The organism is Pseudodesulfovibrio profundus (assembly GCF_900217235.1).
Lineage (GTDB): Bacteria > Desulfobacterota > Desulfovibrionia > Desulfovibrionales > Desulfovibrionaceae > Pseudodesulfovibrio > Pseudodesulfovibrio profundus.
This window is the reverse complement of record NZ_LT907975.1, coordinates 3,940,493-4,168,905: the sequence shown is the minus strand read 5'-3', so window position 1 is coordinate 4,168,905 and position 228,413 is coordinate 3,940,493. Positions and strand designations below refer to the sequence as shown.

The 228,413-nt window shown below is 51.7% G+C and carries 221 protein-coding genes, 5 tRNA genes, 1 pseudogene and 1 riboswitch (1 of these 228 cut by a window edge); of the genes and pseudogenes, 86 read left to right on the top strand and 141 right to left on the bottom strand.

Annotated elements, in window-relative coordinates:
• Window positions 1-428: 428 nt before the first annotated feature.
• Window positions 429-1,166, bottom strand: coding sequence for an FAD-dependent thymidylate synthase (gene thyX, locus DPRO_RS19610; protein ID WP_097013606.1), 738 nt, complete (start codon window positions 1,164-1,166; stop codon window positions 429-431).
• A gap of 96 nt (window positions 1,167-1,262) precedes the next feature.
• Window positions 1,263-1,790, bottom strand: coding sequence for a nucleoside/nucleotide kinase family protein (locus DPRO_RS19605; RefSeq protein WP_097013605.1), 528 nt, complete (start codon window positions 1,788-1,790; stop codon window positions 1,263-1,265).
• A 79-nt stretch (window positions 1,791-1,869) separates the two neighbouring features.
• Here DPRO_RS19605 and DPRO_RS19600 point away from each other — a divergent pair, with 79 nt between their 5' ends.
• From DPRO_RS19600 to fliS, 5 genes are all read left to right on the top strand, one after another.
• Window positions 1,870-2,844, top strand: a complete 975-nt coding sequence (locus DPRO_RS19600) for a zinc dependent phospholipase C family protein (protein ID WP_097013604.1) — start codon at window positions 1,870-1,872, stop codon at window positions 2,842-2,844.
• Between the two features lie 69 nt (window positions 2,845-2,913).
• Window positions 2,914-4,593: a CgeB family protein gene (locus tag DPRO_RS19595; RefSeq protein ID WP_097013603.1), complete on the top strand. Its 1,680-nt coding sequence runs from the start codon at window positions 2,914-2,916 to the stop codon at window positions 4,591-4,593.
• 257 nt (window positions 4,594-4,850) lie between these two features.
• The gene (locus DPRO_RS19590; protein WP_097013602.1) at window positions 4,851-5,738 is read left to right on the top strand and encodes a flagellin N-terminal helical domain-containing protein; all 888 of its coding nucleotides are present in this window, start codon (window positions 4,851-4,853) and stop codon (window positions 5,736-5,738) included.
• Window positions 5,739-5,900: 162 nt separating this feature from the next.
• Window positions 5,901-7,595 (top strand): flagellar filament capping protein FliD, encoded by a 1,695-nt coding sequence (gene fliD, locus DPRO_RS19585; protein ID WP_097013601.1) that lies wholly within the window; start codon window positions 5,901-5,903, stop codon window positions 7,593-7,595.
• A gap of 21 nt (window positions 7,596-7,616) precedes the next feature.
• Window positions 7,617-8,249: a flagellar export chaperone FliS gene (fliS, locus tag DPRO_RS19580; protein ID WP_097013600.1), complete on the top strand. Its 633-nt coding sequence runs from the start codon at window positions 7,617-7,619 to the stop codon at window positions 8,247-8,249.
• Window positions 8,250-8,396: 147 nt separating this feature from the next.
• Here the strand turns inward: fliS and DPRO_RS20680 are convergent, their stop codons facing one another.
• Window positions 8,397-8,618, bottom strand: coding sequence for a hypothetical protein (locus DPRO_RS20680; RefSeq protein ID WP_322788580.1), 222 nt, complete (start codon window positions 8,616-8,618; stop codon window positions 8,397-8,399).
• 69 nt (window positions 8,619-8,687) lie between these two features.
• On the opposite strand from DPRO_RS20680, the gene DPRO_RS19575 reads away from it, so the two are divergent.
• The 10 genes from DPRO_RS19575 to DPRO_RS19530 all read left to right on the top strand — a co-directional run bounded on the left by DPRO_RS19575 (window position 8,688) and on the right by DPRO_RS19530 (window position 18,216).
• Entirely contained in the window at window positions 8,688-9,458 is a 771-nt protein-coding gene (locus DPRO_RS19575; protein WP_322788579.1) for a glycosyltransferase family 4 protein, read from the top strand.
• Complete coding sequence (locus tag DPRO_RS19570; protein WP_097013598.1) at window positions 9,455-10,666, top strand: glycosyltransferase family protein; 1,212 nt, start codon at window positions 9,455-9,457, stop codon at window positions 10,664-10,666. The genes DPRO_RS19575 and DPRO_RS19570 overlap by 4 nt, the downstream gene beginning before the upstream one ends.
• 92 nt (window positions 10,667-10,758) lie before the next feature.
• Window positions 10,759-11,958 carry a YIP1 family protein gene (locus DPRO_RS19565; protein ID WP_162291202.1) on the top strand — a complete coding sequence of 400 codons (1,200 nt, stop codon included), beginning with the start codon at window positions 10,759-10,761 and terminating at the stop codon, window positions 11,956-11,958.
• 12 nt (window positions 11,959-11,970) lie between these two features.
• Window positions 11,971-12,303 carry a hypothetical protein gene (locus DPRO_RS19560; RefSeq protein WP_097013596.1) on the top strand — a complete coding sequence of 111 codons (333 nt, stop codon included), beginning with the start codon at window positions 11,971-11,973 and terminating at the stop codon, window positions 12,301-12,303.
• A 101-nt stretch (window positions 12,304-12,404) separates the two neighbouring features.
• Window positions 12,405-13,544 carry an OmpA family protein gene (locus tag DPRO_RS19555; RefSeq protein WP_097013595.1) on the top strand — a complete coding sequence of 380 codons (1,140 nt, stop codon included), beginning with the start codon at window positions 12,405-12,407 and terminating at the stop codon, window positions 13,542-13,544.
• A 148-nt stretch (window positions 13,545-13,692) separates the two neighbouring features.
• On the top strand, window positions 13,693-14,886 hold the full coding sequence (gene ahbC, locus DPRO_RS19550; RefSeq protein ID WP_097013594.1) for a 12,18-didecarboxysiroheme deacetylase: 1,194 nt from the start codon (window positions 13,693-13,695) through the stop codon (window positions 14,884-14,886).
• Between the two features lie 214 nt (window positions 14,887-15,100).
• Window positions 15,101-16,084, top strand: coding sequence for a porphobilinogen synthase (gene hemB / locus DPRO_RS19545; RefSeq protein WP_097013593.1), 984 nt, complete (start codon window positions 15,101-15,103; stop codon window positions 16,082-16,084).
• A 9-nt stretch (window positions 16,085-16,093) separates the two neighbouring features.
• Window positions 16,094-17,314 carry a heme b synthase gene (gene ahbD, locus DPRO_RS19540; protein ID WP_097013592.1) on the top strand — a complete coding sequence of 407 codons (1,221 nt, stop codon included), beginning with the start codon at window positions 16,094-16,096 and terminating at the stop codon, window positions 17,312-17,314.
• A gap of 111 nt (window positions 17,315-17,425) precedes the next feature.
• On the top strand, window positions 17,426-17,875 hold the full coding sequence (gene ahbA, locus DPRO_RS19535; RefSeq protein WP_097013591.1) for a siroheme decarboxylase subunit alpha: 450 nt from the start codon (window positions 17,426-17,428) through the stop codon (window positions 17,873-17,875).
• Between the two features lie 17 nt (window positions 17,876-17,892).
• Window positions 17,893-18,216, top strand: coding sequence for a hypothetical protein (locus tag DPRO_RS19530; protein WP_097013590.1), 324 nt, complete (start codon window positions 17,893-17,895; stop codon window positions 18,214-18,216).
• Between the two features lie 36 nt (window positions 18,217-18,252).
• Here DPRO_RS19530 and DPRO_RS19525 read toward each other — a convergent pair whose 3' ends face one another.
• Window positions 18,253-19,032, bottom strand: a complete 780-nt coding sequence (locus DPRO_RS19525; RefSeq protein WP_157917566.1) for a substrate-binding periplasmic protein — start codon at window positions 19,030-19,032, stop codon at window positions 18,253-18,255.
• A 202-nt stretch (window positions 19,033-19,234) separates the two neighbouring features.
• Between DPRO_RS19525 and rpe the strand changes: the two genes are divergently transcribed.
• From rpe to DPRO_RS19510, 3 genes are read left to right on the top strand one after another with little or no spacing between them, the layout of a single operon-like run.
• Window positions 19,235-19,885: a ribulose-phosphate 3-epimerase gene (gene rpe, locus DPRO_RS19520; protein ID WP_097013588.1), complete on the top strand. Its 651-nt coding sequence runs from the start codon at window positions 19,235-19,237 to the stop codon at window positions 19,883-19,885.
• Window positions 19,886-19,937: 52 nt separating this feature from the next.
• Window positions 19,938-21,866: an ATP-binding cassette domain-containing protein gene (locus tag DPRO_RS19515; protein ID WP_097013587.1), complete on the top strand. Its 1,929-nt coding sequence runs from the start codon at window positions 19,938-19,940 to the stop codon at window positions 21,864-21,866.
• 4 nt (window positions 21,867-21,870) lie between these two features.
• A complete protein-coding gene (locus tag DPRO_RS19510) occupies window positions 21,871-22,371 on the top strand; it encodes a GNAT family N-acetyltransferase (protein WP_097013586.1) in 501 nt (166 codons plus the stop codon).
• A 64-nt stretch (window positions 22,372-22,435) separates the two neighbouring features.
• Here the strand turns inward: DPRO_RS19510 and DPRO_RS19505 are convergent, their stop codons facing one another.
• Together DPRO_RS19505 and DPRO_RS19500 are read right to left on the bottom strand one after the other, a co-directional pair.
• Entirely contained in the window at window positions 22,436-25,453 is a 3,018-nt protein-coding gene (locus DPRO_RS19505; protein WP_097013585.1) for a proline dehydrogenase family protein, read from the bottom strand.
• A 19-nt stretch (window positions 25,454-25,472) separates the two neighbouring features.
• Window positions 25,473-25,946, bottom strand: coding sequence for an Lrp/AsnC family transcriptional regulator (locus DPRO_RS19500; protein ID WP_097013584.1), 474 nt, complete (start codon window positions 25,944-25,946; stop codon window positions 25,473-25,475).
• A 153-nt stretch (window positions 25,947-26,099) separates the two neighbouring features.
• Between DPRO_RS19500 and DPRO_RS19495 the strand changes: the two genes are divergently transcribed.
• The 7 genes from DPRO_RS19495 (at window position 26,100) to DPRO_RS19465 (ending at window position 31,838) form a co-directional block, all read left to right on the top strand.
• Complete coding sequence (locus DPRO_RS19495) at window positions 26,100-27,248, top strand: ABC transporter permease (protein WP_097013583.1); 1,149 nt, start codon at window positions 26,100-26,102, stop codon at window positions 27,246-27,248.
• A 3-nt stretch (window positions 27,249-27,251) separates the two neighbouring features.
• Entirely contained in the window at window positions 27,252-28,052 is an 801-nt protein-coding gene (locus tag DPRO_RS19490; RefSeq protein WP_097013582.1) for an ABC transporter ATP-binding protein, read from the top strand.
• 9 nt (window positions 28,053-28,061) lie between these two features.
• Entirely contained in the window at window positions 28,062-29,210 is a 1,149-nt protein-coding gene (locus DPRO_RS19485) for an MlaD family protein (RefSeq protein ID WP_097013581.1), read from the top strand.
• A 14-nt stretch (window positions 29,211-29,224) separates the two neighbouring features.
• Window positions 29,225-29,839: an ABC-type transport auxiliary lipoprotein family protein gene (locus DPRO_RS19480; RefSeq protein WP_097013580.1), complete on the top strand. Its 615-nt coding sequence runs from the start codon at window positions 29,225-29,227 to the stop codon at window positions 29,837-29,839.
• A 3-nt stretch (window positions 29,840-29,842) separates the two neighbouring features.
• Complete coding sequence (yjgA, locus tag DPRO_RS19475; RefSeq protein ID WP_097013579.1) at window positions 29,843-30,397, top strand: ribosome biogenesis factor YjgA; 555 nt, start codon at window positions 29,843-29,845, stop codon at window positions 30,395-30,397.
• Between the two features lie 72 nt (window positions 30,398-30,469).
• Window positions 30,470-30,739 carry a hypothetical protein gene (locus DPRO_RS19470; protein ID WP_097013578.1) on the top strand — a complete coding sequence of 90 codons (270 nt, stop codon included), beginning with the start codon at window positions 30,470-30,472 and terminating at the stop codon, window positions 30,737-30,739.
• 175 nt (window positions 30,740-30,914) lie between these two features.
• The gene (locus DPRO_RS19465; protein ID WP_097013577.1) at window positions 30,915-31,838 is read left to right on the top strand and encodes a DMT family transporter; all 924 of its coding nucleotides are present in this window, start codon (window positions 30,915-30,917) and stop codon (window positions 31,836-31,838) included.
• A gap of 24 nt (window positions 31,839-31,862) precedes the next feature.
• Here DPRO_RS19465 and DPRO_RS19460 read toward each other — a convergent pair whose 3' ends face one another.
• Entirely contained in the window at window positions 31,863-32,681 is an 819-nt protein-coding gene (locus DPRO_RS19460; RefSeq protein ID WP_097013576.1) for a 1,4-dihydroxy-6-naphthoate synthase, read from the bottom strand.
• Window positions 32,682-32,723: 42 nt separating this feature from the next.
• Here DPRO_RS19460 and DPRO_RS19455 point away from each other — a divergent pair, with 42 nt between their 5' ends.
• Genes DPRO_RS19455 through DPRO_RS19440 form a run of 4 tightly spaced genes read left to right on the top strand, consistent with a single transcriptional unit; the run spans window position 32,724 to window position 36,450 of the window.
• Window positions 32,724-33,446 (top strand): TetR/AcrR family transcriptional regulator, encoded by a 723-nt coding sequence (locus DPRO_RS19455; protein WP_232005652.1) that lies wholly within the window; start codon window positions 32,724-32,726, stop codon window positions 33,444-33,446.
• An 11-nt stretch (window positions 33,447-33,457) separates the two neighbouring features.
• Window positions 33,458-34,552, top strand: a complete 1,095-nt coding sequence (mqnE, locus tag DPRO_RS19450; RefSeq protein WP_173806830.1) for an aminofutalosine synthase MqnE — start codon at window positions 33,458-33,460, stop codon at window positions 34,550-34,552.
• 2 nt (window positions 34,553-34,554) lie between these two features.
• Window positions 34,555-35,622 (top strand): cyclic dehypoxanthinyl futalosine synthase, encoded by a 1,068-nt coding sequence (gene mqnC, locus DPRO_RS19445; protein ID WP_097013574.1) that lies wholly within the window; start codon window positions 34,555-34,557, stop codon window positions 35,620-35,622.
• Window positions 35,623-36,450 carry a menaquinone biosynthetic enzyme MqnA/MqnD family protein gene (locus DPRO_RS19440; protein ID WP_097013573.1) on the top strand — a complete coding sequence of 276 codons (828 nt, stop codon included), beginning with the start codon at window positions 35,623-35,625 and terminating at the stop codon, window positions 36,448-36,450. It begins immediately after the preceding gene.
• A 32-nt stretch (window positions 36,451-36,482) separates the two neighbouring features.
• On the opposite strand, the gene DPRO_RS19435 is transcribed toward DPRO_RS19440, so the two are convergent.
• From DPRO_RS19435 to DPRO_RS19205, 47 genes are all read right to left on the bottom strand, one after another.
• The gene (locus DPRO_RS19435) at window positions 36,483-37,367 is read right to left on the bottom strand and encodes a selenium metabolism-associated LysR family transcriptional regulator (protein ID WP_097013572.1); all 885 of its coding nucleotides are present in this window, start codon (window positions 37,365-37,367) and stop codon (window positions 36,483-36,485) included.
• Between the two features lie 80 nt (window positions 37,368-37,447).
• Window positions 37,448-37,873, bottom strand: coding sequence for a 50S ribosomal protein L17 (gene rplQ / locus DPRO_RS19430; RefSeq protein ID WP_097013571.1), 426 nt, complete (start codon window positions 37,871-37,873; stop codon window positions 37,448-37,450).
• Window positions 37,863-38,903 (bottom strand): DNA-directed RNA polymerase subunit alpha, encoded by a 1,041-nt coding sequence (locus DPRO_RS19425; RefSeq protein ID WP_097013570.1) that lies wholly within the window; start codon window positions 38,901-38,903, stop codon window positions 37,863-37,865. The genes rplQ and DPRO_RS19425 overlap by 11 nt, the downstream gene beginning before the upstream one ends.
• A 12-nt stretch (window positions 38,904-38,915) precedes the next feature.
• A complete protein-coding gene (rpsD, locus tag DPRO_RS19420; RefSeq protein ID WP_097013569.1) occupies window positions 38,916-39,542 on the bottom strand; it encodes a 30S ribosomal protein S4 in 627 nt (208 codons plus the stop codon).
• Between the two features lie 15 nt (window positions 39,543-39,557).
• Window positions 39,558-39,944: a 30S ribosomal protein S11 gene (rpsK, locus tag DPRO_RS19415; protein WP_015416595.1), complete on the bottom strand. Its 387-nt coding sequence runs from the start codon at window positions 39,942-39,944 to the stop codon at window positions 39,558-39,560.
• Between the two features lie 82 nt (window positions 39,945-40,026).
• Entirely contained in the window at window positions 40,027-40,398 is a 372-nt protein-coding gene (gene rpsM / locus DPRO_RS19410; RefSeq protein WP_097013568.1) for a 30S ribosomal protein S13, read from the bottom strand.
• A 12-nt stretch (window positions 40,399-40,410) separates the two neighbouring features.
• Complete coding sequence (rpmJ, locus tag DPRO_RS19405; protein WP_097013567.1) at window positions 40,411-40,524, bottom strand: 50S ribosomal protein L36; 114 nt, start codon at window positions 40,522-40,524, stop codon at window positions 40,411-40,413.
• 127 nt (window positions 40,525-40,651) lie between these two features.
• Complete coding sequence (gene map, locus DPRO_RS19400) at window positions 40,652-41,422, bottom strand: type I methionyl aminopeptidase (protein ID WP_097013566.1); 771 nt, start codon at window positions 41,420-41,422, stop codon at window positions 40,652-40,654.
• 2 nt (window positions 41,423-41,424) lie between these two features.
• Window positions 41,425-42,732 carry a preprotein translocase subunit SecY gene (gene secY, locus DPRO_RS19395; RefSeq protein ID WP_173806828.1) on the bottom strand — a complete coding sequence of 436 codons (1,308 nt, stop codon included), beginning with the start codon at window positions 42,730-42,732 and terminating at the stop codon, window positions 41,425-41,427.
• 26 nt (window positions 42,733-42,758) lie between these two features.
• Window positions 42,759-43,205, bottom strand: a complete 447-nt coding sequence (gene rplO, locus DPRO_RS19390) for a 50S ribosomal protein L15 (RefSeq protein WP_097013564.1) — start codon at window positions 43,203-43,205, stop codon at window positions 42,759-42,761.
• Window positions 43,202-43,375: a 50S ribosomal protein L30 gene (gene rpmD, locus DPRO_RS19385; RefSeq protein ID WP_173806826.1), complete on the bottom strand. Its 174-nt coding sequence runs from the start codon at window positions 43,373-43,375 to the stop codon at window positions 43,202-43,204. The genes rplO and rpmD overlap by 4 nt, the downstream gene beginning before the upstream one ends.
• 11 nt (window positions 43,376-43,386) lie before the next feature.
• The gene (gene rpsE, locus DPRO_RS19380) at window positions 43,387-43,878 is read right to left on the bottom strand and encodes a 30S ribosomal protein S5 (RefSeq protein WP_097013562.1); all 492 of its coding nucleotides are present in this window, start codon (window positions 43,876-43,878) and stop codon (window positions 43,387-43,389) included.
• Window positions 43,879-43,895: 17 nt separating this feature from the next.
• A complete protein-coding gene (gene rplR / locus DPRO_RS19375) occupies window positions 43,896-44,255 on the bottom strand; it encodes a 50S ribosomal protein L18 (protein WP_097013561.1) in 360 nt (119 codons plus the stop codon).
• A gap of 11 nt (window positions 44,256-44,266) precedes the next feature.
• Window positions 44,267-44,803 (bottom strand): 50S ribosomal protein L6, encoded by a 537-nt coding sequence (gene rplF, locus DPRO_RS19370; protein ID WP_097013560.1) that lies wholly within the window; start codon window positions 44,801-44,803, stop codon window positions 44,267-44,269.
• A gap of 11 nt (window positions 44,804-44,814) precedes the next feature.
• Window positions 44,815-45,198: a 30S ribosomal protein S8 gene (gene rpsH, locus DPRO_RS19365; protein WP_097013559.1), complete on the bottom strand. Its 384-nt coding sequence runs from the start codon at window positions 45,196-45,198 to the stop codon at window positions 44,815-44,817.
• 15 nt (window positions 45,199-45,213) lie between these two features.
• Window positions 45,214-45,399 carry a type Z 30S ribosomal protein S14 gene (locus DPRO_RS19360; protein ID WP_097013558.1) on the bottom strand — a complete coding sequence of 62 codons (186 nt, stop codon included), beginning with the start codon at window positions 45,397-45,399 and terminating at the stop codon, window positions 45,214-45,216.
• A gap of 11 nt (window positions 45,400-45,410) precedes the next feature.
• Entirely contained in the window at window positions 45,411-45,950 is a 540-nt protein-coding gene (gene rplE, locus DPRO_RS19355) for a 50S ribosomal protein L5 (RefSeq protein WP_097013557.1), read from the bottom strand.
• An 8-nt stretch (window positions 45,951-45,958) separates the two neighbouring features.
• Window positions 45,959-46,282 carry a 50S ribosomal protein L24 gene (rplX, locus tag DPRO_RS19350; protein WP_097013556.1) on the bottom strand — a complete coding sequence of 108 codons (324 nt, stop codon included), beginning with the start codon at window positions 46,280-46,282 and terminating at the stop codon, window positions 45,959-45,961.
• A 9-nt stretch (window positions 46,283-46,291) separates the two neighbouring features.
• On the bottom strand, window positions 46,292-46,660 hold the full coding sequence (gene rplN, locus DPRO_RS19345; protein ID WP_097013555.1) for a 50S ribosomal protein L14: 369 nt from the start codon (window positions 46,658-46,660) through the stop codon (window positions 46,292-46,294).
• An 18-nt stretch (window positions 46,661-46,678) separates the two neighbouring features.
• Window positions 46,679-46,945, bottom strand: coding sequence for a 30S ribosomal protein S17 (gene rpsQ / locus DPRO_RS19340; RefSeq protein WP_097013554.1), 267 nt, complete (start codon window positions 46,943-46,945; stop codon window positions 46,679-46,681).
• A gap of 4 nt (window positions 46,946-46,949) precedes the next feature.
• The gene (gene rpmC, locus DPRO_RS19335) at window positions 46,950-47,141 is read right to left on the bottom strand and encodes a 50S ribosomal protein L29 (protein WP_097013816.1); all 192 of its coding nucleotides are present in this window, start codon (window positions 47,139-47,141) and stop codon (window positions 46,950-46,952) included.
• A gap of 3 nt (window positions 47,142-47,144) precedes the next feature.
• Complete coding sequence (gene rplP, locus DPRO_RS19330; RefSeq protein ID WP_097013553.1) at window positions 47,145-47,558, bottom strand: 50S ribosomal protein L16; 414 nt, start codon at window positions 47,556-47,558, stop codon at window positions 47,145-47,147.
• Window positions 47,558-48,199, bottom strand: coding sequence for a 30S ribosomal protein S3 (gene rpsC, locus DPRO_RS19325; protein ID WP_015416578.1), 642 nt, complete (start codon window positions 48,197-48,199; stop codon window positions 47,558-47,560). The genes rplP and rpsC overlap by 1 nt, the downstream gene beginning before the upstream one ends.
• Before the next feature lies 1 nt (window position 48,200).
• On the bottom strand, window positions 48,201-48,533 hold the full coding sequence (gene rplV / locus DPRO_RS19320) for a 50S ribosomal protein L22 (RefSeq protein ID WP_097013552.1): 333 nt from the start codon (window positions 48,531-48,533) through the stop codon (window positions 48,201-48,203).
• Between the two features lie 11 nt (window positions 48,534-48,544).
• A complete protein-coding gene (rpsS, locus tag DPRO_RS19315) occupies window positions 48,545-48,814 on the bottom strand; it encodes a 30S ribosomal protein S19 (RefSeq protein ID WP_015416576.1) in 270 nt (89 codons plus the stop codon).
• Between the two features lie 11 nt (window positions 48,815-48,825).
• Entirely contained in the window at window positions 48,826-49,656 is an 831-nt protein-coding gene (rplB, locus tag DPRO_RS19310) for a 50S ribosomal protein L2 (protein WP_097013551.1), read from the bottom strand.
• Between the two features lie 3 nt (window positions 49,657-49,659).
• A complete protein-coding gene (rplW, locus tag DPRO_RS19305; protein ID WP_097013550.1) occupies window positions 49,660-49,950 on the bottom strand; it encodes a 50S ribosomal protein L23 in 291 nt (96 codons plus the stop codon).
• On the bottom strand, window positions 49,950-50,570 hold the full coding sequence (rplD, locus tag DPRO_RS19300) for a 50S ribosomal protein L4 (protein WP_097013549.1): 621 nt from the start codon (window positions 50,568-50,570) through the stop codon (window positions 49,950-49,952). The genes rplW and rplD overlap by 1 nt, the downstream gene beginning before the upstream one ends.
• Window positions 50,571-50,581: 11 nt before the next feature.
• Window positions 50,582-51,214 carry a 50S ribosomal protein L3 gene (rplC, locus tag DPRO_RS19295; protein WP_097013548.1) on the bottom strand — a complete coding sequence of 211 codons (633 nt, stop codon included), beginning with the start codon at window positions 51,212-51,214 and terminating at the stop codon, window positions 50,582-50,584.
• Between the two features lie 11 nt (window positions 51,215-51,225).
• Window positions 51,226-51,546 (bottom strand): 30S ribosomal protein S10, encoded by a 321-nt coding sequence (rpsJ, locus tag DPRO_RS19290; RefSeq protein WP_097013547.1) that lies wholly within the window; start codon window positions 51,544-51,546, stop codon window positions 51,226-51,228.
• Between the two features lie 129 nt (window positions 51,547-51,675).
• Entirely contained in the window at window positions 51,676-53,748 is a 2,073-nt protein-coding gene (gene fusA / locus DPRO_RS19285) for an elongation factor G (protein ID WP_097013546.1), read from the bottom strand.
• Between the two features lie 15 nt (window positions 53,749-53,763).
• Window positions 53,764-54,234, bottom strand: coding sequence for a 30S ribosomal protein S7 (gene rpsG, locus DPRO_RS19280; protein ID WP_097013545.1), 471 nt, complete (start codon window positions 54,232-54,234; stop codon window positions 53,764-53,766).
• Window positions 54,235-54,330: 96 nt separating this feature from the next.
• The gene (gene rpsL, locus DPRO_RS19275; RefSeq protein ID WP_097013544.1) at window positions 54,331-54,702 is read right to left on the bottom strand and encodes a 30S ribosomal protein S12; all 372 of its coding nucleotides are present in this window, start codon (window positions 54,700-54,702) and stop codon (window positions 54,331-54,333) included.
• 205 nt (window positions 54,703-54,907) lie between these two features.
• Window positions 54,908-59,056, bottom strand: a complete 4,149-nt coding sequence (gene rpoC / locus DPRO_RS19270) for a DNA-directed RNA polymerase subunit beta' (RefSeq protein WP_097013543.1) — start codon at window positions 59,054-59,056, stop codon at window positions 54,908-54,910.
• A gap of 83 nt (window positions 59,057-59,139) precedes the next feature.
• Window positions 59,140-63,249, bottom strand: coding sequence for a DNA-directed RNA polymerase subunit beta (rpoB, locus tag DPRO_RS19265; RefSeq protein ID WP_097013542.1), 4,110 nt, complete (start codon window positions 63,247-63,249; stop codon window positions 59,140-59,142).
• A gap of 296 nt (window positions 63,250-63,545) precedes the next feature.
• Window positions 63,546-63,932 (bottom strand): 50S ribosomal protein L7/L12, encoded by a 387-nt coding sequence (gene rplL, locus DPRO_RS19260; RefSeq protein WP_097013541.1) that lies wholly within the window; start codon window positions 63,930-63,932, stop codon window positions 63,546-63,548.
• Window positions 63,933-63,973: 41 nt separating this feature from the next.
• The gene (rplJ, locus tag DPRO_RS19255; RefSeq protein WP_097013540.1) at window positions 63,974-64,495 is read right to left on the bottom strand and encodes a 50S ribosomal protein L10; all 522 of its coding nucleotides are present in this window, start codon (window positions 64,493-64,495) and stop codon (window positions 63,974-63,976) included.
• Window positions 64,496-64,642: 147 nt separating this feature from the next.
• On the bottom strand, window positions 64,643-65,350 hold the full coding sequence (gene rplA / locus DPRO_RS19250) for a 50S ribosomal protein L1 (protein ID WP_097013539.1): 708 nt from the start codon (window positions 65,348-65,350) through the stop codon (window positions 64,643-64,645).
• A 14-nt stretch (window positions 65,351-65,364) separates the two neighbouring features.
• Window positions 65,365-65,790 (bottom strand): 50S ribosomal protein L11, encoded by a 426-nt coding sequence (gene rplK, locus DPRO_RS19245; protein WP_097013538.1) that lies wholly within the window; start codon window positions 65,788-65,790, stop codon window positions 65,365-65,367.
• A 46-nt stretch (window positions 65,791-65,836) separates the two neighbouring features.
• Window positions 65,837-66,394: a transcription termination/antitermination protein NusG gene (gene nusG, locus DPRO_RS19240; RefSeq protein WP_097013537.1), complete on the bottom strand. Its 558-nt coding sequence runs from the start codon at window positions 66,392-66,394 to the stop codon at window positions 65,837-65,839.
• 32 nt (window positions 66,395-66,426) lie between these two features.
• Entirely contained in the window at window positions 66,427-66,684 is a 258-nt protein-coding gene (gene secE, locus DPRO_RS19235) for a preprotein translocase subunit SecE (RefSeq protein WP_097013536.1), read from the bottom strand.
• An 85-nt stretch (window positions 66,685-66,769) separates the two neighbouring features.
• Window positions 66,770-66,846 (bottom strand) — tRNA-Trp (locus DPRO_RS19230).
• A 12-nt stretch (window positions 66,847-66,858) separates the two neighbouring features.
• A complete protein-coding gene (gene rpmG, locus DPRO_RS19225; RefSeq protein ID WP_097013535.1) occupies window positions 66,859-67,008 on the bottom strand; it encodes a 50S ribosomal protein L33 in 150 nt (49 codons plus the stop codon).
• A 3-nt stretch (window positions 67,009-67,011) separates the two neighbouring features.
• Window positions 67,012-68,205: an elongation factor Tu gene (tuf, locus tag DPRO_RS19220; protein WP_097013534.1), complete on the bottom strand. Its 1,194-nt coding sequence runs from the start codon at window positions 68,203-68,205 to the stop codon at window positions 67,012-67,014.
• Window positions 68,206-68,376: 171 nt separating this feature from the next.
• A tRNA-Gly gene (locus tag DPRO_RS19215) sits at window positions 68,377-68,452 on the bottom strand.
• 65 nt (window positions 68,453-68,517) lie between these two features.
• A tRNA-Tyr gene (locus DPRO_RS19210) sits at window positions 68,518-68,603 on the bottom strand.
• A gap of 16 nt (window positions 68,604-68,619) precedes the next feature.
• Window positions 68,620-68,695: transfer RNA gene (locus tag DPRO_RS19205), tRNA-Thr, on the bottom strand.
• Window positions 68,696-69,030: 335 nt separating this feature from the next.
• On the opposite strand from DPRO_RS19205, the gene DPRO_RS19200 reads away from it, so the two are divergent.
• Both DPRO_RS19200 and DPRO_RS19195 read left to right on the top strand, forming a co-directional pair.
• Complete coding sequence (locus tag DPRO_RS19200) at window positions 69,031-70,050, top strand: tRNA dihydrouridine synthase (protein ID WP_097013533.1); 1,020 nt, start codon at window positions 69,031-69,033, stop codon at window positions 70,048-70,050.
• Window positions 70,051-70,110: 60 nt separating this feature from the next.
• On the top strand, window positions 70,111-71,133 hold the full coding sequence (locus tag DPRO_RS19195; RefSeq protein ID WP_097013532.1) for a chemotaxis protein: 1,023 nt from the start codon (window positions 70,111-70,113) through the stop codon (window positions 71,131-71,133).
• 72 nt (window positions 71,134-71,205) lie between these two features.
• On the opposite strand, the gene hypE is transcribed toward DPRO_RS19195, so the two are convergent.
• Both hypE and hypD read right to left on the bottom strand, forming a co-directional pair.
• Window positions 71,206-72,210, bottom strand: a complete 1,005-nt coding sequence (gene hypE / locus DPRO_RS19190; RefSeq protein ID WP_097013531.1) for a hydrogenase expression/formation protein HypE — start codon at window positions 72,208-72,210, stop codon at window positions 71,206-71,208.
• Between the two features lie 2 nt (window positions 72,211-72,212).
• Window positions 72,213-73,307: a hydrogenase formation protein HypD gene (hypD, locus tag DPRO_RS19185; RefSeq protein WP_097013530.1), complete on the bottom strand. Its 1,095-nt coding sequence runs from the start codon at window positions 73,305-73,307 to the stop codon at window positions 72,213-72,215.
• A gap of 253 nt (window positions 73,308-73,560) precedes the next feature.
• On the opposite strand from hypD, the gene DPRO_RS19180 reads away from it, so the two are divergent.
• From DPRO_RS19180 to DPRO_RS19155, 6 genes are read left to right on the top strand one after another with little or no spacing between them, the layout of a single operon-like run.
• The gene (locus DPRO_RS19180; protein WP_232005651.1) at window positions 73,561-74,202 is read left to right on the top strand and encodes an HD domain-containing protein; all 642 of its coding nucleotides are present in this window, start codon (window positions 73,561-73,563) and stop codon (window positions 74,200-74,202) included.
• Window positions 74,168-75,082, top strand: coding sequence for a D-alanine--D-alanine ligase family protein (locus tag DPRO_RS19175; protein WP_097013528.1), 915 nt, complete (start codon window positions 74,168-74,170; stop codon window positions 75,080-75,082). The genes DPRO_RS19180 and DPRO_RS19175 overlap by 35 nt, the downstream gene beginning before the upstream one ends.
• Window position 75,083: 1 nt before the next feature.
• The gene (locus DPRO_RS19170; RefSeq protein ID WP_097013527.1) at window positions 75,084-76,370 is read left to right on the top strand and encodes a 3-deoxy-D-manno-octulosonic acid transferase; all 1,287 of its coding nucleotides are present in this window, start codon (window positions 75,084-75,086) and stop codon (window positions 76,368-76,370) included.
• A 19-nt stretch (window positions 76,371-76,389) separates the two neighbouring features.
• Window positions 76,390-77,130 (top strand): 3-deoxy-manno-octulosonate cytidylyltransferase, encoded by a 741-nt coding sequence (gene kdsB / locus DPRO_RS19165; protein WP_097013526.1) that lies wholly within the window; start codon window positions 76,390-76,392, stop codon window positions 77,128-77,130.
• Entirely contained in the window at window positions 77,130-78,254 is a 1,125-nt protein-coding gene (gene carA, locus DPRO_RS19160) for a glutamine-hydrolyzing carbamoyl-phosphate synthase small subunit (protein ID WP_097013525.1), read from the top strand. Before kdsB ends, carA begins: the two co-directional genes overlap by 1 nt.
• Window positions 78,255-78,290: 36 nt before the next feature.
• Window positions 78,291-79,079: a tetratricopeptide repeat protein gene (locus DPRO_RS19155; protein ID WP_097013524.1), complete on the top strand. Its 789-nt coding sequence runs from the start codon at window positions 78,291-78,293 to the stop codon at window positions 79,077-79,079.
• Between the two features lie 268 nt (window positions 79,080-79,347).
• Here DPRO_RS19155 and DPRO_RS19150 read toward each other — a convergent pair whose 3' ends face one another.
• The 6 genes from DPRO_RS19150 to DPRO_RS19125 all read right to left on the bottom strand — a co-directional run bounded on the left by DPRO_RS19150 (window position 79,348) and on the right by DPRO_RS19125 (window position 84,387).
• Window positions 79,348-79,896 (bottom strand): D-glycero-alpha-D-manno-heptose-1,7-bisphosphate 7-phosphatase, encoded by a 549-nt coding sequence (locus DPRO_RS19150; RefSeq protein WP_097013523.1) that lies wholly within the window; start codon window positions 79,894-79,896, stop codon window positions 79,348-79,350.
• 2 nt (window positions 79,897-79,898) lie between these two features.
• Complete coding sequence (gene pdxA, locus DPRO_RS19145; protein ID WP_097013522.1) at window positions 79,899-80,918, bottom strand: 4-hydroxythreonine-4-phosphate dehydrogenase PdxA; 1,020 nt, start codon at window positions 80,916-80,918, stop codon at window positions 79,899-79,901.
• A 33-nt stretch (window positions 80,919-80,951) separates the two neighbouring features.
• Complete coding sequence (locus DPRO_RS19140; protein ID WP_097013521.1) at window positions 80,952-81,431, bottom strand: NUDIX domain-containing protein; 480 nt, start codon at window positions 81,429-81,431, stop codon at window positions 80,952-80,954.
• A 118-nt stretch (window positions 81,432-81,549) separates the two neighbouring features.
• Window positions 81,550-83,022, bottom strand: a complete 1,473-nt coding sequence (locus DPRO_RS19135; RefSeq protein ID WP_097013520.1) for a hybrid sensor histidine kinase/response regulator — start codon at window positions 83,020-83,022, stop codon at window positions 81,550-81,552.
• A 69-nt stretch (window positions 83,023-83,091) separates the two neighbouring features.
• On the bottom strand, window positions 83,092-83,694 hold the full coding sequence (locus DPRO_RS19130; protein WP_097013519.1) for an L-threonylcarbamoyladenylate synthase: 603 nt from the start codon (window positions 83,692-83,694) through the stop codon (window positions 83,092-83,094).
• 102 nt (window positions 83,695-83,796) lie between these two features.
• The gene (locus DPRO_RS19125) at window positions 83,797-84,387 is read right to left on the bottom strand and encodes a TrmH family RNA methyltransferase (RefSeq protein ID WP_097013815.1); all 591 of its coding nucleotides are present in this window, start codon (window positions 84,385-84,387) and stop codon (window positions 83,797-83,799) included.
• Window positions 84,388-84,672: 285 nt separating this feature from the next.
• Between DPRO_RS19125 and DPRO_RS19120 the strand changes: the two genes are divergently transcribed.
• The 13 genes from DPRO_RS19120 to lipA all read left to right on the top strand — a co-directional run bounded on the left by DPRO_RS19120 (window position 84,673) and on the right by lipA (window position 97,399).
• Window positions 84,673-85,068, top strand: coding sequence for a response regulator (locus DPRO_RS19120; RefSeq protein ID WP_097013518.1), 396 nt, complete (start codon window positions 84,673-84,675; stop codon window positions 85,066-85,068).
• Between the two features lie 15 nt (window positions 85,069-85,083).
• Entirely contained in the window at window positions 85,084-85,809 is a 726-nt protein-coding gene (locus DPRO_RS19115; protein ID WP_097013517.1) for an Hpt domain-containing protein, read from the top strand.
• A gap of 14 nt (window positions 85,810-85,823) precedes the next feature.
• Complete coding sequence (locus DPRO_RS19110; protein WP_097013516.1) at window positions 85,824-87,473, top strand: chemotaxis protein CheA; 1,650 nt, start codon at window positions 85,824-85,826, stop codon at window positions 87,471-87,473.
• 28 nt (window positions 87,474-87,501) lie between these two features.
• Window positions 87,502-87,679: riboswitch (cobalamin riboswitch) on the top strand.
• A 128-nt stretch (window positions 87,680-87,807) separates the two neighbouring features.
• On the top strand, window positions 87,808-88,797 hold the full coding sequence (locus tag DPRO_RS19105) for a sirohydrochlorin cobaltochelatase (protein ID WP_097013515.1): 990 nt from the start codon (window positions 87,808-87,810) through the stop codon (window positions 88,795-88,797).
• Between the two features lie 7 nt (window positions 88,798-88,804).
• A complete protein-coding gene (locus DPRO_RS19100) occupies window positions 88,805-89,842 on the top strand; it encodes a FecCD family ABC transporter permease (protein WP_097013514.1) in 1,038 nt (345 codons plus the stop codon).
• Window positions 89,835-90,623, top strand: coding sequence for an ABC transporter ATP-binding protein (locus tag DPRO_RS19095; RefSeq protein WP_097013513.1), 789 nt, complete (start codon window positions 89,835-89,837; stop codon window positions 90,621-90,623). Before DPRO_RS19100 ends, DPRO_RS19095 begins: the two co-directional genes overlap by 8 nt.
• Before the next feature lie 2 nt (window positions 90,624-90,625).
• Entirely contained in the window at window positions 90,626-91,531 is a 906-nt protein-coding gene (locus DPRO_RS19090) for an ABC transporter substrate-binding protein (protein ID WP_097013512.1), read from the top strand.
• A gap of 46 nt (window positions 91,532-91,577) precedes the next feature.
• A complete protein-coding gene (cobI, locus tag DPRO_RS19085) occupies window positions 91,578-92,294 on the top strand; it encodes a precorrin-2 C(20)-methyltransferase (protein ID WP_097013511.1) in 717 nt (238 codons plus the stop codon).
• Complete coding sequence (locus DPRO_RS19080; RefSeq protein WP_097013510.1) at window positions 92,291-93,091, top strand: sirohydrochlorin cobaltochelatase; 801 nt, start codon at window positions 92,291-92,293, stop codon at window positions 93,089-93,091. Before cobI ends, DPRO_RS19080 begins: the two co-directional genes overlap by 4 nt.
• 176 nt (window positions 93,092-93,267) lie before the next feature.
• Window positions 93,268-94,818: an ASKHA domain-containing protein gene (locus DPRO_RS19075; protein WP_097013509.1), complete on the top strand. Its 1,551-nt coding sequence runs from the start codon at window positions 93,268-93,270 to the stop codon at window positions 94,816-94,818.
• The gene (locus DPRO_RS19070; protein ID WP_097013508.1) at window positions 94,808-95,920 is read left to right on the top strand and encodes a small ribosomal subunit Rsm22 family protein; all 1,113 of its coding nucleotides are present in this window, start codon (window positions 94,808-94,810) and stop codon (window positions 95,918-95,920) included. Before DPRO_RS19075 ends, DPRO_RS19070 begins: the two co-directional genes overlap by 11 nt.
• 8 nt (window positions 95,921-95,928) lie before the next feature.
• Window positions 95,929-96,576, top strand: coding sequence for a lipoyl(octanoyl) transferase LipB (gene lipB / locus DPRO_RS19065; protein ID WP_097013507.1), 648 nt, complete (start codon window positions 95,929-95,931; stop codon window positions 96,574-96,576).
• Entirely contained in the window at window positions 96,518-97,399 is an 882-nt protein-coding gene (lipA, locus tag DPRO_RS19060; RefSeq protein ID WP_097013506.1) for a lipoyl synthase, read from the top strand. The genes lipB and lipA overlap by 59 nt, the downstream gene beginning before the upstream one ends.
• A gap of 45 nt (window positions 97,400-97,444) precedes the next feature.
• Here lipA and recJ read toward each other — a convergent pair whose 3' ends face one another.
• From recJ to mtaB, 9 genes are read right to left on the bottom strand one after another with little or no spacing between them, the layout of a single operon-like run.
• Window positions 97,445-99,157, bottom strand: a complete 1,713-nt coding sequence (recJ, locus tag DPRO_RS19055; RefSeq protein WP_097013505.1) for a single-stranded-DNA-specific exonuclease RecJ — start codon at window positions 99,155-99,157, stop codon at window positions 97,445-97,447.
• A 15-nt stretch (window positions 99,158-99,172) separates the two neighbouring features.
• Entirely contained in the window at window positions 99,173-100,033 is an 861-nt protein-coding gene (locus tag DPRO_RS19050) for an HDOD domain-containing protein (protein WP_097013504.1), read from the bottom strand.
• 53 nt (window positions 100,034-100,086) lie between these two features.
• The gene (locus DPRO_RS19045) at window positions 100,087-100,920 is read right to left on the bottom strand and encodes a tetratricopeptide repeat protein (protein WP_097013503.1); all 834 of its coding nucleotides are present in this window, start codon (window positions 100,918-100,920) and stop codon (window positions 100,087-100,089) included.
• Between the two features lie 11 nt (window positions 100,921-100,931).
• Window positions 100,932-101,633 carry an orotidine-5'-phosphate decarboxylase gene (gene pyrF, locus DPRO_RS19040; protein ID WP_097013502.1) on the bottom strand — a complete coding sequence of 234 codons (702 nt, stop codon included), beginning with the start codon at window positions 101,631-101,633 and terminating at the stop codon, window positions 100,932-100,934.
• Window positions 101,626-102,261 (bottom strand): guanylate kinase, encoded by a 636-nt coding sequence (gmk, locus tag DPRO_RS19035; RefSeq protein WP_097013501.1) that lies wholly within the window; start codon window positions 102,259-102,261, stop codon window positions 101,626-101,628. Before gmk ends, pyrF begins: the two co-directional genes overlap by 8 nt.
• Complete coding sequence (locus tag DPRO_RS19030) at window positions 102,262-102,516, bottom strand: DUF370 domain-containing protein (protein WP_097013500.1); 255 nt, start codon at window positions 102,514-102,516, stop codon at window positions 102,262-102,264. It abuts the gene before it with no gap.
• Window positions 102,517-102,540: 24 nt separating this feature from the next.
• Window positions 102,541-103,422: a YicC/YloC family endoribonuclease gene (locus DPRO_RS19025; RefSeq protein ID WP_097013499.1), complete on the bottom strand. Its 882-nt coding sequence runs from the start codon at window positions 103,420-103,422 to the stop codon at window positions 102,541-102,543.
• 41 nt (window positions 103,423-103,463) lie between these two features.
• Window positions 103,464-104,000, bottom strand: coding sequence for a DUF4416 family protein (locus tag DPRO_RS19020; RefSeq protein WP_097013498.1), 537 nt, complete (start codon window positions 103,998-104,000; stop codon window positions 103,464-103,466).
• Window positions 103,997-105,304 (bottom strand): tRNA (N(6)-L-threonylcarbamoyladenosine(37)-C(2))-methylthiotransferase MtaB, encoded by a 1,308-nt coding sequence (gene mtaB / locus DPRO_RS19015; RefSeq protein WP_097013497.1) that lies wholly within the window; start codon window positions 105,302-105,304, stop codon window positions 103,997-103,999. The genes DPRO_RS19020 and mtaB overlap by 4 nt, the downstream gene beginning before the upstream one ends.
• A gap of 57 nt (window positions 105,305-105,361) precedes the next feature.
• Here mtaB and DPRO_RS19010 point away from each other — a divergent pair, with 57 nt between their 5' ends.
• Together DPRO_RS19010 and DPRO_RS19005 are read left to right on the top strand one after the other, a co-directional pair.
• Window positions 105,362-105,868: a tetratricopeptide repeat protein gene (locus DPRO_RS19010; RefSeq protein WP_097013496.1), complete on the top strand. Its 507-nt coding sequence runs from the start codon at window positions 105,362-105,364 to the stop codon at window positions 105,866-105,868.
• 47 nt (window positions 105,869-105,915) lie between these two features.
• On the top strand, window positions 105,916-106,446 hold the full coding sequence (locus DPRO_RS19005; RefSeq protein ID WP_157917565.1) for a hypothetical protein: 531 nt from the start codon (window positions 105,916-105,918) through the stop codon (window positions 106,444-106,446).
• Here the strand turns inward: DPRO_RS19005 and mnmA are convergent, their stop codons facing one another.
• From mnmA to DPRO_RS18970, 7 genes are all read right to left on the bottom strand, one after another.
• Entirely contained in the window at window positions 106,447-107,490 is a 1,044-nt protein-coding gene (mnmA, locus tag DPRO_RS19000) for a tRNA 2-thiouridine(34) synthase MnmA (protein ID WP_097013494.1), read from the bottom strand.
• 117 nt (window positions 107,491-107,607) lie between these two features.
• On the bottom strand, window positions 107,608-109,065 hold the full coding sequence (gatA, locus tag DPRO_RS18995; RefSeq protein WP_097013493.1) for an Asp-tRNA(Asn)/Glu-tRNA(Gln) amidotransferase subunit GatA: 1,458 nt from the start codon (window positions 109,063-109,065) through the stop codon (window positions 107,608-107,610).
• 21 nt (window positions 109,066-109,086) lie between these two features.
• Entirely contained in the window at window positions 109,087-109,371 is a 285-nt protein-coding gene (gene gatC / locus DPRO_RS18990; RefSeq protein WP_097013492.1) for an Asp-tRNA(Asn)/Glu-tRNA(Gln) amidotransferase subunit GatC, read from the bottom strand.
• 59 nt (window positions 109,372-109,430) lie between these two features.
• Window positions 109,431-111,380, bottom strand: coding sequence for a type 1 periplasmic-binding domain-containing protein (locus tag DPRO_RS18985; RefSeq protein WP_232005650.1), 1,950 nt, complete (start codon window positions 111,378-111,380; stop codon window positions 109,431-109,433).
• A gap of 200 nt (window positions 111,381-111,580) precedes the next feature.
• The gene (gene dnaK, locus DPRO_RS18980) at window positions 111,581-113,503 is read right to left on the bottom strand and encodes a molecular chaperone DnaK (RefSeq protein WP_097013490.1); all 1,923 of its coding nucleotides are present in this window, start codon (window positions 113,501-113,503) and stop codon (window positions 111,581-111,583) included.
• Between the two features lie 113 nt (window positions 113,504-113,616).
• A complete protein-coding gene (locus tag DPRO_RS18975) occupies window positions 113,617-114,252 on the bottom strand; it encodes a nucleotide exchange factor GrpE (protein WP_097013489.1) in 636 nt (211 codons plus the stop codon).
• Between the two features lie 258 nt (window positions 114,253-114,510).
• A complete protein-coding gene (locus tag DPRO_RS18970; protein WP_097013488.1) occupies window positions 114,511-115,716 on the bottom strand; it encodes an aminopeptidase in 1,206 nt (401 codons plus the stop codon).
• Window positions 115,717-115,843: 127 nt separating this feature from the next.
• Between DPRO_RS18970 and DPRO_RS18965 the strand changes: the two genes are divergently transcribed.
• Window positions 115,844-116,812 (top strand): YheT family hydrolase, encoded by a 969-nt coding sequence (locus tag DPRO_RS18965; protein WP_097013814.1) that lies wholly within the window; start codon window positions 115,844-115,846, stop codon window positions 116,810-116,812.
• Between the two features lie 149 nt (window positions 116,813-116,961).
• Here DPRO_RS18965 and DPRO_RS18960 read toward each other — a convergent pair whose 3' ends face one another.
• The 5 genes from DPRO_RS18960 to DPRO_RS18940 all read right to left on the bottom strand — a co-directional run bounded on the left by DPRO_RS18960 (window position 116,962) and on the right by DPRO_RS18940 (window position 123,220).
• The gene (locus DPRO_RS18960) at window positions 116,962-118,155 is read right to left on the bottom strand and encodes a multidrug effflux MFS transporter (protein ID WP_322788577.1); all 1,194 of its coding nucleotides are present in this window, start codon (window positions 118,153-118,155) and stop codon (window positions 116,962-116,964) included.
• A 188-nt stretch (window positions 118,156-118,343) separates the two neighbouring features.
• Entirely contained in the window at window positions 118,344-120,941 is a 2,598-nt protein-coding gene (gene clpB, locus DPRO_RS18955; RefSeq protein ID WP_097013487.1) for an ATP-dependent chaperone ClpB, read from the bottom strand.
• Between the two features lie 33 nt (window positions 120,942-120,974).
• Window positions 120,975-121,310, bottom strand: a complete 336-nt coding sequence (locus DPRO_RS18950; protein WP_097013486.1) for a chaperone modulator CbpM — start codon at window positions 121,308-121,310, stop codon at window positions 120,975-120,977.
• A gap of 12 nt (window positions 121,311-121,322) precedes the next feature.
• The gene (locus DPRO_RS18945) at window positions 121,323-122,300 is read right to left on the bottom strand and encodes a DnaJ C-terminal domain-containing protein (protein WP_097013485.1); all 978 of its coding nucleotides are present in this window, start codon (window positions 122,298-122,300) and stop codon (window positions 121,323-121,325) included.
• A 308-nt stretch (window positions 122,301-122,608) separates the two neighbouring features.
• Window positions 122,609-123,220, bottom strand: a complete 612-nt coding sequence (locus DPRO_RS18940) for a PHP-associated domain-containing protein (RefSeq protein ID WP_097013484.1) — start codon at window positions 123,218-123,220, stop codon at window positions 122,609-122,611.
• 134 nt (window positions 123,221-123,354) lie between these two features.
• On the opposite strand from DPRO_RS18940, the gene DPRO_RS18935 reads away from it, so the two are divergent.
• Window positions 123,355-124,695, top strand: coding sequence for an alkaline phosphatase family protein (locus DPRO_RS18935; RefSeq protein WP_097013483.1), 1,341 nt, complete (start codon window positions 123,355-123,357; stop codon window positions 124,693-124,695).
• The gene (locus DPRO_RS18930; RefSeq protein ID WP_097013482.1) at window positions 124,696-125,262 is read left to right on the top strand and encodes an adenylyltransferase/cytidyltransferase family protein; all 567 of its coding nucleotides are present in this window, start codon (window positions 124,696-124,698) and stop codon (window positions 125,260-125,262) included.
• On the opposite strand, the gene DPRO_RS18925 is transcribed toward DPRO_RS18930, so the two are convergent.
• Window positions 125,223-125,969, bottom strand: coding sequence for a rhomboid family intramembrane serine protease (locus tag DPRO_RS18925; protein ID WP_097013481.1), 747 nt, complete (start codon window positions 125,967-125,969; stop codon window positions 125,223-125,225). The genes DPRO_RS18930 and DPRO_RS18925 overlap by 40 nt on opposite strands.
• Complete coding sequence (gene coaE, locus DPRO_RS18920) at window positions 125,966-127,636, bottom strand: dephospho-CoA kinase (protein WP_097013480.1); 1,671 nt, start codon at window positions 127,634-127,636, stop codon at window positions 125,966-125,968. The genes DPRO_RS18925 and coaE overlap by 4 nt, the downstream gene beginning before the upstream one ends.
• 178 nt (window positions 127,637-127,814) lie before the next feature.
• Between coaE and upp the strand changes: the two genes are divergently transcribed.
• From upp to DPRO_RS18900, 4 genes are all read left to right on the top strand, one after another.
• A complete protein-coding gene (gene upp, locus DPRO_RS18915; protein ID WP_097013479.1) occupies window positions 127,815-128,441 on the top strand; it encodes a uracil phosphoribosyltransferase in 627 nt (208 codons plus the stop codon).
• Between the two features lie 138 nt (window positions 128,442-128,579).
• On the top strand, window positions 128,580-129,932 hold the full coding sequence (locus DPRO_RS18910) for a uracil-xanthine permease family protein (protein WP_097013478.1): 1,353 nt from the start codon (window positions 128,580-128,582) through the stop codon (window positions 129,930-129,932).
• Window positions 129,933-130,087: 155 nt separating this feature from the next.
• On the top strand, window positions 130,088-130,843 hold the full coding sequence (locus tag DPRO_RS18905) for a glycosyltransferase family 2 protein (RefSeq protein ID WP_097013477.1): 756 nt from the start codon (window positions 130,088-130,090) through the stop codon (window positions 130,841-130,843).
• 80 nt (window positions 130,844-130,923) lie between these two features.
• Window positions 130,924-131,757, top strand: a complete 834-nt coding sequence (locus tag DPRO_RS18900; protein ID WP_097013476.1) for a mechanosensitive ion channel family protein — start codon at window positions 130,924-130,926, stop codon at window positions 131,755-131,757.
• A 452-nt stretch (window positions 131,758-132,209) separates the two neighbouring features.
• On the opposite strand, the gene hisA is transcribed toward DPRO_RS18900, so the two are convergent.
• The 20 genes from hisA to DPRO_RS18800 form a co-directional block, all read right to left on the bottom strand.
• On the bottom strand, window positions 132,210-132,938 hold the full coding sequence (gene hisA, locus DPRO_RS18895; RefSeq protein WP_097013475.1) for a 1-(5-phosphoribosyl)-5-[(5-phosphoribosylamino)methylideneamino]imidazole-4-carboxamide isomerase: 729 nt from the start codon (window positions 132,936-132,938) through the stop codon (window positions 132,210-132,212).
• Window positions 132,935-133,585, bottom strand: a complete 651-nt coding sequence (locus DPRO_RS18890) for a hypothetical protein (protein ID WP_097013474.1) — start codon at window positions 133,583-133,585, stop codon at window positions 132,935-132,937. The genes hisA and DPRO_RS18890 overlap by 4 nt, the downstream gene beginning before the upstream one ends.
• On the bottom strand, window positions 133,585-134,169 hold the full coding sequence (hisB, locus tag DPRO_RS18885; RefSeq protein ID WP_097013473.1) for an imidazoleglycerol-phosphate dehydratase HisB: 585 nt from the start codon (window positions 134,167-134,169) through the stop codon (window positions 133,585-133,587). Before hisB ends, DPRO_RS18890 begins: the two co-directional genes overlap by 1 nt.
• 114 nt (window positions 134,170-134,283) lie before the next feature.
• Window positions 134,284-135,510 carry a twin-arginine translocase subunit TatC gene (gene tatC, locus DPRO_RS18880; protein WP_097013472.1) on the bottom strand — a complete coding sequence of 409 codons (1,227 nt, stop codon included), beginning with the start codon at window positions 135,508-135,510 and terminating at the stop codon, window positions 134,284-134,286.
• Between the two features lie 6 nt (window positions 135,511-135,516).
• Window positions 135,517-135,858, bottom strand: a complete 342-nt coding sequence (gene tatB, locus DPRO_RS18875) for a Sec-independent protein translocase protein TatB (protein ID WP_097013471.1) — start codon at window positions 135,856-135,858, stop codon at window positions 135,517-135,519.
• Between the two features lie 30 nt (window positions 135,859-135,888).
• Window positions 135,889-137,433 (bottom strand): glutamine-hydrolyzing GMP synthase, encoded by a 1,545-nt coding sequence (gene guaA / locus DPRO_RS18870; protein WP_173806824.1) that lies wholly within the window; start codon window positions 137,431-137,433, stop codon window positions 135,889-135,891.
• A 201-nt stretch (window positions 137,434-137,634) separates the two neighbouring features.
• On the bottom strand, window positions 137,635-139,089 hold the full coding sequence (gene guaB / locus DPRO_RS18865) for an IMP dehydrogenase (protein WP_097013469.1): 1,455 nt from the start codon (window positions 139,087-139,089) through the stop codon (window positions 137,635-137,637).
• 185 nt (window positions 139,090-139,274) lie between these two features.
• Window positions 139,275-139,982, bottom strand: a complete 708-nt coding sequence (locus DPRO_RS18860; protein WP_162291211.1) for an ABC transporter ATP-binding protein — start codon at window positions 139,980-139,982, stop codon at window positions 139,275-139,277.
• A gap of 1 nt (window position 139,983) precedes the next feature.
• Window positions 139,984-140,778, bottom strand: coding sequence for an ABC transporter ATP-binding protein (locus tag DPRO_RS18855; RefSeq protein WP_097013468.1), 795 nt, complete (start codon window positions 140,776-140,778; stop codon window positions 139,984-139,986).
• Window positions 140,771-142,036, bottom strand: coding sequence for an ABC transporter permease subunit (locus DPRO_RS18850; RefSeq protein ID WP_097013467.1), 1,266 nt, complete (start codon window positions 142,034-142,036; stop codon window positions 140,771-140,773). Before DPRO_RS18850 ends, DPRO_RS18855 begins: the two co-directional genes overlap by 8 nt.
• A gap of 70 nt (window positions 142,037-142,106) precedes the next feature.
• Window positions 142,107-143,009 carry a branched-chain amino acid ABC transporter permease gene (locus DPRO_RS18845; RefSeq protein WP_097013466.1) on the bottom strand — a complete coding sequence of 301 codons (903 nt, stop codon included), beginning with the start codon at window positions 143,007-143,009 and terminating at the stop codon, window positions 142,107-142,109.
• Between the two features lie 87 nt (window positions 143,010-143,096).
• Window positions 143,097-144,224 (bottom strand): branched-chain amino acid ABC transporter substrate-binding protein, encoded by a 1,128-nt coding sequence (locus DPRO_RS18840; RefSeq protein WP_097013465.1) that lies wholly within the window; start codon window positions 144,222-144,224, stop codon window positions 143,097-143,099.
• A gap of 190 nt (window positions 144,225-144,414) precedes the next feature.
• Window positions 144,415-145,023: a tetratricopeptide repeat protein gene (locus DPRO_RS18835; RefSeq protein ID WP_097013464.1), complete on the bottom strand. Its 609-nt coding sequence runs from the start codon at window positions 145,021-145,023 to the stop codon at window positions 144,415-144,417.
• On the bottom strand, window positions 145,013-145,159 hold the full coding sequence (locus tag DPRO_RS18830) for a CcmD family protein (RefSeq protein WP_097013463.1): 147 nt from the start codon (window positions 145,157-145,159) through the stop codon (window positions 145,013-145,015). Before DPRO_RS18830 ends, DPRO_RS18835 begins: the two co-directional genes overlap by 11 nt.
• A 23-nt stretch (window positions 145,160-145,182) precedes the next feature.
• Entirely contained in the window at window positions 145,183-145,845 is a 663-nt protein-coding gene (locus DPRO_RS18825) for a cytochrome c biogenesis protein (protein ID WP_097013462.1), read from the bottom strand.
• Between the two features lie 2 nt (window positions 145,846-145,847).
• Window positions 145,848-146,525 (bottom strand): heme exporter protein CcmB, encoded by a 678-nt coding sequence (locus DPRO_RS18820; RefSeq protein ID WP_097013461.1) that lies wholly within the window; start codon window positions 146,523-146,525, stop codon window positions 145,848-145,850.
• Window positions 146,519-147,184, bottom strand: a complete 666-nt coding sequence (locus tag DPRO_RS18815) for an ABC transporter ATP-binding protein (RefSeq protein ID WP_097013460.1) — start codon at window positions 147,182-147,184, stop codon at window positions 146,519-146,521. The genes DPRO_RS18820 and DPRO_RS18815 overlap by 7 nt, the downstream gene beginning before the upstream one ends.
• Window positions 147,184-149,079 (bottom strand): heme lyase CcmF/NrfE family subunit, encoded by a 1,896-nt coding sequence (locus DPRO_RS18810; RefSeq protein WP_097013459.1) that lies wholly within the window; start codon window positions 149,077-149,079, stop codon window positions 147,184-147,186. Before DPRO_RS18810 ends, DPRO_RS18815 begins: the two co-directional genes overlap by 1 nt.
• Before the next feature lie 138 nt (window positions 149,080-149,217).
• A complete protein-coding gene (locus tag DPRO_RS18805) occupies window positions 149,218-149,649 on the bottom strand; it encodes a cytochrome c maturation protein CcmE (RefSeq protein ID WP_097013458.1) in 432 nt (143 codons plus the stop codon).
• A 30-nt stretch (window positions 149,650-149,679) separates the two neighbouring features.
• Window positions 149,680-150,738 carry a hemolysin family protein gene (locus DPRO_RS18800; RefSeq protein ID WP_097013457.1) on the bottom strand — a complete coding sequence of 353 codons (1,059 nt, stop codon included), beginning with the start codon at window positions 150,736-150,738 and terminating at the stop codon, window positions 149,680-149,682.
• A gap of 130 nt (window positions 150,739-150,868) precedes the next feature.
• Here DPRO_RS18800 and DPRO_RS18795 point away from each other — a divergent pair, with 130 nt between their 5' ends.
• On the top strand, window positions 150,869-151,876 hold the full coding sequence (locus tag DPRO_RS18795; RefSeq protein ID WP_097013456.1) for a glycosyltransferase family 9 protein: 1,008 nt from the start codon (window positions 150,869-150,871) through the stop codon (window positions 151,874-151,876).
• Window position 151,877: 1 nt separating this feature from the next.
• Here the strand turns inward: DPRO_RS18795 and nadD are convergent, their stop codons facing one another.
• Both nadD and DPRO_RS18785 read right to left on the bottom strand, forming a co-directional pair.
• Window positions 151,878-152,525 (bottom strand): nicotinate (nicotinamide) nucleotide adenylyltransferase, encoded by a 648-nt coding sequence (gene nadD / locus DPRO_RS18790; protein WP_097013455.1) that lies wholly within the window; start codon window positions 152,523-152,525, stop codon window positions 151,878-151,880.
• A gap of 11 nt (window positions 152,526-152,536) precedes the next feature.
• Window positions 152,537-153,442, bottom strand: a complete 906-nt coding sequence (locus DPRO_RS18785; protein WP_097013454.1) for an AEC family transporter — start codon at window positions 153,440-153,442, stop codon at window positions 152,537-152,539.
• 135 nt (window positions 153,443-153,577) lie between these two features.
• Here DPRO_RS18785 and DPRO_RS18780 point away from each other — a divergent pair.
• Window positions 153,578-153,664 (top strand) — tRNA-Leu (locus DPRO_RS18780).
• A gap of 407 nt (window positions 153,665-154,071) precedes the next feature.
• Here DPRO_RS18780 and DPRO_RS18775 read toward each other — a convergent pair.
• The 3 genes from DPRO_RS18775 to DPRO_RS18765 form a co-directional block, all read right to left on the bottom strand.
• On the bottom strand, window positions 154,072-154,350 hold the full coding sequence (locus DPRO_RS18775) for a hypothetical protein (protein ID WP_097013453.1): 279 nt from the start codon (window positions 154,348-154,350) through the stop codon (window positions 154,072-154,074).
• 23 nt (window positions 154,351-154,373) lie between these two features.
• Window positions 154,374-154,508, bottom strand: a complete 135-nt coding sequence (locus tag DPRO_RS20660; RefSeq protein WP_269459703.1) for a hypothetical protein — start codon at window positions 154,506-154,508, stop codon at window positions 154,374-154,376.
• Window positions 154,509-155,751: 1,243 nt separating this feature from the next.
• Entirely contained in the window at window positions 155,752-157,074 is a 1,323-nt protein-coding gene (locus tag DPRO_RS18765; protein WP_097011561.1) for an IS1380 family transposase, read from the bottom strand.
• 280 nt (window positions 157,075-157,354) lie between these two features.
• Here DPRO_RS18765 and DPRO_RS18760 point away from each other — a divergent pair, with 280 nt between their 5' ends.
• The 8 genes and pseudogenes from DPRO_RS18760 to DPRO_RS18730 all read left to right on the top strand — a co-directional run bounded on the left by DPRO_RS18760 (window position 157,355) and on the right by DPRO_RS18730 (window position 164,605).
• Window positions 157,355-158,383, top strand: a complete 1,029-nt coding sequence (locus DPRO_RS18760) for an SDR family NAD(P)-dependent oxidoreductase (protein ID WP_232005649.1) — start codon at window positions 157,355-157,357, stop codon at window positions 158,381-158,383.
• A 17-nt stretch (window positions 158,384-158,400) separates the two neighbouring features.
• Window positions 158,401-159,585 (top strand): NAD-dependent epimerase/dehydratase family protein, encoded by a 1,185-nt coding sequence (locus tag DPRO_RS18755; RefSeq protein ID WP_097013450.1) that lies wholly within the window; start codon window positions 158,401-158,403, stop codon window positions 159,583-159,585.
• A gap of 53 nt (window positions 159,586-159,638) precedes the next feature.
• Entirely contained in the window at window positions 159,639-161,081 is a 1,443-nt protein-coding gene (locus tag DPRO_RS18750) for a hypothetical protein (protein ID WP_162291201.1), read from the top strand.
• 6 nt (window positions 161,082-161,087) lie between these two features.
• The gene (locus tag DPRO_RS18745) at window positions 161,088-162,125 is read left to right on the top strand and encodes a glycosyltransferase family 2 protein (RefSeq protein WP_097013448.1); all 1,038 of its coding nucleotides are present in this window, start codon (window positions 161,088-161,090) and stop codon (window positions 162,123-162,125) included.
• Between the two features lie 3 nt (window positions 162,126-162,128).
• A complete protein-coding gene (locus DPRO_RS20790; protein WP_097013447.1) occupies window positions 162,129-162,530 on the top strand; it encodes a GtrA family protein in 402 nt (133 codons plus the stop codon).
• A gap of 95 nt (window positions 162,531-162,625) precedes the next feature.
• A pseudogene (locus DPRO_RS20785) lies at window positions 162,626-162,823 on the top strand (IS1595 family transposase); the annotation flags it as partial.
• 161 nt (window positions 162,824-162,984) lie between these two features.
• Entirely contained in the window at window positions 162,985-163,650 is a 666-nt protein-coding gene (locus DPRO_RS18735; RefSeq protein ID WP_157917564.1) for a class I SAM-dependent methyltransferase, read from the top strand.
• Window positions 163,651-163,852: 202 nt separating this feature from the next.
• Window positions 163,853-164,605, top strand: a complete 753-nt coding sequence (locus DPRO_RS18730) for a class I SAM-dependent methyltransferase (RefSeq protein ID WP_162291200.1) — start codon at window positions 163,853-163,855, stop codon at window positions 164,603-164,605.
• A 201-nt stretch (window positions 164,606-164,806) separates the two neighbouring features.
• Here DPRO_RS18730 and DPRO_RS20280 read toward each other — a convergent pair whose 3' ends face one another.
• Window positions 164,807-164,983 (bottom strand): hypothetical protein, encoded by a 177-nt coding sequence (locus DPRO_RS20280; protein ID WP_162291199.1) that lies wholly within the window; start codon window positions 164,981-164,983, stop codon window positions 164,807-164,809.
• 413 nt (window positions 164,984-165,396) lie between these two features.
• Window positions 165,397-166,517 (bottom strand): IS3 family transposase gene (locus DPRO_RS18720; RefSeq protein ID WP_456154009.1). Its coding sequence is split into 2 segments (ribosomal slippage): window positions 165,397-166,239 and window positions 166,242-166,517, totalling 1,119 coding nucleotides; the frame shifts between segments, so codons are not numbered across the junction.
• 429 nt (window positions 166,518-166,946) lie between these two features.
• On the opposite strand from DPRO_RS18720, the gene DPRO_RS18715 reads away from it, so the two are divergent.
• From DPRO_RS18715 to nhaB, 7 genes are all read left to right on the top strand, one after another.
• Window positions 166,947-168,749 carry an ABC transporter ATP-binding protein gene (locus tag DPRO_RS18715; protein ID WP_097013443.1) on the top strand — a complete coding sequence of 601 codons (1,803 nt, stop codon included), beginning with the start codon at window positions 166,947-166,949 and terminating at the stop codon, window positions 168,747-168,749.
• 107 nt (window positions 168,750-168,856) lie between these two features.
• The gene (locus DPRO_RS18710) at window positions 168,857-170,245 is read left to right on the top strand and encodes a sigma-54 interaction domain-containing protein (RefSeq protein ID WP_097013442.1); all 1,389 of its coding nucleotides are present in this window, start codon (window positions 168,857-168,859) and stop codon (window positions 170,243-170,245) included.
• 10 nt (window positions 170,246-170,255) lie between these two features.
• The gene (locus DPRO_RS18705) at window positions 170,256-170,594 is read left to right on the top strand and encodes a NifB/NifX family molybdenum-iron cluster-binding protein (protein WP_097013441.1); all 339 of its coding nucleotides are present in this window, start codon (window positions 170,256-170,258) and stop codon (window positions 170,592-170,594) included.
• Window positions 170,595-170,987: 393 nt separating this feature from the next.
• Window positions 170,988-171,509, top strand: a complete 522-nt coding sequence (locus DPRO_RS18700) for a CBS domain-containing protein (protein ID WP_097013440.1) — start codon at window positions 170,988-170,990, stop codon at window positions 171,507-171,509.
• 26 nt (window positions 171,510-171,535) lie between these two features.
• A complete protein-coding gene (locus DPRO_RS18695) occupies window positions 171,536-173,011 on the top strand; it encodes an SLC13 family permease (RefSeq protein ID WP_097013439.1) in 1,476 nt (491 codons plus the stop codon).
• Between the two features lie 96 nt (window positions 173,012-173,107).
• On the top strand, window positions 173,108-174,532 hold the full coding sequence (locus DPRO_RS18690; RefSeq protein WP_097013438.1) for a transferase: 1,425 nt from the start codon (window positions 173,108-173,110) through the stop codon (window positions 174,530-174,532).
• Window positions 174,533-174,586: 54 nt separating this feature from the next.
• Window positions 174,587-176,209, top strand: a complete 1,623-nt coding sequence (nhaB, locus tag DPRO_RS18685) for a sodium/proton antiporter NhaB (protein WP_097013437.1) — start codon at window positions 174,587-174,589, stop codon at window positions 176,207-176,209.
• A gap of 134 nt (window positions 176,210-176,343) precedes the next feature.
• Here the strand turns inward: nhaB and DPRO_RS18680 are convergent, their stop codons facing one another.
• The 13 genes from DPRO_RS18680 to nifJ form a co-directional block, all read right to left on the bottom strand.
• Entirely contained in the window at window positions 176,344-177,108 is a 765-nt protein-coding gene (locus tag DPRO_RS18680; protein ID WP_097013436.1) for a substrate-binding periplasmic protein, read from the bottom strand.
• 43 nt (window positions 177,109-177,151) lie between these two features.
• Window positions 177,152-178,306, bottom strand: coding sequence for a hybrid sensor histidine kinase/response regulator (locus tag DPRO_RS18675; protein ID WP_097013435.1), 1,155 nt, complete (start codon window positions 178,304-178,306; stop codon window positions 177,152-177,154).
• A gap of 145 nt (window positions 178,307-178,451) precedes the next feature.
• Window positions 178,452-178,820 (bottom strand): hypothetical protein, encoded by a 369-nt coding sequence (locus DPRO_RS18670; protein ID WP_097013434.1) that lies wholly within the window; start codon window positions 178,818-178,820, stop codon window positions 178,452-178,454.
• A gap of 101 nt (window positions 178,821-178,921) precedes the next feature.
• Complete coding sequence (locus DPRO_RS18665; RefSeq protein WP_097013433.1) at window positions 178,922-179,224, bottom strand: Dabb family protein; 303 nt, start codon at window positions 179,222-179,224, stop codon at window positions 178,922-178,924.
• Between the two features lie 135 nt (window positions 179,225-179,359).
• Window positions 179,360-180,940, bottom strand: coding sequence for a methyl-accepting chemotaxis protein (locus DPRO_RS18660; protein WP_097013432.1), 1,581 nt, complete (start codon window positions 180,938-180,940; stop codon window positions 179,360-179,362).
• Between the two features lie 208 nt (window positions 180,941-181,148).
• A complete protein-coding gene (gene ldhH, locus DPRO_RS18655; RefSeq protein WP_097013431.1) occupies window positions 181,149-183,299 on the bottom strand; it encodes an L-lactate dehydrogenase (quinone) large subunit LdhH in 2,151 nt (716 codons plus the stop codon).
• A gap of 2 nt (window positions 183,300-183,301) precedes the next feature.
• Entirely contained in the window at window positions 183,302-183,928 is a 627-nt protein-coding gene (locus DPRO_RS18650) for a LutC/YkgG family protein (protein WP_097013430.1), read from the bottom strand.
• A gap of 81 nt (window positions 183,929-184,009) precedes the next feature.
• On the bottom strand, window positions 184,010-185,218 hold the full coding sequence (locus DPRO_RS18645; protein WP_097013429.1) for an acetate kinase: 1,209 nt from the start codon (window positions 185,216-185,218) through the stop codon (window positions 184,010-184,012).
• 108 nt (window positions 185,219-185,326) lie between these two features.
• Window positions 185,327-187,438, bottom strand: coding sequence for a phosphate acetyltransferase (gene pta, locus DPRO_RS18640; protein WP_097013428.1), 2,112 nt, complete (start codon window positions 187,436-187,438; stop codon window positions 185,327-185,329).
• 25 nt (window positions 187,439-187,463) lie between these two features.
• A complete protein-coding gene (locus DPRO_RS18635; RefSeq protein WP_097013427.1) occupies window positions 187,464-188,744 on the bottom strand; it encodes a (Fe-S)-binding protein in 1,281 nt (426 codons plus the stop codon).
• 15 nt (window positions 188,745-188,759) lie between these two features.
• Window positions 188,760-190,148: an FAD-binding oxidoreductase gene (locus tag DPRO_RS18630; protein ID WP_097013426.1), complete on the bottom strand. Its 1,389-nt coding sequence runs from the start codon at window positions 190,146-190,148 to the stop codon at window positions 188,760-188,762.
• Window positions 190,149-190,249: 101 nt separating this feature from the next.
• Window positions 190,250-191,917 carry an L-lactate permease gene (locus DPRO_RS18625; RefSeq protein WP_097013425.1) on the bottom strand — a complete coding sequence of 556 codons (1,668 nt, stop codon included), beginning with the start codon at window positions 191,915-191,917 and terminating at the stop codon, window positions 190,250-190,252.
• Window positions 191,918-192,039: 122 nt separating this feature from the next.
• Window positions 192,040-195,630, bottom strand: coding sequence for a pyruvate:ferredoxin (flavodoxin) oxidoreductase (nifJ, locus tag DPRO_RS18620; protein ID WP_097013424.1), 3,591 nt, complete (start codon window positions 195,628-195,630; stop codon window positions 192,040-192,042).
• A 431-nt stretch (window positions 195,631-196,061) separates the two neighbouring features.
• Here nifJ and DPRO_RS18615 point away from each other — a divergent pair, with 431 nt between their 5' ends.
• The gene (locus DPRO_RS18615) at window positions 196,062-196,982 is read left to right on the top strand and encodes a DMT family transporter (protein WP_097013423.1); all 921 of its coding nucleotides are present in this window, start codon (window positions 196,062-196,064) and stop codon (window positions 196,980-196,982) included.
• 82 nt (window positions 196,983-197,064) lie between these two features.
• On the opposite strand, the gene DPRO_RS18610 is transcribed toward DPRO_RS18615, so the two are convergent.
• From DPRO_RS18610 to aspA, 5 genes are all read right to left on the bottom strand, one after another.
• Window positions 197,065-197,337: an HU family DNA-binding protein gene (locus tag DPRO_RS18610; protein ID WP_097013422.1), complete on the bottom strand. Its 273-nt coding sequence runs from the start codon at window positions 197,335-197,337 to the stop codon at window positions 197,065-197,067.
• A gap of 481 nt (window positions 197,338-197,818) precedes the next feature.
• Window positions 197,819-199,261, bottom strand: coding sequence for a sigma-54-dependent transcriptional regulator (locus DPRO_RS18605; protein WP_097013421.1), 1,443 nt, complete (start codon window positions 199,259-199,261; stop codon window positions 197,819-197,821).
• A gap of 23 nt (window positions 199,262-199,284) precedes the next feature.
• A complete protein-coding gene (locus DPRO_RS18600) occupies window positions 199,285-201,912 on the bottom strand; it encodes a hybrid sensor histidine kinase/response regulator (RefSeq protein ID WP_097013420.1) in 2,628 nt (875 codons plus the stop codon).
• A gap of 93 nt (window positions 201,913-202,005) precedes the next feature.
• A complete protein-coding gene (locus tag DPRO_RS18595) occupies window positions 202,006-202,770 on the bottom strand; it encodes a septal ring lytic transglycosylase RlpA family protein (RefSeq protein ID WP_097013419.1) in 765 nt (254 codons plus the stop codon).
• A gap of 292 nt (window positions 202,771-203,062) precedes the next feature.
• Window positions 203,063-204,472, bottom strand: a complete 1,410-nt coding sequence (aspA, locus tag DPRO_RS18590; protein ID WP_097013418.1) for an aspartate ammonia-lyase — start codon at window positions 204,470-204,472, stop codon at window positions 203,063-203,065.
• Between the two features lie 176 nt (window positions 204,473-204,648).
• On the opposite strand from aspA, the gene typA reads away from it, so the two are divergent.
• From typA to DPRO_RS18545, 9 genes are all read left to right on the top strand, one after another.
• Entirely contained in the window at window positions 204,649-206,493 is a 1,845-nt protein-coding gene (gene typA, locus DPRO_RS18585) for a translational GTPase TypA (RefSeq protein ID WP_097013417.1), read from the top strand.
• Between the two features lie 210 nt (window positions 206,494-206,703).
• The gene (locus tag DPRO_RS18580; protein ID WP_097013416.1) at window positions 206,704-207,471 is read left to right on the top strand and encodes a substrate-binding periplasmic protein; all 768 of its coding nucleotides are present in this window, start codon (window positions 206,704-206,706) and stop codon (window positions 207,469-207,471) included.
• Window positions 207,472-207,586: 115 nt separating this feature from the next.
• Window positions 207,587-208,513: a 4Fe-4S binding protein gene (locus tag DPRO_RS18575; RefSeq protein WP_097013415.1), complete on the top strand. Its 927-nt coding sequence runs from the start codon at window positions 207,587-207,589 to the stop codon at window positions 208,511-208,513.
• A 269-nt stretch (window positions 208,514-208,782) separates the two neighbouring features.
• A complete protein-coding gene (locus DPRO_RS18570) occupies window positions 208,783-209,181 on the top strand; it encodes a TadE/TadG family type IV pilus assembly protein (protein ID WP_097013414.1) in 399 nt (132 codons plus the stop codon).
• A gap of 4 nt (window positions 209,182-209,185) precedes the next feature.
• The gene (locus tag DPRO_RS18565) at window positions 209,186-209,575 is read left to right on the top strand and encodes a TadE/TadG family type IV pilus assembly protein (protein WP_157917563.1); all 390 of its coding nucleotides are present in this window, start codon (window positions 209,186-209,188) and stop codon (window positions 209,573-209,575) included.
• Window positions 209,576-209,578: 3 nt separating this feature from the next.
• Window positions 209,579-210,754 carry a pilus assembly protein TadG-related protein gene (locus DPRO_RS18560; protein ID WP_173806821.1) on the top strand — a complete coding sequence of 392 codons (1,176 nt, stop codon included), beginning with the start codon at window positions 209,579-209,581 and terminating at the stop codon, window positions 210,752-210,754.
• A 141-nt stretch (window positions 210,755-210,895) separates the two neighbouring features.
• Entirely contained in the window at window positions 210,896-211,246 is a 351-nt protein-coding gene (locus DPRO_RS18555; RefSeq protein ID WP_097013412.1) for a DsrE family protein, read from the top strand.
• 58 nt (window positions 211,247-211,304) lie between these two features.
• On the top strand, window positions 211,305-212,063 hold the full coding sequence (locus tag DPRO_RS18550; RefSeq protein WP_097013411.1) for a substrate-binding periplasmic protein: 759 nt from the start codon (window positions 211,305-211,307) through the stop codon (window positions 212,061-212,063).
• A 16-nt stretch (window positions 212,064-212,079) separates the two neighbouring features.
• A complete protein-coding gene (locus DPRO_RS18545) occupies window positions 212,080-214,362 on the top strand; it encodes an ATP-binding protein (protein ID WP_097013410.1) in 2,283 nt (760 codons plus the stop codon).
• Between the two features lie 63 nt (window positions 214,363-214,425).
• Here the strand turns inward: DPRO_RS18545 and DPRO_RS18540 are convergent.
• From DPRO_RS18540 to DPRO_RS18490, 11 genes are all read right to left on the bottom strand, one after another.
• A protein-coding gene (locus tag DPRO_RS18540) for an IS3 family transposase (RefSeq protein WP_097010824.1) occupies window positions 214,426-215,657 on the bottom strand; the annotation gives its coding sequence in 2 pieces (ribosomal slippage) (window positions 214,426-215,303 and window positions 215,303-215,657; 1,233 coding nt in all).
• Window positions 215,658-215,760: 103 nt separating this feature from the next.
• The gene (locus tag DPRO_RS18535; protein ID WP_097013409.1) at window positions 215,761-216,771 is read right to left on the bottom strand and encodes an electron transfer flavoprotein subunit alpha; all 1,011 of its coding nucleotides are present in this window, start codon (window positions 216,769-216,771) and stop codon (window positions 215,761-215,763) included.
• Window positions 216,772-216,781: 10 nt separating this feature from the next.
• Window positions 216,782-217,591, bottom strand: a complete 810-nt coding sequence (locus DPRO_RS18530) for an electron transfer flavoprotein subunit beta/FixA family protein (RefSeq protein ID WP_097013408.1) — start codon at window positions 217,589-217,591, stop codon at window positions 216,782-216,784.
• A gap of 94 nt (window positions 217,592-217,685) precedes the next feature.
• On the bottom strand, window positions 217,686-219,527 hold the full coding sequence (locus tag DPRO_RS18525) for a 4Fe-4S ferredoxin (protein WP_097013407.1): 1,842 nt from the start codon (window positions 219,525-219,527) through the stop codon (window positions 217,686-217,688).
• 81 nt (window positions 219,528-219,608) lie between these two features.
• Window positions 219,609-221,717, bottom strand: coding sequence for an acyl-CoA dehydrogenase family protein (locus DPRO_RS18520; RefSeq protein WP_097013406.1), 2,109 nt, complete (start codon window positions 221,715-221,717; stop codon window positions 219,609-219,611).
• A gap of 374 nt (window positions 221,718-222,091) precedes the next feature.
• Window positions 222,092-222,577, bottom strand: a complete 486-nt coding sequence (locus tag DPRO_RS18515; protein WP_097013405.1) for a GNAT family N-acetyltransferase — start codon at window positions 222,575-222,577, stop codon at window positions 222,092-222,094.
• Between the two features lie 2 nt (window positions 222,578-222,579).
• Window positions 222,580-223,419, bottom strand: coding sequence for a DNA polymerase III subunit delta' (locus DPRO_RS18510; RefSeq protein WP_097013404.1), 840 nt, complete (start codon window positions 223,417-223,419; stop codon window positions 222,580-222,582).
• Window positions 223,420-223,433: 14 nt separating this feature from the next.
• Window positions 223,434-224,699: an adenylosuccinate synthase gene (locus tag DPRO_RS18505; RefSeq protein WP_097013403.1), complete on the bottom strand. Its 1,266-nt coding sequence runs from the start codon at window positions 224,697-224,699 to the stop codon at window positions 223,434-223,436.
• 114 nt (window positions 224,700-224,813) lie between these two features.
• Window positions 224,814-225,212: a hypothetical protein gene (locus DPRO_RS18500; RefSeq protein ID WP_173806819.1), complete on the bottom strand. Its 399-nt coding sequence runs from the start codon at window positions 225,210-225,212 to the stop codon at window positions 224,814-224,816.
• Window positions 225,213-225,346: 134 nt separating this feature from the next.
• Window positions 225,347-227,569 (bottom strand): bacteriohemerythrin, encoded by a 2,223-nt coding sequence (locus DPRO_RS18495; RefSeq protein WP_097013402.1) that lies wholly within the window; start codon window positions 227,567-227,569, stop codon window positions 225,347-225,349.
• Between the two features lie 155 nt (window positions 227,570-227,724).
• Window positions 227,725-228,413: the 3' portion of a methyl-accepting chemotaxis protein gene (locus DPRO_RS18490; protein ID WP_097013401.1), read on the bottom strand. It continues 970 nt past the right edge of the window; only the last 689 of its 1,659 coding nucleotides appear in the window; its start codon lies off the right edge, out of view — the gene reads right to left on this strand; it ends in the stop codon at window positions 227,725-227,727.

Here is a 228,413-nt window from a genome sequence, read left to right as displayed (position 1 = left end):
TTACAAGGGTTAGCGCCTCATGAAGAAGTCTAGAATCACATGTTTTCAACATGGTGTTAGATACTTTTCCACATGCTATTATCCAGATTACTACTAAAAACGTAGTTTTTTGCGATCATGCTTCCATGTGTTCATTAATTTATTGTCAAGCAAACCTGACTCAAAAACTACGATTTATTCATATTTGATCTTAAAGTACCAATATAAAAGGATTTATCTTGTTAACAGTGATTATCACCTTTTTTCTTTGATTATCTTACTATCCAACAGATCGTCCGAAACCCTTATCCCCCAAAGGTTCCGGGCTTTCCTACTCATTTGAACAACGATAACCCACTGAATAGGTTACAAAAAAAACGCTTGACATAATTATGGCAAGCGTTTCAAGGCATCCTGAGGCAAGGAAAGACTCCCGACCTGTGAGAAAATTATGTGCAGATTTTTTCCTTGGTCGGATACTTGCCACATGCGAATTTCGGCGATTCCGGGCAATAACCGAGCTGTTCGCACCGGGCGCCTGCATTGGCGAAAATGGCTGGAAGCTTCTCTTTGCAGATTGAAAGCATCGAATCGGCCATTGCCCGAACCTCCCACTGTGCCCTGTTGCAGCAACGCAAATGGAAAAAGTGGTGGAGCGAACGACAATTCATGGTCATGACCAACTTGGTCTCTGCGGCTTGGGGCAACACGAAACGCGCATCCTCATTGGCTTTGGACTTTCGACCATGGGCCACAAGAATATCCTGCAAATCCCCGTAAGCAGACTGAACCTCTTCCATAAATCGCTCGAAGCGCTCACGCGCCTCCGGTATCTTCGCAATGGCAGGAGGCATGATATATTCCATATCCGTTTCTGCAACATAGCGCTGGCTCTGCTGGGAATACGAAGCAATCCGATGCCGAACTATCTGATGTGAGCAAGCCCGCGAGATCCCTTCTATGGCGAAAGTCAGCGAAACATGCTCGATCGGGCTATCGTGACCCGATTCCATTACCTTGCTGACAAAATCAGCCTGAACATCCCTGGATATCTCGCCTGACATCAATTTGGGCAGCATGTCGGCAACAAATCCGGCATGATAACATTGACGGAAAGCGGCATATATAAGGGAAAGAGCATCGGGGGTCATGGCCATGAACTCGACCCTGAGTTTCTTTTCCGGCATCAAACAAGCTCCATACGCTAAAGGTGATCAAGATGCGCTCTTCTAGCGCAATCGGCACGGGGTGTCACCAACTCCATGCCCCTTAACTAAATTCCACTAGAAAGCAATTTTTTCCAAGGCATCATCCAGCATGTCTTCCGGTTGACCAGAGGCCTGCAGTATAAAGTGCAAGGTGGAATAAAATACCGGCTCCATCAACGCCAGCCGAGCTGAGAGTTGGCGCCACAGTTCATCCTGATCTTCCACACCATCCCTGTCGGCCACTCGTTCAGCAAGCCTGTTGGAGTCAACCATCAAGTAAAAGACCTTGCCTGCACCATGCACAGTGGACCGAACTTCTTCCTGCTCCAGCACTTCATCGCGCAATACAATGATCTTCCCTTCAGCCCCCATTTCGGCGACAGCCTCTCGGGAATCTGACGGCACGACCACAGGCAATCCCGTGCGCTCGGCCAGGAGGTGAGCCAGTGCCAGCTTTCCGCTTCCGGTCAAGCCAACAAGAATCACATTACCTGTTTGCTGCCAGGCATCGGCAAAATCTTCGCGCCGATCACCTTTACCGAATTGCTTACTGACATTAGGATCATCAACATCATACTGTTCATTAATCAAATATTTCGTCATACTGAATTCCTTGTGGCAAGAGCTATTATGTATTGCAAACAACTCAAGTACGGCAACCAGCTTTAAAAAACAACATTCTATGCCAAAGGAATTGATCCATTTCACCATTGCGGAAAAAACCGCACAACGGCTCGAAGGCTCTCGATTCGCTCGACCTGTTTCCAATCAAAAAGAGGGACTGCTGCTTGGTTCCGTCTTCCACGATGCCCTCTTTTATGCCGTTCTTCCGGGATGTCGTCCTTTGGAGAGGCTTGCCCACAAACTGCATGGCGCACGGGGGCAGGACACGTTCAACCTTATTCGATTCCAGGCTGATCACATCCTATCCAGTGCCAACAAGGATCTCGCATGCGCCATCCTCGTTGGGCTGGTTTCGCATCTTTATGCCGATTCCGTCATGCACCCATTTGTCTGGCACTACACAGGCGATTACTACGCCGACAATGATAAAAGGAAGTCGCTGGCCAGGCAAAGGCACAGGGCACTTGAGTCGCTCATGGACATGGTTGCCTGCCCTGAAAAAGTTAGGAACAAAAAATATTACTTACGCACACTTATTCAACAGACGCCTGATATAATTACCAACGGTCTGCCGATCAAAAGACTTGCTCAGGAGACACATACGTCCCCTGAAGAGGTGACAAAAGGTCTCGAAAAGAGTTGGCAGCTTTACCAAACACTTCAACGACTGTTCCCCATCCCCTACCTTGCAAGGCTCTTGTTTTCATTGCGGAAAGTGACTCCTGACTTTTTCACAGAGTTGACCATGCTGTTCTACTGCCCCCAGCTACTCAAGCAGGGAGACAAGCTTCAGGAATCCATTACTTTTCGACACCCGGTCACGCGCAAAGAAAAGATGACAACCCTGTCGGGACTTATTGATCAGGCGGCAATAAGGGCGGCTGAACTCTGTTTAGAGATTGAAGATGATGTATTCTCTGGACGAGCTATCAACCTTTCCCAGACAGGCCCATCCATGGATTCCGGCCTGAAAAGAGTCTCAACGGCAGAAATGACCACGTTCTCTAAAACACCGTATCCTGACATCAGCTGATGAAACCGTTCATTACTATATACTATGTCGACTTGCTCTCAAGGGACAAAATACAGTAGTTCACACAACATGACGCGCGAAACCTATACAGCAGAATACCTTGAAGAGAGCTCCGCCCCCGATGTTCGCATACGTATCGACAGTAAAACGTGGCATATGTGGGGACGCAAAAGCCTTGAACGCGAAAGTTCTCTGGTGAAGAGTATTCATGGTGACAGCCTGCCCGTGCTTATCGGTTCTGGGATTGGTGAAGCCTTGTCGATACTGGTTGATCAAGGCAGACCAGTGGCTGTGGTTGACCAGGAAACAGCAATCCATACTGCAACTGGACTTCACAAGAAATACTCCGCCAACCCATATGTATTCTGGATCAAAGAGGAATCCGCTGAAAACGCCATGCACGCACTGAGGCAGTGGCAAAAAGATCACGGCTCAGCCCCACTTCAACCTATCGCCATTCCTCTATATCTTCGTTTAAACAGGGAGTATTATGGCGCCCTGGTCAACACCATTGAATCTTCTTCGACCAACAACTTCTGGGAGGCTGCTCGCTATCCCAAATTCCAAGAAGCCAAACCTCGGGTGCTCTTCATTGATTCCGACTACTTCCTTTGTGACGAGATCACTGCCGCTTTCAAAAGACTGGAGCTCCCCTTCCAGCTACTCACACTTGGGAACACCGATGTAGGAACACAATCTTTCATTGAGTCGCTTCTGCGCGCTGTCGTCGATTTCAAGCCTGACTATGTATTTACTGTGAATCATTTCGGATTGGACCGTGAAGGAAAACTTGCTGAGTTATTGCAGGAGCTACAACTTCCACTCGCTTCATGGTTCGTTGATAACCCCCACTTGATCCTGCATGAATACGCTCATCCAGCAACGCAAAATACGGTAATTTTTACGTATGACGCAGGTAACGAAGAAATGCTTCGGCGCAAGGGGTTTGACAATGTGCATTACATGCCCCTGGCAACAGACCCGCATCGTTTCGCTCCACAGCAATCCAAAACAGCACCTGCCGACTGGGTTTGTGACGTTTCGTTTGTCGGTAACTCCATGCTCTCTGCTGTCAGCAACTCGTTAAAGGACGCTGTGCTGCCTCCGCAACTTCAGATGCAATACGAGAAAGTGGCGGCGGATTTTGGCAAATCGGGCGAACTGAATGTGGCATCATTTCTGGCATCTGGTTACCCGGAATGGGATACGGCTTTCAAGGAGATGGAGACAACAGACAAACGACTGGCCCTGGAATCCCTTCTGACCTGGGAAGCCACCCGCCAATACAGGCTCAACTGCGTCAGCCAATTACTCGAATTCTGTCCACTGATTGTTGGTGACAACGGTTGGAAATCACAACTTCCTCAAACCCCGCGTTGGCGTCACCTCAGTGCAATCGACTACTACAAAGAACTCCCTGCTTTTTATCAGCAGTCTTCAATCAACTTCAATTGCACCAGCCAGCAAATGAAAGGCGCGGTCAATCAGCGAGTATTCGACGTACCCGCGACCGGCTCCTTTTTGATAACGGATCACCGTGAGCAAATAGAAAATTTATTTGATATCGGAACGGAAGTCGTGGTGTACCGAAATCCAGAAGAAATTCCAGGCCTCATAAAAAAATATCTGTCAAACCCCACCGCACGCGCCGTAATCACCAGTGCAGCCCGACGCAGAATACTTGCCGAACACACTTATGAAGTTCGGTTGTCATCGATAATTGATATTATGCGCAAAACTTTTGCCTAAACCAAAAGTTCCAGCACACACCCCATTTTTCATCGTTTCCAACTCAAAATGCGCATGGCATTTTTTGTTGCTCCGCCTTATTTAGCACCCAACATATCCTCCTAGATTTTCGTACAAAAAAAAACGTTCACTGAACCTAAAGTTTTTCGCCAACCCGACGATGAGTAAGGCACAAGTGAGAGATTTTTTCCGGTAAACCTACAATCGGAACATTCAATCTCAGGCATGGAAGCCGAAACAATTTCAAGGAGGAAATTATGGCTCTGGTTATTAACAACAACTTAATGGCAATGAATGCATCCCGTAACCTCGGTAGCGCATTCGGTGATCTGGAAACCTCGACCCGTCGTCTGTCTTCGGGGCTTCGCATCACCCAGTCTTCTGATGACGCAGCTGGTCTTGCAATTCGCGAGCTCATGCGTGCTGACATCAGCTCCCTGAACCAGGGTATTCGTAACGCTAACGATGCTATCTCCCTCATCCAGACGGCAGATGGCGCCCTCGGCATTATCGATGAAAAGCTGATTCGTATGAAGGAACTGGCAATGCAGGCATCCACGGGTACCTACAACTCTGACCAGCGTCTGATCATCGACTCCGAGTATCAGGCCATGGCTTCGGAAATTACCCGTATCGCCAACTCCACCGACTTCAACGGCATTTACCTGCTTAACGGTAACCTCTCCGCCTCCAGTCACAGCGGTGCAGGTCTCCAGTCCACTGGTAAGCTGAAGGTTCACTTTGGTGCAGGTAACGATTCTTCCGAGGATTACTACTACATCCAGATCAATGAATCCACTGCTTCCGCTCTGGGCGTCGGCCTCGCAAGCGGCTCCGGTGCAGGTGCATCCATTTCCACCCAGCAGTTGGCACAGCAGTCCCTGGATGCGCTCACTGATGCGATCGTTTCCAAGGATAAGATTCGTGCTAACCTTGGTGCATTGCAGAACAGACTCGAGAACACCGTAACTGTTCTGGAAATCCAGGCTGAAAACATTCAGGCTGCGGAATCCCGTATTTCTGATGTCGACGTCGCAACCGAGATGACCGAGTTCGTCCGAAACCAGATCAAGACCCAGGCTGCAGTTTCCATGCTGTCGCAGGCTAACTCCCTGCCTCGTATGGCTCTGTCCCTTATCGGTTAATCTTGATCACGTAGCATCTGCTGCACTCTTTTGGCCGAGCTCCATCCATGGAGCTCGGCCCTTTGATTTCAGAAGGATATGACACCAGCATCTGGCATTAGGTTTGCATAATTCTTGGCGACCCACTTTAAAGGGAAAAAACTTCCACGCAGGGATAAAGCCATGGCTGACGGAACATACACATCAGGAGCTATCAATTTTACCGGTTTAGGTAATGGCACAGACTTCAATCAGATTATCGATGGACTCGTCGATATTGAGATGAATCGTGTTCGCCGACTGGAGAATTGGCGAGCTTCATGGGAGCTGAAGAACGAACAGTTTCAAGCTCTCAATACCCAGATGCTTTCTCTCAAGACGACACTTGAGGGATTCAATACTGTCAGTGAATTTTTATCAAAGGCCGTTTCCACAACGGACTCATCCATTCTGACGGCCACAGCCGACAGCAGTGCGCAGGAGGCATCCCATACCATCGAAGTCGGGCAACTCGCGACGAATGATGTGCTCATCACGAGTACCGGAGCAAGTTCTCTCGATGCTGCTGTGTTCACAGCCAACTCTTCGTTTACCTTTTCCTATGGTGGCGAAAGCCATACCATAAGCAATATTTCTGCAGGCACCACGCTGCAAGGGTTCGTTAATATCATTAACAACCACGCTGACTCACGAACCCACATTCGGGCCTCGACCATCTATGATGGTTCTTCCTACCATCTTCAGTTGAATGGAATGGATTTAGGTGCAGACAATCAGCTCGTCATATCCAACACCGGCAGCCTTATTTTCAATGCCTCGGATTTCAACGAGACCCAAAACGCCGTCAATTCGCAAATACGCGTAAACGGATTCCCCTCGGCCGCCGGAGGTTGGATCGAACGATCGTCAAACAGCATCAACGATGTCGTTAACGGCATAACGCTCAATTTACAGAATGCGGCCCCGGGCTCAACCGTCAAGCTCAACATTGCGACAGAACCAGAGGGCGTTAAGGAAAACGTCATGACCTTCATTGAGCAGGTCAATGTAATCCGTGCCCAGATACAAGCGATAACTTCTGTAAACGAAGAAGGAGAGGGCTCCATCCTCACTGGTAACTACGGTGTGGACATGGTCTCCCAGAAGCTTAAGAACATTACCGCTGAAATGGGGCTGGGTTTTGTGAACTGGGACGCCGAAAACCTCACGGGCGACAAGTATACTGCCCTTTCGCAACTCGGAATCCTGACCGACGCGGAAGAAGGTTCGCCAACCTACGGCCTGCTGAAGATCGACCATGAAGTATTTGATAAGGTACTTGAAGAAGCCCCTGACGCTGTTGCAGAGCTTTTTTCCGCCGACAGCAAGGCAGAAAGCAACTCCCCGGACTTCACATTCAGCTCTCTCATCAAGGGAACCACGAAGCCGGGTGTGTATGACGTCGAAATAGTCAGCGATGGAACCAGCATCACCAGCGCAACAATCAATGGTGAACCGGCACTGATTTCGGGCTGGGAAATAACTGGCAAGTCAGGAACTTCGACTGGTATGTCAATACGCCTCGACAACACAAATGCCGGGACATATTCAGGCTCGGTTTCGGTCAAGCAAGGCAAGACCGGTCAGATGATCGACGAACTGTCGGAGCTGACCAAGCCATACAACAAGTACACATATGAAGGCGGTCCCTTGGCTGTCCTTCAGGATAATTACAACGATATTATGGACAGTATCGATCAAAAGATCGAATACGAAAATACTCGTATTGGAAAGATGGAACGCAACCTCAAGCTCAAGTTCGCTCGACTTGATGCGCTCCTCGGTCAATATGAGCTCAGACAGGGTCAGTTAGAAAACTCACTGAGCCAACTTGCGTAGTAACGACAGGAGGATGACTTAATGGCCAATCCCGCTAGGGCTTATCTCGCCACACAGGTCGAAACGACCACGCAAGGGGAACTCTTGATCATGCTTTACGAAGCCGCGATCAAGTTTCTCAAGCGTGCAAAGGTTGAAATCGACAATAAGGATTACGCCAAGAAGGGAGTGTACATCTCCAAGGCCATGGCGATTATTCATGAGCTTTCGGAGAGTTTGAACAAGGAGAAGGGAGGAGAGATCACCCCCAAGCTGGGTTCTCTTTATCAGTTCTGCACGTCCCATCTCATCAAGGCGAATATTCGGATGAACAAAAAGATGATTGATGACGTTATCAAGATTCTGGAAGGCATCTGTTCGGCCTATGCCGAGATTGTCCCGGTCATGGACGGCAAGGCCGCTCCGGGTGACTCACGCACCATCTCGACTCAATCAACTCCGCCAGCCCCGGTCATGCAGGCGACTCCACCGGCCAATTCACCGCAAGAACCAGCATCACCGAATCAAAACATGGCACCTGCAGCGGATCCGGCAACCAAGCAACAACCGGCTGCGCCGAAGCCTGTAACTCCGGCAGCCCCACCCAAGCTCAGAACGGCTGTCAATGCTGCCAAGTTCAGAGCAGCCAACGCCTACAGCAACAACAATGGCTAAAAAAAACCGGCCCGACTAGATCGGGTCGGTTTTTCTTCATCCAGCTATCCTCTGGGAAAGCGACACCACAATACACCGTAACGTTAAACAGTTGAGGTGTTTACAAGAGACACGCCTTGTGTCACCTTTCCTTTCATGTCCGAACCTTCATTTCGAGTTCTCCATGTCGTCAACAGCCTTGGCATTGGCGGCACTCAGAAAGTGATGCAACAATTCGTCACCAACCTGAATCAGGAACGGTTCAAACCGTTTGTTTTCAGCTTCAGGGATGGTGAACGAGGCAAACAACTTCGAGAACAGAACATTCTTACCTATATCGGAAGCGACCTGCTTTCCGTTCTGCTTAAACTTCAGCCACACATCGTTCATGTTCACCGAGCAGGATGGCCCGACCCCAACCTACTCAAGCCGATGAAGTTGGCGCAGACTCCAATAGTTGTGGAAACCAATGTCTTTGGCAGACATGACCCCAGCCCTTCAGCCAGCATCATTGACGCTACGCTGTTTGTTTCCCACTTCTGCCTCGATCGATACAGCCAGCTAGTCGGCTTCAAAGCCACTGCCCCCCGCTACCGAGCCTTATACAATCCCGTCGATGTTGACCGACTCATGGCGAACACCCCCGAAGAAAAGGATTATGCACGCCCCATCGTAGGCCGTATATCCAGGGTTGATCCAGGAAAATGGTCACGGCTCGGTCTTGAGTTTCTCCCTTTCATTGTCCGCGATTTCCCTGATTTCCGTTACCATGTCATCGGTGGAATCCCGGAAGCACATGCCTATGTCAAAGAACATAATTTGCAAGATAACGTCATTTTTCTCCCGCCCGTGTCACACGATGAGGAATTAGCGTCCTTTATGGGCGAACTGTCTCTCCTGGCCCACGCAAATGATACAGGGGAATCATTCGGCTTGGTCATTGCAGAGGCAATGGCTTGTGCCTTGCCGGTGATAACGCACCCGTGTGAAGGGCTTAAAGACAACGCGCAACTGGAACTTGTTGACCACGGAGAAACAGGCCTTATCGCAAAGACGGCTGAAGAGTATGCCAACGCAATCAAATACCTGCTTAACAATCCGGATGAAGCGCAGCGAATGGGATTGAACGGTCAACAAAAAGCCAGACGCCTTTATCGTACACAAAATATTGTCAGCGACCTCGAATCGATATACGACGAACTCCTGAAACAAAAAGGAATACGCACATGAATACAGCTTTGATATCACGATACACCGATGCGGTTCTCTCTTTCGAGTTCAAAAATCCGACTCCGCCCTACCATGTGGAGACACTCAACAATGATGATATCGAAACCTTCGTCAAGCGTACGCTGAAGTTTCTCACCAAAAGTGGAGCTGATAACCTGGTACTCTTTGGGCTGGGCAACGGCACGACTGCAGCAGCCCTTGCATCAGCCTTACCCACAGACAAAACACTCATTGTTTGTGAAACGAACACCACCAACATTCGTACTTTTCTGGAAAACAATTCCGATTGGACCAACGAATCCGGCAAAGCGATGGTGCTTGCCGACACGTCATCATGGGCACAGTTCTACTTATTGAACATGGCCGGTGCATCTTCGGAAAACACCCATACGGTTCTCAATCCCGAGTTGCCAGTCAGCGAGAAAGAACAACTCCGCTCACTCCAAAAGCTCTTTGTCAGCGCCCGCTCACATCAGGCCATAAACAGTGCGTACTTGAGCCACGTTGCAGTTCAGGCTCCAGATCTGAGTGTAGGGGTGATTCTCGACCCCTCTGAACCGGATCTCGATACTTTTTTTGCGCAGTTCCCCGATTGGATAAAAGAGGTCGTCGTTGTGTGGGACAGTGAAACAGTGCCCGAGGCAGACTACCACTGCGCGGCTCCCATCAAGAATATAGCCAGTCCACTGACTGATTTTTCTAGCCAGCGAAACAAGATGGTGAAAGAATGTTCCGGTGAATGGATTCTTTACCTGGATGGGGACGAGCTTTTCAGCGAAGACACATGGTCTCTCTTCACCGCGCTCCTTCTCATCAAACGACTAGAAGCATGCTATTTCCCCAGAATGACTTTTTACCCGGATGAGAACAACTGCAAGGTCGGATTCGGCTTATGGCCAGACCTCCAGTTGCGCCTTTTCCGCAACAGGGAGTCCGTCCGTTTCGAGAACCCCATCCATGAAAAACTCACTGGAGTGGAAGGCAGAGTTGCCTTGGCTCTCGATGCACCCATCCTGCACTACAGCAGGCTGCGCAAAACACCGGAAACCCTGACGGCAAAGCTCAAGCGCTTTGACACCGTCGGAAACAAACATGTTCAACACCTTCTCAATGAAGACTATCCAAACCTGAACCGCTCGGCATTTTCTGAAGCATCGTTTATTGCCGGAGCACTGCAAGTCATGCTTCTTGAAGAAAACCCGGCCTAGCGTCGTGCAACCATTTGCAGTCAGCTTGATTTGTCAGTACAAAAGAGATAGGACCGACCTTCATTGAATTAAACGTCTTTCGAGGAATGACGATGGAAATACTCTGCCCAGAATGCCAGTTCAGCCGCGAGGTTGACGAATCTAAAATACCCGCAAAATCTCAGGTAGCTACTTGTCCGAAGTGCAAAACGAAATTTCGTTTTCGCGAACTCCCTGAAGAAGAGAACTTCGAGATACACGAGGAAGAACAGGAAAAAGACATTCAACCGCCCAGCGTTGAAGAAGTCGTTCCAACCCAATCCGCGGTACCTGAACAGGAAGAAATTCAAGAGCAACCTGTAGAAGCATCACCTTCTGAGACTAATGAATCAGAAGAAGCAAAACAGGAAGAATCTGCTTTTCCCAATCTGCCCAGCGATTCTCCAAATCGCAATGAAGCACTGTGGGACAAGCTCGGCCGCATGACTCCCCCAGCAGGTGGTCAGAAAACGGTACGTGAAGAACGCGCAGAAGCTGAGACACAGCCATCCAACCAGGCAAGTGAAAGGGAAACACAGCCTCAACAAAATGAGCCTGATCCAATCCCTGGCTGGAACGGTGAGTTCAGCGAGGACTTCCCGGACCCGATGCACGATGATGCAGAGGACGAAAACCGCGGAAGCAGTCCATTGGTACCGCCTCCTTTCGAGCAACTCGACAGGTACGGATTCTTTCACGGGCTGTATATGACGGTTAAGCTGATCATCACATCCCCTCGCCTCTTTTTCTCGGTGATGCCAGTTGGCGGAGGCCTTTCTAAACCGCTGACTTTCACCATTCTCCTGACCATGATTCAGGGGTTTGTTCAGTATTTTTGGGGTTTGGTTGGACTGTCTGCTTCGGCTCAGCCCGGCAATGATCCTATTGGAGGAGTCTCCAGCGCTCTTGCGCCGATACTCATGCTCCTTTTCATGCCTGCACTGATAGCAGCAGGACAGTTCGTCATTACCGGGATTTACCATCTTCTGCTCATTTTGATGCGAGCAGACAACCAAGGTTTTGAAGGAACATTCCGTGCCCTTGCATATGCCAACGCGCCAATCATATTAGGCATTTTCCCTATGCCCATAGCGGAAATCGAAGTCGTATGGATGGCCGTTGCCGCAATCTGGGGCCTGTTCCTGACCATTACCGGCCTGAAGCATATTCATAAAACTTCATTTGCCAAGGTAATACCAGTCGCTCTCATTCCGCTCCTGCTTGGAATGATTGCAGCACTCGCCATCTTCCAGGGAGGAATGGCGACGGTTTAGCGAGGATGTATTATGGGATGGATAAAAGACAAGATCGAAGGATTCAAAGCACAGCGCAAACTGGCTAAACAGATCCAGCCGAAGAACTTCAAACGGCTGGCTCAAGAGATACGCGATCTTGCCGTCCTTGCATCCCACTTGAACCCGCAAGGGAAAGACATCAGAAAATTGATTCGCAATGTTATGACCGAAATGGACAGACTTTCGGAGTTGGCTGATCGGCCGGAATTCCGAAAGCTGTCCACCGGCAAAAAGATACTGCTGAGGCAGGGATTGCAGGAATCACGCGAACAGTTGTTGGACTCCATTGAGTCAGCCCCCAGCCCCACACAGACGATTCAATAATTCTCGGCACACATATTGCTCATTCAGTGGCACTGCTATCGTTTTCGTCAGCCTCTTGGCGTGTGTTAACGATCCGAAACAACTTTCAGCCGGTGAATGTCATGAAAAAAGCAATATTATTCATACTGTTATTATCCTTGGGCGCTTGTGGCTACATTGATCCATCTCTGACGGATCAGACAGTCGTATACACCGATGCCCCTGTCAGGAAATCGTCATTACAGGTTTCCGTTCATCCCAAGAATAAGCAGTACCGTCCACTGACGGCCTACTTCCAACCATTTCTCATACAGCAGGAAAACAGCGACCATCGCCACTTGGCCGACGCATTTGCACAAATCTTTCATAATGTCTGGACAGAGGAGCGCCTCTTTCCAGTGCAGGAATTCCAACCCGGCACCCCATACCGTGGTCTGCGCTCTGCCTTGGAGCATGCCCAACGTAGAGGAGCCGACCTGCTCATCTTTGGCATGGTTCCCTATTTTTATGCCGGACACACCCTGGATGACACGGCAATAACCATCCAGATGAATATTTATTCGGTTCAGGACGGCACCCTGCTTTGGACCATGATGCAGTCTGCCCGCATCGAAAGCCGTCTGCCGGACGACTACTTTTATGTCCGCCATGAATTCAGAATGAATGACTCACCCTTCAATTTAATCATTCGTGATATTGCCAAAGACATGAGTATCCCCCTGAAAAGCTGGCTCCCCTCCCCGGATACAACCTACCGCTTTGCCAACAGCACGGAAGAAGTAAAGGCCTCGTTGACTGCGGAGGTCCCCATCACTGCCACGGATTTGGCAACATCCCCCGACGCTGAATCTTCAATGAAAGAAATGGACCTCGGCAATGACAAGGAAGACCAAGAGAAAACCAATCGCCCCGAAATCAACGGTGTGAATCTCAACATTGAATTCGACTTCGATAAGGCTGTCATTAAAAAAGCATCCTATCCGACACTTGATGCGTTTGGTGAAGCCATGAATTCCCCAGAACTCAAGGGACGCCGGATAATTATTGCCGGCCACACCGATGCCAAAGGCTCAGCTGCGTACAATTTGGAGTTGTCGAAAAAACGGGCTGAATCTGTGAAGCAGTATCTGATCAAGAACTGGAATCTCGAATCAAGTCAGGTTGATGTTGTCGGTTATGGTCAAAGCCGACCTATCGCCATCGGAAGCGACAAGGACGCCATGCAAAAGAACCGACGGGTCGAAATACGGCTTGCTGAGTAAATAAGAACTTGACCCAATTGAGAACAGTTACTACACAGTTGAAACAAACTGAAAGGGAAGGGGCTTGTCTGCCCCTTTTTTCGTCTTTTACACTCACCCTTTTATGTGATACCTCAGACCTTCACTTTATAAGAGAGGTTAACACCCAATGATAGGTATTTCTAAACTCTACTGCGGCGCCGTCGAACCCTCGGATGCGCTGCGTTACAATCGCGAATCCGGCCAACTGCCTTCTCATCTCCTGCAGTTCGCCAAAGACAAAAAACCGGTCGTAGTCTGGAACATGACCCAGCGCTGCAACCTGAAATGTGTGCATTGCTATGCGCACGCTGTCGATCCAAGCGCCCATAAAGACCCCATTTCCCACGAAAAGGCTAAAGAGATCATCGATGACCTCGCGCAGTTCGGCGCACCGGTCATGCTCTTTTCCGGCGGCGAACCGCTGGTTCGTGAAGATCTGGTTGACCTGGCAAAGTACGCCACCTCCAAAGGTATGCGTGCCGTCATCTCCACCAACGGAACTCTGATCACCAAGTCCAAAGCCCGTGAGCTCAAGGAAGTCGGCCTTTCCTATGTCGGCATCTCCCTTGATGGTGCAGAAGAAGTCCACGACAAGTTCCGCGGAGTGAAAGGCTCCTACAAGCAGGCGCTCAAGGGCGTTGAGAACTGTATGGCCGAAGGCCTCAAAGTCGGTCTTCGCTTCACCATCAACAAGCGTAACGCTGTCGAGGTTCCCCACCTCTTCGATCTGATCGAAGACATGGATATTCCCCGCATCTGTTTCTACCATCTGGTATACTCCGGACGCGGCTCCGACCTCATGAAGGAAGATCTCAATCACCAGGAAACCCGCGAAGTGGTCGACCTGATCATGGATCGCACCAGAGCGTTGTTCGACAAGGGCCTTCCCAAGGAAGTCCTGACTGTCGACAACCACGCTGATGGTCCTCACGTCTACCACCGCCTGCTCAAGGAAGACCCTGAGCGCGCCAAGGAAGTGCTTGAACTCCTCAAGATGAACGAAGGCAACTCCTCCGGTCGTGGTATTGGCTGTATTTCCTGGGACGGTCAGGTTCATGCCGACCAGTTCATGCGCCACATCACCTTCGGTAACGTTCTGGAACGTCCGTTCTCCGAAATCTGGACTGACAAGGAAAACGAACTGCTCATGAAGCTCAAGGACAAGCGTCCCCATGTGAAAGGCCGTTGTGCCACATGTCGTTTCCTGAACGTCTGTGGTGGTAACTTCCGCGCCCGCGCCGAAGCCTACTACGACGACTTCTGGGCTCAGGACCCTGCCTGCTATCTCACAGACGAAGAGATCAGCGGCGAGCCTCTGTAAAGATTGAAACAGAAATACCGGGGGAACCTCATCTGAGGTTTCCCCGGATTTTCTGATCTGGCAAATAGCCTGTACGCCGCCTGCCGCGACGAGGAGACTCGGAGTCACAGGCGGTTTTGACGTTTGCACGCCTGAGATAAAAGCTGCACCTGCTTGGCGAGACCGATAAAAACAAGTAGAGAGTGGCTGAAATAACTCTGCACGGAGATACAAAATGATTCCCAACGATTTTTACCGAGGCCGCAGACTTCGTTCCAGTCTGACCATGCGGGAACTGGTTCGCGAGAATCAGGTCTCGGCAAGCGACCTGATTATGCCCTACTTCGTTGTTGAAACCGACGATGAAGACTTCAAGAAAGAGATCAGCTCCATGCCGGGGCAATATCAGCTCTCCCTCAAGCAGCTTGAAAAGCGTGTGGAAGAAGCTGTAAACAACGGGCTGAAGTCATGTATCCTGTTTGGCATTCCAGCCGAAAAGGACGATGTCGGCTCTCAGGCGTATGACGATTCCGGAATCGTGCAAAAAGCCATCCGCCTCTTGAAGGATCGCTGGCCGAACCTGATTGTTTGCGCTGATACCTGCCTTTGCGAATATACCTCCCATGGACATTGCGGCATTGTGAAGAACGAATATGTTCAGAACGACCCAACCCTCAATCTGCTTGCTCGGGCTGCCGTTGCCCAGGCTCGCGCCGGAGCTGACATTGTCGCCCCTTCCGACATGATGGACGGGCGCGTGGCCGCCATCCGCGATGCGCTTGATGAAGAAGGGTTCACCAACACGCCGATCATGTCCTATGCGGTAAAGTATGCTTCTGCTTTTTATGGCCCATTTCGCGAGGCTGCGGAGTCCACTCCCCAGTTCGGCGATCGCAAGACATACCAGATGGACCCGCCCAATTCCCGCGAAGCAATGCGCGAAGCAGTTGCTGACCTGGAAGAGGGAGCTGACATCCTCATGGTCAAGCCGGGCATGCCCTACCTCGACATTATCCGGCAGGTCCGCGACAATTTCGACACACCGGTCGCCGCCTATCAGGTCAGTGGCGAATATTCCATGATCAAGGCCGCGGCACTCAACGGCTGGGTTGATGAAGAAGCTGTGGTCATGGAATCGCTGATAGCCTTCAAACGGGCTGGAGCCGACCTCATTCTGACGTATTTCACTGAAGATGTTTTGAAAGTCCTCAACAAATAGAGATATATTATGAGCGAACACAACGGACACCCCGGTGGTATGGGTGGATGTCCTCCAGAAGGTCATCCCGGAGCCAACCCTGATCACTCCAAAGGCGGACACCCGGGCGGGCATCCGCACGGCAAATCCCACCCTGGAGCAGAACACGCACCCAAGCGCTTCCTTGACGATGGCGTCACCCCGATTTGTCGTCTTATTGCATGGGAAGTAACCCGCTCCTGCAACCTCGCCTGCAAGCACTGCCGGGCCGAGGCGCACCCGGAGCCTTACGAAGGAGAACTGTCGACCGATGAAGCCAAGGCGCTCATCGACACGTTCCCCGACGTAGGTTCCCCCATCATCATTTTCACTGGTGGCGAACCCATGATGCGCCCCGACGTGTATGAGCTTATTGCATACGCCAAAGCCAAAGGGCTGCGCTGTGTCATGGCTCCCAACGGCACGCTCATCACTCCTGAGACCGCCCAGAAGATGAAGGATGCAGGGATTGAACGCTGCTCCATCTCTATCGACGCTCCCGAAGCCAATCAGCACGACACGTTCCGTGGTGAGATCGGCGCGTTCGATGCTTCCATGCGTGGCATTCAACACCTCAAGGATGTCGGAATAGAATTCCAGATCAATACGACTGTCACCAAGAACAACCTCCACCTGTTCAAGGACATCTTCAACCTCTGTGAAGATATCGGTGCAGCCGCCTGGCACATATTCCTTCTGGTCCCAACCGGCCGAGCCGTCGAACTGGGAACTGAAGTCATCACCGCTGAAGAATACGAAGACGTACTCAACTGGTTTTATGACTTCCGAAAAACCACGGACATGCAGCTTAAAGCAACCTGCGCTCCGCACTATCACCGCATCCTCCGCCAGCGCGCCAAGGAAGAAGGCACGCCTGTCAACTTTGAGAACTTCGGCCTCGACGCTGTCAGCCGTGGTTGCCTTGGCGGTATCGGCTTCTGCTTCATCTCGCACCGTGGACAGGTGCAGCCTTGCGGCTACCTCGAACTGGATTGTGGCAATGTTCGTGAGATCCCCTTCCCGGATATCTGGAAGGAGTCACAGCAGTTTCTCAACCTGCGTAATCCCGACGTATATGACGGGAAATGCGGTCACTGCGAATATGAAAAGGTATGCGGCGGCTGTCGTGCAAGAGCGCAAACAATGAAGGGGCACTACCTCAAGGAAGAACCTCTTTGTTCGTACACGCCCAAGAAACAACCCAAAAAGTAAATAGCATTCGCCGCGGAGAAGAGGGGGTACACCTCCTCTTCTCCACGCTTAACAATACCGGGCAATCATTCCGCTTCAGGAAAGCCCCGCAAGCCGCTGGAGTCAGTTCCGATGGACAACTACGACAAGCAGATTCTCGATATAATCCAATCACACTTCCCTATTGCGTCGCGTCCTTATGAAGAAGTCGGTAAACAGGTCGGTTTATCCGAATCCGAAGTACTTGAACGTGTCCGCGATCTCAAGAAGTCCGGTGTCATCCGTCGCATGGGAGCGAACTTCACTTCCAAGACACTTGGCTGGCAGTCCACTCTGTGTGCGGCATCATGCCCCGAGGACAAGATGGAAGAGTTCGTTGCCGAGGTGAACAAACACGACGGCGTAACGCATAACTATCTGCGTGAAAACGAATTCAACATCTGGTTCGCACTCATCGCACCGGATATGGATGCCGTGGAATCGATCCTTGATTCCATCACCGCTAAAACAGGAATCAAGATTCTTAACCTTCCTGCAGAAAAATTGTTCAAGATCAAAGTCGATTTCAAGATGAACAAGTAAAAGATTGGGAGCAAGGTATGGAACGGTTCATAAAATCACTGATGCTGGGATCAGCCGCAGGAATCATCGGTGGTATCCCCATGGCCTTCCAGAATCTGAACTGGCAGACGCTCATCGCCGCCTTTCTTCATTGGCTGGTACTGGGCATACTGGTCACTCATACCAAACTGCCAACCTACAACTGGCTCTCCGGGGCCATCATCGGCGGGTTAACTTCACTCCCCCTGATGGTACTGGTTTCAGTGCAAGCTCCTTCAGCATGGGCATACATACTCGTCATATCAGTGGTACTCGGTTGTTTGATCGGCTTGATCCGCAACAAAATAGTTTTTGAGAAATAAAAAAACGCCCTCAGTAGAAATACTGAGGGCGTTTCACTATTTTGCCCGATATGGCAACGGCTCTTCTGGAGCATGTTTTCGTAACAAAAGATCATAACGACTCGGGGCACCATCTTCCGACGACCGCAATTCCCCTATGGCCTCCCGCACCTTTTCCAACAGTTCATCGTCCGTCTGTTTATTGAACGCAACGTAAAGATACAGGTGTTGCAGGACATGCACCATCTCATACGCACCAGAAGGCATGCCCATCTCGCGAATCAACACCGGGGCTGCAATATCAGCCTGAGTAATCAAATCGACTCGTCCAGCTTTAAGCATCCTGAACTGCAGTTCATCTGAAGCAACCTGCGTCAAGTTCTCCTTCAGCACACCGTACTCACTTTCGAGAATATCAACCGGCCCACTGCTCCGTATGACGCCAATACGATATTTGCGAACATCATCCTTGTCAGAAATGGAGACACTCGAGTGCTTCATGGCAACCAACCCGACATTCATTTCGGCAACAGGGCCAACCCATTTGAAGCGGTCTTCCCGTTGCTCTGTCCGCGCCATGCAGAAGATCATTGTGCGAGGTGTGTATTCTACATCCTCGATAGCCCGGGCCCAACTGATGGACGCAATATCGCTATCCTGATCAAGAGGGATACCAGCCATTTCCATGGCTTCAACAACAACATCGACGACGGCTCCACGAGCAAGTCCAGCATCATTGAGATAAATCAAAGGTGGAATTTCACCGACATATGCCTTGAACTCACCCGCTCGAGCGGTCCCATTCACAAGCGCACATTGGAAAAGAAAAAATACCATCAGGTATCTACAAATATGAGTAACCATCCCCACCACTCAATATTATAAACTGTATTGATCAAAAGTCGCTGAACCTTATTGATATGCAGATTTATTGCAAGCCCGTTATCTTGCGGCTGTAATGTACGTTTCCACCTTGCGTACCGCGACGGTCTCCGTTACACAAATCCAAGCAATCAAATCACAGCAGTGGAGCTCTATCATGATTCTTTCCCCCTCCATGCTTTCGTCCGATTTCGCCAATATGGAAAACGAACTGAAAGCACTAGAGAAAGCAGGCCTTGAATGGGTCCATCTTGACATTATGGATGGCGTTTTCGTACCGAACATCACCTTTGGTCCGCCAATCATCAAGGCGATGCGCCAAAAGTCGAACCTCTTTTTCGACTGTCACCTCATGATCAAGGATCCGGGACGATACATCACGGACTTCGCCAATGCCGGCGCCGACCTCATCTGCGTTCACGCCGAGGCGTGCGACCACCTGGAGCGTGTCTGCTCCCAGATCGCCGAAACAGGGAAAAAACCGGCTGTGGCTCTCAATCCGCACACGCCGCTTGAGACCATCAAGTACCTGCTCCCGCAACTTCACATGGTTCTGATCATGTCGGTCAACCCGGGCTTCGGGGGCCAGAAGTTCATTCCCTTCTGTCTCGACAAGGTCAAGGAACTCAAGAAAATGATTGTTGATGCCGGTGCTGACACACTCATCCAGATCGATGGCGGCGTGACTGCAGAAAACGCCGGGGAACTGACCGCTGCAGGCGTTGATGTTCTCGTTTCCGGCTCTGCCTTCTTCGGCTACCCGCCATACGCAGAGCGCCTCAAAACGTTTCAGGAAGCCTGCAAATAATTCATACAGCTCAAGTGTAAGGGGGATCACTCCCCCTTCTCCCAAGGGAACCATGGCCGTCATCAGCCTTCGCGACATATCCATCAACTTCACCGGCACCGTTCTGCTCAATGGGGTCTCCATGCAAATTGAGCCAGGCGAGCGCGTTTGCCTGCTCGGCAGAAACGGTGAGGGAAAATCGACACTGCTGTCCATCATCGATGGCTCCCTTGCGCCGGACACCGGCAGCGTCGATTATGCCAAGGGAGCAAAAATAGCCATGCTCCCCCAAGAGATTCCACAGGACCTGGAAGGGTCTGTGTATGACGTTGCCGCACAAGGGCTTGGAAAAGTCGGTGAACACCTCTCCGCATATCACGATGCTGTTCGTGCGCTCAGTACGGTCCAAGACAATCAGGCCGAATTGGTAGCGCGCATGGAGCGTTCGCAGCATGTGCTGGAGGAAGCCGGCGGATGGCCACATCATCAAACCATTGAGACCGTGCTGTCCCATCTGAAACTGGATGGCGACGAGGCATTCGGCTCTCTTTCCGGGGGAACCAAGCGTCGAGCATTGTTGGCGCGTGCCCTTGTAACGCACCCTGATCTACTCATTCTGGACGAACCCACCAACCATCTGGATGTCGAGTCCATTGAGTGGCTTGAAGACTTTTTGCTTCGCCAGAATACGGCCCTTCTTTTCGTGACTCACGATCGTGCCTTTTTACAGAAGATTGCCACGCGCATTGTGGAACTGGACCGCGGCCGTTTATTCAACTGGGAATGCAACTATACTACCTATCTTGAACGCAAAGAAGCCGACCTGGAAGCTGAAGCCAAACAGAACCACAATTTCGACAAAAAGCTGGCCGAAGAAGAGACATGGATTCGTCAGGGCATCAAAGCCCGCAGAACACGAAACATGGGGCGTGTTCGCGACTTGAGAAAAATGCGTGAAGAACGCAGGCAGCGCCGTGAGCGTACCGGTCAGGTCAAGATGGTGATCCAGGAAGCCGACCGGACAGGAAAAATGGTGGTTGAAGCCCAGAACATCTGTTTCGGATATTCGGACACGATGCTCATCAGCGACTTTTCGACCACAATCATGCGCGGGGATAAAATAGGGTTGATCGGTCCTAACGGGATCGGCAAAACCACCCTCCTGAATATCCTGCTGGGAGAAGCCGACCCCCAGTCCGGTACCATCAGGCATGGCGTCAATCTTCAGATCAACTATTTTGATCAATTACGCGAGCAGCTTGATGAGACCAAAAGCGCTCGTCACAATGTCGCGGACGGCAATGACTTTGTTGAAATAAATGGTCATCGACGCCATGTCATGAGCCATCTCAAAAATTTCCTCTTCACTCCAGACAGAGCCACTGTTCCCGTGTCGGTCCTTTCCGGTGGCGAGCGCAACAGACTGCTCCTTGCTCGTCTTTTCACCAGACCATCCAATGTGCTGGTGATGGATGAACCGACCAACGACCTTGATGCCGAAACACTGGACCTGTTGGAAGAATTGCTCATGGATTACCCCGGCACCCTGCTGCTGGTCAGCCATGACAGAGCCTTCCTCAACAACGTCGTCACATCCACGATCGCCTTTGAAGGGAATGGTCATGTGGCCGAGTATGTTGGCGGCTATGACGACTGGGTCAGACAACGCCCTGACACCACACCTGAGCCAGTAAAAGCGTGCAAGCCAAAGCCTGAGAAGAAACCGGCTAAGCCCGCATCAAAGAAACTGAGCTTCAAGGAAAAATATGAGCTCGAAAAAAAGCGCGAACAACTCAATACCCTCCCCAAGCTCATAGAAAGCCTGGAAGAAGAGTTGGAACAGTTGCAGACAAAAATGTCCGCGCCCGATTATTTCAAACACAGTGGCGATGAAATGGCCGCTGATCAGCGTCGTTTGGAAGAGGTAGAAACGGAGCTAGAAACAGCTTACGAAACCTGGGAAGAACTTGAAGCCGCCCTTGAAGGCGTAGATCTGGATTAATCACATGTCTGACATTACCATCCGCATGGTCGAGCCCGACGACCTTACTGCCTGCCACACTGTAGAATGTCTGTCTTTTCCGCCCTCTGAAGCGGCATGGACCTCCTCGCTGCGCAATCGCATCAACGACTACCCTGAAGGGTTTTTCGTAGCAGAGTGCGACGGTAAGATTGTCGCACAGGTGAACAGTGGTTCCACCAATAAAGACGACATCACGGACGAGGAATTCAAGCAACTCATCGGACACGATCCCGATGGGCACAACATTGTCATCTTTTCGCTGTCAGTGCATCCGGAGTACCGTAAGCGCGGTATTGCATACAAATTGATGGAACGTTTCATCGAACAATCCAGAGAGCTGGGCAAGTCTCAGATTTTACTGCTTTGCAAGAAAGAGCTTATCGACTTCTACGGCCGTCTGGGCTTCAAGGATTCCGGGGTCTCCGAGTCCAACCACGGTGGAGCCGAATGGCATGAAATGGCTCTCCCACTTCAAATTTCATAAGGTGTAGCGCACAAATAAGGCCCGCCAGAGATTCTCTCTGACGGGCCTTTTTTTATTGGTTAGCTTAGTTAAGCCAATCGTCGTCGTCTTCGATAGGTGCAAATCCACGACGCATGGTGTTTTCACAGACCAGTCGAGGATCAAGGAACTGCAAGAGGTAATCGGGGCCACCACTCTTGGAACCAACGCCTGACATTTTGAACCCACCGAAAGCGTGCCGCTCGACCAAGGCACCAACAGACGGTTTGTTGAGATACAGGTTGCCAACTCTGAACTCTTTGTAAGCACGTTCAAGATTGGCCGGACTGCGAGAATATATAGCTCCGGTCAAAGCGAAACGGGTGGAATTGGCAATGTCGAGAGCCTCATCCATATCCTTGGCACGCATGACTGAAAGGACTGGGCCAAAGACCTCTTCCTGAGCAATGCGGTGTTCTTTGGTAATCCCTTCAACAATGGTCATCGGGACATAACATCCGCCTGTAGCCTTCAAGTCGTCGGAGACCTCACGCTTGACCAGCACAGTTCCCTCTTCCTCGGCTATCTTGACGTAGCGCAACACGTTTTCCTGTGCAGCCCTGTCAGCCACCGGCCCCATGTAGTTTGCCGGATTCTCGGAAGGACCAAGCTTGACGGATTCGGCCGCTTCGGTCAGTCGCTTGATGAAACGATCGTAAATCGAATCAAGCACAATCACCCTTGAACAGGCGGAACACTTCTGCCCCTGGAATCCGAATGCGGAGTACAAAACACCGATGACAGCTTCGTCGAGATCGGCATCGTCATCAATGATGATGGCGTTTTTGCCGCCCATCTCTGCAATCACCTTTTTGCATTGCTGTTGCCCGGGCTGCACAACTGCTGCCCGCTCCTGAATACGCAATCCGACTTCCATGGAGCCGGTAAAGGCAATGATGGAAACATCCGGATGATCAACGAGGTGATCGCCCATCACAGAGCCACGTCCGGGGCAGTAGTTGAAAACGCCATCCGGCAGTCCGGCGGCCTTCCACATATCAACCAGGCCGTTACCGACAACAGAAGAGATTCCCGAAGGCTTATACACCACGGGACAACCGGCGACGATGGCGGCAGAAACCATTCCAACGGAAATCGCCAGCGGGAAATTCCACGGCGCTATAACTGCCGCCACACCTTTACCCTGATAGAAAAGATGACTCATTTCACCGGGGGCGTTGCCCATCCGACGCGGATCGCCAAGGCGGATCATCTCGCGTGCGTAGTATTCGAGAAAGTCAATGGCTTCGGCAACATCAGCCTGGGCTTGATCCCACTGTTTGCCGACTTCGAGAATCTGAACAGCGCACAGGTCATAGATGTTATCCTTGAGATACTGAGCCGCTTTGAGCAGGACCTCGGCTCGCTCCTTGGGCGGCACATCTCGCCAGGACAGATATGCTTCCGAAGCGACTTCAACAGCCTGATCGACTTCGGATATGCCAGCCTGACAGACCGAACCAATGACCTCATTGGGGTTCGCCGGGTTGTAGGAATCGAGTGTGTCAGAAGTTTCCACTTCTTTTCCGTTGATGAACAGAGGCACCTTGCGCCCGATATTGGATCGAAAACGTTCAATGGCGGCGGGGTATGCGTCGCGCTCTTCCGGTATGGTAAAATCAGCAAATGGATGGTTGGAGAACTTTCCGATCCCCTCAGCCTTCAACTTGGGAGCTGGCTTGTTTTCCAACTGACGGCGCAGCGTGTCTTCCGGATTTTCCAGCAAGCGATCCATATCCGCTTCATCTGCGAAGGTCTGCTTGAGGAACGACTCGTTGGCTGTATTCTCCAACAGGCGGCGGACAAGATATGCCATGCCGGGCAGCAGGTCGCCGTACGGGCAGTATAGGCGAACCCGCTTGGCCACATTCTTGAGACCTTTACGAACCGGTTCGGCCATGCCGTACAGAACCTGGAACTCATATCTATCTTCAGGCACGCCAAGCTCGGTAGCAATTTCCATTACCGAAGAGATTGAGCGAATATTGTGCGATGCGCAGGCATAGTGGCAAATATCACTGTTTTCCAAAATGGTTTTGGATGCCCGTTCAAATGCCATATCTGATTCGGGCTTATTGACCCAGACTGGTATCGGCCAGCCGTTCTGCTTGGCAATGACGGTCTCGAAATCCCAATACGCGCCTTTGACAAGTCGAATCGAGACCGGAAGTTCCTTCTCCCGTGCCCAGTCGATCAGATCACGGACATCCTCATCCACACTTCTCAAATATGCCTGATAAACTATACCAAGGTGTGGGTAGTCTGCATACTTGGTGCGCAGGCGCTTGTAGAGTTCGACAGTGGCTTCCTTGTACTTAAGAGACTCCATATCAATACACATGAAACCGCCCATCTCCATGACCTTGCGGTAGATAGGCTCGATCCGTTCCATCATACCCTGCGCCGTGCCATCAACATCAACGGGCTTGGACTGTGAGTAGAATGCGGAAGGTTTGACCGCGACATTAACCATGGGAGCATGCCCCCAGTCCATGTCGCCGGAAGAAGCGCCAACCGGCTTCCACTTGCCAACCTCCTTGTGGATGGCATCGAGGACCTCCAGATACCCATCGACATAAGCCTGGGACTCAACCTCAGAAACTGTGGCCTCTCCCAAGAGATCGAGTACGAAAGTAAAACCATCCTTACGGAGCTTCTTGATACCCTTGACCGCTTCCTTCGAGGTCTGGCCGATGATGAACTGTCGCGCCATTGTCTCTATATTGGAGCGAATGGTCTTGTTCAGGACTTTGGCAACAAGTCCGCCACCGATCTTCGTTTTTGTTGCGCCCCATTTGAGCACGTCAGGAATATTGGAATCGTCACCGGAAAAATATTCTTCGATATGCCGTGATAACGATTCAGAGGTATTCAGGTAAGGCAGCACGTCAACGAATCTGAACATCTGCACCTTGAAGTCTTCATTCTTCATGGCCCAGTCCATAACCTTCCCAGTCCACCATCCCTTGTTGAATACTGAAGGAGATTCACCGGAAATGGACGCAAAAAACTCCCTGCCCCGAGCAATAATCTTCGGGTCCAGGGAGTGTATTTCAGTAGACATTGACAGCTCCTTGATGTTTTTAGTCAGATGATGAAGGAAGCGGGATTATGCGAGACTCTTTCACCGTAGTAAGAACTATGGTCGAGTTGGTGTCGCGAACCGCAGCAATGGTCCCGAACTTGGCGAGCGTTGCCTGAAGTGATTCGGTATCCTCCACGCGCACTTTGACCAGATATGAATCCCGTCCGGCGGTGTAGTGAACTTCCAAGACTTCAGGTAGTTCGGCCAGCTTTTCGCCCACCTCGGTCGCACCAACCCCCTCTTCCACTCGAATGGAGGTGAAAGCCGTCAGACCACGCCCAAGCTTTTTGTGGTCGACAATACATTCATACCCCTTGATAATGCCGCTTCTGCGCAATTTGCGAACCCGCTCCAGCACCGCAGAAGGCGCTTTTCCTACCTTACGGGCTATTTCGGCATTAGAAACCTTGCCGTCCGCCTGAAGAATATTCAGTATCTCCAAGTCTAAATCGTCAATCTTTCTGTTATTCATAACAATAAGGAATAATGTTCTACAGATTTTTTGTCAACTGTTACGTATGCACCCCTTTTTACTTAAAAGCTTCCTCTTACCATTGCCACAGCCACCAGAAATCATTACTATTCCATATTGATCAAACCCAATGGCGCCAAGAGATCTTTCATAATGACAAAGAATAAATTTGACGACCACGGTCACCGAGCCACAGTACAGGCGCACCATACTTCCATGGAACTTCGATTGACATTCCATGGAAATTTTGACGCTGCCGGGACGGCTTCCGTGTGGGATTCTGCCATTGATCCTGTAAAGAACACACATACTACGGAAGTCATTGTTGACTGTTCAGACGTCAGAGCGATGGATGGATCAGGTATCGCCCTGCTTCTCAAAATAAGAGAAGAAACAGCCCGTGCTGGCGGCAAGATGCAGCTCGTCAACCTGGACGATCAATACAAACAACTCATAGATTTAACATGGGATTGCGACATCCCTGATTGGGCGCCAAAAGCAGATGAACGGCGGAGCTTCACAGAGTCCGTGGGCATGGCTACCAGCGGTGTCCTGATCAGAATGCGGGAAATGGTTTCCTTCATCGGTGAGTCTTTGACCATGATCGTTCATGCAGTGTTCCACCCTCGGCAGGTCCGCTGGAAAGATGTTCTCATGGCCTGTGTCAACGTCGGCGTCGATTCGATTTTCATCATTACGCTCATCGGCTTCCTGATGGGACTCATCATGTCATTCCAGTCAGCCGTTACACTGGAGCGATTCGGTGGCGAGATATTCATTCCCAACATGTTGGGGCTGGTCATGTTCAGGGAAATGGGCCCCCTTGTTACCGCCATCCTGCTTGCAGCTCGATCCGGTTCGGCTTTTGCCGCAGAAATCGGAACAATGAAGATCAACGAAGAACTGGACGCATTGTCGACCATGGGTCTTTCTCCCATGCGCTTCATGGTCCTTCCCAAATTGCTGGCATCCCTCGCCATGGTCCCCCTCATGACCATATTTTTCAATATGGCGAGCCTGATCGGTGGTGCTGTGGTCATGCTTTCCCTGGGATTCCCACTGGTCACCTACACTAGCCGAGTGTTCTCTTATCTGGACTACGTGGACTTCTGGGGCGGGATGCTCAAAGCTGTCATTTTCTCGATAATCGTTGCCGGAGTTGGCTGTTTACGTGGCCTGCAAACACAAAGTGGCGCCAGTGCTGTCGGCCTCTCCACCACGAGTGCCGTTGTAACAGGAATCATCTTCCTTGCCTTTGCAGACGGTATCTTCGCCATGGTCTTTTATGTGCTGGGATGGTAAAAAATGGATACCATGAGCGCCCCTATCATCTCCGTAAAGAACCTGACCTGCGGGTATGGTGATACTATTGTAATAGACGATGTATCATTTGATGTTGCACGTGGCGAAGTCTTCATTATTTTAGGCGGATCAGGTTGCGGGAAGTCGACCCTCCTCAAAAACATGATCGGCCTGCGAACTCCCATGCAAGGGAGCGTTGAATATGATGGGATGGATCTGTTTTCTGCCGATGAGGAAAGACGAGCGCAGATCATTCGCAAGTTTGGGGTGATGTATCAAATGGGTGCTCTGTTCGGCTCCATGTCACTGCTGCAAAACGTGATGCTGCCACTAGAAGAATTTACCGATCTCCCCCCCGAAGCCATTGCGATGACAGCCAAGTCAAAACTGGCAATGGTCAACTTGGAAAACGCTTTATACAAGATGCCTGCCGCCTTGTCGGGAGGGATGAAGAAACGAGCAGCCATAGCCCGAGCAATGGCTTTGGACCCTGAAATATTATTTCTGGACGAACCAGGAGCCGGCCTGGACCCGATCTCCTCCGCGGAACTGGATGAACTCATCCTCAAGCTTTCAAAATCCCTTGGAATAACGTTCGTTATAGTCACGCACGAGCTTGAATCCATTTATAAAACAGCCGACCGCGTGATTATGCTCGACAAGTCCGTAAAATCAATTGTTGCCGAAGGCGATCCCAAAGTTTTACGAGACACATCAGAGGATGTCCTCGTGAAGCGCTTCTTCCACCGCATGCCTTCACTTGGCAAATCGGACATCACAGACAAATGTCCAATGCCCGAATAGGATACCATAATGATTCGTAAACAAGACTATTTCAGGCTCGGAGCCTTCATCATCATCGGCACCTGCATGCTGATTGCCATCATTATCGTGCTGGGAGCCGGTAGATATTTCAGCAAGAGCTACACGGTGGAAAGCTATTTTAATGAGTCAGTCAACGGGCTGGAAATAGGCTCACCTGTCAAGTTGCGAGGCGTGAACGTCGGACGGGTTTCGGACATCAATTTCGTTGCCAACAAGTACGATGAAGCCCGATCCTCAGCCAGATACGTATTGGTAACCACAGAAATCAACCCGCAGCTGTTCAATGAAATGGACGATGACGAATTTTTGAAGTCCATAGATGAGGAAGTACAACGAGGTCTTCGAGTCCGACCGACTTCCCTGGGACTGACAGGTCAGCTGTTCCTGAATTTCGTGTATACCGATCCTACCCAGAATCGCCCGCTGCCCATTGGATGGGAACCGGACGTTGCCTATATTCCATCTGTGCCCAGCACATTGGGACGCGTGGAAAGTGCCGTGACAACCATTTCCAAAACACTCAGCGGCATACGACAGGAAGACATCACCTCAATCATCGAAGATGTTAAATCCATTGTTGATACCATTGATCACTTCATGCGTACCGAAGGTGGCCGAGAAGCCGGTAACCGTTTGCTCAGCATACTCGTTAGCACAGACAGACTGATCTCTCGCGTAAACACACTCATGGCATCACCGGAAACGGAACGGCTGATACCAGAAGTCGTTGGCGCCATTTCGGGCGTGAATCGTATCGTCAACGAATCTTCGGACGACCTTATTGCTGCGTCTAAAGAAGCGCGGCAGGCTATGGAAAACCTGAATAAGACATCGGCAATTATTAGCAAAGAGATCCAAAACGAGAAAACCCAGCAGGCGATCGCTCAAATTGGCCCTGCCCTGATCAACATATCAGAAGCATCGAATGACTTGGCCGCAGCTGTAGCCAAGGTCCATGCATTGGCTAATCGCTTGAATTCCATTGCAGCCAGTGAAGAAGGGACCATTCACAGCATTCTGGAAGATACACGAGAAATAATGCAAAATGTAAAAGAGTTGACCGGTGATGCCAAACGGTATCCTTCCGGTGTCTTCTTTGGAAAACCACCGAGTAAAGCAACCCCGGACACAGAATAACCCGGATTAGAGATATGATGAATAAAACCACCATCCCCTGTTTGCTCGTACTGCTCATGCTCAGCGCAGGTTGCGTAAAGCTGGGTAGCGAACCGTTAGACAAGCAATTTTATCGATTGATGCCCGAACGCAGTGCAGAAACGACGCATGTCAAAAGAGATTTGATTCTTAAAGTACGCCGATTGAGCATATCTGAAATCTACAATACCCGAGAACTCGTCTATCAGTTGGATAACGGACGAGTGGAATCGGATTTCTACAACATGTTCTTTGTCTCTCCGCGGTCCATGCTTACTACGGAATTGCGGTCCTGGCTGAAAGAGGCAGATATTTTCGCCAGCATAATCGAACCCGGCTCCATGATTATTCCCGGATTGACCCTCGAAGGTGTTGTCAATTCACTGTATGGCGACTATGCCACTAGTGAACCTGTGGCTGTTGTAGCCATGCAGTTTTTCCTTGTGGATGAAAACACGCCGGACAATACTATCGTTTTTTCCAAAGACTACACGCAACGCGTCCCTCTGACTGAGCCTACGCCCGAAAAGCTGGTTCAAGGAATGACGACCGGTGTTCAACTGATATTCGAAGAACTTGAAAAAGACCTGGCCCAAACGCCACTGCAATAAGACATGAGAAAAAAACAAAAAAGAGACCTTTACGCCCCTGAAGAGTTTGATGAAATTGAAGAAGGGCCAAGTCGCTCGCAACTCAAAAGGGAAATGCACGAACTGCAGAAACTCGGTGGCGATTTTGCCGCTCTAGGTGATAAAGTCATCAAGGAAACCGACCTCCCCCCGGAAGTTGAAGAAGCGCTCCTCCTCATTAAGAAGCTGACCAAACATGAAGCTCGGCGTCGACATATGCAATATGTGGGCAAGCTCATGCGCACTTTCGATACCACACGGGTTCGGGAAATTGTCGAAGCCGCCCAACAAGGACATGCGATCAAAACCGCTGAATTCCATCAAATGGAACAACTGCGGGATCGGCTGGTCGATGGCGACGACGATCTCCTCCAGTCGATGTTCACTGCGTACCCAGAAGATGGTCAACGCTTGCGCCAGTTGGTGTTGGGAGCCAGAAGGGAAAAGCTGAAAGGTCAGCCTCCCAAAAACAGCCGAGCCTTATTCAAAATGCTCAAGAAATTGCCACCTATGCCGGAAAAAGATTCTCCGGCCTCTTGACGCCCCTGAATATATACTTATTTCCCTATTAACGCATGAAACGGCTCCTAATCGGCCGTAAAAGGAGATAACATGGTAATTCACGAATATGCCGGGATCGTCACCGAGTTGGAAGATCACGATTGTCCGCATTGCGGAAAACCTATGGAACCGTGGCTTCCGCCGCCGGAAACCGGATGGGATGTCATTCTCATTTGCAACTCCAATAGCTGTCCTTTCTACCTTGGCAGCGAAGAAGAGATCGCGCATAAGCGTGAAGGTTCACACCTTGGATGCCGATATGCGCTCAATCCCCAAAATGGTTACAAGCCTGTAAACGTACTGGCCGTCTGCCCTCACTAAGCAACGCCAGTCCGGAGAACACCACGAAAAAGCCCCGTCATGCGGGGTTTTTTTGTGTCTACCTTCATCACCTTTTCCGAAGACCACCATGGAAATATTCGATTGGTTAGGATATTCCCTATTGATGAAAAGGGTGGTAAACCTCTTTCCTCACTGATTTATTAAGGAAGCTGCCATGACTGTCACGGAAGGAAAAGGTAAAGCGTTTTTCGCACTTTGCGCCGGAGTTTTTCTCTGGGCCAGTTCATTTGTTGCGCTGAAAATCGCTTTTCAGCACTTCGATCCGATGATTGTCATATTCGGGCGAATGCTTATCGCCTCCATCTGCTTTCTTTTCGTATTCAAGTCACTGAAGAACATTGATTACCGCGCAGGAGACTGGAAACTGCTGCTGTTCATGGGGGTCTGTGAGCCAGGGTTCTATTTCATTTTTGAAGCGCTCGCCCTGACATATACGGACGCCTCCCAAGCCGGTATGATCTGCGCCCTGCTCCCGCTGCTCATTGCCGTGGCAGCCCGCTTCACCTTGGGAGAAAAGGTATCCAGAAAAACACTCAGTGGCTTCTGTCTGGCTATTTCCGGTGCGATCATTCTTTCTGCAGCAGCGGAAAGTTCTTCAAATGCCCCCAACCCGATACTTGGGAACTTCCTCGAATTCATCGCCATGATCTGTGCGACAGGTTACATGATCACCCTGAAAGGGCTGACTCCCAGGTACAATCCATGGTTTTTAACGATGGTTCAGGCATTCATCGGGACCATGTTCTATTTCCCATTGCTGTTCCTGCCAACAACAACTATGCCCACCGAATTTTCATTCATTGGCATTTCTGCAATTGTTTATCTCGGAGTTTTCGTAACTCTGGCAGCCTATGGGTTGTATAATTATGGGATGTCCAAAATTCCGGCCAGTCAAGCTTCGGCCTTCGTCAATCTTATTCCGGTCATCACCCTCTTCCTCAGCTGGCTCATGCTGGGTGAACGCCTGAACATGATTCAGTATGCCGCTTCTTTCCTCGTGTTGGCAGGCGTATACATCAGCCAGGATAAAAAGAAGGAACCGGTTCCAGAGAAAAGCACCACGCCTGCTGCTCCGTAAGAACCGAGGAAAAACCTTTAATCTTTAAAGTGCGACGAAAGCCTCACCGTCACTAAAACCGGCTTCTGACAACAAGCGCTCAACAGCCTTCATACCACCCTCACCAACATCCAGACTGTAGTCAGTAACGAAGGTACGGATGTGCTCCTCAATGACCGCATCATCCATTTCCTGAGCATGCTCTTTAATATATGCTTTGCATCCTTCCGGATTCTTTCTAGCAGCGAGAAGGCTTTGACGGATAGCTTCATTCATCTGCGCAGCGACTTCAGGCCCCAGGGAACGGCGAACAGCAATTGCTCCAAGCGGAATAGGCAGTCCTGTGTGTTCTTCCCACCACTGACCTAAATCCATCATGCGATGTAATCCCATAGCCTCGAAAGTAAATCGCCCTTCGTGGATGACCACACCGGCGGCTACTTCACCGGACTTTACAGCCGGCATCACTTCATCAAAGACCATTTCCTTGAGAGTAACAGATATACCCTTCTCCTTGCAGCACAGCCCGAACAACAGGTTTGCAGTTGTGTTCCTGCCGGGGATAGCTACAGTTTTTCCATCCAGCGCGGTCATGTCTTGCTCCTGAATTCCCACCACGATGGGACCAACCCCGTACCCCATGGCCCCACCGGCCCGAAGCAGAACGTATTTATCCAGTATGGTGGCAGCAGCGGCAACAGATACCTTTACGACATCCAAAGCTTCTTCAGCAGCCATGGTGTTCAAAGCTTCAACATCAGCAAGCAATATATCCAACCCACCGGGCCAGTTGACATTTCCTGACGCCAAACCATGAAAAATAAACGTATCATTGGGACATGGAGAATAACCAAGCTTCAGCATCTACAACCTATCCATCTTATATAAATACACATTTAACTAACATTGACAGAGAAGCTCACTGCCTATACATCTAATGACCACCTGGTCACCATTACAATAAGGCATTTTAAAGAGCAAGAAAACATGTCCCGCGTACAACCCACTTTTGACAATCTTCCTGAAGAAAAACGCGACCGTGTTTTGCAGGAAGCAACACGAGAATTTGCTGACCACGGGTATGAACAGGCCAGCATCAATCGAATGGTCAAACGACTCGGTATTGCCAAGGGGTCATTGTTCAAATATTTCGGGAATAAGAAGGGATTATTTGAATACCTTTTCGGACAAGCTCTTGCCGAATTCAAGAGACCACTGAAAGCCATTCGTGACACGTCAGGTAAGGATTTTTTTCAACGCATCGAAAACAGCTTCCTTGCCAGTGCCGCATTCATCGATTCGCACCCGCACCTCTATAGTATCTACCTCAAGATGCTGTTTAACGAGCACTTTCCCATGCGCGATCATTTCCTTGGGGAGATCCGGGGTGCACATGCAAAGTATTTACGTCAACTGGTTCAAAACGGCATTGAAAGCGGGCAACTGCGGCCTGAGTTGGATGTTGATGAAACCGTTTTCATCCTTCACTCGGTCCTTGATCGTTTTCTACAAAACCATGCAGTCCCTTCGCTGGACAAAGGGATTGAACCAGAAAAACAACGCTTGAAAGACAAAGCCAGGGCCATGACGGATTTTCTACGCCATGGTTTAGGCAACACGTCATCTTAGGAGATATGTCAATGCAACTGCTGAGTAACGATTACTTCGCCAACATGGGTCTCAAAGAAATTCGTGGCAAAGTTGAAGCAGGTGAACGCCTGTCTTTTGAAGACGGCGTCACACTGTTTGAGTGTCCTGAGCCGCTGGCTGTTGGCGCCCTGGCACACAAAGTTCGGACCCGATTACACGACAACAAGGCTTACTATGTTGTGAATCAGCATGTGAACTATACCAATGTCTGCATCAACGGATGTGTTTTTTGTGCCTACCAGCGCGAAGAAGGACAGGATGGTACGTTCGTCCTTACCAAAGAAGATATCCTTGCCAAGATCGAAGGGGCAGCCTTAAGCCCTCGTGAAATCCATATCGTTGGCGGGTGTCACCCCAAGTTGCCTCTCTCCTATTTCGAAGATGTCATGTCTTCCGTGAAAGACCGATTCCCCGAAGTGGTTCTCAAGTGCTTTACTGCCGTTGAAATTGCTCATTTTGCTCGGCTTGAAAACACTACCACGCTTGATGTCCTCACCCGACTTCATGCTGCCGGTCTCGACATGCTGCCAGGTGGCGGAGCTGAGATATTTGCAGAATCCGTTCGAAGCCAGATTTGCCCACGTAAGTCTACTGCCGATGAATGGCTCGCTGTTCACGAGGAAGCTCATTCCATCGGAATGAAAACCAACTGCACGATGCTTTTCGGGCATATTGAATCGCAGGAAGACCGACTCGACCATCTCATTCGACTGAGGGAATCGCAGGACCGAGGCGGTGGCTACACCTGTTTTATTCCTCTGCCCTTTCTCACTGAAAACAGTCAACTGACCATCGAGAAGCCTTTAACCGGGCTGGAAGAGCTTCGCACCATCGCCATCAGCAGACTGATGCTCGACAATATTCCTCACATCAAAGCATATTGGGTCATGCTTGGAGTGAAACAAGCACAGGCCGCCCTCAAGTTCGGAGCGGATGATTTCGACGGAACGGTTGTCGAAGAGAAAATCGGCCATGAAGCCGGGGCGACCAGTGAGCAGGGGCTGAGCCACACAGAACTGCAAGACATGATCCGCGGGTGTGGCTGCACCCCTGTGGAACGAGATGGCTTCTTCAACGAGGTGTAATCATGAACCTTCAATCAGTTTACCAAAAGATTTTGAACGGCGAGCGCATTGGCTTTGATGAAGCTCGTACACTGTATAATGAGGCAGATTTTTACGATCTGGGCTATCTGGCACATCAGATTCGCCTTCGTAAACATCCTGAACCAACCGTCACGTATGTGATCGACAGAAACATCAACTACTCAAATATTTGCGTGTGTTGTTGCAAGTTCTGCGCTTTCTACAAGGAGCCGGATCAGGATGGCGGCTACGTGCTGAGCTATGAAGAAATTGGCCAGAAAATAGCCGAGACCATAGAACTGGGCGGCACGCAAATCCTCATGCAGGGTGGACACCACCCCGACCTGCCACTTTCCTGGTACGAAGATATGCTGCGTCATATCAAATCGAATTACAATATCCATATTCATGCTTTTTCTCCGCCCGAAGTCGTTTTTTGGAGCGAATTGGAACAGATTCCTGTCGCTGAGGTGATTTCGAGACTTCGCAACGCCGGACTGGATTCGATCCCTGGTGGCGGTGCTGAGATTCTGGTCGATGAAGTGCGTTCCGAAGTCGCCCCCAACAAGTGCCCAGCCGACCAGTGGCTTGGCGTCATGGAAGAGGCTCACAACCAGGGATTGCGCACAACTGCCACCATGATGTTTGGGCATAAGGAAACTCCCGAGCAACGTTTGGAGCACCTCTTTGCCGTTCGTGAGACCCAGGACCGTACAAGTGGGTTTACCGCATTCATTCCCTGGACATTTCAGCCTGATTATACTGAGCTTCCAGAGTGCAGAAAACTGACCAGCACCGAGTACCTCAGAACGCTGGCTGTTTCGCGAATCGTTTTGGATAACATCGACAACATTCAGGTGTCATGGGTAACAATGGGTCCGAAAATCGCGCAACTCGCCCTCTATTTCGGAGGAAACGACTTTGGGTCGACCATGATCGAAGAAAACGTCGTAAAAGCTGCAGGGGTGGCCTTCAGGCTATCAAAAGAGGAAATCCACAGACTGGTCATTGACGCAGGGTTCGCCCCGCAACAACGCACTATGGATTACACCCCCTTGGAGACGAAATAGATGTCTCTTAGGCTTGGCAAAATCAGCTACCTTAATGTGCTTCCAATATATCGCCCAATTGAAAACGGGTTGATTGATCATGACTTTGAAATAGTCAGTGGACCGCCTTCAGAGCTGAACAAGCTCATGGACGCAGGCGAACTCGATATATCAGCAGCATCCAGCATTGAATATGCACGCCATCCAGAAAAATACCTGCTGGTACCGAACATAGCGATCGGAAGCAGAGGGCCGGTTCAGTCCGTCCTGCTTTTGAGCAAATATCCTGTCGAAGAATTGGAGAATAAGACAATCCTTGTCAGCTCCCAAACCCACACTTCGGCGGCTCTCCTGAAGGTGTTGCTGGCTGAACTATGGAAAGTGTCTCCAGATTTTGTAACGGGCGATGCGACGAGCCAACTGGAATCAGGTAACGAGTTTGATGCAATATTGGCTATAGGTGACGAAGCGCTGAACCTTCGTTACCACCCTTCTTTCCCTCACAGAGTGGACTTGGGCGAGTCTTGGCGCGAATTGACGGGGCTGCCCTTCATTTTTGGTGTGTGGATCGCACAACGATCCAGCTTTGAAGAGAACCCATCGGCTACGGTTGAGGGATGTAAAAAGTTGGTCGAAGCTAGGTTGTGGGGTGAAGAAAATATTCGCGATATCTGTTTGCTAGCCTCCGAAAGCAGTTGCTTGAATCAAACAGAAATGTGTTCCTACTTCGACGGCCTTGTGTACGAGTTTGGAGAGCAGGAACTAAAAGGACTCACAGAATTCTGCCGCTATCTTAAAAGAAATGGATTATTGGAAAAGATTCCACCGATGGACTTCCTGTCCTTATAAGCAAAAAAAAAGCCCGGATTACCGGGCTTTTTTTAATTCTTGATGTACTCAATAAACGTTTTAAGAGCTGGGAACATGTGTCTACCATGGTGGTAGATTAAATAAAATTGTCGCTGACCTTCTAGTTCTGGCACTTGTAACCGTATCAATCTTCCAGAATCGATCAAGTGCTTTGAAGCTGCCAAGGAAGTTATGCTGACACCAACCCCATTAATAGTGTGTGCGATTGTTTCGCAGGTCCCATTTACCTGACAGCGTATGTTCAGATCCTTGAGGGTCATCCCCGCTTTAATCAAAGCATTCTCCAGGACATTACGTGTGCCAGATCCTTTTTCTCGCATCACCCAGGGCATTGCGGTAAGTGCATCAAGGGAGACTGTACCGGAATCGCTCCAAGGCGCGTTAGGAGAAGCTACGACCACGACTTCATCTTCTGACATCAAATAAGACTCAAGTTGGTCATCGTCAGGTTCTTGCCCAACTATGCCAACGGGAAACTCGCCATCAGAAACACGTTTCATGATTTCACTGGAATCCAACGTGTTGATGGAAAAAGATACATCAGGATACTTTGCAGAGAATCCTGAAAGCACATCAGGAACTATAGTCAACGACGGGATAGTGCTACAACCAATTATTAGTTCACCCACTACCTTATCTCGAAGCAACTCTATAGAAGCCTTTGCTTGATCTAGATTTTCAAAGATCGCAACTGCCCCACGATACAAGACATGGCCAGCCTGGGTTGGAATGACTTTTCTCCCTAAACGATCAAAAAGTCGTACACCAAGCTGCTCTTCAAGGTTTGCCACATGGGAACTGATAGTTGGCTGAGATAAAAACATGACTTCTCCGGCTTTGGAAAAGTTCTGCATCTCATACACTTTACAAAAAGCATCTAACTTTCGAATATCCATATACCACTCGATTTAACCTATTGAAAAGATCGATAGCTATAAGCAAAAAAAAGGCGGACGTTACCGTCCGCCTTAATGACTTATTCTTCGCCCTTCTCTTCAGTCTTAGGAGCTTCAGGAGCTTCTTCGACAGGAGCTTCGGCTTGAGCCTTTTTGGTCAGTTCGATAATGACCATCGGAGCGCAATCGCCTTTGCGGGGCTGAGCGAGCTTGATAATACGAGTATACCCACCGGTTCCGCCTTCAAAGCGAGGACCGATTTCGTCAAACAAACGCTGCACCATCTGATGGCTACCAAGGACTTTGTAAGCCTGGCGGCGGGTGTGCAGGTCATTGCGAAGAGCCAGCGTGATGAGCTTGTCAACAATACGACGCAGTTCTTTAGCTTTGGCTTCAGTGGTTCGGATCTGCTCGTAGGTCATGAGCGCGCGGGCCATGTTTTTGAACATGGCAGCGCGGTGAGTATTGGACCGATTCAGTTTACGACCGGACTTTCTATGCCTCATTTTTCTCTTTCCTCTTCAACCATTCCTGGTATTTCTTGTCAAAATCCTCAACGGTCATACCGAACTTAAGCTGCATTCCATCCAAGACTCGACGAATCTCATCAAGAGACTTACGACCGAAGTTCTTGGTCTTCAGCATGGCCTGTTCTGTACGCTGTACCAACTCTCCCACCAACTGAATGTTGGCAGCCTTCAAGCAATTGGTTGCTCGAACAGAGAGTTCGAGCTCATCAATGGACTTGAAGAGATTGGGGTTCAGATCGATGGAATCTTCTTCTTCCTCTTGGGCTTCGGAAGACAGCTCATCGAAGTTAATGAACACAGAGAGTTGATCTTTCAGGATCTTGGCACTGTATGCACAGGCATCCTCAGGAGTCACGGAACCGTCGGTCCAGACTTCAAGGATGAGTTTATCATAGTTCGTCATCTGACCGACACGAGCCTGCTCCACAGAGTAAGCTACCTTCTTTACAGGAGAGTAGCTCGCATCAAGGATCATGGAACCGATCTCATCGGTCAAACCTTCATGCATGTCAGCGGGGACGTAACCCTTGCCCATGCGCACTTCGATCTCCATTTTGAACGGACGATCTTCAGTGAGAGTGGCAATAAGCTGATCGGAGTTCAGAACCTTTGCATTCTGATTCTCCTGAATCATGCTCGCTTTGACCGGGCCTTTTTTGTTGGCTTCGAGAACCAACCGCTGAGGCTCATCAGTGGTCATAGCTATACGAACCTGCTTCAGGTTCAATACGACCTCAGTCATATCTTCGAGCACACCAGGAAGTGTGGTGAACTCATGCTGCACGCCCTCAATAGAGGCGGCAACAATGGCACACCCCTGCATAGAGGACAGAAGGACCCGGCGCATGGCATTACCAATGGTAGTAGCATAACCGCGCTCAAGGGGTTCACAGATGAACTTGCCGTAATTCTCACCGGACTTTGGGTCACGGGTGAGCTTTTCAGGTTTGACCAGTTCACTCCAGTTGCGGGTGTTGATTAATTTGTCGCCGTTCTCAATAAGCATGAAGTCCCCTATTTACTTGGAGTACAATTCGACGATGAGCTGCTCGTTGATCGGGAACTGAATGTCTTCCCGGCTAGGCATAGCCTTGACAGTACCCTTGAAGTTGGGACCATCGGATTCGAGCCATTCAGGGCAACCGCGACGAGCGATAACTTCCTGGGCCTCACCAATGACAGGGATCTTGCGAGCTTCTTCACGGACCTCGATAACGTCTTCGGGCTTAACCTGCATGGAAGGGACGTTTACGCGACGGCCGTTCAGCATGAAAATACCATGACGTACAAGCTGACGAGCCTGATCACGGGAATTAGCAAAACCAAGACGGAAAATCACGTTGTCCAGTCGGCGCTCAAGGAGCATCAACAGGTTATGACCGGTTACACCCTTCATGCCGTCGGCACGATGGTAGTAATCACGGAACTGTCCTTCGAGAACTCCATACATGCGACGCACTTTCTGCTTCTCACGAAGCTGGATTGCGTAGTCACTCATCTTGTGACGCATGCGACCGGAGTGTCCCGGAGGGTACGGACGCTTTTCATAAGCGCATTTATCAGTGTAGCAGCGGTCGCCCTTCAGGAAGAGTTTTTCTCCCTCGCGACGGCACAGCTTGCATTTAGCTTGAGTATATCTTGCCACGATACTTCTCCTTAATTAGACCCTGCGGCGTTTGGGCGGACGGCAACCATTATGCGGAATCGGTGTGATATCGCGAATAAAGGTCACCTTGAAGCCAGCGTTGTTAATGGCGCGCATTGCGGCTTCACGACCAGAGCCGGGGCCCTTGACGTAAATACCAACAGTACGCATTCCGGAATCCTGAGCACGCTTGGCAGCGGATTCGGCAGCCATCTGCGCTGCAAACGGGGTGGACTTGCGGGAACCCTTGAAATGAGCGCCTGCGGAAGCCCAGCTGACAACATTGCCCTTAACGTCAGTGAAGGTCACGATCGTATTATTGAACGTGGCTTTAACGTGAGCAATGCCTACGGGAATGTTCTTTTTCTCTTTTTTCTTCCCAGCTCGACGAGGTCTAGCCATGGCCTAAATCTCCGTTTAATAAAAGTCTTAACATACGTAACTCATTTCTAAAAGCTACGTGAATTGTCTGTAGGTACCGACGCTATTTCTTCTTGCGTCCCATGACGGAACGGCGAGGCCCCTTACGGGTACGAGCGTTGGTTTTGGATTTCTGACCGCGAACGGGCAGTCCACGACGATGACGCAGGCCGCGATAACAGCCGATGTCCATCAGTCGCTTGATGTTGCCGGTAATCTCACGACGGAGGTCACCTTCAACTTTGTAGTTGTTTTCAATCTCGTTACGAATCGCGTTGACTTCATCAGCAGTGAGGTTGTCACTGTTGGTCTGCCAATCGATTTTAGTATCATTGAGAATCTGCAGGGCCATGGTCCGGCCGATGCCGTAAATGTAGGTCAGCGCAACATCCATGCGCTTATTTCTCGGCAGATCAACACCAGCTATACGTGCCATAGTTATTACCCTTTATCCTTGACGCTGCTTGTGACGCGGGTTGTCACAGATAACCCGCAGCACACCGTTGCGCCTGATTACTTTGCACTTGGGACACATTTTCTTAACAGAAGGTCTGACTTTCATGACCGTCTCCAAACTGTCTAAATAACAATAATGCCAATACCCCAAATGGGGTGGCCTTTTAAACGAATCTGTATCTCATACAGCGATTTCCGATAAAGTGCAAGTCTGTTTTGCACCAGCCAAGTGGTTAATCAGACAAGCTCAATATCCTGGGGCCGTCACTTGTAACTGCTACAGAGTGCTCAAAATGAGCTGACAGTTTCCTGTCTTTAGTAACAGCAGTCCAATTATCATCAAGCACTTCAACTTCATAGCTCCCAACAGTGACCATCGGCTCTATGGCAAGCACCATTCCGGCCTTGAGAGGAACGCCGGACATGCCCTTGGGAATGAAGTTAGGGATTTCAGGCTTTTCATGTAAATGACTGCCAATCCCATGCCCGACAAAACGACGGACAATACCGAAACCGAAACCTTCAACATATGACTGGATTGCCGCGGAAATGTCATACAAGTTGTTACCAGGTACGGCTTGTTCGATACCCTTGTAAAGCGACTCACGGGTTACGTCCATGAGTTTTTTTGTTTCTGGAGAAACATTACCTACGGCAAAAGTTCTGGCAGAGTCTCCAAAAAATCCTTTGTACACAACTCCCATGTCAAAACTGACAATGTCACCCTCTTGAAGGATGCGTTCTTTGGAAGGGAAGCCATGAACAATTTCTTCATTAACAGAACAACACAGAGCAAAGGGAAAACCCTGATACCCCATGAAGGCAGGCCGTACATTTAATTCTTTGCAGCGAGCCTGGCAAATCTCCTCGAAGAGAATAGTGGGAACGCCAGGTTTGACGTTTTCACCGAGTTCATCGAGGATTCGGGAAACAATACGATTGGCCTCACGCATGAGGCCAATCTCTTTATCATTCTTTAGGAAGACACCCCTGAACTTCTTCAAGGCTACCTACCTTTTCCGGCTTTACCCATCAAGCCTTCGTACTGACGCGAAATCAGATAAGACTCGATCTGTCCCATGAAGTCCATAGCAACGCCGACGACAATCAACAATGAAGTTCCACCGAAGTAAAACGGAACACCGAAGTTTGAGATCAGGAACATAGGAACTACACAAACAAGAGACACATAGAATGCACCCCACAGAGTGATACGTGCCAGTACGCGATCAATGTACTCACGAGTTCTGGCGCCAGGACGAATGCCTGGGATAAAACCACCCTGCTTCTGAATATTTTCTGAGATTCCTTTGGGATCAAACATGATCGCAGTGTAGAAATAACAGAAGAATATGATGATTCCGATGAACAACAAGTTGTACACGATGGAATCAGGGCTCATGAAAGCCGAGATGTCCTGCAACCACTGCACGTTGGAAAACTGTGCGAGGGTAGCGGGGAACATAAGGATGGACGATGCAAAAATCGGGGGAATAACACCCGCGGTATTGATCTTCAGAGGCAGATGTGTGGTCTGGCCTCCAAACATGCGTCGTCCTTGCTGACGTTTAGCATAGTGAATGGGAATTCTGCGTTGTCCACGTTCCATGAATACGATGAATGCCAATGTGGCAATCATGAATAATACAATGAAAAGAAGGACAAACAGGGTGATTTCTCCCACGGTCATCAACTGCACAGTATTAACTACTGCCGAAGGAAGTCCGGCGATAATACCTGCGTAAATGATGAGAGAAATACCGTTCCCAATTCCCTTTTCTGTCAGCTGTTCACCCAGCCACATCAGAAACACGGTACCTGCAGTCAGGGTCAAGATGGTCATCAACTTGAAACCCCAACCAGGAATCAGGACCATGGGAGCCCCAGTGGGGCTCGCAGCCGACTCAAGACCGGATGCAATGGCAAAGCCTTGCACCACGGTAATGAGCACGGTTCCGTATCTGGTGTACTGAGTTATTTTCTTTCTACCGGCTTCGCCTTCTTCTTTCTGAAGACGCTTCAACTCGGGAGACACGACGGTCAGGAGCTGAAGGATAATTGAAGCCGAGATGTATGGCATAATACCCAGGGCGAAGATGGACATGTTGGACAGTCCACCGCCCGAGAACATATCGAATATCCCGAAGAGTGTGTTCTGCGCTTGGGCGAAAAACTCGGCAAGCGCTGCACTGTCGACCCCAGGAATGGGAATGTGAATGCCGATCCGGTAGACAGCAAGCAGTGCGAACGTCCAGAGCAGTTTTTTCTTCAGCTCTGGTAATCGGGCAAGATTCTCAACTCCTGACATCGCCACAATAACCCTTCCGATACCCTATAAGGTTAGCCTTCAATGGCCTTGGCGTTACCGCCGGCCTTGGCAATCTTCTCAGCTGCGGATGCACTGAAGCGATGTGCTTCAATGGTGACAGCTTTTTCCACTTCACCGGTTCCGAGAACCTTGACCGGAGCGCCTTCTTTGGCAACTCCACGATCATAGATGTCAGCAAGGGTGATTTCATCCTTGCCTTCAAACATGCTGATCAACTGGCCAACGTTAACAGCTTCGTATTCCACACGGAAGGGATTTTTGAAGCCACGCTTGGGAAGGCGACGCGCCAGAGGCATCTGTCCACCCTCAAACCCGGGGCGAACGCCGCCACCGGAGCGAGAATTCTGACCCTTGTGGCCCTTTGCGGAGGTCTTACCCCAGCCAGAACCAGAACCACGGCCTATACGACGACGATTCTTATACTCTTCCGGGAAAGCATAGAGTTCATGAAGTCTCATGATTCAACTACCTCCACCAAGTGTCTGACCTTATAGATCATGCCACGAATGACAGCGTTGTCGTCGTGTTCCTTGATCTGTCCGATCTTGCGCAAACCAAGCGCTGCCAGGGTTTTCACCTGGTCAGGCTTGCAGGCAATTTTGCTTTTAATCTGTTTTACTTTCAACACGGCGATCTCCTCTACTTTCTCGGCGTAGAAACCGGGACACCGCGAAGAGCGGAAACATCCTCGGCACTACGCAGGGATTCGAGACCGGCAATGGTAGCACGCAACACGTTATGCGGGTTGTTGGTACCAATTGCTTTGGTCAGGATGTCATGAACGCCTACGGCTTCCATGATCGCGCGCACAGGACCACCGGCGATGATACCGGTACCACGGGATGCAGGCTTGAGCATAACGCGGCCAGCACCGTAGCGACCCAGTACTTCATACGGCAAAGTGCCATCAAGAAGAGGAACCTGGATCATGTTCTTTTTAGCACGCTCGCTAGCCTTACGGATGGCTTCAGGCACTTCGTTGGCCTTACCCAGTCCGTAGCCTACCCCACCTTCACCGTCACCGACGACCACCAGGCAGCTGAAGCTGAAACGGCGGCCACCCTTAACAACTTTGGCGACGCGATTGAGGTAGACGATTTTTTCGATCAGTCCACTTTCATTTTGTTCCATTGTACTTTCCTAGCTGCCTAGAATTTCAGCCCGCCCTCGCGGGCACCGTCGGCAAGGGATTTAATCTTGCCGTGATAGATATAACCATTCCGGTCAAAGACGACGGTTTCGATCTTGTTCTCCAAAGCCTTCGCAGCAATGTCTTTACCGACTTTGGCTGCGGATTCTTTGTTGGCTTTCAGAGACTCGCCTTCCTTAGCCAACACCTGAGTGCTGGAAGAAGCGAGAGTCACACCGTTTACATCGTCAACCAACTGAGCATAAAGATGCTGGTTGGAGCGGAAGACAACCAAACGGGGTCGTGCTTCAGTACCGGAGACCTTTTTTCTGATGCGGGGCTTACGAGTAAGCCGCTTTGCATTCTTGCTTTTACTCATGGCTACTCCCCCTACTTGGAACCGGACTTACCGGCCTTGCGGCGAATGACTTCTTCAGCGTACTTAATGCCTTTACCCTTGTAAGGTTCGGGCGGACGTACGCGACGAATCTGAGCCGCGACTTCACCGACAAGCTGCTTATCAATGCCTTCGATGGTCAGCTTAATGCCTTCCGCCTTAGCATCGATACCGGCGGGCAGATCGAATTCAACGGGATGAGAATATCCAACGTTCAAAACGACTTTCTTGCCCTGAACGGACACCTTGTATCCAACACCAATGACTTCCAAACCCTTGGTATATCCTTTGGATACGCCTTCAACGCAGTTAGCGAGCAGGGTTCGACGCAGGCCGTGCTGACCACGAGCATTGCGGGAATCGTTAGTGCGAGTGATATAAACCTTGCCATCCTCGACCTTGTACTCAACGGTTTCATGAACCGGAGTAGTCAAAGAACCTTTCGGACCTTTGACCTGGATCTCGGAGGCTCCGACGGATACCTCGACACCCGCAGGGATGTCGATGGGATTTTTTCCTATACGAGACATTTGGAACCTCTCTACCAGATTTCGGCCAGAAGCTCGCCGCCAATTTTGGCCTCTTTGGCCTTGGCACCTTCGAGCAGCCCCTTTGAGGTGGACACGATACAAATACCGATACCGTTCTGGACTCGGGGGATATCAGCTGCACCAACATATACGCGACGACCCGGCTTGCTGATCTTTTTCAGACCAGTGATAAGCGGTTTGCCATTGGCGTATTTGAGGGTAATACTGATGTCCCTGTCCTCGACAGCGTAGTCGGTGATATAACCTTCTTCCTTCAGGATACCCGCAATAGAAGCTTTCATCTTGGAAGCGGGGACGGCAACATCGGTATGATATGCACCGTACGCATTCCGGATGCGGGTCAACATGTCGGCTACAGGATCAACAACAGCCATTTCATTTCTCCTTAATTACCAGCTCGCCTTGCGGACGCCAGGAAGTTCCCCGGCAAGAGCTTTGTTGCGGAAGCAAATACGGCAGATGCCGTAACGCCTCAGAAAAGCACGAGGACGGCCACAAATCGGGCAACGATTGTAGGCGCGAACCTTGAACTTGGGTTTGCGGCGAGCCTTAACGCGAATGCTTGTTTTGGCCACTTTCCGTCCTCCTATTTCTTAAAGGGCATGCCAAGGAGATCAAGAAGCATCTTGCCTTCCTTGTCAGTTTTTGCGGTCGTGACGATGGTCACGTTCATGCCCTTCACTAAATCAACCTTATCGATTTCGAGCTCAGGGAAAATGGTGTGTTCCTTGATGCCGAGAGTAAAGTTGCCGCGACCGTCGAAACCACGATCGGGAACGCCGCGGAAGTCACGGACTCTGGGCAGCGCGAAAGACACGAGCCTATCGTAAAAGTCCCACATGCGTTCGCCGCGAAGCGTTACACGCGTACCAATCGGCATACCTTCACGCAGCTTGAACTGAGCGATGGACTTCTTGGCCTTGGTGATAACAGCTTTCTGACCGGCGATTGCGGTCAGTTCCGCTACAGCGGGCTCGATGAGCTTGCTGTTCTGCGAAGCTTCACCGAGACCGATGTTCAGGGAGACCTTCACCAAACGTGGGATCTCCATTGCTGAACTGTAGCCGAACTCCTTCTGAAGCTCAGGGACTACTTTTTCTTTATATACACTTTCGAGACGTGTCATACTGATTCCTATTTGAAGATCTCGTTGCACTTCTTGCAGAAGCGAACTTTCTTCCCGTCTTCAGTCTTCTTGTACCCGATCCGCGTGGGCTTGGTGCATGCATCGCATACAACGGCCACATTGGATACATGAATCGGGGCTTCCTTCTCGATGATCCCGCCAGGCTGCTGGGCATAGGGATTGGCCTTGGTGTGACGCTGAACCATATTGACTTTCTCAACGAGGAGTTTGTCTTTTTTGGTCAGAATCTTGAGAACCTTGCCAACCTTTCCCTTGTCCTTACCGGCGATGACCATGACTTTGTCGTCTTTACGAATCTTCGTCTTCATCATCATATCCTCTTACAGGACCTCAGGAGCGAGGGAAACGATCTTCATGAAGCCGGCCGCACGCAACTCACGAGCAACAGGTCCGAAAATACGGGTACCTACAGGCTCCATGTTGTTGTTAAGCAGAACAGCCGAGTTGTTGTCGAACTTAATGTAGGAACCATCGGGACGACCGATTTCCTTTTTGGTGCGAACAACAACCGCCTTCATGACGGAGCCTTTCTTCACTTTGGAGTGAGGCATGGCTTCCTTGACGGATACTACTACGATGTCACCGACGCTGGCGTAACGGCGCTTGGATCCACCAAGCACCTTGATGCACTGGACCTTCTTGGCCCCGGAGTTGTCAGCCACGTCGAGTTTGGATTCAACCTGTATCATTTGATTTCCTCCTAACCCTTAGACGGCCTTTTCGAGGATCTGCACCAGGTGCCAGCGCTTACGCTTGGACATGGGCCTCGATTCGACAATCTGCACCTTATCGCCAACACCGCAGTCATTAGCCGGATCATGGGCCATGAACTTCTTGCGGCGACGAATATACTTCTTCAGCAGCGGGTGCTTGACCAGGGTCTCGACGCGGACGACAATTGTCTTGTCGGCTTTGTCGGAGACGACCAGGCCGGTGAGCACACGCCTGTTGCCTTTGTATTTGAACTCAGCCATTTCTCTACGCTCCCTGTCGTTCCTTCTGAATAGTCAGGATACGGGCGATAGTCTTTTTGGCGCCGCTGAGAGCCTTGGTATTTTCCAACTGAGCGGTAGCATGCTTGAAGCGCATGGAGAACAACTCCTTGCGGGTTTCAACAAGCTTCTCGCTGAGAGCGGCGTCATCCAGTTCACGAAGTTCTTTAGTAGTCAGCATTTACGCACCCTCCTTAACGACGATGGCCGTTTTGATGGGCAGCTTGTAGGAAGCACGCTTGAGAGCTTCCTTAGCAAGGTTAATGTCAACACCTTTGACTTCGTACATGATACGACCCGGTTTCACCGGTGCAACCCAACCTTCGGGAGCACCTTTACCTTTACCCATGCGGACTTCCGCGGGCTTGGATGTGACGGGGAAATCAGGGAAGATACGGATCCAGACCTTACCACCACGCTTGATGTGACGCATGATGGCGACACGAGCGGATTCGATTTGCTGGCTGGTGATCTTTCCATGCTCCAATGCCTTCAGGCCGATTTCGCCGAAGGACACGCTGTTACCCCGTTGGGCCTTGCCTCTGAGGCGGCCTTTTTGCCGCTTTCTGAATTTAACTCTTTTTGGAGCAAGCATTACTGTTCAACCTCTTTGTCAAGAATCTCACCCTTGAAGATCCAGACCTTGACACCGATTACGCCGTAGGTGGTAGCTGCTTCGGCAAAACCGTAGTCGATATCGGCACGAAGGGTGTGCAGGGGCACACGCCCATCACGATACCATTCGCCGCGTGCAATTTCAGCTCCGGCCAAACGACCGGCACATGCGACTTTGATACCCTCGGCGCCGAATTTCCTGGCAAGGCCCACCGTGCGCTTCATGGCACGGCGGAAGGCAATACGACGTTCGAGTTGTTGGGCAATGTTCTCAGCTACGAGCTGAGCTTCAACCTCCGGTCGACGGATCTCGTTGACCTCAATGGTGAATTCGGTTTGAAACTTGCTGCGGAGTTCTTCGCGCAGCTTTTCTATCTCAACACCCTTGCGTCCGATAACGATACCGGGACGTGCGGTGTGGATGATCAGTCGAATCTTACCGCCGGCACGTTCGATTTCGAGACGTGCAATACCGGCTTGGTAAAGTTTCTTCTTTACGAATTTGCGGATTTGATCGTCCTGGAGAACGAATGCCGGGTAATCCTTCTTGCTGTACCAGCGGGACACCCAGTTCTTGTTATAACCAAGACGAAAACCGTAAGGATGTACTTTCTGTCCCATACTATTGCTCCTTCACCACGATGGTGATGTGGCTGGTACGCTTGCGGATACGATAGGCGCGGCCCATGGCACGCGGCTGGATACGTTTCCAAGTCGGTCCTTCGTTGACTGTGACCGAATCAACGATCAGAGAGTCAACATCAACTCCGGGCATCTGTTCTGCATTGGAAATGGCAGAGTACAGCACCTTGCTGAGAATCTGGGCAGACTTTTTCGGGGTGAACCGAAGAATGTTGAGGGCATCCTCAACGCCTTTACCCTTGATGTTATCAGCGACAAGGCGGGTCTTGCGCGGAGATACACGAATGTATTTAGCTACTGCTTTAGCTTCCATAATGTCCTCCCCTACTTCTTCTTGTCGGCAGCGTGGCCGAAGTAGGTACGGGTGGGCGAAAACTCACCTAATTTGTGACCGACCATATTTTCGGTCACGAAAACCGGGATGAACTTGCGTCCATTGTGAACAGCGAAGGTCATACCGACCATCTCAGGGAAAATCGTGGAGCGGCGCGACCAAGTCTTGATGACACGGCGATCCTGATTTTCAGCAGCGGCTTCGACTTTCTTCATAAGGTGGCCGTCAATGAACGGGCCTTTCTTAAGAGATCTAGGCATTAGTTATACTCCTACTTCTGGCCGCGGCGTTTGACGATGAGCTTCGAAGAAGCTTTCTTCTTGTTGCGAGTCTTGTAACCCTTAGCAGGTACGCCCCACGGAGAAACCGGGTGACGACCACCAGAGCTACGACCCTCACCACCACCAAGCGGGTGATCGATCGGGTTCATTGCAACGCCTCGAACCTTCGGGCGACGGCCAAGCCAACGAGCACGTCCGGCTTTACCGATCTTAATACTTTCGTGATGAATGTTACCAACCTGGCCGATAGTTGCGCAGCAGGTGACGAGGACCTTGCGGACTTCGCCGGAAGGCATGCGCAGGAGAGCGTATTTGCCTTCTTTAGCTACCAACTGAGCGTAGGTGCCGGCTGCACGACAGAACTGACCACCCTTTCCAGGATGCAGCTCAATGTTGTGAACGACGGTACCAGTCGGAACCTGAGAGAGCTGCATTGCGTTGCCGGGCTTGATGTCAGCACCTTCACCAGCAAGAATGCGGTCTCCCTGATTGAGACCAACAGGAGCCAGAATGTAACGTTTTTCACCATCTGCATAATGCAGGAGTGCGATGCGAGCACTGCGGTTCGGATCGTATTCGATCTCAGCAACCTTGGCCGGAACGCCAATCTTGTTACGCTTGAAATCGATGATACGGTACAGAGTTTTGTGCCCACCACCACGACGGCGCATGGTTACGCGACCATTGTTATTGCGACCGGCCTTCTTGGTCAGGCCTTTGGTCAGTGACTTCTCGGGAGTGGTCCGGGTGATCTCGGCAAAATCCGAGATCGTCTGGAACCGGCGGCCCGGAGAAGTAGGCTTCAGCTTACGGGTTGCCATTTGTTACACTCCTTCGAAGATTTCGATCTTATCGCCTTTCACGAGCTTCACATAGGCCTTCTTGTAACCGGGGATACGACCGGTGACACGACCGAAGCGCTTGCGCGGCATGGCTTTTTTACGAATGATGTTAACGGACTCGACCTTAACGTCAAACGCTGCCTCAACTGCCTTCTTCACCTCGATTTTATTGGAATCAGGGTGGACGAAGAAGGTGACGTGATTGGACTGCTCCTTAGCGTCGTTGGCCTTTTCAGACACAACGGGCTTAAGCAAAACTTGGGAATAATCCATTACTTCAACCTCTCTTGAACGTCTTGGGCGGCAGCCTCGAGCATTACCAGCTCAGGGTACAGCAGCACGTCGTAAACATTCAGCTTAGCGGCTTCGATCACTTTGACGTGAGGCATGTTCCGTGCGGAAAGTACCAGCTTTTCGTCAGCGTCTTTTGCCACGATGAGGGTTTTACCGAGACCGAGCTTTTCAGCAACTGCTGCGAAAGCCTTGGTCTTGATTTCATCGAGTTCGATAGACTTAACCACTGTGAGTTTCTCTTCGGAAACACGAGAGGAAAGAGCCATCTGCAAAGCCAGCTTGCGGACCTTTTTATTCACTTTGAAAGAATAGTCACGGGGCTGGGGACCGAAGGTGGTCGCACCGCCACGCCACAGAGGCGAACGGGAAGAACCAGCACGAGCGCGTCCGGTGCCCTTCTGGCGCCAAGGCTTGCGTCCGCCGCCCGTGATAAGGGCGCGGTTCTTGGTTGCGTGCGTACCCTGACGCTTTGCAGCGCGCTGGGAGCGGACAACCAGGTTGAGAATTTCAGGCTGAACTTCAACCTCGAAAACCTCAGGGGCCAGTTCGATATCGCCCACTTTCGTATTATTCTGATCAACTACTTGCAATTTTGCCATGATATCTACCTCTAACCGTTCTTGCGGATCATCACGAGGCCATTGGTGGGTCCAGGAATCTGGCCCTTGACCACCAGGACGTTGTCCTCGGGCCTGACATCAATGATTTCCACGTTGCTGACGGTCACGCGGGCGTTACCCATTTGGCCGGGCATTTTCTTGCCCTTCCAGATACGGCCCGGGAAAGTTGCGTTACCAACGGAACCGGGTACACGATGAACCTTCTCCGCACCGTGAGATGCGCGGGAACCAGCAAAGTTGTGACGCTTCATGACACCCTGAAAACCTTTACCTTTGGAGGTACCGGTTACTTTGACCTTTTCTCCGGCGGAGAAAATGTCAACAGTGATGTCCTGGCCGAGTTCGTACTCATCCACTGCATCAAGAGGAAATTCCTTGAGGGTGCGGTACATTTCTTTGCCGGCCTTGGCCTGATGACCCTTCATGGGCTTGTTCACCTTGCGCTCGGCGATGACATCATAGCCGATCTGCAGGGCGTTGTAGCCTTCCTTGTCCGATGTCTTGATCTGCATAACCGGGCAAGGACCTGCCTCAATAACGGTCACAGGGCAGATGGTACCATCGTCTTTGAAAATACGGGTCATACCCAGCTTCTTACCGAGAATTCCAAGAGTTTTAGCCATAACTAGTACTCCTAGAGTTTGATCTCGACATCGACGCCAGCGGGCAAGGAAAGCTTGCCGAGAGCGTCAACTGTCTGCTGAGTGGGTTCAAGAATATCCAGAAGGCGCTTGTGAATGCGCATTTCGAACTGCTCACGGGACTTTTTGTCAACGTGAACAGACTTCTGAATGGTGGTACGATGTACGCGGGTGGGCAGCGGTACAGGACCAGCTATTGCCGCACCAGTATTCCGGGCAGTGTCAACGATCTCGGTGACAGCCTTGTCCAGAATACGGTAATCGTATGATCTCAGTTTAATTCTGATGCGATCGCTCGCCATCGAAGCAGCCATAGTGCTTTCTCCTCAAAGGATCTATCTTCACTGTCCGCAACAAAACGGACACACAATTATCGAAGCGGTCGGGAGATATACTCCCAACACGCTTCGAATGTCAAGCGAAGGTAAAATCCCGGCTCGTCGTTAATCTTTCTGTGTCATCAACTCTTCAGCCAAGCTGTTCGGCACTCTTTCGTAGTGATCGAACTGCATGGTGAAAGTTGCACGGCCCTGAGTCTTCGAACGAAGGTCAGTTGCATATCCGAACATTTCGGAAAGAGGCACAAACGAACGTACAACCTGTACACCTGGGCGTGCTTCCATTTCGCCGACACGACCGCGACGACCGTTAAGGTCACCCATGACGTCGCCCAGATAATCTTCCGGAGTAACGACTTCAACGGACATGATAGGCTCAAGAAGCACAGGCTTGGCTTGCCTGCAGGCTTCCTTGATAGCCATGGAACCGGCAATGTAGAAGGCTTGCTCACTGGAGTCTACCTCGTGGTAGGAACCGAAGACGAGCTTTACCTTGACATCGACAACCGGGAAACCGGCGACGATACCGTTCTTCATGGCATCAACAATACCCTTATCAACAGCGGGGATGTATTCTTTCGGAATTACGCCGCCCTTGATCTCGTCCTCAAACTCGTACCCTTTTTCGCTGTTGGGTTCGACTTCCAGGACAACGTGGCCATACTGACCACGACCACCGGACTGTTTGGCATGCTTAACATCAACCTTGGTCGCTTGGGAAATGGTTTCTCGATATGCAACACGGGGGGCACCCACGTTAGCGTTGACGTTGAATTCCCGAAGGAGGCGGTCAACGATGATTTCGAGATGCAACTCACCCATTCCGGCGATCAGGCACTGACCAGTCTCGTCATCAGTCTTAACACGGAAGGAGGGGTCCTCCTTAGCGAGTTTGACGAGGGCATTGGACAGGTTATCGCGGTCTGCCTTGGTCTTGGGTTCGATGGCAACTTCGATGACCGGGTCCGGAATATCCAGGGACTCGAGAACTACTGCGTGCTTCATGTCGCACAGAGTATCACCGGTTGCCAGGTTTTTGAGGCCGACAGCGGCGACGATGTCACCGGCGTATGCCTCTTTTATTTCCTCACGCTTGTTAGCGTGCATTTTCAAAAGACGACCAATGCGTTCTTTTTTGCCAGTGGCACCGTTCATGAAGGTGGCACCGGATTCGATCTTACCGGAGTAAAGACGCAGGAAGGTCAAGTGACCAACAAACGGATCGGTCATGAGCTTGAAGGACAATGCAGCCAGCGGCTTGTCATCGTCACAGGGGCACTCGATTTCTTCTCCAGAAGAAGGATCGACACCTTTCATGGCATCAATATCAAGCGGAGAAGGAAGGTAATCTACAATGGCGTCCAGCAGCGGCTGTACACCTTTGTTACGGAAAGCGGTACCACACAGAACCGGACAGATGGTCAGGCTGATGGTAGCCTTACGTACGCCTTCACGAAGCTCTTCAGCGGTCAATTCCTCATCAGCCATGTACTTTTCGAGAAGAGTTTCATCTTCCTCAGCAATGGCTTCGATCATTTCGCCGCGCATTTCTTCGTATTGATCCTGCAACTCAGCAGGAACATCGACGGTGGTGAAGCTGGTACCATGATCTTTGTGATCATAAATGTAAGCTTTACCTTCGATCAGGTCGACTACGCCTTCAAACTCATCTTCAGCACCGATGGGCAGCTGAAGAGGAACAGCCTTGGCTCCGAGGCGAGTCTTCATCATCTCAACGCTACGAGAGAAGTTGGCACCGATACGGTCCATCTTGTTCACGAAGGCCAAGCGGGGAACATTGTAACGGTCAGCCTGACGCCATACGGTTTCAGACTGAGGCTCAACGCCTGCAACGGAGTCGAAGACAGCTACGGCACCATCAAGTACACGCAGGGCACGTTCTACTTCCATAGTGAAGTCAACGTGACCCGGGGTATCAATGATGTTGACGCGATGATCACGCCAAAAACAGGTGGTTGCTGCGGAAGTAATGGTGATTCCGCGCTCCTGCTCCTGGACCATCCAGTCCATGGTAGCTTCACCATCGTGGGTTTCACCAATTTTGTGGGAAACACCGGTGTAAAACAGAATACGCTCTGTGGTCGTGGTCTTGCCCGCATCGATGTGGGCCATAATACCAATATTGCGTTGTTTCTCTCTGGGAACTTGTCTTGGCACTGTTCTTCTCCGTGACTACCAGCGGTAGTGAGCGAAAGCCTTGTTGGCTTCGGCCATCTTGTGGGTATCTTCGCGCTTTTTGACTGCGCCACCACGGTTGTTGAAAGCGTCAAGAAGCTCGCCGGAAAGACGGGCAACCATGCCCTTTTCGCCGCGACCACGTGCGTAGCCGATCAGCCAACGAATGGCCAAAGCGGTCTGACGGTCCGGGCGGACTTCCATGGGTACCTGGTAGGTCGCACCACCAACGCGGCGGGATTTGACTTCCAGGGCCGGACGAACGTTATCCAGGCATTTTTCAAATGCACGCAGAGCATCTTCGTTCGTCTTGTCTGCCAGGACTTCGATAGCCTGGTAAAAAATTCTTTCAGCGGTGTTCTTCTTACCGTCAAGCATGAGACGGTTGATGAACCGAGTAATAAGCTTGCTGCCGTAAACTGGATCCGGCAGTATCTGCCGCTTGGCGACAGGTCCTTTACGAGGCATTTTTTTCTCCTTCGAGTTTCACCGGGGGGACATTATTTCGGGCAGCCTCCGCCCTACTTTGTCATCCCAACCCGGGCATTACGAAAAAACTACAACCTATTTCGGGCGCTTGGTGCCGTACTTGGAACGACCACGACGACGATCATCAACACCAGAGGTGTCGAGGGAGCCGCGAACGATGTGGTAACGGACACCGGGCAAGTCTTTTACACGACCGCCGCGGATAAGAACCACGGAGTGTTCCTGCAGGTTGTGGCCTTCACCACCGATGTAGGCGGTGACTTCGATGCCGTTGGTCAGGCGGACACGAGCAACTTTACGAAGAGCGGAGTTCGGCTTCTTCGGAGTCGTGGTGTAAACCCTTGTGCAAACACCGCGACGCTGAGGGCATTCCAACAGTGCCGGGGTCTTCTTCCGTTTGAGTTGCGCTTTGCGCCCCTTACGGATGAGCTGGTTAATGGTAGGCATTCATCCTCCAATCAATAGTTAATACAATACCACGCGCACTAATGCGCAAAGAGGACCGCAAGTAATCCAAAAGTTCACGGGTTGTCAAGTGATTTACCCTTCCCTTTCGAAAAACATGGCCTCTCTTGGAACATAAAAATATGGGAGAGGCGAGGCCTCTCCCATATTTACAGGCAATTAGACACTATCTGCGATGGTGTTATTATTATTCCGATTCAACCAAAAGCGGACTTTCCTCTAATTCTTCGAGGAACTTGTCAGGACGCTCAGTCTGGTCTGGTACGATAATACCGGAATCGGTGTATTTACGGAATCCTGTTCCAGCCGGAACAAGACGACCGACAATTACGTTTTCCTTGAGTCCACGGAGGTTATCAGACTTACCCTTCAGAGAAGCTTCAGTCAGAACCTTGGTGGTTTCCTGGAAGGAAGCAGCCGAGATGAAGGAGTCAGTAGACAGTGAAGCCTGAGTGATACCGAGAACAAGTGTCTCGGCAACAGCGGGCTTACCACCTTCAGCCAGAACCTTGTTATTCTCTTCCATGAACCTCAGCTTGTCGACCTGCTCGCCAATAAGGAAAGAGGTGGAACCAGGTTCAAGGATGGAAACCTTCTTCAGCATCTGGCGGACGATAATCTCGATGTGCTTATCGTTGATGTTAACACCCTGGAAGCGGTAAACATCCTGGATTTCTTCAACGAGGTAACGAGCAAGGTGTTTTTCACCCTTGATACGCAGGATATCGTGCAGCTCAGGGGAGCCTTCGGTCAGCAGATCGCCGGCTTCAACGAAGTCGGACTCCTGTACAGTGATGTGTTTACCTTTCGGAATCAGGAATTCCTTGGCGTCACCAATCTCAGGAGTAACTACGACCTTACGCTTACCCTTCGTTTCAGGGCCGAATGTGACAATACCATCGATGGAGGAAACAACACCCATATCCTTGGGCTTGCGAACCTCGAAGAGCTCTGCAACGCGCGGCAAACCACCAACGATATCCTTGGTCTTGGAAGACTCACGCGGCTTACGTGCGATAACGTCACCGGCCTTAACCGTGTCGCCATCCTTGATCATCAGAATAGCGCCGACAGGCATAGCGAAGTTCGCCGCAATGTCAGTACCAGGACGACAAACTGCATTATCCTCTTCGTCGAAGATACCGACAGAAGGACGATAGTTCGTGGTCCGGTATTCCATGATGGTGTAGGAAGCCTTTGATGTACGGTCTTCCTGCACAGTCTTGCCTTCGATGATGTCCTTGAACTTAATCGTACCGGAAACATCAACGATGAAGGGCTCCATATACGGATCCCAATCGGCAAGCGGTGTACCCTTCTTGATATCCTGTCCGTCTTCGACCAGCAATCTGGCACCGGAAGGCAGGACGTATTTTTCCCTTTCACGTCCCTGGTCATCCACGATACCGACCTGACAACTCTTACCAAGGACCATCTTGTGCCCTTCGGAGTTGACAACAGTCCGCATACGAGAGGTGACAACGCGACCGTTGTGCTGGGATTCAATGGCAGACGATTCAATTTCCTTGGATGCGGTACCACCGATGTGGAAGGTACGCATGGTAAGCTGGGTTCCAGGCTCACCAATGGACTGAGCAGCGATAATACCGACAGTCTCACCAACGTTGACCAGATGACCGCGAGCGAGGTCACGTCCGTAACACATGGCACAAATGCCCTGCTTGGACTTACAGGTCAAACCGGAGCGAATCGTGATGGAGTTCACGCCGGACTGGTCAAGTTTCTTCGCATATTCGGAATCGATCACAGTGTTGCTGGGGATAATCAGCTCACCATTATCTTCATTATATATATCAAACATCGTCACACGACCGTGGACACGTTCTGCCAGACGCTGCTTGATCTCACCACCCTTGATAAGGTGGGTAAGCTCAAGGCCATCGACAGTGCCGCAATCGAGTTCAGATACGGTTACATCCTGAACAACGTCGACAAGACGTCGAGTCAGGTAACCGGAGTTTGCAGTTTTCAGTGCGGTATCAGCCAGACCCTTACGAGCACCGTGAGTGGAGATAAAGTACTGCAGAACCGACAGACCTTCACGGAAGGAAGCGGTAATGGGAGTCTCAATAATCTCACCCGACGGCTTGGCCATCAGACCACGCATACCAGCAAGCTGGCGCATCTGATCCTGGTTACCACGAGCGCCGGAAGTGGCCATCATGTAGATCGGGTTAAAGCTGGAGTTGACTTCCGTCTTACCGGTTTTGGGATCGGTAAGGATGTCGGTAGACACTTCCTGCATCATCTCATTGGAGATCTCATTGGTGACCTTGGTCCAGACGTCAACAACCTTGTTGTATTTCTCAGTACGGGTAATGATACCGTCCTGGAACTGGTTTTCGATTTCGTCCACTTCAGCGTGAGCAGTATCAAGCATGCCAGCCTTGGCATCAGGGATTCTCAAATCCTTCACACCAATGGTAACACCGGCGCGAGTAGCGAATTCATATCCCAGATCTTTGATGCGGTCACAAAGGATAACAGTGGCCTTTGTTCCAGCCTGACGATATGCACCGGTTACCAGTGCAGCGATGTTCTTCTTATTCAGAACGCAGTTGACCATATCGAACGGCACTTCGCTCGGAATAAGCTCGCTGACGATAACGCGACCGGTGGTGGTCTCCTCGATCTTGCCGTTGATACGGACTTTGATTCGAGCATGCAGACCAACAGCGCCATGATCGTAAGCTGCAATAACTTCAGCAGGATCAGAAAAGACCATACCCTCACCCTTGTCGAAGGATCGCGGCGTGGTCAGGTAGTACAGACCAAGAACGATATCCTGCGAAGGATTGATGATGGGAGATCCGTTTGAAGGGCTCAAGATGTTGTTTGTAGACATCATGAGTACACGGCACTCGATCTGCGCCTCAACAGACAACGGAACGTGAACAGCCATCTGGTCACCATCGAAGTCAGCGTTGTAAGCGGAACAGACGAGCGGGTGCAGCTGGATAGCTTTACCTTCTACGAGAAGCGGTTCAAATGCCTGGATACCGAGGCGGTGCAGAGTCGGTGCACGGTTGAGCATGATCGGGTATTCGCGAACTACATCTTCAAGGATGTCCCACACGACCAGATCTTCGCGTTCTACCATCTTCTTTGCAGATTTGATGGTCGTGGCGATGTCACGCTTTTCCAACTCGGCGTAGATGAATGGCTTGAAAAGCTCCAGAGCCATCTTCTTGGGAAGACCGCACTGGTGCAGTTTCAGCTTCGGACCGACAACAATAACGGAACGACCGGAATAGTCGACACGTTTACCGAGAAGGTTCTGACGGAAACGCCCCTGCTTACCCTTGATCATGTCGGACAAGGATTTCAGCGGACGACCATTGGTGCCGGTAATGGCACGACCACGGCGACCGTTGTCAAACAAGGCGTCAACAGCTTCCTGCAGCATACGCTTTTCGTTGCGGATGATGATCTCGGGGGCACCGAGCTCGAGCAGACGCTTCAGACGGTTGTTACGGTTGATAACACGTCGGTACAGGTCGTTGAGGTCGGATGTGGCGAAACGGCCACCGTCCAGAGGGACGAGAGGACGCAGCTCGGGCGGAATGATGGGAATAACTTCCATGATCATCCACTCGGGCCTGTTGCCAGACTCCAAAAACGCTTCAACGATCTTAAGGCGTTTGGTGATTTTCTTCTTTTTGGTCTGAGAGCGAGTGGTTGCTGCCTCTTCACGCAATTCAGTGCGAAGAGTCGGCAGATCCAATGCTTCCAGCATGGTACGAACGGTTTCAGCGCCCATACCGACTTCGAGAGCGTCCTCACCAAAGTGATCGATGACCTGGAAATACTGGTCCTCGGAAACGACCTGGTGCGTCTTGAGCGGGGTTTCGCCCGGATCAAGAACGATGAAGGAATCGAAGTACAAAACCTTCTCGAGATCGGCCATGGTAATATCCAGGAGTGTACCGATCTTCGAAGGCAGGGTTTTCAGAAACCAAATGTGCGCAACAGGAGCAGCAAGCTCGATGTGGCCCATGCGTTCACGACGTACTTTGGAGGCAATGACCTCGACGCCGCATTTTTCACACACGATACCACGGTGCTTCATGCGTTTGTACTTACCGCAGTTGCACTCGTAATCCTTCACCGGGCCGAAAATCTTGGCACAAAAGAGGCCATCACGTTCCGGTTTGAAGGTACGGTAGTTGATGGTTTCGGGTTTCTTCACCTCACCGAAAGACCATTCGCGAATGGTTTCAGGTGCGGCAATGGATATCTGGATAGCCTTTAAGTTACGGCCTTGGGCCGCCTGATTCGGCGCTCCACGCAAGGTGAACAGATCGTCCAACGTCATGGATATCCCCTATCGTAAAATGTTATCTGATGCCTGGCCGATCCATGATCGGCCAGGCTATAAACCTTTAAACAGTCCCGGCCTTACGGATTAAGCGGCCTTGGGCCACCGTAAGAGGGGCCGGATGGACGTTTGCGGTCCTCGTAGTGAAGGGTCACATCAAGACCCAACGACATGAGTTCCTTAACCAGGACGTTGAAGGATTCCGGCAAGCCGGCTTCCAGGAAGTTGTCACCCTTGACGATCTTCTCATACATCTTGACACGGCCCTGAACGTCATCGGATTTGACGGTCAGGAATTCCTGCAGGAGGTATGCGGCGCCGTAGGCTTCAAGAGCCCAGACTTCCATCTCACCGAGTCGCTGACCACCAAACTGGGCCTTACCACCCAAGGGCTGCTGGGTTACCAGCGAGTAAGGACCTGTGGAACGGGCGTGAATCTTCTCATCGACCAAGTGGTGCAGTTTGAGAATATACATGATGCCCACAGTAACGCGGTTGTGGAACGGCTCACCTGTACGACCATCGTACAGAATGAACTTGCCGTCATCGTCACAGCCAGCCTTGGTCAGCCAGCTCCAGATTTCTTCTTCCTCGGCACCATCAAACACTGGGGTTTTGGCAACGATTCCGTTCTGGGTCTTCTTGATGCAGTTGATGAGTTCCTCATCGGACATGGAATCAATGAAGTCATCCATTTCCTTGGAGTCGAAGATGTGCTTTGCCTGATCGCGCAGGTCAGAAACACCCTCTTCCATCTTTGCATGCAGTTGCTGTCCAAGTTTGCGGCCGGCCATACCCAAGTGGGTTTCCATGATCTGCCCGATGTTCATACGGGAGGGAACGCCCAGCGGGTTGAGGACAATGTCCATGGGGGTACCGTCATCGAAGAAAGGCATATCCTCTTCCGGCAAGATGCAGGAGACAACACCCTTGTTACCATGACGACCAGCCATCTTATCACCAACGCTCAGTTTACGCTTAACGGCGACATAGACTTTTACCATTTTAATAACACCCGGAGGAAGATCATCACCTTCAGTGACTTTTTCCCTCTTGATGTCATACATATTTTTGATGAAGGCGATCTGCGCTTCGTAATCAGCAATGATCAGTTTGAGCTGGTCATTGATCTCACGGTCGAACACACCAATCAATTTCTTGACCGGTACGCCATCAATCGCTTCACGCTCAACAACTTCACCGGACTTTCCAAGAACGATTTTCTTGGAGCCGACAATGTCTTTTTTCAGCTTGGAACCGGCAGCAGCTTCCCAGATTCTCTCACGGGTAGCATCGGTCAAAGCAGCAATGTGCTTCGTTTCCTTGGCATCAAATGCTGCAAGCTCTGCATCTTCGATAGCCTTGGTACGATCATCCTTATCGGATGAGCGACGGTTGAAGACCTTGACGTCAACAATAGTACCGGAGATTCCTGGCGGAACCTTGAGGGAAGTATTCTTAACATCGCGGGCTTTATCACCAAAGATCGCACGAAGCAGTTTTTCTTCAGGAGTAAGCTGCGTTTCACCCTTGGGCGTAATCTTACCGACCATGATATCGTCGGGTTTGATACGTGCACCGATGCGGATAATACCGCATTCATCAAGGTTACGCAGCATTTCTTCAGAAACGTTGGATATATCTCTGGTAACTTCTTCGGGTCCGAGCTTGGTGTCACGAGCAACGAGTTCGAATTCCTCAATGTGAATCGAGGTGAACACGTCTTCCTTGACCATGCGCTCGGAAATGAGGATGGAGTCCTCAAAGTTGAAGCCACACCAGGGCATAAAGGCAACAAGCAGGTTTTTACCAAGAGCCAGTTCGCCGTCATCAATACCAGGACCATCCGCGAGGATATCCCCTTTCTTGACTACCTGGCCAACCTGAACCTTCGGACGCTGTCCAAAGCAGGAGTTCTGGTTCGACTTGTGCCATTTCTGGAATTCATAGTGTTTTGCGCCACCCGAATCACCATAAACGCCACCTTCGTAGTTAACGATGATGCGTTCGGAGTCGACATAGTGAATGACACCGTCTTGTTCGGCGATAACGCATGCTCCGGAATCTCGGGCAACCGGGCCTTCCATTCCAGTACCAACCAACGGCTGCTCTGCCTGAAGAAGCGGAACGGCCTGACGCATCATGTTCGATCCCATAAGTGCGCGGTTAGCATCATCGTGCTCAAGGAACGGAATCAAGGCTGCCGAGATAGATACGGTCTGGCTCGGACTGATGTCCATGCAGGTGACTTCTTCCGCTGCGGTCAACTGGACATCACCAGCAAGGCGAGCATTGACACGCGGGTTGGAGAAGACGCCATTTTCATCCAAGGGAGCATTGGCCTGTGCCACAACTTCCTTGGCTTCCTTGGAAGCATCCATGTAGTAGACTTCGTCAGTCACCTTCTTGTCGTTGACCATACGATACGGGGTTTCAATGAAACCGAAGTCATTGACTTTCGCATAGGTGGTCAAAGAGACAATCAGACCAATGTTCGGTCCTTCAGGAGTCTCAATGGGACAAATACGGCCATAGTGAGAGGTGTGAACGTCACGAACCTCAAAGCCTGCACGTTCTCGAGTCAGACCACCGGGGCCAAGAGCCGAAAGACGACGCTTGTGAGTGACTTCGGAGAGCGGGTTGGTCTGATCCATGAACTGGCTGAGCTGCGAGGTTCCGAAGAATTCCTTCAGTACTGCAGCAACCGGTTTCGGGTTGATCAGATCATGCGGCATCAAAGTAGCGACTTCCTGCAAGGACATGCGCTCTTTGATAGCTCGTTCCATACGAACAAGCCCAATACGGTATTGGTTTTCCACCAATTCACCAACTGGACGAACACGACGGTTACCGAGGTGATCGATATCATCGGCCGGGCCGTGAGTATCTTTAAGATGCATCAGCTCCTTGACCGCAAGGAGGATATCCTCGTTGGTCAGGGTCCGTGTATTGAGATCTACATCCTGGTTCAAACGAGAATTGAGCTTGTAACGACCAACGTTAGACAAGTCATAGTAGTCGGAAGATCTGAAAAGATTCTCGAAGAAGTTTGAAGCAATTTCAGGAGTAGGCGGAGAGCTCGGGCGCAAACGACGATAAATCTCAATCTGCGCAGTCTCCATATCAGTGGTCTTGTCAAGTAACAAGGTGTTACGGAGTGCATCAGATACATCCATACCTCGGGTATGAAGGACATTGAGTTCCTTGATACCGAATTCACGCATTCTTTCGATGAGCTCTGCAGTTACCTCTTCAGCTGCTTCTGCCAATACTTCACCAGTATTGTCGACCAAATCAGCGGAAAGATACAAGCCAATAAGTGAAATGGGGTCAACCTCAATGGTTTTGACCTCATTTCGTACAAGCTTCTTCCATGCACCCTTGGTGATGGGAGCACCTTTCTTGACCAGAACCTTGTCGCCGACTTTAATATCTGCGAAAGCAATCTCTTTCCGGAATTGATCTTCTACAACATGACGCTGAACCTTGGTCTTCAACAGATTGTAGGTTTCAGTATCGTAGAAGTATTCCAGGATATCAGAACGGGAAAGACCCATAGCCTTCAACAAGATGGTTGCAGGCATCTTACGACGACGGTCAATGCGGACATACAAAATGTCTTTATGATCGAAGTCGAAATCGAGCCAGGAGCCGCGCATGGGAATGACACGACAGGAGTAAAGCACCTTGCGGCTTGAGTGGGATTTACCGGAATCATGCTCAAAGATGATGCCGGGAGAACGTTGGAGCTGGTTGACAATTACACGCTCGGTGCCGTTGATGACATACGTTCCCTTCTCAGTCATCAGCGGAATGGTACCGAAGTAAATGTCTTGCTCTTTGATGTCACGAATCGTGCGATTGTCTGTCTCTTCATCCACGTCGAAAACTACGAGACGGACGGTAATACGAATGGGTGCTTCATAGGTGAGTCCCTTAGAAATGCACTCATCGACGTCGTATTTTGGTTCACCGATTTCGTAACTGACAAAATCAAGGCTAGCGGTCTTGTTGAAATCTTCAATGGGAAACACTGACCGAAACACGCCTTCCAAACCAAAGTCGCCGCGCGACGCCGGTGGCGTTCCTTCTTGCAGGAAACGCTTGTAGGAGTCGACCTGCAATTCAAGCAGGTGCGGGATGGAGAGCGTGTTGACGATGCTACCGAATTGTTTTCTGAAATGACCCATTGTACCCTCATGTATGAGTGGTTGGTGGTTGGGACGTTAGAGTCACGTGGAGACTCTTGCCCTCTGTCGGTGCAGCAATCTTCGAAACGATCACTGCGGAAATTGGGTGCTAAGCCATGGTCGGACATGCAATTCCGAACACATGTTGAACGAGGAGCAGACGTTTACATACGTCTACGTATGCTTAAACCCAGAAAATAAAGAATTACCCAGTATATACATAGACAGAGCAAAGAGCGCAACACCCTTATTAAAGGGTGAGCGCTCTTTGCTATGAATAGCTTAAAAGGCTGAAGTTACTTAACTTCAACTTCGGCGCCGGCTTCCTCGAGCTGCTTAGCAGCTTCGTCAGCTTCTTCCTTGGAAACGCCTTCCTTGAGAGCCTTAGGAGCTTCGTCAACGATTGCTTTAGCTTCCTTGAGGCCGAGACCGGTGATGGCGCGAACAGCCTTGATGACTGCAATCTTGTTGCCGCCTGCACCAGCGAGAATTACGTCGAATTCGGTCTGCTCTTCAGCACCACCGGCGTCGCCGCCAGCAGCAGGAGCTGCAACAACAGCAGCAGCAGGAGCAGCAGCTTCTACGCCGAAGACGTCTTCGAGCTCTTTGATGAATTCGGAAAGTTCCAGGACGGTCATGTTGCCGATGAATTCAACAACTTGTTCTTTGGTGATATCTGCCATGATAAATTCTCCTTAAGAAATTGATTCGCTTTGAACCTTGTTTACGCAGACTCTTTCTGATCCTTGATCGCAGTCAAGGCATACAGGAATTTGCGTTCGATGTTTGCGAACAAGCAAACGAAATTGCGCGGTACGGCTTGCATGGTGCCGAGTACAGAACTCAAAAGCTCAGGCTTGCTGGGCATTTTAGCGAGTTCTTTCACGCCGTCGTTATCAAGAAACTTCCCTTCAAGAGAACCGAAACGAATGGTAAACTTTTTGTTTTCCTTATCGAAATCGGCCAGCACCTTGGCAAGGGCGACAGGATCGTCGTACCCGAGCGCTACGGCGCAGTTCTCTTTGAAATGTTCGCTCAATTCACCGTGATCGGTGTCCTTGAGAGCCAACCGGGCCAGGGTGTTCTTGACGACTTGGTAGTCAACACCGGCTTCGAAGCACTTAGCGCGGAGCACAGTCAGCTCCTCAACGGTCAGTCCCTTGAAGTCGGTGACGACGGCAATGTTCGCCCGCGCAGCTTTTTCGTTCAGCTGCTCGATGATCTGGGCTTTTTCTTGCCTGTTCATCTACCACTCCTCGTCTTAGGCCCGGAAAGCAGGTCAAAGCGTTGTCTAAGCAGGGATTATGGGACACAGTCCCACCTGCCGTCTCTGACTCAACTCTCCGTGCATTATTCACAGGGTGTCCCGAAAGACACCCGGCATACCAGTAGGTTACGCGTCCAGGAAACGACGGACGGTAAGGGGATCGATCTTAACGCCGGGGCCCATGGTAGTGGAAACACCAACAGCTTTAAGATACGTACCTTTTGCGGACGAAGGCTTCAGCGCCATCACGGTGGAAAGCAGAGTGCGAAGGTTTTCACACAGCTTTTCAGCACCGAAAGATACTTTTCCGATGGGAGCATGCAGGATACCTGCCTTGTCCACCTTGAACTCGACCTTACCGGCCTTGAGTTCGGAAACAGCTTTAGCAACGTCCATGGTGACAGTGCCGGTTTTGGCGTTAGGCATCAATCCGCGAGGACCGAGTACACGACCAATTTTACCGACTACAGCCATCATGTCAGGGGTAGCGACGGCTTTATCGAAATCAAGCCATCCGCCCTGAATTTTTTCGACCAGTTCATCAGAGCCAGCGAAATCTGCACCGGCTTCCTTGGCTTCAGCTTCCTTCTCAGGCTTACAAAAAACGGCCACACGGACGTCTTTTCCAAGGCCATTAGGGAGGGAAACAGCTCCACGGATCATCTGATCGGAATATTTAGGGTCAACACCGAGGTTGATGGCGACATCCACGGTCTCGTCGAATTTGGCATAAGCGCTGTCAACAGCAGTCTTAACACCCTCTTCAACGGAAACGCGGACAACAGTGTCGCGATCGCCGACGGCATTGCGGTATTTTTTTCCATGCTTAGGCATTGCTTATATCCTCACTAGCCTTTGACTTCAATGCCCATGCTGCGGGCGGTGCCCTCAATCTGCAGCATAGCATTCTCAATGTCATTGGCGTTCAAATCAACCATCTTCAATTCGGCGATTTCCTGCACCTGAGCGCGGGTAACTGTACCGACCTTTTCCTTGTTCGGTTCACCGGAGCCCTTCTCGACTTTTGCGGCTTTCTTCAGAAGAACTGCTGCGGGGGGGGTTTTGGTGATGAAATCAAAAGAGCGGTCTTGGTAAACCGTGATGATGACAGGGATGATGAGTCCCTTTTGGTCCTGCGTCTGGGCGTTGAACGCCTTACAGAATTCCATAATATTGACGCCATGCTGACCCAGTGCCGGACCAACCGGCGGAGAGGGATTGGCGCCACCTGCAGGTATCTGCAGTTTGATCTTTCCTAATTCTTTCTTGGCCATTGTATTCCTCGATGAGAAATTTCGCAGTTAGCGAGTATATTCCTGGCTACCCTTTATCCACCTGGACAAAATCCAGTTCGACGGGAGTTTGTCGTCCGAAGATAGAGACGGAAACCTTCAATTTGCCTTTGTCGTAATTGACTTCTTCCACAACACCGTTGAAACCGCTGAACGGACCATCAATGACCCGTACTTCGTCACCACGTTGAAAATTGAACTTGGGACGAGGTTTTTCCTGGCGGCTCTCCATCATGGTGAGGATGTTTTCCGCCTCGCTGTCACGCATGGGTGTCGGACGATTTTTTCCGCCAACGAATCCGGTAACTCGCGGAATTGACTGGATAAGGTGCCAAGTGTCGTCGGTCAGGATCATCTTGATCATGATATAGCCAGGATAAAACTTCCTGGTGGACGTCTTGCGTTCACCCTTGACCATCTCGACGATCTTCTCGGTCGGCATGACAACCTCTTCAATGAGGCCTTTGTCCTGACCGGTACGTATCATCTCCCTGACGGTCTGCTCGACTCGTTGTTCAAACCCGGAATAGGTGTGAACAATGTACCAGCGGGCTTTTGGGGAAGCTTGTTCCATATTGGCATCCATAATGTGATCCAGCCTTTGCTCGTAAAAGGGACTTAGGACAGTATGGCCTCGACGACCTTTGAGAGTGCGAGGTCAACGACTCCCAGATACAGAGCGATGACAACGCTGACGACCAACACGGCCACACATGTGGAGATAGTCTCCTTGCGGGTCGGCCAGACAACTTTTTTGATCTCAACTTTGGACTCTTCAAAAAACTGAATAAGTTCTTTGACTTTTCCAACGGGACCGGTTGCAGTTGCCTGCGCGGCCTGCTTCTCAGCAGCCTTCTTGCTTTTTTTCTTGGCCATAACTTCTTTTCCCGAATTATTGAGCGGGTTGCGGGGCTTTGGCCGCCTAGGCCAAAACCCCGCTACGCGCTTTCAAAGACTTAATTGGCAGGGGTAGAGGGATTCGAACCCCCAACATCCGGTTTTGGAGACCGGCGTTCTAGCCGTTGGAACTATACCCCTGCTCTATCGAAACTACTTGGTCTCTTTGTGGGTCGTGTGTTTCTTGTCCCAGGGACAATACTTTTTCACTTCCAGGCGACCGGTAGTATTCTTCTTGTTCTTCTGCGTAGCGTAGTTTTTACGCTTGCACTCTGTGCATTGCAGCTGAATGTTGATGCGCATGTGTTACTCCACGATCTCGGTGACAACACCGGCGCCGACAGTACGGCCACCTTCGCGGATAGCGAAGCGGAGACCAACTTCCATGGCGATCGGTGCGATCATCTCGACGTTGAAAGTGGCGTTATCGCCGGGCATGACCATTTCGACACCATCGTCGAGGGTAACAACACCGGTTACGTCAGTTGTACGGAAGTAGAACTGAGGACGGTAGCCGGAGAAGAACGGAGTGTGACGTCCGCCCTCGTCCTTGGAGAGGACGTAGACCTCTGCCTTGAACTTGGTGTGCGGGGTGATGGAGCCGGGCTTAGCAGCAACCTGACCACGCTCAACTTCGTCACGCTTGATACCGCGGATCAGCAGACCGACGTTATCACCAGCCTGACCCTGGTCAAGCAGCTTGCGGAACATTTCAACACCAGTACAGGTGGTCTTCATGGTGTCCTTGATACCAATGATATCGATCTCGTCGCCGACGGTGATGATACCGCGCTCGACACGACCGGTGATAACGGTACCACGACCGGAAATGGAGAAGACATCTTCAACGGGCATGAGGAACGGCATGTCGATGTCGCGCTCAGGCTCGGGGATGTAGGTGTCACAGGCTTCGAGCAGCTCGTAGATGGGCTTTGCAGCTTCATCATCAGCGGACTCGGCTTCGAGAGCCTTCAGAGCAGAACCCTGGATGACCGGAATGTCGTCACCCGGGAACTCGTACTTGTCGAGGAGTTCACGAACTTCCATTTCGACCAGCTCGAGCAGCTCTTCGTCATCAACCAGGTCGCACTTGTTAAGGAAGACGACCATTGCAGGTACGCCAACCTGACGTGCGAGCAGGATGTGCTCACGAGTCTGAGGCATGGGACCGTCGGTAGCGGCACAAACGAGGATAGCACCATCCATCTGTGCAGCACCGGTGATCATGTTTTTGATGTAGTCGGCGTGACCGGGGCAGTCCACGTGTGCATAGTGACGGGATGCGGTCTCGTACTCGACGTGAGAAGTAGCAATGGTGATACCACGTTCTTTCTCTTCAGGAGCCTTATCGATTTCGTCGAAAGCGACGAACTCACCGTGGCCAGCCATAGCGGCGAGCTTGGTGATGGCGGCGGTCAGAGTGGTCTTACCGTGGTCAATGTGACCGATGGTACCGACGTTAACGTGAGGCTTGCTACGTTCGAATTTAGCTTTACCCATTGTGATCCCCCTAACGTAAAAGTTGTGTAGGTTTTATTACTATCAAAATTAACAAAGCCATGAACGATCTTCGTCCATGACCGGGCTTGTACCGGTATCGGCGTCCTAAATCAAGGACACAGTGCCGACTGTATATACTAAGGAGGATGTAACGTTAAGAGGAGCAGAAGCTGGAGCGGGAAACGGGACTCGAACCCGCAACCCTCAGCTTGGAAGGCTGATGCTCTACCAATTGAGCTATTCCCGCTCACTCCCGTAGTCACCAACACCCCTCAAGGGGGCATCTCCTACAGCGCGGCTTAAGAAAATATGTGGTGGTGGGGGGAGGATTTGAACCTCCGAAGGCGTATGCCGACAGATTTACAGTCTGTTCCCTTTGGCCACTCGGGAACCCCACCATTATTCTTTTGTCTATGGAGCTGGCGATGGGACTTGAACCCGCAACCGGCTGATTACAAATCAGCTGCTCTACCAATTGAGCTACGCCAGCTCGCGAGTCAGATGTCTTATCCACCAATATTTCAAAAAGCAAGAGTTTTTTAAACTTTTTTTCAACTCTTCCACCCGGAGGTGGTTTTGCTTTCAAGCTTTCGCTCGAAGACGGGCGTGTTTAAGTTGGAAACCGATGTTTTGTCAACCCTTATTCATCATTTTAATTAAAATAATCACAGCCAACCCATTACTAATATAATAAATAGCGCCCCTCCTTCAAGACAAACCATACCATCCCCATACTCCTTTGACCCTATTGTTGTTCTACTAATTTTACTTCGATCCGCCTTTTTCTTTGACGCATCCACCATCTGCAATTATGTGCATCTCACAATGAATCAATTAAACATCACCCCAGATTCCCCTTGGCTGGCTCCTTTGGCCGGATATTCCGACCTGCCCTTCAGACTCCTTTCCAAACAATATGGATGTGGTGTCTGCTGTTCGGAAATGGTCAGTGTCAAAGGCCTTGCTTTCAAAAATGCAGGAACCAAACGCCTGATAGCCACTTGTTCGGAAGATGATCCTATGGTGCTCCAACTCTTTGGTGCCGAAGCATCCTATTACGAACCGGTCATGGAAAAGCTTGTAGGCCTTGGCTACCGCAATTTCGATCTCAATTCCGGCTGCCCTGTCCGCAAGGTTCTCAAGTCAGGCAGTGGCGCGGCTTTGATGATGGATTTGGACAAGCTGGTGAACCTGGCTCGAATCATGGTAAAAAAGGCCGCTGAACATCCGGATGGCGGCAGGGTCGGCATCAAGTTCCGGTTGGGCTACAACAATGGCGAGGATGTATACATTGACCTTGGTAAACGCCTTGAGGACGTTGGCGTAGACTGGATCACGATGCACCCCCGATACGGTCGGCAGATGTTTTCTGGTTCAGCAGACTGGTCCAAACTCAAATTATTGAAAGAAGCCGTTTCAATACCCGTTGTCGGCTCCGGTGATCTGTTTACTGCGGAAGACGGTGTCCGTTGCATACAGGAAACTGGCATAGATGCAGTGATGTTTGCTCGCGGTGCCTTGTATGATCCTTCAATCTTTGCTCGTTTTGTGGCCCTGCGAAAGGGAGAGCAACTCCCCGCTCGAACCGGCGAGCATCTCTCACAGATTGTAAGTGAACATATCCGTCTTACGAGAAAGTACGAGGGTGACGGTCGCTCTTTCCGTAAAATTCGTTCTATTATCCCACGATATGCCAAAGGGTTGAAAGGCATTCGTACGCTCCGGGCTTCATTGCTGGAATGTGAAAACTGGGAAGAACTTGAAAAAGCTGCAGCGGTCATCGCTGACCTTGAGCAGGCAGATGGCCTGCCGAATGAAACTCTCATTGACGACATTCAGCAGTAACAGGTACAAGCCTAATAAAATCATGATTTAATCACGCCTCAACAAGGAAGAAATACTCTCATGGCCCAGTCGTCCACTGAAATACTACTTGAAGCTGGTACAAACGAGCTTGAAATCGTCGAGTTCTACCTTGAAGAAGAACCCAAGGCGGATGAAGATGGTGAGTTGAACGAGGAAGTAACAGATCCCTCTTCATCAAAAGATGGACAGAGAAAGCCCAGCCGTAAAAGCTATTACGGCATCAATGTCGCCAAGGTACTGGAAATTATCAGAATGCCTGAGGTAACTGAGATGCCCGAGGTATCTCACCAATCAGTACTTGGCGCCTTCAATCTCCGTTCGCGCATTATTCCCTTGCTCGATCTTTCCATCTGGCTGAAGAAGAAGCGAGTTCAGAACGAACCGCCCAAGGTCATTGTAACGGAGTTCAACCAGGTCACTTCCGCCTTCATGGTTTCTGGCGTCACACGTATTCACCGCATCAGTTGGGAAGACGTCGAAGCCCCGAACAAATATGTTTCAGCCCTCTCCAGTGATTCCATCACCGGCGTGGTGAAACTGGATGACCGGATCGTTTTCATACTCGACCTCGAGCGCATTGTTTCTGAGTTGAACCCGCAAATGCGCCTCAAACTGGATGACGACTTCCAACTGGAAGGTGCCAGTGGCTACAAGGCGCTCATTGCTGACGACTCCCCGCTCATTCGAGAAATGATACATGACATGCTGGGCCAGGCCGGATTCCGGGTCGAGAAGACCAACAATGGCCGAGAGTGCTGGGATCGACTTCAGGAGCTGAAGGAAAACGCTGCTCAGGATGGAAGACCAATTACCGACTATGTCCAGGTAATCGTTTCAGATATTGAAATGCCCATGATGGATGGTCATCATCTTTGTAAACGCATCAAAGAGGACCCGGTTCTCAGGAATCTGCCGGTCATTCTGTTCTCCTCTCTGATTACGGAAAAGCTACGGCACCGAGGCGAAACCGTCGGCGCAGACGATCAGATTTCCAAGCCGGAGATCACCCAGCTCGCCCAGCGCTCTGCAAGCCTCATTGAGCAACGTAAAAAGACTTCCTAGATACTTTGTACTAAAAACAAAAAACCCTTCCGGCGTATGTCGGAAGGGTTTTTTGTTTGGAATCTTTTCAATCTAGCAAATACGAGGCAGTTGTTCGCCTTCAAGCATGTTCAGCAGTCGCTTGCCGCCAAGCGGTGTTTCCAGAACAACCTTGCCCGGATTGGCATCCGTCATTCTCCCAATTTGACACGCATTCTTGCCGAGCGGATCGGACTGCATGATTTCAAGAGCCTGTTCTACGTACTCTTCTGGCAGAATACAGAGGAACTTGCCTTCATTGGCAAGATACAATGGATCCAGCCCCAGAATGGAGCATCCACCCTTCACTTCCGGGCGAATGGGCAGCGAGTTCTCCACCAGTTCACAACACACATTGGAGCTGACGGTTATCTCGTTCAAGGTGGTGGCAAGCCCACCACGTGTTGGATCACGAAGAACATGTACTTCCGGCAACTCCTGCACCAGTCTGACCAGCAGATGATTCAGGGCTGCAGAATCGGACTCGACCTTGGCTTCAAAGTCCAATCCTTCGCGGGTGCCGAGGATGGTCAGGCCGTGGTCACCAATGGTGCCGGAGATCAGTACGGCATCCCCCGGACGAGCAGCGTCACCACTGGGCGCCGGATCTGCGATGATATCGCCCACACCAGTCGTGTTGATGAATATTTTATCCACCGCTCCTTTGGGGACGACTTTGGTGTCACCGGAAACAATGGTCACACCGGCATTTTCCGCGGCCTGCCCCATGGCTTTGACGATCTTCTCCAGATCATCCATGGGTAACCCTTCTTCAAGAATGTACGCGCAGGTAATATGACGCGGAATGGCGCCCATCATGGCAACATCATTCACTGTTCCATGAACGGCCAATGAGCCGATATTTCCGCCGGGGAAAAAGATGGGGTCCACGACAAATGAGTCAGTGGACATGGCAACACGCCCTGACATGGTCAACTCCGCTGCATCGTTCAGCCGATTCAGCTCATCATTGCCCAGATAGTTGAGAAAGAGGTCCGAAATAAGCCGCTGTGAAGCTCGACCGCCACTGCCGTAATCCAATAAGACTTTATCGCTCATGCCTAATCCAATTTGTATTTGTAGTAAGCGGCACAGCTTCCTTCGGTGGAAACCATGCACGGACCGACCGGATTGGCCGGAGTGCACGCCTTTTTAAACAGCGGACATTCATCAGGCTGCTTGATTCCCTTGAGGATATCGCCACACTTGCAACCGGGTAAGGCCGGGCTGTCTTCAATGGTGATGCCAAACTCTTTTTTCGCGTCAAAGAGTTCCCACTCCTCACGGATTTCCAAACCAGAGCCAGGAATCAAGCCAATTCCGCGCCAAAGGGCATCCACAGGTTCAAAGACCTCGTACATGATCTCACGGGCCTTGGCGTTACCGTCATCTGAAACGATACGCGTGTAGTTGTTGACCACATGCGCTTCGCCTTTGTTTTGCCAGCCAATCATCTGATCGAGCGACTGGAGGATGTCCAACGGCTCGAAACCGGCTACAACAGCAGATTTCCCGTATTTCTCGGCAATGAATTTATATGGCTCAAGTCCGATAATAGCGGACACATGACCAGGAAGAATAAACCCGTCGATGTTGCTCATGGCATCTGTCAGTAAGGCTTCCAGCGCCGTCGGAACGGTTTTATGAAAACAGAGGACTCGCAGGTTGGTGATACCCTGCTCCCGGGCCATTTTCATGGTTCCCGCTATGGTAGGAGCCGTGGTCTCAAATCCCACGCCAATAAAGACAACAGTGTCATTGGGATTTTCTTTTGCGAGCTTGAGGGTGTCGAACGGCGAGTACACGACTTTGATACGCGCACCATCAGCAGCAGCTTTTTTCAGGTTGCGACCATTGTGCCCGGGCACCCGCATCAAATCGCCAAAGGTAGCCATGATGACATTGTCCTTGCCCGCAAGATCGATGAAAGCATTCACTTCCGATTCATGGGTAACGCAGACAGGACAGCCGGGGCCACTCAAGTGAACGATCTCTTCAGGCAGGAGGGAACGCAGACCTGATTGAAAAATGGCGACCGTGTGTGTTCCACATACTTCCATAAATCGCAGACCGCCGGTCAATTCGCTCTGCATCTTGTCCAGAATTTTTCGACTCAGTGCCGGGTCACGAAATTTTTCCAATAATTCGAAGCTCAAATCAGCATCCTCGCTATGATTGTCACAACCTTTTTACATGATCAGAACTTTCCATATACTTCTTTAATAAACTCTTCAAACAAAAACCCAAGTTGATTGAACAAACAACTTCGATTCTTCGCTTTTCCTCTTATTGTTCAGCCAGAAGGACACATACGACAAACAGCATCCACAGCTTTATTTTTGTACGGTCTACTGGTATGCTCCCGAATGGTGTCGCAGTGAAGCGGCACGCCCAACCCACAAGATGTCCATGAGCACCAACGAGACACCCGAAATCGCCGAGGAACAGCCTCTGTCCCCTCTTCCGCCACCTCCCCCGGTGCGCCATGATGATTCTCTCCATGTCCCGAACGACCGTCAGTGCGCAGAGCACTGGGCTCACTTCTCCATGCTCGACAATATTGCCGAGCACAGCATGAAGGTGGCCCAAGTGGCGACATTTGTCGCAAAGCGCGGACGCGAGCTGGGCTTTGACATCGATGTACCGACGATTCGCGCATCAGCCCTGATGCACGATATTGCCAAGACCTACTCCATCCTGCATGGTGGCAACCACAGCCAGTTGGGCGGAGCATGGACGACAGAGATTACCGGTAACCCGACCATTGCCACCGGGGTTACGCACCATGTTTTCTGGCCGTTCGAGGTTGATATCAACAAGTACTTCACGCCACTCGCGGTCATTTATGCGGACAAACGCGTCCGCCACAACACCATCGTGACCATCGAATCACGATTCAGGGACCTGACCAAGCGATATGGCGCCACAGATTATATTCGGCAGCGAATTGAAGTCACCCGCTCGCAGGCGGTGGCACTGGAAACGCTGCTTAGCGACTCTCTTGAGGTAGATCTCAATGCATGTGATTTTGATAGCGGGCGGATGGTCTGACGAACGGGAAGTCTCGTTGTCAGGAGCAAAAAAGATTCATGAAGCTCTTGAAGAACTGGGCCATACCGTTACGTTTTTCGATCCGGCTGAAGATTTCAAAAATCTGCTGACCATTGCCCGAACCGCTGAGTTTGCTTTTATCAACCTTCATGGGACCCCCGGTGAAGACGGTCTGATTCAAGCGATTCTCGACAAAGCTGGTTGCCCGTATCAGGGAGCAGGAGCAGCAGCATCCTATCTGGCGCTGAACAAAGCCGCTTCCAAGGAAATCTTCGAAGACAGGAATCTCAATACTCCTAACTGGCAGCTCGTTACCCCGACCCAGGGGAGACAGGCACAGCTCAAGCTTGATCTACCAGTTTTCGTCAAGCCGAACAAAGGCGGCTCCAGCCTCGGCATGTCGCTGGTAAAAGAGGCCAAAGACTTTCCCGCTGCCCTGGATAAGGTGTTTGCCATGTGCCAGTCAGCTCTTGTTGAGGAGTTCATTCCCGGTGTGGAGTTGACCTGTGGGATACTCGGCGAAGAGCCGCTCCCGCTCGTGATGATCACTCCGCGCGATGATTCGGAATTCTTTGATTATGAGAACAAGTATGCTGCCGATGGAGCCGAAGAGATTTGTCCGGCACCGGTTGATGATTCCGTCACCAAATCAATTCAGGCTCAAATGCGCACAGCACATGAAGCGCTTGGGCTGACCGGCTATAGCCGTGGTGATTTCATCATGACTCCGGACGGTGAATTCTACCTGCTGGAGGTCAATACACTGCCGGGCATGACGCCGACCAGCCTCCTCCCGCGGGCAGCTGCCGCAATCGGCCTCTCTTTCACCGACCTAATTGCTCGCCTCATGGAACTGGGCATGGCCGGGAAGGACCAATAGCATGGGGAAAGGACTCATCAAGACAGCTCTGTCCGCTTACAATTTAGGCTGGAAAGCAGCCACTCCTTTTCTCAAGCTCAATCATCGGTTGAAGGATGGTTGGGAGCAACGCACCCTTTCCGGCGGCTACCCCGCCCATGCACACCTGTGGATTCAGGCAGCCAGTGGCGGGGAGGCGTACCTTACATGGGAAGTACTCAAACACCTTGAGAACAAGAAGAACTCCACATTACGGGTTTTGGTTACGGCTAATACTCTGCAGGGGTTTGAGACACTGCAACGCGCCGCCGATGAGATCAATGCCGACCGAAAAGGCATCGCTGTTCAGCCATGGTATTTCCCTTTTGATGCACCGGATATCATGCGCCAGATGATGCGCCATGTTCGTCCGGAAGTTGCACTGATCATGGAGACCGAAATCTGGCCCGGCTTCCTCAATGCCTGCAAGGAATTTGGCGTCAAGACTCTGCTTGCCAACGGGCGGATGTCTACCAAATCCCTTGGCGGCTACCTGTCATGGCCGTCACTGTTTCGCGAGCTCGGTCCCAACAGGATTATGGCCATATCCGAAACCGATGGAAGACGCTTCGGCACCTTGTTCGGTCGTGATCGCGTATGGGTCATGCCCAATATCAAATTTGACCGCATGGCCGGAGCCGGTCCCATGCAGCGGAAAGACAACCCGCTTGCCAGCTTCATTCCTGAAGATATGAATTTTATCGTCCTTGGCTCTGTTCGCAAGGAAGAGATGACGCCGGTCAAGAAAATCGCAGCCGCCCTCGTCCGCCATCGCACCAAAACCGTTGTCGGACTTTTTCCCCGGCATATGCATCACGTACCGCTCTGGTCAAAAGCACTGGATTCAGTTGGTCTCACATGGTCGCTTCGTTCAACAATGACCGAGCCTCCACGTCCGGGAACAGCCATTCTCTGGGACACGTTTGGAGAGTTGGTCCCGGCCTATGGACTGGCGGATGCAGCGTTTGTCGGAGGTTCTCTTGCCCCCCTTGGCGGCCAGAACTTTCTTGAGCCACTGACCTGCGGCGTGACCCCGGTTATTGGACCACACTGGTCAAACTTTACCTGGATTGGTCAGGATATTTTTGATTTAGGCTTGGCACGCATGGGAGAAGACGCCGAACATGTCCTCAACCTGCTGATTGAAATCCTTGACGAGGACGTTCCACGCAAGGAAATCTATGCCAAGGCAAACGCGTACATCAAGGACCGAACGGGCGGCGCGAAAGCTGTCTCCAAACAGGTTGCCGAATTCCTCAATAATGTTTAATTAACCACGACGCAGAACAATGAGCAATTTCCCCACGTGTCACGGCATCATCCCAGCGAGATATGAATCCTCTCGCTTTCCAGGCAAACCCCTTGCTATTATCGGGGGCAAACCTATGTTCTGGCATGTTCAACAACGTGCAGCACAGTGTCCTCTGCTCAGCAGTGTGACGCTGGCAACCGACGATTCACGCATTTTCGAGGCTGCCCAGCAGTTGGATATTCCTGTCGTGATGACAGGGTCGCATCATCAAAGCGGTACAGACCGGGTTCTGGAAGCCGCCATGAAGCTTGATTTGGACGACGACGCAGTCGTTGTGAACATCCAGGGTGACGAGCCTTGTCTCGCCCCTGAAATGCTTTCGGATTTACTCAAGCCCTTCTCCTCTAGTGAAGTGAAGGCTGCAACACTTGCCACTCCCATCGGGAGAGAGGAGGCATCGTCCCCGGATCGCGTCAAGGTGGTTCGGGCACACAACGGTCGAGCACTCTACTTCTCGCGCTCCCTTGTCCCATTCGACCGAGATGAAAAAGTACATTCATTTTTGTTACATATAGGCTTGTATGCATTTCGAATGGACGTACTCAAACGCTTTGGACAATTGCCGCCAAGCCCGTTGGAGTTGCGTGAAAAACTGGAACAGCTCCGTCTGCTCGAAGACGGTATCGATATTTACGTGACGGAAACCGATCACACCTGCCATGGGGTGGATCGGCCTGAAGATCTCGCTTATGCGAAGGAAATTTTGGAGAACATTTGATGAAAGCAATACTGGCGCTGGAAGATGGAACCATTTTCAAGGGGAGAAGCTTCACCGGACAGGGCGAAGCCAGCGGTGAAGTTATCTTCAACACCGGCATGACCGGTTATCAGGAAATCCTGACCGACCCCTCGTACACAGGTCAAATGGTGACGATGACCTACCCGCTCATCGGCAACTACGGCGTAAATCCCGAAGATATCGAATCGCATCAGGTTCAGGTCGGAGGATTCATCGTCAAGGAATGTTGCAAGAAGCCAAGCAACTGGCGCTCAACCATGTCGCTGCCAGAGTACCTGGAAAAGATCGGCGTCATGGGAATCGAGGGGATTGACACTCGCGCACTGACACGCCATTTACGCCTTCATGGAGCCCAGAGAGGCTTTATGGCAACTGGCGACGTCGACCCTGCAGAGCTGGTTAAAAAGGCCCGTGGAGTCGAAAATATGGAAGGGTTGAACCTCGCGGATCGTGTGTCCTGCGAAAAACCCTATACATGGGATGGCAAAAAGTGCGTCTTCATCGACAACCTCAAAGACTTTCAGTGGAAAGGCACCGGCCCCAAGCTTGCTGTCTATGACTTTGGAATCAAGTGGAATATCCTGCGCCTTCTCGAAGCCGAAGGGTTCGACATGATCGTCCTGCCGTCCAGCTTTACTGCAGCCCAGATCAGGGAACTCAACCCTGATTCCATTTTCCTTTCAAACGGCCCCGGTGATCCGGCTGCCGTTGAAACCGCTGTAGAAGCAACCAAAGACCTGTATAAGGACTACCCCATCGCCGGTATCTGCCTTGGTCACCAGATCCTTGGTCTGGCCATGGGCGGAAAAACATACAAACTCAAGTTCGGACATCATGGATGTAACCATCCGGTTATCGATCTTGAAACAGAAAAAATCGAAATCTCCTCGCAGAACCACGGGTTCTGTGTTGACATTGAAGGGTTGGACTTCCTTGAGAAAACCCATATGAACCTCAATGACAACACGCTGGAAGGCTTCAAGCACAAGGATTACCCCATGCTTGCCATACAGCACCACCCTGAAGCTGGCCCTGGACCACACGACAGCCGCTATTTCTTTAAGCGTTTTCGTGATATGGTGAAGGAAACCACGGGGAAATAACCCACTGAGGATCACTCGAAAAAGAGAGCAACTGTCATGTCCAATGATCTGATTACTTCAAGGAAGAAGCTCAATTCCGTATCGACCATGCTCAAGAAGGGCAAGTATATGGCCGCTGTTCAGGCGATCCATGACGGTCTGATCCTTTTCCTGAAGAATCCTGTCATGAAGAATGAGCGGGAAGAGTTTCAGGACATCCTTGAACGGGTGACACAACAACTGAACAGTGACCCGAAGATTCGGGAAGTATATCCCCTTGTCATCAAATACAATCCTGGCGATGAGCGAGCACTTCTCGAAGCCATGCATGAATTATTGCAGGAACTTCAACAGTCTCTCAATGACTCGATGCAAGCGATCCTTGCCCAGAAGAAAGCGGCTGTAGAGAAGGGGCAACAGCACCTGGACAGCCAGGAATGGGATAACGCCAAATCGGTATTTGACCAGTTGATCATTGACTATGGCGCTGACGCCGACCTTAAAGCGGATATTGCCGATCGATATCTTAACGCCGGTCGGTACAAAGAAGCGTTCCACATGTTGGACGATGCGCTGAAGGACGACCCCAACGCCATCCATCTGTACAATAGAATCGGTATGGTCCTTCGCAAGATGGAAGACTATGAAACCGCAGAAAAGTACTACCTCAAGGCGTTGACCCTGAGTTCAGACGACGAGTACCTTCACTACAATGTAGGCCGATTGTACTACGACTGGAAAAAGTGGAGCAAGATGGCACGCTCGGCGCAAAATGCCATCAGTATTAATCCGGACTTTGCAGAAGCAGCAAAGATGCTGAAGTTCGCGAAGAAAAAATTAGGATAAACCATCTGCCTTTATGAGAATCCCCAGCTGAACAGGTCGGGGATTCTTTTTATCGCCCACCCTCTATCAAACTATCTTTACAAAAGTGATACTAGTTGCTAATAGCTCCGAACTTTGTGAATAAAAAGGAGTTATTAATGAACTACTGGACAGAATTTGGCTGGGTGCTCATTCCAAAGACCCTGGTTGAAATCGGCTTCACGCTTTTGATGTGTTATGGCTCTTACTGGTTGGATAAGCGCAAGAAGTAGCCAGACCATTGGGCTTACTATTTGGAGCCTTCGTTCAGACGAATGAACTCTGCAGCGTCCAACAAATCATCAGCACAATAGTCTGCCTGTTCACCACAATCGGCTTCAGCTTTCCGACCATAGCCGGTACGTACAAGCACGGACACAGCACCTGTAGCCTGTCCAACCCCTATATCCGCCTTCTTATCCCCAATCATATATGATTCATTGGGATCGAATCCCAACACCTCCGCTGCCTGACGCATCAAACCCGGAGCCGGTTTACGGCAGTCGCAAGTTTCATCCGGGGCATGAGGGCAAAAGAAAAACCCACTGATCACAATCCCGTGAGGCTCAAGCAACTTCTGCAATTGGGCATTACACGCGCGCACTTCATCCTCGCTGAAATAACCACGTCCCACGCCACTTTGGTTGGTCAGGACAGCCAGCCCGAATCCCATGTCCTGCATGCGCTTGAGGCCCTCGGCGGCATTGGGCAGCAGCTCGACTTCATTTGGATCATGCAGATAGTGCTTATCGACAATTATCGTCCCATCCCGGTCCAACAACACAAATCGTTTAGGCATAGTTACTTCCCTTTGGATTCAACCAGACGGCGAACCATGTCGTAAGCAGCCTGAAAGCTCTTGATTGAAGCACGCCCGGTACCGACAAGGTCGTACCCGGTTCCATGATCTGGTGATGTCCGAGGACAAGGCAGTCCCAGTGTCACGTTCACTGCCTCACTGAAATGGAGCAGCTTCAACGGCCCCAACCCCTGATCATGATACATGGCAAGAACAGCGGCATATTCACCTTTGGCAGCGAAATGAAACACCGTATCCGCTGGCAACGGCCCACTGATGTTCATCCCCTCGCTCCGTGCAGCTTCAATGGCAGGAGTAATGACAGTCTCTTCCTCAAGACCAATCCGGCCCCCCTCCCCTGCATGGGGATTCAAGCCGCAAACAGCAATGCGATTGCCAAAACCCATTGCCTGCACGAAGTCATTGGTCAAACGCAAGCAATGGAGAATTCTTTCCCCGGTAACGAGCTTAGGGACTTCACAGATGGGGGGATGCGTAGTCACGAGACTGACTCGGAGCTTTGGTTTGTCGTCTTCCTTGGGAGCATGCCCGCACAAATGCATGCACACGTTCTCCTTACCGACTCCCAACTTTTCAGCCAGAAACTCGGTGTGTCCGGGAAAATCAAAGCCAGCCTTGTGCAACATGGCCTTATTCAACGGGCAGGTCAGCAACCCGTCAGCCTTTCCATCGGCCAAAAGCGATACAGCCACATCCAGGCTAACACCGGCTGCAAGCCCTCCTTCGCGGGTGGCTTCACCTGCCACAAATCCTAGACGGGAAAGCTGCGGAGGTTCATAGAGAAAGACGTCTGCGTCCTGATTCTCAATATCCTCCGGCTTGTCGAGTCGCACATAAAAGGGATGAACTCCGTGTCGATCCATTTCTCTGACAAGAGCTGACTCTGGTCCAATGATCAGCACCTTCTCATCGCGACGAGCTGATTCCCTGGCAAAATGCCGAACGACCAACTCAGGCCCAAGACCGCAAGGGTCCCCCAAAGTAATACAAACAGTACGCATAGATTTATCCGAAAAGAGTTCTATTGGTAGTCATTATGCAGAGATGCCATTCATGGCATCGTGACGTCTTTTAAAATCACAAAGAATCTGTTCATGGTCAAAAACCAGCTTTGGCCACTTGCCAATCGGCACAACTATCACCTTCTTGGCGTCATCTCCAGCCGACAATGTGGATATGTTCTTTGCCACGCCGGTATAAACGACACTCATCGTATGCTGACGGGGGTCCCGTCGCGGATCGGAATACACTCCTAACAGGCCGGTGAGCACAACATCAAGCCCGGTTTCCTCGCGCATTTCTCGAATGGCGGCGGCTTCGCAAGTCTCCCCTTCATCAACGAACCCACCGGGCAACGCCCATCCATGCGGAGGATTTAGCCGTTCAACCAGCACAATACCGTCCTCACCTTCTGCCCCGTCGGGGACAAGGATGACGACATCAACTGTTGGAGTGGGGTTGCTATATGTGGGAATTCCTTCACCACAGTGGGGACATGGTTTCAAGGTTTGCACGATGTTTCCTTATCTTGGCTTGCGCGGATGCAATGAGTGGTATCCGCCATTATCAGATGACGAGAGTCTACCCGAAGTGCGCCCAAAGGCCAATAATCAGAAAAACATAGGCGAACTTCTACCTGGCAGGCAGGGAGAAGCAGAAAGTGGCGCCATGAGGATAATCGCTCACCACCCAGACTTTGCCCCCATGGGCTTCCACAATCTTTTTGACGATTGGCAACCCGAGGCCGGTCCCGGATTCACCGCCTGTCGGCTCAATGCTTGTTTTGGAGAACGACTGGAAAAGGAGCATCTCTTCCCCTGGCGGTACGCCCTCCCCTTTATCCTGAATACATATTTTCACACTGTCTTCCTGAGACGAAACCAATACCTTGACGATGCCATTACTGGGAGAAAATTTGATTGCATTGGTCAGCAGATTGTCGAGCACCTGACCAATTCGATTCTCATCAAATGGGAAGGGTGCGACATCTTCAAAATACGGAATTAACTGAACCCCTTTGTTTTTTGCCATGTGTCCATGAATCCGCAAACGGTGTTCAACCAGGATTTCGATGTTGGACTCCCTTTTTTCCAAAACCAGTTTACCCGATTCAATGACGGAAATATCCAGCAGGTCATGCACCAGCAGCCCCATGTTCTTATTTGCATCATGGACAAATTGGATGATCTCTTTTTGCTCCTCACTGAGAGGCCCATACGTGCCATCCAGAAGCATGGTCGTAAAACCGTTAATTCCATTGATGGGGCTACGCAAATCATGCACAGCCATCCCCATAAACAGGTTTTTCAGTTGATCAGATTTCCGAAGTGCCCGAATCGTATCCAACATTTCGACATGGTGGTTGACGCGACAGAACAGCTCCTCGACCTGTACCGGTTTGGCCAGGAAGTCATTGGCACCGCTTTTGATAAACCGTGCAGTCAACATGGGATCAGAAACAGAAGACAATCCAAGCACGATTATTTCCTGCTTGGAATATTTGTTGCGGATGGCTTGTGTCAGCTCAATTCCATCCATGCCGGGCAAAGCATAGTCAGCGACAACAAGATCGATTTTGTCATGTGAGAGAATATACTTCCACGCTTCTTCGCCATCTCTCGCCTCAATGACATTGAACTGCTGCTTCTCCAGCATATGCCGCATCCAAAGACGAAACGACCCCGAATCCTCCACCAGGAGAGCGTGGATGCGGGTGTTGCGATATAAATTTGCAAGATATTCTATGAGATTATCGACAGTCTTTGAATTCTTGACCAGATAGTCAATGATGTTCTTCGACTGCATGCGCTTGCGGGTTTCCTCGGTGAAATCCGAGGTGTAGACGATGCTGGGAATTTTCCTTTCACAAAACATGTCCACAATCTGTCCATCCCGGGACCCCGGCATGTGCAGATCAAGAATTGCGACAAATATAGGCTGTTCATTGGAATCAAGAAACGATTGAGCCTCATCAAACGACTTCAGAACAACGACTTCAAATTTCAGATGCTCTTCGATTGTGGACTTAAGGGCAGTATAGACAACCTTACTGTCCTCTGCCACGAGAATAAGATGCGTATCAGGACTGATCTCGGTTTGCGTCATGATGGTTCTCCCAGTATCTGAGAAAACCTACCATGAGTATTCATTCTGCGAAAGTCAGTTATTTTCTATCTAAAGAGTAACTGAAAAACCTTTGTCGCAGAGCATTTTCACCGATACGGCACCCTCACGCAACACCTCAAGCCTGTTGAAGCTGAGTATGCGTATAACAGTGGATGGTTTTCCACCTTTGGGCCACGGAGGATCAAAATAAGCCGCCCCGGCCAAATCAAGGAGTCGGCTGTCCAAATCTTCCGGATGTGCAACAGGAGGTTTTCCGCTAAGGTTTGCACTGGTGGAGACAATAGGCTTTCGCAGACGCCGTGATAGCTCAGCAGCAAAAGGATGACCGCTCCAGCGCACGGATGTGAACCCATCATCATCCGAGAGACTGGCAGGCAATTCGGGCAATGCCTTGACGAGGATGGAAAGAGGGCCGGGCCAAAAGGAACTGGCAAGTTCCTGAAGAACCTGGGGTCTGTCGTCAGTGACGAGCCCCAGCATGTCCACACCACCAATGATCAGCGGCAGCGGCTTGGCTTTCGGCCTGTTCTTTATCTCTATGACCTTGTTGCACGCAGCTTCTTTGGTTGCATCGCATCCAAGAGCATAGAGAGTCTCGGTAGGATAGACGATTGTATCGCCTTCGGTCAGCGCTTTTATGAGATTCTGCAAAGTTGCCTCCAAGCAATTCCTTTCATTCCAAAAGAGGAAAGGAAAGTTCTTTGGTCGATTATGTATCCCCGAAGCCTACCACTTTCAACAGAAAAATACATTCTATCGTTCATACCATTCAGATTGCATCTGCGCCAATTCCTCTTCAGAAAAGGAAGGAGCGTCATACAGCCCGGCTTCCTGCCGCTGCTTGGATGCTTCGTATAGTATAATGGCTGCTGCCACGGAGACATTGAAGCTCTGCACCATGCCGAACATCGGAATGTATATTTCGTCCGGAACCACCTCAGCGATTTCCGGTGCTGTCCCATTGTGCTCATTGCTGAGAATGATTGCTGTCGGCTTGGTGAAATCAAAATCCATGACTGGCCGTGCGTCCGCGGAAAAACCGGTTCTCAACACCTGGCAACCATCACTGCGGAGCTGGCTAACCATGGCCTCTGCATCAATGTGGCGCGTTCTTCTCACCCACTTTTTTGCAGATGCCGAGCTTTTCTTGCCAAGGTCAGGCCATTTGGATGTTGTGTAGTAGAGATGGACGTCGGAAACCCCGAAAGCATCACAACTGCGTAAGACAGCGGAAACATTGTGCGGGTCCCAGATATTATCCATAACCATGGTCAATGATTTCTGGCGTTTGGCTAAAACCGCATCGATTCGCCGTTTACGCCTTTCGGTGATTGGTCTCGACATGAACGACTTGGTACTCTTTCCGAAAGTTTTGATCAAGTGGCATCGTGTATGTCTGAGCGGGGTCCTAAGACAACCGTCAAGAGAGATTCATATCAATAGTTGCAGAATTTTAGCTTATTATCATTGAATAAGAAATGAACTAGATGTAACAATTTGATTGATTTTAATGTATAGAAACAGAGACAGAAAAACGGAAAGCTATATTTTAGATCAGCATATTGACAAAATTTTCAATTACATAGGAAAAGATCACGTGAACATCACTGCATGGACATGGAGTTATAAATGAGAGCACTCATTGTCGAAGACGAATTCCTGAGTCGAAAAGTGCTGAAATCGTTCCTCATGGCACTATTTGACGTGGACATTGTTGTTAATGGACGTGAAGCGGTGGAGGCATTCAAGCTGGCCCACACCGAAAACAAACCATACTCACTTATTCTCATGGACATCATGATGCCAGAAGTGGATGGCATTGAAGCGCTCAACCGGATACGAACCATGGAAGAGCAGGAAAGCCTCAGCCCCAAGGCCAAAGTGATCATGACAACAGCGCTGGATGATCCGCAGACCGTGCTAAAATCATTCTATGACGGGGAAGCATCCGCTTACATCGTCAAGCCTGTGGCCAAAGATAAATTGTATATGGAATTGAAAAAGCTCGGTTTGCTCAACAATTAGGACAGGATTGGGAATATGACCGACGATCCCATGATCGAAGAATTCTTTTCCGAGGTCAATGACAAGTACTACCCTCAAGTGATGGAAGGGTTGGAGATGCTCGAATCCGCAGACGTTGGCGAAGGCATTGAGATTCTCTCACGCCCTTTGCACACGATCAAAGGGGTTACCGGGTTCATGGCCGGATTTGAACCTGCATCTCACTTCACCCATCAGATCGAGGATTTTCTCAAAAAGGTCCAATCGGGGGATGTGGACCCAACCAGCGAAAATCTGACGCTGCTCTCTCGTGGCGTCAACATGATCTTCCAGGTTCTGGAACAGTTGCGTGATGACGAAGTGGATGAAGAGGAACAGCAGGAAGTCCTGGCATTGATAGCCGAAGCTTCGGCCTCGGGTCAGGAAGATGGGTTTGTGGCAGGGGCCGGAGTGGCAGTGGAGACCCGGGATGAGGTCACTATTCTCAGGGTGAAAGATCCTCGTGTTCATATTGATGCTCATTACAAGCCCATCATGGGCGCAATCATGGGAGTGGAACCCGGAGACAAAATACTCCTTGATCTCTCGGAGGTACTGACCTTCGGATCAACTGCGTGGGGCGCAATTGCCAGCATGGGAACGACATTTCAAATCGCGGCATGCGGCTTGTCACCTGACGCAAAATCCACTCTCTATACTTGGAAATTTGATTCGACAATCGCCATCTATCCTGATGAAGAAACTTATTTTACGACGCAATAATTCGGGGAACATACATGCAGGACAGCATCATCCAATGCATCGAAGAGATTGAGAAACAAATTCTCGAAGTATCAGCAACCGGCCAGAATGCCGGTGACGCTGTGGATGCGCTCGGACTGTCCAACATGAAACTGTCAAGCGCCAGTGTCATTGCCATATTGGACATGCTGACCGACGGCATCACGCCGGTCAACGACGATATCATCACAGCCATGCTCGGCGTCTGCGAAGCCCAGAAGCGATTTTTATTCGCTCTTGGCGGCAACATGGAAGCCGGTGCCACCTCAATGGGCATCGTCGATTCCAAGCCCGTAGCAGATGAATCCTTCCTTGAAGAAAATGAAGAGGAAGCAGCCAAGGCATTCGAGGAAAAACCGGAAGAAGTATCACCTGCCGAAGCGGATGCAGCACCGGAAGCCGAACCACAGGAAGCAAAAACAAAAGCCAAAGCGGAAAAGCCCTCGAGCCAGCAGGCCATTTCATCGATACGTGTTCCGACCGACAGCCTCGATCGCGTCATCGAACTGGTAGGAAAGCTCATGGTCACCTACGCTGTCATTGCACAGGGTGGCACGACCAACCTCAATCAGGTGGCATCTTCGCTGCGTGAACTCGACAATGTCATCAGCCAGCTTCAGAAGGAAGTTGATGCCATCCGGCTTGTTCCGCTCAAGCAGATTTTCATGCCCATGCATCGCCTGGTCAAATCCCTTAGCCAGAAGATCGGCAAGAAGCTTGACTTCACGGTCAAGGGAGATGAACTCCCCCTCGACAAGACCATTGTCGAAAGCCTCAACGAACCACTGGTTCACCTGCTGCGCAATGCAGTCGACCACGGTTTGGAGACACCGGAAGAGCGTAAGGAAACCAGCAAGCCCGAAGTCGGCAATGTCACTCTCGCCGCATGGCGCAAGGGCGACAACGCATACATTCAGGTCAAGGATGACGGTCGCGGGCTTGATCCCGACCGCATTCTGAACAAGGCGATTGAGAAGGGGCTGGCCGATCCATCGGAAGAGTACGAAAAGAACGAAATTCTTCAATTCGTCCTCCAGTCAGGCTTTTCAACGGCAGAAAAAATTACCGACGTTTCCGGTCGCGGTGTCGGCATGGATGCGGTCGTCAACGCCATTCGTGTCACTCTTGATGGTGATGTGACCATCGAAAGCGACCTGGGCCACGGCGCATCGTTCACCATATCCATCCCCCTCGACCGCTCGGCCAACGAAGGCATTGTCGACGCCCTGGTCTGCAAGGTCGGCGGAGAGGTCTACATCGTTCCCAGTCGTGACGTCATGGAAATCTACATGCCTCGCCACAACGAGGTCGTCGAACTGCCGGATGGTCGCGAAACTGTTGACGTTCGAGGCGAAGTCCACTCCCTGCTCAGACTTGGCGATCTTCTCGGCATAACACCCGAAGTGGACGACATTGAAATGGCGCAGGCCATCGTCGTTCGAGTGGGAGAATACAAGGCTGCCATTCTGGTTGATGAAGTGCTTCGCCAGCAGCAGGTCGTTATCACCGGCTTCACCGTTCCGGTAGAAGAGATTTTCCATGTCCCCATTCTGGGCTACGGAATGATGGGTGAATCCGATGCACTGGTCATCGACACTGAAGAGATGCTCCAGAATTTTCAGGATCGCATCAACACCTCCAGTTAGACGACCTTGACAGAGACTGGACGACCAGCCTATTAGCTCAGCTTCAGGTGTCCTGACGGACTTGATAGGGAATCCCGTGTAAATCGGGAGCGGACCCGCCGCCGTGACGCTCTGCCGAACTGTTTTCATTATGCCACTGACCACCGGTCGGGAAGGCGAAAACAGGAGGAGCCAGCCGGAAGACCTGCCTGAAAACGATATTGGTTTGCCTCGGTGGTACGTGGGCTTGCCGCCACAGGTATACGAAGGGAAAAAACGGTTCCCCTTCCTCAGAATATGGTGAGGGAGGGGAATATTTTTTTGCCCTGTAAACAGCCCTCCTTTTGGAGGAACCATGACCCTATTGACCCGCCGTACACTTGTACCGGCGCTCCTTATCTTTTTCTGCCTTGTGACCACCTTGCCAGCAAAGGCCGGGCATCACGTAAGCGAACCCGCCAAAAAAGCGATTGTTTTGGCGGCCTTTGGCACATCGTATCCAAAGACGCTTGAATCCATCCTCAACATTCGGAACAAAGTTGCTGCGGAGTTTCCCGACATTCACATCCGCCTCGCTTTTACGTCCGATATCATCCGTGGCATCTGGCAAAAGCGCCAGTCCAATGAGCAGTGGCTCAAAGAGAATCCTTCCATTCCTGAAGATATCCTTTACGTCAAAAGCCCCTTGGCCACTCTGGGGCTCCTGCAGGATGCAGGGTACAAGGATATCGCAGTTCAACCACTGCATATCTTCGCCGGTGAAGAATTTGCCGATCTCAAGGCTGTCATGGTGGGGCTTCGTTCCATCAAGACGGTAAAAGCCAAATGGCAGCCCTTCACCTCCCTGCGTCTTGGACGCCCTGCCCTCGGTATGCCGGGAGACAAATATCCGTATATGGATGACATACGGACCGCGGTTGATGCCCTGGCCCACGATGTCGAGGATGCCAAAGCAAACAATGCGGCGCTCGTTTACATGGGGCATGGCAACGACTTTTACTCAACAGGCATTTATGCAGAATTCCAGCGTGAGATGCAGGCAGTCCATGGGTATCCAGTATTTGTCGGATGCGTGGAAGGATTTCCAAACTTCAACGACCTGCTGGCCGCGCTGAAAGCCTCGGGCAAGAAGAATGTTCTCATGAAACCTTTCATGGTTGTAGCCGGTGATCACGCCTCCAACGACATGGCTGGTGATGAGGATGATTCCTGGAAGGTCATGCTGACCAAAGCCGGATTCAACGTGAAGACCGAACTTCGTGGGCTTGGCTCTGTGGATGCATTCGCACAAATGTATGTGGATCATCTCAAGGACGCTCTCTCGCAAACGCACATGCTGCCGTAATACCAACATGCCTGCCGTCCTTCACAGCTCATCCCGCGCCACTCTGGTCATCACCTCGCTTGCAGCAGCACTTTTGCTTACTGCAATCGTGGCAACTGGTATGGGATTCATCGCCATCAGCGCAACGGATGTTGTCGCTTCCATCTGGCATGGCCTGCTGGGGACGGCAGGCTCGGTTGACCCCTTGCATCAAAGCATCGTCATCGACGTAAGGCTGCCGCGCATACTCACATCCATTTTCGTGGGCTTCGGTCTTGCCATGGCTGGCACTGTCTTTCAGGGACTGCTGCTCAATCCTCTGGCTGACCCATTTACCCTCGGTGTTTCATCAGGAGCGGCCTTCGGAGCGGCCCTGTCGTTGCTGCTGGGCTTATCGTTTCTGGGACCGACCACCCTGTGCGTCATGGCTTTTATCGGTGCAACAGCCACACTGTTCGCGGTCATTGCCATGTCAGGCCGTGACAGTGAGTTGGCTCCTGCCAACCTCATCCTTTCCGGCGTCATCGTTTCCGCGATCCTTTCGGCTGCCATAAGCTTCATCAAATACCTGGCCGATGAACGGGTGGCCGCCATTGTGTTCTGGCTCATGGGCAGTTTCAGTTCCCGAACATGGTTCGACGCCAGCCTAACCGGCATCGCCGCCCTCTGTGCTTTTCTCATCTGTCTGTATTATGCGCGTGATCTCAACCTCATGAGCCTTGGCAGTCGGACAGCGGCAAGCCTTGGGGTCGAGACTCCCCGCATTCGGTTAACCCTGCTGCTCACCGCCTCACTGGTCAGCGCCATCTGTGTTGCCATATCCGGTGTTATCGGCTTTGTCGGACTCATCATCCCCCACCTCATGCGATTCATCATCGGCCCGGACAACCGCTTCCTCCTGCCCGCATCAGGCTTGGGTGGAGCATTACTCCTGATCAGTGCAGACACCTTGACCCGAGCCATTCTGCCCCATGAAGTCCCCATCGGTGTCCTGACCGCCCTGATCGGCGGCCCGGTCTTCTGCTGGCTCTTCACCAAAACACGTCGTGCAGGCAACCATGCGTAGTGTCGAAGTAGGCATCGAATCCGTAGCATTCGGATACAGGAACCAGCAGGTTCTGCATGGGCTGGACATCACGTTTGATGCAGGTCAACTTCACGCTGTCATAGGACCGAACGGATGCGGTAAGACAACGCTGCTCAATACGATTTCCGGCAACTTGCAGCCATCCGGCGGCAACATTTCCATTGGAGGCAAAGACCTTCACTCACTCCCCATTCCAGAGCGAGCCAAACAGATTTCCGTCGTTCCACAGGAATCTTCCTTCACCTTTCCATTCACGGTTTTTGATGCCGTGCTCATGGGGCGTCATCCGTATATCCCACGATTCAACAATCCCACCGAAGAGGATTTGAGCGCTGTTCATGCCGCCCTGGATTGTATGGACCTCAGTCACCTGACACACCGCACACTTGATCAGCTCTCCGGCGGGGAACGGCAACGAACCGTTTTTGCGCGGGCACTGGCACAGGACACCCCTGTACTGTTGCTAGATGAGCCCACATCAAGTATGGACATCCGGCACGCCTTGAAAGCCATGCGTGTGCTCAAAAGACTGGCACGCGATAAAGGACGCACGGTCATCACCGTGTTGCACGATCTCAGCATGGCCGCACGATACTGCGACCGCATAGCCGTCATGGCAAACGGGCTTCTGCACAGCCAGGGGACACCGCGCCAGACATTGACTCCGGCTACCATTCAGGAAGTCTTCGGAGTCAAAGCGCATATTGCCGAGCACGGTCCTTCCGACAGCCTTACCGTCACATATGAATCAGGGGAATAATCTTGAAACGCTTTTTACTCGTATACTTTCTGCTATTTCTATTCTGTAATCCGGCCCATGCGGAAAAGATCACTGACGATGCCGGTCAGTCATTCTTTTTCAAGGCCCCCTACACACGAATCATTTCCTTATATGCCGCCCACACGGAAAACCTGTACACCCTCGGACTTGATGATGAAATCATCGGTGTCGGCAATAACGACAACTATCCACCTCAAGTGGGGGAAAAGGAACGCTTTAACACCCGCGACGGCGTGGAGCGTTTTGTTGCAGCCGATCCCGATGTGATCCTTATTCGTCCCATGCAGTACCGCGCCTACCCGGCGCTGTGGAATGCCCTTTCACGCCGCGGCATACAGGTCGTCGCACTGCAACCCAACACAGTCGACGAAATGTACGACTACTGGCGTACGCTTGGTCGATTGACCGGCAAGGAACTGCAAGCCGAACGCATGATCGGGGATTTCAAGGAAGGTCTTGAAGTCGCCCTGATCAAGCTGGAACAGATTCCCGGCACCGTCAGGCCAAAAGTCTTTTTTGAATCAATTCATAGGAAATATGCCACATTCAGCCCCGGTTCCATGCCAATTTTCGTCGTGGAAATGGCAGGTGGCGTGAATATAGCCAGCGATGCCAAGCCTCGGCACGGAACCAACATTGCAAACTATGGATTAGAGCGGATGCTTCACAAATCCGCAAAGATAGACATCTATCTGGCCCAGTACGGAACCATGAACCGGGTTGAGGTAAAGGACATAACCAACGGCCCGGCAGCCTCTCGAATCAAGGCGGTTCGCGATCGCAATGTCTTTCTCGTGGACGAGCACCTCGTGTCTCGCCCGACCATGCGACTGCTCACGGGAATTGAAACCGTGCACAGGTTACTTCACCCGGTGAACAACCATTAATACGTAATAAGTCAAAACAGTTAATCAGTCACTTCAAGGAATTATCATGACACGCCAAGGAACATTATACGGCATCGGGGTCGGCCCGGGCGACCCGGAACTTCTCACCCTCAAAGCAGTCCGTGCATTGGGCGAAGTTGATGTCATATTCGCTGCATCGTCGACTAAAAACGATTATTCCACGGCGTATGGTATTGCCAAGCCCCACCTGAAGCCCGGAGTGGAAGTCATCAACCTTGGCTTCCCAATGACAAAAGACCAGGACGAACTGGAAGCTGCATGGGATAAAAATGCACAGATCGTTTCGGAGGTTCTGAAACGCGGCGATAACGCGGCCTTCATCACCTTGGGCGATCCGCTGACTTACTCCACCTACGGCTATCTCCAGAGAACCATGCTGAAAATGGACCCGTCCATTAAGCTGGAAGCGATTCCCGGGATCACCTCGTTCCATGCCGCTGCAGCCAAAATAGGGCTGGTCCTTGCCGAGTCCAAGGAATCCCTGCTGATTACATCAGGGGTGACAGACGACGAATCTTTGGAAAGACAGCTTGACGTGGCCGATAATGCCGTTATCCTGAAGGCCTACAAAAATTTTGAAGCAATACGCGGAACGCTGGAGAAAATGCGCCTCAACGACAAGACCGTACTCGTATCACGGTTGGGGATGGATGGAGAATCCATTCTCATGGACATAAAGGATGCCCCGAAGACACCGCATTATTTCTCTCTCGCGCTCGTGAAAAAGAATAATACCATATGAAGACAGCCATACTCCTCGCCGCATTCGGTTCTCGCCACGAGCGAGCCAAAGCTTCTCTGAATCACATCACGGAAGAAGTACGCCAAAAGTATCCGGATACGCCGGTGCGCGTCGCATACACATCGAGTATCATACGCGGCCACATGAAAAAGGCGGGCGAAGAGGTGGACTCTGTTCCCATAGCTCTCGACAAGCTTCTTGCCGAGGGCTTCACTCATGTGGTCATCCAGTCTCTGCACCTCGTCCCCGGCATGGAGTTCCACGACCTGCTTGGCATAGCCAACGATTACATGCTGGAAGATAACGGATTCAACCGAGTGGAAATCGGCTTCCCCCTGGTGGCTGGAGAAACAGGCCTTGAACATGTGGCCGAGACCATCCTCTCCATTGCCAAAGAAGGCAAAGGCGACAATGACGCGGTCCTGTTCATGGGGCATGGCACACGCCATGACGGCGCTGTCTACTATGCGGAACTTCACCGAGCATTTCAGGAACGCGACAAGACCGTCCATATGGGCGTGATGGAGCACATTGAAGAAGCCGGTATCGATGTCATTCTCGCCCGCTTCAAAGAAGATGGCGTCAAGAAAGCCTACCTGCTCCCCTTCCTGTTCGGAGCCGGATGGCATGTGGCCCGCGACATGGTCGGCGACAGAGAAAGCAGTTGGAAATCCCGACTGGAACAAGAGGGCATCGAATGCGAGGCCGTGCTCAAAGGCGCAGGAGAGTATCAGCGCCTCGTCAACATATGGCTCAAACATCTTGATGATGCCATGCGACGCCTGACTCGCTGCTAATCGTTAGCATGATCAAAGATTGATTACCGCAACAGGTGCGGGGTCAAGCCCGCGACAGCAGTTCACACCCTGCGCCGTATTTGTTCGACGGTCCAGCTAATCATTGGCGGGCCGGGAAAAGCCCGTTTACAGGTCTCTGACCATGGGCTACTCTTCGCGCAACCATGGAGCGAATCGTGAGCATACGTATCAAAACACATGACGGGACACTGCTGGCCCTGGAACCTCGCGAAGGGGACACCCTGGCCAAAACCATCGTTATGAGCAGGTTATGGCATGGCGTGGCTCTTTGCTCCGGCCTTGGGAAATGCGGATTGTGCAAGGTCCGCTTCACTGAAAACCCGCCTGAGCCGGTTCTGGAAGAAAAAAAGAAGCTCGGCGAAGAAGCTCTGGTTCAGGGATGGCGACTCTCCTGCCTTCACCCCTCCGAGTCGTGCGACATCGAACTTCCCGCTCCAACACGCAGTCAACGAGCCATTCGAGCCACCTCCACGACTACCGGAGACTTTTCCCTTGCCATTGATCTTGGCACGACATCCATACACTGGTCCGTTCTGATAGGAAATGAGTCAGTCGCCACCGGCCACGAACTCAACCCGCAAATGGGACTTGGCAGCGAAATAATGTCCCGACTGGCTGTTGCTGCAAACGCTGAAGGCCGATTCATCCTTCGAGCGCTCATTCTTGATCGTCTGACAGAGCTGGTCCGGCTTGCCAGTCACAACATGCAGGGCAAGTGCGTGTCCATGGCCGTGTCCGGCAACTCCGCCATGACATACGTTCTGCTGGGCAAAAAACCGGACGACCTTGCCAGCGCCCCCTACACGCTTTCCTATTTCGGCGGTGAAGAAAAAAAGCTCGGGGCTGATCTTCCCCCAGCTTACATAGCGCCACTGTTGGCACCATTCATTGGTGCTGATCTCAGCGCCGGGCTGACTGCCATCGAGTATGACGCCGATGTTGAGTACCCGTTCCTCCTTGCCGATCTGGGTACCAATGGCGAATTCATTCTCGCACTCGGCCCGGACAAACGGCTCTGTGCATCGGTTCCCATGGGGCCTGCATTGGAAGGAGTCGGGCTGACCCATGGCAGAACAGCCGGCCCCGGAGCAGTAACCGGCTTTCGTTTGACGCCCAAGGAATTACAGAAGGTCTTGTTTGACGAGTCGCACACGCCCCCTACCGGCATGACTGGGACGGGATATATTTCATTAACTGCCACCCTGATCCGCCACGGTATCCTTGACGATTCCGGCCAGTTCGGGCAAGGAACCACACCACTGGCTGCAAAACTCGCCAAGGATCTGATAACAACAGAAATTGGAGAGCCAGCCTTTGCACTGGATCACGGACTCATGCTTCCGGCGTCAGACATTGAAGAAATTCTCAAGGTTAAAGCAGCATTCAACCTCGCCATGTCTGCCCTGTTACATGAGGCCCAACTCAAACCATCTGCTTTAAAAACAATTTACATAGCCGGTGCATTGGGCGAGCACGTCAGCTTGAACGATCTCGAAACAATCGGTTTCCTGCCTCCCAACTGTAAAAACAGAACCGTCAAGGCGGGCAATACCGCGCTCAAGGGATCAGAAATCCTCGTTACAGACCCTGATGCGCGCCGATTTGCCGAGACTCTCCCCACAACCATAACCGCCCTGGATCTCGCCTCAGATGCAAGCTTTGGCGATCAATTCATGAAAAGGATGCGTTTTACATATGTCGACTGAACAACTTTTCCCACTTCTGACTGAAGAAAACGAAGCCGAACTGGAGCGTTTCATTCGCGTTCTCAAAAAAGTCTGGCCCATGAAAGCCAGACACAGAGAGCACCTGAAATACGACATACGCGACATGTCCCGCGGACTGACCAGCGAGCGCTCCGAACGCAAAACGGATTACATGAGTGAGGCGAAATTCCAGTCGCCTTACCTCCACTATTTTCTGCCCTGGAACCTTTTCCGCATGTCACGGCTCTTTTCCGGCCTGGAGCTGGATATTCCTGATGGTGGCGATGTGGTTGATCTCGGCAGTGGTCCACTGACCGCAGTGCTCGCTTTGTGGATGTCACGCCCTCACCTGCGCGAACGCAAGCTGAATTTCACCTGTATGGATCGCGCTCCCAAGGCGATGCAGACCGGCCTCAAAATCTTCCAGCAGATTGCCGGAAAGGATTCCCCATGGAGAATCAAGACCGTCAAAGCCGCATTCACCGACCGTATCAACCGCAAAGCGGATTTGATCATCGTTGCCAATGCCTTGAACGAACTTGACTGGTCCGGTCGCGTAGCCAGACCGCAGGCAGAAAAGCTGACCAAGCATCTTATCAATTCTGCCAAAGACACCGGGCGCGTCCTGCTGATCGAGACCGGCGTGCGTCTGACGGGTCGCGTCATTGCCGAAATGCGCAGCCAGATGATGGACAACGGGTTCAAGCCCATTGCTCCATGCCCTCACGTTGAAGAGTGCCCAATGCCTGCACTCTCTCAATCCAGCCCGTGGTGCCACTTCAACTTCTCCGTCAAAGGTGCACCGCAGTGGTTGCATGACCTCTCCGCTGAGTCGAAGCTGGACAAGGACAATGTCTCCATGAACTTCCTCTACCTTTCAGGAAAAGGAAGCAAAGCATGGGGTGGCGTTCGTGTTATCTCCCAGCCCTTCAGACTACATGGCGGCATGGGACAGTATGCATGCTCGCACAAGGGGCTTACCCTTATCGATTACGGGAACAAGCGCCCTCTTGAGCCAGGCCAGCTTTTTGCTCCTGAATGGCCCGCCAAACCGAAGATCGATCTCAAGTCAAAGGCAATCATACTGCCCTACAAAGGATAGCAAGTCGGATGCGCATTCTGGACCTCGGGCTCATCCCTTATAATGAAGGCGTTGAGCTACAGCTTGAAACTCTCAACAACGTATTGGATGGCAAAGAGGAGAATACCCTTTTTGTTCTGGAACACCCGAAAGTCATTACGTATGGCCGTCAAGGCGGAGCCGAAAACCTGCACGTGGATGAGGGCTTCCTCAAATCACAAGGGATAGAGCTGGCCCAAACCACGCGGGGCGGGAACATCACCTGTCATTTCCCCGGTCAACTGGTTGCCTACCCCATTTGGCGGGTGGAGAAACGGCCGGGCGGCATGCGCCGATTCTTCCATGACATGGAGGAAGCGGTCATCAATACCTGCGCTCATTTTGGCGTATCAACGAAGCGGCGCAAAGGGCACCCGGGGGTCTGGGTGGACGAGTCGCGCAAAATATGCTCAATGGGCATCGGTGTCAAACGCTGGGTCACATACCACGGCCTGGCACTCAACGTCGGCCCGGACATCAGTCTGTTTGAAATGATCACGCTGTGCGGCATTCAGGGAGCGACGCCAACGTCCATTTCCCGTGAATCCGCTAACGATATAGACATGAAGGAAGCCAAGGATGTCTTCATCCAAGAATTCAGAAAAGCCTTTGCGGATTCCGCCGTGGCTCCGCGTTAAGCTACCAAAAGACGAAAACTTTTCCTGTACTTCAGGATTGATCAAGGACCTGAAACTCAACACGGTCTGTCAGTCGGCGAAATGCCCCAACAAGTGGGAATGTTTCTCCAAGAATGTAGCGACATTCCTCATCATGGGCCGCATATGCAGCCGCAACTGCGCTTTCTGCAACATCACTCCCGGCGACATACTGCCGCTTGATTCGGATGAACCGCAGCGCGTGGCAGAGGCCGCACACCGGCTGGAACTCAAGCATGTCGTTATCACATCCGTTACTCGCGACGACCTGCCTGACGGCGGTTCAGCGCATTTTGCAGCCACCATTCGTGCTGTCCATGAACGCATGCCCGAGTGCACCATTGAAGTACTCATCCCGGATTTTCAGGGCGATGAAGACGCGCTGAAAACGGTCCTCGATGCCGGGCCGGATGTGCTCAACCACAATCTGGAGATAGTGCCCGATCTCTATGACGAGATCAGACCGCAGGCAAATTACCGCCAGAGTCTGGAGCTTTTGGAGCGCGCCAAACGCATCGCACCGACCATCCCGACGAAGTCCGGTATCATGGTTGGACTGGGCGAAACAGACGAGCAGATCATGCCTGTTCTCGATGACCTAGCTGCCATCAACTGCGACATCGTCACCATTGGTCAATACATGCAGCCAACGCGGCATCATCCCATGGTCAAACGATACGTTGAACCTGAGCAATTCGATAAATATGCTGAAGAAGGCACCAAGCGCGGCCTGAAGCATATGTTCAGCGCTCCGCTGGTTCGCTCCAGCTACAACGCCGAACAATTTGTCGGCTCCAAGTCCTAATAAGTGAAAAGGCTCAGTTAATTACACTGAGCCTTTTTTACTTCGTTAAAAGATACCGTCCCAATCACGTATTCTGAGATCAATACGCGGCACCCCCTGAAAGCGATCTATCTTGGGAGTGAACGCGAATCGCATCACCCTCCCCTGCACATCACGCTTGAGCTTGTCTGCCATGCGCCAAGCCTTACCCGGCAGTCTGGCGCCGGTCACATCGTCGGCCAGTACCAATTTGACATGCTCTCGCTCTCTGCCGAACGTTCTGTGCTCAGCCACTGTTACCGGGGCCGAGGCAAAAACCGGCTCCGGGTTACCCATGCCGTAGGGCTGGAGCATTTCCAGTTCGGAAAGCAACGTGTGGGTGATTTCACCAAAGGGCAGCTCCCGATCCAGCTTCAAGGTCGGCGTCAGCGGTTTAGGCCCCAGTTTCTCGACAACATGGTCATTGAACTGCTCGCGAAGAGCGTCCAGTTGATCCGGCTGAATGGACAACCCAGCAGCCAGTTTATGCCCGCCGAATCCATTCAGAATCGGACTGATAGCTTTAAGACTCTCATGCAAATCAAATTCGGAAATACTTCTTCCTGACCCCTTGTAGAGGGTGCCATCTTCCGTAGCGCACAGGATCAATGTGGGCCTGTAGTATTTTTCTACAACGCGTGAAGCAACAATACCGATGATACCCGGGTGCCAATGTTCCGCAAACAGAACCAACCCGGCCTTGTCGCGCATGGACTCTGCCTGCGCAAAGGCTTCCTCGGTTATTTCCTGCTCCTGACGACGACGCTCCATGTTGATGGCGTTCAACTCCTCAGCAAACGGCATGGCTTCGTCAAAGGACTTGGCAAGCAGGAGACTCAACCCCTTTCCGGGGTCACCCATTCTGCCTGCAGCGTTGATTCTTGGTGCGAGATTGAAGCCAATCTGACCGGCACCGAGGTCGGCATCGCGTTCATACTCGCTGACCACCTTGAGCGCAGCGATTCCGGGACGCTTGGCTTCCTTGATCACCAGCAGTCCGTTTTTAACCAAAATTCGATTCATGCCCTTGAGGCTGACCACATCAGCGACTGTTCCCAGCGCCACGAGATCAAGCAACTCGCGAATTTCTGCAGGTGTACCTGGCAGCAGTTTGTTCAGCGCGGCCATGAGCATGAATGCCACGCCAACACCTGCCAGATCGTCATACGGTCCACCCTCGCTCAATCGCGGGTTACAGATCGCATGGGCATCCGGCAAAGTGTCGCCCGGAAGGTGATGGTCGGAGACAACGACGGTCATCCCCAGCTCACGAGCACGGGCCACGGCTTCATGATCGGATATGCCGCAATCGACTGTCAGCAACACACCGACACCATCTTGCGCCAGACGCTCTACCCCTTGAACATTAACACCGTACCCTTCTTCCATGCGATTGGGCAGATACTGAAGAATATCGATGGAGCGAGCAGAAAAGAAATCCGATACCAGCGCTGTAGAGGTGATTCCGTCAACATCATAGTCACCCCAGACCGCCAATTTGCGCCCTTCGCCCAGCGCCTGAGTCAACATCTCAGCAGCCTCTTTCAACCCCGGGACTTCATTGGGGTCAGCCAAATGCCGCAGGCCCGGACTTAGAAATTGATCCATTTCCTGCAAAGAGCTCAAGCCCCTGTTCATGAGGATATCAACAATAAGCGGAGAAACGGACAGTTCCTCCGCCATGCGCACGGCTTCATCGGGCGAGGGCTTCTCCCCTCGCGCTTTCCATATACAAGGCAATATTTTTTCCTATGGCTAATTGAGCAATTGAACGAACTCTTCGACCTCGTCGGACTCGGCCAGCTCATCCGTGATTTCCATCACTTCATCAAGGTCCAGCTCCATATCAATACAGAGCTGCTCCACTCGACCGGCGTAGGGTCCCTCGGGGTCGGCAACGGCATGGGCCGCATAGTCGGCAAGGCAAATGATGGTAGCTTCGTTACTGTACCCTGGCGCCAATTCCGGCGAATGATGCCAGTTTACCGGTTCCACCAACATATCTGGAAGATCCCAGGATTTTAAAACAAGCGCGCCAATGACAGCGTGATCCACGCCCCAGTAGCGATCTTCGGCTTCAGAATCCACTATTTCTTCATCCTCTGCCAGCTCGACCATGGCCTGCCAGTCATCTGGCCTGAACATAGCAGTAATGAGTTTGCCGATGTCATGCAGCAGCCCGGCTGTAAAGAGATTCTGCGGGTTGCCAACACCGACCAACCGGGAAAGTTCTTTGGCAACCGTCCCCACCAGAAAGTGATGCTCCCAGTATTCTGCCAGCACGAAATCGTCAGGAAGCGGATACTTGGCAGCAAGACGCTGCACCCCGAGCATCAAAACGATATTACGAATCTCATTCAGCCCAATAACGGCAGCAGCCCGCTCCACAGAGCCGACTTCCGCCTGAAGCCCGTAGTATGATGAGTTGGCCAGGCTGAGAATACGTGCCGTCACACCCTGATCCTTACTCAGGGTTTCACCGATCTGCTGCATCGTGGCGTTTGAATTTTCTCCGGTCTGACTGTGCAATTGCTGCAGCAGAGCGGGAGAGAAAGGAAGATCTTCTCGAGTATTCGACAGCTCCCGGAGGAAGTCCTTAATCTTCTCCTGGTACATGAAAACTCCTTGTCGGCGCAGGCTTGAAATTCAAATAAGTGTCGTTTCTACAATCACTCCGAGTCAGCTTCAGAAGTCTCTGCAACATCCTGGATATCCTCGTTATCCCGAACAAAGCCTTTGCTCTTGAGGAACGCCCAGAACATCTTGCTTTCCTTGAGATTCGGATTGATCTCCAGACTCTTTCTCAAATACTTCTTGCACTCTTCTACATCCCCTTTCTCGTAGTAGCAACGGGCAATGTTGTGGAACAGGTGCTCATCATCACGCACCAACTCCTGCGCTCTGAGATAGTATTTCAACGCCTGATCAAACATACGATTTTTCCGCATGTTGATACCAAAGTCATTGAAGAGATGTTTGTGTTCCGAGTGAAACGCTCCGTCCAGTCCGACAATACGTTCAAAGATATCGTTGGCTCTGACCTGATCCCCTCGATCAAGATACGTCAGACCCAAACCGAAGTTGGCTCGGACATTCTCTTCATCGACGGCTGTGACCTGCTTGAACTCGAATTCGGCGCTGTAGGCAGCCCCACGCTCCCGATGTTTTTCACCACGCACAATGGAGTCGTCCACCTTCTTGATCGCCGGGTAGACGGTGGTCATGTAGAATTCTGGTTCTGGACTGTATTTGGCTAGAAAATCGTCGCGATCAATGGTCCGCTTCGGACCGGAAGGGATGTAGTTGCGGTTGAGGGGTTGGATTTCAATACGTCCGTCTGCCAGTTCTTCACCACTCCAGTAGGTCTTCTGAATGGTTCGACGCTGCGTTGTGCCTGTACCCACTTTGGAAACAGACTGTGTGGAGAAGACCCCTTTGATCTTCTCCGCACCATCACGGACGATATCCTTTTCCTGCGGCTTCTTGCCGCTCTGATTCGTCATTGTAACCCCTGTTATACGCGCTGCATCTCCTCCATGATGGCCAAGGCCACCTCTTTGGGCGATGCTGCACCGGTGATGGGTCGTCCCACCACCAAATAATCCGACCCGTTTATTACAGCCTGAGCGGGCGTCACAATTCTCCTCTGATCATCCTTGGCACTGTCCGCAAGACGAATGCCAGGAGTCAGACAGATGAATGCATCACCGCAAGCCTGCTTTATCCGTTCCGCTTCCAAAGCGGAACAGACAACCCCATTTAAGCCATATTGCTTGGCTTTTACAGCAAGGTCAAGGGCCATCTCCGACGGCGGCGGCGCATTATCCACCGGCAAATCCCCTTCTGCCATGGACGTCAGCATGGTGACAGCCAGAACAATGGGTGGCGTTCCGCCATCAGGAGTGCCTTCGAGAGCCCCCTGCATGGCTGCTGCCCCCATACGCTCTCCGCCCAAGGCATGGATGTTAACCATGTCCACCCCCAGTCGGGCAGCCGAGCGGATCGCACCCTGCACAGTGTTGGGAATATCAAAGAATTTCAAGTCCAAAAAGACGTTAAAGCCCTTTTTTTTCAACTCGGAAACAACCAGCGGTCCCTCTGCCGTGAACAACTCAAGACCAACCTTCATCCAGGGGACAACACCAGTTACAGTATCCGCCATTGCCAGTGCTGATCGGGCATCCTTGTAGTCAAGGGCAAGAACAAGCTCAGCCATCGATCCCCCAGTCCTTCTTAATGATCTGTTCCACATCTGTCCGCAGTTCCGGTTTGCATGCACCAGCTACGAAAACGGCACGCAGTTCTTCGTACGCCTTATCCAGATCATCATTGATGATCCAGTAGTCAAAGAAACCGGCTTCAGCGATTTCCCCTTCGGCATTGGCCAGACGCTTGCTGATGGATTCTTCCGAGTCAGTTCCCCGGCTGGTAAGACGTCGAATCAACTCTTCCTTGGATGGAGGCAGAAGGAAAATGAACGTTCCCTTGTAGAACGTCTTTTTCAACTGTTTGGCTCCCTGCACATCGATATCAAAGAGGACATCCTTACCCTGATCAAGCATGTTGACCACCGGCTGCGTCGCCGTGCCATAGAGATTGCCGTGGACTTCAGCCCACTCGCAGAACTCACCCTGACTGCGCATGGCGACAAACGTGTCACGTGAGACAAAATGATATTCACGACCGTTCTGTTCATCCCCTCTGGGCTTGCGGGTCGTATAGGAAACGGAGAAGCCGAAATTCGGAAACTCTTCTCGCAGTTTGCTGATTAATGTTGATTTACCGGTGCCGCTCGGCGCACAGACCACAATGATCTGGCCCAGGCGGGAAACATTTTCAGACATTTATTCTCCCTCTTCTGCGCTGAAACGCTGTGCAATTGTTTCAGCCTGGATGGCGGACAAGATAACGTGGTTGGAATCGGTGACGATGATTGCTCGTGTCTTGCGTCCGAGGGTGGCATCAATGAGCCGTCCTTCCGCTCTGGCGTCTTCACGAAGACGACGCATGGGAGCACTGGAAGGCAGCGCAATGGAAACCACCCTGTTCAGCACCACGAAGTTACCGAAGCCGATGTTGAGTAACCCCTGTTTTGCCATGATATCCCCTTAGCTCACTGGCGGTTATTCGATGTTCTGAACCTGTTCGCGGCACCGTTCCAATTCAGCCTTGAAATCAACGACCAGACGGCTGACCGTGGTGTCCTGCGCCTTGTTGCCGCAGGTGTTAATCTCGCGGAAGGTCTCCTGCAGAAGGAAATCAAGCTTCTTACCGGCATCACCGGGGGTGCTGAGGACTTCACGAAGACGATCGAGGTGAGCATCAAGGCGGGTCAACTCTTCCGACACGTCAAGCTTGTCGGTGAGGTGAGCCACTTCCTGCAGCATTCTGTCTTCGGAGAATTCAGCTCCGGCGCTCTCCAGCATTTCCTGAATGCGCTGCCTGAGGCTGCTCTTCTTCTCTTCCAGAATCTCCGGCACGCGCTCGCCGATCTTGTCGGCCAGATCCTTGAGCACATCAAGGCGAGCCAGCAGATCCTTGACCATGGCATCGCCTTCCAAAGAACGGGCGCTCACCCAATCCTTGAGGGCGGCTTCGAGCCCTGCAGTCAGGGATTCGGTCAGGCCGGGGTCCGGCTCACTGCCGTTGTCGCGCCACAGGGAAGACATGGACAGAACCTTGTTGTAATCGGGCTTGAACAAATCACCGCGGGCCGATGCCAACTGCTCCATCTGCTCAAACATGGCTTTGGCCATGGTCTCGTTGAACGTAACGCCCAGGATGGCGGAGTCCAGTACTTCAAGATTAAGGGAGATATCCACCCGCCCGCGAGAGGCATGGGTCCGAACGATCTTTTCCCAGCCATTCTCCAGGCTGCGCAGGTAACCGGGCATACGCCACTTCACATCAAGAAAGCGGCCATTGACACTTTTGATTTCCCATACGTGGGTCCAAGCATCATCATTTGTCTCATTACGACCGAAACCGGTCATGCTAACTGGCATATATATTCCTTTTTGGTCTATCCGCGTATTGTATGACGATTCTACGTTTGCGGATTGTTCAGCATGTTTTTATACGACTGACGCATTTTTGTCAGCCGCGATTTCATATCGTCTCCTGCATAGTCAGGAAACGTCCATGGAAATTCGACCCACTGTTTCTTTTGCCACATGAGCGTCAGGTCGGCCCATATGCCATCTTTCAAGTAAATTCGATGCGAATAGTTTTTGCCGGTGGCAAGGACAAGGCGCTGGACGGTGATGAACCCCGGATCGAGGTTGAACATCCGCTGGCCTTCATTGGCCTGGGATTGCTCAAGTTCATTGGTGAACAGCTTAATATCCGCCAGTTCATCCAGTGGGCGGAGTGTCGCAAAGGAGACCAGTCGTCTGGTGATGGGCGTCCCCAGTTCCTGATCATAATAATCCGTCTGGTCAAAGGCGAACACCTCGGACACATGGTCCGCCTTGCCAAAACGCTCTTCCAACGTATCAAGCAACCCCGGCCAGCATTCATCCCATCTCGAACTCAGGATGGAGATGATCAGCAGCCCTGGATCGGGAATGATCGGCGTACTCATTTGATCACCTCAAACGGTTCCGCAAGAATGACATTTTTACGAAGCTCAACAGGTCGTGCGCGCACAAGTGAACGAGGGGCCGCGCCATCCAGTGTTTTTGTAAAGCGGCACGCAGCATAGTATTCACTGACGCCGCGACCGGAGTCGTCCTGCTGAAGGACATTGAGGCTCTCTACAGTGAGCAGCTTGTCCAGAAATGCGGTTTTCTTCCCGTTGATCAACGAGCGCAGACGGGCAGCCCGTTCTTTACGAACCGGCACATCAACGCTGTCCGCCAACTCCAGCGCCTTGGTTCCGGGGCGTTCTGAATATGGGAAGACATGACCATAGGTCAGCGGCAGTTCCCGGCACAGCTCCAATGTCTCTTCAAAGTGAGCCTCGGTCTCACCGGGGAATCCGGCGATCAAATCCGCGCCCAGACCTGCGACAGGCCACTCGGCCTTCATGCGCTGCATGAACTCCACGGCCAGTTCCGGAGAATAGTGACCGCGTCCCATGTTTTTGAGCACTTCAGCCGATCCGCTCTGTAAGGAAAGATGTAGCTGCGGACAAACCATGGTGGATGCAGCAAGTGTGTCGAACGCCTTGTCCGTCAACTGGCCCGGTTCCACCGAAGAGATTCTGAATCGCGCACGCCCGCCCCAGTCGAGCCCGAACTCCTGCTCAAGGTGAGATACAAGATCCCAAAAATCGACCTTATCAGCCAAGCCACGACCGTAATGGCGCAGATTGATACCGCTGAGGATAAACTCACGGAATCCCGCTACTAACAGCCGGGAGATTTCATCGACAACTTCGTCCATGGGGCGGCTGACGGATTTACCACGAGTCAGCGGGACAATGCAGTAAGTACACCTGTGGGAACACCCATCCTGCACTTTGACGACGGCTCTGGAACGGCCGTAACCGGAGATGGAAAAAGGAGCGAAGTGCGGCTTATCAGCCTTTGACTGCTGCTTAGCTTCCGGCCCTTCAAGGAGCACGGATTTGTCTTCCTGCTTGATCACACGAACAACACCCGGCAACTCGGCGAGCTCTTCGGGCATGACCTGGGCAGCACAGCCGGTAATGATGATTTCCGCAGTCGGGTTGTCCCTATGAAAACGGCGCACGGTCTGCCGCAGGTCAGCTACGGCATTGGCGGTCACAGCGCAGGAGTTGACCAGTATGAGTTCGGCGTCTGTTGCCGAATCCACTTCACGAGCCTGCATGCCGGACGTATCGCGCACCCATGCCTCCGCAATGGAACGGGTCTCGTACTGGTTAATCTTGCAACCCAGGGTGGCGGTGAAGAAAGTAATCATGCTATATTCAATTTGGTAATGCGTTACGACATCAACCCATAAGGTAAATGCAATCTCATGACAAAAAAAGTTTATTTGACAACGATCTCACTCTCGCTGCTCGTCATCCTCATCGGTTGCCCACCGCCCCACCAAACATCCGGAAACATTTCCATGGCCCTGAAGGATTATGAGCAGGCCGTAGTTCAGTATCAAAAAGGACTTGAAAGCGACCCGGATTCAGTGACACTGCTGACAGGCCTGGGACGCGCCCACTACAATCTGGGCGAATACGACGAAGCCATTGAAGCGTTTCAACACTCGCTCGACATAGAAGAGTATCCACTGGCATCATTCTATCTCGGACTGACCTATATCGCCAAGGATGAACGCGAAAAAGGATTTCGCATCCTTCACGCTTTCCGGTATACAGGCAAGCGTTATTTAACCAAGTCCGTACGCGACATGGCATACTACCTGGAGCCTCAGACCACAGCTACCTCCGAGGAGATTACTACCAAGATGTTCCGCGCCTGGAACGACGGTCTGGCCATGGAAGAGGACGCCGCACGTCCCGGTAATTAATGTGCGCTGACAAGCGGCCTAATGGAAAAGCGCAAAAGGGTCAAATCATGAAATATACCATTGCATCCATACTTCTCACGCTCCCCCTTCTTTTCTCCTGCGCTGGCGGGCAGGTCACCGTTGGGACCGGCAGCGGCATGGCTGGTGTTTCCGCCCGTGCCGGTGTCACCATTCAGTTCGGCCTCCATGGCGACTATCTCTATAACACGAACAGCAAAGCCTACAGCAACAACAAACGGGGTTTGAGCGCCTTTCGTGATGCCGACTATCTTGCGGCAAAACAGATTTTCCAGTCGACACTCGACACGTACCCCAACAATTCCGATGCGACCTTCTATCTCGGCCTGACGATGATCTACCTTGATGAACGCGAGCAGGGATTCGATTTGCTGGCTTCCTATGAAGACTCCTACAGCAATCGCATCAAACAGGAAGTGCTCTGGTGGGCAGATTATTGTCGAAAGAAACCGGAAATGACCGCCGAAAAGATTCATCACACAATGACCCGCAACCGCGCCCAAGCCTATCGTGAGACCGAGCGCTTCTACTATGAACGACGCCGCGATTTCTGGCGCTGATCAAAGAATCGGAGACTCGATGACCCCACCGCCGAGGACGACACCGTCTTCGGTGTACACGGCTGCGATCTGACCGGGAGTCGGGCGGGAGTGTGATTCCAGAAAGTTGATGACAAGCTTATCGTCTTTAAGTGTGACCGTTCCCGGCTTTGCCTTTTGTCGATAACGGGTCTGGATCATGACGGTTTCCGGCCAATCTGCCGGATCAGCCATGCAATTCACCTGAGCAGCGATGCACCCTTTTGAGGCGAGTTCATCCTTGGTGCCGACAATAAGCGTGTTGCGCGAAACATCCTTGTCCAGCACATACAGCGCTTCTTTCCACGCAATCCCCAAGCCGCGCCGTTGGCCCTGGGTGTGACGCCAAAGCCCGTTATGCGTGCCGACTTTGGTTCCATCCGACAAAACAGCCGGTCCCTTGCCGCCCATTTTTCCACGGCTCAACAGAAACGCCTGATAGTCATCGTCAGGCACAAAGCATATTTCCTGACTTTCACGAGGGATCGGCGGTTCAAGTCCGTACTTGTCGAGCAGACCCATTACGTCTTTCTTGAAAATCTCTGCCAAGGGGAAGTGCGCACGTCGCAACGTATCGGAGGGCACCAGTGAAAGGAAGTAACTCTGATCTTTGGAACTGTCAGCGCCGCGAACAAGCATCCTGCCCAATTCGCCCCGCTCTTCCATGCGCACATAATGGCCGGTGGCGATTTCATCGGCTCCGAGTGAGCGCACGGCATCGAAAAGGATTCCGAATTTCATCCGGGGATTGCACATGGCGCACGGATTCGGTGTCAATCCTGCCTTGTATGCCGTCACGAACGGAGCAATGACCTCACGGTCAAAGACTTCATGGAGATCAAGAGCGTGAAATGGCACATCGAGTTTTTCGCAGACCGCCGTCAACCCACTGGTCACTTCGCCCCAGGCCGGACTTGGGGGTAGGAAATGGCCGTGAACAGCCATAACATCAAATCCCTGCTCCTTCATGAGGACCAGTGAGAGCAGGCTATCCATACCTCCACTGACAGCAACCGCGACCTTCATTTACTGAACTCCAAGCTCTGTTATCGTGGCCTTAATCAATGCCACATAGTTTCCTGATATCATAAAAAAGCCGACTGCACACAGTACGGTGCAGTCGGCAAAATGGACATTGCTAATCTAGAGTTTCGGCATGGGCATGGGGTCGATGTTGCGCTCAAGGCACTCGGCCACGGAGAGCATGACATCTTCACTAAAGGCCGGCCCCATGAATTGAAGGCCAACAGGCATCTCGGAATCCTTGCCCAATCCAACCGGCAGACTCATGCCCGGCAGGCCAGCAAGGTTGCAGGAGATGGTGAAAATATCCATCAGGTACATCTGGAGCGGATCAGCCTTTTCACCGGCCTTGAAAGCCGTGGTGGGGCAAACAGGACCCGCAATGATATCGCACTGCTCAAACGCCTTTTCAAAGTCTTCGCGCAGAAGACGCCGCACCTTGGCTGCCTTGTTGTAGTAGGCATCGTAGTAACCGGAAGAAAGAACATATGTGCCGATGATGATCCGTCGCTGCACCTCATCGCCGAACCCTTCAGTACGGCTGGAGGTATACATGTCGATCAACTCCTCGGCTTCCATGTTGCGGTGTCCGAAACGAACGCCATCGAAACGGGACAGGTTGGAGGAAGCTTCGGCCATGGCAATGATGTAGTAGGTGGCGATGGCGTAATCGGTCAAAGCGAGCTTGACCGGCACGGTCTTGGCTCCCAGTTCCTCCATCTTCTTGACGGCATCCCTGCAAGCCTGCTCAACTTCTTCATCCAATCCTTCACCCCAGTACTCTTCGGGCAGACCAATGGTCACGCCCTCAAGGGATTCCCTGCCCAGTGCAGCCAGATAGTCCGGCACAGGCACATCAACGGAAGTGGAATCCTTGGGATCGTGTCCGGCCATGACCTGCAAAAGACGAGCGGAATCCTCGACGTTGCGCGTCATGGGACCGATCTGATCCAGTGAGGAACCGTAGGCAATCAGGCCGAAACGGGAAATACGCCCATAGGTCGGCTTCAGGCCAACGATACCGCAGAAAGAAGCAGGCAAACGAATGGAGCCGCCAGTATCCGTGCCAAGGGCTGCATAGCACTGCCCTGCTGCGACGGTTGCGCCGGAACCACCGGAAGAACCACCAGGAACCCGATCCAGATCCCACGGATTCAACGTCTTCATATAAGCCGAGTTCTCAGTGGATGATCCCATGGCGAACTCATCCATGTTGGCTTTACCAATGATAATGGCGCCAGCTTCGCGGAGCTTGGTTACTGCCGTGGCATCATAAAACGGGACAAAATTTTCAAGAATCTTGGAAGCGCAGGTGGTCTTGGTGCCTTTAGCGGCGAGCAAGTCCTTAAGGACAATAGGCACACCCCACAACGCCTTCTCGGCATCAGGCCCTTCGGCATCCATGGCTTCGGCCTGTTGCAGGGCTTCATCCTTCATCACCGTAAGCAGCGCCTGAACACGGGGTTCGGTGGCCTCGATACGCTCAATGCAGCTGGTGACGGCATCAACGGCTTTCACTTCGCCGGACTGAAGAAGTCCGGCGATCTCGCCTAAACTTTTTTCAAACAATTCTGACATGATATATCCTGAAAAAGCGAGTTATACGATACGGGGAACGATAAAGAACTGACCATCCTGCTTGGGGGCATTGGAAAGCACTTCATCACGCTTGTAGTCTTTACGAGCTTCATCCTTGCGGAGCACGGTGGTGTGCTCGACAGGGCTATACATCGGTTCGACTGCATCGGTATCCAACTCACCGAGCTTATCCATATATTCGAGGATGTCGCCAAGCTGACCGGCAAACATCTCAAGCTTTTCCTGCGGCAAATCGAGTCGCGACAAGTTCGCAATCTTCGCCACATCTTCAGGGCTGATTTTCATTGCTCTCTCCTTATATTCACTATGCCTTTCGGCTTGCCGGACAGTATACTGCCCGGATATTACATTCCTTGTTGAGCGGATTTGGCCTTCTCGATCTGCTGTTTGGCTTCTTCTTCCATCCGCTGCTCATATGCTTCGATACGCTTGTCACGACGAGCCTTGGCCCGTTCGATGCGTATCTTCATCTTGTCGGCATCCACCAACTGTTTTCCGTTACGAACCGGGCTGAACAGGTACAAGTCCTGGTGGGCTACGCCGTCGGAATTCCATGAAATCGGTGCCATGCTAAACGGAATTTTCTCCGCTTGAGCAATACGTTTATTGATGTCATCCGCATCCCAGGAGGGGGAAACCGCACCGAGCTTTCCTGCAAAGCGAAGAAAGTCGTATCCAAGAGCCACCCAGAAATCAGCCTGTCCCAATCCTTCTTCATTCAACGCATTCTGAAGGTTGCGTCCGCCGTCAGTATCTTCCAACCATGCTCCGGGGCACACCGCCAAACGGTAGTAGTGCTCATCGATGTCCTTGGCATTATCCAGGGCACGACTCCAGAGCCCGGGGCCAAGGAAGACCAGTTGATCTCCCTCATAAAAGAAGAAGTTCGGCAACAGGGTCTGTGCCTGTCCCCAACCATCTGGGATGAACACAGCACCGAAATCGGGCTGTTCAAGTGGCGCATCCTTGTTATCCCTGAAGTCGTCAGGAACATTCAAAAGCTTGCCAATACGCGCACCCCACTGCTTGAGCTGGCGCGGCGGGTAAGACTGCATTCCCTTGATGCGTCCACCCAGTGGATAGGATTCACTATAGAATGTTTCGGCCATGGCACGGCCAAACTTTTCTTCGGGATAGAAAATTGCCAAATCCTTGATACCCAGTTCTTCGACCGTCATCCGAACAAGACTGCGGACCTCATCATTGTGACTGGTAAAGAACCGCCATGCGTCCTGCCCTTCCTTCAGATCGCCAAGACTGGACATGAAGGTGAAAAAGGCACGATCTGCAAGAATGCTATTGCCCGCAGTGGTAGCAGTCAATTCCTTGAAAGCGCTCACTCGCAGCGGTCCGCCGACGACAGTATAGTGGGATGGGAGCGCTGCAAGCCGTTCGTTCCAATCAGAAGACTCGGTATTGATGACCCGCATATCGATGTCAACGCCCTGCTGGGCCAGTCGCCATTGTGCGAGGCCAACGCCACGCAATATCTTCACGCCGACCTTGCCATAGGGACCGGTGAGCGGCAGTGCCAAAGCAATACCGATGCGGGGTACACCGTACTGGGATTCCAATTCCGAAAGTTTGGCTTCCAGCGGAGCGGTATCGACCAGCTCGGCATTTTTCACCAGACTACGCATGTTGCGCCAGACAGTGGACCATGCCTCTTCATCGGATGCCTTACGTGCATCAAACTCGAAGCCCACAAGTGCGTACGGGAACCGCCAGAGATTTTCCGTCGTGATGGCACCGCTCAAGTCATCCAACTGACGGTCCGTCATTTCCTGCAAACGCTGCAGGTAGGCATTTTCAAACCCAGCCTTAGTGACTGTGTCCGGTGCTTCGGAGTAAAATTTGTCGAGGACATCCAGCCCCTCTTCAACGTAGCCTCGAGTCTGATAATACTGGCCGTACCACAAGGCGACTTCTTCCCTCGTCAACCAGGGAAGACGATCGTTGCGGAGCACCCAGGCCAGATGATTGCGCAGTCGCTCGGTTTTACCCAGCTGGGCCATTGTATCAAGATAGAGGCGCTCCCAGATCGGCTCACCAAGGGCGTCAGTCTGGACGTTTGCCCAATCCTCCAACGCGATACGAGCCTGATGGTAGTGACCGTTGCGATAGGCAGCATCAGCCAGCTTGGGATATACCTCAAGCTTGTCGTCGAGGAGAAAATCCTGACGCTCAAGCAGCTTGGCATAATACAACTCAGCCACTTCAAACCGTTTTGCTTCCCAGGCAGCATTGGCCTCAAGCAGCAGATTGGGAGTGGCAAGCATGTCGACATTGGTCATCGGAGCCTGCTTGGGAGCACAACCCCAGGCAAAAAGAACCAACGAGACTATAAGCAGAGATATTCGTACAATATGGGATAAGTATGTTCGGCGCATCAGGAAATCCATGTCAGCGTTTTGGGGCAGGTCAATAAAAAACCCGGCCCGTTTTCACGGGCCGGGTAATCTATACTTCTCTTGGGCTGCTAAAGCAAGGAGCTTTACTTGACCTCGGTGTAATCGGCATCGACTACATCGTCATCGTCCTTGGCTCCGGTAGCGTCTGCACCGGCAGCGCCAGCAGCTCCGGCAGCACCCATATTCGGGTCAGCGCCATCAGCAGACTGCTGAGCGTAGAGCTGCTCAGCGAGCTTGTGGGAAGACTGGGAGAGCTCTTCGGTCTTGGCCTTGATCTCATCAAGGTCATCGGTCTCCATAGCCTTCTTCAAAGCTTCGATTTTGGTCTCAATGTCGGCCTTCAGCTCTGCATCAACCTTGTCTCCGAGGTCACGCATGGACTTTTCGGAGGTGTAGATCAAGGTATCAGCCTGGTTCCGGGTCTCAATGAGCTCCTGCTTCTTCTTATCGTCATCGGCATGCGCTTCGGCATCCTTGACCATCTGCTCGATCTCGTCATCAGAGAGACCGGAGGAAGCGGTAATCTGGATGGACTGCTCACGTCCGGTGCCCATATCCTTGGCGTTGACATGCACGATACCGTTGGCATCGATGTCGAAGGACACTTCAATCTGCGGTACGCCACGAGGTGCCGGCGGCAGGCCGGTCAGCTCGAAGTTACCGAGCAGCTTGTTGTCCGCGGACATGGGACGCTCACCTTGGAAGACCCGGATGGAAACCGACGGCTGATTATCAGCAGCCGTGGTGAACACCTGAGACTTCTTGGTCGGAATGGTTGTGTTCCGATCAATCAGTCGGGTCATGACGCCACCCATGGTTTCAATACCAAGGGAAAGCGGGGTTACGTCGAGGAGCAGTACATCCTTAACATCACCGGCCAGGATACCACCCTGAATGGCAGCGCCCATGGCGACAACTTCGTCCGGGTTCACGGAACGGTTGGGTTCCTTGCCGAAGAAGCTCTTTACCTTCTCCTGTACCAGCGGCATACGGGTCATACCACCGACGAGGATAACCTCATCAATGTCGGAGGCGGACAGGCCAGCATCCTTGAGCGCCTTTTTGCAGGGCTCAACGGTGCGGTCTACCAGGTCCTCGACAAGGCGTTCCAGCTTGCCGCGGCTAATCTTGACCATCAGGTGCTTGGGACCGTTCTGGTCAGCAGTGATGAACGGCAGGTTGACTTCGGACTCCATGGAAGAGGAAAGCTCGTGCTTTGCCTTCTCTGCTGCTTCCTTCAGGCGCTGCAGAGCCATGCGATCCTTGGACAGGTCGATGCCGTTTTCCTTCTTGAACTCATCAACAAGGTACTCGATGATACGATGGTCGAAATCTTCACCGCCGAGGAAGGTGTCACCATTGGTGGCGCGAACTTCTACGACGTTGTCACCGACTTCGAGAATCGAGATATCGAAAGTACCACCGCCGAGGTCGAAGACAGCGATCTTCTCGTTGGCCTTCTTGTCGAAACCGTACGCCAGCGAAGCCGCAGTAGGCTCGTTGATGATACGCTTGACTTCAAGACCGGCGATCTTGCCAGCATCCTTTGTAGCCTGACGCTGGGAATCGTTGAAATATGCAGGGACGGTGATGACAGCCTCGGTCACCTCTTCACCCAGGTAGGACTCGGCGTCCTTCTTGAGCTTCTGAAGGATCATGGCGGAAACTTCCGGCGGGCTGTACTTCTTGCCGTCGATGTTTACCCACGCGTCATTACCGTTACCGGCAACGATTTCGTAAGGGCAGTGTGTTTTCCACTTATTGACTTCAGGCGCTTCCACGTTGCGACCCATAAGGCGCTTGATGGCAAAAACGGTTTTCTCGGGGTTGGTTACGGACTGGCGCTTGGCAATATCACCAACCAGACGTTCCTTGTCAGTGAAGGCGACAACAGACGGCGTCGTACGTCCCCCTTCGGGGTTGCTGACGCATTTCGGGTCTTTACCTTCCATGACGTAAACACAGGAGTTGGTGGTTCCAAGGTCGATCCCTATGATCTTGCCCATGTGTGTGTCCTCCTAATTCGCTATTGAAAAATTCGCTTGTAGCGTTTCTAGTTTTCGTTCTTTGTTCAATAATCACGCAAGACGGGTTGTAAAGGCCCGCATTGCAAAAAGTCTTAGGCTTTGTTGACCATAACCTTGGCCGGTCGCAGAAGGCGTCCTTTCAGGAAATACCCGCCCTGAACGACCTGGGCTATCTGGTTATTCTGCAACTCGCCATCTTCAACAGTACCGACGGCTTCGTGCATTTCCGGATTGAAATCCACTCCACGCTTGGCATCGACCTGTTCAAGGCCATGATTCTTGACCGCATCAAGGAACAGCTTGCGCGTCATATCCACACCAATGACAAAATTCTTACACGCCGCATCCAGGCCATCAGTGTGAGCCAGTGCGAGATCGAGGTTATCGAGAATGGGGAGCATGTCGGCAAGAATGGACTCGCCTGCATACTTCTTCATCTCTTCGGTCTCGCGCAACAAGCGCTTTTTGAGGTTCTCCGCATCAGCAAGGGAACGCAACTTGATGGCTTCGGCTTCCTTGTGAACATCGCACTCGGGACAGACGGATTCGCGGCACAGCGCTTCCAGTTCGTCCTGACTCAACGAGAAGGCTTCTTCACCTTCAACCTCTTCGGCGCCTTCCGCGACATCGCCTTCAGGAATGTCCTGTTCGACAGAGGCGTCTTTCATCTTGCCCTCCTCGTCGTACAACCCATTGATGGGAACTTCCGTATCTTTATGCTTGGCCATTAACTATTTCCTTACAGAACTGTTTTTATCGTGAAAAAGCCCCGCGATGAGCGAGACTTGTTTGTCAAATAAGCATGGCCGAAAGGTTGTCAATGGATGAGATGGAAAGAAATCAAGGAAAAAATGGTACGGGCTTCTCTTGAATCCAAAAGAAGCCCGCGGACAATAACATGGCTCAATTCAATGCAAAATGCGATTCTTCAACACAGCAGTGACCTAAAACGACTGGACACACGGATGAAGAACGTACTTGTCAGGCTAGAGCGTGAACTCTCCATTCTCATAAATGAGCACGGGTTGCCCTGTTTTCAACCAGGCCGTAACACGTTTGGGCTGAGTGTTAACCAGATCCCAATGCATGTCAGAGGAGTTGAACCCCAGTTCATATTCCAATTCAGGCATCAGCATTTCCACGGGCCCGGTGAAGCTCTCAAGAACCGACCCGCCAAGCGCGATATGGCAGTTGCCATTCTCACCGCCATGATTTTCATCAAGAAGCGTATGCGCCATGAACTGATCCACTCGCGAAAACCGCTTGTCGGTTAATGAGAACTCTCCCACCCTTCGAGCACCCGAATCTGAATACATTTGATTTTGTAAAAACACCTGCCCTCGCCCTGCTTCAACCCGCGCTGCAATCCCTTCGGAAAAATCGATGGAAACTCCCATGACGAGATGCCCGTATCGAAGCGTTGGCTGGTCGGCATAATAGGTGCCGCTGATACCACGGGCGTCCGGCGCAAAATAGATTTCATAGCCGGGGATATTGGCTCCGCCCACTCCGACAAAGCGCCTGTTGTCACCGACCGGCACTTTAAGATTGATATCTTCCGACTCCACCTTGAGCGATTTGATATCCATTGAATCGAGCCAGTCGCAGACTTCCTGCACTTCCCGCTGAAGGCGACGCCATTCCTTGACAGGAGTCGGCATATTCAGCCAGCAGGCCCGCTTGAGAGCATAAGCGTACTCTTCCAGGGTCATTCCCGACGCATCGGCCAGCGCCTGTGTCGGATAGACGCAAGTGGTGACACCAAGCTCCCGTGAATTCTTGCGGCGCTCCAGTATGCTTCTGTTTTGCGCACCGGCCTTGCGGGCCTCGGCTATGATCCGCGGATCGATGGTTTGCAAATGAGTCAGATCCTCCGGAGCAAGGATATTGATGATCCCGGCAGCCTTTCCATACATCTCTGCCACACCTGGCGGCTGAAAGAGCAACTGGCCGTAGCTGGAGTTGAGATACCGCTCCACCTCCATGTACGGTGTCGGTTGCGCCACCGGGACAGGCATCAGGTGCGCATCCATCAAACAGGAATAGACGGCTTCGGCAAGGGCCAGGCCCGGGATATCGTACCGGATGAGGACCACATCCCGGTTTTTCAAAGGACGTGTCCGAGTCTGATTCAAGGCCCACAGCAGGACCTCGGCATAATTCTCCATATCCACTTGATCGTACAACGACACACCGACTCCTAGGTAAATTGATATCCATTTGTATTCTTGCAAGATATACCCGATGCACCTATGGGGCAACGACTTTTCCGCCTCTGCGCACTTTGACATCTTCGCAGACTGTCCGTACATCAACTGCATGCCTGTACTACCAATTCCCGAATATCGTCCCCCGTTCCCGTTCCGTTCCGGTAATGCTGCGACTCTGTATCCGCCGTTGTTTCGCCCTACGCCGAATCTCCTCCCCGGACGTGAACGCATTGAAACTCCCGACAAGGATTTTCTGGATATCGACCGCCATAAATGCGGAACGACAACGAGCCGAAAACTGGTTGTCGTCAGCCACGGTCTGGAAGGCAACTCAAGGAAAAAATATGTCCTTGGCATGGCCCGGATGGCCCTTGATTTCGGGTACGATGCAGTGTGCTGGAACCAGCGTGGCTGCGGCACTTCGACCAATCGTCTGCTGCGCTCCTACCACTCTGGCGAAACAGAGGACCTGCACACAGTCATCACCCATTGTCTAAAAAGTGGTTACGAAGAAGTTGCGCTGATCGGCTTTTCCATGGGCGGCAATCAGATTCTCAAGTATCTGGGTGAAAATCCGGACCGCGTCCCGGCTCAGGTAAAAAAAGCCATCACCTTTTCCGTTCCCTGCGACCTGTCGGAATCGGAAATACTTATTTCCAAGCCATCCCGTCGTGTCTATTTCGAATACTTCATGCGAGGTCTGCGCAAGAAGGTCCGCACCAAGGAGGCCATGTTCCCCAACAAGGTGGATTCTTTCCATCTCGAAGGCATCACTTCCCTGCGGCAATTCGATGATATCTACACGGCACCACACAACGGATTTGCCAATGCCGAAGAGTATTATGCGAAGTCGAGTTGCAAACAGTTCCTGCCGAACATTACCGTTCCCACACTCCTTGTGCAGGCATTGAACGACCCCTTCCTCGCTCCGGCCTGTTTCCCTGTCACGGAAGCGGACAACAATGCCAATCTGATGCTTGAGATTCCGCAGTACGGCGGCCACGTTGGTTTCGTTCAAGCCGGACCGGAGAACATTTACTGGTCGGAAGCACGAGCCAAGGCATTCCTGGCTGAGTAGGCAACAAAGCAAATACTATCAGCGCGGTGCCGATCCATCCGGCACCACGCTTTTATCATCCAAAAGAAAAGCCCAGCCTGTCTGATCGACTTCAGACAGGCTGGGCTTCATATTTTTCATCGTGAAAGGTTTCTTTCCTCGGATGCATCCTATGCTTTCTTACGAACTCCAAGCAACGACACAAGTGGGATGAGTGCGCCTATAAACGCCAGAACGCCAAGGACGTAAATCTTTTTCCCCAGATCCAGAGCGATTATTTCCATGGAAAAAGCACCCACCATGAAAATCAAAAACGTCATGAGAGCCGAGGCGGCACCGATATCAGTCTCCACCTGATCCAGAATCAGGTTGTTACTGATGGGCCGGGACACACCAACGGCGTATGTTATGAAGAACATGGGGATCATGACACTCAGCGGCGTTTCTCCGCCCAGATACATAAGAACGCTTCCAGCCAGCAGCATTGTTATCAAGGCACCAATGAGCATATGGACGGGCTTATACACCCCGGACAACCGCGTACACGTCAGTGAACCAAGCATAAATCCGAGAGCATTCAGTCCGAAATAAATACCATATGTCTGCTCAGACAATCCGAGACCGGTAATATAGATGGCCGGAGAGCCGCCGATAAAGGCGAAGTGCGGCAGAACGACAACAGCGAACGCCATGGCGTAAATGATGTAATTGCGGTTTTTCAAAACGGTCAAATACCGCCCGGCCACAGACAGCAATCCACCGGAGGTAAACTCCTCCAACGGTTCCTTGAGCCGAATGGTTCCGTAAAGTGCCGCCAGTGCGAGTACACCCTGCAAGACGAAAATCATCCTCCAGGAGCCGACCTTGAGCAACAATCCACCAAGCGTCGGTGCCAGCATGGGACAAAAGGCCATGATGACGCCAATATAACCGAGCATCTTCTGTCTTTGGACGCCATCATAGAGATCTTTGGTCAGTGCCAGGGCAAGGGCGGAAGCACCCGCAGCGCCAGCAGCCTGGACCACACGAGCCAGAATCAGAATGGTAATAGAATCTGCCATCGCACAAAGTCCGCTACCAACTATGAAGGTGATGATTCCGGCCATCAGAACAGGACGGCGTCCAAACCGATCGGATAATGGACCGTGAATGAGCAGACAGACGCTAAAAGCAACAAAGAAAATGACAAGCGACAGATTGGCCTGGGCCAGCGAAATCCCCCACGTCATTTGCAAAGTAGGAATTGCAGGGAGATACATGTCAGTCGACAACGGCGGAAACGCCGCCAATAATGAAAGTAGAATCAGATTGGGCACGAAAAATCCTTGAATGGTATGAGTGAAGCATTCAAGGTCTGCCTGCATAGGAACAAAGTCAAGCGTTCTTTTTTTCCCAAGTCACGCCCTTTTGCTGAATCAAAAACAACTTTTGGAATCCTTAACTATTTCCTTTAAAAATTAATTTTCAATCCACGGGAAAAGCTCTCCCATAGAACAAAAAAAGAGGTGCCCGGTAATTACCGGACACCTCTTTGCATTTACACATAGTAGCATTACTCGAAAACGAGTTCGCCACCTTTCTCATCCACAGTCACGGTGTCGCCGTCCATTAGCTCTCCACCGATCAGCTTCCTGGCCAACGGCGTCTCAAGGTGAGACTGGAGATAGCGATGCAACGGTCGAGCACCAAAGTTCGGATCATACGCACCATCGGCGATGAAACGCTTAGCACCGTCTGTCAAAATCAACTCTATCTTCCGATCCGCCAGCCTTGAACTGAGTCCGGCCAAAAGCAGATCGATAATCTGGATCAGCTGATCCTTCAGAAGCGGTCGGAACAGCACGGTGGCATCCACGCGGTTAAGGAACTCGGGGCGGAAGTGTCTGCGCAGGACATCCCGCACTTTATCCTCCACACCTTCCATGAACTCGCCTGAGTTATCGATGCCATCCAGCATGTATTCCGCACCCAGGTTGGATGTCATGATGACGATAGTGTTCTTGAAGTCAACGGTACGCCCGTGGGAATCCGTCAGACGCCCGTCGTCAAGAATCTGCAACAGGACGTTGAACACGTCATGGTGCGCCTTCTCTATCTCATCAAACAACACCACCGAGTACGGCTTGCGGCGAACCGCTTCCGTCAACTGACCGCCCTCATCATAGCCGACATAGCCGGGAGGCGCACCGATGAGCCGGGCCACCGTATGCTTCTCCATGTACTCCGACATGTCGAGGCGGATCATGTTATCCTTCGAATCAAAGAGCGCTGAAGCAAGTGTCTTGCACAGCTCCGTCTTACCCACGCCCGTAGGCCCGAGGAAAATGAACGAGCCAATGGGACGCGAGGGGTCTTTCAGACCGGCACGGGCGCGCAGCACTGCATCGGCTACAGCCTGAACCGCTGCATCCTGCCCGATAACCCGCTCATGGAGCACATCGGCCAGACGTAGGAGCTTTTCCCTTTCGCCTTCCAGCAGTCTGGAGACGGGAATGCCGGTCCAGCGGGCAATAACCTGCGCCACATCATCGGGACCAACCTCTTCCTTGACCATGCGAGGCGTATCGCCGGACTCAAAGGCCGCGTTTCGTTCATTCAGATCTTTTTCCAGTGTCGCAAGCGTACCGTATTCCAACTCGGCCGCACGGTTGTAATCATGCACCCGCTTGGCTTCCTCTATCTCACGACGGGTGGATTCGATTTCCTCCTTGAGCGAACGCAAGCGTTCGATACCGGATTTCTCGTTTTCCCACTGGGCAAGCAATGCAGCCTGCTTCTCCTTGAAGTCTCCCAGGTCGACTTCCAGCTTATGGAGTCGCTCCTTGGAGGCATCATCCGTCTCACGCTTGAGTGCTTCGCGCTCAATTTCAAGCTGCATGATCTGGCGGTTGACCTTATCCAGTTCATACGGCTGCGAGTCGATCTCCGTCCGAATCAGGGCCGCGGCCTCATCAATGAGGTCGATGGCCTTGTCCGGCAGTTGACGATCCGTGATGTATCGGTTCGACAGGACGGCGGCTTCCACAACGGCACCATCGGAAATCCGCACACCGTGGTGCACCTCGAATCGTTCACGCAAACCGCGAAGGATCGATATGGTATCTTCCACAGTGGGTTCATCCACTGAGACCGTCTGGAAACGCCGTTCCAGTGCCGGGTCCTTTTCAATATATTTACGATACTCATCCGTGGTTGTCGCACCAATGCAGTGCAGTTCTCCACGGGCCAGCATGGGCTTAAGGATGTTACCCGCATCCATTGCGCCGTCGGTCTTGCCTGCACCAACAATGGTGTGCAGCTCATCAATGAACATGATGATCTGTCCGGCAGACTCCTGCACCTCCTTGAGTACCGCCTTGAGGCGTTCCTCAAACTCACCGCGATACTTGGCACCCGCAATGAGTGCGCTCATATCGAGGCTGAATACGGTCTTTTCCTTCAAACCTTCGGGCACGTCCTCGGCAACAATGCGCTGGGCCAGTCCTTCGGCAATGGCAGTCTTACCAACACCGGCCTCACCGATGAGCACCGGGTTGTTCTTTGTGCGCCTCGACAGGATGCGAATGACACGACGTATCTCCGAATCCCGGCCGATGACCGGATCGAGCTTGCCCGACCTCGCCTCCTCCACCAGATCACGCCCGTATTTCTTGAGCGAATCATAGGTGGCTTCCGGGTTGTCAGATGTCACACGCTGCTTGCCGCGCACCTCGTTCAACACAGCCAGGACCTTGTCCTTGTCGATGTTGAACTGCTTGTTGACCCGCCCTACGCCTGTGGAAGACGGCTCGTCCATGAGCGCCAGGAAAACGTGCTCAACAGAGACAAACTCATCCTTCATGCGCTTGGATTGATCACCGGCAGCCACAAGCACCTTTTGCAGACGCTGGGTTACCAGAATCTGATCAGGACGTGCGCCCGGCCCGGAGACTTTGGGAATCTTGGTGATTTCCGCGTCCACGGCACCAAGGTATGCGTCGGCGGCAACACCCAGCTTGCGCAGGATTTGCGGGACAAGTCCCTGCTCCTGCGTCACAAGGGCGTGCAGCAGATGTTCACAGTCTATTTGCTGATGCCCATTCCGAATAGCCATGCTCTGGGCTTCGGAAACGGCATCCTGCGTTTTTTTGGTGAAAGTATTGGGATCCATTAATGAACCTCCTTAAGCGATTATTATAAAAAATTAAACCAAGCGCTTAAGCTCTTCCACTTCCTGTTCGAGCTCTTCGACCCTGTCCAGCAGATCAACAACAATGGAGCCGCTGTTGAACGACATGTCGAGATCGTTGACGAGCCGCATGAGTTTGTGGATTCGGTACACATCGCGCAAACGAAACAGGTATTCATCGGCGCTGGTCTTTTTCGGACTGATCCAGCCCAGCTCGATCAGCTCTGCTACTTCTCCCGGTTGTATGGATGTCAATTCCACCAATTGCGCCCAAGCAACATAGTCGGAAGGCTCCGGCAAGTTGAGACCGGGCAGTTGCATCATCATTTCCCTGAGTCGTCTGGTCGTCATGCTACCCTCTTTTTAAAACTCTCTCGGCTTGAAGGTTGATACTTCCTGCAACTTTTCCCACAATTCACGCTCTTCATTCGATAAAATATCCGGTGCCTGGATCATGATCCGAACATATTGGTCGCCTTTTTTGGCTCCACTACCAAGCCCTTTACCCTTGATGCGAAGTCGCTTGCCGGAACCGATTCCAGGGGGAATCTTCATCTCAACGGCACCGTCCAGCGTCGGGATTCTGGCCGTTGTTCCAAGGGTCGCCTCCCAAGGGGCAAGAGGCAGATCAAGCACCACATCCGTGTCTTTCACTTTAAACATGGGGTGCGGCATCAGCTTGATCTTCAGGTACAAATCACCTTTGGAGCCGCCGGCCATACCGGGATTACCCTGACCGGACAACCTGATTTTCTGTCCGTCCTTGATCCCCGCAGGCACGTTGACCTCAAGGGTCTTGGTGGTCATGCGAGGGATGCCTTCCGGTCCGCTCACCTGCTCCTGCAGGGTGATGGACTTAGTCCCGCCACGGTATGCTTCCTCCAAAGACAGCTCATACGAAGCCTCGGAATCGGCTCCCCGTCTGGGGCGTTGTTGGTAGCCACCGCCACCGAATCCGCCCTGCTGGTATCCACCCTGCGAAAAACCACTTCTGAATCCGGCTCCACCTGCACCACCAAAGATCGTCTCGAAAAAGTCCGAGAAGCCACCCTGGGAGAAACCGCCTCCTCCAAAATTGACGTTGTCGTATCCGGGCGGCGGCTGGAAGTTCTGTCCATGCTCCCAGTTGGAACCGAACTGATCATACATTTTGCGTTTCTTCTCGTCCTTCAGGACCTCGTACGCTTCATTAATTTCCTTGAACTTGGTCTCGGCCACACTGTCGTTGGGATTGAGATCAGGGTGATACTTGCGCGCGAGCTTCTTGAACGCCTTGGCGATCTCATCCTTTGATGCAGACCGAGAAACACCGAGCAGCTTGTAATAATCTTTGTATTCCATTGAGTGTACGTTCCTTTATCAACGACGAAATTTTATTGAATCCGAGTGTAATGGTAAGAAGCCTGATCAAACTGTCAAGATGTCAAAAACAATTTAGCGCAACTTTTTCCACAGACTTTTCCACAGGCCCAAAACGTGCAGCTTTCAGGCATTCACTACCAGACTTTGTCTTTATATACGCTTTTGTCGGCTGTGTCTTCTCTCCTCGAATTCGAGGCTGAAACGCATACTATCATTGTAGAACCCAAAAACAAAAGCACCTCCGAAAAGGTGCTTCATCATATGGTATCGAAAAAGGATAATACGCGTCAGGAAACAGACTCAAAGGCCAGACGACCGACTCCCGGGGCGCAATGTCCACTGCGTAGTGCCTCCACAAGGTCGTTGCGACAGGAGATGGAGCGAGTAAACCGGATCGGGAAACGGCCAAGTTCATCAAGTGAATGAGCATCAGAGCCGGACACCCGGACGAATCCATGCTTGGCTGCCAGGGCTTCGGCCAGAGTGTCTTCCGCCTCGGTATTGCGGCCATTCACCACTTCGACCGCTGTAGGAGGATGCGTAATAATGGTGGAAGGATCAGAGGGACGCCATCCTCTATAAGGATGCGCGGCCACGATGGCTCCACCCATGCTATTAACATGATCAATGAGTGCACCAGCCGCCATGCCGGGGTGCAGTGACTCAACATCGCCATACACCAGAAAATCACCCTGGGGCGTGGTATACTCCATCCCAACCAGGACGAGCAATCCATCGGACTGGAAACCTTCGTCGATTTGTGCCAGAACATCGGTGGAATCGTGGTCCGTAATGCAGACACCATCCAGACCCAACGCACGGGCATTGGCAAGGATCTGAGTTACGGGCATACTACTGCAATCCGAGACATCGGAATGAACATGGGTATCGATAAGCATGGTGACGGGCTTTCCTCCTGATTGTGACAGCCGTTAACAGTATATGTAAACACTATGCATTCGATTGACAACCTCAATACTAGATCGTTTAAAAAAACAGCGCGACATTCGTTGCGCCGAGCTGGGAGACTGACGTGCCTAAGACTTGTGTCCTTATACTACTTGATGGCCTGGGAGACCGGGCGCACGCACTTCTCAACAATCAGACACCACTCCAGGCTGCTGAAACACCATGCCTCGACCGCCTGGCAGCAATGGGATCCACCGGTTTGTACCATGCAGGCAAACTCGGCCAACCCCTACCCAGTGAAAACGCACATTTTGCCATGTTCGGCAGCCCGAAAAGTGAATTTCCCGGCCGCGGCGTGCTCGAAGCCATCGGCGCTGACGTGGAGTTGGAAGATGGCGATATCGCCATGCTGGCCCACTTCACCAGCGTACTGACCACTCTGGAGAACTATCTTGTTCTCAAATACGACCGCATTTGTGGCACTCCCGACGAGATCGATGCCCTGTATGCCGCTGCCGATCATTATGAAAAGGATGGTATAACCATTCGCCTGCATAAAACCGGCGGCATGTTCAGTGTGCTGACCATGCACGGTGACGTATCACCCTACATCACCGACTCCAACCCGATGGTCGATGGCCGCTTCGTTTCCGCGGTCAGACCGCTTGCAACACACCGTGACGACCCGGATGCCATCAGAACAGCCAGAGTGCTGACGGACTACATCTCCTGGGCCTACCACCGCCTGAGCGCCGTGGAACAGAACAAGTTGCGCGTTCGCCAAACACTTCCGCCGATCAACGGCATCGTGACCCAGCGTGCTGGCCGCATGTGCCCTCGCGTATCCATGGGGAACAGGTACGGCATGCGGGCGTTGTCCATAGCCAGCGGCCACATGTATGGCGGTATGGCGAAATTCCTCGGCATGGATTTCCACAAGGTGCGCGACACCCGCGATCCGGGCAAGGATATTGCCAAGCGCCTCGAATATGCCGCCACCAGACTGGAGGACTACGAGTTCATCCATGTTCACACCAAGGCCCCGGATCAGGCAGCGCACACCAAAAGCCCCAAAGGCAAAGTGCGTGCGATCGAATCGTTGGACAAAGGATTGAGCCAGGCCATTGAGCCACTTCTGTACGACGATGATGTCCTTCTGGTAGTCACTGCTGACCACTCCACACCCAGCAGCGGCAAGCTGATTCACTCCGGTGAACCGGTGCCGGTCATGTTTGTGGGTGAAGGCGTGCGTCGCGACACCATCGACAAATTCGACGAGGTGAGCACGAGTGCTGGCGCGTTGAGCTGCCTGAGACAGGACGAGATCATGCACATGATACTCAACTATCTCGACCGGGCCCGTTTGGCTGGCATCCACGACTCGCCCCTGGCACAGGAATTCTGGCCTGGAGATTACGATCCGTTCATCATTCAGCCACGGGAAGAAGAAAAAGAAGACGAATAAATGCAACACCCCATCGGCTTCATACACGGAAGATTTCAGGTACTGCACAATGACCATCTAAAGTACCTGATGGCCGGAAAACGGTTATGCGACCACCTGATTGTCGGCATCACCAATCCGACGCCGGACACCATCGACGAAGAGGCATCCAACCCGGAACGCTCTGAACCGATGAACAATCCGCTGACCTTTGAAGAACGAAAGGCGATGATCGTTGCAGCTTTCAATGAAGTCGGTTTGCGGGATCACGAGTACTCCGTGGTCCCGTTTCCCATATGCAAGCCGGACCTGCTCCGGGAGACTGCGCCAGCCGATGCTATATACTACCTGACTATATATGATGACTGGGGACGAGAAAAAGAGCAGCGGCTCCGTGACCTCGGTTTGAAAACGCACGTCATGTGGGAACGGTCCCCATCCGAAAAAGGCATTTCAGGGACCGACGTTCGCCAGGCCATACGAGATGACCGCGACTGGCAATCCATGGTCCCTCCGGCGGTAGCAGAACTCGTGGAAGCGTGGAATCTTCAGAAACGATTGTCTTCTTCCAACTCTTCCGGCTCGTAGTCCGCTGTTGTCGGATTGAAACAGTACCGGCAATGACCAGGACGTCGAAACAGATGGATGAGAATCATCCCTGCCAGAAAACCACCAACATGCGCCCACCAGGCAACGCCGCTTGCCGCCTGCATTTTTGACGACATCAACCCCGACACCACCTGTGACAAAAACCATATTCCAAGAAAGAGGTAGGACGGCACCCTGAGTATCAGCGGTATGATGATGATCGGAACCAGGGTCAGCACACGCCCATGCGGATACAGCATGACATAGGCACCCATCACACCGCCAACTGCGCCGGATGCCCCGATGATCGGCAGGGAGGATGCCTGCTCGAATACCATGTGCAGGGCCACGGCAGCCAATCCGCACGTCAGATAAAAAACCACAAACTGCCAATGGCCGGTGACATCCTCGATGTTGTCACCAAACAACCACAACATCCACATGTTCAGGATGATGTGCATCCATCCACTGTGCAAAAACATGTACGTGACAAAAGGCCAGCCGATGGTCTGCGGATATCCGGCCCAGAGAGCCCACTCGGGCTCAAAGAATCGAGCGGGGACGACCCCAAAAAGATGATACAGGTAGACCATCTCCCGAAAATCGAGTGATTTGCTGTACATGAATGCAAGGACATTGATCGCGATGATCGCCATGACTGCAACAGGCATGGTCACACGCGGCACATTGTCCCGAAGTGGAATCATGCCTTGTCTCCCTCCCCTGCAAATTCCTGGGCCAACCGAGGCCACAGTTCATCGAGCCACTTGGCAAATTCGGCATTGCGCTCGGTAAAGCGTGCTGTCGCCCACTCGTGCAAACGGCGCGTTTCCTGTTCAAGGTCTTCCAGTGAGCCGCTATTTTCCACGACCATATCACATGCCGCGAGCTTATCCTGCTCGGGCCACTGCCATGAATCGAATACGGCCAGCATTTCACGCGACAGACCTCGTTGACGCCGCAGGTCGCCTGTACGCATTTCCTCTGGGCAACGAACACCTGCAACCACATCGACCTGGCCGGTCTTGTGCCACCCCCCTTCCAGTAGCAAAGGCACTTCGGCATACGCTACCGAAGTGTCACGGTGCGCCCGGAAGAACAGTTCGCACTCATGTCGAACCATGGGATGGACCATGTCCATGACTTCCCGACGCAGATTCTCAGAATCACACATGGCCGAAAAGAGCTTTGCCTTGTCAACGCTGCCGTCTTCGTGGCTGAACTGGTTGCCAAAGCGCTGGGCAATCATGTCAGCCCCATCGCCTCCGGCTTCGTAGAGTTTCGCCACGGATTCATCGGCGCTGAATGTCGGATGCGCTTGTTTCCGCAGAGAATTGACCACCGTCGACTTTCCTGAACCCGGCATCCCGACAATCCCCACACGGAGGCATTCACGATACAGCCCCTGGAGGAGCGACAGAATATCTTCAGGCGGTGTTTGCCAGAAGGTCAGCCGTTCTTTCGTCTGTGGATGGGTGAAAGAAATATGAAATGCATGGAGCATTTGTCGTGGCCCGAGTTGAGCCAGTTTGTCGTCGCGTCGCTTCCAGACCGCATCTTCCTGTGAACCATAGGTGGCATCTCCCACCAGAGGGTGTCCGATATGAGCCATATGCACACGAATCTGATGAGTTCTGCCCGTATGAATTCGGACTGCGACCAGACTTGCCAGCCCTCGCGGTCCGGTCCAGAGGACGCGATAATCGCTACGCGCCTCTCGGCCCCCTTTTTCGACCACGGCCATACGGGTCTTGCGAGTGGGGTGCCGCCCGATGGGAGCATCAATACCCCCTTCGGCTTTCTTGGGACGGCCATGAACCACGGCCAAGTAGACCTTGTCCACACTCCGCTCTGCAAAATCTGCAGACAGTCGAAGGCGGCCAGCTTCGTTTCGCGCCACGACAATGAGACCCGATGTATCCTTGTCCAGTCGATGCACTATTCCCGGGCGCTGACCATCCATGCCGGATTCTGCCGACGCCATATCCGGGTAACTGTGAAGCAGATAATTGACCAGTGTTGCATCCGGTTCACCCGGTGCGGGATGCGTGGTGACACCGGCGGCTTTATCCACAACCACTATATTGTCATCTTCATATACTATCTTCAGATCACCGGGGATGGCTTCTGCAGTATCTTCTCCTGAAGACTGCAGCTCACCGATCTCAAGCGTGTCGAACCCGGCCAGTTTATATTTGCCCTTGTCAACGACTTCACCATTGACCGTGGCCAGCCCTGATTCAATCCAGCTTTTGACTTTGCCTCTGGAAACGCCTGTCTCCGCCAGTTCACGTGCCCAAAACTTGTCGAGCCGCGTACCAATATCCTGTGCGGAAACGGTTCGTTCCCATCTGCCTGTGTTTTTATTATCCATCCGCGGAGGATATACCGGGAATCATTGGAAAGTAAATTTCAAATTGGGCGCGAATGGCTGATTGTGAAAATTCATCCTTGACCGGAACCGGTCATAAGAATAGAAAAGGGAAGTTTACGCAATTGAAACATACTTCATTAATACACGCTTCAACAATTTTCCCAGGAGGGATAGACCTGTGGCATTACACGTGGTTGACCACCCGCTTATCCGCCATAAAATCGGCATCTTACGTAAAAGCGACATTTCCACCAGCCGTTTCAGACAGTTGGCAAACGAGATCACTCGACTGCTGACCTACGAAGCAACCAAAGACTTTGAAACGGAAAAAACAACCGTTCAGGGCTGGGCCGGAGATGTGGAAGTCGATTCCATCAAAGGAAAAAAAGTAACTGTCGTTCCCATCCTTCGTGCCGGTCTCGGCATGATGGACGGCGTATTCGACATGATCCCCGGCGCCAAGGCTTCCGTTGTCGGCTTTTACCGCGACGAAGAGACTCTGCAGCCGGTTCAGTACTATGTAAAGCTCGCCAGCCAGATGGAAGAGCGAACTGCACTTATCCTCGATCCCATGCTCGCTACCGGCGGCACGCTGGAAGCAACCATCGAACTCCTTAAGGAGTCCGGTTGCAAATCCATCAAGGGACTGTTCCTCTGTGCTGCTCCAGAGGGCGTTGAAAGGATATTGAGCAAACACCCGGATATTGAAATCTACGTTGCCGCTATCGATGAGAGACTCAACGACATCGGCTACATCATCCCCGGTCTCGGAGACGCGGGGGATAAGATATTCGGAACCAAGTAGGTTGCAAGGCACGCTTCACAGCGTGCCTTTTTTTGGGGGCATTTACGCAGGCCACGTGGCCGACTACGAAACATCCTCCTCCCGCGAAACCTGGTGCGGTTGGGGGATGTCGTCAAAACAGAAGAGGAGTTGGTTAGCATGAGTGAGATTCATTCCACTGAGTATAACTTTAAACTGAAAGACGCCCTGCTTGGGGCGCAAATGCTGTTCGTAGCATTTGGCGCATTGGTTTTGGTCCCGCTGCTGACGGGACTGGATCCCAATGTGGCCCTGTTCACCGCCGGCGCCGGTACTTTGGCGTTTCAGGTGATCACACGAGGCAAAGTACCCGTATTTCTGGCATCCAGCTTTGCCTTCATCGCACCCATCATTTACGGGGTGCAGACATGGGGCATTCCTTCCACCATGTGTGGTCTGGTCGGTGCTGGCGTGCTGTACATTATTTTGAGTTTTCTCATTCGCATCTACGGCTCCGGCATGCTTCGTCGTGTGCTACCCCCCGTGGTAACGGGTCCGGTCATCATGGTCATCGGCCTTATCCTGGCTCCGGCTGCGGTTCACATGGCCATGGGTCGAACCGGTGATGGTTCTGCCTGGCTAGTGCCCAATGACACCGCCATGATCATCGCTGGTATTTCTCTGGTAACCACAGTCATGACCTCCCTGCTTGGCAAGGGATGGTTCAAACTGGTTCCCATTCTTCTCGGTATCACCGCCGGTTACGTTTCTTCCATCGTCCTTGACGCTACGGGCATCACTGCTTCCATGCAGGCCTCTTTTGATCCGGGCCAGTTGCAGAACTGGACCGCCCCGGCTCTGATCAGTTTTGGAGCTATAGCTGAAGCACCCATTCTCGCCATCCCGAACTTCACCTTCCCGACCTGGAATCTTGAAGCAATTCTGTTCATTGTGCCCATTGCTCTTGCACCGGCCATTGAACACTTCGGCGACGTGCTTGCCATCAGCAGCATCTCCAAAAAGGATTACGTAAAGGATCCGGGCATCCAGAACACCATGCTCGGTGATGGCATCGCCACATCGCTGGCTGCCATGTTAGGTGGCCCTCCGAACACCACGTATTCGGAAGTTTCCGGTGCAGTGGCACTGACCCGCTCCTTCAACCCCGCCATCATGACATGGGCAGCCATCACTGCCATCGGACTTGCCTTCTTCGGCAAAGTCGGCGCATTCCTGAGCACCATCCCGGTTCCGGTCATGGGCGGCATCATGATCCTCCTCTTCGGTGCCATCACGGTTATCGGCATCAATACGCTGGTCCGCGCAGGCAATGACCTCATGCTGCCCCGCAACCTGGCCATCGTCGCTATCATCCTTGTCTTCGGTATTGGCGGCATGAACTTCGATCTGGTTATTGTCAAGCTGGGCGGTATCGGCCTGGCCGGTATCGTGGGTGTGGTGCTGAACCTCATCCTCCCTTGCAAAGACTGCAACGACCCGCTCCCTGAAGAAGTGGAAGCCGGAATCGAATAAACAGCTCTGTCTCACTACCAACAATCAGGCCTCCCGTTTACGGGAGGCCTTTTTTTATCTCTGCTTCTCCTGCTCAGAGCTCATGTTAGCCAATCTTTCAATAGACCGAACGTCATGAACTGGTTACCATACTTCCCGATCAAGGAGATGTAATTATGCGAGAAACAGCGACCGGCTTGGTCCTGACATATAATGGTGAAAGGATACTGGATAAATGTCTTCAGTCGTTGGACTTTTGCGATGAGATCATCGTTGTGGATTCCGGATCGACTGACAGCACGGTTGAGATAGCGGAAAAACACGGCGCACGGGTTTTGGTCAACCCCTGGCCCGGTCCTGTAAAACAATATGCCTTTGTCCTGCCCCAAATCAAAAACGACTGGCTGGTATGCATTGATCAGGACGAGTACCTTTCTGACGAACTGCGCGACAATATCATCAAAAAGCTTTCAGCCAATGAGCCTGTTTCCGGTTACTACGTACCGCGCAGTTCCTTCTACTTCGACAGATTCATGAAGCATTCCGGCTGGTACCCCGACTATCTCTACCGGGTATTCAGGAATGGCCAAGTAAAGATAACCGCTTCAGGGCCGCATCAACATTTCGCCCCCACGGGGAAAAGCGAAAAGCTCACGGGTGACATCATGCATTACACCTATGAATCATTCATGGAGCACATCACAAAGATCAATTATTATGCAGAAGTGGGTGCTGAAGACCTTCGAGCCAAGGGGCGTAAAGGCGGATTAACACGTGCGTTGCTGCATGGGTGGATGAAATTCATAAAAATCTACTTCCTGAAGGCTGGGCTTCTTGATGGCAAGGCCGGGTTCTATAATGCAGTGGCAGGATTTTTCTACACGTTTCAAAAATACATTCGCGTGGAAGAGACAAAAAAATGGGGGGAGTAAGCTCCGCATAATCGCTCTTCCCTCAACCTTTGAGACCGTGCTATGAACTACCGTATTGATAAACCACCCAGGGAGGCACTATGAACCTTGATCCGGATACCATCCAACAGTTGATAGAAAAAGGCATCACGCTCGCATCGGTACACGGCCTGAATATCCTTTTGGCCCTTCTCATATTCGTCGTTGGTCGCATGATCGCCAAAAGCATCACCGGCGTACTTCAGCGCGTACTGATCAAGGGCAATGTTGAACAAACGCTGCTCACATTTCTCAAAAACATCGCCTACTATGTCATGCTGGCGGCCGTTGTCATTGCCGCTCTCGGACAGGCTGGGCTCAACGTCACCTCGTTCCTCGCTGTACTTGGTGCCGCAGGCCTCGCAGTCGGTCTTGCCCTGAAAGACTCCCTGTCGAATTTCGCAGCCGGTGTCATGCTCATCCTCCTGAAGTTTTTCAAGAAGGGAGATTATGTAACTGTTGCCGGCGAATCCGGCACTGTCACTGCCGTCAATATCTTCAACACCATATTGACCACGCCTGATAACCGCATTGTCGTCGTTCCCAACTCGTCGGTCCTCTCCAACACCATTGTCAACGTGACGGCAAATGATACTCGCCGTGTCGACCTGGTGATGGGAATCGGTTATGACGATGACCTGCTCAAGGCCAAAGAACTGCTTGTAAAGATTTGCTCTGAAGAACCACGAATACTCAATGAACCGGCACCCGTAGTTGAAGTTCTCGAACTGGGAGACTCCTCCGTCAACTTCGCTGTTCGTCCGTGGGTCAAAACAAGCGACTACTGGGGCGTGTATTTTGCCATTACCGAACGGGTCAAGCTCCTGTTTGATCAGGAAGGTATCAGCATCCCGTATCCACAACGCGATGTGCACATCTACCAGACCGAAAAATAGTCCAAAAGGGGAGTTGCCCAGCAGCTCCCCTTTTTCATTTCTCCCCCTCGCATTGAGTTATGCTGCGTCGATAAATTCATAGCTCCAACTTCTTTGTTTCCCAATCTCGACTCTCCCGACACTTATTAGTGACTCATGCATGTCATAAGACGCACATGAATACTCGCTACCAACCACAGAGAAGAACGCACTCCAACACCAGTTGCGCTCTCTGTAGTGCTGGCAGAGATCAATCTAGTGAGATTAAAGCGAGTAAATGTTGGCTCTGCAGGGTTCGATTCCGGTGTGAGCAAGGGAGTAATATGCTCATTCAAATCCACCTTGCTTCAATACGCAAACCCACGAACAACAAAATTTCTACATAGTACCTCACCTCTCCCTGGTTCCCCATAAAAGAAAGCCCCGCCATCAAACTGATGGCGGGACTTTCGGGTAATCTATGATTGTGATGGCTACTGAGCGTCAATCCAGTCGTTGGCTTCCTTGACATCAAGGGTGCCTACATAAATTGCACGCCCGGAGATCGCACCCTCCAACCCTTTTTTGGACAGGGGGTAGAGATTCTTGATGTCGTCCATGGTGTGGACACCACCGGCCGCGATGACCGGAATAGAGGTTTTGGCGCACAGAGCTTCCAGACCAAGAACATTCACGCCCGTCTGCATGCCGTCACGGGAAATATCCGTGTAAACGATAAACCGGATGCCATCTTTCTCAAGGCGAGGCAGGACGTCTTCGATCATCAATCCGGCGTCTTCAACCCACCCTTTTGTCTTCAATTTCCCGTCCACTGCATCCAGCGAAACACCAATTCGACCAGGAAGAGCCTTGCACAGCTCGGAAAAAAGATCAGGATCTTCAAGGGCCATGGTTCCGATGATCAACCGATGCACACCCGCTTCAATATATTTTTCAGCGGTCGCGATATCACGAATTCCGCCGCCCAACTGGACAGGAATATCGATTTCAGTACAGATCGTCTTGATGAGATCGAAATTGCGCGGCACACCGGAAAAAGCACCATCCAGATCAACTACATGGAGATAGCGGGCACCAAGATTGGCCCAATGTCTGGCCTGAGCAACGGGATCAGAACCAAATACCGTGACCTGATCCTCCTTGCCCTGTGCAAGCCGGACGCATTCACCATTTTTAATATCTACTGCAGGGAAAAGAATCATAATCCAAGTTCCATTAATTTTTCTTCGATGCCTTCGGAGGCCAAACGGCTAGCGGTCACCCACTTCCCGTCACGGTCAGCAAATTTGCGGGCCGTAAAGAGATTTTCGAGCAGGGAGACCTGTTCTTCTTCATAACGAGCCCGCTTAATGGCCTCGTTCTTCACATCAATCAAATAAAAATCCAAACCGATAGCGGCCGGAGTCTGAACCCCGCCCTCGCCACCGACACGTTCACGCCAATAGGTAATCTGGGGTACCAGCAAAAAGTCAACCTGCGCGCATTTCCCGACTTCAAGCCAATACTTGATCGCAGAAACCTTGGGCATCCCATCTTCTTCAAAAACGACAACTTTCTCACACTGCTCGACGGCGAGCGGAGTTACAAAATCAAACACCTGATGCTTATGCAACGTGTTCAACAGCAGTTGATCAAGGGTTTCCACAGTCCCATCGGGCGCAGGGTTGCCCTCTTCCTGAAGATAACCAGCAAGAATTTGCCAATTGTAGATGGGGTTGGTGAAACCAGCCACCCCAAGCGTACCTTCAGGACGCGGAACGGCTGCAGTTCGAGATTTCCCGCAACCGCCCATGATGAGCAGGGACAGACAAAAAGCTGCTATAAGTGCATAAGAGATAATACGGCGCATCAATCAAGACTCCCTTTGGTGCTGGACACCCCTTTACGACCTACCTGAACAGCCTGGGCAAGCGCTATTCCAAGCGCCTTGAATGCTGCCTCAAGCAAATGGTGGCCGTTCAGTCCATATGCATAGTTCACATGCAGATTCATCCCCGCCTTGAAAGCAAACGACTTGAGGAACTCACGCCAGATGTCTTTCTCGTCACCGGCTATGATATCCGGCAATAGTGAGTCTTCATACACGATGTAAGGGCGTCCGGAAATATCAACAATGACTTCGGCCATGGCTTCGTCCATGGGGACTTTTGCCGAGGCCACACGAACAATGCCCTTCTTGTCGCCCAAGGCTTCACCAAGCGCCTGTCCAAGACATAAGCCAACATCTTCCAACGTATGATGACTATCAATATGCAGGTCGCCCTTGCATGAAAGATCAAGATCAAAGCCAGCCCAGAAAGCACACAGGGTCAGCATGTGATCAGCAAACCCAACACCGGTATCAACGTTGACGTTGCCTTCGCCTTCCAGTGTCAGAGTAAGTTTTATGTCCGTTTCATTCGTGGTCCGTTCCACCGTAGCTTGGCGCACCATGGCCCGACTCCTTTCAATAATCGATTATTCTTTGATGGCGACTGTATAGCAAATCTCTAGAAAAGAAAACCGGGCAGAAACAGCCTTTCAGCTTTCCTGCCCGGATAATTGACATTATGCCTTTTTGGCTTCCGGCTCGGATTCCTCTTCACCTTCTTCGGCTGCGGCATCCATCTCAGCCTGTCTGGCCGCCTCTTCTTCAGCCTGGCGTTGAAGGTGTCTTTCTTCCTTCTTGCCAAAGAAATAAGCCACCCAAATGCCGACCTCATACAAGATGATCAGCGGCCCGGCCATAAGGCACTGGGTAAACGGATCCGGCGGTGTGAGTATTGCCGCCATGACAAATCCGATCAGGATAGCATACTTGCGCTTTTTGCGCAGGCCAGAGGAAGAAACCATCCCCATTCTTGCCAGGAAGAATATAAACAGGGGCAGTTCAAAAACAAACCCGAAAGCGAATAGTAGCTTCAAACAGAAACTCAGATACTCATTAAGCTTCGGAGTGAACTGAATACCGTCCGTCGAGAAGCTGGCAAAGAACTCGAAACCATATGGGAAGACGATGAAATAACCGAACATGGCACCGGCAGTAAAAAACAACGCCGAAATGATGGCCATGGGTATCATCCACTTGCGCTCATGTGCGTAGAGCCCTGGCGCAATGAATCCCCAAATCTGAGCAAAAACATACGGACTGACTAAAAACAGTCCGGCCACGATGGCAATCTTGATATGCGAGAAAAAGGCTTCTGCCGGATACGTGTACTGAAAGTGCCCTTCCTGGGCCACTTGCATCAGCGACTGTTGGAGCGCATTGACAAAAAGGTCGACCTGCTCGCTATGCTGGAATCCTTTTTCAGCGAGAACCTGCCCCAAAGCCTGGCGCAAGTCATCAAAGAATCCAACAGGCAACATGGGCTTGTCCGCCATCCGATCCTGAAACACCTTGATCATCGGTTCCATGAGGATGTTGAACATTTTGTCGGCAAAGCCGTAACAGGCAACCATACCGACAGCCACAGCAATAAAGCTGCGCGTCAACCGAATACGGAGTTCGGCAAGATGGTCGAGGAGCGACATATTGCCTTCCTCTTCCACCTCTTCTTCATCACCTTCATCGTCGGTGTCGGGATACCCGTCAGCATCCCCGGAATTGGCCGGAGGCTCTGCCCCGTCACCGCCACCTGACTCACTGAGTGCGGTCTCGGCTTCTGCCAACTCGGATTCTGTCGCTACTGCCTGATCGTCCTCTTCAAGTGAAGGGTCATCACTTGAGGAATTCTCTACCACGTCGACCGGCTCTTCACCGTCGACCTTCTTCACATCGTCTTTTGCACTCATGCGAATCTAGGCCTTGTCGTTAGCGGTCTCAGTAGATTCCTTGGGCGCTTGGGCCTTGGTTTCATCCACGTCATTTCCGGCTGGCTCATCTTCAGGAGTTGAGGCTGCGGCAGCCTCTTTCTCAGCCTTCCGCTTTGCCATTTCCTGATCGACTTCACGTTTACGCGCTTCAGCTTCGGCCTTGCTGACCTCGTCATCCAATGTGGATTTGACGTCGTTGCCTACTCGCTTAAACTCAGCCACGCCTTTGCCCAAGGACCTGAGCATCTCCGGCAGCTTCTGAGGTCCGATAACAATCAGCGCAACCACGCAGATGATCAACAGTTCCGGTCCGCCTATTCCAAACATATCACTTATCCTTTCAGAAGGAGTTCAAGCTTATTCCCACTCAATGGTGCTCGGCGGCTTGGACGAAATATCCAAAACCACGCGGTTAACACCTTTCACCTCGTTGATGATCCGGTTGGACATACGAGCGAGCAGTTCACTCGGCAGTCTGGACCAGTCAGCGGTCATGGCATCCAGGGAGTCCACAACACGAAGGGCAATAACGTTCTCGTAAGTACGATCGTCGCCCATGACTCCAACAGTTTTGAGGGGCAACAACACGGCAAAGCCCTGCCATACCTTACGGTACCAGTCAGAGGCAACCATTTCATTTTGAACGATCTTGTCTGCAAGTCGCAGAATTTCCAGACGCTCTTCGGTTACTTCGCCGATAATGCGGATGGAAAGCCCCGGGCCGGGGAAAGGCTGACGCCAGATGATATGCTCGGGCAAACCAAGCTCATAGGCTGCTCTGCGAACCTCGTCCTTGAACAGTTCGCGCAGGGGTTCCACCAGCTTGAGATTCATCTTTTCCGGCAGGCCACCTACGTTGTGGTGGGACTTGATTACTGCGGAGGGGCCTTTGAATGATTCGGACTCGATCACGTCAGGATACAAGGTACCCTGTCCGAGGAACTTCACGCCATCAATGGCCTTGGCTTCCCGGTCAAAGACTTCGATGAATTTGTAGCCGATAAGTTTGCGCTTCCTCTCAGGATCTTCGACGCCCTTGAGGTCATCGAGAAACTCCTGGGCAGCACCCACGAACTTGACGTTCAGATCGAAGTGTTCAGCAAGGAATCCGATAACTTCTTCTTTTTCGCCCATGCGGAGCAAGCCGTTATCAACAAAAATACAATGCAGATTCTTACCGATGGCCTTGTGCAGCAGTACCGCAGCCACGGTTGAGTCGATTCCGCCGGAAAGGCCAAGCACGACCTTGTCATCGCCGACCTGCTTCTTCAGGTCTTCAATGCAGGAATCAACAAAGGATGCCATGGACCAGGAAGGCTCCAGGCCGGCAACCTTGAAAAGAAAGTTCTGAATAATGGTATCGCCGCTGACGGTGTGAGCAACTTCCGGATGAAACTGCAACGCGTACATTTTCTTTTCCGGGTTACCCATGGCGCCGAACTCGATGGAGTCGGTTTTACCCATGGGGACGAACCCTTCAGGCAAGCCCTCCACGCGGTCACCATGAGACATCCAGACCGTGAGGTCCTCTTTGTTCTCAATGCCGTCAAACAACACGCAGTCGTTTTGCGCAGAGAACTGCGCACGTCCGTATTCCCGATCAGTGGATGCTACCACTTTGCCTCCGAGCTTGTGTGCCAGGAGCTGCATTCCGTAGCAGATGCCGAGAACCGGAACACCCATCTCAAGATAGTCCATGTTGAGGTCAGGACAGCCGCCTTCCAGAACACTGGACGGGCCGCCGGACAAGATCAACGCGGACGGTTTGAACGCCTTGACCCGTTCGGGGTCGACATTACAGGGGTGAATTTCGGAATACACGCCTGCTTCACGCACGCGACGTGCGATGAGCTGGGTGAACTGACTGCCAAAATCTAAAATGAGTACTCTATTGTCATGCATGATATTGTCTCTAATTCACAAAGTCCAAAATGAAAAGAACAAATAGGGCCATAAAGACGAATAGGCCACGTCCGATTACATACCAGACAAGTAGCCCGAAAGGAAATACTCTACCTTTATGTTCGTTCCGACACCAGTGAACTTTCCACTGGCTGGAATGAACGAGGAGGACCGCCAAGCGGTCCCCCTCGCAATAACAACTTACGCGTCTCCCCGGTAGTTGGGAGATTCTTTGGTGATGGTGACATCGTGGACATGAGACTCACGAAGGCCAGCCGGAGAAATCTGCACAAGCTGACTTTTTTCGTAAAGCTCATCAATAGAGGAAGAACCGGTGTACCCCATTCCAGAGCGCAGACCGCCCATGAACTGGTAAATGGATTCTCCCACTTTACCACGGTAAGGAACACGCCCGACAATACCTTCGGGAACGAGCTTCTTGGATTTTTCCTGGAAGTAACGGTCAGAGCTGCCCTTCTTCATGGCGTCGATGGAGCCCATGCCGCGGTATTGCTTGTAGGTTCTGCCTTGGTACAAGATAGTTTCACCCGGAGATTCCTCGGTTCCGGCCAAAACAGATCCCATCATGCAGGAATTTGCCCCTACACTGAGAGCCTTAACCACATCACCGGAGTATTTAATACCACCATCGGCGATGATGCATTTGTCTGCTTCGCGAGCGGCGCGGTTGGCTTCCATTACAGCGGTGATCTGCGGGACGCCGACACCAGCCACAATACGGGTGGTGCAGATGGAACCAGGTCCGATACCGACCTTGACGGTATCAACTCCGGCTTCGATGAGAGCCTTGGCACCTTCATAGGTAGCGATGTTGCCACCGATCAACTGCACCTGCGGGAAGGCAGCGCGCAGATCACGAGCGGATTTGAGAATATTCTCGGAATGCCCATGGGCGGAATCCAGAACCAGGAAGTCAACCCCGGCATGCAGAAGTGCTTCAGCTCTGCTCAGGCAGTCGTTACCAACGCCGATGGCAGCTCCGCACAAAAGGCGACCCAGGGAGTCTTTGACTGCATCAGGATATTTCTTGTGTTTGTTGATATCCTTGATGGTAATCAACCCTTTCAGTCGATTGTCTTCATCAACGACGAGCAGTTTTTCGATCCGGTGCTGATGCAGCTTGCGCTTGGCCTCACCGGTGTCGATTCCCTCAGGAACGCTCACCAGATCACGGCTTGTCATCAACTCAGAAACAAGAGAATTGTCATCCTGCACAAAGCGGATGTCCCTGTTGGTGATGATGCCGACAAGGTGATCGCCCTTAACAACAGGCAGACCGGAAATACGGTACTCGGCCATGATGGATTTCACCTTGGCCAGATCGTCATCAGGGTGGACCGTAATCGGATCGGAAATCATGCCGGACTCAGACTTTTTAACGCGATCAATTTCGCGGGCCTGTTCACGTACGGACATGTTTTTGTGAATAACACCAGCTCCGCCATATCGTGCCATGGAAATTGCCATGCGCGATTCGGTAACCGTATCCATGGCTGCGGATATGAGCGGTATATTCAGCTTGATCTGTGGCGTCAGATAAGTGGAAACATCCACCGAATCGGGCAATACATTGGAGTATCCCGGCAACAACAGAACGTCGTCGAACGTCAGTGCCTTATCAAGAATTTTGCTCATATCTTTCCTCCGGAGCGTTTAGGTTCGTACATCTATATAGGATCACTCAGCGCGATTCGATTATATATCACGCTGTCCTTTAGCATCTGGGTGGTGCCTTGTAAGCGACTATTCGCCAATCGTCTACCCCTAAACAACACCCCTAAGAAGAAGGCCGGACGTTTCCGTCCGGCCTTGTGCTTTCATTAGAGGCCCAAGTAGGCCTTTTTAACCTGCTCATCTGCCAAGAGCTTGTCGCAGGTGTCAGTGAGCACTATTCGCCCGTTTTCCATGACATATCCTCGATGCCCAATTTTCAGAGCGAGGTTGGCGTTCTGCTCCACGAGGAATATCGTGGTGCCGGCCTCCCTGTTGACTTTCTGAATGATATCGAAGATCTGCCGAACAACCAAAGGAGCCAGCCCCATGGACGGTTCGTCCAGAAGCAGCAACTTCGGCCTTGCCATAAGCGCCCGGGCAATGGCCAACATCTGCTGTTCACCACCTGACAAGTTACCGCCAGGCTGCCTGCGCCGCTCGGCCAGGATGGGGAAGAGATCATAACTATATTCGAGGTCGCGAGCGATACCACTTTTATCATTACGCATGAATGCGCCCATATCGAGATTTTCCTGAACCGTCAGTTCAGGAAAGATCAACCGACCTTCGGGAACCTGACAGATTCCCTGGCCAACAATCTTGTTGGGCGATTCCTTGGTGATATCCAATCCCTGGTATTCGACACTTCCGCTACGAGCCTGAACCACACCACACACGGTCATGAGGGTTGTAGACTTTCCCGCGCCATTAGCGCCGATCAGGGTAATGATTTCGCCAGTATCAATATGCAGATCAACATCGTACAACGCCTGAATGTTGCCGTAGAAACTATTGACCTTCGTGAGTTCCAGGATTCTACTCATCATCACCCTCCCCAAGGTAGGCCTTGATGACATCCGGGTTTTCCGCAATTTCCTGCGGTGTTCCCTCGGCAATCATTCGACCATAATCCAATACATAAATGCGATCAGACATGGACATGACCATTTTCATATCATGCTCAATCAGCATAATGGAGATATTGAATTGCTCGCGGATATCAACAATGAGTTTCTCAAGATCCAAGGTCTCCTGCGGATTCATACCTGCAGCAGGCTCATCCAGCAGCAGCAAAAATGGATCAGTGGCGAGAGCTCGTGCGATTTCAAGACGACGCTGTTTACCGTAAGCTATATTGGAAGCGAGTTCATTGACGTACTTGCCAAGACCGACCAACTCCAGCAGTTCATAGCTTCGCTGGATTACAGCCTGCTCTTCGTTTCTCGTTCTCTTGTTGCGCGATATGGCTCCCCATACAGAAGATTTGGTTCTGCAGTGAGTACCGATCATCACGTTTTCCAAAGCCGTCATGGACGGGAACAGTCGGATATTCTGGAATGTCCGCGCCATGCCCAGTTCGGTAACGATATTCGGTTTCTTGCCATTGATCCGATTAGTATTCCCATTAGCCTCTGGGTCAATGAGAACATCACCGGATGTCGGCGTATATATACCTGTAATGCAGTTGAAGAACGTGGTCTTCCCTGCACCGTTCGGCCCGATAAGGGCCACGATTTCTTTATCATTAACCACGAGATCGACTTCATCCAGGGCACGAATACCCCCGAAGTCCTTGCTCACGGCGTTGACATTTAAGACTGGATTACTCATTTGCCGCACTCGCAGTATTAGCTTTGTACTCGTAGATCTTGCGCTTGGCGCTGATCAGGCCCTGTGGTCGGAACACCATGACCAGAACCATGATCGCACCGAACAGCAGCATTCTGAACTCTGCAAAATCACGAAGGAATTCCGGAACAAGAATCAGAATGATTGCGCCGGCGATAACCCCGCGAATGGAGCCCATACCACCGATAACGACGATGGACAGAATGATGGCAGATTCCCAGAAGGTGAATGATGCCGGGTTGATGAAGGTGGTCTTGGCCGCAAAAACGACACCAGCCATACCTGCCCATGTTGCTCCAAGAGCAAATGCCATGAGCTTGGTCTTCATCTTGTCGATTCCCATCGCCTGGCAGGCTATTTCATCTTCCCTGAGAGCGAGCCACGCTCGCCCGATACGAGAATGTTGCAACCTGTTGACGCAGAAGATGGTCAAAACAAGCAGCCCGATCATGATGTAATACATGTAGGTCGTTGATCCGATCACGCCAAGGTCCATTCCGAAGAATTCAGGACGATCAATACCGGAAATACCGGAAGGCCCCATGGTCACTTCGCCCCAGTTTTCAAGGACCAATCGAATGATCTCTCCAAAACCGAGAGTGACGATGGCAAGGTAGTCACCGCGCAGTCGAAGTACGGGAAAACCAAGAATGATGCCCAGGATGGCTCCAAGCACGGCCCCGATGGGCAACATGTACCAGAAACCGATATCCCAGTGCATGTTGCACAGTGCGTACGCGTACGCACCGACGGCATAAAAAGCCACATAGCCCAAGTCGAGCAAGCCAGCCAAACCGACAACGATATTCAGCCCCAGTCCGAGAACGACATACACCAGACAAGAGATCATGATGTTTGTCTGATACAGATTACCGACTTGCGGAAAGCCTATGGCTATGAGTGCAATTGCACCCAGAGCAACAAACTTCAGCACGGTATTGGACTGGACCTTAGTCAGCAGTGCTTCTACTTTTGATTCTTTTTTCGTTGCATCCTTCATCAGTTCCTTACGCGCCAGAAGCCAGCGCCACAAAAAGGAACCGAAGAAGACGCTTACGGCAATGTAAGCGACGTTTTCCCACCGCCACACCACCGTCTGCTCTATGGTATTCACCTTGATCACCATAATCGGGAAGGTGAGGAAAACGAACCATGCGGCAACCAGCAGAGATTTTCCGACCGCATGGGCGAAACTATCGCACCCGGCGGTCAGGAAGAACTGCAGGAACCCCTGATTCATTGTTTTGCTATCAGTACTCACGATATATTCCTTGCAGGAAGAACGGCGTAAAGCCGCTTTTCTATCAATGTTAAACCTTCTGTATCTTTTCCTTACCCATGATGCCGGACGGCCTGAAAATCAGGATGAGCACCAGCAGGCAGAATGCGAAAACGTCTTCATAGTCGGAAGAGACATATCCGGTGGCAAAGGCTTCGGTAAGACCGAGCACCAACGCACCGAGCATCGCACCAGGGATGGAGCCGATTCCACCGAGAACTGCAGCAGTAAATGCCTTGATGCCTGCGATGAATCCGATGAAGTAGTTGATTTGCCCGATATGGGACGCGATCAACACACCACCGACAGCGGCAAGACTGGAACCGATGACAAAAGTGGCAGAAATGACCATATCGACATTAATGCCGACCAGCATGGCCATCTTGCGATTCTGGGCCGTGGCCCGCATGGCTTTGCCGAGCTTGGTGAACTTGATGAACAAGGTAAGCCCGACACAGACAGCTATGGTGGCACCGACGATGACCAGTTCAGAAGAACTGAGCATGGACCCCATTGACTTCATGAACTCGAACTCAGGAACGAGTTCAGGGAACGGAAGGAAGTCGGAGGTCTGAGCCAGCATGACGTAGTTCTGCAGGAAAATGGACATGCCGATAGCTGAAATGAGTGGAGAAAGACGTTGCGCACCACGCAGAGGCTTGTAGGCAACCTTTTCGATTGTGAATCCATAGGCAGCAGCCCATATGACTGCACAAACAATTGCGATGGCCAAAATAGAATAACCGGGAAAGCCGAGCATGGTCAGCAGTCCGGCCACTATCAGCCCGGTAAACGCGCCAATCATGTAGATTTCGCCGTGAGCGAAGTTGATAAGCTCAATAATGCCGTAGACCATGGTGTAGCCCAGAGCAATGAGCGCGTATATGCTACCCCGGGTCAATCCCCCGAAGAACAATTCCAGAAAATATTCCATAGGATGTTATTCCCATACCTTAAATAGCACCAGGGGACAGGTTCGCCCTGTCCCCTGGTGGATTATGTCATTCTACAATCAAGCGATTTACTTGACTTCCACGTACTGACCATTCTGGACCTGGTAGACGGCAAATCCAACGCCTTCGGCGTCGCCCTTGGCGTCAAACTTGATCTTACCGACGGCAGTATCAACGTATTGGGTACGGAGAGCTTCGGTAACCTTGGCGTAGTCGGTGCTGCCGGCATTCTTGACTGCATTCAGCAGAGCCAGAGCTGCAGAGTAGGCTTCAGGGAAGAAGGGACCGGGATCAGCGCCGAACTCAGCCTTGTGAGCAGCGACGGCTTCCTGGTAGATGGCGTTGCCGGAGAAGTCCTTGGGACCGGTGGCGTAGACGCCTTCAGCGTACTTTCCAGCAACCTTGATGAAGGTCTCATCCTTTACACCGTCATCGGACAGGAACGGCAATTCCATGCCTTTCTTGCGCATACCGGTAACGATCTTGGATGCTTCAGGGTGGTAACCACCGAAGATGACGCCTTCAGCGCCGGAAGATTTGATTTTCTGAACAACGGCAGAATAGTCAACTGCGCCGGGGGTCACACCCTCGAACAGAACGACTTCGATACCGTCTTGCTCATCGATGAACTGCTTGCAGAAGGAAGCAAAACCTTTACCGTAATCACCCTTGTCGTGGATAACGGCGATTTTCTTGAGGCCAAGGCCTTTGGCGAAGGAGACCTCAAGGGCGGCCTGCGCATCGTCAGGAGCGATGGTGCGGAAGAAATTCGGGTATTCGCCGGACTGGGTCAGCGGCGGGTTGGTGGCGGAGGGCGACATCAGAACGATCTCGGACTCCAGGTAAATGGGCAGTGCAGCTTTGGTTGCACCGGAACAAATGTGACCGAGGACGATTTTCACGTCATCAGAAACCATTTTGGTAGCGGCGTTGGTAGCCAGTTCGGGCTTGCACTGGTCATCCTGAGCAACAACTTCAACCATGGCGCCGTTGATTCCGCCCTCGGCATTAACCTTGGCAGCGGCGAGCTTGGCAGCGTTAACAGTCGGAAGACCGTAGGAAGCAAGGTCTCCGGAGTGAGCACCAGCAACACCAAGTACCAATTTTGAAGCCGTTTGTTTCTCACTCTCTCCGCCGCAGGCAACCAACATGGCGACCATGGCGACGCACAGAGCGATCAGACGCACTTTTCTCATACTTTCCTCTCCTAAATGTATAAGGTTCCAACAGAAAATACTGTTCATTAACAAACAGTAGACACTAGTCTGTGGTTCCGTCTCCCCACGGAACCACAGACCGAATGTAGCATTGTATTTAATTTGTTCACTTTGTCAATAAGATGGGGCTCGTAGCCTTACTGCACAACCACTCGTTATTACATGTTTTTTAATGATCGAGTTCCTGCTTGGCCATCTTTATGATTTCTTCATCATCCTTTTCTATGACCAGAACCTTTTCGAAATACGTTCTGGCGGTATCCATATCCTCGAAATAATATTTGTTTATGACTCCGAGATTGAACAATGCCAGCGTATCGTTCGGGTCGATAGCCAGAATCTGCTTGTATGCTTCGGCCGCCTTGTCAAAATTTTCCTTATTGAAATAGGCGATACCGATGGCCTTCAGGAGACCGATGTTACCAGGCTCAAGCGAGTTGGCCTTTTCAAGCGGTTCCAAAGCCCTGTCCCAGGCACGCATCATGAGGAACGAGTTACCAAGATTGATCAACGCCTTTACATCGTTGGGATTCTCTTTGACCTGAGCCATGAACTCCTTGACCTTGGCCATGGCCCCCTCACTCATTCCAGCAGGAGCGCCAGTTCCATCCGTGCTGTGATCATGCCCGTCATCAGGGCTGTGTTGCTGCTCAACCTGCACAAAGAGGTTGGGATGATTCATACGATATACGAAGCTGGTGATAAACATTGCCGCTGCACACAGTAGAACTGCTGCAATAATGGTTTTACGGCTGAAATTGACTGCGTTAGTTGCCATTGGAATCCCCCAGAAGTTCAATTTGCCGCTGCCGCTTGTTTAAACCGTCAGCCTTGACGTACAAAAAGCCCATGTACCCGGCTATTCCGAGCCACACAGCTGCATTGGCTATGATGAGATATGTAGTTGCAGACATACTGTTTCCTTGGTTGATAAATATTATTCGTCATCCCAGACCAGCTGGGCTTCCAGATCGGCCTGTTTGCCAAGCTGACGGATTCGGGCAAGGAGCATACCTCCCCACACAAAACCAAAGGCAATCAATCCGGCAAATATGGTGTGCCACATGCGGATTTCCATACCCGATCCCTTTCGGGCCAGGCCATCCGGATGTGCGCTACCCCAGAGCTTGGCAGCAAAGAATACGAGCGGCACATCAAGAAACGCGACAATACCCAGCACAGCGCAAACAAGCGCTTTCCGATCACGCCCCATAGGAGTTGACCGCAACACGAGATACCCCGCGTAGACGTACCACATGATAAGTGCTGTCGTGAGCTTGGGATCCCAAAGCCACCAGTGTCCCCACTCCGCTCTGGCCCAAACCGAACCGGTAATCAGCGCAAGCGTTGCGAAGAGCACACCGATCTCGGCCGCTGCTCCAGCGATACGATCAAAGACATCGTTTCGCTTGAACAGGTAGAGAATCGAGGCAACGAAAACCACGAAAAAACTCATGAGCGCCCACCAAGAACAAGGCAGATGCATGTAGAATATTTTCTGCACCGGCCCGGACTGGGCAATCGGCGCATAGAACCAGATCATGTATTGATGCACCAGCAGGGCCGCAACAGCCAATCCTGCGAGAAGCTTCACTTTCATTTCTATTCTTCTCCACTGTAAACGAACGGGAACAAGAAGAGACCTGCCCCGGAGAACAAACAATCAAAAGCAAAAATCAATCCGAGCCACTTATCCAGCCCCTCAACTTCGTCCGGTGAAAAACAAAAGCCGAAGAGCGTGATTCCGGCGAGCAACACCGGCAGCAATAGCGGGAAAACAATGACGGAAAGCAATGATTCGCGAGCAGCCTGTCCCTGGCTCAAAGCCCCAAGAAGCGCTCCGATCACGACCAGCCCGATATCTGCGGCGATCAGCGTCACCAGCAGCAACCACCATGGTCCGTAGACCGTCTGACCAAGGAAGGCCACGGTTGCTGGCAGGAAGACGAGTTGGGAGATGAGAAGCAGGCTCAGCCCGGCAACCCCTTTACCAACCCATACGGAATGCACGGGAGCCGGAGAGGACAGGATGCCTATACGCGCTCCATTGGCCTCTTCTATTGCAAACAAATCATTGAAGACCAGCACCAAACCAAACGCGGAGGCAAGCCAGAAGATGGCACCTGCGGCCTGGGGCGAGATAGCCCCGCCCAGGGGTTTGGATAAGGAAAACATGAAAATGAGCAACAGTCCGAGCAAAACAGCCTGAACCAATCCCTGCCCACCGGAAACGGCCAGGGTGAGGTCTTTGGATGCAACAGCTATGGTTCGCTTTAACATACATCCACCTCTGGAACGAATGCATCGGCAGGCCCGAAGTATTCAACCTTCTTGCCACCAATAGCGAGCACGAGATCCGCCAGGGCGGTATCCTCACTCACATGATGACTGATCCAGACGACACTGGTTCCATTGTCCCGAAATGCCACGATTTCCCTTCGCAGTGTTGCAAGGGATTTTGGGTCGAGTCCTGTCCCGGGCTCATCCAGAAAGATGAGTTTAGGTTGGACAAGATACACTCGGGCCAGATTGAGCCGCTGGGCCATGCCGCGAGAAAAAGCACCGGCCTTTTCTTCGGCTGCCCGCTCCAATCCGACCCGCTTCAAAAGCCCCATAAGCTCATCCCGATTCGGGGAAAGACCATACATGGTCCCCCAGAACTTGAGATTCGCCAGTGCCGACAGGCCAGGATAGATGAACGTGGAGTGTCCGAGGTAGACAATGTCTTCCGCTTCGACTCCAAGTGACACATCTCCGGCAGACGGCTTGGACAGTCCGGCCATGATACGCATCAAGGTCGATTTTCCTGCGCCGTTCGGACCGGCGACAAGCATTATCTGTCCCGGTTCCAAACGACAGGATATGTCCTTGAAAACGAGCTTCTGACCATAGAATTTGGCCGCCCGTTTTACGGTAAGGACCGCTTCGACCTCGGGCATCACTTGGTCTCCTCAAGTCGGCGAATACGGGTCAGTACCAGGAGCGGCAAGACGCACATGATGGTACCGCCAATCCAGACCCAGTTGACAAGAGGGTTGATGCTGATCATGAAGCTTGCCTTACCTTCTTCGGTAAAGCCAAGCAGTGTTGAATATAGTTCGTCACCAAGGCTGAAAATGGTCCCTACTTCAGCAAACTGCTGCTGCTCGTAGTTAACGTAGATACGTTTGTCCGGACGCATTTCCCCGATGACCTTACCATCCTTGGAAACCTCAAGGGTCGCAGTAGCACGCGCCCTCAGCTCCTTGGTGCGGTCTTCGGTAACGGTGACATATTTGATCTCGTACTCTTCCAACTGAACGACTTCACCTTCAGTCATGATGAACTCGCGCTCAACCTTGTATGGTCCGGAGAATGCGATTCCGAGAGCCATGAGCACCATACCGAAGTGGATGCCGTACGCTCCCCATGCCCGACGGGATTTCCGCATGGCCGGGTTCATGATGAAGAGAACTACAATTGAGACAATGGCAGCCACGGAAGCGGCAGCAGTCAGCGTAGCCAGCGGCTTGGTGATACCCATGGCGTAGAAGCCGATGAGACCGGCCACAAGTGCACCGGTGACGATGATCATGCCGGTTCGATCGCGAAGGCCTCCCTTCCATCCCATCCAAGGACAGTAGCAGAAGAGAAGAACGAGGATCGACAGGAACGGCAGGCAGACACGGTTATAGAAGTTCGCATCCAGGCCCATGGACTGGTGTGTCCAGATCTGGCTGATAACAGGCCACATGGTGCCCATGGTAACCACGATACCCAGTGCCAGCAGGAACCAGGCGGTAATGACCAGCATGCCCTGTCGGCTCAGGAAATCGGAAAGAGTACGATGGGTCAGTCGTTCGCTCATGAGGGTGACCATGATGGTGATGACGAGGATCGCCATCTGGCCCCAGAACAGAGGCACTGCAACAGGGGATTCACCGAAAGTATGCAGCGAATCAATGACACCGGAACGAGTGAGGTATGTAGAGAAAATACACAGCAGGAACGTCAGAGACATCAGGAAGACGTTGGTACGCTGCAAGGCATTGCGTCGAGCTTCAATGATGGAGGTGTGCAGAACGGCAGTTCCGGCAAACCAGGGAATCAGGGAAGCGTTTTCGACCGGATCCCATGCCCAGTAACCACCCCAGCCAAGCTCCATGTAAGACCACCAGCCGCCAAGAACGATTCCAGCGGTAAGAAACAGCCAGGAAAGGATGTTCCAGTTACGGGTGACCTTGATCCAGGATTTGGTTTCACTGGCGATGGATGCTGCCAGAGCACAAGCTGCGGGAATCGCATACATTGCGAAGCCGAAGAACAGAAGCGGCGGATGGAAAATCATTCCAGGGTTGCGGAGCAATGGATTCAGACCGCGTCCATCCATCGGAGCTGGAACCATTTCAATGAACGGGTTGGACCAGCAGGTCAGCAGAAGCAGGAAGAACCCCTGAATCATCAGGAAAAACATCCAGAAGTAAAGCCTGGTCCGCGGAGCCAGAACTTTATAGCCGGGAGTAAAGAGGAAAATGGCCCCGGAAATCGCGATGATCAACTCCCAGAATAACAGTGAACCTTCGCGTCCGCCCCAGAATGCCGTGAGTGTGTAGACAAACCCCAAGGCATTGTCGACGGTTTCATAGACGTATTGGAGGGAATAATCTCGTGTTGCCAGTGAGATCAGCAGCAGGATGGAAGAAAGCACGATACCGAAAACACCAAGGAGGTGCGCCCGTTCGATCAAGACAAGCGATTCGTCTTTTTTGGTCCAGGCCGCGATACCGGCCCACACAGCGAGAAAGAGGAAGGCGAGCAATGCGAACAGCAGGCTCACATATCCGGTCAAATGCATACTAGCTCCTTAAAGAAAACGTCGTACTGACATGCTGGATGATCACACATCAAGCGGGGAATCCACATCAAATTCGGATGTCGATAGAATGCCGGCTGCGGATAGGCAACCATGTGAACAAATTTTCACTTATGAAAATCAGCTCTTCATTTTTTCCATATCCTGGCTCTGCTCTTCGTACTTGGAAGGACACTTGGTAACGAGGGTTCTGGCCTTGAAAAGGTTGCCGTCCGGGGTAAATGTGCCTTCAACGATGACTTCCACATCGTCCTTGAAGGTATCGGGCAATGCCCCCTTGAATTCTACGCGAAGGGATTTACCGGTCTCCATTTTGTCAATCAGATCGAATGAAGCACCAAGCTTGCCATCGACAATAACAAGATTCTCAGGTGAGACCTTGCCGAAAAGGCGAGCATTTTTAATCTGGGTGCGATCTTCTGCCAGCGCTTCGGAGACATTCAGGAAATACACACTGTCTTCAGTCAGCCCCGAAAAGATGAGGTAACCAAGACCACTCAGGAAAAGTACGAGAGCAACGGCGTAAACCGCCGCATTGTTCTTTTTCGCCATTATGTACCCTTACTATAATCTGTTATTTGTTTAACTGCTTTGATCTTCGCCATTAGCGGCTTTGTATCCAATCAGTTCATCTCGCTGCTGACGGGCCAGTTCCCGCATATCAACCACTTGGTCGGTCTCGTCAACAATTTCACTGCCCAGAATCTCTTCGAGGACATCTTCAAGAGTCACGACACCCGCCAATCCCCCATATTCATCCAGCACAACGCACAGATGCAGGCGGCTACCGAGAAACTTCACCAGAAGCTTGTCCAGCGTGATCGTCTTGAGCACAAAACGAACAGGACGCATGATGTCACCAAGCTTCAATTCATCAAGATCATCTGCCAGTGCTTCAAGCACCTGTCGCCTGAAAACAACACCGACAATATCCTCCGGGTCTTCGTCGTAAACAGGTATCCGGCTATGCGGCCAGTTACGTTGCTGCTCACGCGCTTCAGCAACCGTCAAGTCCGTGGGCAACGAATAAACCACGGTCCTCGGCGTCATGATCTCTTCCACCGTCTTGGTGTCCAACATCAAAATATTGCGGATCGACTGCTCTTCATAAGGCTTGATCGATCCCGATCGATGCGTAAGCGAGACTATGGCTCGGATATCGTCTTCCGTGTGATCCGGCCCGTCGGTTTTTTTGCTGACGGCTCGAGAAAGCACTCCCATCATGGCAATAACCGGACGGAAAATCCAAACGAGCCCCTGAAGCGGTCGTGCCAACGGCGGTGCGATCTTGTCGCTGTACACCACGCCTACCGTTTTCGGCAGGATTTCGGTGAAGATGAGAATAATTACTGTGAAGCCTGCTGTAAAGGCCCAAAGGGTTTCTTTGCCATAAAGATTGGCCCACGCCCAACCGGCCACGGCTGCACCGGCAGTATGGGCGCACGTGTTCAGTGTGAGAATGGCGGTGATGGGTTCATCGACGCTTGATCGAAGCTTGTGTAGTATTTTTGATGATTTACTACCGGATGTCGTGAGCTTTTCAATGTCTGCCCAACTCATTGAGTACAACGCGGCCTCAGCCACGGAGCAAAACATCGAGACAAAAACGGCCACGCCAACCGCGAGAATAAGTTCAAACATATGGTCTGTTCACTTCCTGAACCAGTCCGGATCAAGCCGGAGTCTGGATTTCAAAATATAACAGAGTCAAACCAATGTCGCAACACACATCCCCCTTGACTTCCGGAATGATTGAGGCAAAATCTTCGCCATGCAATCCAATGGAATAAAGAAGCCGACAGTCGTCATCCGCCTGAGCCATATGGGGGATGTAGCACTGACAACAGGGGTTTTGGCACACCGGCATGACACCCACTGCGAAACCTTTGTTTTCATAACGCGAGCCGCCAATGCTCCGCTGCTGAAAAACCACCCTGCCATTACCGAAACCATCACATTATCGGACGCCGATCTAACAACAGCCAAATGGATCCAGCGAGCCAGAGAATTGGCAAACAGGTTTCGTGATCACACTTTGCTTGATCTCCATGGAACGCTTCGTTCGCGCATATTATCTATAGTATGGAATGGCCCGGTCAAACGATACCCGAAGTATGGGCTCTACCGTCGCCTGTTCGACCGAACACACATGGATATTTTCAAAGACAAGTTGGAGTCAACGAGCGTTCCACAACGGTATGCCATGGCCCTGGAGCATACGCCTCCGCCAGCCCAGGACATCACTCCACGCATCTACCTCACGCAAGAGGAAAAGGAAGCGGCAATCAACACACTTCCACGGTCAGATCGCCCACTGATAGCTCTGCACCCCTACGCGACACATACAGCGAAACAATGGCCTGTCTCCCATTGGAATGATTTGACAGCACTGCTGGATGCAGCAGGCATGGATTGGTTTGTGGTCGGTAGAAACGACATCCCGCTCTTCCCAGGCGACCCTCGTGACTTCACCAATGCGACCGACCTGCGCGCAACGTGTGGTTTGCTCCGACAGGCTGACATGCTGGTAACGGGAGACTCCGGGCCCATGCATCTGGCGAGCGGCGTAGATACTCCGGTCACTGCCATCTTCGGCCCCACTGTCAAAGCCTGGGGCTTCTTCCCAGCCAGCGTTGATGATCAAGTGCTGGAACGCGACATGGACTGTCGCCCCTGCTCTCTCCATGGAGGCAAATCGTGCGAGAAAGGTCATGAATGCATGGCTGCCATTTCTCCCACAGATGTCATGGAGTCATTGAACCAGCGAATAAAAAGGTAGGCTACTTCCAGTAGCTTTCGACCACCTCGCGTTCGCTGTCCAACACATCCTCAACCCCCTGCGGGACCAGAAAGCGCAGACTTCTGCCATCGAGCCAGCGACGACGTATATGTCCACCCTTCACATCCAGCCGGGGAATATCCAGCAGATGGATGTCATACCCGTCAGGGAAGTGCCATTGATCGTCCCCTACCCGTTTGGCATCCACCCAATGTTGATCAATGAATTTCGGGACCTCGTCGTGAGCCTCCCACCTGTTGACCACTACTAACGACGCGAGTTTCGGTAAATCAAGGCCGCGTCGCCACCGGGTCAACTCCAGAAATGTAGACGCTCCCATGATGAATGACAGAGCCGTTTGCGGTTCAAGGGTCCGGTAGCATTCCAATGTATCGCACGTATACGAAGGGCCGGGCCTATCACCCTCCAAGGTATTCACGACCACGCCATCGACGTCCTCTACGGCGCGGCGAACCATATCGACTCGCAAATCAAATGGAAGAATGCCCGATCCATCCTTATGCGGCGGCTCCATGGCAGGAACCATCTCCACCCGATCCAACCCGAGTTGCTCCCGCACCTCTATGGCCATACGCACATGACCAATATGAACGGGATTGAAACTGCCACCAAGAATACCGATACGCATACAAAGTCACCTTACAAGGCTGTAATTACAAAATACCATACAGGAAGAGTCACAAAGGAAAGCGCGATTCCCACTCCCACAACGGATGTCGCCAGCCGGGGCCGCAGATCATAGGATACCGCGACTGTCCCGCCGGTTATCATCGGCCCCATGGCCGCCTCAAAAACTGTAACCCGGGACACCATGTCCATTTGTCCGAGCACACCGAAATACAACAGCGCCATCAACACGGGTGCTATGAACATTTTATATCCGAGTCCCAACATGATGTCTCGCCCATTTCCTTTCAAATCGCGAAACTTGAGGCTCATCCCGACAGAGAGCAACGCCAGGGGAGCCAGCGTGCTGCCCATTCGCTCCAAAACCAACTCAAACCACTCTGGATAAGGAACCGGTTGCATCAAAAAACCAAGAACAATGGCAATCAACGGAGGAAATGTAAGGACCTTTTTTACGAGGTTTGCCCCGCTCACCGCCTGACCGGATGCTTTGGCGGCAATAACAATCCCCGGAATTGCCAAAACCATGAACGTACCAGCCGTGTCGCAAAGCATACCGATGCCCATGAACTCCGGGCCAAACAATGCTTCGATCATGGGAAGACCGATGAACGACGTGTTTCCCAATCCACAACAGATGGACAGGCAGGCAATTGTCTTTTCAGAATACCCCAAGAAACGCCCTGCACACCTGAAGAACAGGTATCCGATGGCAAAAACGATCCAGGCCATTGATGCCGGTATCAGCAAGGCCATGTTTACGGGAATGGAATGGGCATACAAAATTGCCAACGCAGGCAGCGAAAAATAGATAATGATGGCATTCAAAGCGACCGGGCCGCTCTCATCCACCACTTTTCCCATTCGCAAAGCTGAGCCGAGAAGGAAACATATGATAAGTAAAATGAAATTATCCATACCCTGCTCCGGTTTACACCGGAAGGTAGAGTTTTTTCATAGCAACAGCAAGGTAAGACGAAATATGAAAAAAAATCCAAAAAAGACTTGCCTTCCATGTGTCACCCACATATAATCCTTTTCGCCCTGAAACGTGCCGAAGTGGTGGAATTGGTAGACACGCTAGGTTCAGGGTCTAGTGGGAGCAATCCCGTGGAAGTTCGAGTCTTCTCTTCGGCACCATGAGAGTAAAGGCGTCACATCCAACTGGTTGTGACGCCTCTTTTTTTTGTGTCCAGAAGTTCAGCCAGTAGCCCCTTAAAAATGCACTCCTCCACTCTTTTGACAAAGTGGAGGGTCAAAACTTGACTAAAAGAGAAGGAAGGCTGACCTTGGTGAATGTAATCTGAGCACGAAAAATCCTTCGGCACTTTTCCCCATAAAATTCAAACTTTTTCTCATAGCAGCGACTCCCGCTCCCATTCTGCTAAAAAAATACGCCCCCCCCTCGAGCACACACCTTGATGACAAAGGTATACTTATTTCACAGCTTTCAATGACAAAGCTTTCGGATAAGGCAATATCTGAAAGCTCAGCGATTGATTACCATAGCAGATTAGAAAATTTTGATTGAAATTGCCGGTGATATGTCACTTAACCGAGAGATTCATGAAATAGCTCTTCATTATCCCTCCTGACAACTCGACCAACAGGCAGATTGGTATCAACCCCGATGGCAATACTTCGCGGATGTAGTCATCAACCACGTTGAACGTCCTGAAAGCTCGACCGATGTAAAGCGTGTCGTGCATAAAGTCGATCGACCAAAAAAATGCGTTCAAAGGCTGTGCTACAGCTTTTGAGTCCTTAGGGGACAGCGCTTTTTCACCTTTCGCCTGATGTTCAACTTCAAAGGAAAATACACCCATCACACCCGCTTATGACTCCAGGCCTACTCAGCCTTGCGAAGTAGTGTGAAAAGCTGGCTGAAGCCCCATTTTGGCATCTTCTCGGTCAGTTCTATCAAAGCAGCTAACACTTCGCTTTCATCGCGAGGGTGCGACTTGTAGGCGTAACTTCGATTCACCTTCATAGCAACGCACGCCTTGCGAATGTACATCTTAAGTACGTTGACCTAGTGCGAAAAAAACTATTTGAGTTCAACAGCCCTCAGAGGTATTTTAGATGATATCCTTGAGAGCGGTGTTTTCCAGGCTGAGGTCGGCGAACATCTTTTTGAGCTAGCGGTTCTCTACTTCTAGATCCTTTATCCGCGAATGACTGCTACCTCCATGCCACCACATTTAGATTTACACATGTAGCAGGTGGCGTTGGTAATGCCGTGTTCACGGTATACGTCCTAGATGGTCCAGCCGCTTTCCACGGATTTAAGAATGCTGAAACCTGGTCTGGAATGAAAATGTTGGAACGAGTTTCATCGTTGACCAGCATTACGGACTTTAGGCTAAGTAGACGAACGATATTACCAAGCCAGCCGAAGAAACCCCTTATGTATGGATTCACACCCAACGGCTCGGTGGTCATCCCATTGGCAAGCTTTGGGTACAGCTGATTCGCATCTGCTTGGCATCAAAGATCCCTCGAAGCCCAATCAAGTCTGGAGTGCAGTCTTGGCGTTTACTGAATGCGATGGAAAACGACTTGTGCATTTCTGCTTTGGAGAACGCAATCTACCTTAATGGCGTCCCCAGAATCTTCAACACGGTTCAAGGCAGTCTGTTTAGCTGTTACGATTTTACAAGGTCGCTTAAGGAAGCGAGCATACATATTCCCATGAATGGCAAGGGGTTTTGGTTGGATTACGATATGATCGAGGGGCTATAGCGTGGCATGAAATTCTAATGAGTTTATTTGCAAGAACTATATACAAGAAATGAGGCCCTAGTTGAATTGTCAAGAGGGTTAAGGTTCTATACTTAGCAACGTCCGCATTCGGTCCTTGACGGGATGCAACCAATGGAGATATCGATATCCCGATCCTTGGAGGAGGCATGTTGGGCGTTGTAGTTATTACCATACTCCATTACCTTAATTCTGCCGCTGAATTGTCCGAACAACCGAGCGCACCTTTCTTACAGGATTTTCCCGTGTTCATTTAACCTGAATCCGTGAAGATGGACAAGAACAGTGCTCCGACCTCATCCTGAGAGACAGTTTTGAGACCCGTAATGCCGAAAGTAGGACTTAGATCATCCCACCCCTCGTGCTCTCTTCTCTCAGGAGAAGTTTTCGAGCCCATGGACCCGGATTTTGAGCGTTATTGGGCGCACTTCTCCTGTCCTTATCTGGTTGTCTCGAATCCTTTCGTCTCAAACCGAGCAGAGGCGCGCGTGCATGGCCATCAGCGCTTCGCCCCAGCCTCTGCCGCCAACGACGTTCAGCCATTGTCGCCGTGCGTGCTTCACCATTCGCCCGCACATGTGCATGACTCCGCGCATTACCGTGCGAAGCCGTCTGCGGTTCGCCTTTTTCAGTCCCAGACCATCGGCGCGGAGAAGCCAATCTCCCATCATTCGCAGCATGTTATAGGCCAACATGCCGACCTGATAGAACAATTCGTTCGCAGTGAACTTGCCGGACGGCGGGCGCTCCAGATCAAGCTCGCTCTTGAGTTCAGCAAAATACTGCTCGCAGGTCCCACGGTCGCGGTAGAGTCTCAAGACGTCTTTTTCCGGGAGGTCGAGGTTTGTCCATACGGAAAAGACTGTGATTTCAGGCGACAACAAAAGCTGCCCATGCTTTTCGGTTCGCTCGGTCACTTCGAAGACCAATCGCACCGGCCCCACATCTTTGACCTCGCGCGTGATGCTGCCGCGCCAGACGGTCTTGCCTGGGCGCGGAGAATGGACGACGCCATGGGCCTTGGCCGTCTCAAGCCAGCCGGTGACGCTTTCCCTGCGCAGGTTGTGCTTGATGATGAAGTCGGCTTCCGGGTCGCGCCGGTACAGACCGATGGCCTCGGCGCTATCAAAGGCGCAGTCGAGGACGTTGAGGAGTCTGGTTTCGGTGAGCTTTTTCGCCCGCTTCTGGACTTCCTTGAGAAAGTCGACGCCGCCTTCGCAAAGGGCGTGTGCGCTTCCGGTGCGCAGCTGCGAGGCGAGCATGAAGCCGCCCTCGAGGAATCCGCACACAAGCTGATACCCCAGGACGTTGTTGTGCGCGAAAGCGACGCCTTCGCGCTTGGGGGCGTCCGAGCAGTCCAGGATGGTGGGGTCCACGTCGACCCGAACCCATTTGCGATTGTCGCGTTCGATGATGCGGGGTTTGAAGTCGAGTTTCTTCCACAGCCGCAGGGAGCAGCCCGGCAGGGCGTCGAGCAAACGCCGGTCCTCGCTCATTTGCTGAAAACGCTGCCTGAGCGAGGCCTCGGAGGGGACTTGCCGCAACCCCAGGGACCGGGCGAAAAACTCATCTTTGCGAAAGGGCCGGATATGGTCGAAGTCGGTCCTGCCGAGCGTGAGCAGCCCGCACATGGTGCGCAAGATGTCGCGTTCCTTGATGGGCTTGGCCATGGATTCTCTGTGCAGGCATGTTTCATCGATCGCCGCGATCCTGAGCATCTCGCCGATGGAAATAAGGCCGGCGTGCCCCACCAACGGTTCATCGGTAAGTTTCAAGGACATTTTGGCCATGCTGCGCACCTCTCGGGTGAAATATTCTCAGCCGATGTTGTCTTTCGCAACATACCAGAAATCCAGGGGAAAGAAAAGTTGTCAATGCTATGCTAATGTTGTAAACATTGATGCTGTTCACGGATTAAGGATTTAATAAATACTTCAAGGAAAGTAAGTTTAGGCACCTATATATCGTCAACTCACCAATTATTCTAAATATGACAACATCAAAAAGCTACACAAGATGTAATTCGTTGCGCTATCAGCTTGGTGTTGTATGCTTAATTTCGGAGAAAGAATGTTCAAAAATACGAAAATCTTGTTGACTGGGGGATGTGGAACTGTCGGCAGGGAACTTATAAGACAATTCTCAACTGAACACTCTATAGACCAACTTGTTGTATTAGATAATAATGAAAGTGCACTCTTTTCGCTCAAAGAGAAGTACCGCGACCGAAATGATATTTCATTCTTTTTGTGCGACATGCGCGATGCAGACACATTACAAAGTCGCTTCAAAGGAATTGACCTAGTAATTCATACAGCTGCTTACAAACATGTAATCCTGTGTGAGCAGTCTCCTAATGATGCTATCCAAACAAACATTATAGGTGTAAATAACGTAATTAAAGCTGCTATCTACAACAACGTTAAAAAGGTTGTATTCACCAGTTCAGACAAAGCAGTTAACCCGACCAGCGTTATGGGTGCTTCTAAACTCATGGGTGAACGACTCATTTCAGCTGCAAATATTGATTCGAGTCAAACAGTGTTTGCCTCCACCCGGTTTGGAAATGTTCTAGGGTCACATGGCTCAGTTATACCTCTTTTTCACCAGCAAATTAAGCAAGGTGGTCCAGTCACGCTGACCGATGAGCGGATGACAAGGTTTATAATGTCAATCCGACAAAGCGTAAATCTCGTTATCAACTCAATAGGGCTAGCTCGGGGGGGAGAGGTTTTTGTAACCAAGATGCCTACGATCAGTGTCGCGCTACTAGCAAGAGTAATGATTGAGGCTTTGGCTCCACGTTATGGCTATCACCCCAATGATATAAAAATTGTCAATATTGGATCAAAACCTGGAGAAAAACTCTACGAAGAGTTGATGACCAGTGAAGAAACGCGCAGGACCATTGAGTTGGAAGATTACTTTGTTGTAAAACCTGCAATTCTCAGCAACTTTAAAAAGATTGATTACACCTATAGTAGCATGATCGCAGAATCTGTGTCTAATGCCTATAATTCAGAATACGAAAAACAGCTTACTTATGACGAGTTGCTCCACTTTTTGGAAGAAAATGGTCTGCTAGATCAAATCGATTAGTTAGTACCGGAGAAAAAATGCGAGTTTTAATCCTTGGGGCAGATGGCTATCTAGGATGGCCGACAGCGCTCCTTTTTTCATCACTTGGCCATGAAGTCACAGCTGTAGACAACTATTTTCGTAGGCACACCTGTGACAGGTTGGATGTGGGCATGCTTTATCCTGTCCCTACGTTTAATCAGCGGGCTCAAATCTGGCATGAACTATCTGGATATGAAATAAAAACAGTCATATGTGATTTGGCTGAGCCTAAATGTATGCGTTCTCTTTTCAATGGAAGAGTAAAATATCAATGGGCTATTGATTCTTCATTTGATGGGCCTCCAGATGTGGTTATTCACTATGCAGAGCAACCTTCTGCACCTTATTCAATGTTGACTTATGAAACAGCCGATGAAACGCTGATAAACAATCTGCGAGTCACCAACAACCTCATGTTCGCCATAAGGGATCTCTCACCATCAACCCATCTGGTAAAGCTCGGCACTATGGGAGAGTATGGCACACCTAATATAGACATTGAAGAAGGTTGGCTCGACATACAGCATAAAGGCCGTTCGGATCGGTTTCTTTTCCCCCGACAAGCCAGCTCTCTTTATCACACAACAAAAATATTGGACACAGACTTACTTTGGTTTGGAGTCCGTATGTGGGATCTTAAAGTAACAGACTTGATGCAAGGTCCTGTCTATGGCATCGAAACAGACCAAACTATTATCAATCCTCGATTAAAAACAATATTCAATTACGATGAGTTTTTTGGGACAATAATTAACAGATTCATAGTACAGGCCGTCATCGAGCACCCACTGACTGTATATGGGAAAGGTGGTCAAACTCGGGGTTATCTTAATATTAAAGATACACTTCAATGTGTAGAAAAAGCCGCCTTGACCCCACCCAAGCCTGGAGAAATGCTGATTTATAACCAGATAATGGAAACATTTTCAGTCAATGAATTGGCTGAAATGGTTGTATCAGTAGGAAGAAAGCTAGGCTACAACACACAAATACAGAACGTGCCCAATCCACGAATTGAAGCAGAGGATCATTACTATAATCCGAACTATCAAGCCTTAGTCTCACTTGGTGTCAAACCCCACTACCTTACAGAAGACGTCTTGATCAGGATGTTTGAAATTGTCGCTGAACATGCGGATACAATTAAACGAGATGTAATATTAGGAAAAAGCAAATGGTAGGAATACCCTTTTGCAAAAGCTTGAGTTTCAATTTTCAACGGCGTCATTTGCTAATGATGTTGGCAGTATATTCCTTGGTTGCTTTTTGGGGTAAATGCCTTAAAGGTATACATGATCGCGTTGATATAGCAAACTACATACGAGTTGGGCTCGACTTTTGGGATTACGGTTCCGCCGCATTGTCTGGAGCATACGCAAATAACGGTTTTAGTATTCTAGTTGGGCTTATAGCCAAATTATCAGGTATTAATGAACCATATATAATAACTTTGGTTTTAGGGATTCCCTGCTTCTTGGGGACCTTGTATTTTTTCTTTCGAATCTTCGAATTCTACTTAGGAGAAGTGTGGGCAACTGTAACATGTCTTTTCCTTTCTGCTTCATATACATTTACCTCTTCACTAACTCGCCCGTTGTCTGAGGTTCCATTCATTTTAGTCATTTCCTGGTGCCTTTACTTAACTATCGTCAAAAATAAGCACCCCTTTTTGATAGGACTTATACTAGGTGCCTCTTTTTGGATACGCAATCAAACTGTTATTTTCCTTCCGATTTGGCCACTTCTTTTAAATAGTACAAAAGACTTAAAAAGCTACGTTAAAAATGGATTCTTGCTCACTTCTTCTTTTACCTTTGGAGTAGTCAGCTATTTCAGTATTCAAGGTGGTATGGGTTTTTTCTATTCAGAACACTCGCGAATTATACCTTCTTTTGCTGATCTTTTAGCAGAACAATACGGCAAACTGAATAAACAAAATTCGGTAATTGTATATTTATTAGGAGTTGCTTCGATATTATTCGGTTCGGTTCGCTTTCAAGCGAAACGCTTGTATCTCTTCACAACTGTCGGCTTTTTTCTTCAACTCGCCTTAATTCTGCAAAAAGGATGGACGACACGTCCAGGGACTTATGTACTATTCTTTGTTTTATACGCCTTCTTAATCACTGTTTTTATTAAAAATGACGTTTGGATTAGTCTCCAGAAGAAGGGAAAAAAGGGCGTTCTAGCAATAGCCTTCTTATGCTTTACTGTATTCCTTGTTGCAAACTCCTCTTTAGGCCGTATAGGCAAAGCACTGCTCACCGAGGGATATACCCAAAGAGCTTTAATTAGATACAAGATAGATCGAAGCCATGTTTTTGATCAATATCCATCAACTTCTACGATAGCAACCGATACTACATACGGGTCCCTATGGACCAAACTGTCAGCACGAAAACATAATGTCCTTGAGGTGTTACCTAGAGAACACCCTCAACGCATGGAGAATTTGTTTACAAACGACCCTTTTTCAGCATCAATCGATATAATTAATGCTAGGAGGACTCCTTTAGATGCTGACTTTTTAGCTGTATGGCGAACTGGTAATACTCTCGACGAACTTTTTCCATCACGATTTGTTGATCGTTTTGGTAATCAATTTTCTTTAGTTGCTATTGACGATGCTCCTAGCTTACGCTTGGCTCTTTACCGTGTTAACCACCAACAAGATTGATATAATATGATTGGGTTACGTTTTTTTGGTTTATTAGTAGGCGTCATTGCACTCTTTTTTCTTTTGAAAAAAAGACGTCAAAAAAGACAGGTAAGGGGAAGTTTGTTTTTGCCGATGTTACTCAGTATCGGACTTGTGTCCATCTCGGCACTACCAACAATAACAACACTTCCCGCAACTCTACTATCTCTTAACAATGTCGAAGCTGGTCGCATAATAGCCCTCCAGCTTATTGGCCTGCTAATTTTGTTTGTGCTTTTTTTTTGGGAACGATCAAAAAATACCAAAACTAAGCAAACCCTGAATAGATTGGCTGTCGGTCTTGGATGTAACAACTTTTGTCCAATGGTTGACTTGAAGCCTAATTCCGTTTGGGTCGTTATCCCTGCGCTGAATGAAGAGGATAACCTTAAAGAATTGCTTCCTAAAATACCGAGTGAAGTTTGTGGCTTAGATGTTATTCCTGTGATTATCGATGATGGCAGCACAGACAACACTTTGGACGTTGCCAGATCACAAGCTACCTCGTTCGCATCGTTACCAACCAACTTTGGAGGAGGAGTTGCTTTGCTGACAGGGTTTGCACTGGCAATTCGTAACCATGCGAGCATTGTTGTAACAATGGATGCAGACAACCAACACAACCCTAATGATATAGAAAGTCTTGTAAGTGCAATAGTACAAGAGGATGCTGACCTAGTAATTGGATCCCGTCATATGGGTGACTTTGAAAAGGTTAGTACTATCCGGTCGATAGGACTGTTTGTTTTCAACTGGTTGATAAACTTCTTACAAGGTACAAAAATCACAGACTGCGCTTCTGGGTTTAGAGCAATTCGATGTAATAAATTGCAGGAATGGGAACTCCTCCAAAGTCAGTATCACACCGCGGAATTGATCATCGAATCCGCAAAAAGTGGGTCTTATATTTTAGAAGTTCCTATATCCGTAAAAAATAGAAGTTATGGGGAGAGCAAAAAAGGAAAAGACCTAAAATACGGTTTATTCTTCCTACGCACAGTTCTCAAAACTTGGTTGCGCTAAAAAATGACAGAGTTTCTTAAGAAGAACTTATATGAATTAGTTCGATATATTTTTGTTGGGATCATTCTTATTATCATTTTCTTTGTCATTAGCAATGTGTTGTATCATCTAGGATTAACGCCCTCAGTCTCAACTCTGATAGCCAATTGTATTCAGATAGTTGTAGCTTATGTGCTCAATAGGAAATTTACATTTCGCTCAAATATAAGCCATGTGCGAAGTATCCCGAGATACGCTTTGCGGTCTTTAATAAATATAATTTTCATGCAACTGACAACGTTCTTTTTTTATGAGGTAGCGCATCTTAGTTTTGTTTTTACATCAATCCTTTCTGCTTGCTTAACCACTACACTCTCATATTTTTTGGCTAAGTATTGGGTGTTTTGCAGCGAACATTCAGGATAACACCAAAAAAATGGAATACGACAGAATAAACATCATCAATAGCCTGTAGGATTCGATATGGAATTGATACAATTATACGGGCTTTTACTTTCATTGTTGGAAAATGGAACCACAACAGGATTAAGCACTCCAGACTGTTTGCCGGCAGCCAGAAACAGATTAATGGGATCAAAAACTTTTGGTACCAATCCAAACGCCACATGAAAAAAATCAACGGTATTCCTCCCAAACTTTTTCATCTCTTTTTGAAGGAATGTGAGTGGCGTTTCAACAACAGTAACCAGAAAAGTTAATTTAGGACATTGAGACAGTGGGTAAAAAAACACATGGGCTAATTATCTGTTACAGCCCTTTGTTTTTTTTATTATAAAGGGCAATAACCGTGTCACAATGTCTGTATCCGATTCAGCGGACACCATTTATGACACCTAAGCCAACAAAAGGAACTTGCAGCATGAATATAACCAAAATCGCCACCCACAACGGAGAAAAAGTCGTATTCGGGGAGAAGTCCACGGCACAGACCATCTATGACTTTATTGGCACTATTCCCCGCATCTTTCTTTCCCCGTCTATCCTGAAGGTGCTCGGTCTGACGGATATGCTCGTCGAACGTTTTACGATGGTACTCAATAACACCAAAGGCAAACTCGCTGATATCGGTTGCGGAGACAACGAAATGACAGCAATATACAGCAATGCCACTGGCAACAAAGCGATTGGCATTGATGTTTATGACTTCGGAGGTGGAGCGATGATCGTCGAGGACACATCCGATCTTCCGTTTGACGACGCTTCTTTTGACACGGTCTCATTCGTCGCCTGCCTGAATCATGTCCCGGTCAGTATCCGCCACGCGGTTCTAAAGGAAGCCGGACGAATCCTCACCGAGGACGGAAGGATCGTGATAACGATGATCAATCCCTTTGTGGGCATCATACGGCACAAGTTGGCTTGGTGGGACAAAGACCAGCACGAGCGGGGCATGGAGGAGGAAGATATGGGCCTGACTCCAGAGTATATCATCCAACTTTTCAAGGAATGCGGGTACAAGCTCAGCCTCAAACAAGGTTTCATGTTTGGGCTCAACACCCTCTACGTCTTCGAAAAGGACAATTAGCTACCACTGTGTATAGGGCACCCACTGAATATACATCGAATAAGAGGTTATAGAAATGACATCGACCAAGGCGCTCTGCCCCTTGTGCAAGAAGAACCAGACCACTTACTTTGGCAAGCATTCGAATATTGAGCAACATGTTCACTACTGTGAATCCTGCAATTTTCATTTTGTATACCCACACGAATCATTCATTCATACCGTGACCGACGAAGAGGATAGGGACAAGGAAGAATTCTGGGGATCCCCGGAGGCCGAGGTCGTTTATCTTGACTGGCGTAAGCAAGAGAATATGCGCATTGCCCGTCAGGTCGGTGAAGTGGCCAGCTCCTTCGACAAGCCCAAGGTGTTTGAAGTCGGCCTTGGCCGTGGCCCGCTCACTCGCCTCATTTTGCCCAAGGTCGGCGAATATTGGGGTATCGAGCCAGTTCCGGCCGATCTTGAGCGAAGTATTGATGAACTAAATCTCGATCCCGAAAGATCTTTATGCCTTAGAGCTGAGGATTTAGATACATGCTCCCCTTTCGATACCATGGATGGCTACTTTGACATCATCGTCATGGTCAGCGTCCTTGAACATGTTCCTAACCCTGCTGAAATATTAACGAGCCTCAGAAGGTTATTGAAAAAGGGCGGCGTGCTGATCATTTCTGTTCCAGATTCGACCCGATTCCGCTTCTTCCACAAACTGCGTACATTGTGCGGAATCGAACCTTGGTCATACTTCCACATATCCTTCTTCTCTGACACATCACTGGATCAACTTTTCTTGAACCTTGGTTTTTCTGTTGCCGACAGACGCCGAGCATCGTTGCTGACGGATAAATCTATCAAATACTATGAAGTGCATCACAGTTCACGCCTCCTTGGACTCGCCATGAAAGCATTCAAATTGTTTCAACTGGACAATTTGGCCCATATGGAGACGATCTTCTATGTTCTGAAAAAAGAGTAAAAAATTCAACGGCGTAAGGCTGCTGGTTTCGTGGAACAGCTAAAGCTGGCAGGTGCGGAAGGGCCGTTTTTTTAGCCTGTCCCAGTCCATAATCGCCACAAGGTAGAATAAGCCTCATTTGACGGGGACATATGTGATACTGGCACTCCAAACATGACTGGACTTAGTTACCGCGTTGTACTGCAGCAAATGCGAATACGTCTAATGTTGCTGATACGGATGGCTCATATTTGGTTTTTTATAAATCGCCATCAGGCCCTTTTTGCGCATCAGACGTCGTCCCCAGACCGGCCCGCTATCCCTCATCCTGAGGATATTACGTATTTGTCTGGAGTCGAAAAACGGCAGCTCCATAAACAACTCATCGGTTCGCTGCATAAGGATCAGGTTGGCCGGAAATTCGCCTATCGGTTCGTAGTAGGGTAAGCGTTCAGACAGCTACATCTTTCTATTTGGCAGGATTCACCGCCAGGTAGAACTTCAGATTTTCGGTGATCATTTCGAGTACGTGATAACACCACACACTCAATTGATCGGTTATTACTAACAATTTTCTCTGTACATTGCCTTTTTCTTGCTTTTGTAGAGATGACGACATATTATTTAATAGTTTGTATATGCGCCTCCCCCCATCCTTTGGACCACTGATCGGCCATTTTAAGGTGGAGTCCTGCGTCCGAGTTTGTGCCTCCGTGGAGGCGGTTCGCCGCAGCCGTTGTGGAGCGTAGCCCGTCCCCGCAGGGGCGGCCCGAAGGGCCGAGGGCGGAGCGGAGCAACGGCTGCGAGCCAAGTCAATGAACATTCAGGTTGCCTCTGTATACGGCAGCGGGAGTTCTTTTGTCCAACGACGAATGTCCGCGCTCTTCGTTGTAATACCGAAAATAGCGCGTAAGCCCATGGTATAGCTCGATTCCATCAGAATACGCCTTGGGGTAAACATCCTCGTATTTCACCGTCCACCACAACCGCTCGATAAATACGTTGTCGATTGCACGGCCTTTGCCGTCCATGCTGATTGCAATGCCCTTGCTCTGCAAAACGCCGGTAAATTCACGGCTCGTGAATTGCGCTCCCTGGTCCGTATTGAACATCTCTGGCGTGGAGATGCGCAATGCCTTGCTCAGTGCGTCCACGCAAAACGAACTGTCCATGGAATTTGACAGTTCCCAAGCCAATACGAATCGGCTCCACCAGTCAATCACTGCCACCAGATACAGAAAGCCGCGCTGCATGGGGATGTAGGTGATGTCAGCACTCCAGACTTGATTCTTTCGCTCAATGGCAACTCCTTTCAGCAGATAAGGAAACACGGGATGCTCCGGGTTGGGGACACTCGTATGCGGCCCTGGAGTAATCGCTTGCAAGCCCATCAGCTGCATCAGTCGCTCAACTCGCTTGTGGTTGATCTGATGGCCTTGTGTCTTCAGCCAATCCGTCATGCGCGGCGAGCCGTAATCCGGCTGACGCAGATACTGCTCGTCGATGAGACGCATCAAGGCCAAGTTCTCATCGGACTCGGCTGCAGGTTTGTAGTAAAACCCCGAGCGGGAAATGCCTGCCAACTTGCATTGCCGCCGGATGGAATACTCCCGATCCGGTTTGATCCACTGGCGGCGTACCTCAAGCGGCAGGCTTACAACTTTTTTTCAAGCCACTTGATATCCATCTTGAGCCGACCGATCTCCTCGAACAAAGGTGCGGTGACCTCCTCCTGGCTCTTGGCTTTCTTGCCACCGGAAAAGATTCCTTCGGCATTTTCAAGGAGCTGCCTTTTCCAGGTGGATATCTGGTTGGGATGCACTTTGTACTCCGCAGCCAACTGCGCCAACGTTTTCACGCCACGGATAGCTTCCAGCGCGACCTTGGCCTTGAACTTATCCGAATGCTTCCGTCTTTTGTTGCTCTTTGTCATACGTCCTTCCTTATCGGTTTAAGGACGCAGATTCCACTTTAACCGGTGGTCCGAATTTCGGGGGAAAGCGCAATAAAAGACTTTTTTCGAAAAAAAGCCTAGGGCAACCAACGTGACAAAAAACGTAGATTACCATTTATAATAATTTTGGAATATACATTTCTTTTCTTAATAAATAGTTGACAATGCGGCGCAAAATAAAAGATGCCGAGTCTTCTCTTTGCTATCTTTTGACGATAAGAGTTGCGGCAGCGATGTCTCAACTCTTTAGTATACGATTTCTCACAGATTTTAATCGATTTCAGACAGTTTACCTTTAAGACATATTCCGCATGACAAGGTCCTCTTGTAAAACAGTACTCATTGCATTACCTATGTCTGGCGTTATCAATACATATTAAAATCTATGTACTCACGGAGGCCTATCTCATGAGTAAAAACAAATACAATCTCAACAACTTAGAAACTTTTGACAATAAATACCTGCTCAAACGGTGTCTTTCATATTTCCTGCCACACAAAGGAAAGGTCCTTATCGGCTTCCTCTCCATTTTTGCAGTATCAGGAGCAAACGCCGGCACGGCCTATCTGGTCAAACCGGCCATGGATGAAATGTTCATCAATCAGGACAGAACTGCCCTCCTCCTGATCCCCATCGGTTTTTTTGCCCTCATCGTCGGCAAAGGTATCTTTCGTTTTCTGCAATCCTACCTGATGAATATGACCGGCTACCTTGTTCTTGAGCAACTGCGAAATGATATGTTCAAGAAAATTGTCCACCTGCCTCTCAGCTACTTCGAGGAATCACAGGTCGGCATGTTGATGTCGCGCATACTTGGCGACGTGGCTGAAGTCAGGAATAGTATTCCTGCTGTGGTTATGCTTATCCGGGAATTCATCACCTGCTTCGGCCTGCTTGGCGTCATATTGTATATGAATTGGAAGCTGGCGATATGGGCAGCAATCACATTGCCTTTGACGATTTATCCCATCATTCTTTTCGGTAAAAAATTACGCAAGCTGGGCAGAAAAATGCAAATACAGTCTGCTGACATCAACTCGCTGACCCAGGAGCGCCTTTCCGGTATTCGCGTCATTAAGGCTTTCAACATGGAAAATGAGGAAACGCGGAACTTTTACGACGAGAGCCACAACATCGTCCGCCTTTCCAAAAAGCAGATTCTCTATAGCGAAATTTCAACCAGAATCATGGAACTGATCGGTGGCCTCGCTGCAAGCCTCGTGCTTTGGTATGGCGGCAAGCAGGTACTCGACGGTGTCGGAACTCCCGGAACCTTTTTCTCCTTCATGGCCTCGCTGATCATGCTGTATGATCCAATCAAGAAGATCAACAACTCGAACAAGACCATTCAGCGCTCACTGGCGAGTGCCGAACGTGTATTCAGTCTGCTCGATTCTCCAGAAGTAACCAGAGAAGAAAGCGGAAAAGTTCAATTCAATGAGTCGTTTGAAGGACTTGAAATCAAGGACCTGAACTTTGCCTATCCTTCCACATCAAACCTGGTCATCAAAAACCTGTCACTTGATGTAAAGAAGAATCAGCAGGTTGCCCTCGTTGGGCATAGCGGTTCCGGCAAAACAACACTGGCGAACCTTATACCCAAGTTTTACGAGATCACCGATGGAGACATCCTGATAAATGGTACTTCCATCAAGGAGTACGACATCGGCACGCTGCGTCGCAGTATCGGTATCGTTTCCCAGGATACCTTCCTTTTCAATAAGTCCATCCGTGACAACATCGCCTACGGAAATGCAGACGTTGATCAATCCGTAGTGGAAACGGCTGCTCAGGCAGCGTATGCGCACGAATTCATTGTGGATCTCCCTAACGGATACGACACGGTTGTCGGTGAGCGCGGCGTCAAGCTGTCCGGTGGACAGAAGCAGCGATTGACCATTGCCCGAGCACTGGTCAAGAACCCGCCACTGCTCATCCTCGACGAGGCTACCAGTGCGCTGGACACCAAGTCCGAGCGAATTGTCCAGAAAGCACTTGAGAATCTCATGAGCGACCGTACTTCCATCGTCATTGCCCATAGACTCTCAACTGTCATCAACTCGGACAGAATCGTTGTCATGCAGAATGGCGAAATAGTCGATGTCGGCACCCATGAGGAACTCCTGGAGCGGTGCGATTATTACAAAGTGCTCTACACGGAACAATTCACGAAGCAATCCTCGGTGGATGCGGAGACAGTCACGGATTAACATGGCGCGACGACACGAGAATACGGGATTGCGTTAGGCAAAACGTTTCATTATGATTCACGGCAACCAAGCCTCGCTGCCGGGGCTCAACATACCGGAGCCGCTCAATGCCCACCGTGAACCCTTCGCTACTCACCAGCCTGCTCTCCGACCTGGAAGGCATGAATGCGCTGCTCGACGAGCTCCCTATTGGCGTGGCTGTCATGGATCACAGCGGCAAGGTGCTGCTTGTCAACAAGCCCTATGAAACAATCACCGGGCTGAACGGAGAACGAGCCGCCGGTCTCCATTGCATGCATGCGTTGCGTTGCGACTACTGCACCAACGGCTGCCCAGTTCTGGCCGGGTGGGCAAAAAAGACGAGCCGTAGTGTTGACGCGAATATCGTCAGCCGGTCTCGGGAAAAGATTTTCGTTCGTCTGACTGTTGCCCCACTTCTGGACAGCTCAGGTCAACTCAAGGCCATCATCGAAAGCATCACTCCTGGAGCCGCGCATCTGCTGGACGAGACTTCAGGCAGCGTCTTCGGCTTCGGCGAACTGGTAGGCCGCAGCCCCAAAATACGTAAACTTTTTGCCATGACCCCATCCATTGCCCAGACCGACTCACCGGTGCTCATTACCGGTGAGACAGGCACGGGCAAGGATATGCTCGCCGAAGAGATTCACAATGAGTCAGACCGCGCTGACGGACCGTTCATCAAGGTCAATTGCGGCGCACTTCCAGAAGACCTCCTTGAGTCCGAACTATTCGGGCACATCAAAAACGCCCTGCCCGGAGCCGACCATGACAAGCCGGGTCGCCTCCGCATGGCCCATGGCGGCACACTGTTCATTTCTGAAATAGGTGACCTCCCCTATGCTTTGCAGAGCAAACTGCTTTCCTACATGGATGACCATGTCGTTCATCCGGTTGGATCTGCCAAAGGAGTACGTACCGACGTACGCATCATGGCGGCGACTTTGCACAATCTTGAGGGCATGGTCAGCCGCAATCAGTTTCGACAGGACCTACTTTACAGACTCAATGTCATTCGCCTCCAGCTACCGCCCCTGCGCGACCGAGGGGAAGACCTCCTTCTACTCATGGACCACTTTCTCAAAATGTTCCAGGTGCGTTTTGGCAAATCGCTGGAAGGGTTTTCAAAAAACACGGAAAAACTTCTTCAATCCTATTCATTCCCCGGCAATGTCCGCGAACTCCGCAACCTCGTGGAATACGCCGTCAACTTCTGTGACGGCAAAGTGATACGCATGCGGCACCTTCCCGGGTACATATTGCAGGGACCGGGACTGCCGGAACCACTGGCTTCAGCTCCCCCCACCGGCCCAAGCGACATCAAGACACCACCTCCAGAGCGCTGGGAAGATGTACAGCGTAAAATGATCCTGGATGCGCTGACGAAATCCGGGGGCAAAAAGAAACAGGCAGCAGAGATGCTCGGCTGGGGGCGTTCCACCCTGTGGCGCAAGATGAAACATTTCGGCATCGAGTAGGAGCATTTCAATGGCAAAAACACTGATCCCTCTTCACGACAACGAACTCGCCCCCCGCTTCGACATGGCCAGCGAAGCCCTGATCGTAACCATCACTCGTGAGACCAGCGCCATGGGGCGAATCGATGAGCGCGTCGTTGTACTTGATGCTCCATCCGGCGAATCCATGTGCCGCCTTGCCATCAATGAAAGCATAGAAACCGTGATCTGTGCTGGCATAGAAAAGGAATTTTTTGAATTCCTCGAATGGAAAGGCATCCGCGTTCTTGATGATATTTGCGGCCCTGTCGATATCATTTTGGAAGCCTTCCTTGGTGGCACCCTTTCAAGCGGTCAATACTACTACTAATCAAAATGTTTCTTATCGTTTCACATTGAAACAACAAGACCCGTTCATTTTGTTTCATTTTGTTTCAAATCGTGCTTGCACTTTTTTTCACATCCATTTCTTGACGCAAACAATCAATTGCTATCTATAACTTTAGGTGTTTCCTCATAGCACTTTGCTTTTTCAATGTGCTTGGATTCATCGGCGCTTTCCTGTCGTTCGCAGACGGCAGACCATCCAGTGAGTGATGTGCAGGCGTCGCTGGGAGTTTGGTACCACCGGACCGAAGGGGTTCGGTCCGGTGGTCCAAAAGCCAACAGGTGTGATGTTTACGAAGACGCGCCCAATATCGAATTCCAAACGAGAGCGGCGTCTTGTCATGAGTGTAAACGAAACTTCTTGGGAGGAAGTTAGATGAAAGTAAAAGACCTGATGATCCCTGTCGGAGAATACAAGACGGTCGACAAGGATGCCTCACTGGCAGACGTCGTCAATGTATTGAACGACAGCGGACACCGCGATGTGTTTGTCGTGAACAATGAAGGCGACCTTGAAGGCGTCCTGACCATGACGGACATCCTCGTTGCGCTGGAGCCGAACTACAAGAACCTGAACAACAAAGATCTCGATTCGGATGTTCTTTCACGCCGCTACGTGGCCGACCTCTTCAAAGAGTACAACCTCTGGGGCGACTCTCTGCACGAGATATGCAAACGCGGTGTTGGCATCAAGGCCGGAGAAGCCATGCATATCCCTGCAAAAGGGGAATACCTCAACGAAGATGACGACATCGACCAGGCCATGCATCGCTACATTGTCGGCGCTCATCAACCAATTTTCGTCCGTGCCAACGGCACCATCACCGGCGTCATCCGCCTTAACGATGTTTTCAACGAGGTCAAAAAGCGTATGCTGACCTGCGTTGCTGAACTATAAAATCGAGATAAATTGAGGAGTTTATCATGGAAGCAGCACAGGCAGCCAAACCCGATTTCGATTGGAAACGCCTCGTTTTCATGCTGACAGGTGTCGCCCTGTTCGCATTTGTATATTTCTGTCCACAATGGCCCGATGCCATTGACCCCAACGGCAAACACTTTGTTCTCACCCCTGAAGGGAAAGGCGCCATCGCCGTTTTCCTGCTTGCCGGAACATGGTGGGTCTTTGAAGTCGTCCCCATCGGCATCACCTCTCTGATGATCGGTATCCTGCAGGTCATGTTCCTGATCCGTCCCGCTAAAGTGGCGTTCAAGGACTTCATGGACCCGTCGGTACTGTTCATCTTTGCCTCCATCATGATCGGCCTGGTCTTCACCAAGACCGGCCTGACCAAACGGTTGGCCTACAAGATGCTTGATGTCGTTGGCGAGCGAACCTCGATGATCTATCTTGGTGTATTCGTCGTCACAGCAGCTCTGACACACATCATGGCTCACACCGCTGTTGCAGCAACCATCTATCCGCTGCTTTTGGCGATCTACGCCCTGTACGGTGAGGGTGACAAGCCTACCAAGTTTGGTAAGGGTCTTTTCATCGGCATGGCTTACGTTGCCGGTGCTGGTTCGATCGTCACCCTGCTCGGTGCAGCACGCGGTGCCGTTGCTCTCGGTTTCTACAAGGAAATCATCAACGTCGACATCGGCTTCTTCGAGCTGAGCTACTACATGTTCCCCATCGGATGGGGTATGACCTTCCTGCTGTGGGGCTTCTTCATGATCGTCATGAAGCCTGAGAAAGACCGTATCCCCGGTCTTCGTGAAAAGGCTCGCGAGCTGAACGCCAAAATGGGATCTCTCACCCGTGATGAGATCATGGCTGCGGTCATCGTAGGCGCTGTCATCACCATCATGTCTCTGCGCGCTTTTGTTCCTGCCCTCAAAGCTGTCGACAAAACCGCCATCATTCTGTGTTCCTCTGTTCTCTTCTTTGTCTTCAAGATTCTTGATCTTAAAGACCTTGAGGATATCCCCTGGAACATCATTCTGCTTTTCGCAGGTGCCATGTCCATCGGCTTCTGTCTGTGGGAAACCGGCGCTGCAAAGTGGATGGCCGTTAACTGGCTGGTCCTGTTCTCCGATGCCAACTGGTTCGTATTCGTCATGTCCATCGCCTTCTTCGTCATGATGATGACAAACTTCATCATGAACGTGGCGGCAATTGCGATATCACTACCGGTAGCACTCGTTATCGCGCCGTACCTCGGCGTTGCTCCCGAAGTCATTCTGTACGCTTCGCTGGTCGTTGCCGGTATGCCGTTCCTCCTGTTGGTCGGCGCGGCTCCCAACGCCATCGCCTACGACTCCGGACAGTTCACCACTGGTGAGTTCTTCGGCTGGGGTATTCCGGCGTCCATTCTGCTTATGGTGTTTACAGGCATTGCATGTTACATCATCTGGCCGCTTATGGGCATGCCCGTAACCTTGCCTGTCGGAGGCTAACAGCCTCAGTTTAATATAATGTAATAGTAAAACGGCTGCTCATCGTGCGCGATGAGCAGCCGTTTCTGAATACACAATCTAACCCAGAGTAAGATCATGGAAAAACTTGAAGCACTCTTTGATCATATCACGGCCCGAGTTAACGTAAACCTCAAGCCCATGGGTATTGATGTCCGCAACCTGCTCAAGAACGCCATCCCGCGTGAGCGCCACCTGCAATACTATGCATTCTACGCACTGACCGAGGATCATCCGATCAGTTTCAAATTTACCCATTCCAACCTTGCCGGGACCTATATGCTTGGCAAAACTCAAGTTGATCGTTCGGTCCTGTACAAATCAGATGTTCGCGGCGACGAACTGAAACGCAAAGGCGACGTCGTGGAATTCAATGGTGTCAAAACCAAACTTTTCTATGATGAAGTTATTCGCATCATCAATTCATTCCTTTGCAAAACCCTTGTTCACAACCACTCGAAGAACCCTGAAGTTCCGGAAGTTTTCCGCATCCTGAACACGGTTGCCATGCATTACTCAAACATCCATGGGACCACGACGGAAGGCGTTTATCTCGGCCCCTTCTCCACTGTAGACCTGTCCGTCATGCACAATTGCGTGGTCGGCGACTACTCTTACGTCCAGGCTGGCGACCTTTCCCGCCAGACCATTGAACCTGGCCGCGTTTGGGTCAAAGCCAACGGTCTGTTTGAGTTCAATTACGTGTACCCTGAAGGGGTGGTCGAGCAGTATGTGAAACTGGACGAGAATGGCAAGCTTTCCGGTAAATTCATCGACTATGTGGATGAGTTCAAAGAAGATTTCGTTCCCATCTACTCCACCGTGCAGCTCGAACAAATGCACGGCAATGAAGCAGAAGGTTCATACGTTTCCCCCTACGCAGTTATCAAAGGCGATTGCACCATCGGCAAGAATGCACTGATCGCCCAGCGCGCCCACATCGAGAACTCGTCCATTGGCGAAGGCGCAAACGCTCAGGAAAACTGCTACATCAAGAATTCCACATATGAGGGTGGCAACGTCACCGCTCACGGGGGGAAGGTCATCAACACCACAAGTGGACGAAATGTCTTTGTCGGATTCAACTCGTTTGTCCACGGCACCGACGAAAATCGTATCACAATCGGTCGCGATTCCATTATAATGCCGCATACTATCATTGACGCAGTAGAGCCAATTACGATACCTGAGAACTCGGCTGTCTGGGGATATGTTACTAAGCAGGCTGACCTGGAAACCCAGAGTGTGAATCTGGATGACCTGGCCAAAGCTACTGACGTAAAATTAGGCAACGCCACATTCAAGGGCGACGGCAAAGCGTTTGTCGATGCGTTCCGTCATCGTATTCAGCACATTCTGGAGGAGAATGGTGCTTTCTATGATGGAACGGACGAGACTCGCGGCCATGCCCAGAAGACTCAGGATGCATGCTTCAACATTCTACAGCCGTTCCAGAGCGGCCCGGATGCTGGCATGTATCCCGCCATGACTATCGGCGGCTAGTAATCGTCACGACTCGCCGTTTCGGAAATCAACTGAGTTGAGGAGAAACCCACAATGGCTCAAACACTGACACAGGCCTTCGGCAAAAACTTCCTTGGCAATGCGCCGAACTGGTACAAGCTGACTATTCTTAGTTTTCTTGTACTTAACCCTATTCTCATGTTCACGGTCGGTCCCTTCGTTGCAGGTTGGGTATTGATCGGAGAATTCATTTTCACGCTTGCTATGGCACTCAAGTGCTACCCGCTTCCCGCTGGTGGTCTTCTCGCCATTCAAGCCGTGTTCCTTGGATTGACGTCTCCAGCCACCGTGTATCACGAGGCCGAGGCCAACTTTGAGGTAATCCTGCTGCTGATCTTCATGGTCGCAGGCATTTACTTCATGAAGGACTTCCTGCAGTTCACCTTTACACGCATCCTCACAAAGGTGCGTTCAAAAATCCTGATCTCGCTGCTTTTCAGCTTCGCAGGTGCCTTCCTGTCCGCCTTCCTGGACGCACTTACTGTTACTGCGGTTATCATCGCTGTAGCGTATGGTTTTTATAACGTATACCACCGCTTTGCATCTGGTAAGACCATGCAATGCGAACACGATCTGTGCTCCGACACCACTGTCAAGGAAACACAGCGTGCAGAGCTTCAGCAGTTCCGCGCATTCCTGCGCAACCTGATGATGCACGGTGCTGTCGGTACTGCCCTCGGTGGTGTCTGCACCATCGTTGGTGAACCCCAGAACCTGCTCATCGGCTCTGAAATGGGCTGGCACTTTGTGCCCTTCTTCCTCCAGGTAGCTCCTGTCTCCATGCCGGTTCTCGCGATCGGTCTGTTGACCTGTGTTCTGGTCGAGAAGTTCAAGATATTCGGATACGGCGTGGAAATGCCGGGTAACATCCGTTCTCACCTGCTTGAAACCGCCATCAAAATGGAAGAAAAACGCGGCATGGCCGGTAAGGCAAAGCTCGTTATCCAGGCTCTCGTCGGTATCTGGCTGATTGTCGCACTTGGGCTGCACCTCGCCGAAGTCGGTATCATCGGTCTTTCCGTCATCGTCCTGCTCACTTCCTTCAACGGCTTCATCGATGAGCATCAGCTTGGCCCCGCGTTTGAAGAGGCTCTGCCCTTCACCGCCCTGCTGGTTGTCTTCTTTGCCATCGTCGGCGTAATTCATGACCAACACCTCTTCAAACCGGTCATGGATGTCGTTCTGGCGCTGAAGGGACAAACTCAGATGGCTGCCTACTACATTGCCAACGGCGTGCTCTCCATGATCTCGGACAACGTCTTCGTTGCTACCGTCTACATCTCGGAAACCAAGCTGCACTTCATCAAGGTGCTTGATGCCATTCCCGGCATCGGCATGACCGGTGAAGCTCTGATGGCCAAGCTGACCGATGCCAATGTACATCGTGCAGATGTCATCGCCACCCTCCCGCAGGGTATTCAGACTCAGGTTGCCGAGACCATGTTACAGTTCGATAAGCTCGCTGTATCCATCAACACGGGTACCAACATCCCGTCTGTTGCAACCCCTAACGGACAAGCCGCATTCCTGTTCCTCCTGACCTCTGCTCTGGCACCGGTCATCAGGCTCTCTTACGGCCGTATGGTTATGCACGCATTCCCGTACACCATCACCATGTCCATTACCGGTCTTATTGCCACCTACTACTTCCTGTAGAACTGGCAAACTCTGGAAATAAACAAGGCCGCCGATGTCAAATCGGCGGCCTTTCTTTTTTGCGTCAACGGTTGATCCAGAGTTTATGAAACCACTCTACATCGATCTTCGACTGTCACTATTGTCCCAGCTTGTTAATCCAATGAAAAATATCGTTCGATATACTCTCGTTGGATCTTTTGAAATGAAACATGGGTCAACCCCTCATCAAGAACCTTCCTGAGAGATTCACCATGCATGTCTTTGCGAAAACACACGTGAAGACTCAGCACGCCCATGAGCTTTTGCATGACATGCAAATCGTGGCGGTGGGAATACAGGAGATAATCATTCAACAGCAGATAATTGAACGTGTTGCTGTCAACAACTCCCATATCAACTCTTCCGGCAACGACCTTTCTGAGGTTGAAAATGTCGGAAACCGCTTCATCAGTACGGATACGGCCTTTTGTGACCATGGAATCGAATTCCGGGGTGTTGAGGTACCCTCTGACAGTACCAATCAGGTAGGATTCAAGGTCATCCATGGTAGTCCACTGAATCTCACGTTTTTTGAGCTTGGCAAAACCGAGGGAGCTTTCCCCTATTATCTCGGAATATGAAAATTGATTTTCACGTCCTGGATACTCAGGAAAATACCCATCAATCTCAGGATCATTCACGAATTCGTCGATGGCCCTGCTCCAGGGAAAGAAACGTATTTCAAGCTCATACCCCATTGCTTTGAAGGCCTGTCTTACAACACGAGTCGAAGCTCCTTCTGCCGGCAACTCCTGCCCTGTATATGGAGGCCAGTACAACGAGGCGAGAACGACTTTCTTATCCTCGGCATCCGCCACATACGGGAAAGGGGCCAGCGCCAACCCGAGCACACAAAATACCAACAGCAGCTTTTGCATCAATCGTTACCCAATAAGAGACAAGAATCAGTACACTTGGCCATTAGTCAACCCCAGTCATTTCCCTACGGGGAATGACCACTTTGACAGTCGTCCCCTTTCCTTCGACCGAGTTGATTGCCACATCCCACTGGTGTTCCATGGCCACACGGCGCACGATGCACAAGCCCATGCCAGAGCCATCCGGTTTACGAGTAAAAAATGGGTCATACACAAACGGCAAATCAGCCTGACTGATCCCTGTTCCATAGTCTACTATCTCGATCATGCATGACAATCGTTCAGGGTGAACGGTTATTTCAATGGTCGGGGTATTTCCACTGAAGTCGACACAGTTATCCAAAATTGCCCCCATTGCTTCAACAAACAGTTCAGGGTCAACCAAAATGGACTGATCTGGCGTCATCAGCTTCCATTGTATATTGTGCGATGCATCAAGCCCCTGTTCCACACGCTCCATGGCACGCTCAAGCAACTCGCGCACATTGCACGCGCTAACTTCTTTCATATGTACCGAGGCAAAACTGGTGACATCATTAACCATGCCTTCCAGTTTGGCCGACTCCTCAAGTATGGTCTCCAGGTACTCCTCCACACCTTCAGGAAGCTCTTTACGGCGAATGATATTGGCAAAACCAGCTATGGCGATGGTCCTGTTACGCACTTGATGCGCAATGGACATCGCCAACAGGTGTAACCCTCGCCTGGAGTCATTAATGACCTTGAGATCACGGTATGACCGGATAGCCGTGGTTACCGCAGTAATCAGGCGATCCGCCGTGAGTTCGGTCTTTTGCCGGTAATCGTTGATATCAAGCTGGGTGACGACATCACGTTCGGGAGCCTCGCCAGCCTGCCCGGTGCGAAGAATGATGCGCAGAAGCTGATTTCGTACTGTCGACCGGATATACTCCGCGACCTCCAGCCCGGCCTTTCTCGTTTCCATGACAACATCAAGGAGCACCACGGCAGCGTCAGGATGGTCGAGGATCAATTGCTTTGCCTCTGCACCGGAGTAGGCGCTCAAACAGGTTACCTGCCGCCCCTGAAAGGTGTATCCCTCCAGTACGAGCTTGGTAACATTATGTACGTCCGGTTGATCGTCGACAATGAGCACTTTCCACGTGCTACCGGAAAGCTCTCCAGCCGCAGTGGTGGAATCGTCCTGCTCATCGGCAAACAATAAAGTATCATTCATACTGAATCACTATCAGTTTTACAGGGTTATCACAATCACACGTATCGTATTAGCTTACTCTCTTTCTCGACAATATTAATGATAATCAATAAAAAAAGCCTGCTATGAAAACTAAGCAGGCTTTTTAATAGCGAGTCGATTTCTCTCACTCATCCATTGAAGGCGAACTGGCAAGGTGATCTCTGCACAACCAGAGGATGGACTGTGTGTTCGTATCAAAAAACGGACTGACACTATGCTCCTCGCCGCAGACGGCGCACTTATACTGGCCCTCGCACTGAGGGAAGCACTCATAATTATTGAGCATGTTATTAAAACGATTGATATAGGGAAACATGGGGTGCTTCTTGTGCCGCCGGATATCCTTGCTGTTGAGCTTGCCGTTGTCATTCACTTTCACCGTGATCATGCGGGAACGGTTGATGACCCCTTCCTTCTTGTTCATCACGACTTTAACAGGCTCTTCCCAACGACAAATAATCCTTTTACGGTCCTGATCAAAACGCATTGACATGGTTTTCTCCTTTCGTAACGTCGTCCCACCTTGTCACGAGCACCGACAATCACGTCGAACCATGGCTTTCTAAAACCAGCGTATACCACCCCGGTTTTTTATCAGACTTGATAGTCCAGTGCCTTACGGCCGGTAACAACCGTCTTGACGAAGGCAACACATGCCTGGTGCTCAGGATGGCCCTGATAATGATTCAAGGCATCCACATCATCATGCTCGGAACACAACACAATATGACATTCAGGTTCAGCTGCTACGATGTCGTAACTCACTTCAAGGTGACGCAATCCGTCGATTCGACCGTTCAGCGCTTCGAGCATTTCTTTCATCTTTGCGGCATTCTCTTTTGCAGGAACACCGTCCACTTCCTCTTTCAACGTCCACATGACGATATGTCTGACCACAACGCGACTCTCTTTACAATTTCTGCCTTTTCAATCAGTTGCGAAGATGCTCGGGCAGTAGATACATCTCCACACTACTATATATAATCACACATTACGTTATTGTCACCCCAAAATACGACTTTTGTATGCCGGTTACTGCATATCGCGTATTACGGTTGACAATTTCGATGCCAATTTTGAAAGCCTGGTGATGGATTCAGTGGCCTCATTCATAAGTGAATCCGTTTCATTACAAACACGAGTCACATCGGCAGTTGCTCTATTGATTTCATCACTCGTCGCAGACTGCTGCTCTGCAGCCGTTGCAATAGCCCGCACCTGATCAGCTGTGGATTCGGCCACCATGACAATACGCTTCAGCGCCTCACCCGAACGATGAGCATTTTCCGTGCTCTTCTGTACGGAGCTGACTGCGATCTCGGTAGCATGCACATTGTTACGGGCACCACCCTGAATTCTGGTGATGGCCTCATGCACTTCGCTGGTCGCCTGCATGGTCTTCTCTGCCAGTTTGCGTACTTCATCAGCAACAACCGCAAAACCACGCCCAGCCTCGCCTGCACGAGCAGCCTCAATGGCGGCATTCAGGGCGAGTAAATTCGTTTGATCGGCAATATCCTCGATAACGCTCAAAACCGTTCCAATACCATCTGCGCTCTTATCCAGTTCCTCCATGGAAGCCTTCAATTCATTCGCATGAGAGGCAACTTCTTCAATGGATGAAACGACATCGGTCACGATCTGCGAACCAGCTTCAGCCTGCGTACGCGCATCATCGGCATTCTCCGCCGCTTCCTGCGCATGACGGGCAACCTCCAGCACGGTTGCATTCATTTCTTCCATTGCCGTGGCAGTTTCGGAAGTACGATCTGTTTGCATGCAGGCACCGGTTTGCGCCTCACTCACCAGGGATTCCAGTTGCGACGCTGCTGCTGCCAGTTCTTCGGAAACAAGGGTCGCTTCACTGGCCGCTTTGGCAATGCGCTCGTTCTGACAAACGATCTCCTGCTCGCGCTTCTTGAGCACTGTCGTATCGAGATAGAGACAACAACCGCCAATGACCATGTCCTCGACATCTGTCAAAGGGAACAGATTCAAAATAGCATTGATATCAGAGCCATCGGCATGCTTGAAAACAGCATCGCGTCCCGTAACGCGAGAGTTCTCCTCCATACAGGTGCCAATGAGCGATTTGCGGTCATCCTTGTAGAATATCTGGGAAATCATTTTACCGTAGTATGACTTGGGATCTTCGTGAGAACCAAGCATCTCCAGACATTCACGATTCAGAAAAGTAATGCGTTCCTCGGTGTCGACAATACAGACAGGCACAGGAAGCCCTTCGAGTACTGACCGGGAAAAACCCAGCCGTTCCTTGAATTGGGCGGCCAACTCTCCCACCATATCACCGAGTCCGGGGATGGTTTTGGTAACCATCTCGTCATCGGCCTTGCGATAATTTCCATCCAGAATATTAGCCGTATAGCTGACGATATTCTTAAGAGGCTTAACCAGACCACTTCCCAGGAAATAGGTCAGGGCAACACCAAGCAGACCAAATGCAGTCAAAACACCAAAAAGAACCGCCGGAGCGATCCAGGATACATCGGCAAACTGATAGAGACAGAAAGTGGCGACAATGCCAACGAGAAGAAATGTGGAGAAAGAGAGTACGACGAAGCGTTTTAGATACGGAATCTGATTAGTATTCATTTTCATCCTATCCTTTATATTCAGCTGTTTATACCGAACAAGTCCGTACCCGCCTGTTCTTGAGCTGTCCAGAAATATATGGTTCCCCGCCCCGCAGCGGGCGGGGAACCGACATGAAGGCTGTTCATCTTAGGAGGAAGCGTGGCAGTTGCTTCGAGGGATTGCGGTCCAACCTAAAGTGAGTGCCTCATGTATGACAGGGTGAAGGTTACTTTTTGTTATCGGCCAGAACTTCAGCCACGTGGCGAACCTGAATCTTGGAACCACGTTTCTTGAGACCGCCGCGCAGCTGCATGATGCAACCCGGGCAATCGGTCAGCAGCACCGAAGCGCCTGTTTCTTCCACATTGCCAAGCTTCTTGTTCAGCAGCTCGGATGAAAGCTCAGGGAACTTCATGGAGAAGGTTCCACCGAATCCGCAGCAGACTTCCTCTTCTGCGCACTCGACGTACTCCATACCACCCTTCTTGATCAGGTCGCGAGGAGCATCGTGAACATCCAGTCCGCGGCACAGGTGACACGGCGCGTGGTAGGTGGCCTTGGTTCCCACTTCGCGGAAGTCGGATTTCTTGACCTTGAGCACATCATTCACGAAGGACGAGTAATCGATCACCTTGGAGGCGAACTCATCTGCCTTCATCTTCAGCGCAGGCTTGTCCATGACCAGCTTGGCATAGTTGTGCTTGAGGTGGGCTGCACACGATGCACACAGCGTGATGATGTAGTCGTATGCTCCGGTCTCAAAAGCGCGGAGGTTCTGCACGGCAACATCACGGGAGACTTTCATCTCACCCATCATCTGGACGGGAAGTCCGCAGCAGGACTGTTCCATGGGGTATTCCATGTCGACATCGTTGTCGGCGAATACTTTGACAGCAGCCTGCATCTGTTCAGGGTAGACGAAGTCCTGCACGCAACCGGAGAACAGCGCCACACGGTGCTTGGGCTTGTCCACGTATGGACGGTTCTTTTCCCACCAATCGCGAAATGGTTCTTCGGCAACAGTCGGCAGTGCGCGGAACCCGTGCTCCTTGGCAAAGATCATCGGCAGATGACGAATGTATCCGTCTTTTTCCGCAATGGGCTTCTGGCCCCACTTGGCTGTACGCAGCAGTGTGTGGAAGAGCTTGCGGTTCTTGAGCACAGAGCTCAGGAGGCGCTGAGGCAGCGGGCTGCCGTCTTCTTCCATGATCTGGGCGTGAATGGCTTTGATGAGTCGCGGCAGATCAATGCCACCGGCACAAATATCCTTACACGCTTCGCAGTTGATGCAGTTCTGAACGATGTTCTTGGCTTTCTCCTTCCCGTGGAAGAAGTAGGTCAGAATCAAACCGATGGCACCGATATAGATGTGGCCCATCTTGTGACCGCCGACCAACCGGTAAACCGGGCAGACGTTGGCGCAAGCGCCACAACGGACACAGCGGTTGACCTGAGAGAACAACGGATCTTCGATCAGCTCGGAGCGGCCGTTATCCAGAACAACGTAGTGAATTTCTTTTTTGTCATCTTCGCAGGCCAGACACTCGTTGGCACCGGTGATCCATGTCACGTAAGACGTGATCTGCTGACCGGTGGCGTTACGCGGCAGCACCTTGAGGATGCGCAGCGCGTCATGCAGCTTGGGCAGCAGCTTATCAATACCCATGAGCGCAACGTGTACACGAGGCAACGTGGAAACAAGACGGGCGTTACCTTCGTTGGTGACCAGTCCGATACCGCCGGTTTCGGCGATGGCGAAGTTGGCACCGGTGATACCCATGTCAGCATCGACATACTTCTGGCGCAGCTCGCGACGAGCGACCTTGACCAGTTTTTCGATGTCGGCTTCCTGCTGTTTGCCGGTCACGTCGGTGAACAGGTCTTTGACCTGATGACGTGAAAGGTGAATGGCAGGCATAACCATGTGCGAAGGACCTTCGTGACGCAACTGGATGATCCACTCGCCAAGGTCGGTTTCAATGACTTCAAACCCTTCATCTTCCAGATCATGGTTGAGGAGGGTTTCCTCAGCAGTCATGGATTTGGATTTGACGATGGATTTGCAATTGGTGTCCTTGGCAATCTGCGCGATGATCTTGTTGGCATCATCAGCAGTTTTAGCAAAATGGACATGGATACCGGCAGCTTCGGCGTTTTCCTTGAACTCGGTGTAGAGTTCCTGGTAATTGGCGGCAGCCGCATCCTTGCAATCGGCAATATTCTGGATCAAACCGCGAACGTCCATGTCTTTGAAGGCATTGGCGCGTCCGGCGCGGTAGGCAACAGCAAAATTATCGAGGGTCGTACGCAGGAAGTCGTTATCGAGCGACTCACGCATGTCCTCGCGGTATTCTTTCAGGTTGTTAGCTTTCTGCATGACTAGTCCTCCAAAAGCAGGATGTGGAGTTCAAGGGGACCGTGAACACCAAGCGCGAGAACGCGTTCAATATCAGCGGTACGGCTTGGGCCGGTGATGTACGCCATATAGTTGGGCGCCTTTTTCATCCGGGTCAGCATCATCTTTTCCACGGCATATGTATTGGCGCGGATTTTTGATTTGGGCAGCATGCAGACATGAAATTCACTGACCATGGTAGCCAGACGAAGCTCTTCACTGGGGCAATCCACCATGAGGGTTCCGGTATCAGCGATACCATACTCAGCGGTGGTGAAACCGATGTCGATGCCAGCCAGGCGATCGCGCATACCGGAATCGATACACTCGAAACCGGCCTTTTCGGCTTTTGTGGCCAGCTTCTTGTAGACATCCTGTTTCAATGCAGGAGCGGCGATGACCTTGGTCTGTTTGAGATCGCAGAGTTCTTCCGCTTTGTCAGACAGATTGTTTTCACAACCGCTTGCCAGCAACTGGCAGGCTTCTTTCTTGTCACAAAGATCGAGTACGTACTGAATCGCCTCTTCTTCGTTTTTGACTTCCGTTACCTGAGCAGAAACGAGTTCCGCCTTTTCAACAAACTTTTCAATCAGTGCTTCCTTGTTAGGCATAGCACCACCTCCGATTGGTATGGACCACAACCCCGCTGCTCACGTGCAGCGGGGAAGCCGCAACAGTCCATGGTGTAAGTATTACTGGTTTAAAACACTTTTGGTTTCACGAGCAATAGCCAGTTCCTCATTGGTCGGAATGACCCAGACTGCCACCGTACTGTCGTCGGTGGAAATCTTCAGAGGCTCCTTGGCGCGCTGATCGTTCACCTTTTCATCTATTTTGACGCCGAAGCATTCAAGGCCGCGCAGGGATTCAAGACGAACGATCTCGTCATTTTCCCCGATACCGGCAGTGAAGACAATGGCATCGATACAACCGAGTACGGCCATGTAGGCACCGATGTACTTGCGGTTGCGGTAGGTCTGCACGTCCAAAGCGATTTTGGCGTGCTTGTCGCCCTTGGCGATAGCCTCGTGGATGTCGCGCATGTCGTTCATGCCGCACAGTCCCTTGAGGCCGGATTCTTTGTTGAGCATGGTATCGATAGCTTCGATATCCATGTTCTTGTTGCGGGCCAGGAAGGTGTGGAGAGCCGGGTCCACATCTCCCGAACGGGTGCCCATGACCAGCCCTTCCAGAGGTGTCATGCCCATGGTGGTGTCGATGGATTTTCCGTTCTGTACAGCGGTCATTGAACCGCCGTTGCCCAGGTGCACGGTGATCATGTTGGTCTCTTCCACGGGCTTGCCGAGTATGGCAGCCATTTCACCGGCAACAAATTTATGTGATGTGCCATGGAATCCATAGCGACGAACACGGTCTTCCTCATACAGCTCATACGGCAGCGCGTACATGAAGGCACGAGCCGGGATGGTCTGATGGAAGGCGGTGTCAAAAACAGCAACCTGCGGAGCATCGGGGAACAGATCCATGGCGACGCGGATACCATCGAGGTTGGCCGGGTTGTGCAACGGAGCCAGCGGGATACACGCCTCAATGGCGGCAATGACCTCATCAGTAATGATGATGGACTTGTGGAACTCTTCACCACCGTGAACAACACGGTGTCCGACAGCGCCGATCTCGCTCTTGTCCTTGAGCACACCCTTTTCAGGGTCGGTGATCAGGTCAATGGCAAGGCGCATACCTGTGGTGTGATCCGGGATAGGCTGGTGCAGCTTGTTGACAACTTCATCGTCGGTGTCAGGATACACCTTGGCTTTCAGGTCGCCCATTTCCTCGCCGATACGTTCAACCAGTCCGCTGACCATGACGGCTTCAGTTTCCGTGTCCAGCAATTGATACTTGATGGATGAACTACCGGAGTTGATGACCAGAACTTTCATTGTGATGCTTCCTCGATTATCGATTCTTTAACTAAATTGTGCGCCCCCAACGGTTCGCACTTCATGAAATTCGATTCGGGCGGTCCCGGAACGGAACCGCCCGATTGATTACTTTTTCTCTGCCTGGGCCTGGATGGCCGTAATGGCAACGGTGTTGACGATATCCGGCACGGTACAACCGCGGGACAGATCGTTCACCGGCTTGTTCAAGCCCTGCAACACGGGGCCGATGGCCACGGCGTTGGCAGCACGCTGAACAGCTTTATAGGTGTTGTTACCGGTGTTCAGATCAGGGAACACGAAGACGGTGGCCTGACCGGCGACATCGGAGTCCGGCATCTTGACTTTGGCAACTTCGGGATCAACGGCTGCATCGTACTGCAACGGCCCTTCCAGCGGGAAGGACAAACCGCGTTCCTTGATGAGTTCCTTGGCAATGCGCGTTGCTTCAGTGACCTTTTCCACATCCTCTCCCTTACCGGAAGAGCCAGTGGAATAACTGAGCATGGCGACCTTGGGATCAACACCAAAGATACCAGCAGTCTCAGCGGCGGAGATGGCGATCTCGGCCAACTGCTGGGCATTGGGGTTGGTGTTGACAGCGCAGTCACCGTAAACCAGCACGCGATCCTTGAGGCACATCAGGAAGACAGAGGAAACGATGGAGCTTCCCGGCTTGGTCTTCACGAACTCGAATGCAGGACGAATGGTCTGGGCCGTGGTTGTCACGGAACCGGAAACCATGCCGTCGGCAAAGCCTTTGTGAACCATCATGGTACCGAAGTAGGTGGTATCAGCCATGCGATCCCAGGCCACATCAGCGATCATGCCCTTGTGCTTGCGCAGTTCGAGGTATTCCTCGGCAAAGGAGTCCAGTAAATCGGACTCGGCAGGATCAATGATCTGGGCGCCGGAGATATCCACACCACACATGGATGCGTTGTTGCGGATTTCGTCTTCACGGCCGAGCAGGATGATGTCTGCCACACCACGACGCATGAGGATGTCGGTAGCACGCAGAATGCGCTCGCCGGTTCCTTCGGGAAGGACGATACGCTGCTTGTCGCGAGAAGCCTTGTCGAACAAGGAGAACTCGAACATCTTCGGCGTTACACGAGTGGAACGCTGTTCGACAACACGATCACGCAGTTCCTGGGAGTTCACATGCTGGGTGAATCCACCAAGGGCACTGGCAATACGCTGATGATCGTTCGCTTCGATACGACCATAGAGTCGATTGAGTTCCTGCACGTTATGGTAGGTGTGTCCCTTGACCGAAAGCACGGGTACCGGAACACCGGTCCAACCTTCGATCAGTTTGTGGACATTGGCTGCGACTTCGAGACCACCGGTCAAAATGATACCGGCGATATCGGGATATGAGCTGGACAGGCGCGAAGCCAGCGCGGAAAGGATGATATCCGAGCGGTCTCCGGGCGTGATGATCAGGCTTCCCTGCTCAATATAGTCAAGGAAGTTACCGACCTGCATGGCAGCAACAACATAGTTGTCGACCAAGGTCTGCAAGCCACTGTGACCATACAGAATATCAGCATCGAGCCAGCGCTTCACATCGCCGATGGTCGGTTTGCCGAGCACTTCGTTTTCCGGGATGACATACACCGGCAGATCTTTTTGATCGACCTTGCACTGGATGTGACGGCACAGGTCGTCAGTCATTCCCTCGGGTGCGCGGTTGACGATGCAGGCAACAAAATCGACACCCTTTTCGGACATGGTGTCCAGAGTTGAACGGGTGATGTTCACCACCTCGTCCGGGGTCTTGTTGCGGCCGGATGCCACGACGAGCATCGGTGCACCGATATTGGCGGCGATATCAGCATTGAGGTCGAACTCGAATGCCGGATCCTTCCCTTTGAAGTCGGTCCCTTCGCAGAGTACGAAATCGTACTTCTCTTCCAGTTCCTTGTACTTCTTCAGGATGTTCTCGAGGACCAGCGCATGCTGACCGGCATTGATCAGCTCACGCGCTTCTTCAAGAGTGTAGGCGTAGGTGTCGCGATACGGAATGGACAGTTTGTAGTGTCCGATGAGGAGCGCAATATCGTGGTCCTCTTTCCCTTCCCCGGGATTGTTGATGATGGGCCGGAAGATGGCGACATTGTCGATTTCACGCAGGAGCATCTGCATGACGCCGAGAATGACGGCGGATTTGCCGCTTCGCTCTTCGGTCGCGCTCACATACAGGCTTTTGGACATGGTCAGATTCCCTTGTTCCCTTTTGTTATAGCGATTCCGCGTACAGTTCGACGACGTGTTTAACGTCCATCTTTGCTCCCTTCTGAGAGAGCATGTCGGTCATCTGCAGCATGCAGGCCGGACAACTGGTTGACGCGGTTTGGACCTTAGCATTGATTATATTGTCAGCCTTGCGGCTACCAATCTTCTTGGACATCTCGTAGTGAGCGACGTTGAAGCTACCACCGCAGCCGCAACAGGTTCCAGCTTCCATCATCTCCGTGTAGTCGCAACCGGCAGCCTTGATGATATCACGAGGCTGGGCAGTAATGCCGAGGGAGTTCTTGAGGTGACAGGGATCGTGATAGGTCACAGTCCTGCCGCCGGAAACCTCTTTGGGCTCCACTTTCAGCACGTCCACGAGGAACTGGCTGATGTCGAGAGTTTTCTTTTCCAATTGTTGTATATCATATTTTGTCGCCGATGCGCCACGATACATTGCAGGCCACAATTCCTTGATGGTGGACGTGCAGGAAGCGCAACCGGTGATGATGTAATCGAAGTCGCCTTCGCGGAAGAGTTTGACGTTCTGTTCAATCAGATTGTCAAAGGTATCCGCATCACCGCTGGACAGTACCGGAATACCACAGCATGCCTGTCCTTCAGGCAGGTAAACACCCACGCCGTGGTGATTGAGCACCTTGAGCATGGCTTCACCGACCTGCGGGAAGATCTTGTCAATGGCACAACCGACGTAAAAGGCCACACGGATGCCGGACTTTCCAGCCGGAGTATCCATGCTGGGCACGGTCTTGTGGAACGGCTTGGAAGCCAGGGTGTTGAAGTGTCGATCCCCGATGACCGGTGCGTTGAAGCGGGCACAGGAGGAACCGAGCATGTCATCCACCTTCTTGGTGAAGATACCCTGGAACTTGGCGCCCATGTTGGTCAGCGTGTTGAACAGCTTGGGGTTTTTCAGCATGCCGCGGAAGATAGCCTTCTTGACCGGAGGCAGACCGAAGTAACCGGTCATGATCGCACGGGCCTTCAGGAAAATGTCCATAACGGACACACCGGACGGACAGTTGGACTGACAGGTGCCGCAAAGCAGGCACTTGTTCAGCTTCTCGTTAACGCCTTCCGGATCTTCCAGCATCTGGCTGGCCAGACCGTCCAGCAGAGCGAGCTTACCGCGAGTAACGTCAGCTTCTCTACCGGTCTGGGCAAAAATGGGACAAACAGCCTGGCACATACCGCAGCGCATGCAGTTGACCAGTTGGTCGTCCAACTCCTTGAACATCTGAGCAAGTTTATTGATATCGGCCATGTTGAACCTCGTTATCTAGTTCTTGAAGCCGATGATCTTGCCGGGATTCAAAATACCCTTGGGATCAAGAACGGATTTCATACGGTGTGCATATTCCAGGGTAGCGCGGGAAGTCTCGATTTCCATGTACTTGGACTTGGCAAGACCGATGCCGTGTTCGCCGGACAGGGTGCCGCCGAGGGCAAGAGCGCGGTCGAAGATCATATCGATACCCTTTTCAACACGTTCCCACTCGTTCTTGTCACGCTTGTCGGTGAGGATGGTGGGATGCAGGTTACCGTCGCCAGCGTGACCAAAGGTACCGATGGTCAGGTCGAGCTTCTGGGAGATTTCTTCCAGAGCAGCGATCATGGCAGGTATTTTGGAGCGAGGCACGGTGGCGTCTTCAAGCACGCAGGTGGGCTTGAGCTTGGCCAGTGCGGGCAGTGCGTCGCGGCGAGCCTGCCAAACGGCATCACGCTCGGCAGCGTCCTTGGCGACCTTCAGTTCAGTCGCGCCGTTTTCCTTACAGATCTTTTCAACCATGGCGGCTTCGTCTTCGACCTGTGCGGGGTGACCATCGACTTCGATCAGCAGCAGTGCTGCGGCATCGGTGGGCAGTCCGGCCTTACGGAAATTTTCAACGGTGTTGATGGTGAAGTTATCCATCATCTCCAGGGTTGCCGGAACAATCTTGTTGGCAATGATAGCGGCAACGGTTTCGGATGCAGCCTTCATGGAGGGGAAAATCGCCATCATGGACTTGGCAGCCTGTGCCGGGGGAACGAGCTTCAGGATCACTTTGTCAAATACGCCCAGGGTACCTTCGGAGGCAACCATCAGACCGGCCAGATTGTAACCGGTAACGCATTTGACAGTGCGGGAACCGGACTTGACCAGTTCGCCGTTAACGTCCCAGAAGTCGATGCCCATGACGTAATCTTTGGTGACGCCGTACTTGAGGCCGCGGAGACCACCAGCGTTTTCAGCCACGTTACCACCGATGGTGGAAACAGTCTGGCTGCCCGGATCCGGGGGATAGAAAAGGCCGCGCTTGGCGACTTCGGCAGCGAACTGAGAGGTAACAACACCCGGCTCGACGACTGCGTACATGTCTTCTTCGTTGATTTCGAGAATACGATTCAGGCCATTGGTCAGAATGACAACGCCACCAGGATGCGGAATGGTTCCACCGGACAGGTTGGTACCGGCACCACGAACAGTAAGAGGCAGGCCGTTGTCGTTACAGAGCTTGACTGCTTTGCCGAGAGCTTCGCTGGTTTCCGGACGGACAACCAGTGCAGGCATGACGGAATCAAGCACAGCAGCATCATAGGAATAGGCGTGACGGTCGGTCTCGCTGGTCATGACATTTTCCGCACCGACGGCGGCCTCAAAATCCTTGATGAGCTTTTCAGCACCCATTTCGTATCTCCTTGAAAATATATCGTAGTTTTTGAAATGGGAGGGGAGAACCAGTCTCCCCTCCCTTATTAGTTACGTTGCGGACGTAAAGGTTAAAGCAATTACTTAAGAACCAATCCCATGCCTGCACCAGTCAGAACGACACCCAGGATGCCGGCCATGACCAGGTAGTAGGTCAGAGGAATCAGAGTCTTACGGATGATTTCACCTTCACGGTCCATCAGGCCGACAACAGCAGCTGCTGCGACGACGTTGTGAACAGTGATCATGTTACCTGCGGCGCCACCGACAGCCTGGAGGGCGACGATGATGGCCTGAGGCACATCGATCTGGGAAGCAACACCGAACTGGAACAGGGAGAACATCATGTTGGACACGGTGTTCGAGCCTGCAATAAAGGCACCCATGGCACCGATGACGGCAGCAAAGCCGGTCCAGGCGGAGCCAGCAAGACCGGCAACACCGTTAGCCAGTTCCAAAGGCATGGAAGCAAGGCCGGAAGCGTTGGTACCGGAGTTGATGAATACGCGAACCATCGGAATGGCAAAGCCAAGTGCGAAGGAAGCCTGAAGAGTGGTCTTACCTGCCTTGCCAGCAGCGTCCTTCAGAGCGCTGAAGTCCATGCGCTGGATGAAGAAGGCGCAGATGACAGCGCACAGGAAGATGAAGCCAGGAACGTACAAGGGCTTGATGGAGTATCCAATACCGGTACCGAACAGGTCAGTGATGGGGATGGAAACGGACGTCAGAGCACCCTTGATGAAGTCGACCTTACGGGACAGAACGAGGAACAGACCAACCAGGACGTAAGGAGACCATGCCTTCATGAGGGTCATGTGCTCAGGAGCCTTGGCGAACTTGGGTTCCCAGGTACCCATCCAGTGCTTGGGCCAGTTTTCACGGGCATCGAAATCCCAAGTGGTCTTGGGAGTAAGGAAGTTGTTCTTGGCAGCGGTAACAACCAGAGCCAGACCAACGAGACCACCGATCAGGGACGGGAACTCGGGTCCGAGGAACTTGGCGACCAGGTAGTAAGGAACAGTGAAAGCCAAACCGGCGAAAATACCGAAAGGCAGAGCTTCCAGACCCTTGGCAACGGACTTTTCCTTGCCGAAGAAGCGGGTCAGGATAACGGCCAGGAAGGTCGGGATCATGATACCGATCAGGCCGTGGAACAGAGCGGCGTTGGCGCCGATCTCGTAAATGTAGTCCATGAAGGCGATGCCGTTCTTGCCCAGAACGTCGTGGACGATCGGGTTATCAAGACCGGTTTTAACGCCGAGCAGAACCGGAGTACCAACAGCGCCGAAGGTAACCGGAGTGGACTGAATGATCAGAGCGGTGGTAACCGCGGCCATTGCCGGGAAACCGAGAGCCATGAGCAGCGGAGCACAAACAGCTGCGGGAGTACCGAAGCCGGCTGCGCCCTCAATGAATGCACCGAAGCACCATGCGATGATCATGGCCTGAATACGACGGTCAGGAGTAATATCCATGAAACCGGCGCGAATAGCCGCAATAGCACCACTATTGGTGAGCGTGTTGAGCATCAACAGCGCACCAAAGACAATCCACAAGATCGCTAACGCGATCGCAACACCCTGAATAATGGATGCGGCGATGACCGTACCGGCCACCTGCCAAACGAAAAAGGCCAGCAGTGTTACCACTACCAGTGCCAGCGGCATCGCTTTTTTAGCGGGCCAGCGTAGAATTACCAGGAAAAAGAACACCGTAAGAATCGGTGCCAGTGCCATTAAAGTGTACATCGTACCCTTCCTCCTTGTCGTGAAGACCCCCAGGTCTTCACCTGTGTTGAACCAAAAGGTGCGGGATGGGGTCAGGCCCGTAGGCCTCCGCAAATGCCCCATCCCGCACGAACATCTATAGTCTATCTGCCGTCGTCACACGGTTCACCGGAACCGGGGCTTTCGGTGGACACACCAACTTCGCAGGTTCCTGCAGCATCGGCTTCAGGCTTGCTGAAATCAGCGTCAGCCAGATGCGTAAGGATTGCGTAACGGTCGGCGTAGTCTTTCTCAATGCGCTCACGGAATGCCTTGGACAGTTCCGGGTGGAAGCGTTCCAGCATTGCGTAACGGTTTTCACCGGAGAGGAATTCCTGGAGGGAGCCGTCCGGGGCCTTGGATTCGAGCTGGAAGGGATTCTTGCCTTCTTCAGCCAGCAGCGGGTTGTAGCGATACAGCGGCCAGTAGCCGGAATCAACAGCAAGCTTCTGCTCGATCTGGGTCTTGCCCATGCCCTTCTTGATGCCCTGGTTGATGCACGGTGCGTAGCAGATGATGAGGGACGGTCCGGGGTAAGCTTCAGCTTCCTTGAACGCCTTCATGGTCTGCTGCTTGTCCGCGCCCATGGCGATGGAGGCAACGTAGACATAACCGTAGGTCATTGCCATGCGGCCGAGGTCCTTCTTGCCGGTGCCCTTACCTGCGGCGGCAAACTTGGCGATGGAGCCAAGCGGAGTCGCCTTGGAGGACTGACCACCGGTGTTGGAGTAGACTTCGGTATCCATGACGAGGATGTTGACGTCCTTGCCGGAAGCAATGACGTGATCCAGACCACCGAAACCGATGTCGTAGGCCCAACCGTCACCACCGAAGATCCAGACGGACTTCTTGGTGAAGAGGTCTTCGTCTGCAGCGATTTCTTTCAGTGCTGCGTCGCCGGTGCCCTTGAGGGCTGCTTTCAGTGCCTTGCCGGCTTCAGCGGAAGCTTCGGCATCGTCCTTGGCTGCGAGCCAGTTTTCGATGGCGGTCTTGGTCTCGCCGGAAGCGGACTCGAGAGCTGCTTCGCACTTGCTGACCAGAATTTCGCGGCGGCGGTTTACACCCATCTCGATACCGAAACCGAACTCGGCGGCATCTTCGAACAGGGAGTTACCCCAAGCCGGACCATGACCTTCTGCATTGACTGCGTAAGGGGTGGACGGAGCGGATGCACCCCAGATGGAGGAGCAACCGGTGGCGTTGGCGATGATCATGCGTTCGCCGAAGAGCTGAGTCAGCACCTTGACGTACGGGGTTTCACCACAACCGGAACAGGCGCCGGAGAATTCCATCAGGGACTGACGGAACTGGGAGCCCTTCACGGTGTCGCGCTTGAAAGCGTCCTTGAAGGATACGGTTTCAGCGAAGTCCCAGTTGGGAACCTGCTCTTCGAGCTGGGTGGCAATGGGCTTCATGACCAGAGCCTTTTCCTTGGCCGGGCAGATATCGGCGCAGTTTCCGCAACCCAGACAATCCTGAGAGGCGACCTGGAGGCGGTACTGCATGCCTTTCACGTCCTTGCCCTTGGCATCAATGGTGCCGAAGGTGGACGGAGCGTTTTTCATTTCATCGTCGGATGCGATGACCGGACGCAGTGCGGAGTGCGGGCAAACGAATGCACACTGGTTACACTGGATGCAGTTATCAGCGATCCACTCGGGGACGTTGATGGCAACGCCGCGCTTTTCCCACTTGGAAGTGGACAGAGGCATGGTGCCGTCTTTGGAGAAGGCAGAAACCGGAAGGTCATCGCCCTTCTGAGCCAGAACCGGACGCATGACGTCCTTGACGTATGCAGGTGCATCGTCGGTGGAAACGGCTTCATCGGAGAGCTCAGCCCAGGATGCGGGTACTTCGATCTCGACGATGGCGTCGGTTGCTTTGTCAACGGCAGCGTTGTTCATCTCAACGATCTTCGGTCCCTTCTTGCCGTAGGCGGCTTCGATGCCGTCCTTGAGCAGCTTGACGGCTTCATCGAACGGGATGACGTCGGCGAGCTTGAAGAAGGCGGTCTGCATGACCATGTTGATGCGACCACCAAGTCCGACTTCGCCAGCGATCTTAACAGCGTCGACGGTGTAGAACTTGAGGTTTTTCTGAGCAATGACGCGGCGCATGGAAGCGGGAAGCTTCTTGTCCATTTCATCAGCGGTCCAGGCACAGTTCAGTACGAAGGTGCCGCCTTCCTTGATGCCGTCGAGAACGTCATACAGGTTCACATAGCTGGGGTTGTGGCAGGCGATGTAGTCGGCTGCGGTGACCAGATAGGTGGACTGGATGGGTTTCTCGCCGAAACGCAGGTGAGAAATGGTGATACCGCCGGACTTCTTGGAATCGTAGGAGAAGTAGCCCTGAGCGTACATGTCGGTGTTATCACCGATGATCTTGATCGCCTGCTTGTTAGCTCCGACGGTGCCGTCAGAGCCGAGGCCCCAGAACTTGCACTGCACAGTGCCTTCCGGGGTAGTATCCAGGGCCTCGGTCGTGACAAGGGAGGCGTTGGTGACATCGTCCTCGATACCCACGGTGAAGCGGGTGCGAGTGGCGGACTCGGCCAGGTTGTCGAAGACAGCCTTGACCATGGCCGGGGTGAACTCCTTGGAGCCCAGACCGTAACGGCCAGCCACCACTTCGGGGCCTTCCCCCTGCTCCTTGAAGACGGTGCAGACGTCGAGGTACAGCGGATCGCCCAGGGAACCGGGCTCCTTGGTACGGTCGAGCACTGCGATCTTCTTGCAGGATGCGGGAAGGACGGACAGGAAATGCTTGGCAGAGAAAGGACGGTACAGACGGACTTTGATGAGACCGACTTTTTCGCCCTTGGCATTGAGGTGGTTAACCACTTCTTCAATGGCTTCACAGCCGGAGCCCATGGCGATGACGACGTTTTCTGCATCTTCTGCACCGACGTAATCGAAAGGCTTGTAGCTGCGGCCGGTGAGAGCGGACACTTTGTCCATGTACATCTCAACGATGTCAGGAATGGCGTCGTACTCGGCGTTGGTGGCTTCACGGCCCTGGAAGTAGATATCCGGGTTCTGAGCAGTACCACGAACGTCCGGGTGTTCCGGGTTCATGGAGCGTGCACGGAATTCAGCAACCTTGTCCATGTTCAGAAGCGGCTTCATGTCAGCGTAATCGATGACTTCGATTTTCTGAATTTCGTGAGAGGTGCGGAAACCGTCGAAGAAGGACAGGAACGGAATGGAGCTTTCAACAGTTGCCAGGTGAGCAACCAGGGAAAGGTCCATGACTTCCTGAACGGATGCAGCTGCGATCATGGCGAAACCGGTCTGACGGCAAGCCATGACATCCTGGTGGTCGCCAAAAATAGAGAGGGCGTGAGCGGCAATGGCGCGGGCGGAAACATGGAAGACACACGGGAGAAGCTCACCGGCGATCTTGTACATGTTCGGGATCATCAGGAGCAAACCCTGGGAAGCGGTGAAGGTAGTGGTCAGTGCGCCACCGGCCAGAGAGCCGTGAACCGCACCGGCAGCGCCGGCTTCACTCTGAAGCTGACGGACCTCGACGGTCTGCCCAAAAATATTCTTGCGGCCCTGAGCGGCCCACTCGTCAGCGATTTCGCCCATGGTGGACGACGGGGTGATGGGGTAGATGGCTGCGGTCTCACTCATTGCATAGGAAACCCATGCTGCAGCGGTGTTACCGTCCATCGTTTTCATCTTTGCCATGTTACTTGTACTCCTTGAGGTGTTTTTTCCATTTGTCGAATCCGCATCCATGAGACACAGACTAATCGAAGCAACGTGCGCACTTTCATAACAACAATTGTGCCAAACACGAACAAACAGAAAAAGTTAATAAAAAACAATTAAATAGCCGTCAAACACTAATTTAGACAGCAGGCCAGTATTCTCTATATTGTCTGAAAAAAAAGACGAGGCACCATTATAATATGTAATAGACCAACTCAAATAGAAGATGTCAGTACTGTTTGATGGGCATACCGGGTGTTTAGACTCGCTTTTAAGGCATGTCTGAAAAATCGGACAGCTCCGGCAATCCGGATAACCATATAAATACCCTACCCACCTATCAGTAATTATAACTACATGATATCATAGCTCTTGCCACTTTACCGGTTCCCTTCTAGAGTCGGCGAATGTCAAACACTCACAAAACCGGATACGCGTGCGCCCTGCTTGCTACACTCATTTGGTCCGGCAACTTCATCATAGCCAGAGGTCTGGGCGACCAGATATCGCCCTTCACCCTCGCAGCGCTTCGCTGGGGGACGGCAACACTGATCCTGCTCCCCTTTGCGGGCAAAGCGCTCTGGAATGAACGAGCAACACTGAAAAAGCATCTGCCTCACCTGCTGATTTCAGCCCTGATCGGCGTCACGACATTCAACACGCTGATCTACATTGCCGCTCATACCACCAACACGCTCAACCTCTCACTCATCGCCACAGCAACTCCGGCGTTTGTGGTGCTACTCTCCCGAGTGATGTTGGGAGAGGCTATCACAGTCAACAAGTTGATAGGACTCCTGGCCGCAGTTTTTGGCATCGTCACATTGGTAACTCGTGGGAACTACCAGGTTCTCCTGGATCTTTCCTTTCATCAAGGTGACATATGGATGCTGCTGGCCGCCCTGCTGTGGGCCATGTATTCCATCCATCTCAAACGGCGCCCCGACACCATTTCGCAAAAAGCCTACCTCGGGTTCACCTTTCTGGCAGGAGTGCTGCCACTCATCCCCGCAGCCATTGGCGAGCAGATGGTCAATTCTTCGTTCCCCCTGTCTCTGACAGCCATGGGTGCTGTTCTCTATATCGGCATCGGCGCATCGCTCATATCCTACATATTATGGGCAAAAGCCATGAAAACAATCGGTCCAACCCGTGCATCATTCGTCTATTACTCTCTACCGGCCTTTTGCGGTATCGAAGCGTATCTGATTTTGAATGAACCCATCACCTGGGCCCACGCAGTGGGTTTTGTTCTGATCCTCGGCGGTATACTCATCGCGACACATCCTCGATTTGCACCAGCCAAGGCATCCGTACACAATTCGTAAACACCGCCACTTTTGACAGGATATAATAAAGCCCCCTGCTGCATAGCAGCAGGGGGCTTTATTAACACCTTAAATAGCAGAGCTACTTGACGGCTTCTTTCAGAACCTTGCCGGGCTTGAACTGGGCAACCTTGGTGGCCGGGATTTTGATCTCGTCGCCAGTGCGGGGGTTGCGGCCGGTGCGGGCCTTGCGCTCAGACACGCTGAAGGTGCCGAAACCGGTGAGGGTCAGCTTGTTGCCAGCGGCCAGTTCGTCGGTGATGATATCGAGGATAGCATTCATGGACGCTTCGGCCTGTGCTTTGGAAGTGCCGTTCTTTTCGGCGATCTTGGCAACGAGTTCTGCTTTAGTCATCTGTCACTCCTACTTTTATAAAATTGGTTTCAAAGTAATTGAACGCGAAAGTATTCAATTCCCTTACACGCTTGGCCCATTGAGGGGAAGCCCAAAAATGCCACCTGCAACAAAAAAACGAATATTTATTGCAACAAATGACAACGGTTCGCACCTTTTAGCGCTTCTACCAAGCAAACTGGTAAACATTGTTGTTTGCGCCAGTAATCCTCACAACGTTACTAACGAGATTACCAATCGGACCCTTACACCATAACGGCAGTGCGAATCAACTGGAATAGAGGAAAACGTGATACCGCCACGCAAACGAAAGGGGCGCTTACATTATAAAACACATGGAAGGCAACAAAGAATTTCACCCAAGTTCAATGTGTTATACACTTCACAATCTCACAATCTCTAAAAAAAGATATGAAAGCAGCATGTTAACAGGAAAATAGCCATTTCTTACCCGATCCGGGAAACTCGGCTCTCCCCTTTTCTAAAGCGAAAGTCCGTACTTCTTCAGCAGTGAATAGAAGTGCGAACGAGACAGTTTCGATGCCTTGAGAATCTTAGGCAGATCGCCTCCGCACTGGCGGATCAATTCACCAAGATACACTTTTTCGGCAATGGATTTGAACTCACGCAGCGTGGGCAATTCCTGATCGAAAATATCCTCAAAAATCTCCTGTCCAATCTTACTGACACCGGAGCTGACAAGGGCTGCCTCATCCTGTTCAAGAGCAGCATCTCCCGTCATCTTTGCTATTTGAGATTTGACAACCTGAATGCGAAGCGTTCGCGGCAAATGCATGGAATACAGGGTTTTCTCATCTGCCGAAGCAATAACGGCCCGTTCGAGGATATTGAACAGCTCGCGCACGTTCCCCGGCCACGAATAACTCTCAAGGGTCGTGAAGAAATCCGAGCCGTACGCTTTCTCAGGAATACCGTAGTAGTCGCACAGTCGTTTGACTCGATACTGAGCAAGGGGGCGGATATCCTCTGGCCGTTGCGAAAGCGGAGGCAGGTGGATTCGCATGGTCTTGATACGGAACAACAGGTCAGAGCGGAATTCCCCCTTCTCCACCATCTCATCAAGATCGCGGTTGGTGGCGGCAATCAGCCGGAAATTACTTGTCTGCTCTCGCGTGTCACCGACAGGACGGAAGGTTCGCTCCTGCAAGACGCGCAAAAAAGCCTTTTGAATCGAGAGCGGCATTTCGCCAACTTCATCAAGAAACAAGGTGCCGCCGTCAGCCAGTTTAACCAGTCCGATACGATCATCCTGTGCACCGGTAAACGCGCCCTTTCTGTGGCCGAATAGTGTCGACTCAACCAGCGATTCCGTCAGTCCGGCACAATCGACGACCACGAACTGACCGTTTCGCCTGTTGGAGTTGGCATGAATGGTGGACGCGAACAGTTCCTTGCCTGTCCCGGTGTGTCCGGTAATCAGGACATTGGTGTCTGAACGGGCCGCCTGCCCCATCAGACCGAAGCTGACCTTGATCGACGGACTGGCGCCGACGACATTGGTCAGATCAAGCCCTTCACCCTCTATCTTGCCGACCTTTTCCTCATGGTATTTGAGAGCACGGCCCAGCGTCAGTGAAATTTCGCGTACGCTGGAGGGTTTGAGCAGGTAATCCCAGGCACCGCCTTCGATGGCAAGTTCTGCGCCATCTGGATCGCCTTTACCTGTCAGAATGATTACTTCCGGCGGTTGAGGCAGCGCCATCAAATCCGGCAGTATGTCCAGACTGTTTCCATCAGGCAAACGAACGTCAAGAAAGACCACGTCGTAGGTTTTGGCTCGAACCATGCGCAGCCCTTCATCCAGGGAGTGAGCAGCGTCACAGGAGTGCGTCAGCCTTGTAATCAGGCTCTCCATGGTTTCGCAAACTTCAAAATCGTCATCTATTACCAATATTTTAGCCACGACTATCCTCGTTGAGCTTTTTTTTATTCGTCTATTACGCCGCTTATCGCCGCGGACAACGTGTCTTTGTCGTACGGTTTGATAATGACGGCTTTTATATTTGGCAACCGGGCGGCTGCCGCAGACGCATCCTCTCGACCGGAAACGAGTATCACCGGGAGGTTGGGCGTCAATTCAATCAATTGTGAGGCAAACTGCGTCCCGCTCATGCCGGGCATGTCATAATCGGTAATGACCAGATCAAACAGGTGGGACATCCCCTTCACCTTGACCAAAGCGTCTTCCGGGGCTCCTATTGCCGTGACCTCATAGCCCATTGTTTCGAGTAATCTGGGCGTAGTGGCCAGTTGGTCATAATCGTCTTCGATAAACAGTATATGTGCCCATCGGCGCGCTTTCGCCGCAGCCCCGTCGACACCGACGATCACTTCTTTTTCTGCCTTGGGCAGATATATCTCAAAAACAGTGCCGCCTTCGGGAGGAGAAAGTACCTGTAGCCCACCGCGATGACTTCGGATGATTCCATGAACGACAGAAAGGCCCAAACCGGTTCCTTCAGTCTTGTCCTTGGTGGTAAAAAACGGATCAAAAATCTTGTCCATGATTTCGGGCGGAATACCGGGACCATCATCCTGAATGGCCATAAGGACATATTCGCCCGGTTCCAGGCTCAGAATACGAGCCTGTTCCTCATCAAGCAGCACTGTATCCACATGTGCTTCTATCGCGCCACCTTCCTGTCGCAAGGCATGAAAGGCATTGGTGCACAGGTTCATCGCCACCTGATGCAACTGAGTGGGATCGGCGTGAACCATGGGCAGGTTGGATCGGATGGATGACCTGACCTGGATATTCCCGGGCATGGATGCCTCCATCAATCCCAGGACCTCCGAGACGACGGACCCCACATCCGTTGGACGGAACCCTTCGGTGGAAGGACGGCTGAAGGCCAGAATCTGTTTAACCACCCGGCCCCCACGTCGAGCCGCCTTCAGAACACGCAGCAGATCCTTGCTCGTGACGGAATCCGGCTCGATGTCAGAAATAGCCAACTCGGTCGAATTGATGATCGACGTCAGGATATTGTTGAAATCATGGGCAATACCGCCAGCAAGCGTACCGATGGCTTCCATCTTTTGGGATTGCAGCAACTGCTTTTCCAGGTCCTGTTCCTTGGTGATATTCTCCGCGGTACTGAGCACACCAACGATATTCCCGGCCTGATCACGAATTGGAACCTTGTTGATCTCAAGCCAGGCCTGATTTCCTTCTGCATCGGTCAGGTTGCGGCGCACTTTTCTAAACGCCTGCTGCTTGGTGATGACCTGCATATCGGCGCGGGTGGCCCATGCAACATGGGTCGGGTCCCGCATCACTTCATTTGAAGAGAGACTGACTACAGAATCGCCGTGCTCAAACCCGAAGAATTCGGCAAACGCCTGGTTCGTTCCGAGGTATCGCCCCTCCCTGTCCTTCCATGAGACAAGGAGCGGCACCGCATCCATAAGCGTTTCCTGAAATGCCAGCTGGTCAAGAATCTTGCGCTCAACCTTTCGCCGTTCCAGCATGGTGATAACCAGGAAGAACAAGACGACCAGAACGATGAGGAAACCGATGACCATCGTCCACAGCAACTGCTTGGGCAATTCATAAAACGGACTGGGTGCATTGATGATACGGCTGTTCTTCGGTAACAATTCCTGACTGATATTCAACCGCCACAGGGCGTGATAATCGAACGCGTACTCACCGGTGGGTTCGCGAAGGACCGGAATGGCGGTAGCCTCTTCACCTCTGAGAATGCGAAGGGACATGGACGCCGCCTTCTGACCATGCCTGAACCCGGAGAGCATATGTCCGCCGACAGCACCATGCCCGAGCAGGAACTCCCATGCAGTATAAATCGGAAGCGTGGACTCCTTATAGATGGCCTGCATGGTTTCTTCGGCAGTATAGAACTGCCCCTTGATGCTGTGGTAGAACGGGATGAAGAAAAGAAATGAATCCGACGACAATGTCTCCAGCTTATCCAGCACCTGTTCCAAAGTCATATCAGTCCAGTATTCGACATCCAACCTGTCTGCATACTGAGGCATGACCGCTTCAATCTGCGCCCGGATGGTCACGCCGGCAGTGGATTTATCGCCCACCACGACCATGCGTTTCTTATTCGGATGAATTTTCAGGGCGACATCAAGGGTCAACTGGAGATCGAAATTTTCCTCCACGCCCGTGACATTGTCCTGAAGCATGGTCGCATTGAAATCGTTGACACCGCAAAAAACCAACGGCACTCCCGGGAACAACTCCTCCCGATTCTCCGTGGCAAAACGATAGGCATCGTTGTCTGAAACCATGACGACATCAAAATTCTCGTTCAGGAACTTCTCGCGGTATAGCCGCAGCAGCATGGCGGACACATCGTCGTAGCTGAACCGCTTGACGTCCATGTACTCTACCTGAAGATTTATCTTGTAATCACTTTCGTCGAGGACTGAACGCACGCCTTCGAGGATTGCATCCGACCACTCATACCCGTGATGATACGAATTGAGGTACAATATGTTTTTTTTCTCTTTCTCTGCCGCCGCAGCACACGGGACCACAAACAAGAGCATGAGGATAATTGTCGAATAATAGAATTTGCGCATAGTAGTTCAATCCATCGTTAACTGGTAACGAGGGCAGGGTACGTTATTTTTCCACCGGATAAAAGGCGGCTTTGCCAGAGTCGGCACAGAGGGTCAACTGGTGATGTAGCACGTGGGGAAATCGGACAAGAGCCGCCGCCGGACGCGTTCCGCCTTGTTTCGATCCGAGAAACTCCCGGCCTGTACGACATGGAGGGTCTGTCCGTTTCGCCGGACGGTATTGATAACAGCGTCCTTGTAGCCAATGGAGACCAGGCGGTGATACGTCCTCACCGCATTGTTCTTGTCGGCAAAGGCTCCGACGCGAACATGAAAATATTGGGGAGAAGTTGCTGCCTTGACGGTTGTGGTTCGCGCCGCCGGGATGGTCCCGATGGCCGTTACACGAACTTTCGCCACACCGCGCTGGACGGTATCCAGCTTTTGCGCGGCACCATACGACAGATCAATGATCCGTTCCCCCACAAACGGCCCGCGATCGTTGATAACCAGCACGACGCTTCGCCTGTTCTCAAGGTTGGTCACCCGGACCTGTGTGCCAAGAGGCAGTGTCTTGTGCGCAGCGGACACACCGTACATGTTGTAGATACGGCCATTGGCTGTTTTTTTCCCGTGAAAATCTTTTCCGTACCATGACGCGATACCGACCTCATCATACCCTTCTGCTGATTTGAGCGGATAGTATGTGCGCCCGAACACGGTGTAGGGATTGGTTTTTGGGTCGAAACTGCCGGGAGCCTGCGAGGGCGTCTTTGACGGTGGCGTGGAGTACACACGTTTCGGGAATGGATTGACAGACGCGCAGCCCGTCATGGCTAACACCGTGACTATGGCAAACAGAGCTATGAGGTAACGCATCCAACCTCCAACCCCACTTTGAATGCGGGGAAAAACGTGTTCTTGAGATTGTCTAGAACAATATGCGAAAGTGTCAATAATGGCAATATGACTCGATTTGAAGATAAATCTCGATTGAAGACGCCCCATCGTCCAATACTATATATAAAGAACAACCTGAGTTCGTTGAACAAAAACAAGCCGACAACAAGGCTGAACACATGCATTACGCCAAGTAAAAGGACCGCCATGAAATCATGACGGTCCCATACACTACATTCATTGCAGCAGTTACTATCGACATATCCCCAGTCTATCTGCGATGCACATATCGTGGCTTGACCATGTTCTCCGGCTTCAGGATATCTTCCAACTCCTCCTCGCTCAGTATGCCTCTGTCCAAAACAATCTGATAAACGGAACCGCCGGTTCGCATGGCTTCCTTGGCTATATCAGCAGACGCCTCATAGCCTATATACGGGTTGAGCGCCGTGACAAGTCCTATGGAGTGCTCAACCATATCCCGGCAACGCTCGGCATTGGCCGTAATTCCACTGACGCACTTGTCTGCCAGTGTAATACAGGCTCGACGCAGCATGTTGATGGATTGGAAAAGAGAGAATCCGATGACCGGCTCCATCACGTTCAGTTCGAGCTGTCCGGCCTCGGAGGCCATGGAAACAGTGACGTCACTGCCGACAATGGCGAACGCGACCTGATTGACCACTTCCGGGATGACCGGATTGACTTTGCCCGGCATGATGGAGGACCCCGGCTGCATGGGCGGCAGGTTGATCTCGTTCAACCCGCAGCGGGGACCGCTTGAGAGCAATCGCAGGTCATTGCAAATCTTGGAGAGCTTGACCGCCACACGTTTCAGCACACCGGACAACTGGACGTACACGCCCGTATCCTGTGTCGCCTCAACGAGATCCGGCGATGATTTGAGGTTGAGTGTCGTCAACTGAACGAGCTTCTCGGTCACGGTCCGCGTGTAATCGGGGTGCGAATTCAAACCGGTCCCGATGGCGGTTGCGCCCATGTTAATCTCGTAAACGAGGTCCTCGGCCTCATCCACACGCTGCACATCCTCACCAATCATGACGGCCCATGCATTGAATTCCTGCCCAAGCGTCATGGGAACAGCGTCCTGCAACTGGGTACGGCCCATCTTGATAATTTCGGAAAACTCCTTGCCTTTGCGCATGAAGCTTTTCTGCAAGTACAGCATCGCTTCCATCAGTGCCCGCAGGTCAAGTATGATGGCGATATTCAGGGCCGACGGATACACATCATTGGTAGACTGAGACATGTTCACGTCATTGAGTGGATGAAGGAACTCATACTGCCCCTTCTCGTATCCCATTATTTCCAACGCCCGGTTGCAGATGACCTCATTGGCGTTCATGTTGGCGGAAGTTCCGGCCCCTCCCTGGATAACGTCTACGACGAATTGATCGTGCAGTTTTCCGCTCACGACTTCTTCACATGCTCTGCAGATGGCACGACTTTTCGTTTCATCAAGCAATCCCAAAGAGGAGTTTGCCTCGGCCGCTGCCTGCTTGACATAAGCCAAAGCCTCAATCAATCGCGGATAGTGGGACATGGTAATGCCGGTAATATGAAAATTCTCGCGAGCACGAAGCGTCTGAATGCCGAAATATGCATCATCTGGTACTGGCAGTTCACCTAAACTATCATGTTCCTTCCTGTAATCACTCATCTTCATCTCCTGTATACAAAATTGCATGACCCGAACGATCAAATAATACGTACAATAAACAGCCAGAGAATTGAACGCTATTATCGCAGATCGCCAATCTCTGCTTGCCAGCAGTAGCACTTTCGATTATCCCCTCACCTGCAATAGTGTGCCCTTTACATATTATCGGAGAGAGAATGAGCACAAAACAAAACAACGAGAAACTTCGCAACATCGCCATCATCGCCCACGTCGACCACGGTAAGACCACCCTGGTGGACGCCATGTTCAAACAGTCCGGTTTGTTCCGCGAAGGACAAACTATAGACGACCGTATCATGGATTCCATGGACCTGGAGCGAGAACGCGGCATCACCATCGCCGCCAAAAACTGTTCCGTGACCTGGAAAGATGTCAAGATCAACATCATCGACACCCCCGGTCACGCCGACTTCGGCGGCGAGGTTGAGCGCTCCCTGTCCATGGCGGACGGAGCCATTCTGCTCGTTGACGCATCCGAAGGGCCGCTGCCGCAAACCCGCTTCGTGCTGAAAAAAGCGCTTGAGCGCGGACTGGCCCTCATGGTTGTCATCAACAAAGTTGACAGACAGGACGCCCGCCCGGACGAAGTGCTGAACGAAATTTATGACCTTTTCATCGATCTGGACGCCACGGAAGACCAGTTGGACTTCCCGCTGCTGTATGCCATTGGTCGCGACGGCATTGCCATGGAATCCCCGGATGAACGGGGCGAGAACCTTCACATCCTGCTGGATACAGTGCTTGAGCACGTTCCCGGCCCGGTTCACGACACCAATGAGCCCTTCCAGATGCTGGTTTCCGACCTGTCCTATTCCGACTACCTTGGTCGTCTGGCCATCGGAAAGATTCACCACGGCTCGGCTAAGTCCAACGACCAGTTGGTCTGCCTCGCCGATGAAGGCCGCCAGATCAACCTGAAGGTTACCAAGCTGCAGACATACGACGGTCTCAAGGTTGTTCCGACTGAAGAGTGCATGCCTGGCGACATCGTCGTCATCGCAGGCATCGAGGACGTATGCATCGGTGATACCATCTGCACCAAGGAAACCCCCAAGGCGCTGCCACGTATTTCCGTTGACGAACCCACGGTTTCCATGCGTTTTGGCATCAACACTTCCCCCCTTGCGGGCCGGGAAGGCAAACTGGTTCAAACCAACAAGATTCGCGAACGGTTGATGAAGGAAACCCTGCTCAACGTCGCCATCCAGGTCGAAGAAACTGAAAATCGTGATGCCTACCTCGTCAAGGGACGCGGTGAATTCCAGATGGCCATCCTCGTCGAGCAGATGCGCCGCGAAGGATTTGAGCTGACAGTCGGACGCCCGGAAGTCATCATCAAGGTACAGGACGGCAAGAAGCTTGAGCCCATTGAGCATCTGTTCGTTGATTGTGATGAAGACTTCATGGGAATCGTCACCGAGAAAATTCAGACCCGCAAAGGCCGCATGACCAACATGGTCAACCACGGCACTGGTCGCGTCCGTCTTGAGTTCTCGGTACCGTCCCGTTCGCTCATCGGCTACCGGGATGAGTTCCTGACCGACACCAAGGGTACTGGTATCATGAACTCCTACCTGGAAGGGTACGGAGATTACCGCGGCGAATTCAACTCCCGCTACACCGGATCTCTGGTTGCCGACCGCTCCGGCAGTGCCGTAGCTTACGGCCTGTTCAACCTTGAACCACGCGGTCGCATGTTCATCGTTCCAGGTGACGACATTTACGAAGGCATGATCATCGGCGAGCACAACAGGGATAATGACATCAACGTCAACCCTGCCAAGGAAAAGAAGCTCACCAACATGCGTGCTTCCGGTAAGGACGAAGCAGTTATCCTGACTCCGGTCAAACCCATGACATTGGAGTATGCACTGAACTTCATCAAGGATGACGAACAGGTCGAAGTAACACCGAAATCCATCAGGCTTCGGAAGATCGAACTCTCCGCTCTGGTCCGCCACAGAGAAGAAGGCCGACGCAAGAAAGCCAAAGACAACTAAACACCTTTAAAGCCCCGGCATCCTGCCGGGGCTTTTTTTGTTACCACACCACCAAAAGAACTCCGCGCCCCTACAACGTGCTCATGCATATCGAAACTGATAGCTTTTCGCTCTACTTAATCCCGACTTAAAAGCTTGAGATTAATATCAATTACAAGCAAAAGAATTAACACCTTTCCATGAAAGGCCAGTGGTGCTATACATATAATCATGGAAACCTTGTCTACACGTATCAGGCGCACCGTTATTGCCATGGCACTGAGCATATTCGTGCTGCTGGCAACAGGTGGTGTAAGCCATGCCGAGCAGCCCATGCGAGTGGTGTGCGACACGTGGCCCCCTTACCAGATCACCCGGAGCGGACAGGTTTCAGGTTTCGCTGTCGAAGTCGTTGAAGCTATGTTTGAACAACTGAATGTTTCGACCACTAAGCTGCAAAGCTACCCGTGGAAGCGGGCCTTATCCATACTCGAACACGGTCATGCCGACGCTTTGTTTTCTGCCAACTATACGCGTGACAGAACCATCTTCGCACACTACCCGGACGAACCGCTTGTGGAAGCGCCCTGGGTGGTGTGGACCAGGGATGACACCAATATTCGTACCATGGAAGATCTGAAGGGGAAGCGGGTTGGCGTGGTCCTTGGCTACAGCTACACCCCTGCCTTCTGGACATTCATCGAAACATTTTGTGATGTCGAGCAGGTTTCGACCGATGAAATCAACATGCACAAGCTTGAACATGGCCGCCTCGACGCCATGGCCGCAGAATATGGCAATGGCTTGTATCTCTCCCGAAAGCTCGGCTTCAAGCGGGTCACACCACTTCGCGACCTTGAGATCAAGAGCGATGGTCTCTACATCATTTTCAACAAGGAAACCGTTGAAGCCTCTTTCGTTGACAGGTTTTCCCAAGAATTGACGCGATTCAAGGAAACGGAAACCTACAGTAGTATCTACAAGCGTTACTTCGAGTAGCTCTTCGCCGGAACACCCTGCCCCCATACATTTTTTTTCTGGACCGGATTGACATTCCGGACATGAAGCGTAGTGTTTTATCAAACAAGCTGCATCTACAACGACACGACGCGCCATGAAATTGCCATTTATCAAAGATTCCACCCTCGACTATTTCCGACAGGCCAAAGAGCACGGCCTGCCCTTCTGGGAACGCCTGCACGGGTATGTATACGGCCGCTGGTGTTATCACTATATCGGCCTTGCCGGGGACAAGGATCCCTGGTGGCGCTACCTATGGGCGCCTCTTGTCTTTTTCATCGACAAGATGACGCCGTTCGTTCCGTCGGAAAGAAATAAAGTCGGTGACCCCAATCAGGAAAAACCGACATGGGGCGACACCTATCACGGCAAAGTCATGCCACTTGGCGAGGTATCCAAACTCGTCACCATCAACAGGCCGGTCAACACCGAGGTGCCGGAACAGGTCTTGCCCTACACCCGCGCAAAGGAAATCATCCTGCGAAATCCCGAGCGGATAGTGCTTCTGGATTGTCCATGTCGAACCGGCATGAAATCACCCTGCAAACCCATTGATGTCTGTCTGCTGATCGGCGATCCGTTTGCATCGTTCATGCGCGAACACCATCCCGACAAGACCCGCGACATCACAGCGGAAGAAGCCCTTCGCATCCTGAAGGCGGAAAATGCCCGGGGCCATGTATCCCATGCATTTTTCAAGGATGTAATGATTGGTCGGTTCTACGCCATTTGCAACTGTTGCTCGTGTTGCTGCGGCGCCATGAAAGCCCAGATCAACGGAGTCCACATGCTGTGTTCCTCCGGCTATCTGGCCGAGGTAAATGACGAAAATTGCGTAAAGTGCGGCATCTGTGCCGGGAAGTGCCAATTCAAGGCCATCGGTTTCAACAAGGATTCCGCCTTCATCCGTGAGGACAAATGCATGGGGTGCGGCGTGTGCGTGGAAGCGTGCGCCAAAGATGCTCTCACTTTGCGCACCGCCCCTGAAAAAGGCGAACCGCTTCTGGTAGATAGACTGTGATCAGAATGGAATTTTTTTCTCCTATCAGTAAATTCTTTCACTGAACCAGAAATATATGCCCTCTATGAATATTGGAGTATTTTAGTCCGAATCTATTTTTTTTAGATATTTTTCTCGTATACTCCATTAACACAGTCTGTAAATCGACAACGACCACCAGCAAAACCTATTGATTCCAGACAATTAAACATTCCAACGATTTCTTCTGTCTCGTGGCATGCTCTTTGCTTTTACTTTGATGCCAATCAAGTAATTCTCAGGAGACAAGTATGCAGAGAGCCAGAAACCATAAGAACAGACGCGGGTCTTCCATCGTAGAGGTCGCGCTCCTGTTGCCCATATTCATGATGATCATGATGGGTGTTATGGATTTCGCTCGCCTCTACTGGACACAAAGTGTCGTCCGTGGCGCCGCCTATGAAGGTGTCCGGGCTGCCATACTTGCAGAAACCACCAATACACAGGTCGAATCAATAATCCTCAGTGAGTTGAGCATCGGTGGCGTGGAAGCCACACCATCAGTTACAGTCGGCACCCGTGAACCCCAACAGCCGGTTGACGTGACCGTTGCCGTGCCGTTCACATTCCTCGCCATCGATCGACTGATCCCCCCGCTTGGCGGTGTCAATCAGGTTACCGCTACGGCCGTTATGACCCATGAGAGGTAGCCGTATGCGCAGAAACGAGACTCACAAGCAAGGAGTGGCAATAGTCGAATTTGCATTGATCATGGGCATTCTCCTCGTGCCGCTCATGGCCGGTGTTTGGGACGTATCCAAGTTCATCGACATCAATCAGATTCTTACCCGAGCCGCCAGAGAAGGCGTTGTGCTCGCCTCTCGCGGCAAGGAACCAACCGAGACAATTCAAAATTATGTGGAATCGGCAGGGCTGGACCCAAGCCATCTGACTGTCACTATCACGCACGGTACCGATGACATCAACTTCGGACAGGAAGTGAGTGTTGTATTGACTTTTGATTTTTCCGGTTACACCATCTTTCCATGGGAAGATATCATCCCGCAGGGCCTGTCAACCGCAGCCTTCGCAAAGGTGGAGTAAAACATGCAACACAGACTGCAATCATTCATCCGACAGGAAAGAGGCGTCGCCAGCGTCATGGTGGCCCTTGGCATGACAGCTCTTCTTGGGCTGGCCGCGCTGGCCATCGACATAGGTCAGATTCACCTGAAGCGCGGAGCTCTGCAAACCGCCGCAGACACAGGCGCGCTGGCAGGAGCAAGCTCCATGATGTCCGAAGGACATGAATTCGCCAAGATTCGATCAGTCGTTACCAACTACGCCACACGAAACATGGTCGCCGACGACAAGCCCGCACAAGCACTGACCAACGCGGATATCGTCTTCATGAAGGACGGCGTTCCAACAGAAATCAACCCCAATCAGGTTGAAGTGACCGTCACTCTCAGCGCTGAACGCGGCAATCCGCTGAATCTTTACTTCGGCAGGATTCTCGGCATTAACACAGTCGATGTCCAGGTTGTCGCCCGTGCCGGGATCGTAGGCATTTGTTCAAGCAAGTGCGTAAAGCCGTTTGTCGTTCCGACCAAGTTTGAATGGGATGACACTGCCGCTCCCGGAACCAAGTACTATAATAACGGCGAAATGGACGTAGATAGCCCAGAAGAAGTCAACTCGGTCAACGTTATCGGCTACGGCCAAGACGACATTGGCACATCCATCATCATCAAGCCCGGCGATCCTCAGCTTGCCATTGTTCCCGGTCAGTACAACCTTGTGGACCTGCCGCCTGCTAATAAGGGGGCTCCGGTCACGGGTGCTGATGCCGTCAGGGAAAACATTGCCGGTTGTACCGGATCAAACAGTGAATTTGCCGTGGAACCCGGTGACGAGCTGCAGTTGGAGCCAGGCAATTCACAGGGACCGGTCAAGCAGGGCACTGGAGATCTCATCAGTCAGGACCCATACGCCTATTGGGATACATCCACGAACTCCGTCCAGGGAAGCCAGCACAGTGATCCACTGGATAGCCCACGCGTCGCCTTGATGGCATTCTATGATCCCAAGCAGCCGCCCACGTCCGGCAGAAACTCGATCATCGTGTACGAGCTGGGTGCTTTCTTCATCGAAAGTGTTGACTCGGAAGGCAATGTTTCCGCCCGATTCATGAATACCGTCGCCGTTGATCCAATTTCCACTGACGATACCAACTGCATGCTCCGCATGAGCAGACTGGTACTCGACTCCAGCCGACAATAATCCAACCATCAGGCCCCTCGTCAAAGAGGGGCTTTTTCTTGCTTGAAGACTTTGTGCGGATTAAAAGCACAAGGTTTTCTTGCTCATGTCTTTCTCCTTCGCTATATTTAGATATTGGACATAATTAACATGGAGAACGGCATGACCAAACAAGTCTCTGATTCCATCTTCATTATCTGGAGTTCATCTGACCCCGAAGTAGCGCACAACCTGGCGCTGATGTACGGACACAATGCAATGTCGCAAAATTGGTGGAAACGCGTCCGCTTTATCATATGGGGACCGTCGGCAAAGCTGACAGCCGAGGACATTGATATTCAGATTAAAATCAAGGAAATGATGGCCAGTGGAGTTGATGTTTGGGCATGCAGGGCATGCTCGGAGAACTATGATGTTTCAGACGAGCTTGAAAGCCTCGGCATCAATGTTCTTTTTGTTGGAAAACCCGTCACCGAGATGCTCAAGTCCGGATGGCGGCAGCTAACCTTCTAGACTGGCAACACTGTAGCCTTTTTGCCCGGTTTCCCGTCGAAATTCTCAAGGAGTAGGTATGAGAATAACACAACTGATTGCAGTCATTGCAATGACAGCCGTGTTCGGTCTCTCGGCATTTGCAGCCCCGCCTCTGCGAGTTGCCACGGAAGGCGCATACCCTCCTTTCAATTACATTGACGAGAACGGCGACCTCGTAGGGTTTGATGTCGACATCACCAAAGCGCTCTGCACAGCCATGGGGCAGGAATGCACCATTGAGACCATCCCCTGGCAGCAGTTGCTTGAGAATCTTGCTTCCGGGAAAGTTGACCTGATTGTAGCAAGCATGGCCCGAACGCCGGAACGCGAGCAGATCGCCGATTTTTCGGATTATTACTACCGTTCTCGCAGTATGTTTGTCGGCTTGCCAAATACCTCTATCAACCTGACACCATACAGTGACGAGCAACTGACAATCGCTACGCAGAGCCATACGGTGCAAGAGCAGTACTTACGAGAACAGTATCCTCAATCAAAGACTCTTGCCTGTACAACAATTCAGGAGGCTTTCACGGCTTTGATACAAGGTAAAGCCGATGCCGTTCTGATTGACAGCCTCACTGTTTTCGACTTCCTGCAAACGGACGCCGGTAAGCCCTACGATATCATCGGCCCCGCTCTTCCGCCCAACAACACCTCAAGTGAAGCCAGAATCGCCGTGGCAAAGGGCAACAAACAACTCCTCGAAAGAATAAACAAAGCACTGAGAACCATTCGACTCAACGGCGAGTTTTCGAGGATAAACCATATGTATTTCCCGTTCTCAATCTACTAAAGGCAATGCCAGCCAGATGCTAGGAAAGACCAAAAGGATATCACGCTTTCGCAAAAAGCCCGGATTGGTTCCCACAGCTGGGACCTCTTTTGCGGCTGCACTTCTGCTGTTGTTCATCATCGGCATCATCACCAGCAATTCGCTGATAACCATATCAAATCTGGCAACCAGCACCCGTGACGAGGTGCTCCCTGCGATCATGAATCAGCAGCGAACCGCAATGAATCTTGAGCGGATGGGACGTTTTGCCGACATTATCTACTTTTCCGATGATGCTGATATTCGGCGTAAATACAAGCTGGCCGCCAAAATTATGTCCCAGGATTCAGTTTTCGGTGAGAACCAGGAAGTTAATGGAAACGTTATTGAAGCGTATGGCGACATTGAGGCCATAGCTGATTTGCGAAATCAGCAAGACGAGGCCTGTTCCGACTGCCAGGACACCTTGCATCTTTTTAGCCCCGGAAGCCCGGGAGCAGAAGCATTGCTCTCAATCAATAACGGCCAACGACTCATACGACTGATTTATCTTGCAACCAACGCCGAGGATAGCAACCAACTCGATCTGGCTACACAGGAGTTTAGCCAAATCATCGGTGATCAAACCATATCACCCCAGATCGTTCCCTATATCGAGCGGGCAAACGACCTTCTCCGCAACCTCGAAGAACAGCTTGCACTCCAGCAAAAGGCGTACGAGAAATGGACTCAGGTTACCACGTTTCTCGATGCCCTTCCCTCGAACCTCTCGGTAGAGGCTGCCATAACCGCCAACGATCGTTTCACTTTGATCGATACGGAAGCGGGCATCACAATACGCATAGTGATTGCAACAGTGTTCGTTTTACTTGTCGCTCTATTTATTCTCCTGTACTTTGCACAACGCGATATCGTCGCTCCGATCATGAAATATGTTAATGGGCTGAACCGGATCAGCCGGGGTAACCGGGATGTGATTCTTCCTGAAGCCCGCCTCCGGGAACTGGACGAGATACGAGCCAGCGTTGAACGGTCCGCCCGACTGCTCAAACAGACAAGCAAGCAGACCGAAGAGATGCGTCAGGCCAACGAAGCCCTGGAAACCGAGATCGAAATCAGGACGCTTGCCCAGCAGGAATTGGCCAGAGCCAAAGTTCGGGCCGAAACCGCAGATAGGGCGAAATCCGAATTTTTGGCTGGAATGAGCCATGAAATACGTACGCCGATGAATACCATGCTCGGTATGGGAGAACTCCTGCTGGAATCCGACCCAACACCGAAGCAGCGTCGCTACATAGAAATACTACGATCCTCAGGAGAGATGTTGTTGGAAATAATCAATGATGTATTGGACCTGTCAAAAATAGAAGCTGGAGAGGTACAGTTGGAAACAACCGTTATAGATCGAGATGAATTCCTCGCCAGAACACATAGAATCGTTTCGGATCGTGCCGCCCAAAAGGGGCTTGATTTCGTCATTGATGTTGATCCGAATGTGTACCCGTACTTCCTTGGCGACCCCACCCGACTCAGGCAGGTCCTGGTCAACCTTATTGATAACGCCGTCAAATTCACCGAGGAAGGCGAAGTACGTCTGGCTATCCAGCCCATCGACCCAAGTCACCCCGAAAAGGTGAACTTTGCCATTATCGACACCGGCATAGGCATACCTCTCAAGTCGCAAGAGCAGATATTTCAGCAATTCACACAGGCCGACCATTCCACCACCCGCCAATATGGCGGGACCGGACTGGGCTTGGCCATATGCCGCAAACTCGTGAGCCTGATGGGGGGAACCATTCGCCTGGAAAGTGCGCCTGATCAGGGCTCTGTGTTCCACTTCACTCTAGAACTGGAGCAAGCTGATCCATCGGCCCCTGACGTCCTGCGCACCAGTCGCCATCAGGCTGTTGATCCTTTGGACGACATGCGACCAGTCAAGCTACTGATTGCGGAAGACTCCGAAAGCAACAGGACCTTGTTCGAGCTGTATTTCCGACATACGCCACATAATATTGAATATGCCCACGACGGCAGCCAAGCTGTCGAGATGTTTAAGAAACAGCGATATGATATCATTTTGATGGATATCCAGATGCCGATCATGGACGGGTATCAGGCGACTCGAACCATTCGGCTACTGGAAGAAGAAATGGGACTGGACCCGACTCCCATCGTTGCTGTGACAGCCAACGCGTTCAATGAAGACCTCGAACGAAGCAAGGCAGCCGGGTGCACTGACTACCTTTCCAAACCTGTGAGCAAAGCCCGTGTTCTTGACTGCATAGAACGCAACACGAACAAGGACTCGGCTTCATAGCTCCCCTCCTTGAGATACGACTGAGCCGTCCTGAAATAGGTTGACGGTTTTTGAAGGTTTCAATCAGGCTGTGGGGCTAGCCCCACAGCCTGATTCGTGTACATCGTTTGGCGTTCTCATTCCTAGGCTGAGATGTGGCCGTTGTGAATTGTATATCTCAACGGATTCCCTCACCAGGGTATTGAGCTCTGCAAAGTCGTTGCATTTGGTGACCATGAACTCTTGCTTCAGAATTCCATTCATCCGTTCCGCCAAGGCATTTTGATAGCAGTCATAGCCATCTGTCATGGAAGGAACCATGCCGGATTCCTGGAGTTTTCTCTGGTAGACCGAAGAAGCGTATTGGAGTCCTCGATCTGAATGGTGAATTGTATTCACCCTCCTTCGCTTGTTTTCAACTGCCGCGTCCAGCGCTTTGGTTGTGCTTTCCGCACTGAGATCCCGGCTCACGTTGTATCCCATTATCTTCCGGCTGAATGCATCTGTCACCAGCGACAGATAGCATGTTTGCTCACGTGTATTCACGTAGGTAATGTCGCTTACGAACACCTGCTCAGGACATCTCGGTTGAACATCTTTCAACAAGTTGGGATGCTTTTTTAGCCAATGCTTCGAGTTGGTTGTCTTTGTATAGTTTTTCCGTCGCTTGATGAGCATATGCTCTCGCCGCAGCAGGGAAAACAACCCATCACGTCCGAGCCTGATTCCCTTTGCGGAAAATGCGTCCTTCAACAGGTGGTACAGCTTTCGAGTCCCAAGGCGGGGCATCCTGGTCCGCACGTTCAGGACCATGGCCTTTGCCTCCTGATACATGGCTTCCCGTGCATCATGGCGCTTTTCAGCCTGATACACGGACTGCCGACTGACCCCGAGCTGCCTGCAACAAGCAGACAAGCTTATTTGTCTTTCTCTCTGAAGACTTCGTGCAGCTCGGGGGTAAGCTTTTTTCTTATAGAAGTCCCAAACTCGCGGTCGGAAATCTCAATCATTTTATTGAGAAGCGCGGTCTTGATCTTTTCTTCCTCAAGCTCTTTCTCCAGCCGTTTGATCTTCTGGACCGGTGTTTCTCTGGCTTTTGGGTCTTTTCGGGAATGTACCATGGACTTGCTCCAATCAAGGGTGCCGTGCTTCCTGAGCCACTTCAGCACAGTGCTTCGCCCTTGAATACCATAAAGAGCCTGAGCCTGCTTGTACGTCATCTCGCCCTTTTCCACCTGTGCCACAACCGACAATTTAAAGGCCATCGTGTAATCGCGTTGGGTGCGTCTAACTCGCTGTTTGGATTTGTCTTCCATAAATAGGTCCTCTGGGTGTCAACCTATTTCAGGACGGGACAGACCAATAAAAAGGGCCGCTTCGATAATCGAAGCGGCCCTTTCTTCTGATATGTAATAGCAACTAATCCAACAGTTCGTTGACCTTTTTCATGATCTCGAACGCATCACCAACGTAGAGCACGTCGCATTTGCCCTGTGCCCAGCCGCAGCTGGCATCGGTGTTGATAGCGCGACGTTCCTTGATGAATCGCCAGCCGACAACATGGGGTTCTTCACCATGGCAGCAGGTCGCAAGACCTTTGGCGTGACGCGGGGATGAACCGGTCTGACCGATCTGATGCATATGCGTCAGGAAGGAAATGACTGCGCCGCCTTCACCGGAGATATCCACCAGCGATTTGGACGAGCCAAGGGAAGCCTTGGTCTTGCTGAGGAAGCGAAGAATGATGTCTTCAGCTTCGGCAACATGGACTTCACCATCAGCCTGCTTCTTGGACCAACCTGCACCGGCAACCAACAGGGATTGCGCATCGGGGCGGATAGTCTGCTCGTCTTCGGAAACGCACTCCATGCCCATAGGCTTGGTACGAACAGAAGAGAGATCAGCTTCAATGGTCTCGATCTCTGCGGAACCACTGCCCTCAAAGGCAACGGAACAACCGGAATCAAGGGTCATGATCCAGGGACGCTCTTCGCGGGTCAGAGTGCCTTCCATGCGCTGACGATAGAACCAGCGCTTGGCAACAGGCTTGCCATCAACGGCTTCCACACAGGAGATGTGGGTATCCACTCGACCGCCCAGACGAATGGCCAATCCGGGGATGGCACGGCTGTAGCGGGAGGTGGCCGGAGCAATGATGATCTCAGCCTCTGCAGCCTTGGCAATAGCCTCGGCAGCAGCCAGATCGATGGAATAGACGCCGTCGTTGTAGGCAGGTCCGGTCACGGCCAAAAACTTGGCACCGCATCCGGCGATGGAGTCGGCAGCGGCGGCAACATCAGCTCCCACCAGTCCGACAGTCAACTCAGCGCCCAGCCCATCAGCGAGTTTTTTCGCAGTGGACAGGGATTCCAGGGCGACTTTCGACAACGTGCCGTCGCATTCGGTATGTGCAATATACAATACTGTCATTGTCTCCCCCTTACGCCTTGATCCAATCAGCAATTTCTTGGGCCATCTCTTCCACGGAAGCGTCCTTGACCACACGCGTTTCGCGTCGCTGCTGCGGCACTTCGACGCCCTTGAACGTCAGGGAAGTACCGGAAAGATCAGCGGGCTTGGCCTGCTGCAATGCGGGCATATTCTTCTGCATGTTCTGCATGCCGATCTGCGGATTGTTGGGCGGCTCGGGCAGTTCGCCGGTAGCCCAGCCCAATACGGCAGGCGCGCTGTCAACGACGGAACGCTGGTACGCTCCACCTTCGACGCGCTCAAGCACTTCGAGGGAACCGTCATCGCCAACAGTCAGTTTATCAACGCCCTGGAACTGCTCGGTTACACCCTGCATTTCGCCGACCATTTGCATGACAGCGCCGGAACCGCGGGAAGCGGACTGCCAGCCACCGAAGAGCAGCATCTTGGACTTGTCCAGTCCGGCGATGCCGTCAATGCTCTCGGACAGAACCTTGGCAGTTTCATAGCTATCCGTGAAGCCCGAGGCAGAACCATCTGCAACGACCAACTGGAACGGTGCCTTCTGCGAAACAGCCATCATCACCTGCTGTAACTTGGCTTTGGGGCCAAGAGCGACAAGCCAAACCTGGCTTCCGGGATTTTTGGCCGCGAGATCAGCGGCTTCATACAAAGCATGACCGGCCCATGGATCGAGCACGGCCGGAAGCATCATTTCATTCTGCAGGGCCGGCCCGTTGGGGCTGTCCTGCGGTGCGAGCGTCTGGAGCGGGTCCGGAACAATGGAACCGCAGACCACGATGTGGAAATCAGTGCTCATCTTTGGTTTCTCCTTAAGGTTGTTGGCGGCGCACAGTACAACTTCCCCGCGCCGCATACCCATCGGTGAAGAATCACCGCGCTATAACAAAAAATCAGTTTTCAACGGAATGCAATCCACCGGAACCGCTTCGAAACTGGACATTTGTACGTTCCGGATCCTTGTAATTGGACTTGCTGCAGTTCCACATGCAGGCACCGCAGTGCACACATTTTTCCCTGTCAAACAACGGCATGCCGCCTTCAGGGTTGGTATAAATTGCCTGCCCGGAACACGCCTCGATACAGACCTGCTCCCGACACGCCTCACACGTGCCTTTATCCGCGAAACGGACATGGTCGCCATAACCATGGTTGGCCTGAACCTTGCCGCCCATCAGCAGTGCATCCTGATGCGACACGAGCAACGTACCATCCAACGGTATTTCCGGCCACCCCACGCGCTCCATGAGTGCATCGTGCAGGCTTGTTCCCTTCTTGGCACATTCTTCCCGAATGTCCTGAATCTCGCCTTCGGGGATGTAGTCCTTGTAATATTCTTCAATGGAGGGGATGCGATCCTGTGGTTTCACCGCCTTGCCGGGCATGTTCAACTTGCCACCGGTCAATCCGGTCATGCCCATGCCCAGGAAGCCCATAAGCACGTTATGCGTGAATCCGTCACGGGCCTTCTCGGCTACCTTGGCTTCTTCTTCGACCCAGGAATCCCGACGCTTGGCAACGTAGGTTGCTTCGAGATTCTCCTTGGTGAATTCCTTGCCCTCTTTCAAAAGCTCCAACACGGACTCACCCAACTGAACGCCTGTGGCCCATGCTTCATCAACGCCGGAGCCGGTCAGCACATTGGTGGAGCCGGAGCCTTCGCCGATGCGAGCGAATCCATCGCCGCACAGAAACGGTTCGCCCTGCTTGCCCGACTCGAACAGCGACTTGGCGCCCCATGAACGCATGGTTCCGCCCTCAAGGCGTTTCCAGAGATACGGGTGCATCATCCAGTGCTGCATGTAGCGATAGGCGGTACGCACCGGATTGTCGAACCAGGACGGCACGAAAATACCGAGTGAGGCGACGTTATTGGGGTACACGTAAAGGAATCCGAAAATTTCCGGCTCGGGATAGCCGATGGTGTGCAGGACAGTGCCGGGTTTCCAGTCGCAGCCTTCAGGCAGATCGACCACACACTTCATACCCACGGCCCATTCCCGCTGATGCTTGCCTTCGGGCAGACCTAGTTCTCTATCGAGATGCTGTCCGACCGGCCCGACAGGACCGTCAGCAACGACAGTCAGTGCGGCTTTCATGTCCATTCCAGGCATGAAGCCTGCTGATGGCGTTCCGTCTTTTTCGACGCCCTGATCAGCCATGCGCACACCCTTGACCGCTTTGCCTTCCATAAGAGGCTCGGCCACCGGGCTGGACGGCCATATCTGCGCCAGACCAGTACCCATCAGGTTGGAACCAACCCACTGGTTCAACTGACCAATGGAGAAGACCATACCGGGGTGCTTTTCAAGAAACGGCGGGATGTACGGCAGCTCATACGCGTCATCTTCCATGAACCGGCCCAGCATTTTATCAGCCAGTTTAAACGCGGTCGGACGACGGCTGGCGCCTACCGGATCGGCAAGATACAGAATCTTTTCTTCGGTAACTTCGTGCGCCATGGGAATCTGGGAAAGATCGAGATCAGGGAACGACGCCTTGATGGCCCGCCCCTTGGTCACAACGCCTGAAACACCAAATCCGATATCATCAGCGCGCTCATAGCAGATAACCTGCGGCGGCATACCGGGCATGGCTTTTGATTCGGCGACGGGGGTTCCGTCTTCGTTCATCAGGCCGCGTGTCAGCGTGGTCAGAAAACCGCCGGCAGCCGGTCCGAATCCGACGCAGACAATATCGGTTTCCATCTCAGCACGGGGAGTCTCGTCACTCATCGTAGCCTCCGGGGAAAAGTGGTCAGTTTGGGTATAATAAAAATGGAAGGGGAGCATTCACTCCCCTTCCATGATGTGTATTTAACCGATGGGGTAGTCCAGCGCTTCGGGAATCATGACGCAACACAAGGCGTTGCCTGCCCGATCCCTGGCCATGCGTGAACCGGCCATGCACATGTCGACTTTGGCCTTGAGTTCACGGAACTGCTTCATGTCTTCCCGGTCACACTGAGACTGATCGCCCAGTTCGCCGGAAGGCTCATTGCACTTGCAGGTGTTGAAGCCGTAGACCAGTTCGGTGCAGATACGGGCGACTTCACCGGCAGCACGGGCAGCCTGCACATGGCACATATCCTTGTAGAAGCTGGTCAGGTCTTCGAGACCTTCGGCCAATGTCGGGGACATGGGGCCTTTTTCGATCAGCTCAAGGACATCCGTGGTGAGGAAGTATGGTCCGAGCAACCAGCCGAGGGCATCCGCCATCGGGAAGGTAACGCCCTGACGCTTGTTGTGGAAGAGTTTACGTCCTTCGTCGTCCTTGGCGCCCTGGAGGTATTCCAGGGTGTATTTCCAGAGTTCCATGGCCGAGGCGAGCACAAAGCTTCCGAGGCCGGGGTTCTCCTTGCCAGCCCGCTTGAGCTGGGCAATCCATGCATCCATGGTGTGCAGGAAAACCTCGTTGGTCATGGTCATGGTCATGTGACGACGCTGAACAGCTTCCGGGCCTTCGTAGGTGGCTTCGAGCTGCGTATCCGCCCACTTCTGCATGAGGAAGCCGGGGCAATCTTCGGTGATACCGTAGCCGCCGACCAGAGCGACAGCTTCGCGCATCATGTTGGCGCCAACACCGGTGTTCCAGAGCTTGGTGCCGGGGTTGAGCACGCCTGCCAGGGCTTCCTGATACGCATAGCTAACCAGCGTATCGTTCTTCAATTCTTCATAGCGGGCCTGATCGCGCTCTGCTTCGGGAGTGTATTCGAGATCAACGAACTCGAACACGGTCTCCTTCATCTTGCGAAGGGCCATCATCTGCTTGCGGGGAGATGTCACACCCTCGGCTTCAAAATGTGCTTCCTTGGCTTTTTCGATGGGATCGAAATCGTCAGCCAGACGGGAGGCCGCGAACGCGAGAGAACAACCGGCCTCACCGGATGCCCATACATCGACAAGACGCTGGAGCGCATCTTCGTTGGCCTGGATACCCTTTTCAAAACGGGGGGAACCTTCCTGGCAGGCATCGCCACCGCGGAAACGATTCCGGTGATAGCGGATGACCGGCTCGACTGCGGACAGCAGCTTGGCAGAAGACATCAGGCCGACAGGAATACGGGTCCGGTGAAATACGGAACCGATGATTTCGGAGTGATTGTATTTGGGTACGATAACCCCATCAACCACATCGTATCCGCCGATGATTCGATCGGCAGGAACTTTGAGATTGAGAATGGGATCGCGTGTGGAAGACAACTGGTGGACCATCTTCAGCGTCGGTGCACCGCGGTCATAAACACCTTCGTCGCCCTCTTCGAGGATGACCATGAATGTGCCCTTGATACGATCGTCGTTGGAATCAACGGCAGCCGTAACAAAGTTGGCGAAGTCCATGTTGGTGATGAAACGACCGCGCTTGTCGATCTGGAGCATGGGCTCTTCACCCTCTTTCCAGTCGGCCACGGTGGCCTTGCCGCACAGTACGCCGGTATCAACCCCGATGTACGGGAGCGGTTCGGTCAGAGCAAAAGCACCACGCCAGATTTCCCGATCTTCACCGGGCTGGGGCGGCACACATTTGGACATGTAGTAGTCACGCTGCTCAGGGGTTCCCTTTTCATGAATGGGAGCCAGAGCCAGACAGGAGGCCAGCGAAGAAGTGGCGGCACCGGCATCGACCCAGGCCAGTTCAAAAGCGACCAGCGAGAGCGCGAGGTTTTTGGGGCCTTCGATATACCCACCCTGATGGGGGTCCATGAACAGCGCGGTCAGACCGGACTGGTCGAACGCGGTGAGGAGTTCATCTTTCTGCTCTGTCCACTCGTGAGTGTTGCGAGCACCCTCTGCAACCAGCTTTGCCACCACACTGCGTGCGATGGAGCGGGCAGATTGTACGGACATTTGCAGGTCAAAACGGTCGGCGAAGCGCCACATGATCTGACGGACATCGTCTCCCGGAAGAGTTCGCAGTGTATACATAAAATCTTTCCTGAGTTTGGTTTAGTACAGGCATTTGCGACCATTAATATAATAATCCCGCACGGTAGGTCACAATGCATGTCGAGTCAAAACTTTTTTCTCTTTTAAACAACCGTTTAACCCGCATGGTTACTCGATTTCTTCGCTTTCAGCTCTCGCTGGAACAGCCATGTTTTTCGTGCAGGAAAATGGCAATTCAAATCACTTGGAAAGACCGAATCAAAACGGAACAGGAGGCAAGGAAAAGAGTATGTTACATGTAGCAACTCGGACTGGGGGGAGAGAAAGAGAGGATTATTACTTGTGAGTGGTTAAGTGAAAGCATGCGTATCGAAACGTTCACCAACCCACTTTTTACAACCAGAGAAACCGCACTACTCAGGCACACAGTACCGATAGAACTTCACATCAACATCCATCAGCGGGATACTGTCCGGCACCTCGGACCGCTCTACCTCGGTGAAACCGGATTTTTCATAGAATCGATGGGCCGCGTGATACACATCCACTGTTCCGAGATAGATCGACTGAACGCCCCGGGATCTGGCCCAGTCGAGCAACGTCTGCATGAGCGAAGCGGCAACACCTGCTCCACCCCCCCGGTACTCCCTCTTCACAAACATCTTGCGCAGAGCACACACGCCATCGCCAACATCTTTGAGTGCGATGGTCCCGATCAGGGTATCCCCATCAAAAGCGAGCCAGAAGTTTCCTGCTCCCTGCTGATAGAATTGCGTTATGTTTCGGAGGTCCGGTTGCTTTTGCGCCGAGGTGGCGACACCAAACTCATCAATCTGGATGGAAGTGATCAGCTCGACAATGCTGTCAGAATCGTGGCCTTCATACGGTACGATCCGCACGACTAACTCATTCGGGTGGCAACCCAGTCAAGCACCATGGCCGGATTGACAGGCACCTGCGTATTGAGGGCGTCCTGCGCCTGGTCCAGAACCAGACCAATTCGACGCAGTGACTTGAGATCGTGGGTGTTGGCAAGCGTGGTGGAGAGAGGCGTCGAACAGGCACCCGACATTGCTTCGCAGAGTTCCCGCTGCATGCCGAGAACCACTTGCAGGGCAAGGTGCTTGTCCACGGCACCTTTGGCCGAGGTTTTCTCGAACCACCCGCGTCCAGAGCTCCAGAAGTTGACCAGCGCCGTTGTCCACTCATTGATCTCAGGAGGATTTGAGCGCACGTCAGGCCAGGCAAGGGTGACAACCCAGGATCGGGAGACCAAGGTATCGAGCAACCGTTCACGCTGCGGAGCGCTCAAGACGAACACGTTGCCGGGACGCGGTTCCTCAAGGGACTTGAGCAATGCGTTGGCCGCTTCGGTCATGAACATCTGGGCCTCGGCAAACACGGTGACACGGTAGCCGTCACCGTTGGGCGGTTGCCCCCAGGTGCCGCGCTGATCGCGAACCATATCGACCTTAATCAGCCCTTCCCTGCCATCGAAGAACAGCAGATCGTTGTAGGCAAGGTCGCCGATCTGTTTGCATGCGGGACACTCTCCGCAGACATGTTTGCCCGAAGCGCAGTTGAGCCGCATGGCCCAGTACAGGGAAAGGGCGACACGGCTATCCGCGTCGCCCCCTTCTATAACGATTGATTGAGGCGGGTCGTGAGCAATGGCGTCCAGACGCTTAACCGCATGTTCATGCCCCACAAGGGCTGCCAGCGGATCATCGTGCATCGTCATCGCACACACCTCACCTAAAAGGTCTGAGCCCGATCCGGACCGACAGAGACAATACCGACTTTCACACCGGTGATCTCTTCGATACGGCGCAGGTAGTTGACAGCATTTTCCGGCAGGTCGTCCCAGGAACGCGCACCGGTGATGTCTTCATCCCAGCCGGGCATGGATTCATATACGGGAGTCACATACGCCATGCCGTTCTCTTCCTGCGGAGGATAGGCAATCTGTTCACCCTTGTACTCATAGGACGTACACAGCTTGAGTTCTTTCATACCGGAAAGCACGTCGAGCTTGGTGATGGCCAACTCGGTGGGACCGTTCAAGCGAACGGATTCCTTGAGCACCACGAGATCAAGCCAGCCGCAACGACGTTTACGTCCGGTGGTTGCACCGAACTCGTGTCCCTGCTGCTGCATGTATTCGCCATCGGCGTCATCTAGTTCCGTGGGGAACGGACCGCCGCCAACACGGGTTGTGTAGGCTTTGACAATGGCGATGATGCGCTCCAGGTCACGCGGCGAACAACCGGCACCGGAAGCAGCATTGGCCGTGACCGTATTGGAAGAGGTCACGAACGGATAGGTGCCATGGTCGATATCAAGATGGGTTCCCTGTGCGCCTTCGAACAGAACGGAACCGTCAGCCTCCTGAATGGCCGAAGACACATCGCCCAAGTAGGCGGCCAGGCGTTCGGCAACAGGTTTGACTTCATTGAATACAGCCTCGGCATCCATGGGTTCAGCATCGTAAAGATGCTTGAACAGGACGTTTTTCTCTTCAAGAGCCTTGCCGATCTTCTTCTTGAGCAGATCAAGGTCGGCAAAGTCTCCGGCGCGGATACCGCAGCGGTTCATCTTGTCTTCGTAGCAGGGGCCGATACCGCGTCCGGTGGTACCGATCTTGCCGGCTTCGGACTTGGCAGCTTCACGAGCGGAATCAATCAGGCGGTGATACGGCATGATGACATGCGTCTTTTTGCTGATCATCATGCGCTTGGCGGAAACGTCGAGCCCTTTGGCTGCGAGTTTATCCAGCTCTTCGCAAAAGACGAACGGGTCCAGCACGACACCATTGCCGATGAGACATTGTTTCCCGGGATGGAGTACGCCGGAGGGTATCAGGTGAAGAATACATTCCTTCCCGTCAACCACCAGAGTGTGCCCGGCGTTGTTGCCGCCCTGAAAGCGGACGATAGCCTTGGCGTCTTCCGCCAGCATGTCGACTATCTTGCCTTTGCCTTCGTCTCCCCATTGAGAGCCGAAAACTACGATATTGGCCATGTTATTGCTCCTTGAAATACCGGGAAACCGTCCCGGCGAAATTTACGCGCACAAACGGTTATCTTCCGTAAGTATAATTTTGAGCATCTGTCAACTATCTCATATAGGGAATTATTACTTATTTTTCGGCGTCAACGTGAGAATTTTCCCTTTTCGTCCTTTATTTCCATCGCTCTGGCCGGATGTTGCCTCATCATTTTCGGCATCCTGACCCCGACCTTTATCACGCAAGGCAGAGGGTTCCGGCGCAGTGAGTGCAGCCAGATCAACTTCCACAGGACCTTCATCCGGCATGCGGGAACGCGCCCAGTTATAGTTGAACAACTGATTCTTCATTCTGGTCGATTGAATGATATTCAGTACGATAACGGCCTCTTCCCACCGTTTGGTCGGCTCAAAATGCGACACCCGATCAGCGTATTTTTCCCAAAGACTCATAAGGGAGGCTTCATCGAACGCGTTGATCTGACGAGCAATTTTCAAAAGGGCTTTTTCCATATGACTTTCTGACATGTATATATCCTAACTTCAAATTCGGCACGCATGCCGGGGATTAACTCATAGCAAAATTCCACCCAGTGGGCCATTCCAAAAAAACGACGCTTCCGAACAGGCCGGAAGCGCCGAAAACAGTTTTCGTATGGAAGCTAATATAAGCCCTTACTGTTCATGTAGGGCGAATATGCTCGGTCCACGACCTTGATATGTTTGGTCAGCCACTGCTTGAGGAAATCAAGGACCTCTGATGTGACAGAACTTCTGCCTGAAAGAATCTTCTCTTCAAAGCTGAGTACCTTGTCCACGAACATCTTGTGCTCATTGGCATGGGCTTCGGACTCCGGGTAGCCGTACTTCTCGAACAGCGATTCCTCGTGGGCGAAGTGGAACACGGTGTACTGCTTGAGTTCTTCCAACACTTCCTTGATGGCACTGCGTCCCTGACCGGATCGCATGGCCTTCTGCAAAGCATTGATAAGGTCAACCAAGCGCAGGTGCTGCTCGTCGATCTCGCGAATGTTGGTGGAGAACTCATTGCCCCACTGCATCACACCGTCAGGATCAGCCGCTTTCAGATTCGAGCGATCCGACATCCGTCTGCCCTGCGCCTTGAGGTCAGCCTCGATTTCATCCAGGCTCTTCAAGTCCGGATTCAACATTGCGCTCGACTGGCCGGACATATCACGAATAACCACATCCAGATCAGCCGCCAGAGCCGAGAGGTGTTCAAGGCTTTTGGCCGCACGAGCCATACCGTCAGCCGTTTCATTGGCAACACTGGTCACCTCGGAAACAGCCATGTTGATCTCTTCGCTGGCTGCGGACTGCTCTTCGGAGGCCGTGGCAATGGATTCCACCATCCCGGCAGTCTCGCCGACAATGGAAACAATCTCACTCATGAATCGACCGGACTCATTGGCAGCCTCGGTGGATTTGACGATATCTTCCACCGACTCTTCCACAGCCTTGATATTGCTGCGCGCCTGTTCCTGAATGGTACCGACAGCATCACCAACTTCCTTAGTGGCGCTCATGGTCTTTTCAGCAAGCTTGCGCACTTCGTCGGCAACAACGGCAAACCCGCGTCCGGCTTCACCGGCACGAGCCGCTTCGATGGCTGCGTTCAATGCCAGGAGGTTGGTCTGATCAGCGATATCGGTAACAACATTCATGATGTTGCCGATATTCTCCGCCTGTTCACCCAGTTGCCCCATGGACTCATTCAAATGGAGCATTTTATCCTTCACGGCATCAAAGGATGACACCGCCTCACGAACGCCGTCAGCACCGGTCTGGGCATTCTCGCGAGCACGGCCAGCGGCTTCGGCAGCGTTGGATGCGTTGCGAGCCACTTCGAGAACCGTGGCGTTCATTTCTTCCATGGCCGTGGCGGTTTCCGCCATACGGTCACGCTGCACGCCTGTTCCGTGATTCACTTCGTCCACCTGAGCGGCAAGTTCACCCGCGGCAGCAGCCACGCTTTCCGAAATTCCTCCGGCGCGACCGGCAGCATCAGACATGGTGGTAAGCAGCAGGGTCACCTGCTCCTGTTTGGCGTTGGCTTCTTCAGCAGCCTTTTTGGCGCTGTCAGCGTTGCGTTCCGCCGTCGCTCTCTCAGAAGCCACGTTCTCCATGGTTTCTCTCAGGTTACCGACCATGACTCCAAGCGTTTCCTTCAGCGCTGCCAACTCGCCGATGAAGCTACCCTGAATTTTAGCATCCAGATTGCCGCCCGCAATTTCACGGGCAAATGTTTCAAGTCGAGAGAGCGGCCTGGCAAGGTGGGTATTGAGAGCAAACAGAACGCCGAGGAATATGATCACGCCGATGGCAACGCAGATGGATTGACTGACCAAAAGAGTGGTCACTCTGGCTTCGGTCTCGCCCTGCATCATGACAACGGCTTTATTCATGGCCTTGAGCACATCCATGCTCTCCATGATTATCCGGCCTTCATCCAGCGGGCCACCGGCAAGTACGGCCTGAATATGTGCCTTGTACGGCTTCCACAGACCGGCAACCGTGACCAACTGATCGCGCACGTCATCACTGGCTTCGGGCAGAGCCGCAACCGGTCCTTTCGGATCGAGTGTCAACGGCGCGTCACCTGAACGGGTAAGGGATGCGAGCGTGGTTTCAAAGACCTGCATGGTCGTGTTGATCTGTTTTGCCAGTTCAGCGCGTTGCTCTTTTTCATAGGCCAGAATCTCTTTGGCTACCTTCTGGCTCAACATACGCTGTCTTCCAGCGAGGTTAATAACCAAGCTGTCACTCTTCTGGCTGGAGGTCACAAGCCATGTCGAAAGAAACATGCTGACAACGATTAAAAATATGAGGGCGACCGACCCCAGCAAACGAACTTTAATTTTCACGAATCCTCCGTGGAATAACCTTATAGACGGGTAAATTATGCGGAATTATGTTCTTTAGTATCAGGAATATTTACTCCGTAAGCCCGGAAAGAGCAACCGAAAGAGCCTCTTCCGGTAAATGAAAGAGGCTCTTGATAACTGCTCATCACCTGGCATCAAAACCGTTCAAAGTCATCGTCGTCCATATCCAGGTCGACGCCACTATCCTGACTGGCCTTTGGTGATGCTGTCGGCAACTCCTTGGGAGGTGCGGCTGGTCGCTTCTTGCCCTTATCAGTCGGAGCGGGTCTGGGCGTTGAGGAAACACCATCCAACTTGAAGAACCGTATGGATTCCTGCAACTGGACAGCCTGCCCGGACAATTCTTCAGCAGTCGAAGCCACTTCCTCTGAAGCCGATGCATTCTGCTGGATAACCTTATCGAGTTCCAGCACTGCCCGGTTGACCTGATCTCCACCATCCTTCTGCATCTCACTGGCAGAGGAGATTTCCTTGACCAGTTCGGCAGTCTTGTGGATGTCCGGAACGATCGTTCCGAGCAACTCACCAGCTTCCTCGGCTACCTGCACGCTGGAGACCGACAGCTCACTGATCTCTGAAGCGGCATTACCAGAGCGTTCTGCCAGCTTGCGCACCTCGGCGGCGACGACGGCAAAGCCCTTGCCATGCTCACCCGCACGAGCGGCCTCGATAGCGGCATTCAGAGCGAGCAGGTTGGTCTGACGGGCTATTTCCTCAATTATGAGAATCTTATCCGCGATCTGCTTCATGGCCTCCACGGTCTTGGCAACGGCACTGCCACCCTTTTCTGTATCCGTGGCAGCCTTGTTGGTCATCTCGTCGG

Excerpts from the sequence above, each read along its gene's own strand:
- thyX (WP_097013606.1), bottom strand. The coding sequence starts at position 1,166 with ATGCCGGAAAAGAAACTCAGGGTCGAGTTCATGGCCATGACCCCCGAT.
- DPRO_RS19605 (WP_097013605.1), bottom strand. The coding sequence starts at position 1,790 with ATGACGAAATATTTGATTAATGAACAGTATGATGTTGATGATCCTAAT.
- DPRO_RS19600 (WP_097013604.1), top strand. The coding sequence starts at position 1,870 with ATGCCAAAGGAATTGATCCATTTCACCATTGCGGAAAAAACCGCACAA.
- DPRO_RS19595 (WP_097013603.1), top strand. The coding sequence starts at position 2,914 with ATGACGCGCGAAACCTATACAGCAGAATACCTTGAAGAGAGCTCCGCC.
- DPRO_RS19590 (WP_097013602.1), top strand. The coding sequence starts at position 4,851 with ATGGCTCTGGTTATTAACAACAACTTAATGGCAATGAATGCATCCCGT.
- fliD (WP_097013601.1), top strand. The coding sequence starts at position 5,901 with ATGGCTGACGGAACATACACATCAGGAGCTATCAATTTTACCGGTTTA.
- fliS (WP_097013600.1), top strand. The coding sequence starts at position 7,617 with ATGGCCAATCCCGCTAGGGCTTATCTCGCCACACAGGTCGAAACGACC.
- DPRO_RS20680 (WP_322788580.1), bottom strand. The coding sequence starts at position 8,618 with ATGAACGATGTGTGGCTGAAGTTTAAGCAGAACGGAAAGCAGGTCGCT.
- DPRO_RS19570 (WP_097013598.1), top strand. The coding sequence starts at position 9,455 with ATGAATACAGCTTTGATATCACGATACACCGATGCGGTTCTCTCTTTC.
- DPRO_RS19565 (WP_162291202.1), top strand. The coding sequence starts at position 10,759 with ATGGAAATACTCTGCCCAGAATGCCAGTTCAGCCGCGAGGTTGACGAA.
- DPRO_RS19560 (WP_097013596.1), top strand. The coding sequence starts at position 11,971 with ATGGGATGGATAAAAGACAAGATCGAAGGATTCAAAGCACAGCGCAAA.
- DPRO_RS19555 (WP_097013595.1), top strand. The coding sequence starts at position 12,405 with ATGAAAAAAGCAATATTATTCATACTGTTATTATCCTTGGGCGCTTGT.
- ahbC (WP_097013594.1), top strand. The coding sequence starts at position 13,693 with ATGATAGGTATTTCTAAACTCTACTGCGGCGCCGTCGAACCCTCGGAT.
- hemB (WP_097013593.1), top strand. The coding sequence starts at position 15,101 with ATGATTCCCAACGATTTTTACCGAGGCCGCAGACTTCGTTCCAGTCTG.
- ahbD (WP_097013592.1), top strand. The coding sequence starts at position 16,094 with ATGAGCGAACACAACGGACACCCCGGTGGTATGGGTGGATGTCCTCCA.
- ahbA (WP_097013591.1), top strand. The coding sequence starts at position 17,426 with ATGGACAACTACGACAAGCAGATTCTCGATATAATCCAATCACACTTC.
- DPRO_RS19530 (WP_097013590.1), top strand. The coding sequence starts at position 17,893 with ATGGAACGGTTCATAAAATCACTGATGCTGGGATCAGCCGCAGGAATC.
- DPRO_RS19525 (WP_157917566.1), bottom strand. The coding sequence starts at position 19,032 with ATGGTATTTTTTCTTTTCCAATGTGCGCTTGTGAATGGGACCGCTCGA.
- rpe (WP_097013588.1), top strand. The coding sequence starts at position 19,235 with ATGATTCTTTCCCCCTCCATGCTTTCGTCCGATTTCGCCAATATGGAA.
- DPRO_RS19515 (WP_097013587.1), top strand. The coding sequence starts at position 19,938 with ATGGCCGTCATCAGCCTTCGCGACATATCCATCAACTTCACCGGCACC.
- DPRO_RS19510 (WP_097013586.1), top strand. The coding sequence starts at position 21,871 with ATGTCTGACATTACCATCCGCATGGTCGAGCCCGACGACCTTACTGCC.
- DPRO_RS19505 (WP_097013585.1), bottom strand. The coding sequence starts at position 25,453 with ATGTCTACTGAAATACACTCCCTGGACCCGAAGATTATTGCTCGGGGC.
- DPRO_RS19500 (WP_097013584.1), bottom strand. The coding sequence starts at position 25,946 with ATGAATAACAGAAAGATTGACGATTTAGACTTGGAGATACTGAATATT.
- DPRO_RS19495 (WP_097013583.1), top strand. The coding sequence starts at position 26,100 with ATGACAAAGAATAAATTTGACGACCACGGTCACCGAGCCACAGTACAG.
- DPRO_RS19490 (WP_097013582.1), top strand. The coding sequence starts at position 27,252 with ATGGATACCATGAGCGCCCCTATCATCTCCGTAAAGAACCTGACCTGC.
- DPRO_RS19485 (WP_097013581.1), top strand. The coding sequence starts at position 28,062 with ATGATTCGTAAACAAGACTATTTCAGGCTCGGAGCCTTCATCATCATC.
- DPRO_RS19480 (WP_097013580.1), top strand. The coding sequence starts at position 29,225 with ATGATGAATAAAACCACCATCCCCTGTTTGCTCGTACTGCTCATGCTC.
- yjgA (WP_097013579.1), top strand. The coding sequence starts at position 29,843 with ATGAGAAAAAAACAAAAAAGAGACCTTTACGCCCCTGAAGAGTTTGAT.
- DPRO_RS19470 (WP_097013578.1), top strand. The coding sequence starts at position 30,470 with ATGGTAATTCACGAATATGCCGGGATCGTCACCGAGTTGGAAGATCAC.
- DPRO_RS19465 (WP_097013577.1), top strand. The coding sequence starts at position 30,915 with ATGACTGTCACGGAAGGAAAAGGTAAAGCGTTTTTCGCACTTTGCGCC.
- DPRO_RS19460 (WP_097013576.1), bottom strand. The coding sequence starts at position 32,681 with ATGCTGAAGCTTGGTTATTCTCCATGTCCCAATGATACGTTTATTTTT.
- mqnE (WP_173806830.1), top strand. The coding sequence starts at position 33,458 with ATGCAACTGCTGAGTAACGATTACTTCGCCAACATGGGTCTCAAAGAA.
- mqnC (WP_097013574.1), top strand. The coding sequence starts at position 34,555 with ATGAACCTTCAATCAGTTTACCAAAAGATTTTGAACGGCGAGCGCATT.
- DPRO_RS19440 (WP_097013573.1), top strand. The coding sequence starts at position 35,623 with ATGTCTCTTAGGCTTGGCAAAATCAGCTACCTTAATGTGCTTCCAATA.
- DPRO_RS19435 (WP_097013572.1), bottom strand. The coding sequence starts at position 37,367 with ATGGATATTCGAAAGTTAGATGCTTTTTGTAAAGTGTATGAGATGCAG.
- rplQ (WP_097013571.1), bottom strand. The coding sequence starts at position 37,873 with ATGAGGCATAGAAAGTCCGGTCGTAAACTGAATCGGTCCAATACTCAC.
- DPRO_RS19425 (WP_097013570.1), bottom strand. The coding sequence starts at position 38,903 with ATGCTTATTGAGAACGGCGACAAATTAATCAACACCCGCAACTGGAGT.
- rpsK (WP_015416595.1), bottom strand. The coding sequence starts at position 39,944 with ATGGCTAGACCTCGTCGAGCTGGGAAGAAAAAAGAGAAAAAGAACATT.
- rpsM (WP_097013568.1), bottom strand. The coding sequence starts at position 40,398 with ATGGCACGTATAGCTGGTGTTGATCTGCCGAGAAATAAGCGCATGGAT.
- rpmJ (WP_097013567.1), bottom strand. The coding sequence starts at position 40,524 with ATGAAAGTCAGACCTTCTGTTAAGAAAATGTGTCCCAAGTGCAAAGTA.
- rplO (WP_097013564.1), bottom strand. The coding sequence starts at position 43,205 with ATGAGACTTCATGAACTCTATGCTTTCCCGGAAGAGTATAAGAATCGT.
- rpsE (WP_097013562.1), bottom strand. The coding sequence starts at position 43,878 with ATGGAACAAAATGAAAGTGGACTGATCGAAAAAATCGTCTACCTCAAT.
- rplR (WP_097013561.1), bottom strand. The coding sequence starts at position 44,255 with ATGAGTAAAAGCAAGAATGCAAAGCGGCTTACTCGTAAGCCCCGCATC.
- rplF (WP_097013560.1), bottom strand. The coding sequence starts at position 44,803 with ATGTCTCGTATAGGAAAAAATCCCATCGACATCCCTGCGGGTGTCGAG.
- rpsH (WP_097013559.1), bottom strand. The coding sequence starts at position 45,198 with ATGGCTGTTGTTGATCCTGTAGCCGACATGTTGACCCGCATCCGGAAT.
- rplE (WP_097013557.1), bottom strand. The coding sequence starts at position 45,950 with ATGACACGTCTCGAAAGTGTATATAAAGAAAAAGTAGTCCCTGAGCTT.
- rplX (WP_097013556.1), bottom strand. The coding sequence starts at position 46,282 with ATGATGAAGACGAAGATTCGTAAAGACGACAAAGTCATGGTCATCGCC.
- rplN (WP_097013555.1), bottom strand. The coding sequence starts at position 46,660 with ATGATACAGGTTGAATCCAAACTCGACGTGGCTGACAACTCCGGGGCC.
- rpsQ (WP_097013554.1), bottom strand. The coding sequence starts at position 46,945 with ATGGCTGAGTTCAAATACAAAGGCAACAGGCGTGTGCTCACCGGCCTG.
- rplP (WP_097013553.1), bottom strand. The coding sequence starts at position 47,558 with ATGCTTGCTCCAAAAAGAGTTAAATTCAGAAAGCGGCAAAAAGGCCGC.
- rpsC (WP_015416578.1), bottom strand. The coding sequence starts at position 48,199 with ATGGGACAGAAAGTACATCCTTACGGTTTTCGTCTTGGTTATAACAAG.
- rplV (WP_097013552.1), bottom strand. The coding sequence starts at position 48,533 with ATGGAAGCTAAAGCAGTAGCTAAATACATTCGTGTATCTCCGCGCAAG.
- rpsS (WP_015416576.1), bottom strand. The coding sequence starts at position 48,814 with ATGCCTAGATCTCTTAAGAAAGGCCCGTTCATTGACGGCCACCTTATG.
- rplB (WP_097013551.1), bottom strand. The coding sequence starts at position 49,656 with ATGGCAACCCGTAAGCTGAAGCCTACTTCTCCGGGCCGCCGGTTCCAG.
- rplW (WP_097013550.1), bottom strand. The coding sequence starts at position 49,950 with ATGGATTATTCCCAAGTTTTGCTTAAGCCCGTTGTGTCTGAAAAGGCC.
- rplD (WP_097013549.1), bottom strand. The coding sequence starts at position 50,570 with ATGGCAAAATTGCAAGTAGTTGATCAGAATAATACGAAAGTGGGCGAT.
- rplC (WP_097013548.1), bottom strand. The coding sequence starts at position 51,214 with ATGGCTAAAACTCTTGGAATTCTCGGTAAGAAGCTGGGTATGACCCGT.
- rpsJ (WP_097013547.1), bottom strand. The coding sequence starts at position 51,546 with ATGGCTGCTTCGATGGCGAGCGATCGCATCAGAATTAAACTGAGATCA.
- rpsG (WP_097013545.1), bottom strand. The coding sequence starts at position 54,234 with ATGCCTCGTAAAGGACCTGTCGCCAAGCGGCAGATACTGCCGGATCCA.
- rpsL (WP_097013544.1), bottom strand. The coding sequence starts at position 54,702 with ATGCCTACCATTAACCAGCTCATCCGTAAGGGGCGCAAAGCGCAACTC.
- rpoC (WP_097013543.1), bottom strand. The coding sequence starts at position 59,056 with ATGACGTTGGACGATCTGTTCACCTTGCGTGGAGCGCCGAATCAGGCG.
- rpoB (WP_097013542.1), bottom strand. The coding sequence starts at position 63,249 with ATGGGTCATTTCAGAAAACAATTCGGTAGCATCGTCAACACGCTCTCC.
- rplL (WP_097013541.1), bottom strand. The coding sequence starts at position 63,932 with ATGGCAGATATCACCAAAGAACAAGTTGTTGAATTCATCGGCAACATG.
- rplJ (WP_097013540.1), bottom strand. The coding sequence starts at position 64,495 with ATGAACAGGCAAGAAAAAGCCCAGATCATCGAGCAGCTGAACGAAAAA.
- rplA (WP_097013539.1), bottom strand. The coding sequence starts at position 65,350 with ATGCCTAAGCATGGAAAAAAATACCGCAATGCCGTCGGCGATCGCGAC.
- rplK (WP_097013538.1), bottom strand. The coding sequence starts at position 65,790 with ATGGCCAAGAAAGAATTAGGAAAGATCAAACTGCAGATACCTGCAGGT.
- nusG (WP_097013537.1), bottom strand. The coding sequence starts at position 66,394 with ATGGATGCCAATATGGAACAAGCTTCCCCAAAAGCCCGCTGGTACATT.
- secE (WP_097013536.1), bottom strand. The coding sequence starts at position 66,684 with ATGGCCAAGAAAAAAAGCAAGAAGGCTGCTGAGAAGCAGGCCGCGCAG.
- rpmG (WP_097013535.1), bottom strand. The coding sequence starts at position 67,008 with ATGCGCATCAACATTCAGCTGCAATGCACAGAGTGCAAGCGTAAAAAC.
- tuf (WP_097013534.1), bottom strand. The coding sequence starts at position 68,205 with ATGGGTAAAGCTAAATTCGAACGTAGCAAGCCTCACGTTAACGTCGGT.
- DPRO_RS19200 (WP_097013533.1), top strand. The coding sequence starts at position 69,031 with ATGAATCAATTAAACATCACCCCAGATTCCCCTTGGCTGGCTCCTTTG.
- DPRO_RS19195 (WP_097013532.1), top strand. The coding sequence starts at position 70,111 with ATGGCCCAGTCGTCCACTGAAATACTACTTGAAGCTGGTACAAACGAG.
- hypE (WP_097013531.1), bottom strand. The coding sequence starts at position 72,210 with ATGAGCGATAAAGTCTTATTGGATTACGGCAGTGGCGGTCGAGCTTCA.
- DPRO_RS19180 (WP_232005651.1), top strand. The coding sequence starts at position 73,561 with ATGAGCACCAACGAGACACCCGAAATCGCCGAGGAACAGCCTCTGTCC.
- DPRO_RS19175 (WP_097013528.1), top strand. The coding sequence starts at position 74,168 with ATGCATGTGATTTTGATAGCGGGCGGATGGTCTGACGAACGGGAAGTC.
- DPRO_RS19170 (WP_097013527.1), top strand. The coding sequence starts at position 75,084 with ATGGGGAAAGGACTCATCAAGACAGCTCTGTCCGCTTACAATTTAGGC.
- kdsB (WP_097013526.1), top strand. The coding sequence starts at position 76,390 with ATGAGCAATTTCCCCACGTGTCACGGCATCATCCCAGCGAGATATGAA.
- carA (WP_097013525.1), top strand. The coding sequence starts at position 77,130 with ATGAAAGCAATACTGGCGCTGGAAGATGGAACCATTTTCAAGGGGAGA.
- DPRO_RS19155 (WP_097013524.1), top strand. The coding sequence starts at position 78,291 with ATGTCCAATGATCTGATTACTTCAAGGAAGAAGCTCAATTCCGTATCG.
- DPRO_RS19150 (WP_097013523.1), bottom strand. The coding sequence starts at position 79,896 with ATGCCTAAACGATTTGTGTTGTTGGACCGGGATGGGACGATAATTGTC.
- pdxA (WP_097013522.1), bottom strand. The coding sequence starts at position 80,918 with ATGCGTACTGTTTGTATTACTTTGGGGGACCCTTGCGGTCTTGGGCCT.
- DPRO_RS19135 (WP_097013520.1), bottom strand. The coding sequence starts at position 83,022 with ATGACGCAAACCGAGATCAGTCCTGATACGCATCTTATTCTCGTGGCA.
- DPRO_RS19125 (WP_097013815.1), bottom strand. The coding sequence starts at position 84,387 with ATGTCGAGACCAATCACCGAAAGGCGTAAACGGCGAATCGATGCGGTT.
- DPRO_RS19120 (WP_097013518.1), top strand. The coding sequence starts at position 84,673 with ATGAGAGCACTCATTGTCGAAGACGAATTCCTGAGTCGAAAAGTGCTG.
- DPRO_RS19115 (WP_097013517.1), top strand. The coding sequence starts at position 85,084 with ATGACCGACGATCCCATGATCGAAGAATTCTTTTCCGAGGTCAATGAC.
- DPRO_RS19110 (WP_097013516.1), top strand. The coding sequence starts at position 85,824 with ATGCAGGACAGCATCATCCAATGCATCGAAGAGATTGAGAAACAAATT.
- DPRO_RS19105 (WP_097013515.1), top strand. The coding sequence starts at position 87,808 with ATGACCCTATTGACCCGCCGTACACTTGTACCGGCGCTCCTTATCTTT.
- DPRO_RS19100 (WP_097013514.1), top strand. The coding sequence starts at position 88,805 with ATGCCTGCCGTCCTTCACAGCTCATCCCGCGCCACTCTGGTCATCACC.
- DPRO_RS19095 (WP_097013513.1), top strand. The coding sequence starts at position 89,835 with ATGCGTAGTGTCGAAGTAGGCATCGAATCCGTAGCATTCGGATACAGG.
- cobI (WP_097013511.1), top strand. The coding sequence starts at position 91,578 with ATGACACGCCAAGGAACATTATACGGCATCGGGGTCGGCCCGGGCGAC.
- DPRO_RS19080 (WP_097013510.1), top strand. The coding sequence starts at position 92,291 with ATGAAGACAGCCATACTCCTCGCCGCATTCGGTTCTCGCCACGAGCGA.
- DPRO_RS19070 (WP_097013508.1), top strand. The coding sequence starts at position 94,808 with ATGTCGACTGAACAACTTTTCCCACTTCTGACTGAAGAAAACGAAGCC.
- lipB (WP_097013507.1), top strand. The coding sequence starts at position 95,929 with ATGCGCATTCTGGACCTCGGGCTCATCCCTTATAATGAAGGCGTTGAG.
- lipA (WP_097013506.1), top strand. The coding sequence starts at position 96,518 with ATGTCTTCATCCAAGAATTCAGAAAAGCCTTTGCGGATTCCGCCGTGG.
- DPRO_RS19050 (WP_097013504.1), bottom strand. The coding sequence starts at position 100,033 with ATGTACCAGGAGAAGATTAAGGACTTCCTCCGGGAGCTGTCGAATACT.
- DPRO_RS19045 (WP_097013503.1), bottom strand. The coding sequence starts at position 100,920 with ATGACGAATCAGAGCGGCAAGAAGCCGCAGGAAAAGGATATCGTCCGT.
- pyrF (WP_097013502.1), bottom strand. The coding sequence starts at position 101,633 with ATGGCTGAGCTTGTTCTTGCCCTTGACTACAAGGATGCCCGATCAGCA.
- gmk (WP_097013501.1), bottom strand. The coding sequence starts at position 102,261 with ATGTCTGAAAATGTTTCCCGCCTGGGCCAGATCATTGTGGTCTGTGCG.
- DPRO_RS19030 (WP_097013500.1), bottom strand. The coding sequence starts at position 102,516 with ATGGCAAAACAGGGGTTACTCAACATCGGCTTCGGTAACTTCGTGGTG.
- DPRO_RS19025 (WP_097013499.1), bottom strand. The coding sequence starts at position 103,422 with ATGCCAGTTAGCATGACCGGTTTCGGTCGTAATGAGACAAATGATGAT.
- DPRO_RS19020 (WP_097013498.1), bottom strand. The coding sequence starts at position 104,000 with ATGAGTACGCCGATCATTCCCGATCCAGGGCTGCTGATCATCTCCATC.
- mtaB (WP_097013497.1), bottom strand. The coding sequence starts at position 105,304 with ATGATTACTTTCTTCACCGCCACCCTGGGTTGCAAGATTAACCAGTAC.
- DPRO_RS19010 (WP_097013496.1), top strand. The coding sequence starts at position 105,362 with ATGACAAAAAAAGTTTATTTGACAACGATCTCACTCTCGCTGCTCGTC.
- DPRO_RS19005 (WP_157917565.1), top strand. The coding sequence starts at position 105,916 with ATGAAATATACCATTGCATCCATACTTCTCACGCTCCCCCTTCTTTTC.
- mnmA (WP_097013494.1), bottom strand. The coding sequence starts at position 107,490 with ATGAAGGTCGCGGTTGCTGTCAGTGGAGGTATGGATAGCCTGCTCTCA.
- gatA (WP_097013493.1), bottom strand. The coding sequence starts at position 109,065 with ATGTCAGAATTGTTTGAAAAAAGTTTAGGCGAGATCGCCGGACTTCTT.
- gatC (WP_097013492.1), bottom strand. The coding sequence starts at position 109,371 with ATGAAAATCAGCCCTGAAGATGTGGCGAAGATTGCGAACTTGTCGCGA.
- DPRO_RS18985 (WP_232005650.1), bottom strand. The coding sequence starts at position 111,380 with ATGACCAATGTCGACATGCTTGCCACTCCCAATCTGCTGCTTGAGGCC.
- dnaK (WP_097013490.1), bottom strand. The coding sequence starts at position 113,503 with ATGGGCAAGATCATAGGGATCGACCTTGGAACCACCAACTCCTGTGTT.
- DPRO_RS18975 (WP_097013489.1), bottom strand. The coding sequence starts at position 114,252 with ATGGCCAAGCATAAAGATACGGAAGTTCCCATCAATGGGTTGTACGAC.
- DPRO_RS18965 (WP_097013814.1), top strand. The coding sequence starts at position 115,844 with ATGCCTGTACTACCAATTCCCGAATATCGTCCCCCGTTCCCGTTCCGT.
- DPRO_RS18960 (WP_322788577.1), bottom strand. The coding sequence starts at position 118,155 with ATGCAGGCAGACCTTGAATGCTTCACTCATACCATTCAAGGATTTTTC.
- clpB (WP_097013487.1), bottom strand. The coding sequence starts at position 120,941 with ATGGATCCCAATACTTTCACCAAAAAAACGCAGGATGCCGTTTCCGAA.
- DPRO_RS18950 (WP_097013486.1), bottom strand. The coding sequence starts at position 121,310 with ATGACGACCAGACGACTCAGGGAAATGATGATGCAACTGCCCGGTCTC.
- DPRO_RS18945 (WP_097013485.1), bottom strand. The coding sequence starts at position 122,300 with ATGGAATACAAAGATTATTACAAGCTGCTCGGTGTTTCTCGGTCTGCA.
- DPRO_RS18940 (WP_097013484.1), bottom strand. The coding sequence starts at position 123,220 with ATGCTTATCGATACCCATGTTCATTCCGATGTCTCGGATTGCAGTAGT.
- DPRO_RS18930 (WP_097013482.1), top strand. The coding sequence starts at position 124,696 with ATGCAACACCCCATCGGCTTCATACACGGAAGATTTCAGGTACTGCAC.
- DPRO_RS18925 (WP_097013481.1), bottom strand. The coding sequence starts at position 125,969 with ATGATTCCACTTCGGGACAATGTGCCGCGTGTGACCATGCCTGTTGCA.
- coaE (WP_097013480.1), bottom strand. The coding sequence starts at position 127,636 with ATGGATAATAAAAACACAGGCAGATGGGAACGAACCGTTTCCGCACAG.
- DPRO_RS18910 (WP_097013478.1), top strand. The coding sequence starts at position 128,580 with ATGAGTGAGATTCATTCCACTGAGTATAACTTTAAACTGAAAGACGCC.
- DPRO_RS18905 (WP_097013477.1), top strand. The coding sequence starts at position 130,088 with ATGCGAGAAACAGCGACCGGCTTGGTCCTGACATATAATGGTGAAAGG.
- DPRO_RS18900 (WP_097013476.1), top strand. The coding sequence starts at position 130,924 with ATGAACCTTGATCCGGATACCATCCAACAGTTGATAGAAAAAGGCATC.
- hisA (WP_097013475.1), bottom strand. The coding sequence starts at position 132,938 with ATGATTCTTTTCCCTGCAGTAGATATTAAAAATGGTGAATGCGTCCGG.
- DPRO_RS18890 (WP_097013474.1), bottom strand. The coding sequence starts at position 133,585 with ATGCGCCGTATTATCTCTTATGCACTTATAGCAGCTTTTTGTCTGTCC.
- hisB (WP_097013473.1), bottom strand. The coding sequence starts at position 134,169 with ATGGTGCGCCAAGCTACGGTGGAACGGACCACGAATGAAACGGACATA.
- tatC (WP_097013472.1), bottom strand. The coding sequence starts at position 135,510 with ATGAGTGCAAAAGACGATGTGAAGAAGGTCGACGGTGAAGAGCCGGTC.
- tatB (WP_097013471.1), bottom strand. The coding sequence starts at position 135,858 with ATGTTTGGAATAGGCGGACCGGAACTGTTGATCATCTGCGTGGTTGCG.
- guaA (WP_173806824.1), bottom strand. The coding sequence starts at position 137,433 with ATGCATGACAATAGAGTACTCATTTTAGATTTTGGCAGTCAGTTCACC.
- guaB (WP_097013469.1), bottom strand. The coding sequence starts at position 139,089 with ATGAGCAAAATTCTTGATAAGGCACTGACGTTCGACGACGTTCTGTTG.
- DPRO_RS18855 (WP_097013468.1), bottom strand. The coding sequence starts at position 140,778 with ATGAGTAATCCAGTCTTAAATGTCAACGCCGTGAGCAAGGACTTCGGG.
- DPRO_RS18850 (WP_097013467.1), bottom strand. The coding sequence starts at position 142,036 with ATGAATCAGGGGTTCCTGCAGTTCTTCCTGACCGCCGGGTGCGATAGT.
- DPRO_RS18845 (WP_097013466.1), bottom strand. The coding sequence starts at position 143,009 with ATGGAATATTTTCTGGAATTGTTCTTCGGGGGATTGACCCGGGGTAGC.
- DPRO_RS18840 (WP_097013465.1), bottom strand. The coding sequence starts at position 144,224 with ATGAGAAAAGTGCGTCTGATCGCTCTGTGCGTCGCCATGGTCGCCATG.
- DPRO_RS18835 (WP_097013464.1), bottom strand. The coding sequence starts at position 145,023 with ATGGCAACTAACGCAGTCAATTTCAGCCGTAAAACCATTATTGCAGCA.
- DPRO_RS18830 (WP_097013463.1), bottom strand. The coding sequence starts at position 145,159 with ATGTCTGCAACTACATATCTCATCATAGCCAATGCAGCTGTGTGGCTC.
- DPRO_RS18825 (WP_097013462.1), bottom strand. The coding sequence starts at position 145,845 with ATGAAAGTGAAGCTTCTCGCAGGATTGGCTGTTGCGGCCCTGCTGGTG.
- DPRO_RS18820 (WP_097013461.1), bottom strand. The coding sequence starts at position 146,525 with ATGTTAAAGCGAACCATAGCTGTTGCATCCAAAGACCTCACCCTGGCC.
- DPRO_RS18815 (WP_097013460.1), bottom strand. The coding sequence starts at position 147,184 with ATGCCCGAGGTCGAAGCGGTCCTTACCGTAAAACGGGCGGCCAAATTC.
- DPRO_RS18810 (WP_097013459.1), bottom strand. The coding sequence starts at position 149,079 with ATGCATTTGACCGGATATGTGAGCCTGCTGTTCGCATTGCTCGCCTTC.
- DPRO_RS18805 (WP_097013458.1), bottom strand. The coding sequence starts at position 149,649 with ATGGCGAAAAAGAACAATGCGGCGGTTTACGCCGTTGCTCTCGTACTT.
- DPRO_RS18800 (WP_097013457.1), bottom strand. The coding sequence starts at position 150,738 with ATGTTTGAACTTATTCTCGCGGTTGGCGTGGCCGTTTTTGTCTCGATG.
- DPRO_RS18795 (WP_097013456.1), top strand. The coding sequence starts at position 150,869 with ATGCAATCCAATGGAATAAAGAAGCCGACAGTCGTCATCCGCCTGAGC.
- nadD (WP_097013455.1), bottom strand. The coding sequence starts at position 152,525 with ATGCGTATCGGTATTCTTGGTGGCAGTTTCAATCCCGTTCATATTGGT.
- DPRO_RS18785 (WP_097013454.1), bottom strand. The coding sequence starts at position 153,442 with ATGGATAATTTCATTTTACTTATCATATGTTTCCTTCTCGGCTCAGCT.
- DPRO_RS18775 (WP_097013453.1), bottom strand. The coding sequence starts at position 154,350 with ATGGGTGTATTTTCCTTTGAAGTTGAACATCAGGCGAAAGGTGAAAAA.
- DPRO_RS18765 (WP_097011561.1), bottom strand. The coding sequence starts at position 157,074 with ATGGCCAAAATGTCCTTGAAACTTACCGATGAACCGTTGGTGGGGCAC.
- DPRO_RS18760 (WP_232005649.1), top strand. The coding sequence starts at position 157,355 with ATGTTCAAAAATACGAAAATCTTGTTGACTGGGGGATGTGGAACTGTC.
- DPRO_RS18755 (WP_097013450.1), top strand. The coding sequence starts at position 158,401 with ATGCGAGTTTTAATCCTTGGGGCAGATGGCTATCTAGGATGGCCGACA.
- DPRO_RS18750 (WP_162291201.1), top strand. The coding sequence starts at position 159,639 with ATGATGTTGGCAGTATATTCCTTGGTTGCTTTTTGGGGTAAATGCCTT.
- DPRO_RS18745 (WP_097013448.1), top strand. The coding sequence starts at position 161,088 with ATGATTGGGTTACGTTTTTTTGGTTTATTAGTAGGCGTCATTGCACTC.
- DPRO_RS20790 (WP_097013447.1), top strand. The coding sequence starts at position 162,129 with ATGACAGAGTTTCTTAAGAAGAACTTATATGAATTAGTTCGATATATT.
- DPRO_RS18735 (WP_157917564.1), top strand. The coding sequence starts at position 162,985 with ATGAATATAACCAAAATCGCCACCCACAACGGAGAAAAAGTCGTATTC.
- DPRO_RS20280 (WP_162291199.1), bottom strand. The coding sequence starts at position 164,983 with ATGCAGCGAACCGATGAGTTGTTTATGGAGCTGCCGTTTTTCGACTCC.
- DPRO_RS18715 (WP_097013443.1), top strand. The coding sequence starts at position 166,947 with ATGAGTAAAAACAAATACAATCTCAACAACTTAGAAACTTTTGACAAT.
- DPRO_RS18710 (WP_097013442.1), top strand. The coding sequence starts at position 168,857 with ATGCCCACCGTGAACCCTTCGCTACTCACCAGCCTGCTCTCCGACCTG.
- DPRO_RS18705 (WP_097013441.1), top strand. The coding sequence starts at position 170,256 with ATGGCAAAAACACTGATCCCTCTTCACGACAACGAACTCGCCCCCCGC.
- DPRO_RS18700 (WP_097013440.1), top strand. The coding sequence starts at position 170,988 with ATGAAAGTAAAAGACCTGATGATCCCTGTCGGAGAATACAAGACGGTC.
- DPRO_RS18695 (WP_097013439.1), top strand. The coding sequence starts at position 171,536 with ATGGAAGCAGCACAGGCAGCCAAACCCGATTTCGATTGGAAACGCCTC.
- DPRO_RS18690 (WP_097013438.1), top strand. The coding sequence starts at position 173,108 with ATGGAAAAACTTGAAGCACTCTTTGATCATATCACGGCCCGAGTTAAC.
- nhaB (WP_097013437.1), top strand. The coding sequence starts at position 174,587 with ATGGCTCAAACACTGACACAGGCCTTCGGCAAAAACTTCCTTGGCAAT.
- DPRO_RS18680 (WP_097013436.1), bottom strand. The coding sequence starts at position 177,108 with ATGCAAAAGCTGCTGTTGGTATTTTGTGTGCTCGGGTTGGCGCTGGCC.
- DPRO_RS18675 (WP_097013435.1), bottom strand. The coding sequence starts at position 178,306 with ATGAATGATACTTTATTGTTTGCCGATGAGCAGGACGATTCCACCACT.
- DPRO_RS18670 (WP_097013434.1), bottom strand. The coding sequence starts at position 178,820 with ATGTCAATGCGTTTTGATCAGGACCGTAAAAGGATTATTTGTCGTTGG.
- DPRO_RS18660 (WP_097013432.1), bottom strand. The coding sequence starts at position 180,940 with ATGAATACTAATCAGATTCCGTATCTAAAACGCTTCGTCGTACTCTCT.
- ldhH (WP_097013431.1), bottom strand. The coding sequence starts at position 183,299 with ATGCAGAAAGCTAACAACCTGAAAGAATACCGCGAGGACATGCGTGAG.
- DPRO_RS18650 (WP_097013430.1), bottom strand. The coding sequence starts at position 183,928 with ATGCCTAACAAGGAAGCACTGATTGAAAAGTTTGTTGAAAAGGCGGAA.
- DPRO_RS18645 (WP_097013429.1), bottom strand. The coding sequence starts at position 185,218 with ATGAAAGTTCTGGTCATCAACTCCGGTAGTTCATCCATCAAGTATCAA.
- pta (WP_097013428.1), bottom strand. The coding sequence starts at position 187,438 with ATGTCCAAAAGCCTGTATGTGAGCGCGACCGAAGAGCGAAGCGGCAAA.
- DPRO_RS18635 (WP_097013427.1), bottom strand. The coding sequence starts at position 188,744 with ATGGCCGATATCAATAAACTTGCTCAGATGTTCAAGGAGTTGGACGAC.
- DPRO_RS18630 (WP_097013426.1), bottom strand. The coding sequence starts at position 190,148 with ATGGGTGCTGAAAAGCTCATCAAGGATTTTGAGGCCGCCGTCGGTGCG.
- DPRO_RS18625 (WP_097013425.1), bottom strand. The coding sequence starts at position 191,917 with ATGTACACTTTAATGGCACTGGCACCGATTCTTACGGTGTTCTTTTTC.
- nifJ (WP_097013424.1), bottom strand. The coding sequence starts at position 195,630 with ATGGCAAAGATGAAAACGATGGACGGTAACACCGCTGCAGCATGGGTT.
- DPRO_RS18615 (WP_097013423.1), top strand. The coding sequence starts at position 196,062 with ATGTCAAACACTCACAAAACCGGATACGCGTGCGCCCTGCTTGCTACA.
- DPRO_RS18610 (WP_097013422.1), bottom strand. The coding sequence starts at position 197,337 with ATGACTAAAGCAGAACTCGTTGCCAAGATCGCCGAAAAGAACGGCACT.
- DPRO_RS18600 (WP_097013420.1), bottom strand. The coding sequence starts at position 201,912 with ATGCGCAAATTCTATTATTCGACAATTATCCTCATGCTCTTGTTTGTG.
- DPRO_RS18595 (WP_097013419.1), bottom strand. The coding sequence starts at position 202,770 with ATGCGTTACCTCATAGCTCTGTTTGCCATAGTCACGGTGTTAGCCATG.
- aspA (WP_097013418.1), bottom strand. The coding sequence starts at position 204,472 with ATGAGTGATTACAGGAAGGAACATGATAGTTTAGGTGAACTGCCAGTA.
- typA (WP_097013417.1), top strand. The coding sequence starts at position 204,649 with ATGAGCACAAAACAAAACAACGAGAAACTTCGCAACATCGCCATCATC.
- DPRO_RS18580 (WP_097013416.1), top strand. The coding sequence starts at position 206,704 with ATGGAAACCTTGTCTACACGTATCAGGCGCACCGTTATTGCCATGGCA.
- DPRO_RS18575 (WP_097013415.1), top strand. The coding sequence starts at position 207,587 with ATGAAATTGCCATTTATCAAAGATTCCACCCTCGACTATTTCCGACAG.
- DPRO_RS18570 (WP_097013414.1), top strand. The coding sequence starts at position 208,783 with ATGCAGAGAGCCAGAAACCATAAGAACAGACGCGGGTCTTCCATCGTA.
- DPRO_RS18565 (WP_157917563.1), top strand. The coding sequence starts at position 209,186 with ATGCGCAGAAACGAGACTCACAAGCAAGGAGTGGCAATAGTCGAATTT.
- DPRO_RS18560 (WP_173806821.1), top strand. The coding sequence starts at position 209,579 with ATGCAACACAGACTGCAATCATTCATCCGACAGGAAAGAGGCGTCGCC.
- DPRO_RS18555 (WP_097013412.1), top strand. The coding sequence starts at position 210,896 with ATGACCAAACAAGTCTCTGATTCCATCTTCATTATCTGGAGTTCATCT.
- DPRO_RS18550 (WP_097013411.1), top strand. The coding sequence starts at position 211,305 with ATGAGAATAACACAACTGATTGCAGTCATTGCAATGACAGCCGTGTTC.
- DPRO_RS18545 (WP_097013410.1), top strand. The coding sequence starts at position 212,080 with ATGCTAGGAAAGACCAAAAGGATATCACGCTTTCGCAAAAAGCCCGGA.
- DPRO_RS18535 (WP_097013409.1), bottom strand. The coding sequence starts at position 216,771 with ATGACAGTATTGTATATTGCACATACCGAATGCGACGGCACGTTGTCG.
- DPRO_RS18530 (WP_097013408.1), bottom strand. The coding sequence starts at position 217,591 with ATGAGCACTGATTTCCACATCGTGGTCTGCGGTTCCATTGTTCCGGAC.
- DPRO_RS18525 (WP_097013407.1), bottom strand. The coding sequence starts at position 219,527 with ATGAGTGACGAGACTCCCCGTGCTGAGATGGAAACCGATATTGTCTGC.
- DPRO_RS18520 (WP_097013406.1), bottom strand. The coding sequence starts at position 221,717 with ATGTATACACTGCGAACTCTTCCGGGAGACGATGTCCGTCAGATCATG.
- DPRO_RS18510 (WP_097013404.1), bottom strand. The coding sequence starts at position 223,419 with ATGACGATGCACGATGATCCGCTGGCAGCCCTTGTGGGGCATGAACAT.
- DPRO_RS18505 (WP_097013403.1), bottom strand. The coding sequence starts at position 224,699 with ATGGCCAATATCGTAGTTTTCGGCTCTCAATGGGGAGACGAAGGCAAA.
- DPRO_RS18500 (WP_173806819.1), bottom strand. The coding sequence starts at position 225,212 with ATGTCAGAAAGTCATATGGAAAAAGCCCTTTTGAAAATTGCTCGTCAG.